Genomic DNA, 185,524 nt, shown 5'->3' with positions numbered 1-185,524 from the left:
CAAAGACCTCATAGCCGACAATCTTGCGGCTGTAGATATCAACAATCAGGTACAGGTAGAAGAACTGGCCACGCACCAAGGTCGGCAGATAGGTCACGTCCCAACTCCACACGGCGTTGGGGTGGTCGGTACGATGACGGCGTGGCGGTCCTTTATGGCGGGGCGCAGATTGGCGTCCACGACGACGCTGTTCTCCCGCCGCATGCAGGATGCGGTAGAAGGTCGATTCCGAGGCCAGGTAGGTTTGTTCATCGTCCAGCAATCGGGCAACGATCTGCGCGGGTGGCAAGCTGGCAAACTCCCGGCGGTGGCAGGCGTGCAGAACCGCCTGACGTTCACTCTGAGTCAACGCATGCGACGGTGTGGGTCGGCTGACATGGGATCGCTGGTCTTCACAGCCTTGAACCGACCAGCGTCGGTAAGTGTTCAGGCCGATACCCAGTTCATCACAGACACGACGCAGACGCGCTCCCGCCGTTCGGGCTTCATTGACCAACTCTACAATTCGACGGCGATCTGTGGCATTGGTCATTTTTCCTCGTCCCCCCAGATCGCCTGGACTTTTTTTCGCAGCGCCAGCACTGCTGCCGTTTCAGCCAAAGCGGCATCTTTGCGGCGCAGCTCCCGCTCCAATTCTCGAATACGTTTACGTTCGGCCTTGGTCGCCTCGGTATGCCGTGCAGCAGCCTGCTCAGACCGGTCATTGGCCTGTTCGCAACTGGCGCGCCAGCGACGGATCTGCTCAGGATACAAACCACGGCGGCGGCAGTATTCGGCTAATTCCTCTTCAGTCAGAGCAGCAGTTTCCAGCACAGCATTGAACTTCTGCTGGGAGCTCCAGCCTTCGGTCGTGGCAGACGCATTGGGCAGCAAGCGCCCTGTGTTGCGGGCCTGCTTGCGCCAGTTGTATATCGTGGCTGTTGAAATGCCCTCCTCGGAGGCCAGATCATTGACGGTGCGGTTGTATGGCGCTTCCAGCTTGGCCAATATGGCTTCGCGGCGCTCGGGTGAATACTTCATGGAAACCTTCTCTCTGCCCCAGGTTGGAGATTCAAACTCTAACATCTGTAGAGGTTCCAACTATTCTGACAGCAGGGGGTACATACCCAAACCAACCAGGCCTTTGCTTTCACCAATTTTCATGAAGTATTCACGGAACTCTGGGTCGCTGAAGGTGCGCTGGGCGTGGCGGGCGTCGGTAAATACGCCGGGTACGTCCATAACCTGATACCGGGCGTCTACACCTACCAGGTAAGCGGCAGGCCCGGTATAGAACTCAATAGTGCCAAACTGCAGGCCTTCAATCATGCGTGCGTTAGACCCCAACTGCGCGGCGGGGTAAAGCTCGGTTTTAATCTGGCCCTGGCTGCGCTCTTCAATACGCTTGGCAAACCGCTTGATGGCCTCTGTTTGCACGTCGTTAACAGTGGCGGTGGCCAGCTTCATTTTGTATTCGGCTGCCAGTGCCGACTGACCAAATGCCCCTGCCACGCACAGTACGGCAACGCTTAGGGCGCCGGCAAGCTTAGACAATGACCTACGTTTTTCTTGTTGGGTACGAATCAGCATTTCTATTCCTTTTTTAGATTGGAAAACCACGATTAACTTTTATTTAACGAACCCGGCGCCAAACAGCGACAAGACGGGGACATAGGTAATCAACATCAACACCAGAAGCTGAACAATGATGAACGGCACCAGGCCCGCGCATATGGTGGACATACGGGCGCCAAACAAGGCATGCGACGTGAAGATATTCAGGCCAAAGGGCGGCGTGAACATGCCGATACTCAGGTTGACCGCCATAATGACGCCAAAGTGGATCAGGTCGATGCCCAGATACTGAACAATGGGTATAAGGATGGGCGTGAACAGCACGATGGCTGAAATCGGGTCGACCAGACAGCCGATAATCAGCAAGAAAATATTGATAATTAGCAGGGTTGACCAGTAGGTCTCGCCCGTTGCCGACACATACTGAACCAGCGCTTGCGGCACACCGCTGGTGGTCAGCACCCACGAAAACACCCCGCTATAGATACCCCCAAGGATGACGACCGGGGTACCCAAAGCAGGCAAGGCATTTACCACCAGCTTTACCACTTGCGAGAACGAGCGTTTTTCTTCAGGTGGCGAGTTAACACGCCTTGAATACCAAAGAATGTACAAAAGCGTACCGAAGCCTAGCAATAAGGCGGGTATAACGCCCGCAGCAAACAGCTCGGCAACCGACTGTTCGGCCGAGGCGCCATACAAAATCATCAAAATGCTGGGCGGCATAACACTGGCAATGCCACCGGCCGAGGTGATCAGACCCAAGGAAAACTTCTCGCTATACCCCCCTTCGCGAAGGCTGGGATACATGAGCTTGCCCATGGCGGCCACAGTTGCGGGGCTTGAGCCCGACACCGCACCAAAGAACTCGCTGGCAGCAATGGTGGTAATAGGGCGCGCTGCACGTGCGCGGCCAAACAACGCCAAAATACAATCAACGATACGGCGCGACACACCGCCCCGGGCCATGATGTCGCCGGCAAAAATAAAGAAGGGCACGGCAAGCAATGCAAATTTGTCCAGCCCCCCAAACATAATCTGCGGGATAAGCATTGAGGGCACGTTCATGTACCACAACACCGCAACCGCCGACGTCGCTAACAACACCAGGTAAATAACCGCGCCAAGGGCAAACCGCAAATACGGTTTTACGAGGGGGTTGAAGGCATTCGAACCGCGCTGCGCGATACCTTGACCACGACCGAAACCCCAAAGGTTGTACGCGGAATTCTGTCGATGGAAGAGCTGATACAAACGCCCGGGCGAGCCGAAATGGACCAGTTCATTAACGACCGCGTCGATGCCGGCATTTGGCTTAAGGTGTTGCGATCAGAACAAAAAGATGTAGAACCCATTTGGCCATCGAGCAACGAAACACTTAGGGAATTACGCTACTGCCCGCCCGATATGGTGCTGTCAATGACAACGTTTATTTACGACCAGCGGGTGTGCCTGATTTCGTCGAAACAAGAAAACTATGGCCTGATTATCGACAGCGTAGAGTTTGCGGCTATGCAAAGAACATTGTTTGAAGCCATATGGGCACTTAGTGCGCCTGGGCATTGAGCCCCTACCGCCACCCTTACCGTACTATGCTGCGCTATAAGCCCAAGAATTAGACTGGCATAAATGTCCATCAAAAGTTTGAAGTTAAGGCAATATTTAGTTAAAATCGCTTCACGACTCACCCTTTGACCGTCTGGTAAGGCCAGATGCTCTTAGGGCGACAGGCCGCCCTCCGGGCGGCTTTGTCACTTCTGGAGCCCGCATTTGCGAACTATCGGCCGAAAAAATCACCGCCACAGCTGATAAATATACTTTCGCCGGAACTTCTCCCAGCCGTGCAAGAACGCTTGTATTGGCGCGGGCCAGCGGCCTTCCAGGGTGCTGTCGAACAGGCCACGTTTGGTGCCTTGTTCGACCACGGTGGGCTCTAGCCACAGCAACTGTATGCCCAGGTCTTTGTCCATTTGGTCAAAGGCGTTGTCAATGGCGTTGCTCATCTTATGTTGGGCTATCCAGTCAAGGCGCATTTGGGCGGCTTGTTTACCAATGATGTACGAGTCGGTAAAGCGGCCTTTTTTGGCGGGGTACAGGTGCTGGCCTTTTTTACGCTGGCTGCGCGGGGTGTACCAGTTGCCGCCGCTGCCTATAAAGGTAACGCATGGGGTGTTGGCGTAGTTTTGTTTAAGCTCGCGCAGGGCGTTGTCTATGCCTTTACGAAAGTCTTTATGCAAAATGGCGTCGTCTTCCAGTACCAGGCAGTAGTCCCACCCGCGGGCCACCACGCGTTGCATGATGGCAATGTGCTTTAGGCCACACGACTTGTGGCCGTTGGTTAGGTTGGGGTTGGGCAGGTAGTACTGTTCATTCAGCTCGGGGGTGATTTCGTTGGCGTCGTGCTCGAACACAAATTCGCCCGTCAGGCCAAAACGGCGTAATTCGCGCTCGATGTGGGCGCGGCGTTCGGTAAACGTTTTAACGTTAACAACACAAATGCCGTCCAGGCCCCAGGCGGCGGTAGGTACGGGCGGGTTTGAATAATCCATGGTCACTTTGGGTGTGGGTTTGACTTGGGGGATTATAGGGGGAAGCCGGCGGGGAAAAGTGGCGGGCTTGCCCGGGCTTTATTCAACGGGCAAAACATGCGCCGCTAGCCGTGTTGCTTAAAAGGCAGCTCCTATGCCGCCGGCATCCTGGCAAGTTTCCGCACAGCGTCGGCCATGCCTGCGGCAACGGCACTGAATACGTCGTCGGGGAAGTCGTCTGGCAGTTTGGCTTGAACGGCCTTCAGAACGCCGGGTAACGGGTCTATAACGCTTTCGATCAAGGTTTCCATATCGGCACCCCACCCACATAGCCGGGCCATATGGTTAAAGTGTCGCCGCTGAATGTCTTTTATTCGATAGTGGGTATTTTTGCCCTTGACGGCCATTGCCAGCTTCAGCCGGTTTGCGTCTAGCTGACGCGGGCCCCGGCCGGTAACCGGCCATGCCGACAATACGTCGTAAAGCGGCGTCATTTGGTAACGACCGCCGGCCAACAAAAACACAGAAAAATTCTTGGCATGGCCATCGGTTGCCGCCATTGCCCAGAACAGCAATTGCGCTTTAAGCAGGGTCGCAAGGTCGCGTTCTCGGGCTTCTGACTGCTGCAAGACAGAGGCAATATCGACGATGCCCGGCCCGCCATCTGCTTCGTACTTGGCGCTTGGCGGGGTGCCGGTGACCTGGCAAAAATCTTCTTGGGGTAGGCGCAGCCAGTAACCTCGATCAGACAACCGACGATCAAAACGTTCGACCACAAGCACTTTTTGGTCTTCGAACTGCGCAATTTCACATGCAGCTACTGGCAGCCCGAACGCTTTCAGTATTTGGGCGCACAGCCATTCGTTTTCCACCGACGAGCGCATGTCTGCCTGACGGTTTCCGACCAACCCAAGCGGCAACTTGAAAATGTGCGTGGTTGGCGTTGCGCCCAGGGGCCGGCACCAACGCCCTTGGTGCCAAAGCAAGGCTGTTTTTTCTTGAGCGCCGGCAATCGAAGTACGAAAGTCGTCGTCTAAGGTATCGGGCTGCCCGAGCGTTGCAGGCGCACTGACCGTCGCCCTTAAGAGCTGCGCCACTTCGGACTCGTTTAATGGTTGAGCCTTAATGCTGAACACATCTTCGGGGGCAGACCCTTCGGGCAATAGCTGAAGCGACCCAACGCAGTCTCGGCCAATGGCAGCCAACAAGTCGAAAGCCCCCGTACCCTTAGTTCTAAAGCGCGTTTGCAAGCGGCGCCGAATGGCGTCGCTGTCAGGAAGGAGGTTGTCGAAATAACTATGAACCAGTTCGCCGACAATTGGCGCGTTGTTTGGCGTAAACGGCAACGACAATGACAGTGGCCGCCCCTGGGGAGACGCGACCCAGTCCGCGTCGTATTGCAGCGTGTCGAGACCATGGCCGGCAACATGCCACTGCCCTACCCTTATGCCGTTTGCCCATAAATTAAGGCAGCGGGCTTTTAAGCGGCGCGCCATGCTTACCACTCGCTTTCGGTGGGCGCTACGTTTTCGCGCGCCTGAATGGTGAGCTCGAGCCCAAGAATGCCGGCCAGGGCCAATAGCCGATCAAGCGTTAAATGGCCGGGCTGATTTTCTATTTCAGACAAACGATTTTGACTGATACCGAGTTGCGCCGCGACATGCGCCTGGGTTAGGCCAACAGCTTTGCGCCGGGCAGTCAAAATACGCCCCATTTGCTGACTGGTTGAGAGTTTTTGCATGGCCGCACGTTGGGTTATTGGGGTGAGACTACTGTATCGGTTTTATCGATATCTGACAAGTATCGACTAAGTCGATATTCTGAAAAAATCGGTTTTATCGATACCCGAAAGAAATCGGCGTCATCGATACCTTGGAACGACACTCCGGCACGACTTAAGTAACAATTGCGTACTATCCGTGCTGGATATTACTGCCATTTCCCACCTAATCCGAACTACTACCGTCATACGATGAATCGAAGCGATCAGTTGACGCCCTGCGTAAATTTGGGTAATCTGGGAACAGATAGATATATCGGGGTCTGAAAAGGCGTCTATCTGCCCCCTGGCACCAGGGTCCAGCCGTGCTGGTATTTAAAGAGCACCCGCGACATGAAGCCCCGTTCTACGGGGCTTCATCTTTTGCAGCACCCGAAACCCTAGGCTATCGACGGTGCCGGCTCGGGTCGCGCAACGACTCCCCCCGGAACACCTTAGCCGCCATCACCTGAAAACGCACACGCCCCTTGCGTTCGTGAGGCACCCCCGGCCCCGGCGTCCCGGCCAACCGCACGTAAGCACTTTCAACCACCATTCGCAACGTATTACCGTCATGGCGACGCAGCCGGAAGTAGATTTCGTAGTCCACCGCTTGCCCCTGATCGTCGTTGCTGCGAATAACCAGCCAATTGCCATGACCGGTGAAATTGCAATAGTGTTCATTCAGCGTTCGCACCAAAACCGGCAGCGATAGCGACCAGCGGTAACGGTCAAAACAGAAGGCACGAGCGACAGCTCGATGGTCGAGTATCCGCCGGTCATGCCCCAACACATCGAAGTCCAGCGTTTCGCCGGGCTTGGGACCAAACGACACGCAATGCGAAGTGAATTCCACTTCAATACGCAGCGTCAGGGCGGGATAGCGCGTTGTGGCGGCAATGGCCAGCTCAAAAGCTGGGCCATGCATGTGCGTCAGGTCATATCGGGTGCCAGCAACGTCGATGAAGCCTTGCCGCAAATAACGTACCCATTGCATCAAGCCACGCCTTTTAGGGCGCGCGGCACGAGCTTGAAGAGCACTAGTTTTATTCGTAGCATTTACAAAGCGTCATCACCAAATACATCGCTTGGCCCTGCCGAAAACATCGGTCAATACGTCCGGCTCATCAACGCTTATAGTATCGGCATGGGCCATGGCTGAGTTCAAGAATTGATCACAATTGTCACTCGCATAACTACCTAGCGGGAAGTCAGTTTGTCATCAGCTCTGTCTACGAAACTATAACGTTGGCGCCATGCTTACCACTCGCTTTCGGTGGGCGCTACGTTTTCGCGCGCCTGAATGGTGAGCTCAAGCCCAAGAATTCCCGCCAGGGCCAATAGCCGATCAAGCGTTAGATGGCCGGGCTGATTTTCTATTTCAGACAGGCGATTTTGACTGATACCGAATTGCGCCGCGCGACACTTCGGCACGACTTAAGTAACAATTGCGTACTATCCGTGCTGGATATTACTGCCATTTCCCACCTAATCCGAACTACTACCGTCATACGATGATCAAGGTTTCCACGCTTTTTGCACCCTTGAAATAGAGCAACTATTGCTCTAAACTACGTATGCCGACAATTCAATTTTTTTATAAATCAAGAGTGGTTATGTATGCTGGCGACCATCCCCCGCCGCATACGCATGTCATGATGCGAGATGGACGTGAATGCCTTGTTTACCTAGACGACTTAGTCGTCACGGGGCGCGTATCGGCACGAGAAATACAAAACGAATTGCAATGGATCTCCTTGCATCGCAGACAGTTATATGAAACATGGCGAAGGCTTAATCCATGAGTGACTTTTTTTATCCTAAGCTGAAAGCCGTCGAAGCGTTGTCGCCTTATGTGTTGCGCACTCGATGGAGCACGAACGAGGTCCTTGATGTCAATATTGAACCCGTGCTTCGTAAAACACCCGACTTCACGGCACTGCTAGAGCCTGAGACTTTTGCCAAGGCACATGTCGCGCAATGGGGGCACGGTGTTGAGTGGTTTGATACCGAACTGGGCGCCGACAATGTCTACGCGTGGGGAAAAGAACAGGCCGGCGAAGTCAGCCACCAAATGCTCGACGCATGGATGCGCCGCAATGAGCTTTCGTTAAGCCTGGCGGCCCAAGCCTTGGGTATCAGCCGGCGAATGGTTAGCTACTACCGTACAGCACACAAGCCTATTCCAAAAACCATCTGGCTGGCCTGTTTGGGCTGGGAGTCGCTAAGTCGCGAGCAAGCCCGTAAGCTGCAGGCGGCGGTTTAGTTTGCCGGCATTACGCGAAGCTGCCGCCCCCGGTTAAGCGAAGTTGCCCCATACTTTTTTTAGCAGCCGCTGCAGTTCTTGCTGTTCTTTGTCGGTCAGGCCGTTAACGGCCCGTTCAAAAATGGCCCAGGCGGGGGGCAGCACTTTGTTGAATTGTTTTTTGCCGGCGGGCAGCAGGTGGATTTCCAGCACGCGCTGGTCGGTGGCGCTGGGTTGGCGGCTGATGTAGCCGGCGGTTTCCATCACGGTTAATGCGCGCGACAAGGTGGCCTGGTCGACCCCGGCGGCGTTGGCCAGGGCACTGATGCCCAGGCCGTCGGTTTCTCGCAAGAAGGCCAGCACGCGCCAGTGCAGCAGGGTCATGCCGTGGTTACGCAGCACGACCTGGAAGTCGGCATTGACGGCGCCGGTGGTGCGGTTAAGTACATAGGGCATGAAGGTTTCATGGCCCTGGTAATTCACTACTGCCTTGCTCTTTTTCAAACCCATATCGCCTTGCCCTGCTTAACCGCTGCGGTCGACTTTGCGTTGCAGCGTACCAATCAGCCAGTTTAACCCCAGGCCCAGCAGGCATATCCATACCAGGGGTACAAACATGTCTAGCGTGCGGTAGGCGCGGGCGGCTACTGTCAGCATGTGGCCCAAGCCGTCGGTCGAGGCAATCATTTCGGCCAAGAACACCACCACGCAGGCAATCACACCAGCCACGCGCACACCGGCCAGTACGGTGGGCACAATGGCCGGCAGGGTTACCTTCCACAGGCAAGCGGCGCGCGACGTACCCGCGGCACGGGCGGACCAGATCAGCTTTTGGTCTACCGCGCGGGCGGCCGACCAGGTGGCCATGAGCACCGGGAACAGGGCATCGGCAACAATAAGCGCAATTTTTGAGCTGTTTTCGAACCCGAAAATAAGAATCAGGGCCGGGTACAGTGCAATTTTTGGAATGGGCGCCAGCAAGCGCACCAGGGCGTCTAACAGGGCGGCCCCCAGGCGCGACAGTTGCGCGACCAGCCCCAGCCCAATACCCAGGACAATGGCCAGGCTTAACCCCACCACCAGGCGGTAAACGGTAATACCAAAGTTGGCCCAAAAGTCGGCCTGACCGGCCAGGGTAAACAACCGGGCAATAATGTCGGTGGGCGCCGGCAACAATTGCGGCTCAATCATGCCGGCGCGGCACACCGCTTCCCACACAATTAATACAAACAAGGGCGAAATGCACAGGCGCCCCCACCCCATGACGGCGGCGTTCATGATACCCCCCGGTTATTGTCGGCCCAGCGCGTTAAGTAGCGGCGCACGCGTTCGAACAAGGCGTCAAGCACAAAGCCCAGCACCGCCAGCACCAGAATGACGGCGTACACCGTTTCGTACTGGGCCATGTCCATGGATGTAAACAACAGGTTGCCCACGCCCTCTTGGCGGGCAATCATTTCGGACGAGACCATCACAATTAAGGCCATGACGACGCCCACCCGGCAACCGATCATGATTTCGGGCAAGGCGGCGGGCAGCACAACCTTGAACAGGCGGCCTACGGGCCCCATGCCCATGGCTTGCGCTGTCCAGACCAGTTTCTTTTCGACCCGAAGCGCGCCTTGGTAGCTGTGATACAGCACCGGCAGGCTGACGCCCATGGCGATGACCAGGATTTTGGAAAAGCTGCCCAGGCCAAACCACAGCATAAGTATGGGCATAAGGGCGGCCTTGGGCATGGGATACGCCAGCGACACCAGGGGGTAAAAAGCCTGGTACATGGCGCGGCTGCGGCCCATGGCCAGCCCTAACGGGATGGCAAACAGCAAGGCCCAGAAGTAGCCGGTAAACATGCGGCCCACCGACTGGGCAATGGCCCACAGCGCACCGGGGTCGACGACGATGAAGCGCAGCTCTTTGACGGCAGCAATGGGGCCTGGAAACGAGCTGAACCCCAGCACACGTGCAGCGGCCGACCAAATCAGGCCCACCAGCAGTACAGCCATGATCACCCCGACAAAGGGGTTTTCGTACCAGCGCGTAGGGCGTTGGGCGGCCTGGCTCATGCGTGCTCCCCGGTCAGCAGGCTTTCAAGATGCACGATGTAGTCTTGATATTTGCGGTTAACCAGTAGCTCCGACCGCACGCGTGGTCGCGGCAGGTCGATGTCGATAATTTCGCGCACGGTCCCGGGGCTGCCGGTCAGCACAATGACACGGTCCGACAAGTACACGGCTTCGTCAACCGCGTGCGTAACGAACAGCACGGTATTGCGCAGTTGTTCCCACAAGGTTAGCAATTCGGCCTGCAGGGTCAGGCGGGTGTGGGCGTCGAGCGCGCCAAAGGGCTCGTCCATCAGCAAAATACCAGGCTCGTAGGCCAGGGTGCGGGCAATGGCGGCGCGCTGGCGCATACCGCCCGACAATTCGCGCGGGTAAAAATGCGCGTATTTGTCGAGCTTGACCTTTTCCAGCCAGACCATGGCGCGGGCCTCGGCCTGGACCTTGGGCACGCCCTGCTCGCGCAGGCCGTACGCCACGTTGCCCAGCACCGTCTTCCAGGGGAACAAGGCGTATTCCTGGAAGACAGGCCCGCGATCGGGGCCGGGCTGGGTGACCAGACGCCCATCGACCTTGATGCTGCCACGCGAGGGCTGCTCGAAGCCGCCCACCATGTACAGCAGGGTACTTTTGCCGCAACCGCTAGGGCCCAGAATAGAGACAAACTGCCCGTCGGGAATGTGCAGGTCGATGTCGAGCAGGGCCGCGTGTTCGGTGCCCCGCGCGGTTTTGAACGTTTTACCCAGGTGGTCGATGGTGATCATTTACTTTACCGGTGCGATGATGTCTTCACGAACAAAGTCTTTGATGTCGAGCTTCTGTTTAAGGAAGCCGGCGTCGTGATACAGGTTGAAGGTTTCCTGGATGGCCGCGATGTTGGGCTTCATGCTGGGCTCGCGGTGGAAATCTTTGGGCGTGAGCAGGTACTTGGACAGCACGGCGGCCGGGGCGCGGGTGATTTCAGAGGTGACTTCGGCGGCCAGGGCGGGGTTTTCTTTCAGCTTGGCCATGGCGCGTTCCAGGTCTTTAACATAGGCCTTGACCACTTCGGGGTTGGCGTTGGTGTAGTCCTGGTTGCAGCCTTCAAAAATCTGCACGTTGGGGTTTTGCACGTCTAGCAGTTTGAACAAGGGGCGCAGGCCGCCTTTTTCTTCGTTCAAGACAGTAAACGGGGGCACCATGGGGCCGGCATCGACGCGGCCGGAACGGATAGCGTCGGCCGAAGGCGGGAAGCCGGTTTCAACGATTTTGACGTCTTTTTCGGGGTCGAGGCCGTTTTTCTTGAGCCACAACAGCATGTGGTAATACACGCCCGAACCGTACGCGTTGGTGCCAATGACCTTACCCTTCAGGTCTTGTGCGGTTTTGATGGGGCTGTCTTCTTTAACGGCCCAATACACAGAAAAGCTGCCGGGTTCTTCAGCCGCATGCTGCGCCACAATGTAGGGCTTCAGGCCGCTTTCGATATAACCTTGGGCCATCGACATGGGCGCCATCGTGGCGCAGTCGAGCACATTGGCGCGCATGGCCTGCACCATGGGCGATGTGCCCTGGAACTGGGTCCATTTGATGGTGTATTTTTTGCCCAGGTCAGGAAACAGCTCGGGGCGTTTCATCATCAGGTACTTCGATTCTTCGGCCGGAATCGTCCAGCCCACGCGCAGCTCGGGTACATCAGCCGCGATGGCTGGGGCGTTGGCGGCCGCGGCCAGGGTAGCGGCGGCGGTCGATGCTAGTAATGCTTTGACTTTAGTTTTCATTGCCTGTTTCCTTTACTGTTGTGGAAGGAATGCTTTGGTCTAAACCAAAATGCCGCAGCATGCCCAGGGTACGTGCCAGCACGTCGCGCCGGTACGCGTTTAAATCAACCCCTTCGTACGACAAAAACCCGCTTGCCGACCGTAACCCGATTTTGCCTTCGTGCATATAGCGCTGGACGATGTCCGGGGCGGTGTATCGGGTGGGGTCCAGGTTGTCGGCAAGGTAACGGCTGGCGTGATACAGGATGTCGTTGCCGCCGTAATCAATAAATTCAAGGACGCCGATGCTGGCAAACCGGAAGCCCAGGCCGTAGCGGGTGGCCAGGTCGATTTCTTCGGCGGTGGCGACGCCTTCTTCAACCATGCGGGCTGCTTCATTCATGATGAGGGTTTGCAGGCGCGGCACAATAAAGCCGGGGGTGCAGCCACACTGAACGGGGACTTTGCCGATGGCCTTGAGGCTGCTCTTTAGCGCGGCCAGGGCTTCGGGGCTGGTGGCGGCCGGGTTGGGGGTTGCCGTCGAGCGGTTTGTTGCTGCTGCGTTGCCTGTTGCTGTCGTCGGGTTTGTGCCTGCGGCAGCCCCGGTTTCGGTACCGGGGGCGGTTACCGGGCCGTTATGGGCGCTGATTTCCACCAGCGGGATGATGTATGCCGGGTTCAGCCAGTGGGCGTTCATGAAACGCTCGGGGTGGGTGACCATGGCGGCCAGGTCGGACGCCAGCATGGTGGACGTAGTTGACGCGATGATGGCGTCGGCCGGAGCGGCCTGGCAAATACGGCCCAGCGCGTCGCGTTTGGCATCAAGCGTTTCGGGCACGCCTTCGTAAATAATGTGCGCGCCGGCCAGGGCCTGAGCGGCCTGGTCCAGGCTGACGACGCTGATACGGGCGCGATGTTGCGCGACCTGATCGGCACTGAACATGCCCAGGTCGGCCAGTTGTTGCAGGGTGGTGTTCAGTTCCTGGTCGATGTCGTTTTGCAGCGCTTGAAATTGCTCGGCGCTGCGGGGCTTGAAGTCGACAATGACGACGCTTTGGCCCCGAATGGCATACGCCACGGCAATGCCCCGCCCCATGCGGCCGGCGCCAATGGCCACGATGGCCGGGGGGTTTGTTTGTGCTGTCGTGTTATTCAACGCCATGCTGTGTTTCCTTTGGCTCCGGCTGCCGGGGGTGTCGTACACCCGGCGCGCGGTTTACATGTTTACTGCGGTCTGTGGTGGGCCAACAACCCGGCTTTACCCGAGGCTTTTGGGACTACGCCTTACCTTGGTAAAGCAGTTCGCGCATGTCGGCTTTGTTCAAGCCGGACAGGCCCAGGGTGGGCAGGGCGCGGGGGCCTTTGCGCAGGTCTTGGCCGACAATACCGCCGGCAATGGCCAGCAAGCCTTTGCTGATGGGCGCGTCGGCGTTTGTCCAGTCGGCCACCGAGGCCTGGAAAGACAAGCCCAGCATGGTGTCTTCGGTCATGTAGCGGTGGCTGTGCAGGTCGATGTGTTCGCGCCAGTCGCCGCTTTTCACCAGTTTTTTATGCACGTCACCGTACATCCAGTTGTCGCTGTTGTAGTGGTCGGCCAGTGGGAAGTGCGGGGCGGCATAGCCCATGGCTTCGCGAATGGCGATGCGTTCCAGGTCGAGCTGGTCGGTAACCGAGCGCACTGCCGGCTGGGTGCCTTCGTTGTGGATGTCCCAGGCTTCGAAATGCTGCAGGGGCGCTGCGTTCATGATGATGAGCGGCGGGTGAATGATGGGGCCGGCGTTCATCAGCGCACCCGACATGGCGTCTTCGCAGGGTTCGACAACCGGGAACGCCTGGCGGATGACGTCGAGTGCATGGGCAGAGCGCTTGGCGGGGTAGGCGCCGGTGGGCAAGCGGGTGGCGCGGGTGGTAATGGCCACAGTGTTGGGGCCGTGCTTGCGCACCAGCCAGGGCAAGGTGCCGGTTTCGGCCCAGGTCACTTCGGCCTTGTTGCCGGCGGCTTTCACGGCTTCGGCCATTAAATAGCTGCCGAAGGTACCGGGCGGCAGGTAAACGACCTGCCCGTCGGTTAAGTGGGGCGCCATGGCACGGGCAATGTCCATTTGGGCAATGGCCGGTGACGGAATGACAATTAACTGCGCGCCTTTGATGGCGTCGCCAATGTTGGCGGTGGCATGCGCAATGCGGATATCGCGCTGGCCTTCGTCGTCTTTGATGGTGATGCAGCCGCTGTCAATAACAGGCTGCAAAGCCGCGGCGTCGCGTCGCCACAAACTGACTTCGTGCCCGGCTTCGCTCAAGTCGGCTGCTGCCGCGTAACACCCATGCCCACCGCCTAAAACTGCAATTTTCATACCCGACTCCATGCTGGTTAATTGTATGCACTTGCATATACTTTTTTCTAAGGTACGGTATTTGCAAGGCAGTCAGCAATAAGGGTAAGTGCGGATTAGCGGGGTTTTTGTGGCGGGGGATTACACAACGATTCGGAACGCGGTGGCCTTGGCAATAGGACGCACGTGCCTGTTCTCGCGCTTCATTTCTACAAAACCGTAGTTGGACATGGTTTTGAGCGTGCGCGATAAGTTGCCCGGCTTACGGCCTGTTAAGCCCGCCAATGACGAAATGGACGCCGGCTTGGCCTGTTGAATAATTTTGAGCAACGCGCGGTTGTCGTCGCTGAGCACTTCGGCAAGTGATCGCATTGAGGTAAACCAGATTTTTGGGTCGGACGCTTTGGGCTTGTATTCGCCACGCGCGATAGCCAGCATCCGTTCGCGGATTTTCTCTTGGGGCATGATGCCCACAACAACGGCCTTCATGATGACTGCAGCTCCTTTAACACCCGATCGACTTCCTCGAAAAAGTCGGCCAACAACTGGTGCGCATCTTTAAATTCGTACGGAACACCCTTGTCGCTGATATGACGATGCCGATGGTCGTATGGCAAACGGTTGCCTGCATACTTGAACTTTTTGGGCGGCTTGACGGCGTGGGCATTGTCGTAACCCAGCACCCTGCCGCCGTAGGGTTCGTGCAGCGTCAGACAGTATCGAACACCATGCGGAATGTGGCGCGTTGCACTTACTTTCCAGGCTTCAATTTTTATCCAATAGCCATTGCCCTGATCGATGACTTGATCGTGCAGGTCTAAAAGCGTGGCGACACCCGGATCGTCACGCATATTTTAACGTATCAGCTGATGATAATTTTATGCGGCTTGGCGCAGGGCTTTTTGAGTCGATCAATTCATTACCCGAGAGTATTTTTTGGAATTCATTCTCGGCTAATTTCTACTTTTTACAGCTTAATTTCAACTAAAAGCATGGCATTTTTGCCCATGCATCAAACCGCGCTTGCGCACGTGCCGGCGAAGTAGCGTCACTTAAATACGCGGACAAATCTGCCCAGCCGAGGATGGTTTCGGGCGGGGGCTTCGGGCATTGTGTGGGCTGGGCCTGGTGCTGCCACTTGAACGCTACAACGCACGTCATTATTAACGCAGCCCAATACTGTCGATTTACAATACTATTGTGATACGTTACTATCTTGATCAAGTCATTCGCTTGCAAATACACCGCAGCATTGTTTGAAGGCACTCGTATCGCCAGGTTTTCAAACATCGAAACCGTGGCAATACGAAAGTTGGCACTTATACACGGCGCATGCAGCCTTGACGATTTACGCGTCCCACCCGGCAATCGGCTTGAAGCGCTCGCCGGCGATAGGCAAGGCCGGTTCAGTATTCGTGTTAACGACCAATGGCGCATTTGTTTTATTTGGAATAGCGGCCATGCCGAAATGGTCGAAATTGTCGATTACCACTAGCAGGCTACCTATGCGCGACGTCCCTTACCCAAAGCCGGGCGAAATTTTGATGGAAGAGTTTCTAAAACCGTTGGGTATTACGCAATACCGTCTGGCTAAAGAAATCGGCGTGCCGCAACGTCGAATAGGTGAAATTGTCGTTGGGAAACGATCTATCACTGCAGACACAGGCCTTCGGCTGTCAAAATTTTTTGGCACTTCCGATGAGTTCTGGACCAGTCTTCAACTTCGTTACGACGAAGCGTGCGTAAAGGAAGCATTGGCCGAAGTGCTGGCAGGCATTCGGCCTCTAAACGCTATACCTCCGGCCAGGTCACCAACCCGGCGGCGTGCAGGGCCTTGATTTCTTTCCAGGCTTGGCGAATGAATTTTGCGCACGCCACATTCTGTTCGAACAGATTGTATTTGGCCGCCAACCCATAGTCGGGCAGGTTGATCATTTCGGTCGTGATATACCGCAACGGGCTGTTGGGATGGGTGATGTGATAGCGCATGGCCATACGAATCGCCTCTTTCGAGGGCTCTAGCAAGTAGGCATGCCACTGCGAATGCCATTCGCCGGCCGCCGGGCGGGTCATGGGGTACTGAATACCGCGCGCGTAGCTGCCGTCTTCATTTTTATACCAAAGATTCTTGGGCTGATTGGGGCCCACCGTACGCAGTTGCGTCCAGGTCACCATGTTCAGGTTCAACCACTCTTCCAGCAGCGACCCGGGCTCGAACGGGTCGAGCTTCATTTGCCCTGACTCAACCGCTTCGCGGCACTCAGAAATATCCAGTTCTTCGGGGTTGCCGATCTTGAAGGCGACGTGACTGTAGTCCACATTAAAGTTAAACGGAATGCCGCGGCTTTGAATGGCTTTGGCAATGGGCGTGACGCGCGCGTAAGATTCGTTCCACATATTGACATGAAGCTCGAACACCGGCGCCACGCCCTGCTTCATGCCTTCGTCGTATACCTGCAGGTAATGGTCGATGATTTCCTGATCTGACAGTACATGACCTTGCGCGTGGTGCGTAAAGGTCATGATGTTGTGGGCCTTGGCGCCAATTTCGGCGCAAATTTTCAGGTTGTCTGAAAGCAAAGCGTCGTCGCGGCCCAGCATGTAAAACCAGCTGGCGGTATGTACCGGCAAGTCGTACTTTTCAATCGCCTTGCGGTAGTCGTCGATATTGCTGCGAAGGGGGATGCGGTCGAAATAGTCAAAGACACCCGATTCTTTAACCAGCCGGAACTGTTCGTCGATGCTGTGTTCTTCAAGCGACACGGGCCGCGACATGGACGAGGCCTGCGCACCACGGCCATTACAACCCAGCAAAAACGGGAAATCGGGGTCTATGGGTTTCATTCTAGAATCCTTTGTGTGGTCTTATCTTTGTTATGCTGCTTTTACAGACTGGCGCTCGGCCTTTTCGGCGTCGATCATCGAGTCGACCAGACGACGCATACGTACGGCCGAGGCATCCAGGTTCAGCAATACCGGCTTGAAGTCTGGGTAGGCTTTTTCATTTTTATGAATGGCCTCGAGGATGACCTTATCTTCGGAGAACGCTTCGCGGAAGGACGCGGACATGGCCTTGTTGGTGTCGTCGTCGGCCTTGAAGTTTTTAACGTGCAGCCAGTGGTCAATAACCGTGTTTTCGTCAACCGGCGTCATGAAGTGACAGGCGTAAATTTGAATGCAGTCGTCGCGATTGCCTTCGGGCGCCCCAGTACCGGTTTTCGCGGTACCAAAGTCAATAACCGCAATGCTGGGCGCGGTGTAGTGGTAGTAATGCCAGCGGTCGACATTGGTGGTGAAGCCGCCAAACTTCTGGAAAAGCGGGATGGCGGGCGAGTCAAGCACCCAGCGCCAGGTCAGTACGCCGTTTTCGGTACGCTCTGACTGCACGGGGACGTCTTCGCTGGCGGCATTGCCCAGCGTGGTCAGGTGCACAAAACTAACGTGAGACGGGTCGCACAGGTTGTCGCACAGGTTCAGGTAGTTGCACTCGATGCGCAGGGCGTCGCCTTCGACAGCCTGCCAGGCCGGGTCGTGATACTGCGGCAGGTCGTATACCTTGGCAGGGTCGGCCTTGTCGGCGTCGCCCATCCATATCCAGACCAGGCCCATGTGTTCGTGCGTGGGGTAAGTCGTCACTTTGGCGCCTGCCGGTATTTTGTCTTGGCCGGGAATGCGCACACACTTGCCGGAACAGTCAAATTCCATACCGTGGTAGCCGCACTGGATGACATCGCCCTTGAGCTTGCCATGAGACAGCGGCAGCATGCGATGCGGGCAAATATCTAGCTGGGCCACCACCTTGCCCTGGGTATTGCGGTACATGACCACGTCTTTTTCAACAATGCGGCGCTGCGCCAGGCTTTGCGTGATGTCGCGCGACCATGCGATGGGGTACCACGTGTTTAATACGTATTCAGCCATGATGTCCTCCGGTCTACCTTGTCAGGCAAATTAATTTATTGAGTATTCACTACATTAGTCGAATAATAAACATAAATGCCCGGCTGTGCAAAATATTTTTTGTTAAGGTGCGGGGCACAGTAAACTTGCAGCAGAACGTTTCAATATTTCAACTCGGCAATGACACGAAAAGACTCCGACGCAGCAGCTTCAACCATCGACCTTGCAGCCAGCGCCCGCGAAGTGGGCGAACCGCCAAAACGCGGGCGTTCGCGTTCGGCGCAAACGACGCGGGCCAATATCTTGAAGGCGGCCAAAAAGATTTTTGCCCGCGATGGCTATGGCGGCGCCCGTGTCGAAAAAATATCGAAAGCGGCCAAGTCGTACGACAGCCTGATCTACTACTACTTTGGCAGTAAAGAAAAGTTGTTTGTAGCGGTGCTTGAAGAGGCCTACAAAGATGTATTCGAGGCCGAGAAGAACCTGAAACTCGACATGACCGACCCGGTGCAAGCCCTACGCACCATCATTCAGTTCCCGTTTCGCTACTACATCGACAACCCCGAACTGATCGTGCTGCTCAATTCCGAAAACCTGAACAAGGGCAAGCACATTGCCAAGTCAAAAAGCGCCGACCAATACTCCGGGCCGGCCATATCGATTTTGCGCAATGTCATCGAAGAAGGTCAGCGCCAGGGTATTTTTCGTGAAGACGTCGACAGCAAGCACCTGTACATGGCCATGACGGCGCTGGGGTACTTTTATGTCTCCAACCGCTACACGTTCTCGTTCTTCCTGAACGCCGACCTGATGGAACCCGCCGAAATCGAGCAATGGGGCAACTACATCAGCGAATTATTACTGAATTCGGTGCTGAAGAAACCCTGACGGTCATTCGTATCTACGCGTAGATGCGCGCATTGCGCCGCTGTAACCCGAATGCAAGACTGAACGCCCTTCCCTATTCGGGATGTACTAAAAAAGGTACAATCGGCGTCGACATTAAAACAATCCAGTTGGGCTGGCCCCTTGGCATGCCTTTAGTCAGAAAAATAGCTGATGGCTTATGGGAAACGCGTACGCACCTGCACGGGCGTATCGCACGCATATTTTTTACGATAGTTAACCAGACAATAGTTCTACTGCATGGCTTTATCAAAAAGTCCCAAAGTACACCGCTCAAAGAGCTGGCCATTGCAACGCATCGTTTAAAACAAATCAGGAATACATTATGAACAAGCACATTGGCAGCGATTTTGACAGTTTCCTGGCCACTGAAGGTACGCTTGAGGAAACCACTGCTATTGCCGCAAAGCGCGTGATTGCATGGCAAATTAGCCAGGAAATGAAAGCACAGCGGCTTACAAAAACCGAAATGGCCGACCGCATGAAGACCAGCCGTGCCGCCCTTAATCGCCTGCTTGATGCCAACGACACAAGCCTGACACTGGCAACACTGACCAGCGCTGCGCACGCGTTGGGCAAACGCCTGACGATCACATTGACGGCGTAGTTACGGCCGGTCGTACCCGATACTCTCGCGTCTTCGGCAAACGACAGAGGCTCTCGCAAAAACCTTAGCCCGCGCGAACACCCAGGCTTACACCACGCCCGACTGACGCAGGCCTTCGATGGCGGCGGCGTCGAGGCCCAGTTCGCCCAGCACCTGTTGCGTGTGCTGGCCCAGTGTGGGCGGGGGGGTGTCGTATTGAATAGGCGTACCCGAGAACTTCATGGGGCTGGCGACCAGGGCCAGCGACCCATACGTGTCAGATGGCACATCGACGCGCATGTTACGCGCCTGTACCTGCGGGTCTTCAAAAACGCGGTCAATGGTGTTGATGGGCCCGCAAGGGAAGCCTTGTTCGGTACCCAATGCACACCACTGATCAATGGTTTTTAATTTGATGCACTCTTCGAGCATGGGCACCAGTACGCTACGGTTGGCGACACGCTGGGCATTGGTGGCAAAGCGCGCATCTTGAGCCAGGGCCGGGCTGCCCGCTGCATTGCAAAATGCGGCGAACTGGGTGTCGTTACCTATGGCCAACATAACGTAGCCATCGGCGCAGGCAAACGGCTGATAAGGCACGATAGAGGGGTGGGCGCTGCCCAAACGGGCCGGCACCTTGCCGCCTAGCAAGAAATTACCCGCCTGGTTGGCAAGCGCAGCTACCTGGACGTCTAGCAAGGCGACGTCGATATGTTGGCCTTTGCCGGTTTTGCTGCGCGCAAACAAGGCCGCCAGAATGGCCGACGTGGCGTACAACCCAGTCAAAATATCGACCACGGCTACGCCCACTTTTTGCGGGCCACCGCCCGGTGTGCCGTCGGGCTCGCCGGTAATGCTCATTAAACCGCCCATGGCCTGCACCAGGGCGTCATAGCCTGGGCGCTCGGCATAAGGGCCGTCTTGCCCAAAGCCGGTAATCGAACAAAAAATCAGGCCTGGATTGACCTTGGCCAAGCTGTCGTAATCAAGGCCATACTTCTTCAGGCCACCCACCTTGTAGTTTTCGACCAGAATGTCTGCTTTTGCGGCCAGGTCAAGAATGATTTTGCGCCCGGCCTCTTTGGTGAAGTCGAGCGTAATAGACCGCTTACCGCGATTGGCGCAAAAGTAATACGCCGCATCTTGCGGTTGCCCGTCGGCCGTGTTGACGAACGGAGGCCCCCACGAGCGGGTGTCGTCGCCCTGACCGGGGCGTTCGACTTTAATGACATCGGCCCCTAGGTCGGCCAGGTTCTGGGTTGACCATGGGCCAGCCAGAATCCTGGACAAATCTAGAACAACCACCCCTTCCAATGCTGCAGACATGCTGTTTCCTTACTTCTCGATGACGGGCACTTCGACGGCCGGGGGGGTGTTGCGGCTACGCTGGCAACGCACAATGCCGTCGATCATGACCATGCCGATCCCGGGAATGTCGCCCAACTGAATGCTTTCGAGCAAGGTTTCGCCGGCGGTGTGCTGGGCGCGATCCATCATGACGAAATCGGCGACGCGGCCGACTTCAATCAGGCCGCAGTCCAGGTCACGCATGCGGGCGGTGTTGCCGGTAGCAAAGCACACGGCAATTTCGGCGGGGATATCGGCCAGGCTGGACAATTGGGCGATCATGCGGATGATGCCCAGCGGCTGTACACCGGAACCCGCGGGGCCGTCGGTACCCAGAATAACGCGGTGCAGGCAGCCCAGTTCGTGGGCGTGGCGCGCCGTCAGAATGGCAATGCGTTCGTTGCCGTTGTGTACGATCTCGATCCCTCGGGTCGAGCGTTCGCACAGTTCACAGACCTGTTTGTAAGGCAGCGAGGTATGGCCGCCGTTGATGTGGCCAATGATGTCGGCATCGGCTTCTAGCACGACGTCTTTATCGATCAGCCCCGAACCAGGGATAGACGGACCACCGGTATGGATAGTGCTTTGAATACCGTATTTACGCGCCCACTTGACCATTTGCGCGGCTTCGTCGCCAGCCTTGACGCTGCCCAGGCCGATTTCGCCCAGTAGTTTTACACCCGCATCGGCCAGGTCTTTGAAGTCGGACTCGACCATGCCCTTTTCGATGACCGGTGCGCCGGCCAGCACCTTGACGCCGCCGGGGCGGGCGTTTTCGAACGAGCGCTGGGCGGTGATGGCCAAAGCTTTCAGGCCCAAAATGTCTTTAGGACGACCGGGGTAGTGCACCTCACCGGCCGAAATCATGGTGGTCACGCCGCCGTTCAGGGTGGAGTCGATCCAGCCCAGCTGGCTCTGGCGCGGCGTCCAGTCGCCGGCCACGGGGTGCACGTGCGAGTCAATGAGCCCAGGCGCCAGTGTGGTGCCTCGGCAATCGATGATGCGATCGGCCCCTTCGGTGTCGCAGTCTTTGTACTTGCCAACGGCCGCAATGCGCCCGTCGTCGACAATGATGGTGTCGGCATCAAGAATGGGGTTTTCAAGGTCGCCCGACAACAGCAACCCGATGTTTTTGATAACAACCTTGCCAGACTTGGCTTCAACGGCGGCTACGGCCATGTTGTGTCTCCTGAACGGTTTGACTTAGGGCTGGGAAGGCGCGTGCATCACGCTCGCTTCCCGCCGCGCGCAGCGCACAAAGGCTACGCGCATTGGGGATACGACCAGATTAACGCAGACCGTCTTCGCCTTTGATCTCGTCTTTGGTCAGACCGCCTACACGAGGCAGTGGACGACCCGAATCGGTGACAGCAACAGCCACAACGATTTCGTTGGCGCGAGGCGCATCGGACACACGCGCCTCGATAGCGTCAAAGTGAGAGCGGACGTAAGCGGCATCTTTATGGCCCAGGGGCACGTCGATCGCGCTGCCTACCGTGCCCATTTTTTTGGACGACGGCACCAAGGCTGCGCCTTTTTCAACAGCTTTACGCAAGGGCGCACCCAATTTGGGGTGCAAGATGGCGGCGGCGTGCTCAAGCTCGCCAGACTCGCCAACAATGGCGGCCTTGCCGTAGCTTTCGGCCTGGTTGGGCGTAATGCCCAAGGCCTGTACGCATTTCTCACCCAGCAGTCCGCCCAGCTCTTCACCAATGGCCATCAGCGCCGACAGGTCTTCCTGGTATTTACCGGCAAAGGGGTTTTCAATCACGGCCATAGCCACGGCGCGACGGGTGGCCGGCTGGATGGCCTTGCCCATTTCGATGCGGGTTTCGTCAACAACGACGACCAGTTTGCGAATTTTTGCTGTCATGTGTGTTCTCCGTTTATCGCCTCAGGGGATGATGATTGGCCTGACGCGCTGTCTGTTTTAGTGGGTAGGTTGCACCAATAATTAGCGCAGGCCGTCGTATTTGCTGATTTGTTCTGGCGTCATGCCGCCTACGCGCTGATGAATGCGTCCGCCAGTGGCCATGGCCAAGATGAACACCAGTTCATCGCTGGCCGGCGCGCCGGGCACGTAGACTTCCATGGCGTCGAAGTGGCCACGCACATAACTGGCGGTGACGTGGGTAAGGGGGACGTCAAGGCGTGTACCAGGGCCGCCGACTTTTTTGGTGGACGGCACAATCGACAATGCGCGCCCGCCTTCGAGGCCTTTGGGGCCCGAACTTTTACCCTGTTTGTAAGCCGAGCGGTCGCCCTTCCAACCCAGCAATTCACGCATGGCGTAGCCACCGGGCACATGCCACAGGGCGCCATGTTCCAGCTCGCCGCCGGCGCCCACAATCGACCCTTTGCCATAGCTTTCGATGTCGTCGGGTGTCACGCCCATGGCTTTGACCAAGCGTTCGGCCATTTCAAGGCCAACGGGGTTGAGCTCGTCCATCATGGGCAAGATATCGGGTTCGTAGCGACCGGCGTACGGGTTTTTAAGCACAGCGGCTACCGCGCCACGAATCAGTGGTTTGTCGGCCGCCGGGCCGCCTTCGTGATAGATGGTCTCTACCTGGGTAAGTATTTGCCGTACTTCGATTAAATCTGACATGAACGCATTCCTTTCGTTATTCAATTCGGACGTGTGTGCTTATTACTAATGTTATGCAACATGGCGGTGCGGCGCTGTTGCGGGCAAGACGGCTTCGACGTGGCCTTGCAGCATCAGTACCGCCCCCAGAATCAGACCGTCGGCCTGCCATTGTCGCGCCAATTGCGCGCCGTGCGTCAGGGCTTGGCGGATAATGATTTCGGGTAACGGGCCAACGTCGACGGTGACGCGGCGATCGCCCAGGTCGGTGTCGTCTTTCAGGGTGTTGGCCGGCGCCCGCACAATAGCCGGGTGGTCGGCATTGACCTGGTTGGCAATTAAGGTCGCGGCCACATCGGCCTGCGCGGCGGTAGCCGCCAGTACCGTGACGCTGTCGGCAATACCCAAGCTAAAGCTGCGCCCGCGCCAACCGCTGGTAGCAATGCCCCCAATGCCTTGCGCGGCGTGCACGGTTAGTGTGCCGTCGGGGGCAATGATGGGCTCGGCCATGCCCTGTGCAGCAGCTTTCTGTGACTGGGCAAGCGCGTGTACCCCAGCCGCATTGCCCAAAGCCGGCGACGCCGCCGATGCCATCACCCTGACCTGATCAATATTACTGACCAGGCCTACGTTGTAGGTTTCTTCGGGCGCGAGGTACAGCGCGATATCGCCGCCGTTGTTGACAAAGACGCGGCGAAGGTTGGGTGCTACCGCCAAAATTGTTTGCAAAATTTCGTCAGCCACCGACCCCGCCACCGCAGCCATGGCCGTTACAAACCCGTGCCGATACGGCCAACAGGCGCGGCCCATTCGCTGGGCCACCGGGGTCTGGAAAGGGATGTCAGGCATATCGCCGGCCTGCGCTTGCCGCGACGAGACAGGCGAGGCAAGCGCCGCCCCCGCAACGCAGGTTGCGGGCGTTGAATGCCTGGCCCATTCGCCCACCGGGCGTCGCAATTGCGGCAGCTCGGTAACCAGCTCGGGCAAGATATTGCCAAAGCGCTGCCAGGCAGCCTCAAGGCCGGCGCGCACGCACGCGGGCTCGCCGTCGACCCCGATAATCAGGTCGATGGGGCCATGCTGGAAATGGTGTAAACCGTTGTCCAGCAATGCCCGAACGGCGCCGTGCCCTGCCTGCGTCATGGCCGGTTGGGCTTAGGCCAGCATGGGTTTGTGGCCCAGCGCCCAGGGGCTGGTGGGGTCAAACCAGTCAATAATGCGATGGCGGTCGTGCTGGACCACGTCTTCGATTTTGCGCACCGCATCGGCATGGCCGCCCAACCGAATGTAATCGTCGAGCTTCATCGAGAATTCGATGGGCGCCACGATAGCGGGTGTAGGCACGTAGCCGAATGAGTTGTCGGGCATGCGCAAGACATCGACCATGACGGTAATGCCGCCGCCGGACCACACATAGGCCGGCGCGCCGCCGCACGTTACATTGACCAGGGCAGTCTTGATGGAGTTTGTCAGCCAGATGGGGTTTTCGGTTACGCCGGCACGCAACGAACCACCCGCCCCGCCCAGGAACATGACACTGCACATCGAGGGTTCGCAGTTTTCACCGATACGATCGACGGTTTTTTGCAAGACCTCGGGCATGGGCTTGCGCTGCGGCGTCAGTTGATCATCGAGCTCGTAGTATTCGGCGTGCTCGCCAGTGGTTGAGGTAATCAACAAGCGCAAACCAGGCCAGGCCACGTCGGCATCCCACCCTTCAATAATGGTCAGCGCGTCGGTGATGTCGGTGCCGCCCCAGCCGTTACCCGGGTTGGCCACCTGGAAATAACGACCTGGCGTTGATTTGCGGCCTTTCATTTTGATGCCCGACGGCGGGATATCGAGGCACTTGCCGGCCTGGTGTTCGGACAGCACGCCGGTAATGTGGTCGTCGACCACAATAACCTCGTCGACATGGCTCCACCACTGCTTGGCAAAAATACCAATAGTGGCCGAACCGCAGCCCACGCGCATGCGTTTTTCTTCAACGCCATCGACAATGGGGGCTTTACCCGCCTGCACAACCAGTTGCGCGCCACCATCAATAGACAATTCGACCGCCTGCTTGTTGCCCAGCGCCATCATCATGTCACAGGTAAAGCGGCCCTCTTTTTTGCTGCCGCCGGTCAGGTGGTGCACCCCGCCAAGCGACAACATTTGCGAACCGTATTCGGCCGTGGTCACGTGGCCGACAATTTCGCCCTTGAAGCGAACATTTGACTGCTCGGGCCCCAGATAGCGGTCGGTGTCGATTTTGACCTTGAAACTGCAGTAGCTGAAGATGCCTTCGGTGACGACGGTAACCATGTCGACGCCTTGCTGGCGCGACGACACAATGAACGGTGCGGGTTTGTAGTCGGGGTAGGTTGTGCCCGACCCGACACCGGTAACAAACAGGCTGTTGGCATCTTTTACGTCGGCATCGGCAATGTCGTGCATTTCAAGCGCAGTCAGCGAATCGGGGGCCTCGCAGGCGACCGGCTCGGCACGCACCGCCTGGCCCGAGTCGTCGAGACGACGCATAAGCACGACCGGATCAATGCGCACCAACTGGCCTTCTTGGTTACCCCAGCGGTCGCACGCACCCGTGCGACCCTCGGTAATTTGGCACAAGACCGGACAGGCATTGCACTCGACCTTGTTAGTGGCCATTTTTTCGCTGCGGGGCTTGGATTTTTCAAGCACGGTGGGGCCTGAAGTGCTGGATGTGCTGGCGTCCAGGTTGTCCATGCTGTGGTCGATTTTGGTGTGTTCGGTCATGTCTGGCAACTCCGTTGGCGTGGCGTATGGGCCTGGTTGCAATGCCGGGGCACGCCATTTTTTGCCCCTGCTTATTTATAGTGTGTTACTTGCTTTAAGCCATGGCAGCATAAACGCAAGCACTATGTTTCATAATAAACAAAAAAATTTTCTACAGCAATAATTATAGTGTGTACGTTATATTAAATGCGCCCCAACCAGCGCGCGCGGCGCTGTGCCGGGCCCTGCGGCTGCGCTGACGGGCAACCTGCGCACCGAACGCAGCGTGATGTCAGTAATAAACGCTTTCCAGTGGGCCAGGTTGTCGGCGGCATGCAGGTCGACGCTTAAAAACGCACTTAAGGTGTAGCGGTTTGATAAATAGAAGTAGCCCAGTGCGGCGATTTCTATGTACAGGTCGCGCGCGGTAATGTCGTCGCGAAACAGGCCTTTTTCAACGCCTGCGCGTAGCACTTGCGCCAGCACTTGCACGGCCGGCGACGACAGCCGCGCCACCTGGCCCGATTTTTTAATATGCTTGCCCTGCTGCAGGTTTTCGCTGTTCAGCAGGGTGATCATCTCGGGGTGGGCCAGGTAGTAGTGCCACACAAAATGCACAACAGTGGTCAGTGCCTGCTCGGGGTGGGCCAGGTCAAACTCAAGTTCGGCTTCGGCCTCGTTCATGCGGGCATAGGCGGTTTCCAGCACTTCGACAAACAGCTTTTCTTTGCTGCCGAAGTAGTAATAAATCATGCGGTCGTGCGTGCGCGACAAGCGCGAAATCTGTTCGATTTTGCCGCCGGCAAAGCCATAACGGGAAAACACGCGGGTGGCGGCGCGCAAAATGGCATCGCGGGTTTTCTGGGCGCGGGCCTGAGTGGCCACTTCTACCGAGGGCTGCGCCTTACGGCGAACCGTAGTGCGCGCCACGCGCTTTACCTTGTCTGGCGCAGGGGCGGCAGGCGCCTTGCGCTTACCTGACGCCGAGCCATTGCCCGAAGGTTCTGTTTTGCTGCTGCGAGTTGCCATGGCCTTGTCTGGTTGACTGATTGAGAGCCATTCTGGGTGGGTAAACAAATGTAGTCAACACCGAATAATTTTGTATTTACTACATTAAATTTATGACGTACCATGTGGAAAATTTTTGTGTACCTTATTCCCGGATAGGCCCCGCCATGACCCACGTTGTAACTGAAGCCTGTATTAAATGCCGCTACACCGACTGCGTTGACGTTTGCCCGGTCGACTGCTTTCACATTGGCCCCAACTTTTTGGTGATTGACCCCGACGAGTGCATTGACTGCGCCGTATGCGTCGCCGAATGCCCAGCCGAAGCCATTTACGCCGAAGAAGACCTGCCGCAAGACCAAATGGACTTCATTCGCATCAATGCCGAGCTGGCGGCCGAGTGGGAAGTCATCTCGAAGAGCATGGGCGCGTTGCCCGACGCCGACGAATGGAAAGACAAGCCCAACAAGCGTGATCTGCTTGAGCGTTGAACGCAAGTCAATCGCTTGCAGACCCACCGGGCAGCCAAGCTGCCTGGGCTTTAAGACAGGAACTCACCATGCATAAAAACTGGATTGCCGGCGAATGGGTCGGTGCCTCGAACGTACAGCAAAACATCAACCCCTCCGACCTGAACGATGTGGTGGGCGAATATGTGCGCGCCTCGGCCGACGAAGTCGAAGCGGCTGTTTCTGCGGCCTATCAGGCCTGGCCCAACTGGTCGTTAAGCACACCGCAACAACGGTTTGACGCGCTTGATTTTGTGGGCACCGAGCTGCTGGCCCGTAAGGCGGAACTGGGAGAGTTGCTGGCGCGCGAAGAAGGCAAGACATTGCCCGAAGCCATTGCCGAAGTCGCCCGCGCCGGCCAGATTTTTAAGTTTTTTGCCGGCGAAGCCCTGCGTATTACAGGCGATGCTATCGCCTCGGTACGCCCGGGTATCCAGGTCGAGGTCACCCGAGAACCACTGGGGGTTGTGGGCATCATCACCCCCTGGAATTTCCCCATTGCCATCCCCGCCTGGAAAATCGCACCGGCATTGGCCTACGGCAATTGCGTTGTGTTCAAGCCGGCCGACCTGGTCCCGGGCTCGGCCTGGGCGCTGGCCGAAATCATCAGCCGAAGCGGGCTGCCGGGTGGCGTGTTCAATCTGGTCATGGGCCGCGGTTCGGTGGTGGGCGCAGCGTTTATCGACGACCCGCGCGTTACCGCCATTACCTTTACGGGTTCGGTGGGTACGGGCCACGGCATTTTGCAGCAAGCTGCGCAAAAACAGAAAAAAGTCCAACTTGAACTTGGCGGCAAAAACCCGCTGGTTATTCTTGACGATGCCGACCTCGAAACCGCACTCGATTGCGCGATTCAGGGGGCGTTTTACTCGACTGGCCAACGTTGTACGGCCAGCAGCCGTATCATTGTCGAAAAAGGTATTTACGACCAGTTTACCGACACGCTGGCCAAACGCACGGCGGCCTTGCGCGTGGGTCATGCCCTGGATGCCAATACTCAAATTGGGCCGGTGGCCGATGCCTCGCAACTGCAGCAAGACCTGGATTACGTCAAAATCGGGCAAGACGAAGGCGCGCAGTTGCTGTGCGGCGGGCAAACACTCGAAGGCAAAACACCGGGCTACTACTTCAGCCCGGCCGTACTGGCCCATGCCACTAATAACATGCGGGTTTCGCGCGAAGAAATTTTTGGCCCCGTAGCCACGGTTATTAAAGCCGACGACTACGACCACGCTCTGGCCCTGGCCAACGATACCGAGTTTGGTTTGAGCTCGGGCATTTGCACGCAGTCGCTGAAACGCGCCACGCATTTCAAGCGGGCCATTCAGGCCGGCATGACCATGGTCAATGTCCCCACAGCCGGGGTCGACTACCACGTGCCGTTTGGCGGCCGCAAGGGCTCAAGCTATGGCCCGCGCGAGCAAGGCCGTTATGCGCAAGAGTTTTTCACGATTGTAAAAACAGCCTATACCAAGGCGTAAAAGCAAGCGCTAAAAACCGGCGGCCTTTTGGCTAGCCGGTTTTTTTATTTCACCATGGGTGCGGCTATTGCAGCGCGATTGACGATCTGCTCGAAGGATTCTGCGCTGTGCAGCACCGCATCGAACGGAGGGATATCGCCGAAAATCATGCCAGCCATCGCTTCATAATCTTTTCTAAGCGCCTCTCGCATCGCCGCATTCGGTGTCAGCGTAAATGTACCGGCTACTGCACTGTCGAGCCCCAAATCGGCGCTGCCAAAGAACAGCCTCGCATGGTTGGCGCAGTCGGTCGCCAGCACGTGATCCTCCTGCCAGGCGGCCGCTAACGGCGCCTGCATCAGTTGATGCACGTCATAATAGTGACGCGAAACACGTTGTCCGCCGTGCCGTAGCTCACCGCGACGGTCATGCCACTGGCGTAGCCCGTGCAAGATCATGACCTTGTCCCAGAAGGTGCGTTCGGGTTTCACGGTAATTACGTTAGTCACGGTTAGGTCCAGGTCGGGCAAGTCCTTTATGACGTACGGAGTGACGGAAGCCGCGACATGCGGATCAAGCGCCGATTTGGCACCGGCCTCAATCTTGACCGCCGAGCGGATGTAGTCGCTGGTGGTGGCCGTGACGGAGGGATACCAGAACAGCAAACTCTGACCATCCTTATCGTCGGGGTCGAGTTCCAGCCGAAAGCGATTCTCGGGAATGACTGATGCCGCGAGATGCGTGAACTGCGCAGTCAATGGACCCGCGATATAGGCCTGGCACGCATTGCGGATGGCTTCAAGACGTGCTCGACGCTTCTTGCCACTCAGCGCATCCAGATCGGCAACTTCAGCCCCTTGCCCCAAGTCATCGCGGAACACCGTAATGTCGATATCTTCCGAAAATCGGGAGATCAGGCCGAAGGCCTTAGAGAGCGAGGTGCCGCCCTTGAACAGCAGGCGGGGGCTACCCGCTTCCAGGCCGTTGAACAGCGCATCTAATGTCCAACAGACCCAGAAATCTTTTTCGATGTTCTGAACCGCTGTACCGAGCCGGGCTGAAGCACCAAGAAACAAGTCTCGCCGCTCGACGTCGCTAGCTGTGATGATGGTACTGAATGCTGGATTCACGGCTCCCCCCCGTGTTTGGCCGCGCTGCGGCGTGCAGGCGGAGATTTTTTGATGTCGAGAGTTTGGGGTATTGCTTGCCTTGCTTGCTGCGGGTCACACCCGGGGAGTTCTCGGATCAAACTTTGCATCCACGCCGGCAATGCATTGAAACCATCGAGCAGATCCTGGCGGATCGCCGGACCATGAACGGGATCAGCCAGCACTTTAGTCAACTTGCCCTTAACAGAAGAACGCTCCGAACTCAGTGTGTCCTTTAGCCAGTGCAGCGCCTGCACGACGCGCATGGCCGGGCGCCCCGCCCAGTAGAGACGACTGGGCGCCGTTTGCTTGAACTCGATGGTGAGCTTGTCGAGTTGAATCGCACGTCGACGGGTGTCGGTATGGATAGTGATGCGAGCGGGTACCGCGTCAGTCAAACCGAGATCATTGGCGGCGGTCATACCGTCAACCAGCAGGCGCAAGTGATCGCGACGGGCAATGGCTTCCGTCACCGCGCGGTAGTCTGGGGTTGTGGGGCGTTTGGTCAGGCTATTGATCTTGGGCCTGTCATACAGGCCTCTGTCGATGCGACGCAACTCCCCAGCCTGCACCATACGCTGCAGCGCCTTGTCGACGGCATCACGACTGCCCAAGTGCGCAAAGTCGGCTGGTACCCAAACTTGTCCGGGTTCAGCCGCTTCAATCAGAGCAGAGATGTGAGATTTGAGTGCGGACATTGCCTCTCCTGTCCGATATTTATATATTTTTTTCGGACATTTGGCAATGCATTGTCCGAAATTTGTAGTTTTATTTCGGACCTAATAAGTATTGACCAGGCCTTTGTTCAGGCCAGCCCCGCTATCGCTTCAGCCGCTAGCGACATCAGCGGCGGGCATTCTTTATATGGTTTACCAGCGGCCGGAGGCCCCGCCCCCGCCGCTGCTGCCGCCACCCCCTCCAAAACCTCCACCACCAAAGCCGCCGCCGAACCCGCCGGCGCCAAAGCCCCCTGCACCCATGCGAGCGGCGCGACGGCGCATACCACCGCCGCCTGGGCCGCCCTTGCCGCCGCCCCCTTTGTTTCGCCACGCGCGCAGCGCACGGCTGACAAAGAAGGCCGCGACGGCGCCGCCCAGGGCGATAAAAACATTGCCCCACACCACATAAAGCACAACACCGACTAACGGCGCGGCCACCCAGGGGATGGTGGCAAAAAAGAAGAACAACAAAAACAGAAGGCCCCAAAGGTCTGACGACTCGTCGTCGGTCGAAGCCGCGCTTGTTGCCGGCGGCGGAAGGTCTTCGCCGTCGACCAGACGGATCAGGCTGTCGACACCGGCCAGGACCCCGCCGGCAAAATCGCCAGCCTGAAAACGCGGTACGACCTGTTCACGAATAATGCGGCCGGCCAGCAAGTCGGGCACGGCACCTTCCAGCCCGTAACCTACCTCGATACGCAACGCCCGGTCGTCTTTGGCAATAACAAACAATATGCCGTCATCAACCGACTTGCGCCCCAACTGCCATTGCTCAAAGGCGCGCAAGGCGTATTGCTCGATGCTGTCAGTGCCGGTGGTGGGCACCATCAGAACGGCGACTTGCGCGCCCTTGCGCTGCTCTAGTGCCGCCAGGCGACTGTCGATAGCCTGCACCGCAGCGGCATCGAGCGTACCGGTAGTGTCGGTGACGCGGGCCTGCAACGGCGGCACGACAACGTCTTGCGCCAAGGCCGGGGCAGGCGCAAGGCCAAGAACGGCCGCCCAAATGAATACCGCAAACCATTTAACCCGCGTCATCATGACCGTGTTCAATTACCTGCCGGCGCCGCTGCACCGGGCACGTCAAACTTGACCTCGGGGTTACGCATGATTTCGGCTTGGCGGTCGACCCCGTAGTTTTCTTTCACGCCGTAACCAAATAACTTGGCCGTCAGCAGGGCCGGGAACTGCCGAATGTAGACGTTGTAGTCTTGCACCGCGCGCACGTAGCGGCCGCGCTCGGCGGCGATACGGTTTTCGGTGCCTTCAAGCTGGGTCATCAGGTCGCGGAACAGGCCGTCGCTTTTTAGTTGGGGATAGTTTTCTGACACCGCGATCAGCCGCGACAGTGCCGACGACAATTGCGCCTGGGCCTGCTCGAACTGCTGCATGACGGCCGGGTTCGACAGATCGTTGACCGTGACCTGGACTTTGCCCACTTGTGCACGCGCTTCGGTCACTTCGGTTAACACCGTACGCTCGTTGACCATATAGGCATTGACCGAACTGACCAGCTTGGGCACCAGCTCGGCTCGGCGCTCGTATTGGTTCAGGGTTTGCGACCAGGCCGCCTTGACCTGCTCATCGAGACGCTGGATCTCGTTGTAACCGCAGCCTGACAGCAGCAACGTAATAAAGGGCATGAGTAACCAAAGCAATGCGCGTTTCATGGGTGGCGTCCTTAAGTGCTGCAAAAATAAAAGCTTAACCTATATATGGGCTACAATACGGGCCTGCACGACGAGCCAGTCACCGTGCAGGTTGCGCGGCACAACATGCCCGCCGCACCCGGCCAGCCGGCCCGGTGCTCATTTATCGGCCGCCTTTTGCAGGCCGTTTTCTCGTCCGCCCAGACTGGTGTCGTTCACGACAAGGCTGTCGCCGGAGCCCTTCTTTTGTCTACCACTATAAATTTTGCCGACCTTGGGTTGGCCGAACCCCTTTTGCGTGCTGTTAACGATACCGGTTATACCGCACCCACCCCCATCCAGGCCCAGGCCATACCGCAAGTTATGAAAGGCGGCGACTTACTGGCCGCCGCGCAAACCGGTACCGGTAAAACCGCCGGCTTTACGCTGCCCATTTTGCACCGGCTGTTAAACAAGCCGTTGGCCAGCATGAAGGCCGGGCGCCCCCGTTGCCTGATTCTTACCCCAACCCGCGAGCTTACCGCCCAGGTTGAAGAGTCGGTACAGGTCTATGGCAAGCACACCTCGCTGCGCTCTATGGTGATGTTTGGCGGTGTCAATATCAACCCGCAAATCTCGGCTTTGCGCAAACCTGTCGATATCCTGGTAGCGACGCCCGGCCGCCTGCTTGACCACGCCCAGCAAAAAACCATCGACCTTTCCGGTGTTGAAATTCTGGTGCTGGACGAAGCCGACCGCATGCTCGACATGGGCTTCATTCGCGACATTCGCCGTATTCTGGCGTTGCTGCCTAAAACGCGCCAGAACCTGCTGTTCTCGGCCACGTTCTCTGACGAAATCCGCGAATTGGCCAAAGGCGTGCTGAACGACCCCCAGGAAATCTCTGTGGCGCGCCGCAACACCGCGTCTGAACTGGTTGACCAAAGCGTCGTGCTCACCGAACAATCGCACAAGCGCGACCTGCTCAGCCACATCATCCGCGAAAGCGGCTGGCATCAGGTGCTGGTGTTTACGCGCACGAAGCACGGCGCCAACCGCCTGGCCGAGAAACTCGTCAAAGACGGGCTGTCGGCAGCCGCTATTCATGGCAACAAAAGCCAGGCCGCCCGTACCCGCGCGCTGGCCGGCTTCAAAGACGGCAAAGTCGCCGTGTTGGTAGCCACCGATATCGCTGCGCGCGGCATCGATATTGACAGCCTGCCACATGTGGTCAACTTTGAGCTGCCCAACGTGCCCGAAGACTACGTTCACCGCATTGGTCGTACCGGCCGTGCGGGCAGCGAAGGCTCGGCGTTGTCGCTGGTAGACAAAACCGAAATCAAACTGCTGACGGCCATTGAAAAACTGATCCGCCGCCCGATCGAACGCACGACTATTGACGGCTGGACGCCCAGCATGGTCAAGCCCGACACCACCCCCGAGCGCCCGCCTCGCCCGACACAAGGCCGGCGCCACGGCGGCAGCCGCCCAGAAGGCAGCGGCCGGCCCGGCGGCGACCGCTCGGGCAACGGTCGTAGCGGCAGTGGACGACCCGGCGCCAACGCCCGCAGCGGCGCAGGGCGGCCTGCAGGCAATGGCGGGAACCGGTCTAACACTGGCCGGCCACACCGTTCGGGCGACGCCGGTTTCAGCACAGCCCGCTCGGGCAGCTAGTATCCGGTAGCGATGCACTGTTTGTTAACCGTTGTCATCAACGGTTAACTGCAGCGTTGGCATCCTTAAAAACATGAAGGGCGCATTAAGCAGGCCACGTGCACTGCCCAATGCGCCCTTCATGCGTATAGCGCCATGCATCAGGGAAAGACCCAATCTGCACGCGCTTTACGGGGCGAGTTGCGGTGATAGAATCAGTAACACCTGTTTTCACTTTCTGTCTTTCACCGGGGCCGCAGCATGCCTGAAGAAATCGGTTTCTTTTTCGAGAACCACCCCGACCCGATGCTCGTCTACGAGCCCGATAGCCTGCGCATCCTGGCGGCCAATCGCGCGGCCTCTGAAGTGTATGGCTACACGCACGAAGAGTTCCTGAACATGACGATTGCGGCCATACGGCCGCCCGAAGACGTGCCCCGCCTGCTGGCAATGGTCAAGCAGGTTGCAGGGCAGCGCGGCACCGGCAATATGTGGCGCCACCGCACCAAGGCCGGCAAAATTATATATGCCGACGTCCTGTCGCAACCCCTGGTCTACCACGGCACGCAGGCTCGGCTGGTCGTCATTCGCAACGTTACCGCCAACACTCACCTGCAAACCTTCGTCGAGGCGCTACCCGGCAAATTCATGGTTATCGATGCCAACGACCTTTCCATCGTGTCGGCCAGCGACGAATACCTTGCGGCCACCATGCGAAAGCGCGAAGAGATCAAAGGCCGCCACTTGTTCGAGGCCTTCCCGGCCGACCCGAACGACACGGACCTCGACGGCGTCACCGCTCTTCAACGCTCACTGACCCGCGTGGTAGAAAGCCGCCATACCGACAGTATGGCGGTACAGCGCTACCCCATTCCTCGCCCGCCCGAACTGGGTGGCGGGTTTGAAGAGCGCTTCTGGAGCACCGTCAACAGCCCTATTTTCGGATACGAAGGCAATGTCGCCTATATTGTTCATCGCGTTGAAGACGTCACCGAGTTTGTAAGGCTGGCCGAAAGCCATAACGATGGCGATATGGGCGCCGCCAACGCTCACTTGATCGAGAGCCACAACAAGCAACTGGCTACCGACATCTTGGTGCGATCGCGCGAACTGAAAGAAACCAACGCACGGCTGTCAGAGTACGAAGCCAATTTGCGCATGGCGCAACGTCTGCTGGGGCTGGGCATCTGGCGACTCAACATCGACACCAATGAAATTGTCTGGTCCGACAACATTTACACCATGTTCGGGCAAACGCCTGCCGGGTTTGGTCACTCGGTCGAGGCCTACACCGCCCTCATTCACCCGGGCGATCGCTCTGCGTTCGAGGCCTACGTGGCCGAGTACATGCGCAACCCCTTGCCCATGTTCGAACTCAACCACCGTATCGTGCGGCCCGACGGCAAAATCATCTATATACGCGGCGTCGCCGAACTGACCATCACACCCGACGGGCGGTTGCTGAACGGCGTTGTTCAAGACATCACCGCCGACGTTCAGGCGCGTCAGCAGTCGCTCATGCTGGCCCAGCGCCTGGCGCAAACGCTCGACAGCATGAGCGACGCGTTTTACCTGCTCGACAAGCAGTGGTGTTTTTCTTATATCAACGCCGAAGGCGAGCGCCTGCTGCGGCGCAATTATGACGACCTGATCGGGCGCAATCTATGGGCGGCCTTCCCCGAAGCGGCCGAATCCATCATCAAGACCGAATACGAAAAAGCCATTGCCGACGATACGGCGGTCGAATTTTCACTGTATTTCGCTCCTCTAAACACCTGGTTCGAGATCAACGCCTACCCCAGCTCCGAGGGCCTGGCGGTGTACTTCCGCGACGTCACCGAACGGCGGGAAATGGCCGAACGCCTGAACCAGTCACAAAAAATGGAGGCCATCGGCCAACTGACCGGCGGCATTGCGCACGATTTCAACAACCTGCTGACCGTTATTCTGGGTAACGCCGAACTGCTTAAAGAGTCGCTTGACGACCAGCCGTCGTTGCGGCTGTTTGCCGAAATGTCGGCCAGCGCGGCCGAACGCGGCGCGGAGCTGACCAACCGGCTGCTGGCCTTTGCACGACGCCAGGCGCTGGAACCCAAAGTCATCGACACCAACAAGCTGGTCAGCGGCATCGAAGGCCTGCTTCGACGCGCCCTGAACGAAGACATTGATATTGAACTGGTGCGGGGCGGCGGCGTGTGGCCGGCCGAGGTAGACCCCAGCCAGCTCGAATCGGCCATTTTGAACATGGCCATTAATGCGCGCGACGCCATGCCCGGCGGCGGCAAACTAACCATCGAAACCGCCAACGCCCGCCTTGACGACGCCTACGCCGAAAGTCACCCCGACGTCAAACCCGGCCAGTATGTCATGATTTCAGTGTCGGACACGGGCACCGGCATGCCCGCCGAGGTGATCGCCAAAGCTTTCGAGCCGTTCTACACCACCAAGCCCGCCGGCAAGGGCAGCGGGCTTGGGTTGTCGATGGTGTACGGGTTTGTAAAACAGTCCGGCGGGCACATCAAAATTTATTCGGAAATTGGCGAGGGCACGACCATCCGGCTGTACTTCCCCCGCGCCAACCCAACAGGCATTGACGACGCCTTCGAACCTGCCCGCGCGGTAGTACCCGGCCACGAACATATTTTGGTGGTCGAAGACGACGACCTGGTCCGCACGCATGTGGTCACCCAGCTTAAAGGCCTGGGTTACCGCGTCACCGAAGCGGCCAGCGGCCAGGTGGCACTAGACCTGATCAAACGCCATAACGATATCGACCTGCTGTTTACCGACGTGGTTATGCCAGGCGGCATGAATGGCCGCCAATTGGCCGATCAGGCCATGGCCCTGCGCCCGCAACTGAAGGTGCTGTATACGTCGGGTTACACCGAAAACGCCATTGTTCACCATGGGCGCTTAGACCAGGGTGTACACCTTTTGGCCAAACCCTACCGGCGTAGCGATTTGGCTGCCAAGCTTCGCAAGGCGCTGGGCTAAGCAAACCCCGGCTACAATGGGGGCTTGCTTTGCCCATGCCGTCGCCTGGCGCGACGGCGCTCAACCGCACTCACTCATTCATGTCATCCCTTATTGCCTCCGAAGTCGCCCGTCGGCGCACCTTTGCGATTATTTCCCACCCCGACGCGGGTAAAACCACGCTCACCGAAAAACTGCTGCTGTTCGCGGGCGCGATTCAAATCGCCGGTAGCGTCAAGGCCCGCAAGGCCAGCCGCCATGCGTCATCCGACTGGATGGAAATTGAAAAGCAGCGGGGCATTTCGGTGGCGTCGTCAGTCATGCAAATGGAATACCGCGATTGCGTGATCAACCTGCTCGACACCCCAGGGCACCAAGACTTCTCGGAAGATACCTACCGCGTGCTGACGGCGGTTGATGCGGCGTTGATGGTGATTGACGCGGCCAACGGCGTTGAGCCCCAAACCATCCGCCTGCTGCAAGTTTGCCGGGCGCGCAACACGCCCATCATCACGTTTATCAACAAGCTCGACCGCGAAGTCCAGGAGCCGCTGAATCTGCTGTCCGAGATCGAAGCGCACCTGGGCATGGATGCCGTGCCGTTTTCGTGGCCGGTGGGCATGGGCCGTTCGTTTGGCGGGGTGTTCGACATCCGCCGCGACCGCATGCGGGTGTTTCGCGCCGGGCAAGAGCGCCGCAGCGACGACGATGACCTGATCGAAGGGCGCAACAACCCGGAAATCGCCCAGCGCTTTGGCGATGCCTTTGCCAAAGCAAACGACGAGATCGAACTGATCGAAGCGGCCGCGCCCGAATTCGACCACGCCGCCTTTCTGGCCGGCAAACAAACCCCGGTATTCTTCGGCTCGGCCATCAATAATTTCGGCGTACAAGAAGTACTGGACGCCCTGGTCGACCTGGCGCCGCCACCCGGCCCGCGCGAGGCCGTACAACGCCTGGTGCAGCCCGACGAGCCCAAATTCAGCGGTGTCGTGTTCAAGGTGCAGGCCAATATGGACCCGGCCCACCGCGACCGCGTGGCGTTTGTGCGCGTCAGCTCGGGCGAATTCAACCGGGGGATGCGGCTTAAGGTTTCGCGCACCGGCAAAGAAATTCGCCCCAACAACGTGGTGTCTTTTTTATCGCAACGGCGTGAACTGGTCGAACAGGCGTACGCCGGCGACGTTATCGGTATCCCCAACCACGGCGTGCTGCACCTGGGCGACGTACTGACCGAAGGCGAAAACCTGCAATTTACCGGGCTGCCCTTCTTTGCCCCCGAACTCTTTCAAGCCGTTGAAGTCAAAGACCCTTTGCGTACCAAGCAATTGCGCACTGGCCTGACCCAACTGGGCGAAGAGGGTGCCATTCAGGTGTTCCGGCCCATTGCCGCAGGCGGCGCCTTGCTGCTGGGTGCAGTAGGCCAGTTGCAGTTCGAGGTCGTGGCTCATCGGCTCAAAACCGAGTATGGCGTCGAGGCCCGGATGATGTCGTCACGCTACAGTCTGGCGCGCTGGATTACCGCCGGCGATGCCAAAACGTTGCAGAAATTCATCGACAGCAACGCCGCCAATATTGCCTACGACGTGGTCGAGGCCCCGGCATTTCTGGCGTCGTCACAAGCGCAATTGCGCGTGGTACAAGAGCTCTACCCCGACATCACCTTCCACACCATGCGCGAGCATGGCGGCCAGGTGTTTACAAAGTAGTTCAAATTTTCAGCCTGTTTTTACGTTTGAATAGATGTGTTCACGTTCGGTTAGAAGCGAACGTTTTATACTTCGGATAACTTCAGCTACCAAGGTTTCGGATGTCCTGGCGTGTGATTTTTGCCGTTTTGGCCCTTTTTATGGCTGCCTCTGCCTGGAGCGGCTTGCGTCTGGGCGAATGGTTGGTCGCCAATGGCCCCCTGGCATCAGCCGCACCCGGCCGCCCCGAAATCGCGCCTGTACCGGTGCTCGACGCCGACGGCCAACCGTTTTCTGCACAACCCCCGCAGCCGTTGGTCAATGGCCGGCTGGCTATCCCCGAACCGTTCGAACCTGTCACCTGGGAAGTCGTCAACGAAAACCCCACAAGCTTGCTGGCCTCTAACGTTATTTCTATTGCCACAACGCGCATCACCATGGCCGAGGCCGAGCAAATTGCCGCCCTCGAAAGCGGGCGTCTGATGGGTATCGCCGATGTCGGCGACCTGATTTCTTCTATGGGCAAACAGGGCGGGCAACCCAATGCGCCGCTGCAACCCGTCGACATGCCCGACCAGCCCCCTGCGCCCACACCAGACAATGCCGGCGGCGTACCTGCCCAGCAAGGGCAACACCCGTCGGCCTGGCTGGCGCAACTGCGCACCGACTTGCAAGCCTGCAACGCGCAAAGCTTTTTTGACCGCCCCAGTTGCGCCTGGGCGGCGCGCAACAAATACTGCACCCCCAATAACGCCTGGGGCAAAGTCGAAGACTGCCCGGCCAAAAACTTTTAACAAAAGACGCAACGGCTGGTCCGACCATTGGTGCTCTCAATGATCATTATCCAGAGACATTTCTTACAGGGCGCCACCCGATTGTGCCTGCAGCCCATGATGCACACGACAAACAAAAAAGCCGCCCGGTTGAAGGCGGCTTTTTAACGAGATGGCAGAGCGGTTTTGTTGTGGCGCCAAACACTGCCTGACTTGGCCAACGCGGACTACCGCACGATGGCCCGGAACATTGATTACGACGCGTCGTGGCTCATTTGCGACTGCAGGTAGTTTTGCAGGCCGACCTTGTCGATCAGTTCGATCTGGGTTTCGAGCCAGTCGATATGCTCCTCGGTGTCGTCAAGAATGTCTTGAAACAGGTCGCGCGAGACGTAGTCGCGGACAGACTCGCAGTACGCAATGGCTTCTTTAACGGTGTCTTGTGCGCCCGATTCCAGTTTGAGGTCGCAGGCCAGCAATTCGGGAACGTCTTCGCCGATAAGCAGCTTGTGCAGGTCTTGCAGGTTGGGCAGGCCGTCGAGCATAAAAATGCGCTCGATCAGGCGGTCGGCGTGTTTCATTTCGCCGATAGACTCGTCGTATTCGTGTTTGCCCAGCTTGTCGAAGCCCCAATGATTAAGCATACGGGCATGCAGGAAGTACTGGTTGATGGCGGTCAGCTCGTTTTTGAGCTGCTTGTTTAAAAACTGGATTACGGTGGCGTCGCCTTTCATGTTTTTTCTCCTGGAGAGGGCAGACCTAAAGGCTACCACGCCATGATGAGAATTTCATTAAGGACGCGAAGAAAACAGCCACCCCGACGGGTACCGCCGGGGCATTGTTATGTTGAGCGCAGCGCGAAATTAGGCCCGGCAGGCGATAACTTCGACGAATACTGCGGGTGCCGCATCGTTGGCGGCGGGTTCGACCAGGTCGCCCAACGGGTGAACCGTTTGGTGCGATGCCTGACGGCCCCCGGGCAGGTATTCGGCGGCGGTGTCTGCGCAGCAGCCACAGCACGATGCCACCCCAAGCTGTGCTTGCAGGTCGGACATGCTGTGAGCGCCGGCAGCAACGGCTGCCTTGACTTGTCGCTCGGTGATGGCGTTACAGATACAAATGAACATGAGAACAATTATCATCTAGTTTCTTTGTGCGTGCAATACCCTGAATGCGACAAAACCCGATAATTTTGTAACCCGTTACAGCGAGCCATACTGGTTGGCACTTGCCGGTGCATCTGACCATACCGCGCACCTGCCACGCAAAAGCCCGGCTTAAGTCAGGCCGACATGCCGGCCCGCGCTTTGCGTACCGATGCAGGATCGATGCCGTCAAGTTCGCGGTATTTAGCCACCGTTCGACGAGCCACATCGACCCCTTTCTCAGCCAGTTTCTCGGCGATTTTGGCGTCAGACAGCGGCTTGGCGGGCGGCTCGGCTCGCACAAGCTCGCGGATCATGGCGCGTACCGCTGTGGCCGACGTTGCCGGCGCCAGGCCTTCACCGCCCAGGGCGGTACCCAAAAAGTACTTCAGCTCGAACACGCCCCAGGGGGTTTGCATGTACTTTTGACGCGTCGTACGCGACACCGTAGATTCGTGCAGTTCGAGAACCTCGGCGATGTCACGCAACACCAACGGCCGCATGGCCTGCACCCCTTTGTCAAAAAATGCCTGCTGGTGCTGCACAATAAACTGCCCCACTCGCAAGACAGTTTCAAACCGTTGCGCCACGCTTTTAACCAGGCCATGCGCCTGCTGCAATTGGGCCTGTATCTCTGAGCGGTCTGCCCCGCTGCGGTCTTCGCGCACCCATTGCTCGTAGACCGGGTTTACGCGCAAGCGCGGCACCGCCGCACCGTTCAAGCGAGCTTCCCAGCCTTTTTTGCCCCTGACGACCACCAGTTCGGGGACTATATAGTCCGCCACGCTTTGCGACCAGGCCCGCCCAGGCTTTGGGTCGAGCGTGAGAATCAGCTGATGGGCTTGCCGCAAGACCTCGGGCGAACACCCCAGGGCGGCCACCAGGCGAGCGGCATTGCCCTGGGCCAGCAAATCAAGATGCTGCGTTACCAACGCCATCGCACACGCCATGACGTCGGGGTCGTGCGCGGCGCGCTGGCGCAACTGCAAAGCCAGGCACTCGGCCGTTGAGCGTGCCCCGACGCCTGGCGGGTCAAACGATTGCAACAGGCGCAGGGCGGCCAGCAACTCATCTTCGTCCACCGCCAGTTCGTCGGGCAGCAACCCCAGCACGTCGTCCAGCGACCCCGCCAGCAAGCCATTTTCGTCCAGCTCTTCGATCAGAATTTCCACCAGGGCCTGATCGCGTTTGCCCGCCCGTGTGACGTGCAGTTGCTGCAGCAAATGGTCGCGCAAAGTGACGGCCTGCCCCACATCCGGGCCGCCATCGTCGTCGAAATCGTTGCGCCCTGCGCCCGAAACCCCCGCCGTCAGCGGGCTATCGTCTACGTATTCATCCGATGGCGTATCGGCCCGGGCTTCGCTATCATCGGCGTCGTACTCCCCCTCGCGCTCCAGCAACGGATTGTCGGCAAGCGCCTGGGCCACTTCTTGCTCCAGGTCTTGGGCCGACAACTGCAGAAACCTGATCGACTGCTGCAATTGCGGCGTCAGGGCCAGGTTCTGGTGTTGCCGCAGTTCTAACGAGTGTCGCGATTGCATAGGTAAAATAGCCCGCATGAAAACAGATCCAGCCTGCCAGCCCACCGCCCGCGACCACGCCGCGTTACGTCAAACCCTGCTTAAACTTACCGCAACGCACAAAATCGTGTGTACCGTGGTGGTGGTCGTCGTGGCCGTGCTGTGGTTCGAACTGCTGACTCGGCTGGTGGCTTTTGGCCGGGGTATTGATTACTCGGGGCTCGAAGCCTTGGGCGGGCCGGTTACGCAAATGCTAAAGCGGTACAACCCGTTCTTCTGGTGGGCGCTGGCAGCGCTGTGCACACTTATTATGGCCTATTTTCTGGTGGCCTTTGTGCGCAGCAGCAGGCGCCGGGTCGATGCCCGCATGGTCGGCGCCGACGTCATTGCCGGGTTGGTCGCGCAGTTGTCCGAACCCGCCCTTACGGTGCTGCGCTGGGTATGGGAAGACACCCGCTTCCCGATAACTGTTGGAGACTTGCAACAAACCGCCACCGAACTGCGCCGCGGCCGGGCCGCGAAAATCCAGCTCTCGCGCGAGCATGCCGCCCTGCTGTCGCGCACGGGCCCCTAGCGCATACTTGCCAAGCGGCCGCAAATATGGTTGACTATGGGGTATGAACACCCAGGCCTTTACCCCTCTGCATGCTGCCGGCAACCCCGTTGCCGGCCAGGTTGCGGGTACGGCCGGCACACTCTCCCCTCTCTCGCTATCGCTGCTGCTACCGATCGGTTGCCGGGCCTAGCGTCATGTGGCAGTCCGGCAGCCGTTCAGCCACGCCCCCATTCCGTATTTCGTTATCCGTTTTATGCCAACCTTGGGTTGATGCCGAATCTTCATTCGATGTTTACGGGTAACGCGCAGCAACAAACTTAGTGAAACAGGTGCAATATGCTCTCGAACCCTTCCGACAAATACCGTCCGTTCGTGCCGTTCGCGCGCGACTTCTCTGAACGAACCTGGCCCAATAAAACCATCACGGCGCCCCCCATCTGGATGAGCACCGACCTTCGCGATGGCAACCAGTCGCTCATCGAACCCATGAGCGTCGAGCGCAAGCTGCGCTTCTTCGAACAATTGATCAAAATCGGTTTCAAAGAAATCGAAGTCGGCTTTCCGTCGGCCTCGCAGACCGATTTTGATTTTGTCCGCAAGCTCGTCGACGAAGACCGTATCCCCGACGACGTCACCATTATTGTGCTCACGCAATCGCGCGAAGACCTGATCGAACGCACCGTTGAAGCCGCCGCCGGCGCCAAGCAGGCCATTGTGCACTTGTACAACGCCTGCGCGCCCGCCTTCCGCAAAATTGTGTTCAACATGACCAAAGACGAAGTACGCGCCTTGGCCGTAAAAGGCACGCAACTGGTCAAGGCCTACACAGGCAAGCACCCCGAAACCTCCTGGCGCTACGAGTACTCCCCCGAAGTCTTCAGCACCACCGAGCCCGAGTTTGCGCTTGACGTGTGCGATGCCGTCGTCGAGGCCTGGGGCCCGACACCCGAATCGAAAATCATCCTGAATTGCCCGGCCACCATCGAGGCGACAACACCTAATTTGTACGCCGACCAAATCGAATGGATCAGCAAGCGCCTTAAAAACCGCGACAGCATTGTGCTTAGCGTGCACCCGCACAACGACCGCGGCACTGCAGTTGCGGCCGCCGAGCTGGCCGTCATGGCCGGCGCCGACCGCGTCGAAGGCTGCCTGTTTGGCAATGGCGAGCGCACCGGCAACGTGTGCCTGGTCACCCTGGCCCTTAACTTGTACACCCAGGGCGTGCATCCCGGCCTCGATTTCTCCGACATCGACGAAGTGCGTCGTTGCGTTGAATACTGCAACCAGTTGCCGGTACACCCGCGTCACCCGTATGCGGGCGACCTGGTCTTTACCGCGTTTTCGGGCTCGCACCAAGACGCCATCAAAAAAGGCTTTGCACAGCAACAGCCCGACGCGCTCTGGGAAGTCCCCTATTTGCCTATCGACCCGGCCGACGTAGGCCGCAGCTACGATGCAGTCATCCGCGTCAATAGCCAGTCGGGTAAGGGCGGCGTATCGTACCTGCTCGAACAAGAACACGGTCTGGTCTTGCCGCGCCGTCTTCAAATCGAATTCAGCCGCGCCATTCAGCGCGTCACCGACGAAACCGGCCGCGAAGTCACCGCCGACGACGTCTACGAACTGTTCCGCTCTGAATACCTTGACCTTGAGCGCCCCTGGAAACTGGTACGCCACCGCATTACCGGCGACCCAGGCGCCCAGGCCGGCCACCACTTTGCCATCGAAGTCGAGCTTGAGCACAACGGCAAGGTATGCCACCTTAAAGGTCAAGGCGACGGCGCCATTTCGGCCTTTGTCAACGCGCTGGGCATGGATGTCAGCATCCTCGACTACCACGAGCATGCCATTGGTATCGGCACCGACACGCGCGCGGCATCGTACGTCGAAGTGCGCGTCGGCGACGCCGGCCCCGGCTTTGGCGTGGGTGTTCACGCCGACATCGTCACCGCGTCGTTCCTGGCTATTTTAAGTGCGGTCAACCGCAACGCCGCCATGGTGGCCCAGGCCGCAAAGGCTGCTGCTTAAAGGCACCACAGGCGTATTTCCAAATAAACAACTACCCGGAAATATGCCGATACGGCGGCGACAAGCCGCCGACAGAACCTGCCGTCAACACGCAAAAAGACTTATGCATAAAACAAACCCCGCAGCGAAAGCTGCGGGGTTTGTTTTTGGGGCGACAAAGTAAAAAGCGTGGCTTGCCAGGCCAAGGGGCAATCAGTACGGTGTCGACGCCCATCTAAAGCGCCGACATCAATCGCGCACAGACAAACCGCCGCGCGTACCTTACCAGACCGGCGCCGGCTCCCAGGTGATGTCGGCATTATGGTCGCGGCACATTTTCATCATGGCCATTAACGGAAACGCGCGCTGGCGAAACGTGACCGGCCGCGATATGGGGTGTTCTTTAACATCGTTCTCTTCGTCGTCTTCGTCTTGAAACGGCGAGGCGGTGTCGTGGGAAATGGCGCGCTCGAGACCCTTGATAAGGTCGTCTAACTGCGCCGCGGTCAGTACGCCGCGTTCGGGCAGGGTGTCGTAGTGGCGCCCAGCAGCAGAGAGAATGTCGCGGGCATGCTGGGCAAACATCAAGACCTCGGCGGCCGGCTTTGCACGAAATACGACGAGCATGGTGGTTCTCCTCATGGCTATATTCGTACACTACCCCAAGTCTTTCCGGTTGCCAAGCCGCACAATAACCGAACCAAAAGCAAGGGGCGGATATGCGGCATTTATTCATTACCGGGTTGCGGCCCGCACGGTACCGGCTGGCGACACTGCTGCTCTGTGGCGTGGCCGGGGCATGCCTGGCACAGGCGCATCCGGGCACCTGCAACAGCACACCGGCCGGCGGCTCGCCATGCGCTGCGCCCGGCAGCATCAACCTCGTCGGTACCGAGCCGGGAATCAATACCAGCGCCGGCAACCCTATTGACCTGGCCAGCGGCAACAAGTATCAGTACGAAACCGACCTGCTGTCGACAACAGGCGAACCGCACCCCGCACTGACACGTCATTACAGCGCCAACGACCGCCGCCGCTCGTTCATGGGGCAAGGCTGGCACCTTGACTATGACATCCGCGTACAGTCGTTTGGCCAGGTTGCCGTCATTACCCAGGCCAACGGCGCCCGGCTGCGCCTGGCGCGTACCGGCAATGGCTTCTTTTCACCGACCCACGGCAAACTGCATGCACAAGCCGGCGACTGGCTTTGGGTGTGGCCCAACCAGCAACAACTGCGGTTTAACGCCGCCGGCTGGCTAACCCAAATCAGGCGGCCCGACGGCACCGCGTTGCATATCTTGCGACACGACACCGCCGGGCCACTGCTGCATGCCGTCAAAACCGTCGACATCACCGGCGCGCCCGGCCAAACGCAAGCCCGCACAAACCTTAAGCCGCGCGACACCGCACTGCATTTTTCTTATCGGGTTCATGAAGGCCGGGCTTATTTGCATGCGGTCGACAGCCCGGTAGGGCAGTTTATGTACGACTACGCGCAAGCCGGCGACGAACCACATCTTCGGTTGACTGCCATGCAGCGGCCCGACGGGTCGCGTCGGCAATACCAGTACGACCCGACCCGGCAAGCAGGCAACCCTTACGCATTAACGGGCATCGACAACATCGGCGCGCCACCCCTCGGCGCCCGGCACCGGGGCGGGCGCTGGGCCTACAACCCAAGTGGACAGGTTATCCAGTATGCAGACCAGGACCACGCCTATGCCGTCGCCTATCACAAGACCCGGCCCGGGCGGCAACACACACAAGTGCGGCGCATCAAGGCCTTATCTGCCCGCTCGCCACCGGCCAATACGCCGGCCCCGCCGGAAAGCACCACCCAGATCGACTTTGACGTGCAAGGCCAAACCGCCCGGCTGACGGCCGTTACTGGCGCGGGTTGCCCCGGGTGCCCCGCGCCCGGTACGCGGGCCAGCTACAACCGCCTGGGGCAACTGACACAGGTCAACGGCACCACCCTGCACCGCGACACCCGGCAACGCCTGCGCGAGATCGCCCCCGCCCATGCGGGTTGGGCCGGGTTGGCATTGCACTACAACGCCCAGGGGCAGCGCCACGCCTGGTTTTCTACCCTGACAGGGACGGAAACCCTGGTCTACGACGCACAGGGGCTGCCGCTGCAACGCCGGTTCGCGGGCGGCGGCTATTGGCAATACACGTACGATACTCAGGGGCGCCCCGTGCGTCTGCTAGCCCGGAGTCATACCCAAACGCCCGCCGTCGAAACACAACTGCAGTGGCAAGGCCGCCAATTAACGCAGGTACACCACCCCAACGAAACTGAATACCGCCGTCACGATACGCAAGGCCGACTCGTGGCACGGACACTCTCCCGCCCCGATAACGGGCCCGAACCATTTACAGAACGCTTTGCGTACGACGCACAACACCGGCTGATTCGTCATGACGTGGCCGAAGGGGGCGCATTGCACTACACCTGGGGGCATGGGCGTCAACTGCTGGCAGTGAGTTGGGAAACTCGCGCCGGCCACCACCACGCAGTGATCGGCAAGGCCACAGGCACACGCAACAACAGGCAAAACAAAGGGTACGCGTTCGGCAACGGCATTCACCTGCTGACCGCGCTGCGGGCCGACGAAAGCTGGCTGTTGATGTCGGGGGGCACGCCGGCCCGACACATACTGCGGGCGCAGCGCTACGCGCACGATGCGCAAGGCCGCGTTGTAACCGAGCATGTTTTCCGGCGTCCGAACAACGCACCGCCCGCACATCCGTTGCCATTTACACGGTATGTTTACAAGCACGACCGGACCTCGCGGCTTGTCGCCGCAACGCTATACCCGCAGCAGGCCCCACTGCTGACACGCCCACCACGTTTACACCCGGCAAACGCCACACCGGCCCGGCCGTTTTGGTATGCCCATGACGACAACGGCGCCGCCCTTGCCGTCCGCACGTCGGCAGCGTCCCCCACACAGTACCCCGGCATTAACCGCAACGCCGATGGCCTGCCTGTACAGGTGGGCCATCGGCAGCTTGCCTACGGCCCCGACAGACGCCTGAAAACGGTGCATCAAGCCGATGGCACAAGCATTACCTATGCCCACAACGCTTTCGGCCAGCGCATCCGGCGCACAAGCCCGGCAGGCACCACGCATTACTGGTTTCTTGACCGCCGCCTGGCGGCCGAAACCTGGCGACCCGGCGCGAGCGCCACGGGCGACACGGCTGCGCCCGGGAACCGCCAGGCAAGCCCAGGCGCACGCGTGTCGCGACGTTATATCTATGCGCACCATGTGCCCATTGGTTTCATCGATTACACCCCGGCCGCCCCAGACGGCACGCTGTTTTACGTGCACGCCGACCTGACGGGCGCACCGCGTTGGATCACCAACTCGCGGCAAGACATCGTTTGGGAGGCCGACTACGAACCCTGGGGCCGAGCCGTCATCGTTAACCGCCCTGCAACCACAACGCCAACATTGACGTTCAACCTGCGCGCACCGGGCCAGTACTTTGACGACATGACCGGTTGGCACGACAACCTGCTGCGCACCTACGACCCGGATTTTGGCCATTACCTGGAGCCGGACCCGCTGGGCCCCGTGCCCGGAAACGCAGCCTTGGGATACGCTGGCGGGCAACCGCGCCGCCATGTTGACCCCCTGGGCCTGCTGTTGTTTGCCTTCGACGGCACCCGCAACGACATGAGCACCCACACCAACGTCTGGCGCCTGAGCCAACGCTATACCGAAGACACCGTGTTCTACCAACCCGGCCCCGGCAACCCGCACAACACGGATTGGGATGCCGTCACCGCCTACAGTGCACCCCGCATTATTGACGCCCAGTGGCAGTCGCTGCTCAATACCCTCGCAGCCGCACCTGCCACGCCCGATGCGGCCATACCCATCGACATTATTGGCTATTCGCGCGGCGCAGCGATGGCCCGGCATTTCGGCAATCAGGTCAGCCAGTACGTCAACCAAGGCTTATTCTCGTTTCACGACCTTCAGCGCGGCCTGGTCACGGCCTGTGTCGACCTGCGCTTTATGGGCTTGTTCGACACCGTGGCTCAGTTTGGCCTGAACGGCCAGCACAATGCCGCCTACGACCTGACCGTAAACGCCGGTTGGCAATGGGTGGCCCATGCCATCGCCCTGCACGAGCGGCGCGCGCTGTTCCCGCTGGCCGGTGCCGCCGACACGCAACCCGGTAACGTGGTCGAAGCCCCGTTTGTCGGGGCCCATGCCGACATTGGCGGCGGCGTGCTGTACGACAGCCAGGGCCAACCCAACCGCCGGGGCGACCTGCACAACGTGGCCCTGAACTGGATGCTGTGGCAGGCCCGCGCCGCCGGGGTCGAACTGGCCGACGGCACACCCGGCGACACTGCCGTCAATGCCCCTTACCTTCACGACGACCGCAGCGCCACCCTGCGCAGCCTGCAAGACGGCGACCGGCGCCTTGACCGTGCTGCCGGCACACTGTGGCACACCTACCAAGACCAGCATGCGCGCCTGGGCCACGCCAGCCGGGCGGCCGCCGAAGCCTTCATCGACCGCTACGACAACTGGCGCCGCAGCGCCGGCAGCGAAGTGGCCACCGTTGACATGGCTGCCTACACCCGCTGGCTCGAAACGGTGATGGCATGGCCCCCGCCAGACACGCCCTGAACGGGCGCCGCCACGACAGCACCCGGCAAATCACGCTATCATTCAAGCTTGCTTTTTCTTTTCACCATCACGTCTTATTTATGCTTCCCGGGCAACAACATACCCTTATCGCGCTCATTACCCGCGCCGTCTCGCAAGTCGTCCCCGACGCCACCCCTGCGGTTACGCTCGAACGCCCGAAAATCGCCGCACATGGCGACATGGCCACCAACATTGCCATGCAATTGGCCAAGCCTGCCCGCCGCAACCCGCGCGAACTGGCCCAGCACATTGTCGACGCGCTTATGGCCCAGCCCGAAACCGCTGCGCTTATCGAAACGGCCGACATCGCCGGCCCCGGGTTCATCAACTTCCGCCTGACCGCCGCAGCGCGCCAGGCGGTATTGCAGGTGCTGCAAGACGAAGGCGAACGCTACGGCAGCCAGCCCGCCAATCATCAGAAGATTCTGGTCGAGTTTGTTTCGGCCAACCCCACCGGGCCGCTGCACGTGGGCCATGCGCGCCAGGCCGCGCTGGGCGACTCTTTATGCCGCCTGTTCACCGCCCAGGGCTTCGACGTTACCCGCGAGTTCTATTACAACGACGCCGGCAACCAAATCGACAACCTGGCCATCAGTGTGCAGGCGCGCGCACGGGGCATCGCCCCCGACGCCCCCCAGTTTCCCGCCGACGGCTACAAGGGTGACTACATTCTTGATATTGCCAACGATTTCATCGCGCGCAAAACCGTCAAGGCGGCCGATGGCGACGAGGTCACGGCAACCGGCAACCTCGACAACCTTAACGACATTCGCCACTTTGCCGTGGCTTACCTGCGCCGCGAGCAAGACCTCGACCTGCAGGCGTTTGGCCTGAAGTTCGACAACTTCTACCTCGAAAGCTCGCTCTATACCTCCGGGCGCGTCGAAAAGGCTGTCCAAACCCTGGTCGACAACGGCCACACCTACGAAAACGAAGGTGCGCTCTGGCTGCGCACCACCGAACTGGGCACCGGCGACGACAAAGACCGCGTCATGCGCAAATCGGAAGGCGGTTACACCTATTTTGTGCCCGACGTGGCCTACCACGTCGCCAAATGGGAACGCGGCTACCATCGCGCCATCAATATTCAGGGCAGCGACCACCACGGCACCATCGCGCGTGTGCGGGCCGGCCTGCAAGGCCTGAATATGGGCATTCCCAAAACCTTCCCCGAATACATCCTGCACAAAATGGTCAAGGTCATGCGGGGCGGGGCCGAAGTCAAAATTTCAAAGCGGGCCGGCAGCTACGTTACCCTGCGCGACCTGATCGAATGGGTGGGGCAAGACGCCGTAAGGTTCTTTCTGGCCCAGCGCCGCGCCGACTCCGAATTCGTCTTCGATATCGACCTGGCGCTTTCAAAAAGCGAAGAAAACCCGGTTTACTACATCCAGTACGCTCACGCGCGCATCTGCTCCATGCTTGCGCAGTCGGCGCCTACAGCCGCGCAGCTTGGCTCGGCCGACATCAGTCGCCTGGTCGCGCCCACCGAGTTCGCCCTGCTGCAGCGCCTGGCCGAGTTCCCCGCCGCCATCACGCTGGCCGCCAACGAACTGGCGCCTCACCACATTGCGTTCTGGCTACGCGACTGCGCGGCCGACTTCCACGCCTGGTATAACGCCGAACGTGTCCTGGTCGACGACGAAGCCCTGAAACTGGCTCGCCTGCGCCTGGCACAGGGCACACGGCAAGTACTGGCCAACGGCCTGGCACTACTGGGCGTTTCGGCGCCCGAAAAGATGTAATTACCGGTACCTATGGCAAAAAGTCGCAAATCCAACGCTTCGATGTTCAAGGGCAGCACCCTGTTCACGCTGCTTTTCGGGCTTATTCTGGGCCTGGCCATTGCGGCCGGCGTTGCGTGGTTTGTTACGCAGGTCCCCATGCCGTTTGCAGACAAGTTCAGTCGTTCGGCGCCCACCACACTACTCCCCGACGTGCGCGACGCCCCCGATCCAAACCAGGCCCTTATGGGCCGGGGCGGTGCAGGGGCGCCGGTCGACCCTGCCGCGGTAACACCACCGCAGGCCCTGCCCGGCAGCGCATCTGGGGTAACGCTGCAAGACGACATCGGGGCCTTGCTGACCACACTGGGCGCACCCGCACCCAGCCCTGCTGCGCCCCGCGCCACACCCGACAACGCCGCCACACCTCCAGCGCCTGCGGCAAGCACATCTCGCCCGGCAGCGCCCGCCGCATCGGCGGGCAACAACGCTGCGCCTGCGGCAAAGCCGGCACCCGGCACGCAAACCACCTACTACCTGCAGGCGGGGGCGTTCAGGGCCGAAGCCGATGCCCAGGCCATGCGCGCGCGCATTTTGTTGCTGGGCGAACAAGCGCAAGTGCAACCGGCACAAATTAATGGCACCACCCTGTACCGCGTGCGAGTCGGCCCCTACAAAGGCATCGACGACATGAACCGATCGCGCGTTACGTTGTCCAACGCCAAAATCGACACGACTGTGGTCAAGCCCTAAACCCGCAACCACACGGCCTTTAATTTACTTTTGAACAGGACTACTCATGGCATTGAACACCTTTGTTTCCCGTCTGCTTTCTGCGGCCGCACTGGGCCTGGCAGCGCTGCTGCCCCTCTCGGCAAACGCGCAAGGCGCCTTCACCAAAGTAACGCCCGAACAGCCGTCCGACACCCCCGGCAAAATCGAAGTGCTCGAGTTCTTTGCCTATGCCTGCCCGCATTGCGCCACCATGGAACCCATGGTCGAGAAATGGGAAAAGACACTGCCCGAAAATGTCGTCATCCGCCGCGTACCGGTTGCGTTCAATGCCGGCATGGTCGACCTGCAGCGCCTGTACTACGCGCTTGAAAGCCTTGGCCGCCTTGACCTTCACCCCAAGGTTTTCAAGGCACTGCACACCGAGCGCAAGCGCATTTTTGACAGCGGCGCCATTGCGCAGTGGCTGTCCACCCAAGGCGTTGACCCCAAACAGTACGAAGAAGCCGCCCGCTCGTTTGGCGTAACCTCGAAGGTCGCCCGCGCCAAAGAGCTTGAAAAAGCCTACGACATCCAGGGCACACCCACCCTGGGCATTGGCGGCAAATACACCACGTCGCCCAGCATGACCGGCAGCTACGAAGGCACCATCACGCAGGCCCAGAAGCTTCTGGACGACGTACTGCAGGCAAAATAAGCGGTATTGGCGGGGGGTGGCCCCAGGTTAAAGGTCACTTCCCGGCAACGGCCAGCGCCTGCTGAATGTCTGCAATTAAATCGGCCGGGTCTTCCAGCCCGATATGCAGGCGCACAATGGCGTTGTCTGATTTCGACCAATAACTGTGGACGGCAATGGCGCCGGGCTCGATCAGTTGCACCAGGCTTTCGTAGCCCCCCCACGAAAACCCGATACCAAACAAGGTCAGGGCGTTTACAAACGTTTCGGCCTGCGCGGGCGTCAGCTTCAGCTCGACCGCCATCATGCCGTTGGAGCCATGGCAGTCGCGTTGCCACAACGCATGGCCCGGGTCACCCGGCCAGGCCGGGTGGAAAATCTTGACGACGTCGTCACGCCCGGCCAGGTATTGGCATACCCGCAGCGCATTTTGCGCATGCTGACGCAGGCGGATCGGCAGGGTACGCACCCCGCGCAAGGCCAACCAGGCGTCGTCGGCACTAATCGAATACCCCATGGCATAGTGCGTCTGGTTCAGCCGCGCAATGACGTCGGCATCGTTGGCCACCACGGCCCCCAGCATCAAGTCAGAATGCCCGCCAATGTACTTGGTGCCCGCCATGACCGACACATGCGCGCCCAGCTCCAGTGGACGATACAAGTAACCCGACCCCCACGTGTTGTCTGTTACCAGCAGCAAGTTATGCTTGCGCGCAAACTGGGCCAATGCCGGGATATCGAGCATTTCGAACAACAACGAGCCCGGCGATTCGACATACAGCACGCGGGTTTCCGGGCGCAGTAATGGTTCGAGGTCGGCGACCGTAGCACGGCTGTAGGTCACATCGATACTCATGCGTTTCAGGACGGTTTTATCCAGATAACGCATGGGCCCATACACGCTGTCGGACACCAGCATATGGTCGCCGGCCCCCAGCAGCGCCATGACCGACAGCGTCATGGCCGACAAGCCCGACGGCGCCAGAAAGCAACGCTCGGCGCTTTCAAGCGCACACACCACAGACTCGAGGGCTTCGTGGGTTTGCATGCCAATGCGGCCGTATGTCACGCCACGGTCGCCGGCCAGTTGGGTGGCGCGGGCTTTGGCCAGGGCATCAAGGCTTTCAAAACGTACGGTGCTGGTACGCACCGAGGGCAGGGCGACCGGCGCCGCGCCCGTTGCCGGGTCGAAAGGCGCCATGCCCGTATGCATTAACAGGGTGTCAAGGTGGTGATTTTTTGAAGCGCTCATGGGGTATATACTACCTCACCCCGACCCGAATCGCCTTATGCTGACTTTCGATCTTGCCCTGTCTTTTTTCGGCATCGCCGTGTTGCTGGCGCTTAGCCCTGGGCCCGACAACCTGTTCGTGCTTATGCAATCGGCCCTGTGGGGCCGTACGTCGGGCATGATGGTGGTGCTGGGCCTGTGCACCGGCCTGGTCGGCCATACCGTGGCCGTTGCGGTCGGCCTGGCTGCCGTGTTTGCTGCCTCAGAGGCCGCTTTTACGGCCCTGAAACTAGCCGGTGCCGCCTACCTGCTGTACTTGGCCTGGGGCGCATGGCGTGCCCCCGTCAGTACCCGCACCGATGCCCGTCCGCCGCAATTGTCGTATGGTGCCTTGTATCGGCGGGGCATTTTCATGAACCTGACCAACCCGAAAGTATCGCTGTTCTTTTTGGCTTTCTTGCCCCAATTTACGTCGCCCGCACGCGGTTCGGTGGCATTGCAAACGGTTAGCCTGGGGGCCTTGTTCATGTTGGCCGCATTTGTGGTGTTTGCCTGCATTGCGCTGTTTTCCGGCTGGTTCAGCCAGCATTTACAAAAGTCGGCCACTACGCAACGGCTTATCAACCGAGGGTCGGCTCTGGTGTTCGTGGGCCTGGCCGTCAGGTTGCTGATGGCAGGGCGGCAATAAACACCCACGTAAATACTGCAATTCAAGCCACGCATAAATACCGCGCATGCCGGCCAACGCGTGCCGTAGTCACACGGCACGCGTTGGCCGGCATTTACACGCGACACTTCACACGTGGCTGAACCGGTAAACGCCGTCTTCAAACACCCGTTTCAGCTTGCCTTCGAACCACAACGCATGCAAATGCGCCAGCGCCTCGCCAATGGCAAAAGACAACTGATGCGGGTCGAGCTCGCGTTTGAACATCATGGGCACGATCTCGCCGGCCGTTGTGGGGCGGGCGCAAGCGGCATACACCTCTTCAAGGCGCTCGGCGTGGTGGGTGCATTGCTGGGCAATGCGTTCGTGCAAGCCCACAAACGGACGGCCATGCGAGGGCAAGACCAGCGTATCGTGAGGCAGCTCGTCGTAGTCGCGCAGCGACTTCAGGTACAAGGGCAGGGGGTTTGACTCGGGCTCGAAGTCGAACACGCTGACGTTGGTTGAAATGCGCGGCAATACCATGTCGCCCGAAATAAGGACCTTCAGGGTGTCGCAATACAGCGAAACATGCTCGGGCGCATGACCGTAACCCATAATTACGCGCCACTCGCGCCCCCCGATTTGCAGACGGTCATCGTTCATGATGCGGATAAACGAGGCGGGCATATCGGGTACGTGGCTGGGGTAATACTTGCCGCGCTCACGGATTTTTTCCTGGGCTTGGGGGTCTTGCAAGCCATGACGCAAGAAGTGCTGCAACGCAATGTGACCGCCTGTTCCGCCACCCGCGCCGGCATCACCCGGCGCCGCCGGGCGTGACCACAACCGGGCAATCGCAAAATCAGTCATCGACATCCATAACTGCACGCCCCACCGTTCGCACAACCAATGCGCCAGGCCCACGTGGTCGGGGTGCATATGCGTCACAATCACGCGCAGCACCGGCAGGCCTTCAAGCTGGGTGTTGAAAATATCTTCCCACAGCGCTTTTACAGGCTCGCGCGACACCCCGGTATCCACAATTGTCCAGCCCTCGCGCCCGTCGATCTGGTCACGCATCAGCCATAAGTTGATATGGTCAAGCGCAAAAGGCAAAGGCATGCGAACCCAGCGCACGCCATCGGCCACCGTCATAGCCTGACCGGGCTCGGGCATGGTGTTGCCCATGGGATAACTGAGTTTTTGTTCGTTCGGGTTCATGCAGGGCGTCTCCGGTACAACGTAAAAAATTTCACTTTGATCTGCTGTTTGGATTTATCTTAACCCAGTGTTAATACTAAAATTTTCAGGTTTCGCTAGAATAAACACTTAAATAAACATTTAAAACCTAAAGTATTCCGTCGTATTCCGTCTACACCTCTTACTTCATTACCAAGGAGCACAACCATGTCTGACCCCATCGTCCTCGTCTCGGTAGCCCGCACGCCCATGGGCGGCATGATGGGCAGCCTGTCCGGGTTGGCTGCTCACGAACTGGGCGCCATTGCCATTAAAGCCGCCCTCGAGCGCGCCGGCGTTTCCGGCGACGCCGTCAACGAAGTCATCATGGGTAACGTGCTGCAGGCCGGCCAGGGCCAGGCGCCCGCCCGTCAAGCCGCGCTGGGCGCCGGCTTGCCCCAGGGGGTTGGCTGCACCACCATTCACAAAGTTTGCGGCTCGGGGCTTAAAGCCGCCATGTTTGGCCACGACCTGCTGGTTGCCGGCAGCGCCGACGTCGTGGTTGCAGGTGGCCAAGAAAGCATGAGCAACGCCCCCTACCTGCTGCTACGCGGTCGCCAGGGCTACCGTTACGGCCACTCTACCGTGTACGACCACATGGCCCTTGACGGCCTTGAAGACGCCTACCAGCGCGGTACGGCCATGGGCGTATTTGCCGAGGCCTGCGCCGACAAATACACCTTCACTCGCGAAGAACAAGACGCATATGCACTCGAATCGCTGCGCCGTGCCCGCGCTGCCACCGAAGACGGCAGCTTCAAGTGGGAAATCGCGCCAGTGACCGTCGCCGGTCGCAAAGGCGACACCGTCATCGACACAGACGAAGGCCCCGCCAAGGCCATGCCCGAAAAAATTCCCGCGCTTAAACCAGCGTTCAAAAAAGACGGTACGGTCACCGCCGCCAATGCGTCATCTATTTCCGACGGCGCCGCCGCCATCGTCATGATGCGCGAATCGACCGCCAAAAAGCTGGGGGCCACCCCCTTGGCCCGCGTGGTCGCGCATGCCCAGCACTCACAAGCCCCCGAATGGTTCACCACCGCCCCTGTGGGCGCACTGAAAAACCTCTTGGCCAAAACCGGCTGGAGCGCGAACGACGTTGATCTCTACGAAATCAACGAGGCCTTCGCCGTCGTTACCATGGCCGCCATGCGCGAACTGAACCTGGACCACGCCAAGGTCAATATTCATGGCGGCGCAACCGCCCTGGGTCACCCCATTGGCGCCTCGGGCGCCCGTTTGGTCACCACGCTGGTCGGCGCACTGCGCAAAACTGGCGGCAAACGCGGCATTGCCACCTTGTGCATTGGCGGTGGCGAAGCGGTAGCCATGGCCATCGAAATGGTCTGATCGCCTAGCCACATCCACGCTGCGGGTGCCGCCTCTAGCGCGCCCGCAGCGTATTGCCTACACGTCTTTTTCCCGGCTTGCAGCGGCCGTAAAAACCGCGTACAGTGAATTCTGGCATTACCGATTTCTCCTCCAAGCCGCACCCTATGTACGATATCCTCGTCTACCTTTTCGAAAACTACTACACCCCCCAAGCCTGCCCCGATGCCGACGTTCTGGCGCACAAGCTGGCTGCTGTCGGGTTCGAGCACGAAGACATCGACGAAGCCCTGGGCTGGCTTTACGGGCTGGCACAAACCACCGAACATTGCGTTCAGCTGTCCCAAGTGCCGCAAACCAACAGCACCCGCGTTTACACCGACCACGAATACCAAAGTCTGGGCACCGAGGCCATCGGCTTTATCAGCTTCCTCGAAGGCTCGGGGGTATTGCCGGCCGCCCTGCGCGAAATCCTCATCGAGCGCGCCGAAGCTGCGGCCGAGTCCCCCATTCCCCTCGAAAAACTGAAAATCCTCACCCTTATGGTGCTCTGGAGCCAGGAAGCCGAGGTCGATCACCTGGTGCTCGAAGAACTGCTCACCGACGAGCACACCCGCCTGTCGCACTAAGCGGCTACCTGCATGGCTGCAGTACCCCAAATGCCAACCGGCTATGTTGGCCGGTTTGCGCCCAGCCCCAGCGGGCCCTTGCACGACGGCTCGCTGGTGGCCGCCATGGCCAGTTACCTCGATGCCAAGGCCCATGGCGGGCAATGGCTGCTGCGCATCGAAGACATCGACACGCCACGCGTTGTACCCGGTGCCGACCAAGTCATCATGGGTCAGTTGCAGGCCCTGGGCATGCACTGGGATGGCGAACCCTTATGGCAATCACAGCGGCTGCCTGCCTATCAAGCAGCTTTCGAGACCCTCAGGGCGCAAGGCCGGGTATTCGGCTGCGGCTGCACCCGTCAGCAAGTGGGTAAAAGCCCTTACCGGGGTACGTGCCGAAACGGCATTCCTTTGGGCGGCCAGGTTCGGGCATGGCGCTTTCGGGTCGAGCCCGGCGTAGTGCCCTTCAACGACCGCTGGCTGGGGCCGCAACAGCAAAATGTGGCACACGACGTTGGCGACGTCATTATCCGGCGCGCCGACGGCTTGTGGGCTTACCAGTTTGTCGTCGTGGTCGACGATGCTTTCCAAGGCGTGACCGACATTGTGCGCGGGGCAGACCTGCTTGGCTCTACGGCCCGTCAAATACTGCTGGCCCGTGCACTGGGGGTCACCCCCCCTCGCGTCATGCATGTCCCACTGGTGCTCGACGCTCACGGGTTAAAGCTATCGAAGCAAAACCATGCCGAGCCCTTCGATTGCGACAACCCGTTGCGCACACTAAACCGGGCTTGGGTCCGGCTGGGCTTTGACAGCCTGGCCAACACCACCAGCACGGCCGATTTCTGGGCTAAAGCCACCCAACACTGGCGTGCCAGATTTCAACATTTGATATATTGAGCCCATTCGCGGCCTGCCACGGCGTGGCAAAATTGGCCCGTTCGCGGCATCTTCACTTGCACGGGGCCCGCCACCCCTCGTATGATCCGCGCTATTGCTGCCAACCCGCAGTTACTGGAACACAATGACTAAAACGCTGATTATTGCCGAGAAGCCCTCGGTTGCCCTTGATATTTCGCGCGCCCTTGGCGGGTTTTCGCGCGAGGGGGATTATTTCGAAAATGATCAATATGTGCTGGCCTCCAGCATCGGCCACCTGCTGAGCCTGGTCGCCCCCAACGATCCTGTGCGCGGCAAATGGAGCTTCGCCCATCTGCCGGTCATCCCACCGCAATTCGAGCTGGGCCCGGCCGACAAACGTTCCAGCGAGCGTCTGAAACTGCTGGTCAAGCTGCTCAAGCGCAAGGATGTCGGCGCCATTATTAACGCCTGCGACGCGGGGCGTGAAGGTGAGCTGATTTTCCGTTATATCGTGCAGTACGCAGGCGTCAACAAGCCCATCAAGCGGCTTTGGCTGCAATCCATGACGCAATCGGCCATTCGCGAGGCCTTCGACAAACTGCGCGACGACGACGATCTCAAGCCCCTTGAGGCCGCCGCACGGTCGCGCGCCGAGGCCGACTGGCTGGTGGGTATTAATGGCACGCGGGCCATGACAGCCTTCAATAGCAAAGACGGCGGCTTCTTTAAAACGCCCGTGGGTCGGGTGCAAACGCCCACCCTGGCTATTGTTATGGAACGCGAAGAACGCATTCGCAAGTTCCAGTCGCGCGACTATTGGGAAGTACACGCCACGTTTGTGGCCGCAGCAGGGTTTTATACCGGCCGCTGGTTCGACCCCAAATTCGTTAAAAACGAACAAGACCCCGAACAACGCGACTCGCGCCTGTGGTCGAAAACGGCAGCGCAAACCATTGTGGCCGCCTGCCGCAACCAGCCAGGCAAAGTCACCGAAGAGTCCAAGCCCACCACACAGATGTCACCCGCGCTGTTCGACCTGACATCGTTGCAGCGCGAGGCCAACTCGCGCTTCGGGTTTTCGGCCAAGGCCACGCTGGCACTGGCGCAAACCCTGTACGAACGCCATAAGGCGCTGACCTACCCTCGTACCGATTCGCGCTACCTGCCCGAAGACTACCTGCCCACGGTCAAAGACACCGTGGCCGCGCTGGCCGACGCCCAGTCCAATGTGGCGGCGGGTATGCAACCGTTTGCCAAGCAGTTGCACAAGTCGGGCTGGATCAAACCCAACAAACGCATCTTCGACAACAAGAAGGTGTCAGACCACTTTGCCATTATTCCAACGATGCAGGTCCCCAAAGACCTGAGCGAGGCCGAAAGCAAAATTTACGAACTGGTCACGCGTCGCTTCATGGCGGTGTTTTTCCCGGCGGCCGAGTTCCGCGTCACTACCCGTATTACCGAAGTGTCGGGCCACCACTTCAAAACCGAGGGCAAGGTACTGGTGTCGCCCGGCTGGCTGGCTATTTACGGCCGCGACGCGCAAGGCGACGACACCACCCTGGTGGCTGTCGCACAAAACGAAACCGTCAAAACCGACGAGATCGAAGCCCGCGACCTGGTCACCAAGCCGCCCGCCCGTTTCACCGAGGCCACGCTGCTGTCGGCCATGGAAGGCGCCGGCAAGCTTATTGATGACGAAGCCCTGCGCGAAGCAATGTCTGAGCGCGGTTTGGGCACACCGGCAACCCGCGCGGCCATTATCGAAGGCTTGCTGAATGAGGGTTATTTGCGCCGCGAAGGGCGCGAAATGGTGCCCAGCGCCAAGGCACGCCAGCTCATGACGCTGCTGTCGGGCCTTGGCGTTAGCGAACTGACATCGCCCGAACTGACCGGCGAATGGGAACAACGCCTGAAACAAATCGAGCAACGCCAGCTCGACCGCGACGAATTTATGCGCGAAATTGCGCAAATCACACAAATCATCGTCAAGCGCGCCAAAGAGTACGAACGCGATACCGTCCCCGGCGACTACGCAACGCTAAGCACACCTTGCCCGAAATGCGGTGGGGTGGTTAAAGAAAACTATCGTCGGTACGCCTGCACCGTCTGCGACTTTTCTATCGGCAAGCACCCGGGTGGCCGCACCTTCGAGGTGCCTGAAGTCGAAGCGCTGCTTAAAGAGCGCACGCTCGGCCCGCTGTCGGGCTTCATCAGCAAAATGGGGCGACCTTTTGCTGCGCTTTTGCGCATTACCGACGACTACAAGCTCGAGTTCGATTTTGGCCAGAACGATGCCGACAACGAAGAGGCTGTAGACTTTTCGGGCCACACGCCGCTGGGGGCCTGCCCCAAATGCGGCGGTCGGGTATTCGAACACGGCATGAACTATGTCTGCGAAAAATCCATTGGCCCCGAAAAGTCGTGCGACTTCCGCTCGGGCAAGGTTATTTTGCAGCAAGAAATTGCCGCCGCCCAAATGCAGAAGTTGCTGGCCGACGGCAAAACCGACTTGCTGGATGGCTTTGTCTCCAGCCGTACCAATCGCAAATTCAAGGCGTTTCTGGTCAAACAGGCCAACGGCAAAATCGGCTTCGAATTCGAAGCCCGGCCCGAAAAGGCCGGTGCCAAGAAAACCGCAGCCAAGAAAACGGCTAGCAAGACTGCCGCTGTCGCTGCCGGGGCCGACGACGCCGGCACGGCAACTGCAGCTGTAAAGAAAACTGCGGCCAAAAAGACCGCCGCCAAGAAAGCGACAGCCAAGAAGGCCGCCGCCAAAACAACCAAAACGGCCGCTAAAAAAACCGCCGCCAAAAAAGCCACAAAGGCGGTCGCCGCAACAGCAGATGACGACGACCCACCGTTTTGATTAGGGCGCCCCGGCGGCCAATAAACGGTGTGCAATCCATAACCACTGAACCCCTGAAACCGGCCTTGACCAGGCCAATTTCAGGGGTTCTTTTTAGTGCCACGCAAACGGCCCGCATGCAAAGCTGACCGCACACAAGGCCGGGCTGCTGCGACCCTAAACTGCGCCGTTTATGACTGCTCGCGCAGCAAACGTGCGGCGTCCAGCGCGAAGTACGTCAAAATGCCGTCGCCACCGGCGCGCTTGAAAGCCAGCAGTGACTCCATCATGACCTTGTCGTGATCAAGCCAGCCATTAGCCGCTGCGGCCTTGATCATGGCGTATTCGCCGCTGACCTGATAGGCGTAGGTGGGCATGCCAAATGCCTGCTTAACGTCGCGCAGTACATCTAAATAGGGCATGCCGGGTTTGACCATGACCATATCGGCGCCTTCGCGGATATCGGCGGCAACCTCGCGCAGGGCTTCATCGCGATTGGCCGGGTCCATTTGGTAGGTGGCTTTGTTTGATTTGCCCAGATTTGCCGCCGACCCGACTGCATCGCGGAAGGGGCCATAAAATGCACTGGCGTACTTGGCCGAATAGGCCATGATCCGGGTGTAAATGAACTGATGATCTTCGAGCGCCCGACGAATTGCGCCAATGCGGCCATCCATCATGTCGCTAGGCGCCACAATATCGACGCCCGCCTGGGCCTGCACCAGTGCCTGCCGTGTCAAAATTTCAACCGTCGGCTCGTTAAGCACATAACCGGCATCGTCAATAACGCCGTCTTGCCCGTGGCTGGTATAGGGGTCAAGCGCCACGTCGGTCAGCACACCCAATTCCGGAAACCGCTTTTTAAGCTCGGCCACCACACGCGGCACCAGGCCGTCAGGGTTGGTGGCCTCGATACCGTCGGGGGTTTTTAAAGCGCTGTCGATAACCGGAAAAATAGCCAGAACAGGTACACCAAGGTCGACACAGGCCTGCGCGGCCTCGAACAGGGTGTCGGGCGAATAGCGCACCACCCCGGGCATGGACGGCACCGGCTGACGCACGCCCTGGCCCTCCATGACGAAGACCGGGTAAATAAGGTCGTTGGTTGTCAGGACATTTTCGCGGACCAGACGGCGCGAAAAATCGTCGCGGCGATTGCGGCGCGGACGATGCGCGGGAAAATCGGCATTAACAAGAAATGAGGTCATGGCACCACCTGCGGAGAAATCCAGTTTTCGATGTGAGCGGCCGCTTCTTCGAGCCCAATACGGTGGGTGGCAGAGAACGGTATCGCCTTGAGTGTACCGATATCGGCCAGCTCTTTTTTAATGGCGTGTACAGCCTTGATACGCTGCCCGTACGGGAATTTGTCGGCCTTGGTCAGCAAGACCAGCACCGGGCGCCCGGTTGGGGCGATCCAGCGCGCCAGCCGTCGGTCGAGGTCGGTCAGGCCGCGCCGGATGTCGAGCAACAAGACAACGCCCGCTAGCGACTGGCGCTCGTGCAGGTAACCGCCCAGCACATCGGCCCACTCTTCGCGTGCCTCGCGGCCAATGGCGGCATAGCCGTAGCCCGGCAAATCGACCAGGTAACCCAGGGCCTCGCCCTGCGTGATGGGGTCGGGGATGCCGAACATGTTGATAAGGCGCGTGCGCCCCGGCGTTTTACTGGAGAAGGCCAGACGACGCTGGTTGGTAAGCACATTAATGGCCGACGACTTGCCGCAATTTGAGCGCCCGACGAAACAGACTTCGGGGGCACCCGGCTCGGGGAGTTGGTCGAGGCGTGCAGCCGACGTAGTGAACGCGGCACGATGAAGAATAGACAATGGCGGTACCTGATCAGGTTTAATTTAAACGCTATTGTATAATTGCAGGTTTGAAACTGTTGCGGCTATTTTTAAATCGCGATCCATCGAGGTCTTCATGAAGCGTACGCTTTCCAAAATGCTTGTGGCCAGTGGTTTATTGCTGGGCTCTTCCCTTCTTGGCGTCAGCCACGCTGCTGACGTTATCGTCTCAAAACCCGACGCCGCCAAGGGCGAACAGCTTTACGCCAACGGCGACGCTTCGCGCGGCATTCTTGCCTGTGCCTCGTGCCACGGCGCAGCCGGCAACAGCACACTGCCCGTCAACCCCAACCTGGCCGGCATGGCCCACGAATACATCGCCAAGCAACTGCGCGACTTCCAAGGCAAAGACGGCGCTCAACCCGCCCGTCGTGCCGCCGGTGGCGCCAATTCGGTCATGACAGCCATCGCTACGCCGCTGTCCGAAGACGACATCAAAAACGTTGCCTACTACCTGTCGCTGCAAAAGCTCGACTTCGAAAAGGCAGCCACAGCCACCAAAGAAGGCTCCATGGAGCGTGGTCAACACATTTGGCGCGGCGGCCTGGCCGAGCGCGGCGTACCTGCCTGTGCGGCATGTCACTCGGCTGACGGCATGGGCATTCCCAGCCAGTTCCCGCGTCTGGCAGGCCAGTTTCCCAGCTACCTCGAAGAGCAACTCAAGCTTTTCCGCAGCAACGACCGCGCCAACAGCCCCATGATGCACGACATCGCCGACCGCATGTCCGACTCCGATATTTCGGCCGTTGCCGACTATGCGGCTGGTCTGCGCTAACTGAACCGCTTTATGCAGAACTAATTCTGCATTAGCCGGTCACATAGGGGGGGCTTTTACCGGCGCCCCCTTTTTTTATGAATTGCATCCCGTGAATCAAGCTTCCTCCTCGCGTCAATGGGGCGCAGATTTCCTCGAACTCCTGGGCTCGATGCGCTTTGCCGTCAGCCTGCTGGTGTTCATCTGTGTGGCCAGTATTATTGGCACGGTGTTGCCACAAAACCAGGTTTCGGCCACCTACATCGATCAGTTCGGTCCGTTTTGGTACGCACTCTTCGATACTTTCGCCATCTGGCATGTGTACAACAGCTGGTGGTTTTTGCTGATCATGGCGTTTCTGGTCGTTTCGACCTCGCTGTGCCTGCTACGCAACACCCCAAAAATGGTCAAAGACATGCGCTCGTTTCGCGAGCATGTCCGTGGCAGCAGCCTGCGGGCCTTTCATCACAAAGTCGAAGCCAGCAGCAGCCAGACGGTCGAGGCGGGTGCAGGGCGTCTGCAGCAACTGCTCGAAAAACAAGGCTACAAGGTCAAAGTACGCATCGACGGCGACAGCCGCCTGATCGCCGCCAAGAAGGGGAGCTCCAATAAACTGGGCTATATCTTTGCCCACGCTTCTATTGTCGTCATTTGTGTCGGCGGCATTCTCGACAGCGAGCTTCCGGTTCGCCTGCAGGTGTGGCTGGGCGGCAAAGCGCCCATCACCGAAAACATGCTTATTGCCGATGTCCCCGAATCGGGGCGCCTGTCGGCGGCCAACCCCAGTTATCGGGCCAACATGCTGGTCCCCGAAGGCGGCCAAAGCAGCCACGGCATTGTGTCAACAGGCGAGGGCGTGCTGGTGCAGCCGCTGCCGTTCTCCATCAAGCTGGCCAAGTTCGACGTCGAGTACTACTCAACAGGCATGCCCAGCAGCTTCAAAAGCTACGTCGAAGTCCACGACCCCGAAACCAACGCGCGTTTCGAGCGCGTCATCGAAGTCAATGAACCGTTGCGCTACAAGGGCGTCACGGTGTATCAGTCCAGCTTCGACGACGGCGGCAGCTCGGTCGACTTCAAAGCCTACCCGCTTACCGGCACCGCACGCGACACCTTCGACGTGTCATCCACCGTCGGCGACCGGGCCGACATTACCCTTAACGCCAGCACGCAGCCTACACCGCTGCGCCTCGAGGTCTCCGGCTTGCGCGTCATCAACGTCGAAAACCTTCAGGTCAATGCCGACCCGCAGCCACGTGCTGTGCTCGAGCACGTCGCCTCGGTCACGGGCAGTGCCACCAGCACACGCCAAGAAAACCTGCGCAACGTGGGGCCCAGCGTCCAGTACCGTCTTATTGGCGCCGATGGCCAATCTTACGAATACAACAACTACATGATGCCCATGGTGCTCGACGGCGGGCCGGTATTTCTGGCAGGTGTGCGTCGCAATGCGTCCGACAACTACCAGTACATTCGCATTCCGGCCGACAGCAACAGCTCGCTGAACGCCTTTATGGATTTGCGGGCCGCCCTGAACGACCCGGCACTGCGCAACGAAGCAGCCGTTGCGTTTGCAGCCGAAAACTCGTCCAGCCCCGAACAGCGCGCATTGCTGGAAAGCGCTGCGGCCGGTGCCCTCGAAGCCTTTGCCGCCGGCGGCTTCAACGCCATTCTGGCGCGCGTGCCCGACGCCGAACGCGAGCGCTTCCTGAGCTTTGCCGTCCCCATGATCCAGCTCTCGCTCACGCGGTTGCGCGACATCGACCGCGCTCGCCGGGGGCTTGCGCCCATTAACTACGAAGGCGCCGACGGCCCGCGCGAAACCCAGTGGTTGCAGCAGGCATTGCTGGCGCTGGCCAACCTGACCGACTACCCCGCGCCCGTGCTGCTTACCCCCACCAACTTCAACCACATCGAAGCCAGCGTGTTCCAGGTGGCGCGCAGCCCAGGCAAAAACACCGTATATTTGGGGTGTTTGTTCCTGGTTATTGGCGTGTTTTCAATGTTCTACGTACGCGACCGCCGTATCTGGGTCTGGATACAACCCCAGGGCACGGGCAGCCATTGGCTGGCCGCCATGACATCCCAGCGCCGTAACCTCGACTTCAACCACGAATTCGACCGATTCCAGACAGCCGTCAAAAAGCTGTCGACGTAAGAGGCTCACCATGTCCGATACTTCTGTTTCTTCTCCTGCATGGGATGACGCTATGAGTGCCAGCGGCGACGACCGCGGGCTGCGCGGCAAACCCGACTGGTCCGATATCGCGTTTTTCCTCGTGCTGGCCGCAGGCGCGGCCTGGGCACTGGTTCGCTTCCCCGACAACATGGACATCTACGAGAAGTTCATTCTGGTCGGCACGGTGCCCGGCGTTGCCTGGATGGCGTGGCTATGGCGCCCGCTGCGCACCTTGTTCATTGCCGCCGGGGTCAGCGCGCTGTTCGCCATCTGGCTTTACGCGGCTGGCGGCCCCATCGACCAGGGCGACATCACGCGGGCCGAATCGGTATTCTTCCTGAAGTATCTGTTCTCGTCACAGTCTGCCATCCTCTGGATGTGCGCGCTGTTCGTGCTGGCCACGGTGTGCTACTGGGCGGGGTTTTTCAGCAAAACCTCGGCCTGGATGGGTACGGCCTTAACCTGGGGCGCCGTATATGCCGGCACCACCGGCATGCTGGTACGTTGGCGCGAGGGCCATTTGCTGGGCCCCGACATCGGCCATATTCCGGTCAGCAATCTCTACGAAGTCTTCGTGCTGTTTGCCATTATCACGGCGCTGTTCTACCTGTACTACGAACGTCGCTACGCCACGCGCGCGCTGGGCGGCTTTGTGCTGCTGGTGGTCACATCATCGGTTATTTTCCTGCTGTGGTACACCTTCACGCGGGACGCCTTCGAAATCCAGCCTCTGGTGCCAGCACTTAAAAGCTGGTGGATGAAAATCCACGTGCCGGCCAACTTCATCGGGTACGGCACCTTCTCGCTGGCTGCCATGGTGGGCTTTGCGTATCTGGTCAAAGAGCACGGCGAAACCAAGTCGCGTAAAAAGCTCATTCCGCTGTTTTTGCTGGGCGCCATTCTGTGCGCCGAGCCGCTCATGTTCGGTTCGCGCGAACTGTCGCCCACCTGGATGCTTTACTTCGGTTTGGGCGCGGTCATCGTCGGCACTATCCTGGCGTTTCGCGGGCCCATCGCCAAAAGCCTGCCCTCGCTCGAGATCCTCGACGACATCATGTACCGGGCCATTGCCATTGGCTTTGCGTTCTTTACCGTCGCCACCATTTTGGGGGCGCTGTGGGCAGCCGACGCATGGGGCACCTACTGGCAATGGGACCCTAAAGAAACCTGGGCGCTTATTGTGTGGCTTAACTATGCCGCCTGGCTACATATGCGGCTCATGAAGGGCCTGCGCGGCGCTATGGCCGCCTACTGGGCGCTGGTTGGCCTGGTCATCACCAGCTTTGCCTTCCTGGGCGTCAACATGTTCCTGTCGGGGCTGCACTCGTACGGCGAGCTCTAAGGCATCGAAAGCCGGCGTCTGCATACGCCGGCGTACTTCACGCGCATAAACAAAAAGCCGGGGTATTCCCGGCCATCCTGTTTCCTTTACCTTTCGAGCATTCGTGCAGTGTAGCCCCCGTCTTACAGGGTTCGACTGGAATCGTCTGGGTTGGGCTGCACATAGTAGCCCACAAACTGCCGCGTTTTGTGATCATCGATAAAGCCGGCACTGCTGGAAGCATGAGGAATCAAGTCGGGCGACTGCGGCTGCGAAATGACATAACCCTGCACGTAATCGACACCCAGGTCTTTCAGGGTACGCAGGGTAGGGATATCTTCCGCCCATTCGGCAATGGTGAACATGTTCAGGCTTTGCGCCAGCGTCACAATGGCGCGCACAATGGCTACATCGGTGGGGTGGTCATTCATGCTGCGAATAAACGCACCATCGATCTTCAATGCATTGGCCGGCAATTGCTTAAGGTATGCAAACGACGTGTAGCCGGCGCCAAAGTCGTCTAGCGCCACACGCGCCCCCAGGCTTTGCAAACGCGTAATAAAACTGCGCGTACTGGCCAAATCGTGCAACGCCACCGTTTCGGTAATTTCTACCAGCAGCTTGCGGGCCACATGAGCGTAACGCTCGAACGTGGCAAAAAACTCTTCAACAAAGGGCTCGTCATTTAACGACATGCCGCTTAAATTGACGCAAACAAACGCCGTGTTGTCGAGCTTGCCCGCGTTTTCGTCGAGCCAGCTTAATGTTGTGTTGACCACCCAGCGGTCAATCTGGCTCATGACACCGCTTTCTTCGGCCGCCGCAATAATTTTGCCGGTGGGCACCAACCTGCCATTGCGATCGTGCTTGCGCAACAAAACTTCGAAATTCAGCGAGCTAAAAGGGTCGCTTAACGACATGATAGGCTGCATCACCAGTGACAGGCCGTCGGGCGAGAACCCGCTGTTGAATTCGCGCAGCAACCGCAGCTCCTGGCCTTGCTCGGCCAACTGGCGGGCATCGTGGCGCTGTACCATCACCTGGCCCGTTTGCGACGTGCGCGCCATGCGAGCGGCGCGCTTGGCCACCACAATCGCATCTTCGGGCTCAAGATGGGCGTGCTCAAGCTCGACCAGACCCATAGAACACTTGAACTTGAAAGGTGCACCGCCAATCATCAGTGGGCGCACCAGCAAATCGTCGATGATTTTCTGGGCCAGCTCACGGGCCTTTTCGAGCGTGACATTGGTAAAGAACAACAAAAATTCGGAGCCGGTCAGCCGGCCCATCTGACCATTCAGACCTAATATTTCTTTGACGCGCTCGCAGATTTGCCGCAGTACATCGTCGCCCACAGCTTTACCGTAAAGGTTGTTGACGGTTTTTAAAGAGTTGAGCTCGAGGTAACCCAATTTGTAGGTCTCGCACTCTGCCATGCGTTCAAGGCTTGCACGCAACTCGGCGTCGATGCCCTGATGGTTCAGCGTATCGGTGAGCGGGTCGCGATTGGCCTGCATGCGCAGTTGTGAAATCGCATCGGCGTGGCCGGTGATATCTTGCAGCGAACCTTCGATCTGGTCGTTCTCCAGCACTGCCTTAACCCGATACGAACTGCGCTTCTGGTCGGGCGACTGGCGCAGATTCTGCATTTCAAGCTCAACCTCGCCATCGCGCTCCAGGTGATCGACCAGCTTGATCCAGGCCTGACGGCCGAAGTGGTTTTCCCATAAGGCATGCTCGCCTTCAAGGTTGGCCACCCCCAACATAGACAGCAGCGCCGGGTTGGCCCGCGTCAGGGCGCCGTTCATGGAAAGGGTGAACAAGCCCACCGGGGCGACGTTGTACACGCGGCTAAGTTCGGCCTGCGCCTTGATGCGATGATGACGCTCTTTGCGTTCGCTATTGGCAATCACCAGCGCAATCAGCAAACTGGACACAAACGCCGCCGCAATGTGCATGACAGTGTCGTCGAACAGCTGGATATGCAGGGCCGAGGCAAACAGGCCCATGGCCCCAGAACCAATGGCAATAACTACAGCCAGGGTCACGCTATACCAAACGGCCTCGATGGCGCGCGTTAAACGAATGACCTGAACCAGCAAAAACACGACCAAGGCAATAGAGGCGCCCACCACGGCCCACATAACGGACAAAAACTGATCGTAAGGCAACGCCAATGCGGCTACCAGCAACACCACGCCCGAGAAACGGCCCACGGCCTGCAACCGGGCATAGCCAATTTGGGCCAGTTCGGCGCGGAACAGTTGCGTGAACAGCGCATAAGTGAGGATGTAATACAGCGCAATGGTGACCGAGCGCATTAACGGCACCAGCGTGAGGGGTACCGCCTGGCCCAGCCAGAGCGTATCCCAGCCCATGGACAATGCCGTCAGCCGCAAATTGCCGACCAGCCAACCCGCAAACAGCACATACAGCCATTTACGGCTGGCTGCAGCCACTAGCAATAAGGCCAACGATAGCGCCAGCACTACGCCTTCGAGCATGGGGATGGCCTGAAACGCGCCCGAGGCAAAATAACTGACCCGCCCCCAGTAGATGAGCGTACCCAGCGCAAACAGCACCACCACAAAGGGGACGGTGTACGCGGCAAACGCACTCAGCAGGCGATCGAGGCCGACCTCGGTTGACTTAGCCTGCGTTTGGTCTTGCGCTGGTTTCATGCCGCTCAAAATACAACCATCCTGCTCCCCGAGCTTGCTGCGTTAATCGAGTACGACTTCATGTTCAAAAAGGCTTTCGAGCTTCTCGCGTGGGCGCACCACAGTAACGGTATCGTTATCGACCATGACCTCGGCCGCGCGCGGACGGGTATTGTATTGACTGGCCATGGTAAAGGCATAGGCCCCTGCGGACATAATTGCCAGCACGTCGCCCTGCGCCAGGGCCAGGCTACGGTTGCGGGCCAGCCAGTCACCGCTTTCGCAAATGGGGCCAACAATATCGTAGGTTTGCACTTGCCCGCCAACCGGCGTCACGACCTGTTCAACACTGTGCCACGCATCGTAAAGCGTAGGGCGGATCAGATCGTTCATGGCTGCATCGACAATAGCGAAGTTTTTAGCATCGGTATGTTTCAGATATTCGATGCGTGTGAGTAACACACCCGCATTGCCCACCAGCGAACGCCCCGGTTCGAGCACAATTTGCAAATGCCCGAAACCTTGCGCATCGAGCTTCTCGAATACTTTGTCGAGCAACATTTTGGGCGTCAGCGGCGTTTCGTCGGTGTAACGAATACCAATGCCACCGCCCAGGTCGAGGTGACGGATATTAACCCCCAGGCCTGCCAAATGCTTGATAAGCACCAGCAATTTATCGAGCGCATCAAGATAAGGACTGACTTCGGTGATTTGCGAGCCGATATGGCAATCGACCCCGACAATGTCGAGGCTGCCGTACTGCTTGGCACGCTGATACACGCCGGGAGCGTCTTCGATGGCAATGCCGAACTTGTTTTCTTTCAGGCCGGTAGAAATATAAGGGTGGGTCTGGGCGTCGACATCGGGATTGACGCGCAACGAGACCGGCGCCACCTTGCCCATGTCTTGGGCCACCTGGGCCAGGCGCTCGAGTTCGGGCTCGGACTCGACGTTAAAACACTTTACGCCGGCCTTAAGCGCGGCGCGCATTTCCCATTCTTGCTTGCCGACCCCCGAAAACACCACTTTGCCGGCATCGCCGCCAATGGCCAGCACGCGCGCCAGTTCGCCGCCCGACACGATATCGAAGCCAGACCCAAGCTTGCGAAACTCGTTTAAAACAGCCAGGTTGGAGTTGGCTTTCATGCCATAACACACCAGCACGTTGCGGCCAGTAGCCGCTTGCTGATACGCCCCCCAGGCATCGTGCAGCGCCTTTTTTGAATAGACGTACAGCGGGGTGCCGAAGCGCTCTGCCAGTGTGGTCAGGGGAACGTTCTCGGCGTGAAGCACACCCTGATGAAACGCAAAATGGGGGGATACGGTCATTGTGAAGCTTTTATTACAATTAACAAAAAACAGCGTCTAATCATATCAATGATCAGACGCCGGTAGGGGTTTTAACATACGAGGGTTAACGCGATGTTGCAGGCCCTTCAGACATGTTTTGAGGGGCCGGTGGCGGTTGCGTCAGCGCCGGGTCGGGGGCCTCGGGGGGCGGCATATAAAGCGCCCCTTTGTATCCACAGGCAGCCAACGTCAAAAACATGGCCATGCTGGCTACAATGCGGGTAACCGATGCCGCGGTTGTCGATATACAAGTCGCGCGCATAAATTCATACTCCAAAAGCTTTGCAGGTAGCCATTATGACCGAAACAGAATTTCTTGCACGCAGTGAAGCCATCCTGGACCACCTCGAAAGCCAGTCTGACGACTGGGTGTCGCTTTACGACATCGACGTCGAGGCCAACCGCAGCGGCAACGTGTTAACGCTGATTTTTGACAACAGCATTCATGTGGTCATCAACAGCCAGGCACCCATGCAAGAAATGTGGGTAGCAGCGCGCAGCGGAGGCTTTCATTACCGTTTCGATGGCGCGCATTGGGTCGATACCCGCGGCGGCCCGAACATGGCCGAAGCGCTTTCGCAAATTTGCACCGAAGCCTGTGGCGGGCACCCTATTAAAGTGGTGGTGTAACCGGCCAAACCGCCAGGGCGACCCCAGGCAAGCCGTGCACTTCAGTGCGCAGGCCCACGGCCGCACGCCGCAGTGCGGCCCCGCGGGGCGGCTAGAACTGCACCCGCTGGGGCTGTGCGGCTTCGGGCGCGGGGCCATACGATGGCCGGCCACCGCCCAACTGGTCTAATAAGGCACCAATACCGTCAGACCCGACCGGCGCGGCCCCGCTTGGCGTAGCACCTTGTGGAATCTGGCCATTCAGCATGAGCTCTTCGGGCGATGGCAAGCCAACGCGCGCCACGGCCTTGCCCGGCGGGAATTCGGCAAAGTAGAAATCACCGCCTTCGCGCATCAAGCCCTCGGGCAACGGGCCTGGCTCGGCCACGGGCTGGTCTTTAAGCGCGACACGCATGTAGTCGAGCCAGATCGGCAACGACGCGCCGCCACCGGTTTCGCGTGAACCCAACGAACGCGGCTGATCGAAGCCCATCCAGGCAACGCCCACAATTTTTGGCGTGAAGCCAGCAAACCAGGCGTCGTGAGAGTCGTTGGTCGTACCGGTTTTACCGCCGACATCGGGGCGTTTCAGGTCGCGCGCCAAACGCGCTGCGGTGCCCTGGCGGGCAATGCCGCGCATGATGTCGTTCATGACGTAGGCCGTACGGGGGTCGATGACGCGTGCGGCCGCGTCTCCGGCCACCACAGGCTTGGCCTGCATAATGACCTTGCCATCGGCATCGGTCACGCGGTCGATGAGGTAGGGCGGCACCCGATAGCCCCCGTTGGCAAACACCGAATAGCCGCCGGCCAGCTGCAACGGCGTTACGCCACCGGCCCCCAGGGCCAGGGGCAATACTGCGGGGTTACGCGCGCGTTCGAAACCAAAGCGGGTGATGTAGTCTTGCACGTACTGCGGGCCAACCGCTTGCATGATGCGGATAGACACCATGTTTTTGGATTTGTACAAACCCTCGCGCAGGGTCAGCATGGGCTCGTAGGTATTGCCGTAATTTTTAGGCTCCCAGGCTTTCGAGCCGGTTTGCTCGGCCGTTAAACGGAAGGGCTCGTCGGACACCTGGGTGGCGGGCGTCATGCCGCGCTCGAGCGCGCTGGCATAGATAAACGGCTTGAAGGCCGACCCGGGCTGACGCCAGGCCTGTGTCACCCGGTTGAACTGCTCTTCGAAGTCGAACCCGCCCACCATGGCCCTGATGGCGCCATCTTGCGGGCGCAACGCCACAAAAGCCGCCTGCACCGAGGGGCGGTTTAACAGTTCCCAGGTGTCGCCATTTTTACGGATATACACCACCGACCCGCGAGAAATACGGACATCGGCCTTGGCATTTTTAACGAGGCCCCGTGCCACCACCTTGAGGGCCGACTTATCGGTGATTTCGACGATTTGTTCAGGGCTACGCGCCACGACGACCTTGTCTGGCGCGGCAGACAACACCAGACCCACCAGCAAATCATCACTGTCGCGGTATTTATCCTGGATTTTTTCAAGCACAGCGTCGAACTGCTCGGCATTGTTTTCTATACCGTCGGGCAAGTCGATGGTTTCTTCGGGCCCGGGGTAAGGCGCACGGCGGGTGTAGTCGAGAATGCCGTTGCGTACGGCCTCGTAGGCTTGCTGCTGCTCTTTTGAGTCGATGGTCGTGTAGATGTTGAACCCACGCGAATAGATGTTGTCTTGGTAAACCGTAAACAACAACTGACGCGCCAGCTCGGCCGCGTATTCGGCATGAATGGCATAACCACCCGCCGGCGTGCCCGGCGCCGACTTGAGCACAATGGGCTGGTCAGCGGCCTGCTGATATTCTTCGGGGGTGATGTAGCCCAGGTCGCGCATACGGCCCAGCACATACATTTGGCGTGATTTGGCACGCGACATATTGGCAATAGGGTTAAACCGCGATGGCGCCTTCGGGATACCGGCCAGCATGGCGGCTTCGGCCAGCGTGATGTCGGGCAGCGGCTTGCCAAAATACGTGCGCGATGCCGCCGCAAACCCGTACGAACGATGCCCCAGGTAAATCTGGTTCATGTACAAATCGAGGATCTCGTTTTTAGATAACGTGGCTTCGATTTTGAACGTCAGCAACAGCTCGTAGAACTTGCGGGTGTAGGTTTTTTCGGAAGACAAATAGAAGTTGCGCGCCACCTGCATGGTAATGGTGCTGGCGCCTTGCGTTTTGGCCATGTTGACCAAATTGGCCAGTGCAGCGCGCCCGACGCCCATCCAGTCGATACCGCTGTGCTGGTAAAAGCGGTCGTCTTCGGCCGCCAAAATGGCTGACTTCATGACATCGGGGATCTCGTTGAACCGCAGCACGTTGCGCCGCTCTTCGCCGAATTCGCCGATCAGGACCTTGTCGGCCGTGTAGATGCGCAGGGGCACGCGCGGCCGGTAATCGATCATGGCCGACAAGTCGGGCAGGTTGGGCCAGGCCAGTGCCAACGCCAACGACCCCAACAGTGCGCCACACAAGCCCAGGCCGGCAAAAAACACGGCCGTTTTTATCAGAAAACGCCGGACCCAATGATTTGATTCGGGGGCCGCGTTTTTGGAAGATTTTGCAGATGAACTCATTTAAGGGCGATTTTAAGTCGGGGATGAATCAGACTATGATGGGTGCTTCAGGTTTATGTAACAGTTTAATGCAGCACCCGCGACCACTGGCCCGTTGGCTAGTGGGATAATACACAAATGAACGACACGACACGCAACCTTGCCGAACCCTGCGTGGCGGCTTTGCCGCACAACCACCCCATTTTTTTGGTGGGCATGATGGGCGCCGGCAAAACAACCATTGGGCGCAGCCTGGCCAAAATGCTGGGCCGCGAATTTATCGACCTTGACCAAGCCATCGAAGCCCGCTGCGGCGTGCCGGTTTCACATATCTTTGAGGTCGAAGGCGAAGAAGGGTTCCGTAAACGCGAAACCCTGATGCTCGACGAATACTCTCGGCAGCCGGGTATTGTACTGGCCACAGGCGGTGGTGCGGTGCTTGCGGCGCAAAATCGACACATGCTGGCCGAGCGCGGTGTGGTTGTTTACTTACGCGCCTCCGACGACGAGCTCTATCGTCGTGTCGCCAAAGACCGCAATCGCCCGCTGTTGCAAACCGCCAATCCGCGTGCCCGCGTCACCGAACTGCTTGCCCAGCGCGCACCGCTCTACGAAGAAGTCGCCCACGTGGCGTTCGACACGGGCAGCATGCCCATTGCCCAGGCCGCCGGTGCGCTGGTTCAATTGCTTAAATCAACTACTGTTCCATCATGACCACAACTGTCAACGTTGCCACACCCGGTGGGCATTATCCTATCCATATCGGCACCGGTCGCCTCGACCACCTTCACGAAAGCGTGCCCGCCGATGTCACCGCCATCGCACTTGTCACCAACCCCACGGTGGGCGACCTGTACGCCAAAAGGGCGATCGCCGCTTTGCAAAAATCAGGCAAAACCGTCATTACCATTACGCTTCCCGACGGCGAAACCTACAAAGACTGGCAAACACTTAATCTCATTTTTGATGGCTTGTTACAAAACCGCCTCGATCGCAAATGTCTGCTGGTCGCCTTGGGCGGCGGCGTTATCGGCGATATGGTCGGCTTTGCCGCATCCGCCTATATGCGCGGCGTGCGATTTTTGCAGGTGCCCACCACGGTGCTGTCGCAGGTCGACTCATCCGTCGGCGGCAAAACGGCCATCAATCACCCGCTGGGTAAAAACATGATCGGCGCGTTTTACCAACCCATCGCGGTCGAAATCGACATCGATGTTCTGCACACGCTGCCCGAACGCGAAATCTCCGCCGGCCTGGCCGAGGTCATCAAGTATGGTTTGATTATCGACGCCGCCTTTTTCGATTGGTGCGAAGCCAACGTCGCGGCATTGCGCGCCCTGGATCCCGACGCCATTCGCTACGCCATCCAGCGTTCGTGCGAACTTAAGGCCTATGTGGTCGGCCAGGACGAACGCGAATCGGGCCTTCGCGCCATACTTAACTTTGGCCACACCTTTGGGCACGCCATTGAGGCCGGCATGGGGTACGGCGAATGGTTGCACGGCGAAGCCGTGGGCTGTGGCATGGTACAGGCGGGTGCCTTGTCTGCCGCCACCACCGGGCTCGATGCCGACAGCGTCAAGCGTATTCACGACCTGGTACAGGCCATTGGCTGCCCGGTCGTTCCGCCCAACCTGGGTACCGAACGCTGGGTTGAACTGATGCAAGTAGACAAAAAAACCGAGGGGGGCCACCTGCGCTTCGTGCTTCTGCCTAAAATAGGCCAGGCCGTTGTACAAGGCGCCCCCCTTAATGTGGTGCGCGACGTCTTGCATAAAACGGCGGTACCGGTTTTATAAGGAGCTTGAATGGCGGTGTTGGCCCCGTATGCATGTCGTCCAGAACAGTCCCGGGGCCGGGTTCATCCCGAAGCACCGCCTGCGGGCCGCACCGAGTTTCAACGCGACCGCGACCGCATCATTCATTGCAATGCCTTCAGGCTGCTCGAGTACAAAACCCAGGTCTTCATCAACCACGAGGGCGACCTGTTCCGTACGCGCTTAACGCATAGTATCGAGGTCGCGCAAATTGCCCGCAGCCTGGCCCGCAACCTGGGCCTGCACGAAGACCTGACCGAGGCCATTTCGTTGGCCCACGACCTGGGCCACACCCCATTTGGCCATGCCGGCCAAGACGAGCTTAATGCCTGCATGCGCGAACTGGCGCCCAGCGCCGGCGGCTTCGAGCACAACCTGCAAAGCCTGCGCGTGGTCGACACCCTTGAAGAACGTTATGCGGCGTTCAATGGCCTGAACCTTTGTTTTGAAACCCGTGAAGGCATACTTAAACATTGCTCGTTAAAGCATGCGCGGCAACTGGGCGCCATTGGCGAACGCTTTGTGCTGCGGCAGCAACCCTCTTTAGAGGCGCAAATTGCCAACCTGGCCGATGAAATCGCCTATAACAACCACGACATCGACGATGGCCTGCGCTCGGGGTTAATCACCATCGAACAACTGCAAATGCTGGAAATCTTCGCCACGCATCATGCACAGGTCACGCGCCGCTACCGCAACCTTGACCGCAAACGTGTCATTGCCGAAACGATACGGGCAATGATCAACACGCTGATTATCGACCTGACCGACACTACGCAGGCCAACATCAGGCAGCACCAGCCCGACAGCCCCGATGCCGTCAGGCGCTGCCCGCCACTGGCGGCATTTTCACCCCCTGTGCGGGCGCAAGCCGACGCCCTGAAACGCTTCTTGCTTGAAAACCTGTACCGGCATCATCAGGTCATGCGTATGACAACCAAAGCGCGCCGTATTGTGCGCGAACTGTTCATGGCTTACCTGAACGAGCCGCGGCTGTTGTCAAAAGAGTACCGGCGCGATAACGACGCCGAGCAGGCGCGTGCGATTGCCGACTATATTGCCGGCATGACCGACCGCTACGCCATTAAAGAACACCGTGAGCTGTTCCAGATGAACGGCGCCCAGGTGTAAGCCCCGCAAGCCAACCAGCAAGCTCTGGTACACAGATAGGCAACAGCTAACTTACCCAGCCTCAGGCCACCAAAAACGCCCGGCCGGGTTGCGCCAGCCGGTTAGTTTTCTGCGGCCAAAGCCCGCTGCAACACTACCGCAAAATCAGGGGCTTTCATGAAGCCCACCACACGCTCGTCAGCCAATTGCTGGCCATTGGCCTTGAAAAACATGATGCCGGGCGGCCCAAACAAACTGAAGCGGCGCAACAGCGCACGATCGTCGTCGGTATTTTTGGTGACATCGGCCTGAACCAGCACAAACTGTTGCATCAGGCCCGCAACGGTGGGGTCGGTAAAGGTGAACCGCTCCATTTCAATGCACGACACACACCAGTCGGCGTAAAAATCAAGCAACACCGGGCGATTGCTGTTAGCCAGCAGGTGATCGAGCTCTTGTACCGAAGCCACCTTGACGAACTGCGACTTAATATTTGCCGGCCCCGGCCCGGCCAGCGTTTGCCCGTTTGACGACGCATTGCCCAACGCCGGCACACCACCTGTTAAACCCGTGTTTGCTGCCGGCCCTGAAGCCTGCTGCGCCGCCAGGCCCGGCAAAGGTTGAAGCACACTGTAAGTGCCACTCGCGACACCCACCAGCATCAAGACCGCCCATACCGCCAGCACTGCACCGCAGGCCTTGCGCAAATACGCCCAGACGCCGGCGTCAACCCGACGGAACATACCCAGAAGAACGGCCGTCCACATCGCCAGGACGACCCAGCCCAAGACCATCGCGATATCGGGCAATACCGGGTTCAGCATCCACCAGGCGGTAGCCAGCAGCATGACGCCAAACGCCTGGCGCACACCTTCCATCCAGGGCCCGGCCTTAGGTAGCAGGGCCCCCGAGCCGGCGCCCAGCACCAGCAACAACAGGCCCTGACCCCAAGCCAGTGCAAACAAGGCGCTGCCGCCCAATATCCAGTCGCCCGTTTGCGAAATGAACAACAGCACGCCAGCCAACGGAGCCGCCACACACGGCCCGACAATGAGCGCCGACAACAGGCCCATGACGAATGCGCCGCTGTAGTGGCCGCCTGGTATACGCGACAACCGTTCGCTGAGCGCTGATTGCCATTGCGAGGGCGCCTGAAAGTTATAGACATTGAACATGGCCAAGGCGAGCAACGCCAGCAACAAGGCAAAGGCCGACAACACCCATGGCGTTTGCAGCCAGGCCGCCAGGCCGGCACCGACCAGGCCCGCCGCCACACCCATGGCGGTATAAAGCAGCGATACCCCCAGCAAATACACGGCAGCCAGCGACAGACCACGCCAACGCCCCGGTGGTGCGCCCGTGCCCTGACTGCCGGCAATAACCGCCAGCACAATGGGCACCATGGGCAATACACAAGGCGTAAAGGTCAGCAGTACACCCAGCACCAACGCCAGGGCAATAATCGTGACCGCATCGGCCTGCGCCAGGTACCCCGCCAGGCCCATATCGGTGGACTGTAGGGCAGCCGCAAACGTGGTTTTGTCGGCAGGGTTGACGATGGTCGACAACGGCTCGGGGACGACGTCTGTCGCACCCGGGCCCGATACGGTGTAGCCATTAGCACCGGGCGAAAGCGTAAGGGATTTGGTGATGGGCGGGTAGCACAAGCCGGCGTCGGCACACCCCTGGCTGGTGATGTCTAGCGTTTGAGGCGCCGAAGCGCCGGGCTTGAGCGGCACGACCAGCGTGACCTGCCGGTAATAGACCTCGAGATCTTCGCCAAACGTTTCATCGAACTTCACCAGCCCCGGCGGGAAGGCCACGGCCCCGACCAGATCGGGGTCGGGCTGGCTGGCCAGCGTAAACCGCGTCCGGTACATATAGTATTCGGGGGCAATTTTGTAATGTATGCGTAGTTCGTGCGGGCCGCTCATGGCTGCCGACATGACGAAGGCTACATCGGGATCAAGAAAGTCTTCTTGTGCGTTTGCGGGCGTAATGACCATGTGGCCAACCGCCGCCAGCAACCCGATGAACAGTAGCAATAACCGGGCGTAAAACCTGTGCAACATGAGGTGTCCTGCAGTTATGAATCGATAGGGCGCGTTTGCGCACGCACCCAGTCAATATAAGCTTCGTGACCGCCGATGACGGGCAAAACCAGCACTTCAGGCACCTGGTAGGGGTGCAACTCACGAATTTTTTGTATGACGTCGGGAACACGCGCCTGCGTTGTTTTTATGGTGAGAGGGGTCTCTTCGGTACCCTCGAGCACCCCTTGCCACATATACATGGACAACCCAGGCGCGCCAAGGTTCACGCAGGCGGCCAAGCCGTCTTCAACCAGATAATGGGCAATGCGCTTGGCCAGCAGGGTGTCGGGGGCGTTGGTAAGAATCACAACCAGGTCGGTATTCATGGGCGCTCGCTACGCAGCCCGTGGGCTACGGGCAACGCAGTCAAGTTTAACCCAGGCCCGACGCGCTCACCCCGGGCCTGGCGGGGTGCTACCCCTGCCTTACCCTTAAAAACGCATCGACGCCGTCAAGCTGACGGTGCGCGGGTCACCCGCTTTGATGTAGTTTTCGTACTGGTACATCCAGTATTTGCGGTTGGTCAGATTATCGACGGCAAGCCGGAACGTCGTGTCGTAACCCTGGATACGCGTCTCGTAGCTGGCGCCAACATTTACCAAGGTGTAGGCATCGACCGACAGGTTGTTTGAAGGCCGCAGGGGGCTGCTGCCGGTGTATTTGGCATCAACCGTCAGGCGCAGCCCCGGCACTTGCGGCACCTGATACGCAATTTGTGCGGCGGCCACAAAGCGAGGCGCCCCAACCACACGCTGGCCAATATTATTCAGGCCCTTGGTGTATTCGGCGTTCAGCCACATCAGGTTGGTGCCAATGGTCCAGTGACGCGCCAGCGTTTTGGTCGCACCCAGCTCAATACCCTGGTAAACCGACTCACCGTCTTGTACCAACCGGTTCCCGCTATCTGTAAACTGTGCGGCCTTTTCGATACGGAACAACGCCGCCGTTGCGGCCCAGTCGTCGTGATCGGCCTTTACGCCCACTTCGTACTGACGGCTTTTTAGCGGGTCGAGCAATTCGCCGGTATTGGCATATCCCGTACCTACCTGCGTGCCCGGCTCTAGCGCCTCGATGTAGCTGGCATAGGCCATGGTTTGCGGCGTTATTTTGTACATGACCGCCAACGTGGGGGTCAGTACACCGGTCTTGCGGTAGTTCGAGCTGACCCGTCCGTTTGTCCCGTAACCGACCTGATCATAGTTGGTGTAGCGCAGCCCGGCCAATACCGACCAGCGGTCGGATAAGGTCAGCGTATCGCTGACGAACAACGACTTCTGTGTAATGACGCCGGCCCGGTACATGTTCAGGCTGCCCATGGTGCCGCTCGTGTAATAAGCGTTGTTGTTTTGAGTCCATAACGAACCCGTACCAATTTTGCTGTACACACCCGACCCGGCATAGTCGTTCTTTTGCTCTTGCCAGCTCACCCCTGCCGTCAAGTCGTGGCTGATGCCGCCAGTGCTAACGCGACCCGACACCGACCCCTGCCAGTTGTTGAAGGTGTAATGTTCGCCATAGTCAGATCGGTAGTCGTCGTAGTTGCCGGCCTGGTCACGCAAAAACAGCACCGCCTCGGCGCGCCGCGTACGTGTTTTGGCATAGCTGTAATCGACGCGTGCCGTCCAGTCAGACGCCAGTGCGTATTCCAGCCCCGTCGCGTAATACTGAAACTCGTTGTCCAGGTATGTGCCCGGGCCAACCAGTCGATTGTCGTCAGCCCTCACAGGCGACGGCAAGCTGTCGCCGGCATAACTGCTTAAACGGATGGTGGGGTCGGCGTCGTTGGCCTTGCGACGCTGATACATAGCCTGGAAGTCCCAGGTCAGCCGGTCGGTAAGCCGCGCATCAAGCGCCAGCGACACGGCTTTTTTGTTTACGGCGCCTTTGTTGTAGGTTTCTCCGTCTTCGTGGGTGGCGGCTATACGGTAGCCAAAGGTATCGCCCTCGCCAGCGCGCCCACCTATATCAAACGTTTGACGCCATAACGACTGGGTTCGATAGCCCAGGCTGACTTCGCGGACATCGCCCTGAACGGGTGGCTTTTTGGTCACAAAGTTGATCAGCCCACCCGGCGCACTATAGCCAAACAAAAACCCGCTGGCCCCCTTGAACAACTGAACCTGGTCGAGCAGCTCGTAAGGCAGGGTGGTGGCATAGCTCATGAAGGGCTTGCCGTCGATCTTGTAGGCGTTCTGCCAGTCGATCGGCAAGCCGCGTATGGTGACATAGTTCGCCCAAGCGCCATTCTGACTGCTGTTGTCGGCCACTGAAGCGTCCAGCGCAAATACATCGCCCAGTTTGGTGGTTTGCCGCTGTGCCAGCATTTCGGCATTTACCACCGTTGTAGAAAACGGCGTTTCGAGCTGGGTTCGGTTGCCAAGGGCGCCGGCCGCCACGGGCGCGCCCAGCTGTTGCAGCGTGTTGTCGGGCGCAACGCCGCGTACCGTGACGCCGGGCAACTGGCGCACTGCATTGTCTGTCGCATCAGCCTGCTGGGCGGCCGCGACTTGCGCACCGCCCATCCCGATGACCATAGCCACAGGCACAACACGTGCAGATGTTTTGCAAAGCAGCCGACGCCGCCTTGAATACGTCTTTGTCATTTCAACCCCTATTGTTTGTTTTGTGTAGGCCTCCGATTTTATATCATTAATAAGAATGAGATCAATTCTCATTACATATTAAGCGTAGCGGCAGACTTGGTACCCCCTGGTCATTGGGGCCGTTCATCATTTATGCGTCTGACGCAACGGCAACAACGAGGCTTTTAAGCCGCCGGCCTCGCAAAAAAAACCCCGCTGCACTGCAGCGGGGCTTTAAACAGACAACACACACAACGGGGAATACCGCGCTATGTCGCGCCGGTATTTAGTTCATTTTGCACTCGGCGGCAAAGACGTCTTTTTGCATTTCGAGTACTTTACGGACAACTTTAGGTGCCAGCTCGCCCTTGTCGTTGCGAGCGATCTGGATCAGGTAGTAGTCTTGAATAGGATGATGGTTGGTGTCGTAAGCAAAATTGCCGCGAACCGACTGGAATTCGGCCTTGCGCATGGCATCGCGGAATGCGTCGGCTTTAGACATGTCGCCACCGTTGGCTTTAAGGCCAGCACCGATGGAATTTGCGGTGTCGTAGGCCAATGCCGCGTAGTGCGTTGGGGTACGGCCATATTCGGCTTCGAAGGCCTTGACGAATTCGGCATTGCCGGGGACGTCGAGGCTAGGCGCCCACAATGCAACGGTGTACAGGCCTTCGGCTGCATCGCCAGTGGCTTTAAGCATGCGCAAGTCCATCGAGAACACGGGCAGAACCATAGGAATGGTTTTGTTCAGGCCAGAGGCAGCATACTGTTTGGCAAAGTTAATACCCAGGCCACCGGGGTGGAACTGATAAATCGCGTCGGGTTTCATGTCGCGGATGCGCGCCATCTCGATGGAGAAGTCGGACTGATCGAGCTTGGTGTAGATTTCGGCAACGACTTCGCCTTTGAACTGGCGCTTGAAACCGGCAAGCGCATCGCGGCCGGCCTGGTAATTAGGTGCCAACAACACAACTTTTTTGTAGCCCAGCTCGTTGGCGGCAGCGCCACCGGCAGCATGAACGGCCGAGTTTTCGAACGAGGTTACGAAGTAGTTTTTATCGCAACGCGAGCCGGCGAAAGGCGACGGACCGGCGTTGGGGCTGACAAAGAAGCCGCCAGCGCCTGTAATAGAGGGCACGATTGCGGTAGAAACGTTAGAGAAAATAGGGCCCGAGAACAGGCGAATACCGTCAGCAACCATGCGGTCGACGATTTGCTTGCCGTTGGCCGGCTTAAGGCCGTCGTCTTCGGCAATAACATTAACCGCTACGCCACCCAACTTGCCGCCGCCTTGCTTGACCGCCAGGTTAAAGCCGTCGCGGGCGTCTTCACCCAGATAGCCCGCAGGGGTGCTAAGCGTGGTGATAAAACCGATACGAACCGGCTCTTGTGCCTGGGCGGATGCGCCCAACGCCATCATGGCCGAAGCCACACAACCTAATGCGAGTTTTTTCAGCATTTACTACTCCTTTGAAATTAATTTCAGTGAAGGGCGGCAAATTGTTATTGATGAAAATGTGCCACCCGTTCCATTCAATCTGAAACACCTGTGAAGCTTATTGGTTTTTATTTCTGACGACAACATGAATGGGGCAGGGTTTTCCCCGGAATCTTGAAAAAAAGTTGAAACTTGAACTACTTTTCATGGAAATTGTTCGACAATGACCCGAAAACGGCACCGTTTGGGGCTTACCAAGCAACGAAATTTAGACTTCAAATATTATTTCTGCGCATCACGTTATACAGCGCCGAACAAGCTCTTTATGTGTGCATCCCAATTTTTCTGGCCACATTGGGTCGTACATATTGGCTACGTCAGCTGCATCCGAACACCCGACGGCGTCTAGCCCCGTTCAATGCACGTTAGCTGCACACTCAGTCAGCCATAAAAAAACCCCGCTGCTTGTGGCAACGGGGTTTTAAAAATCGGCAGAATCAAAGCCCTGCCAGACTCGCATCAGCGCTTATTCAGCGTCTTCAGCCTGTTCGACTTGAGGACGATCGACCAGTTCCATGTAGGCCATGGGGGCGTTGTCACCCTGACGGAAACCCATTTTAAGAACACGGGTGTAACCACCGTTGCGCTCTTTGTAGCGGGGACCGATTTCGGCGAAAAGTTTGACGACGGCGTCGCGGTCACGCAGGCGGGCAAACGCAAGGCGCTTGTTAGCCAGTGTGGGCTCTTTACCCAAAGTGATCAGGGGTTCGACAACGCGGCGCAATTCTTTGGCTTTGGGCAACGTGGTTTTGATGGCTTCGTGAGTAATCAGCGAAACGGCCATGTTGCGGAACATTGCCAAACGGTGGCTGCTGGTGCGGTTAAGTTTACGTAATCCACTACGGTGACGCATGATATTTCCTTTGAATCTTGTGGCCCTGCACCGGCATTGCCGGCACATGGCACGGTTGAACAGCTCTTCTATCGGTAGTTAACCCGCGGGCTGTTGGTAAAAAAGCCCGGCAAACCCAATGCCTGCCGTGCAAAAACAATACACCAGATACTGCGCGACGCCTACCTGAAACGCAGGGGCCGCGCCGTACGCCGGTATTAAGGACGCTCGAGACCCAGGGGTGGCCAGCTTTCCAGCTTCATGCCCAGTGTCAGGCCGCGCGCAGCCAGTACTTCTTTGATTTCGTTAAGCGACTTACGGCCCAGGTTAGGCGTTTTAAGCAGCTCGTTTTCGGTGCGCTGGATAAGATCACCGATGTAGTAAATGTTTTCGGCTTTAAGGCAGTTGGCCGAGCGAACGGTAAGTTCGAGATCGTCGACCGGACGCAGCAAGACGGGGTCGATCTGTTCTTTGCTACCGCGTGTACCGGTGGCTTCGGTAGCGGCTTCGCCGGCGCCTTCAAGGGCGGCAAATACCGAGATCTGGTCCATAAGCAAACGAGCCGACTGACGTACCGCTTCTTCGGGCGAAATGACGCCGTTGGTCTGGATGTCGAGAATCAGCTTGTCAAGGTCGGTGCGCTGTTCGACACGGGCGCTTTCGACAGCATAGCTGACGCGGCGGATAGGGCTGAACGATGCGTCGAGAACAATGCGGCCGATCGTATGCTGGCGGTCTTCAGAAAGTGCACGTACGTTACCGGGTACATAGCCACGACCTTGCTCAACCTTGATCTGCATCTCGAGGACGCCTTCTTCGGTCAGGTTGGCGATGACGTGGTCGGGGTTGATGATCTCGACGTCATGGGGCAATTCGATGTCGCTGGCCAATACCGCACCGGCGCCTTGCTTGCGCAGCGTGAGGGTGACTTCTTCGCGGTTGTGCAGCTTGAACACCACGCCTTTCAGGTTCAGCAGAATGTCGACGACGTCTTCGCGCACGCCAGGCAAAGTGGAGTATTCGTGCACAACACCGGTAATTTGTACTTCGGTGGGGGCGTAGCCAACCATGGAAGACAGCAAAATACGGCGAAGGGCGTTACCCAGGGTATGACCATAACCGCGTTCGAAGGGCTCCATGATGACTTTGGCGTGGTTCTTGCCAACGGACTCGACTTCGATAGAACGGGGTTTAAGCAAAGCTTGTGACGACATAAAGGTTCCTTTTCAATACCCTCGGCTCGTTACACCGATAAGGCTGACGGACGTAGAAACGCCGGGTGCATTGACGATATGACACACGGCGCGGGAAAACACTGCAAAGCCCACTTTTCGGAAAAGACCAAAAAGTGGGCTGTTGTCTGAGACTGCAGACGGCAGATTAACGCGAATACAATTCAACAACCATCGACTCGTTGACGTCGCGGGCGACATCAGCGCGGTCGGGGGCTTGCTTGAACGTACCGGTCAGTTTGTTGGTGTCGACTTCAACCCACTGAGGGAAACCGATACCAGCAGCGAGATCGAGCGCTTCGCGGATACGACCTTGCGATTTGGCTATTTCGCGAACAGTAATGACGTCGCCAGCCTTGACGATCATGGAAGCGATGTCGGCTGTGCGGCCGTTCACTTCGATGGCGCGGTGGTTAACCAACTGACGTGCTTCAGCGCGTGTCGAGCCAAAGCCCATGCGGTATACCACGTTGTCGAGGCGCGATTCCAGCAACTGAATCAGGGTCTCGCCAGTGTTACCACGGCGACGCTCAGCTTCAGCGAAATACTTGCGGAATTGCTTCTCGAGAACGCCGTACATACGCTTGAGCTTTTGCTTTTCGCGCAGCTGCAGACCGTAGTCGGACGTACGAGCACCCGAAGTGCGGCCGTGTTGGCCAGGCTTCGATTCGATCTTGCATTTGGAATCGAGCGAGCGACGGGCGCTTTTCAGAAAGAGGTCGGTACCCTCGCGACGCGAGAGCTTGCATTTAGGTCCAATGTAACGTGCCATGATGCTTCCTATTAAATGCGACGGCGCTTGGGCGGACGGCAGCCATTGTGCGGAACGGGTGTGATATCGGAGATGCTGGTGATCTTGATACCCAGAGCGTTCAGCGCGCGCACCGACGATTCACGACCAGGACCAGGGCCCTTGATACGGACTTCAAGGTTCTTGATGCCGTATTCGAGGGCGGTACGGCCTGCCGACTCGGCAGCCACCTGTGCGGCGAACGGGGTCGATTTACGCGAACCCTTAAAGCCGGCACCACCCGATGTTGCCCACGACAGAGCGTTGCCCTGACGATCGGTGATCGTGATGATTGTGTTGTTGAAAGAAGCGTGAACGTGCGCAATGCCGTCCGACACGACCTTCTTGATTTTTTTGCGTACGCGCGAAGCGCCGCTATTTGCTTTCGCCATCTTCTAGTCCTCGATTATTTCTTCAGGGAAGCAGCTGCGCGACGCGGCCCTTTACGGGTACGTGCGTTGGTGCGGGTACGCTGACCACGCACTGGCAGACCACGCTTGTGGCGCAAGCCACGGTAGGTTCCCAGGTCGATCAGACGTTTGATAGAGAGTTGTACTTCACGACGCAGGTCGCCTTCGACCGTGAACGAGCCAACTTGTTCGCGAATACGCTCGAGCTCTTCATCGGTGAGGTCTTTCACTTTTTTCGAGTGCTCGATGCCGGACGCGTCACAAATTTGACGGGCACGGGTCGGGCCAATACCGAAAATTGCGGTAAGACCGATTACGGCGTGTTTGTGCGGCGGAATGTTGATGCCAGCAATACGGGCCATGACTGTTCCTTGTTAAATCTGTTACGTTTCGGCTTTAGCCTTGACGCTGCTTGTGACGGGGATCGGTGCAGATAACACGTACCACGCCGTGACGTTTGATAACTTTGCAATTACGGCAAATTCGTTTTACCGATGCCATTACTTTCATGGTTGACTCCTAGTTTCCTTAAGCCGGGCCGCTTATTTAGAGCGGAAAACAATTCTGGCACGCGACAGATCATAGGGCGTGAGCTCCACTGTGACCTTGTCACCCGGCAGAATCCGGATGTAATGCATGCGCATCTTGCCTGAAATATGGCCTAACACCACATGACCGTTTTCGAGCTTGACGCGAAAAGTTGCGTTGGGCAGGTTCTCGACTACTTCACCCTGCATCTGAATGACGTCATCTTTTGCCATTTCTGGTTACCGCATAGGTAGACCCGCGCCCTTGAAGTTGGCCTTCTTGAGCAGCGAATCGTACTGGTGGGACATCATGTAGGACTGAACCTGTGCCATGAAATCCATTGTCACCACCACAATAATCAAGAGGGAAGTGCCACCGAAGTAAAACGGGACATTCCAGCGCATCTGCATGAACTCGGGCAACAAGCACACGAGCGTAATGTAGATGGCACCAACCAGGGTAAGGCGCATCAGGATCTTGTCGATGTAACGCGCGGTTTGATCACCTGGACGGATACCTGGAATGAAGGCACCACTCTTTTTCAGGTTGTCTGCGGTCTCGCGGCTGTTAAACACCAGGGCCGTGTAGAAGAAGCAGAAGAAAATGATTAAAGCCGAGAACAGGGTAATGTAAAGCGGCTGCTGAGGCGACAGGGCGGCAGCCAGATCGCCCAACCAGCTCATGCTGGGGTTGGCCGAAAACCAGCTGGTTACCGTGGCGGGCAGCAAAATAAGCGACGAAGCGAAAATGGGAGGAATAACACCCGCCATGTTCAGCTTGAGCGGCAAATGCGAGCTTTGACCACCGTACACTTTATTGCCAACCTGGCGCTTGGCATAGTTGACCGTAATACGACGCTGTCCACGTTCGACGAAGACAACGAAGTAAGTAACGGCAACCGCCAGAACCAGAATAAACAGGGCCGACAGGATTGACATGGCGTCGGTACGTACCAGATCCATCAGACCCGACAATGCGCTGGGCAAGCCCGCCACAATACCGGCGAAAATCAGGATGGAAATACCGTTACCCAGACCGCGCTCGGTGATTTGCTCGCCCAGCCACATGACAAACATGGTGCCGGTAACCAGCGTTACCACCGCCGTAAAGCGAAACACCATACCCGGGTCGATGACCAGACCGGGCTGGGACTCGAGCGCAACCGCAATACCCACCGCCTGAACCAGTGCCAGAAGCACCGTGCCATAACGGGTATATTGGGTTATCTTGCGACGACCTGCCTCACCTTCTTTCTTGATGGCCTCGAGCGTAGGCACCACCGACGACATCAGCTGCATAATGATGGATGCAGAAATGTACGGCATGATCCCCAGCGCAAGCACCGAGAAACGTTCGAGGGCGCCACCCGAGAACATGTTGAACAAGCCCAAAATGCCGCCAGAATTAGACTGGAACATTTCGGCCAATGCGTCTGGGTTGATGCCCGGCACAGGCACATGCGTACCCAGCCGGTAAACCACCAGGGCGAGCAACAAGAACACGAGACGGCGTTTCAAGTCGCCGTAGCGTGGACCTGCTTTACTCTGTGCCTGAGCTTTAGCCACCCGTTACCCCTTTTATTCAGCCAGCGAACCGCCGGCCGCTTCGATAGCGGCACGAGCACCCACTGTCGCCGAAACGCCCTTGAGTGTGACTTTGCGGGAGAGTTCGCCCGACTTGATGACTTTGACGTAACGAACGCCTTGGCCAATCACACCAGCTTGCTTCAGAACCTGGACGTCGATGTCGTCGACGGGCAGGCTTTGCAGCTCGGACAAACGGACTTCGGCGTGCAGGTGACGGCCAAGCGGCGTGAAACCACGCTTGGGCAAACGACGGTACAAAGGCATTTGGCCGCCTTCGAAGCCGACTTTATGAAAGCCGCCCGAACGCGATTTTTGACCTTTGTGACCACGACCACCTGTTTTACCCAGGCCCGAGCCAATGCCACGGCCTACGCGGCGCTTGGCATGCTTGCTACCAGGAGCAGGTTGCAACGTATTCAATTGTGTTTCTGACATCTCGATTCCTTTCAGGCTTCCGAGACAGTCACGAGGTAATCCACTTTGCGGATCATCCCACGGACCTCGGGGGTGTCGACCAGCACGCTGCTGCTGTTGACACGACGCAGACCCAGGCCGCGAACGGTTTCGCGGTGAGACTGCTTGGTGCCAATAACCGAGCGCACGAGCGTTACTTTGATTTGTTTCTGTGTCGTCATGACTTACCCCAGAATATCTTCAACCGACTTGCCACGCTTGGCAGCGATGTCGGAAGGTGTCGAGCAGGCTTGCAGACCGTTCAACGTGGCGCGAACCAGGTTGTACGGGTTGCTGGAGCCGAGGCTCTTGGCCACAACGTTGCGAACACCCATCACTTCGAAGATAGCGCGCATTGGGCCGCCGGCGATAACACCGGTACCTTCTGCGGCAGGCGAAATGAGAACGGTAGACGCACCGTGCTTACCTACAACGGTGTGGTGCAAAGTGCCGTTTTTAAGCGGTACTTTGTACAGGCCGCGACGGGCCTGTTCCATAGCCTTTTGAACGGCAACGGGAACTTCGCGGGCTTTGCCCTTACCCATGCCGATGCGGCCATCGCCATCACCAACAACGGTCAGCGCTGCAAAGCTCATGGTGCGACCACCCTTGACCACTTTGCTGACGCGGTTGACCGCAATCATTTTTTCACGCATGCCGTCGTCATTTTCTTTGTCGGCGGTATGCTTGCCTTGTGCTTTAGCCATTTGACAATTCCTTGCTTAGAATTTCAGGCCGGCTTCACGCGCGGCGTCGGCCAACGCTTTGACGCGGCCATGATAACGGAAGCCCGAGCGGTCGAAAGCAACTTGTTCGATACCAGCTGCTTTTGCTTTCTCGGCGACACGCTTGCCCACCAGAGTGGCTGCTTCGACGTTGCCGCCGTTAGCCAGTTCTTTGCGGACTTCTGGTTCGAGCGTCGAGGCGCTGACCAGAACGCGGTCACCTTCCGGCGAAATAATGTTGGCGTAAATGTGCGAGTTCGAACGGTGCACCGCCAGGCGATTAACGCGCAGTTCGGCGATTTTCCGGCGAGTGGCAACCGCACGACGCAAACGGGAGATTCTTTTGTCCATAATTCTTCCTTGCCTACGCGCTTATTTCTTCTTGGCTTCTTTGAGGATGACTGTTTCATCCGAGTAACGCACGCCTTTGCCCTTGTAGGGTTCGGGTTCGCGATACGCACGGATTTCGGCAGCTACCTGGCCAACGACTTGTTTGTTTGCACCCTTGACCACGATTTCGGTCGGGGTCGGGCATTCGACTTTAATGCCTTCGGGTACTTCGTGAACGATGTCGTGCGAGAAACCGAGTTGCAGTTTGAGCGCGGTACCCTGAGCCTGGGCGCGGAAACCCACGCCAACCAGGTTCAGTTTGCGCTCGAAGCCGGTGCTCACGCCGGTAACCATGTTGGCCACCAGTGCGCGAACCGTACCCGACATTGCTTTGGCGTGACGCGAGTCGTTAGCCACTGCAAATGAAAGTTTGCCGTCTTCGAGTTCGACCTTGACGTCGCCGGTAAGGGCCTGGGACAGTGTGCCCAAAGGACCTTTAACGATGATTTGGTCGGGATTGATAGTTGTTTCAACGCCCTTAGGCAGCTGAACAGGATATTTTGCAATACGTGACATATGATTCCCCTTATGCTACGTAGCAAAGTACTTCGCCGCCAACGCCCGCAGCGCGTGCTTTGCGGTCGGTCATGACGCCACGGGGGGTCGAAACGATGGCAACGCCCAGGCCGTTCATGACCTGAGGAATTGCGCTGCGACCTTTGTAGATACGCAGACCGGGGCGCGATACGCGCTCGATGCGTTCGATAACCGGGCGACCGGCGTAGTATTTAAGGCCGATTTCGAGAACAGGCTTGGCCTGGTCACCGGTGACCTGGAAACTGTCGATGTAGCCTTCGTCTTTCAGCACGGCAGCAATAGCTACCTTCAGCTTCGAGGAGGGCATGGTTACCGACGTTTTGTTGACCATTTGCGCGTTACGAACGCGGGTCAACATGTCGGCGATGGGATCGCTCATGCTCATGGTGTTTTCTCCTACCAGCTAGCTTTAGTCATGCCAGGCACTTCGCCACGCAGCGCCATTTCGCGCAGCTTGTGACGGGTGAGCCCGAACTTGGCAAAAACACCACGAGGACGGCCAGTAACAACACAACGGTTGCGCTGACGACTCGGGCTCGAGTTGCGAGGAAGTTTTTGCAGTTGCAAACGTGCCTGATAGCGCTCTTCGTCAGTTTTCGACTGGTCGTCGATGATGGCTTTGAGTGCCGCACGCTTGGCAGCGAATTTTTCGGCCAGCTTGGCGCGTTTAATGTCGCGATTAATCAGTGAAAGTTTAGCCACGTCATCGCCCCTTAATTGCGGAACGGGAAGCTGAAGGCTGTAAGCAGCGCTTTGGCTTCGTCGTCAGTCTGGGCAGTAGTAGTGATGCTGATGTTCAGACCACGAACTGCGTCGATTTTGTCGTATTCGATTTCGGGGAAAATGATTTGCTCTTTCACCCCGACGTTGTAGTTACCCCGGCCGTCGAAGGCGCGACCCGAAATACCACGGAAGTCGCGTACGCGCGGCAAAGCCACGGTAACCAGACGATCGAGGAATTCGTACATGCGCTGACCACGCAGGGTGACCATGCAACCAATGGGGTAGTTTTCACGGATTTTGAAGCCCGCGATAGCCTTGCGTGTTTTGGTGACAACAGGCTTTTGACCGGCGATCTTGGTGAGATCGGCAACGGCGTTTTCAATAACCTTTTTGTCAGCCACAGCTTCCGAGACACCCATGTTCAGGGTAATCTTGGTGATGCGCGGCACTTCCATGATACTTTTGTAGCCAAATTTGGCCTGCAGGTCGGCTACGACCTTGCTACGGTAAAACTCTTGTAAACGAGCCATTTTGTCGCCCCTTACGCTTTAGCGCCAACGACAGCGCCGCTGGAACGAAAAATACGAACTTTGCGGCCATCGACTTCTTTGACACCCACGCGGTCGGCTTTGCCGGTCTCGGGGTTGAACAACGCAACATTCGAGATATGAATGGGCATGGTTTTGTCGATGATGCCACCCTGCGAACCCGCCATGGGGTTGGGTTTGACGTGTTTTTTAACAACATTGATGCCTTCGACCAGCACGTGGTCGGCATCGACGCGCTGCAGCACGGTGCCGCGGCGCTTTTTGTCGCGACCGGTCAACACAATGACTTCGTCGCCTTTACGGATCTTTTCCATGGTCGCTCCTTACAGCACTTCTGGGGCCAAGGACACGATCTTCATGAACTTCTCTGTACGCAATTCGCGCGTAACAGGTCCGAAGATGCGGGTGCCGATGGGTTCCAGTTTGGCATTGAGCAAAACTGCGGCGTTGCCGCCGAACTTGATCAACGAGCCGTCTTTACGGCGTACGCCTTTGGCAGTGCGAACTACCACAGCGTTGTAAATTTCGCCTTTTTTGACGCGTCCGCGCGGTGCGGCTTCTTTGACGCTAACTTTGATAACGTCGCCGATAGCGGCATAACGGCGCTTGGAGCCGCCCAACACCTTAATGCACATGACAGAGCGTGCACCTGTGTTATCGGCCACGTCCAGCGTGGTCTGCATTTGTATCATGATTTTTCCTGTGCCAACTTAGCCAAGCCTGCCTTACCAACCATTGGTAAAACGCCTGACCAGTTTTGGTCCCGTCAGGCTTGTTGCCAAGCCCTGGGTTGAAATCTGCCTAAATTGCCAAAGCTACCGGTTATTGCCATTTACCGTTTAAGGTAAACACCCAACTTCGCAGGCAGCTTTAAGCCTGGTACTACTAATGGGGGTTTGCCAGCCATTAGCCAGCAAGTTTTCTAGTATAAAACGCCTTGTCAATTAAAGCAAGACGTTTTATACGCAAGTTGTTGATATAAGCGCTAATTTGCAACAGCCTAGAAACGACCCGACAGCAGGCTGCCTGCGTTTTCTACTTTGCGCTCGAGGCCCAGGGCCTTAAGCATTTGGTAAACCGTGCTGATGGCGGCGGTGGTGACCGGCAGGCCCAGGCTGTTCTCGACTTGCTGTACCGACTGGAACGAGGGCATTTGCACGCAGGCCGACAACACGACGGCGTCGGCATTGGCGGTATTGACGCGTTTGATGTGCTCGGCAGGGGCCAGCGGGTTTTGACGGCCAACTTCGAGGTTGTCGGGGATTTCGAGCGAAACGGCGTCAAGCACTTCGATGCCTTCGCTTTCGATGTAATCGACCACGAGCTGAGTCAGGGGCTTCATGTAGGGCGTCAGGATAGAGACCTTTTTGGCGCCCATGGTGTGCAAGCCCTCGACCAAGGCACCGGCGCTGGAAATGACGGGCGCAGGATTGCCGTTGTCGACGGTAACCTGGTGCAGGCGCTTTTCCGATTCGCGGTGGTAGCCCTTGCCCATGCTCATGATGGCGACCAGGCAGGCGTAACCCAGCACGTCGACCTGCGCATCTGACAGCTCGAGCGCGCAACGGTCGGAGTCTTTGTCCATGGCGGCGAGTTCGTCTTTGGTCACTTTCTTCATGCGCATACGGCTTGAGTGGAACGTGAAGCGTTCTTCGGGGAACTGGGCCGCGCGGCTAAGCAACATGAGCGGGATCTCAGTTTCCATGGTGGTGTTGGAACTGGGGACGATTTGGCCAATACGATAAATGCGAGACATAAAACACACCTTTTAAATGAGTTAGCGCTAAGATAGTCGCTGATTTCTTCGACTAAAACCAATACAAATTTCGTCTTGAGAGTCAGGTTTGGGCTATAGGCCCGCCCCCGACCCCCACGCAAGGCCTTTGCACCTGCGCATGGAACTTCGACAACTTCGCTACTTTACGGCACTGGCCGAAGAGCTTAACTTTACCCGCGCCGCCGAACGCCTGCACATTTCGCAGCCGCCACTTAGCGCGCAAATTGCCCAGCTCGAGGCCGAGCTGGGCGTCAAGCTGTTCGACCGCAACAGCCGCAAGGTGTCGCTCACCGACGCCGGTGCGGCCTTTCTGCGCGACGTCCGGGTAATACAGGCCCGGCTGAAAGAAGCCACCCAACGTGTGCAAGATATCCATTCGGGGCTGGCCGGTCGCATCGAGATCGGGTTGTCGGGATCGCATTTTTTAGGGCCGTTACCCCAATGTATTGGCGAACTGGCCCACGCCTACCCCGACATCGATGTCGTACTGAACGAAATGGCCCCGAACGACCAGCTTGATGCCCTTCGGGAACAACGTATCGACATCAGCATCTCGAGGCAACACGTCGAAGACGACCTGCTGCGCAGCGAACCGTTATGGCCCGACCCGCTGTGGGTGGCGCTGCCGCAGGGCCATGCCCTGGGCAGGCAAGCCGTACTCACGCTCGACCAGCTGGCCACCGAGCGGTTCATCATGCTGCGTCGCGATACCTCGAAATTTGCACAACAAATATATAACGCCTGCCTTCAGCGGGGTTTCACCCCCAATGTCATTCACGCCGTGTCCGAAGTCCCCGCCCAGCTCAGCCTGGTCAGCGCCGGGCTGGGGGTGGCCATCGTACCCGGCTCAACCCGGCGCTATCGGGCCCAAACCCTCAGCTTTTGCCCCCTCGAAGACATCGGCATCCATACCCAGGTGCACGCGGTGGTTCGCAAAGCGCACCGCAAGTCGGCTATCGACACGGTCTTGCAGCAGCTTCAGTCATTTTCATCCGCCTCATGATACCGGGTGACATCGCGCACGCAATCCAGCGCGCGCTCGATGGTGTTCGGAAATATTTCGTCGTTTCGCCAGTACATCGACACCGAGCCAAAGCCTTGCAGCTCGACGGGCACAATTCGGATCAGGTTCAGGCGGGACAGCATTTGCGTCGAGCGATGCGATGCCGTGCCAATAACATCGCTATTGGTCAGCAAGGTAATGTTGGCGATAACTGAGTTGGACTCAATGTAATTTTTCGGCAGCTTTCTGCCGGCCGACGCCAGCGCGGCCTCGAGGGCGTTGCGCACGGGCGTTTCACGCGGCCAGACAATCCAGCGGTAACGCTCAACGTCTTCCCAACCAATCGATTTCTGGGCAAATAGGGGGTGGCCCGGCCGGGCGACCAAATCCACCGGCTCGACATACAGCAGTTCGCTGCTGATCTGAATATGATCGTGCACCTGCTTGCTGGTGCGCCCAATCACCACATCCAGCTCACCTTGCGCCAGCAAGGTCAGCAAGCGGTCCATGGTGCCCTCAACCAGGTCAACACGCAGTTCGGGCATACGCTCGCCCATGCGCAAAATAGCCAGTGGCGCGGCCACGGATGCCGCCGCCCCTGACGCCCCGATGACCACCCGGCCCGACACTCCATCACGCAGCGTCATCATGTCGACGGCGGCCCGATCGAGCTGCGAGAGCACGCGTCGGGCGTGTTCGATCAGCACCTGCCCGTGTGGCGTGGGCACCAGGCCGCGCGCATGTCGCTCGAACAACGTCAGGCCCACATCCTCTTCCAGCTCTTTAAGCCACTTGGACAAGCCGGGTTGCGTGGTGTTCAGCATCGTTGCCGAATGGCTGAGGTTCCGGGTTTGCTCGAGGCTGAGCAAGTAACGCAGGTTGCGAAGCCGGATCCGGTCGGTCCAGTCTGTGGCCATATCTTGTCCTGAAGTAGCGTGACCGGCTTGTCATCCCCGATCAAAACGAATATAGTCTTCGAAAATTATGGTTATTTTATAAAATCCTAACCTCTGAGGGTCACACCATGAAATCATCCGCCCGCGAGAACAACAACTTCCGCGAAGACGTTCTCGGTCGTGCCAACGTCGAAGATACACCCGAACTGCTGGCTTACTACGACGAGCTCGAAAAAATGAATACGGCCGCCCTCTGGACGGTGGCCAATAAAATCGAACCCTGGTTCCCGCAATCCAGCTCGGTGCCGGTATTGTGGCGCTTCAAAGACCTGCGCGAACACGTCCTGAAATCGGTGTCGCTGGTGTCGCCCGAAAAAGCCGGCCGTCGGGTCATTTACCTCGACAACCCGGGCCGTCGCGATGTTGCGGCTGCGGTGGGCTGGTTGTATTCGGGCCTGCAGGTCATGCACCCGGGCGAACTGGCCTCGGCACACGCTCACTCGGCCAGCGCACTGCGCTTTATTATGGAAGGCAAGGGCGCCTTTACCATTGTTGACGGCCACAAAATGACATTGGGCGCAAACGACTTTGTGCTGACGCCCAACGGCACATGGCACGAGCACGGCGTGTCGGAAGACGGCACCGCCTGCATCTGGCAAGACGGGCTGGATATCCCCCTGATGAATGCGCTGGAAGCCAACTTCTACGCCGTCCACCCCGACTTGCAGCAAGCCGTCACCTACCCTGTCGATGACAGCACCGCCACCTGGGCCAACCCCGGTCTGGTGCCCGCCAACGATAAATGGTCGCATGGCTACTCGCCTTTGCTCAAGTACGAATGGGCGCCGACCTACGAATCGCTAAGCCGCTACGCCAAGGTTACCGATGGCTCGCCCTTTGACGGTGTACTGATGAACTACGTCAACCCCAAAACCGGCGGCCCGGTCATGCAAACCATTGGCGCCAGCATGCAAATGCTGCGCCCCGGCGAGCACACCAAAGCACACCGCCACACCGGCAGCTTCATTTACCAGGTCGCCAAGGGCCAGGGCTATTCCATCATTAATGGCAAGCGCTTCGACTGGCAAGAGCGCGACATTTTCTGCGTGCCGTCATGGGCCATGCACGAACATGCCAACGGCAGCAGCAGCGAAGATGCCTGCCTGTTCTGCTTCAACGATATGCCCGTCATGAATTCGCTGGGCCTGTACCGCGAAGAAGCACTCAAAGAAAACGACGGTCATCAAAAAATCATCGCCTAACCCTCTTACTCTGACTTACTCAAGGATTACTCATGCGTTTAGTTACTTATCGCCGCACCGTCAACGAAGAAAGCCGCCTGGGCGCACTGGTCGACGACCTGGTCGTTGACCTGCAATGGCTGGGCGATGCGGCCGGCATCGACCTGCCCGCCGACATGCTCGACTTCATTGACCTGGGCCCCCAGGCCGTTAAAAGCGCCACCGAGCTGCTGAACACCTACCGCGAAGACTGGCCCGTCGGCGTGGCCATCCCCGTACAAAACGTCAAGCTGTTGGCCCCTATCCCCCGCCCACGTAAAAACATCTTCGGCATTGGCCTGAACTACACCGAGCACGTCGCTGAATCGGCAAAATCGCTCGACACCTCGCCCGATCTGCCCAAGCAGCCCGTCATTTTCTCGAAGCCGCCCACCACCGTCATTGGTAATGGCGACGCCATCGAGCACAACGCAAAAATCACTCAGCAAATGGACTGGGAATGCGAACTGGCCGCCATTATTGGTACACGCGCCAAGCGCGTCGAGCGCAAAGACGCGCTGCAGTATGTCTTTGGCTACAGCATCATGAACGACATCAGCGCACGCGACAACCGCCGCTCGGGTCAGTGGATCTACTCTAAAGGCCAAGACACCTACGCCCCGTTTGGTCCTTGCATCGTCACCGCAGACGAAATCGGCGACCCGCAAAACCTGAAGCTCTGGCTCACCGTCAACGGCGTCGAAAAACAGAACTCGAACACCGCCTACATGCTGTTCAAAGTCGACGAACTGATTGCCGACATCAGCCAGGGTATTACGCTTGAACCTGGCGACATCATCGCCACCGGCACCCCCGCAGGTGTTGGTGCCGGCCGTACGCCCCAAGAGTGGCTGTGGCCTGGCGACGTTGTCGAATGCCACATTGAAGGCATTGGCTCGTTGCGTAACCCCGTTGTTGCGGTGTAAGCCTTATGCTGAACTTACCTAAAACCAAGGTAGCGGCCGTTCAGGCCGCCCCGGTATTCCTGGATACCGACGCTACGGTCGAAAAAGTTTGCCAGCTGATTAAAGAAGCCGCCGACAATGGGGCCAAACTGGTCGCCTTCCCCGAGGTGTTCATTGCCGGTTACCCCTACTGGAACTGGTTCATGTCGCCCGTCGAGGGCAGCCCCTGGTTCGAGAAGCTGGTGCGTAGCGCCATCGAACTGCCCGGCCCCGAAATCCGTCGCGTCGCACAAGCGGCCAAGGCCCATGGCGTCCACGTCGTCATCGGCTGCAACGAGCGCAACAAGAACGGCGTCAGCACGCTGTACAACACGCTGGTGTTCATTGGCCCCGACGGCAAAATTTTGGGGCGCCACCGCAAGCTGGTGCCCACCTGGGCCGAGAAACTGACCTGGGCCAACGGCGACGGCAGTTCGCTGCGTGTGTACGACACCGCCATCGGCAAACTGGGCGGCCTGGCCTGCGGCGAGAACACCAATACGCTGGCTCGTTTCAGCCTGCTTGCGCAAGGCGAAATGCTGCACGTGGCCAGCTATATCTCGCTGCCGGTTGCACCGCCCGATTACGACATGTCCGAAGCCATCAAGGTTCGCGCCATGGCGCACTCGTTCGAGGGCAAGGTTTACACCATTGTGTCGTGCTCGACGGTCTCTGAAGAAATCATCGACACCTTCAAGGCTACCCACCCGCAAGCCGAAACGCTGCTTCGCCGCGAAAACAGCGCTTTCTCGGGTGTCATTGGCCCAGATGGCCGGGTCGTAGGCCAGCCCCTGATCGACAAAGAAGGCATCGTCTACGCCGATGTCGACTTGTCCAAATGCATTCAGCCTCGCCAAATGCACGACATCACCGGGCACTACAACCGTTTCGATGTCTTCGACCTGCGTGTCAACCGTCGGCCGCAGCAAGCCGCCCAGTTCTTCGACGCCGACAGCGCCGTCAGCTTCGAAGATGACGACAGCGACGAAGCTGCCGACGAAAGCCGTTAATTGATGTCTGTATGAACGTCCTGACAGAACTGACCCCGCTTGACACCAGCGCCACCGAGAAATCGGTGACGCTGGCCGAGCAGGCCTACCGGGCGATCAAACGCGACATCGTCTCGGGGGCTTTGCCCCCGGGCTCGGCGCTGCGTCTGGAGTTTTTGAAAGGCAGATACCAGTTAAGCTTTTCGCCGCTGCGCGAAGCGCTGAACAGACTGCAAAGCGAACGACTCGTCGACGCAGCCGCCCTGAAGGGTTTTAGAGTCTCCCCCTTGTCGCTCAAAGAAATGCGCGACTCGATGAACACCCGCATTCTGATCGATTGCGAAGCCCTGAAGCGCTCGATTGAACGCGGAACCGATGATTGGGAAACCCACGTGGTGGGCAGCCTGCATACCTTGTCGTTGGTTACCCGCCGCCACAACAATGGCGAGCTGGGCGAAGCCTATTACGACCAGGTCGAACAACGCCACCTTGGCCTGCACCAGGCCCTGATCAGCGCCTGCGATTCGCGCTGGCTACTTGAGTTTTCGATGACGCTGTACGTTCAGACCGAACGCTACCGCCGGCCCATGCTGGTTGACCTGTACAAAAACAGTGCACCGCGCGATGTGTCTAAAGAGCACCGCGACCTGGTCGACGCTACGCTGAGCCGCGACACGCACGCCGCGACCCAACTGCTGGCGCAGCATTACCAGAAAACAGCAGACCTGATCGAAGCGTCGCTGAACAGCCACCCTACGCCGGCCAACAAAAAGGGCTGAGCGCCTGTCGGCCCCCAGCCCTTTTTTACCCTGACGCCTGCCAGCTGCTGCGAGGCACCGCCTTGACGGGGCACCTACACTACGCTAATTACCATTAGCACCAAGACCGGCGTAGCTGCGGCCATAACCAACCGCAGACACGCCGTTTACGACAGCTTAAACCCCCAGATACTGATTGACCAGATCGGGTTGCGCCATCAGCTCGTCTGACGAGCCGTTCCAGACGATACGGCCCTTTTCGATGATGTGGTGGCGATCGACCAGTTGGTGCATTTCTTTCAGGTTTTTATCGATCAGCAAAATGGTTTGGCCTTCGCGCTTCAAGCGGTTAAGGCAAGCCCAGATCTCCTGGCGAATAACGGGTGCCAGGCCTTCGGTGGCTTCGTCAAGAATTAGCAAACGCGGATTGGTGAGCAACGCACGGCCGATGGCCAGCATTTGCTGTTCGCCGCCCGACAACGTGCGCGCCGACTGGGTGCGACGCTCGAACAACCGCGGGAACAATTCGTACACCGCTTCCAGCGTCCAAGGGCCCTGGGTATCGTTGCGCGACGTTGCATACAGGTTTTCGTAGACGCTTAACGAGCCGAATACGTGACGCCCTTCGGGCACCAGACCGCAACCCAGGCGAGCGATACGGTGTGGACGATAGCCGTTAACGACTTCGTCGCCCAGACGAATCGTACCCGCACGCAAGGGCAACATGCCCATGATGGTACGCACCGTGGTGGTTTTACCCATACCGTTACGGCCAATCAGCGACACGACGGTTTTATCGGGGATTTCAAGGTCCAGGCCAAACAAGACCTTGCTTTGACCATAACCAGATTCAATTTTTTCAGCTTTTAGCATTATTCATTTCCCAGGTAAGCATCACGCACCTCGGGGTGCTCGCGGACTTCGTCTGGTGTCCCCGTGAAAATAGGATGACCATAGACCAATACCGTCACGCGGTCGGCCAATGCAAACACAATGTCCATGTCGTGCTCGACCAGCAACATGGCGTACTGGCCCTTAAGGCTGAGCAGGATGTCTTTCATGAGCATGGACTCTTCAGCCCCCAAGCCAGCCATGGGCTCGTCGAGCAACAGCACGGGTGCATTCAGAGACAATGCCACCGCCAGTTCGAGCTGACGTTTTTCGCCGTGCGCCAGAGAGGACACGAGCTCGTTGGTCCGATGCGCCAAACCCACTTTTTCCAGGGCTTCGCGGGCGGGCTTCCGCAAGGACTCGTCTTTACGGGCGTTGCGCCACAAGCTGAACCGTTTGTTAGTCCCTGCCTGCACCGCCATGGCCACGTTATCTTCGACAGTAAAGTCGTGATAAAGCTGGCTGATCTGGAACGAACGTGCCAGACCCACCGCAGCACGCTCGTGAGGCGGTACGCGGGTGATGTCTTTGCCGTCTAGCAGGATCTGACCCGAGTCGGGCATGATCTCGCCGCTGATTTGGGAAATCAGGGTCGTTTTACCGGCCCCGTTGGGGCCGATCAATGCATGAATTTCGTCGGCGTAAACCGTCAGGTTGACGTCGTCGGTAGCCGCCAGCGCGCCAAAAGACTTACGCAGGTTGCGGATTTCGAGTTTGGGTTGTTTATTAGTCATTATTGCGTCCTCCGACCAACCAGCCAAAGATGCCTCGGCGGCTAAAGAGAACCACCAAAATCAAAACCGGGCCCAAGAAAAGCATCCAGTTTTCTGTCCAGGCCGTCAGCACTTGCTCGAGGCCCAGGTACACAGCCGCACCGATAATGGGGCCAAAAATAGTACCCATACCACCCAGAACAATCATGGCCATGAGCTCACCCGATTTCAGCCACGAAGCCATATCGGGGCTGGCATACAAGGCGTAGTTGGCCCACAACACACCGGCCAGGCCCGTACCCGCAGCCGAAATCACAAAAGCCGTGAGTTTGTAGCGCATCGGGGCATAGCCCAAGTTGATGTTGCGGCGCTCGTTTTGCTTGAAACCACGCAGCACCATACCGAAGGGCGAGTTGACGATACGACGGCACACCCAGACCCAGACAATCAGCATGGCCAGGCACAGGTAATAGAAGGTGACGTTATCGTCGATGTCGATACCCGGGATGACATTACGGTTGGTGATGGACATACCATCATCGCCGCCGTACTGAACCAGGCCGACCAGCACGAAGTACAGCATTTGTGCAAAAGCCAGCGTAATCATGATGAACTGGATGCCGCTAGTACGCAGCGACAACGCCCCCATGACCAGACCCACCAGCGCGGCGATGATCATGGCCAGCGGCCAGATAATGAGCGCGGAGTTACTGCCGGCCCAGCCGAAAATGGTATCGCCCATGTCCATGTGGAAACCGATGATGCCGACCACATAGCCGCCAATACCAAAAAACGCCGCGTGACCAAAGCTGACCAGCGCGCCATAACCCAGGATAAGGTCAAGACTGACTGCGGCCAAAGCATAGATGACAAAGCGTGTCACCATGCTGACCAAAAAGGTGTCGTCGCTGACGTTGGCGATGGGCGGCACCAGAAGAAGCAGGGCAAAAATTATGCCGACAATGATGTATTTACGGGTCATTATTATTTACCTTTGTGCAGGAACCAGCCCACGGGGTTTAACCAGCAGGACAATTGCCATAAGAATGTAAATACTGGCCGAGACCAGGCTGGAGCTGACCGAATCGCTATATTCGGGCGGCAAGATCTGGGACATCCAGATCGGGATATAAGCCCGACCAAATGAATCGACCAGACCCACCAGCAACGAACCCACCAACGCACCACGTACAGAACCGACACCACCGACCACAATAACAACCAGCGTGGTGATGAGGATTTTTTCGCCCATGCCGATTTCGATGGCCAGCAGCGGGGCCCCCATGACGCCGGCAAAACCGCCCAGCAACGCACCCAGGCCAAACACCAGCAAGAACAGGCGGCGGATATTAATACCCAGGGCATCGACGATTTCGGCATCGTCGGCACCGGCGCGCACCAGCATACCGACACGTGTGCGCGAGATAAGGAACCAGAGCCCAATCGCCACCAGCACGCCGGCGCCAATAAAGGCCAGACGCATGATGGGGTAATTAAGGCCGGGCAGAATTTGCACCGAACCCGACAGCAAGGGCGGAATATCGACAAATGGCGGACTACGGCCAAACACTAGAGTCACCAGCGCATTGGTGAAGAAAATCACACCCAGCGTGGCCAGCACCTGATCGAGGTGATCGCGGTGATACAAACGGCTGATAATGAGCTTTTCAACGATAAGGCCATAGACCCCCGCGCTGAATACTGCTGCAATAATGGCTACGGTAAACGAGCCGGTAATGGCGACTGCCGAGGCCGCGCAAAATGCGCCCACCATATAAAACGAGCCATGCGCCAGATTCACGACATTCATGATGCCGAAAATCAGGGTCAGGCCCGCCGATAGCAGGAACAACAGGGCACTGTACTGCAGACCATTCATGGCCTGCTCTACGAACATATACATGGGAACTTTCCGTTTGCGCCGACCACAAGCAGGCAGAACGCCCGAATGCAATCAGCTGGTCTTTGTGTTGGTTCTGCGAGCGCAGGAAACTTGAAGAGGCAAGACCACAGAGATGATGGCGAACAACGAAGTACGCCGGTGTCTCCAAGAGCCCTCAAGTCTTTGTGCTAACAGTAGACTTCTTAAAATTTTCTCTACTTTAAACACAAATACTTTAACCTTCAAGCTTCTTGTAAGAATACCGGCGTATTTTTTACATTTTTTTTCAGTTCATCTGACACTCAGCGACATACGGGTCGGTGTGATCCTTGACGATGGTCTCGACAAACTTATAGTCGAGCTCACCCTTTTCGTTGGGTTCGACACGCACCATAAACCAGTCTTGAATGGGGTGATGGTTGGCTGCAAACTTGAAGTTGCCACGCACGCTTTCGAAGTCGGCTTTACGCAGTGCCGCACGGAACTCGTCGGCCTTGCCGGTAACATCCCCACCTACCGCTTTCAGGGCCGAAGCCATCAGGCGACCGGTGTCGTACGAGGTTGCCGCATACACGGTGGGGCGACGGCCATATTCTTTTTGGAAGGCTTCAACAAATTGCTTGCTGGCCGCGTTGTCCATGCCGGCTGTCCATTGTGTGGTCAGGTAAAAGCCCTTGCTGGCATCGCCTGTGGCTTTAAGCATGCGGTCGTCCATCGAATACAACGTGGTAACCATTTTGACTTTTTCGCCCAGGCCGGAATTGGCCCACTGCTTGGCAAAGTTGATGCCGGCGCCACCGGGCAAGAACTCGAATACGGCTTCGGGTTCGAGCGAACGGATGCGTGCCAGTTCGACCGAGAAGTCGGATTGGTCAAGCTTTGTGTAGATTTCGGCAATGATTTCGCCCTTGTACACACGCTTGAAGCCGCTTAGCGCATCGCGACCCGCCTGGTAGGCAGGCGCCATGATGACCATTTTCTTGATGCCCATGTTGTTGGCGGCAATGGCGGCGCTGTCACTGTAAGAGTCGTTCTGGAAGGCGACCGAGAAGTAGTTCTTTTCGCAACCCTTGCCGGCAAAGGTAGACGGGCCGGCGTTAAGGCTGACGTAAAAACCGCCCGACTTCATGACGGTAGGTACCACGGCAACCAGTACGTTCGAGAAGTTGATGCCGGTGAACAGACGAACGCCGTCTTGCACCATTTTTTCGGCAATCTGCTTACCCGAACCCGGCTTGAGGCCGTCGTCTTCGACGATAACGTTAACAGGCACGCCACCCAGCTTGCCGCCTTCTTGTTTAACGGCCAGCAAGAAACCATCGCGCTCGTCTTCACCGATATACCCGGCCGGCGTCGACAAAGTGGTAATCAAACCGATGTCGAGGGGCTTGTCGGCGGCATTGGCCATAACGGCTGTCAGCCCCAGGGCCATGCCCAAACCTACTTTTTTAAGCAGTTTCATAGAAATCTCCTCCCGAGATTACAAGTGTTGAATCAATTGCGAATGTTAGCGCGGCTCGAGACAATTGTCTTTACGCCAGCCGTACAGCCATTCGAGCTGGGTGTAGAACTGTTCTTGGGTTTTGCCTTTCCAGAGCAAATTACGCACCTGGCGTTCGACACCTTTAGCGTGATAGATGCGGCCCATTTCGCGAGTAGACCACACGACACGCGCAGTACGCGGAATACGCACTGATTCGTACAGACGGAATGCCGCGTCGATATCGCCCTCGGCTTTGGCAAAAGCCTCGCCCAGCGTAACCGCGTCTTCAATGGCCATACACGCGCCCTGCGCCATGTATTGCGTCATGGGGTGGGCAGCATCACCCAGCAGGGTGCAACGGCCGGTGCCCCAGGCCTCAACGGGGTCGGCGTCGGCCGTTGCCCAACGGCGCCACGATGTGGGGCGGTCGAGCATTTGGGCGGGGCGCGGATGAATCCCCTGGAAGTACGACAACACTTCTTCTTTACTACCTTCGCGAACACCCCATTCTTCTTGTTCACGGCTATGAAAAGTCACGACAAGGTTGTATTGCTTGCCGGCGCGCAGAGGGTAATGCACCAGGTGGCAGCGTGGACCGGCCCACAATACAGGGGCATTAATGCGCAGATCTTCGGGCATATTGTCGCGCTCTACCACGGCGCGGTACACCACGTGACCGGTCACACGATGCTGGGCGCCAATGGTGCGGGCACGAATCACCGATTTAACGCCGTCGCAACCCACCACCGCATCGGCCTTGTAGACCTCGCCCTTGGTGTCGATGACTTCAACGCCGTTGGGGCCAACCTTGACTTCTTCAACGTGCGTGGAAGTTTTGAATTTGATGAGCGGATTGTCTTGAACCGCCTCGAGAATCGACAAGTGAATGTCGGCGCGGTGGATCACGGCATAGGGGTTGCCAAAGCGCTCGCGGAACTTTTCGCCGGTTTCGATACGCACCACTTCGGTGGCGTCGATGGCGTCCATCATGGTGGTGTGATCGGTAAAGACGGCACGGTTGCGGGCTGCCTGGCCGACGCCCAGGGCGTCGAGCGCGGCAAAAGCGTTAGGGCCCAACTGGATGCCTGCACCAATTTCGCCAATTTGGTCGGCTTGTTCGAGCAGCAAAATTTCGATGCCCTGGCGCGAGAGCGACAAAGCCGCGGCCAGGCCACCTATCCCGCCCCCAACAATAATCACTTTCTGTTTCGCTGTGTTTGTCATGATGTCCACCTTGTGTAGAGACGTGACGAACCCCAGCCTGTCGTTACCGGGCCGTCACGTACCTGACTGATTTTGAATAAAGATCAGGGTTGATAATCGGGTTGCTTTGCCGGTGCCGCTTGCTGGAACGCGGGCAACGTATTGCAATGTTCGTACACGGCCATCACCCGCTTGTAAGGGGTCAGGTCGCACTTCATGCGTAGCGCGTTCGCTACCTGCGGCACCAGGCAGCAGTCGGCCAGCGAGACTTGGTCGTCGAAGCAGAATTTTTGCGACCCGGCGCGCTCGAGCAAGGCTTCGAGCGACGTGAAGCCTTCGGCGATCCAGTGCGCATACCAGGCGTTTTTCTGTTCTTCGGTTACGCCCAGCTCTTTGACCAGATACTTCAGGACGCGCAGGTTGTTCAGTGGATGAATGTCGCAGGAAATTAAATTGGCCAGTTCGAGCACACGGGCGCGCTTGGCCGGGTCGGCCGGGATCAGGCGTGGCTCGGGGAATTTGGCGTCGAGGTAGTCGGCAATGGCCAACGACTGACCCAAATGAAACCCGTTATCGTCGAGCATGGGGACGCTGGCGCTGGGGTTCTTCTGGACGTAATCGTCGTTTTTGTGCTCGAGCACACGGATATTGACCGGCACCTGATTAACCTGCGCCTGCTTGAGGCCCAGGATAATGCGCACGCGGTAAGACGCAGAGCTGTTGAAGAAGGTGTAGAGATCCATGGCCTTACACCACCTTAACCTGAATTGCCCCCAAACCTTCGACTTTACCGACCATCAGGTCGCCCTTGACGACCGCGCCCACGCCTTCGGGGGTACCCGTGTAAATGAGGTCGCCCTCTTCGAGGCGGAAGTACTTGGAAAGATAAGCAACGGTTTCGGCAACCGACCAGATGAGTTTGTCGATGCTGCTTTTTTGTTTGACCTGGCCGTTAACCTCGAGGGAGATTTCGGCTTTTTCGAGGTGGCCGGACTGCGCGACCGGATGCAGCGGGCCAATGGGGCCGCTGTCGTCGAATGCTTTGCCCAGTTCCCAGGGGCGGCCCATTTCGCGCATTTTCATTTGCAGGTCGCGACGGGTCATGTCGAGCCCCACCGCATAACCCCAGACATGGTTAAGCGCGTCTTCGACACTGATGTTGGAACCGCCCTTGCCAATTGCTGCAACGAGCTCGATTTCGTAGTGATAGTTACTGGTTTCGGAAGGGTACGGAATGGACAGCGTGTCGCCATATGCGACCGGGCGGACGGAGTCGGCCGGCTTGCAGAAGAAGAAGGGCGGTTCGCGATCGGGATCGAAACCCATTTCGCGGGCGTGAGCGGCATAGTTGCGACCAACACAATACACACGGCGAACCGGGAACGTATCGGACGAGCCGACCACCGGGACGGCGACGATTTCGGGAGCTTTTACGACGTATGACATGGCAGTCTCTTTAATATGGGTGCCACACCATCAGGGCGGCAGACGTGTTTTGGATGTTTTTTTAAATATACGTCTTTTACGCGGGCTTGGGGCTGTTTTGGTATACGCGAAAAGATGAAATATTTTTATCAGGCATAACCAAAAAGAATACCTTTGGTGTATACCGACCCAACACGTCTGCCGTTACGGCTGATTTGCCGATTACTGCTTGGGCGAACGTACCGCGACTTCGACTTCGCCAATGCCCTGCATCGTGACGCGAACAGTATCACCGCCAACGACGGGGCCGACACCTTCGGGCGTGCCGGTGAACAGAATATCGCCGGGGTGCAGGGTGTAGAACGACGAAGCGTACTCGATGAGTTGCGGGATGTTCAGGATCAGATCGCGCGTATTGGCCTTCTGGCGGGGCTCGCCGTTAACGGTCAGCTCAAAATCGAGGGCCGACGGGTCGGTCAGCTCGTCAGATGTCACCATCCAGGGCCCCACAACGCTGTACGAGTCGATAGACTTGCGCATACTGCGCTCTTCTGGACCGCGGGTGGTCATGTCCAGGCCAATGCAATAGCCGGCCACATGATCAAGCGCGTTGGCCTGGCTGATGTTGCGGCCGGCCTTGCCGATCACAACCACTACTTCGGCTTCGTGGTCGTTACGACGGTTGGGGTGCTCGATATCAACACCTGCGCTAACACCAACCAAAGAGCTGGTCGCTTTCAGGAACAGGCCGATCTTCTGAATTTCAAGAATGGCGTTCTGGTGGTGAATTTGCTCGTCGGTACGCGCTTCTTCAAGATGCTTCTTGTAGTTGACGGGCGCAGCAACGATTTTGCCGGGGTTGGCCACCGGGCTTAGAAAGCTGACGCTGCCGACGGCATGCGATTCGGCGCTGGGCAAAAGGGCGTCAATACGTGCGCGCACCTTGTCGAGATTGGCGATCAGCAAATCGACGGTGGGCGCGGGGTAGCGAATTTCGGGCAGGACGTCGAGCGCAGCAGTGACGTCAAATACGCGGTCACCCTGGACCACACCCAGTCGATTGTCATTAAAACGGCAGATTTTCAATTTGAGGCTCCGGTTAAATATTGCGCACCGCGTCGGGTACGGGATAGCGGCGCGTATAAGGCCCCGCCTTGGCCACCTGGCCGGGCACATCGTGGCCGACAATTTCAGGTAACAGGCGGGAAATTTCTAAAAGTCGGGGCAGATCGACCCCGGTGTCATAGCCCATGGCGTCGAGCATATGGACCATATCTTCGGTACACACGTTACCGCTGGCGCCGGGCGCAAAAGGGCAGCCGCCCAGACCACCCAGCGAGGCGTCGAAACGATCGACACCCGCCTGAAGGGCGGCCAGCACGTTAGGCAGGCCCATGGCGCGGGTGTCATGAAAATGCGCGGTCAAGACCAGGTCGGGCCAGCGCTGCTTTACCGCGTTGCACAGCCGTGCAACCTGCGCCGGGTTAGCCACGCCGGTAGTGTCGCACAGGCTGACGGCCTGAATGCCCATGTCGATATACCGCTGCACCAGGTCAAGCACCGTGGCTTCGGGGACCTCGCCATCGAAAGGACAACCAAAGGCCGTCGATAGGGACGCATTAATGGCCGCACGACCATCGATGTAATCGACCACCTGCCGGAACTGTTCAAGCGACTGGGCCTGGGTCATGCGCAGGTTGGCCAGGTTATGGGTATGACTGGCCGACATAAACAGATTGATTTCATCGACATTGCAGGCCAGGGCGCGCTCGCACCCACGGACATTGGGCACCAGCGCCGCGTACAGCACGCCCTCAACCCGGTCGATTTGCGACATCACCGCTTCGGCGTCGGCCAGGTTCGGAATGGCCTTGGGCGAGGTAAACGATGTGACTTCAATTTTGGCCAACCCCGTATGCGACAGGGCATTGATCAATTCAATCTTTTGCTCGGTGGGCACGAAACGGGGCTCGATCTGGAAGCCGTCGCGTACGGATACTTCTTGTATGTACAGTTTTTTACGGGGTGAAGTGCTCATGATCAACCTTTATATGTGCCGGTGCCATCGGCCCGCTTGTCGGAAGTGCTGGCTCGTCGGCCGCAAGCGCGCATCAAGCCAGCCCCGCTTCGCGCATTTGCGCATATTGTTCCGGGGTGACGCCAATACGCGCCAGCACTTCTTGCGTGTGGGCGCCCAGTTCGGGCCCCAACCAACGGGTTTGCCCCGGCGTTTCGCTAAGCTTGGGCACAATACCGGGCAAATCGACCGCCTGACCATCGGGCAGCTCGAACGACTGGATCATGTCGCGCGCACGGTAGTGCGCGTCTTCGTAAATGTCTTTTGCAGTGTATATGCGACCACAGGGCACCGAAGCCGCATCAAGGGTTTCAAGGATATGGTCAAGCGTATGCTGCGCCGTCCAGGCGGCAATCACCCCATCAATCATTTCGGTTTGCCTGGCCCGGCCGTCGTTTTGCGCCAGAGCCGGGTCATCGGCAAGGTCGGGACGGCCAATCGCCGCCATCAGACGCTTGAAAATGCCGTCGCCGTTACCCGCAATGGCCACGTAGCTGCCATCGTGGCACAGGTAGGTATTGGACGGCACAATGCCTGGCAGGGCCGAGCCCGTGCGTTCGCGGATATGCCCGCCCACCGAGTACTCCGGAATCAGGCTTTCCATGACGGCGAAGACGGCTTCGTACAAAGCCACGTCGATCATTTGGCCTTTACCCTGGTTGACCTTGACATGATGCATGGCGATGAGCGCCCCCACCACCGCGTACAACGACGCCAGCGTATCACCCAAACTGACACCGGTGCGCACGGGCGCGCGGTCGGGATAGCCCGTAACGTAGCGCAAGCCGCCCATACACTCGGCAATGGCCGCAAACCCAGGCTTCTGGCTGGCCGGGCCCGTTTGGCCATACCCCGAAATACGCACCATAATCAGTGACGGGTTCAGGGCATGCAGGGTGTCCCAGCCCAAGCCCCATTTTTCCAGGGTGCCGGGCCGAAAGTTTTCGATCACGACATCGGCCTCTGCCGCCAGCTTGCGCACAATTTCCTGGGCTTCCGGGTGTTTCAGGTCGAGCGTGACCGATTTTTTATTTCGGCTTTGGGTGTACCACCACAACGAGGTGCCCTTATGTAATTTGCGCCAGGTACGCAACGGGTCACCCTTTCCGGGGGGCTCGATTTTAATGACCTCGGCACCAAACTGCGCCAGCAACGTGCTGGCGTATGGGCCGGCGATCAAGGCGCCCAGCTCAAGGACCTTGACGCCTTTAAGGGCGAGGGGCTGAGCCTGGGCTTCTGCTTGTGTCATGTCGTCTCCGGGAAGATATCCGGGGTTGCTGCTGTACGCCCCGGGACCAAAAGAATGGCGATGCCAGCATGGACTAGTGCTGCAATCGCTTTACAACATGGTGTCTTGTTATTTACCCTTAGTAAAGCAGTCATATCCGATAGCATCATCGCAAAATGCGATGATACGCTGAGCCCGGCCGTTATGCTTAGACTCGATAATGCGCACCCGCTAACACCTGACTTTATTTTCATGACGATCGACCCCAAATCTTTAAGGCTGTTCGTGCAGGTCATGCAGGCCGGCACCATTGCTGCTGTTGCTCAGCGCGAACACATTGCCGCTGCCGCAATCAGTCGGCGCATTGCCGACCTGGAAACCACTCTGGGCGTCGCTCTGGTCGAACGAAGCAACAAAGGCCTGCTGCCCACCGCGGCCGGGCAGGCACTGATCAACCGTTCGCATCGCGTGCTGAACGAGCTCGACGGTATCGCGCTTCAGATGCACGAATATGTCTCGGGCGTTAAGGGCTACATCCGTATCCATGCAAATATGTCTGCGACCAACCAATTCTTGCCTACCGAACTGCAACAGTTTCTGTCTTGCCACCCTAACGTGCGTATTGACCTGACCGAGGCGCTGAGCACCGAGATTGCGCAGTCGGTGGCAGACAACGCCGCAGACATCGGCATTTTGGTTGCAGACGAAAGCACCAAGCAACCCGCCGGCGCAATGGTGGGCAAAACGGCGGGTGTCGAATACTTGCCTTATCGCAACGATACCCTTGTCATCATTACCGCTCAGGATCATCCACTCTCCTCTTCCCACCGCGTGCGCTTTGCCCAAACGCTAGACTATGTATACGTTGGCCTGCCACAAGGCAGCCAGCTTAACCTTCAGTTAAGCCGTGCGGCCCTTGCACTGGGGCGCGCGTGGCAAAGCCGATTTCAGGTGGCCAGCTATCACGCCCTGTGCTTAATGGTTGAAGCCGACCTGGGTATTGGACTTGTGCCACAACGCATCGCCGAAACGCACGCCAAAGCGCTGGACATTTGCCAGGTTCAACTTGATGAACCCTGGGCCCGTCGTCAGTTGAATCTTTGCGTTCGCTCGATCGACACGCTGTCGCCCAGCGCCAAACTGCTGGTTCAACACATGACACAGTTCGTTACGGCAACCAGCCCACAAACGCCATTATCATAAAACAAAATGAGCGCGCTCATTTTTATTTTTATTAGAAAAACTTAATGGAGACTCCCATCTGCGACGTTTTGCCATCGCGTGCCTTAGCGCGACGCTTTTCCTGGCCTCACCGGTCACTGCCCAAAATAACGCCGAGCCCAAAGTATTCCTTGAATACACGCAAGCAGAGCTCGACCGTAACTACAATCAGGCCGACTGGGCTGCCAACATCCGGCAATTGGTACAACGCTACGACCTGAAACCCGTACGTATGTCGGCACGTTCATCGTATGTACCGTTTACCGACGCGCTCGAGAACGCCATGAGCACCCAGCGGCACCTGGACAAGATCCACACGCCTGTCATTCTGGCCTACGGGTCGCTGGAGACCGACGAATTCAAACGCCAGACCGCCGACTTCGCCAAAGCCATGCAAGCCGCAGGCAAGCCGGTCGAATTGATCAAGGCCGACCTGTTCAACCACTTTGAAATCATGGATGACTTCGGTAACCCCTACGGGCAAGTATCGGCGGCGGCCATCAAGCAGATCAAAGGTAAATAAGCTGAACGTAGCAAGCGCCATGGAACGAGCCCTGGCGTTATTGGTGTCTATACGCACACACATACAGCAAAACAAAAAGCCCGGTGGCCTAGGCCCCGGGCTTTTTGTTGTTGTGCAGTTTGTACTGCAGCGCACCCGCACTGGGCGGGGCACTGCAAGCCAAATTACACGACGCGTACTGCTTCGATCAGGCGAGTGACTGTCCAGGCCTTGTTACGGCTGATAGGACGGCCTTCTGCGATCTCGACGGTATCGCCTTCGTTGTACTGATTGGTTTCGTCGTGTGCCATGTATTTAGCAGAGCGGACGACGATTTTGCCGTATACAGGATGCTTAACGCGGCGCTCGACGCGAACGACGACGCTTTTGTCCATCTTGTTGCTGACAACTTTACCGATCAGCGTACGTTGACGCTTGGTAGTGTTTTGAGTTTCGCTCATTTTACTTTCCTGCCTTCTCAGTCAGGATTGTGCGTACACGAGCGATGTCGCGGCGTACTTTACCCAACTGACTGGTGTTGGAGAGTTGCTGAGTGGCGCGTTGCATACGCAAACCAAATTGCGCCTTCAGCAGGCTCTCGAGCTCGGTCTGGAGCTCTTTGGAATCTTTAGAACGGAGTTCGCTGGCTTTCATGAGGTCTCCTTAAGCGCCGATACGACGAGAAACGAACGTCGTGGAAATAGGCAACTTAGCGGCGGCCAGGCGGAAAGCTTCACGCGCCAGTTCTTCGCTGACGCCTTCCATTTCGTAGATCACCTTGCCGGGTTGAATTTCTGCGACCCAGTACTCAGGATTACCTTTACCGTTACCCATACGAACTTCGGCAGGTTTCTGCGAAATTGGTTTGTCGGGGAAAACGCGAATCCAGATACGACCACCACGTTTGATGTGACGGTTGATCGCACGACGAGCAGATTCGATTTGGCGAGCGGTCAGGCGGCCACGACCTGTGGCTTTAAGACCGAATTCGCCGAACGACACTTGCGCACCGCGAGTAGCCAGACCGGTGTTACGGCCTTTTTGCTCTTTGCGGTATTTTCTGCGTGACGGTTGCAACATGTTTATTCTCCTTCAGCTGGTGCTGCCGCCGCAGCATCAGGCTTACGAGGTCCGCGACCACGGCCACCCGCAGGACGACGGCCATCGGGACGGTCACCGCGAGGTGCACGACGTGGACGGCGCTCTTCATCGCGAGGCGCTGCGGTTTCAGGGGGCATTTCGCCGTTAGGCAGCATGTCGCCCTTGTAGACCCATACTTTAATACCGATGATCCCGTAAGTCGTTGCCGCTTCGGAAGTGCCGTAGTCGATGTTGGCGCGCAGGGTGTGCAGAGGCACACGACCTTCGCGGTACCATTCGGTACGGGCAATTTCGATACCGTTCAGACGACCGGAGCTCATGATCTTGATGCCCTGGGCACCCAGACGCATTGCGTTCTGCATGGCGCGTTTCATGGCGCGGCGGAACTGAATACGCTTTTCGAGCTGTTGGGCGATAGAGTCAGCGATGAGCTGAGCATCGGTTTCGGGCTTGCGGATTTCTTCGATGTTGACGTGCACAGGCACGCCCATCAGACGCTGAAGATCGGCCTTGAGGCTTTCGATGTCTTCGCCACGCTTGCCGATCACTACGCCCGGACGTGCCGAGTAAACAGTGATACGTGCATTTTTAGCGGGGCGCTCGATAACGACGCGACCAACCGAAGCACTTTTCAGTTTTTTCTTGAGGTATTCGCGAACACGGATATCGTCGGCGAGCATGCCACCGAATGCCTTGTCGTCTGCATACCAGCGAGAAGTCCAGTTACGATTAACCGCGAGGCGGAACCCAATCGGGTGTACTTTTTGTCCCATTGCGACTCCTTAAGCGCCGACTTTGACCACAATGTGGCAAGTCTGCTTCTCGATACGGTTACCGCGGCCTTTCGCACGTGCGGAGAAACGCTTCATGGACTCGCCTTTGTCAACATAGATAGTGGTGACTTTCAGTTCGTCGATGTCGGCGCCGTCGTTGTGCTCGGCGTTGGCGATTGCGGACTCAAGGGCTTTCTTGAGAATGCCCGCGGCTTTCTTGGGGGTGAACGTCAGGATGTTCAGCGCCTGCGAAACCGATTTGCCACGGATCATGTCCGCAACCAAACGGGTTTTTTGCGCTGAAATGTGGACGCCACGGATAATTGCTGTAGTTTCCATCACTTACCTCTTGGACTTTTTGTCCGCTGCGTGGCCCTTGAATGTACGGGTCAGAGCGAACTCGCCGAGTTTGTGACCGACCATGTTCTCGTTGATATAAACGGGAACGTGCTGGCGGCCATTGTGCACAGCAATCGTCAGCCCAATGAACTCGGGCAGGATGGTGGAACGGCGCGACCAGGTTTTGATCGGCTTTTTGTCTTTGCCTTCGACGGCGGCATCAACCTTTTTGATCAGGTGATCGTCGACGAATGGGCCTTTTTTAATCGAACGTGCCATTATGTACGCCCCTTACTTGCGCTTGCGACGCGAGACAATCATGTTGTCTGTGCGCTTGTTGCTTCGAGTGCGATAGCCCTTGGCCGGTGTACCCCATGGGCTGACCGGTTCACGACCTTCGCCAGTACGTCCTTCACCACCACCGTGCGGGTGATCGACCGGGTTCATGGCAACACCACGAACGGTAGGACGTACACCGCGCCAGCGCATGGCACCGGCTTTACCGATTTGACGCAAGCTATGTTCTTCGTTACCCACTTCACCAATCGTTGCACGGCAATCGATGTGGACGCGGCGGACTTCGCCAGAGCGCAGACGCACCTGAGCGTAGACACCTTCGCGGGCCATCAGGACGGCCGATGCACCGGCCGAACGTGCCAACTGGGCACCTTTACCGGGCATCATTTCGATGCAGTGAATGGTGGAGCCGACGGGGATATTGCGGATAGGCAATGTGTTACCCGTACGGATGGGGGCTTCTTTACCCGACAACAGTGTTGCACCAACTTCAAGACCACGCGGGGCGATGATGTAGCGGCGCTCGCCGTCGACATAGCACAACAGTGCGATGTGGGCGGTACGGTTGGGGTCGTACTCGAGACGTTCAACTTTGGCAGGAATGCCGTCTTTGTTGCGACGGAAGTCGACCAGACGGTAGTGCTGCTTGTGACCACCTCCACGGTGACGTACCGTGATGTGACCGTTGTTGTTACGACCGGAGCCGCGCTTTTTCTTTTCGAGCAGAGCTGCGAATGGTGCGCCTTTGTGCAGATCAGGCGAAACCACCTTGATCATGCCACGACGACCAGCCGAGGTCGGCTTGACTTTAACGAGTGCCATTTAGTTCACCTCCGTAAAGTCGAGTTCTTGACCTTCTTTGAGCGAAACATAAGCTTTGCGCTCGTTGCGGCGGCGACCGACGAAACGACCAAAGCGTTTTTGTTTGCCCTTTTGGTTCAGGACCTGAACGGAATCGACTTCGACTTTGAAGAGAAGCTCGACCGCGGCCTTGATTTCAGGCTTGGTAGCGTCAGCCACCACACGGAAAGCGATTTGCTGATTTTTTTCGGCAACGAAAGTGGACTTTTCGGTCACGATCGGGGCCAGGATAACTTGCAGTAAGCGTTCGGCGTTCATCCCAACATCTCCTCGAGTTGAGCGATAGCCGGCTTAGTGATCAACACATTTTTGTAGTGGATCAGCGAGAGCGGATCGGCATAACGCGGTTCGACAACAGCAACGTGAGGCAGGTTGCGAGTTGCGAGGTAAACGTTTTCGTCGAGTGTATCGGTGATGATAAGCACCGACTCAAGACCCATGCTTTTGAGCTTGTCGGCAGCAAGCTTAGTCTTGGGAGACTCGAGCTCGAAGCTTTCGACAACGGCGATGCGGTCTTCGCGAGCCAACTGCGAAAGAATCGCACGAATACCGGCGCGATACATTTTCTTGTTGACCTTCTGCGAGAAGTTCTCGTCGGGGGAGTTAGGGAATGCACGACCACCTCCGCGCCAGATAGGCGAGGATGTCATACCGGCACGGGCACGGCCTGTGCCTTTTTGGCGCCAGGGTTTTTTGGTGCTGTGCTTGACTTCGGCGCGGTCTTTCTGAGCGCGGTTACCGCTACGTGCGTTAGCCTGGAAGGCCACGACGATTTGGTGAACCAGTGCTTCGTTAAAGTCACGACCGAAAACGGTGTCGGGCGCTGCAAACGTAGCGGCCGATTGACCTTGATCATTCAGGAGCTTGAGTTCCATTGATTACGCCCCTTTCTTGGCCGACATCTTGATGGCCGGACGAACGATAACGTCGGCATTTTTGTGGCCGGGCACTGCGCCCTTGACCAACAACAAGCCGCGTTCTGCGTCGACGCGAACGATGTCAAGATTTTGAACAGTGCGGGTTACGTCACCCATGTGACCAGCCATTTTCTTACCGGGGAAAATACGACCCGGATCTTGTGCCTGACCGATAGAACCAGGAACGCGGTGCGAACGGGAGTTACCGTGAGAAGCACGCTGCGAACTGAAGTTATGGCGCTTGATGGTACCGGCAAAGCCTTTACCAATGGTTGTGCCAGTGACGTCAACTTTTTGACCAGCTTCGAATACGCTTTCGACGGCCACAACTGCACCAGCCGTAAATTCGGCGGCTTTGGCTGGATCGAGACGGAATTCTTTGAGGATGCTACCGGCTTCGGCGCCGGCTTTTGCGTAATGGCCTGCAACAGGCTTAGTTACGCGAGTTGCACGGCGTGTGCCGTATGCAACTTGAACGGCCGCATAGCCATCGACTTCAGGGGACTTGACCTGGGTGACGCGGTTGTTGGACACGTCCAGTACAGTTACCGGGATGGACTCGCCTTCCTCGGTAAAGATACGGGTCATGCCAACTTTGCGACCAACCAGCCCAAGCCGGTATGCGGCAGGCGTAGGTGTCGAGTTCGACATCATTTTCTCCATTCCCGACTACGATTGGTCGGGGCTAAATTACGTGAAAAAACCGCACAAAAGTTTGTGCGTAAGGCAATGCATTTACTCATGCATTTCGCACGTACCCTGTACGCCGTTTCACAATTCTTGTTTAAACCAAGTGACGCTTTTTTGGTTAAGCCTTGCAATTTAACATGAAAAAGCCATTTTTTGCAAATGTCACAATGGTTTATGTACGGTCGACAAGGCCGATCGTTGGCATAACGCCGCACATTTTTGCGCATGCGCTACAGTTCAACCTTGGGCGCTGCATTTGCGCTGGTTCATACAATAACAACACGGAGTCAGACATGGCGACCTTTGCCAACCGCACCGCAATTCGTGGTGCTTATGTCACCTTTACCGACAACCCCTTTGCCGCCGGCGACAACGCGGCCATGCATTTCGAACCCGACGGCCTCATTATTATTGACGACGGGGTCATTACATTTTCGGGCAACTACGCCGACGGCGCAGGTCTTGTGCAGGGCCATCCCGTTACCCACTACACCGATGCAGTGATTTTGCCCGGTTTTATCGATACCCATGTGCATTACCCCCAACTGCAAATGATCGGTGCATACGGGGCACAGCTTATCGACTGGCTGAACACCTACACGTTCGTGGCCGAGCAACAGTATGCCGACCTCGACTACGCCCGGCAGGTGTCCGGCGTATTTCTTGACGAACTGATACGGACCGGCACGACAACAGCCGCAGTGTATTGCACCGCACATCCCAATTCGGTCACCGGATTTTTCGAAGCTGCGCAGCGACGCAACATGCGCATGATTGCAGGCAAAGTGCTTATGGATCGCAACGCACCTGAAGCGCTGTGCGATACCGCCCAAAGCGGATTCGATGACTCACTGGCACTTATTAACACCTGGCATGGCAAGGGGCGGCTGCATTACGCCATTACACCCCGTTTTGCGCCCACCAGCACTGAGGCACAGCTAGAGGCCGCTGGCGCGCTCTGGCAGGCACACCCCGATACCTATATGCAAACCCATGTGTCCGAAAACCTCGACGAGGTCGCGTGGGTCAAATCCTTGTTCCCCGAACGCCAGAACTATCTTGATGTTTATGCACATTACGGCCTGGTAGGCCCGCGCGCCGTCTTTGGCCATGCCATTCACCTCGAGCCGGCAGAGTGGGATCTGATGGCCTCGAGCGGATCGAGTATTTCGCATTGCCCGACCTCAAACACATTTCTGGGGAGCGGCCTGTTCGACTTCAAAAGGGCGTTTCAGCCCAAAGCGCCGCATCAAGCGGTCAGAACAGGCTTGGCCAGCGACGTAGGCGGCGGTACCTCGTTGTCTATGCTGCGCTGCATGGGCGAGGCCTATAAGGTTGGCCAATTAGGCGGTTATTCAGTATCGGCGGCCAAAGCCTTTTACATGGCCACGCGGGGCGCCGCCAAAGCCCTTTATCTTGAAGACCGCATTGGTTCGATTGCGCCTGGATTTGACGGCGACCTGGTCGTTCTTAACCGAAAATCAACACCGTTGCTTCAGTTTCGCGATGCCTACTGCAACTCGATTGAAGAGGCGTTGTTTGTATTGATGACGCTGGGCGACGACCGCGCAACGCAGGCGGTATATGTTGCGGGCGACCTGGCCTATGTGGCTGCAGCCGAGGCGGATTGACCTGCACCGGCGGGGTTGCGGGGCCGTGCCCCGCAGCCCATTCATCCCAGGGCGGTCGCGCCGTCCCAGGCCAGCTTCAGGCCCGTCAAGAACAAAAACAAATACATCAACCGGAAGAACGTCACCGGATTGATCTTGTCGTGTAGCCAAATACCCAGCTTAACCCCAATAACCGCCAGTGGCGCCAACACCAGCGACGTCCCCAGGTTGGTTGCGTCAAGCAATCCCAATGCCGCATAAGGCACCAGCTTCACGTAATTGACGATGGCGAAGAATATCGTCACTGTGCCGACCATAAGCCGCTTGTCGAGCTGCTTGGGCAGCAAATACATCATCAAGGGTGGCGCGCCGGCATGGGCCAAAAAACTTGTAAAGCCCGACACGCCAGCCCAGAATGCACCTTGAATACGGTCAACCACATCATTGCCCGCCTTTTTCGGCTTTATGGTCCGCCAACGCTTGCTCCAGTGATTCAGCGTGAACAATATCGCCATCAACCCCAGCAGAAGCTTAAGGGCGGCATCACTGACGTACTCGAACGCCAGATAGCCGGCCAACACACCAATCAGCGCACCCGGGATCAGACGCAGCATCAATGATGTATTCCACGTCGAGATCCATGCCTTTAAGCCGGTCACGTCCATGACGCACAATATGGGCAGCATGATGCTGGCCGCCTGAACCGGCGATACCGTTAGCGCCATAAGCGGCACAGCCAGCATGCCCAATCCGCCGGCAAACCCGCCTTTGCCAATGCCCACAATGAGTACGCCGGGCACAGCCACCAAATAAAACCACGGGTCGGAAATCAACGACATGCCATTACCTGCTGTAGAACGCTTGCCTGGATTATTTGCACCCTAGGCCATGCTGAAAACATATTGCCAACCGGCAAAAGAAAAACGCCATGCTAGGCATGGCGTTTACGCTGAATACACAGCAACTGCTTTACGACTTACTGCAGGGCGATTTCGACATCAACGCCGGCAGGCAGGTCGAGACGCATCAGGGCGTCAACGGTCTTGTCGGTAGGATCAACAATGTCCATCAGGCGCTGGTGCGTACGAATTTCCATTTGGTCGCGCGCGGTCTTGTTGACGTGAGGTGAGCTCAACAGATCGTAGCGACGAATACGCGTAGGCAGTGGTACGGGACCACGCACTACCGCACCCGTACGCTTGGCGGTTTCAACGATTTCAGCTGCCGACTGGTCGATCAGCTTGTAATCGAAGGCTTTCAAACGGATGCGGATTTTCTGGTTTTTCATGGAGATTCCTAAAGAACGATAAAGGTAAAGGGCGAAAGCCCCTTACCTAGACTTGAAGAACTATTGCGCTAAATTAGGCAATAATTTTAGCAACAACACCGGCGCCGACGGTACGGCCACCTTCGCGAATCGCGAAGCGCAGACCTTCTTCCATAGCGATCGGAGCGATCAGCTTGACGGTCATCGAGACGTTATCGCCAGGCAGAACCATTTCTTTGTCTGCGCCCAGGTCGATCGTACCGGTAACGTCAGTTGTACGGAAGTAGAACTGAGGACGATAGCCATTGAAGAACGGCGTGTGACGGCCACCTTCGTCTTTGGACAGAATGTACACCTCGGCGGTGAACTCGGTGTGCGGCTTGATCGAGCCGGGCTTGGCCAGAACCTGACCACGCTCGACGTCTTCACGCTTGGTACCGCGCAGCAATACACCAACGTTGTCGCCAGCTTGACCTTGGTCCAGCAGCTTGCGGAACATTTCAACGCCCGTGCAAGTCGTCTTGACGGTGTCTTTGATACCAACGATTTCGATCTCTTCGCCGACTTTAACAATACCGCGCTCGATACGGCCAGTCACCACAGTACCGCGACCCGAGATCGAGAAGACGTCTTCAACAGGCATCAGGAATGTACCGTCAACCGCACGCTCAGGCGTGGGGATGTAGGTGTCCAGTGCTTCAGCCAGTTTCAGGATCGCTTCTTTACCCAATGGGCCTTCGTCGCCTTCCAGCGCCAGCTTGGCCGAACCCTTGATGATGGGGGTGTCGTCGCCGGGGAAGTCGTACTTGGACAGCAGCTCGCGCACTTCCATTTCGACCAGCTCGAGCAACTCTTCGTCGTCGACCATGTCGGCTTTGTTCAGGAACACGATGATGTAAGGCACGCCAACCTGACGGCTCAGCAGAATGTGTTCACGTGTTTGGGGCATTGGGCCGTCAGCGGCCGATACCACCAAAATCGCGCCGTCCATCTGGGCGGCACCCGTAATCATGTTCTTGACGTAGTCGGCGTGGCCGGGGCAGTCAACGTGAGCGTAGTGACGGGCTGCGGTTTCGTACTCAACGTGCGAAGTATTAATCGTAATACCACGGGCCTTTTCTTCGGGCGCTGCGTCAATTTGCGAGTAGTCTTTGGCTTCGCCACCGAAGGCCTTGGACAATACTGTTGTGATCGCTGCGGTCAGCGTCGTTTTGCCGTGGTCAACGTGACCGATCGTGCCGACGTTTACGTGCGGTTTGGTCCGCTCAAACTTACCTTTTGCCATGTCTTATCCTATGAGTATTCAAGGAAACAAAAAATTTATCCTGCCCACAACATGTGGGCAGGGACTGCATTACTTGCTGCGCGCGCTAACGACTTCGTCAGCAACGTTCTTTGGAGCTTCAGCGTAGTGCTTGAACTCCATCGTGTAGGTTGCGCGACCCTGGGTTTGCGAACGCAAACTGGTTGCATAACCAAACATCTCGGCCAGGGGTACTTCAGCCTTGATAATCTTGCCACCGCCGACCATGTCGTCCATGCCCTGAACCATACCGCGGCGTGAGGACAAGTCGCCCATTACCGTACCAGCATAGTCTTCGGGTGTTTCGACTTCGACAGCCATCATGGGTTCGAGCAGCACAGGGCTGGCCTTGCGCATACCGTCTTTGAACGCCATCGACGCCGCCATACGGAAAGCGTTTTCGTTCGAGTCAACGTCGTGGTACGAACCGAAGAACAACGTGACTTTGACGTCGACGACCGGGTAACCCGCGATAACACCTGCAGGCAGGGTTTCTTGAATACCGCGATCGACTGCGGGGATGTATTCGCGAGGAACCACACCGCCCTTGATGGCGTCGACGAACTCGTAACCACCGCCGGGAGGCAGGGGCTCGAGCTTGAGGACAACGTGACCGTACTGACCACGACCACCCGACTGCTTGACGAACTTACCTTCGATTTCGTCGCAGGTTTTGCGAATCGTTTCGCGGTAAGCCACCTGGGGCTTACCAACGTTGGCTTCAACACCAAATTCGCGCTTGAGGCGGTCGACGATGATGTCAAGGTGCAGCTCGCCCATACCCGAAATAATGGTTTGACCCGATTCTTCGTCTGTGCGAACACGGAACGAAGGATCTTCTTGGGCCAGACGCGACAGGGCCAGACCCATTTTTTCCTGGTCGGCTTTGGTTTTGGGTTCGACGGCCTGCGAAATAACGGGCTCTGGGAACTCCATGCGCTCGAGAACGACATGATTGTCGATATCGCACAAGGTTTCGCCAGTAGTAACGTCTTTCAGACCGACGACCGCAGCGATGTCGCCTGCAACCACTTCTTTGATTTCAGAACGGTTGTTGGAGTGCATCTGCAAGATACGACCGATACGCTCTTTTTTGCCTTTAACCGAGTTGAATACGGTGTCGCCCGAATTGAGCACACCTGAGTACACACGGATAAAGGTCAGCTGACCAACGAACGGGTCGGTCATGAGCTTGAACGCCAAGGCGGACATTGGCGCCTTGTCGTCGGCAGGACGGGTGACGGGATTGCCGTCATCGTCTTGACCTTCGACCGGAGGAATGTCGACGGGCGACGGCAGGTAGTCAATAACAGCGTCGAGCATGCGCTGAACGCCTTTGTTTTTGAAGGCCGTACCGCACAACATGGGCTGAATTTCGCAAGCGATGGTACGCAGACGCAAACCTTTCTGGATCTCTTCTTCGGTCAGCTCGCCGGTTTCGAGATACTTGTTCATCAGCTCTTCGTTGGCTTCAGCAGCCGACTCGACCAGCTTCTCACGCCACTCGTTGGAGATTTCAACGAGATCGGCGGGAATGTCGATGTACTCGAACTTCATGCCCTGAGTGGCTTCATCCCAGATGATGCCCTTCATTTTGATCAGGTCGACAACGCCTTTGAACTCGTCTTCGGCGCCAATAGGTACCACGATAGGTACGGGGTTGGCTTTCAGACGTGTTTTGAGATGGTCGTAAACCTTGAAGAAGTTTGCGCCAGTGCGGTCCATTTTGTTGACGAAGGCCAGACGGGGTACACCGTACTTGTTAGCCTGACGCCATACCGTTTCGGACTGAGGCTGAACGCCGCCCACCGCGCAATACACCATGCAGGCGCCGTCGAGCACACGCATGGAACGTTCTACTTCGATGGTGAAGTCAACGTGGCCCGGGGTGTCGATAACGTTAATACGGTGCTCGGGGTAGTTGTTGCCCATACCACTCCAGAAGGCCGTTGTTGCGGCCGAGGTAATGGTAATACCGCGTTCCTGCTCTTGCTCCATCCAGTCCATCGTTGCGGCGCCGTCGTGCACCTCGCCGATTTTATGGCTGACGCCTGTATAGAACAGAATGCGTTCGCTGGTGGTGGTTTTACCAGCGTCGATGTGCGCAGAGATACCGATGTTACGGTAGCGCTGGATTGGGGTTTTACGGGCCATTTGTGTGTCCTTTGATTACCAACGGAAATGGCTGAAAGCTTTGTTAGCCTCGGCCATTTTGTGCGTGTCTTCGCGTTTCTTCATTGCGGCGCCACGACCTTCGGAAGCGTCGAGCAATTCGCCGGCCAGGCGCAGATCCATCGATTTTTCACCACGCTTTTTGGCTGCTTCACGCAACCAGCGCATGGCCAGTGCCAGGCGGCGCACAGGGCGCACTTCAACTGGAACCTGATAGTTCGCGCCACCGACACGGCGGCTTTTTACTTCGACGATAGGCTTGATGTTGTTGATGGCGGTATTGAAGACCTCGATAGGCTCTTTGCCAGTTTTGGCCTGAATCTGGTCAAGCGCGCCGTAAATAATACGTTCGGCGACGGCTTTTTTACCGGACAACATAACAACGTTCATGAACTTGGCGAGCTCTACGCTACCGAATTTAGGATCGGGCAGAATCTCACGTTTGGGTACTTCGCGACGACGAGGCATTTTAATATTTCCTTGTGACAGTTCAGTTGTACCGTGCCTTTGCACGGCCCTGGCCATTTATTCGAAATGACCACTTACATGCCATGGCAGGGTTGCCACAGCTGCACTGAGTGGGCCAACGATGTGGCCAATAATTTACTTACCCGCTTTGGGCCGCTTAGCGCCGTATTTCGAGCGAGCCTGCTTACGGTCTTTAACGCCTTGCAGGTCGAGCGAGCCACGGACGATGTGGTAACGCACACCAGGCAAGTCTTTTACACGACCACCACGCACCAGAACGACCGAGTGTTCTTGCAGGTTGTGGCCTTCACCGCCGATATACGAAATGACTTCGAAACCGTTGGTAAGACGTACCTTGGCGACTTTACGCAAAGCCGAGTTAGGTTTTTTGGGGGTTGTAGTGTACACACGAGTGCACACGCCACGGCGCTGGGGGCAGTTTTCAAGAGCAGGGCTCTTGCTCTTGGCGCGAGTGGCTTCGCGCGGTTTACGCACGAGTTGGCTAATGGTTGGCATGACCTTAACGCGTCCTTTTGATGTACTTGCGTACGATTTACGTTGTGAATCTCAAAGCGGCGTACCGCTTTGATGCGATATTTGGCAGCGCCCAAATAACTAAGGGCGGTTTATACAAAACCGCCCTAACGCATTACACAAACGTAAAAGAGCGGGTCTTGCAGTACCCGGACTGCCGCTGCACAGGCCCTGGCAAATAAAATATTACTGGCGCGCCAAGGCAAGGCAAATTTTCCGGATAGCTTGCCACTGTAGCACAAGCTAAGGGAAAACGTCAATATGCAGTACCGTGGTTTACGTGCGTTCAAACAGCGCAAACAATTCTTTCGAATCAACGACGTTACCAAACTGCTGGACAATATTTTCAAGCGCACTGCGGTGCTCTTCGTCGGACAATGAGGCGCAGCAATCGGACAGCATGACGACCTTGAAGTCGAGCATCATGGCATCGCGTGCCGTTGATTCGCAGCACACATTGGTTTTAGTCCCGGCGACAAGAATCGTATCGATGCCGCGACTACGCAAAACGCGTTCCAACGATGACGACCCGGGGATCAGCGCACTATAGCGATTTTTAACAATCGTGATGTCGCCGGCCTCTGTTTGCAACTCGGTATAAACCGCCTGATTCTCGGGTGAGTTGGCCTGCAGCGTACGCTCGCGAATATCACCGGCCACGATATGGTTGTAGAACATATCCCAGTCAGAATATTGCCCGTACGACTCGTTGGCATGCAACACCCAGATAACGGGCACGCCAAGCTCGCGCAGCTTGGGGGTTAGCGCGTTTAAATTGGGAACAATACCCCGCGACGTAGCGACTTCGGCCGGGCTACCCTCGGCGCAAAAAGTGTTTTGCATGTCGATAACGACCAACGCCGTTGTAGCCGGGTCGATCGACGGGTGCATATGCACGCGGCCACGACGCTTCATGACACGTTCGATAATTTCAGGACGGATACCAATGTGATGCACGCGCTTGTCTCCTTGTGAAAAAACCCTACCGGCTTGCGCCGGCAGGGTTAAATATTAAAGGCCGGGCGCTTTGGCCCGGCCTGCGACAGCAACTTATTCTTCGTTGCCGTCTTGTACTTCGTTGTTGTCGACGCCGTCGGCTTCGGGGGCCGACTCGACCGTTACAGGTGCGTCTTCAAACGGGTTGGCCATAACACGTGCAGCCTGGCGTTCGGCCTCTTCGTGCTTCTCTTTGGCTTTACGCGCCATGTGGTAAGACATGCCGGTACCGGCAGGAATCAGACGGCCCACAATGACGTTTTCTTTCAGGCCACGCAGCTCGTCGCGCTTGCCCATGATGGCAGCCTCGGTCAGCACGCGGGTAGTTTCCTGGAAGGACGCCGCAGAAATGAACGAATCGGTCGACAGCGAAGCCTTGGTGATACCCAGCAATACGTTGTCGTATGTTGCGGGGATCTTGCCTTCGGCTTCCATGCGATCGTTTTCATTCAGCAGTTCGGAGCGCTCGACCTGTTCGCCGTTGATGAAGCTGGTATCGCCCGAATCAACGATATTCACACGACGCAACATCTGGCGAACAATCACTTCGATGTGCTTGTCGTTGATTTTTACGCCCTGCAAACGGTAGACGTCCTGAACTTCATTCACGATGTATGTGGCCAAACGCTCGATGCCTTGCAGACGCAGAATGTCGTGTGGATCGGACGGACCATCAACAATCATCTCGCCCTTATTGACCACCTGGCCGTCGTGCACCAGCACCTGTTTTTCTTTTGGAATCAGGAACTCGTGGCTGACGCCGTCCATGTCGGTAATGACCAGACGTTGCTTGCCCTTGGTGTCTTTACCGAACGAGACCGTACCTGTGATGTCGGCCAACATACCGGCATCTTTGGGTGAACGGGCTTCGAACAGTTCAGCCACACGGGGCAGACCGCCGGTAATGTCACGGGTCTTCTGCGATTCTTGAGGAATACGCGCAAGAACTTCACCCACATTCACCTGCTGACCATCGCGAACCGTGATCAGGGCGCCGACCGGGAACGAAATATTGACCGAGTGATCGGTACCGGCGATTTTGATTTCGTCGCCGGCATCGTTCAGCAGCTTGATCTGCGGACGCATCATGGTCTTGCCACCACGCGTTTTCGGCGTGATGACAACCAGTGTCGACAAGCCCGTGACTTCGTCTACCTGCTTGGCAACAGTCGCACCTTCTTCGATGTTCTCGAAGCGCACCGAACCGGCGTACTCGGAGATGATCGGACGGGTGAGCGGATCCCAGGTTGCGAGACGTTCGCCAGCCTTGACTTCTGCACCATCGGCAACGACCAGCGTGGCACCGTACGGGATCTTGTGACGTTCGCGCTCGCGGCGGTTGTCGTCAAAAATAACGATTTCGCCCGAACGGGAAATAGCGACACGTTCGCCTTTGGCGTTGGTGACGTAACGCATCGACACGCCAAACGATACTGTACCGGCAACCTTGGTTTCGACCGAACTGGCCATGGCTGCACGCGACGCCGCACCACCAATGTGGAAGGTACGCATCGTCAGCTGTGTACCGGGCTCACCGATAGACTGCGCAGCAATAACACCCACGGCTTCACCGCGGTTGACCAGACTGCCACGACCCAAATCGCGACCATAGCAGTGCGCACAAAGGCCACGACGCGTTTCGCAGGTCAGCGGCGTACGGATCTTGACTTCGTCGACACCCAGGCTGTCGATCAGATCGACCAGGTCTTCGTCAAGCAAGGTACCGGCAGGAATCGCCGTTTCTTGGGTATCGGGGTTGACGATATCGGCTGCCGCAACACGACCCAGAATACGCTCGCGCAGGGGTTCAATAACCTCACCACCCTCGACCAAAGCCTTCATGGTGTAACCACTGGTGGTACCGCAATCAGTTTCGGTAATAACCAGATCTTGGGTCACGTCGACCAGACGGCGGGTCAGGTAACCCGAGTTAGCGGTTTTAAGCGCTGTATCGGCCAGACCTTTACGTGCACCGTGCGTTGAAATGAAGTACTGCAGTACGTTCAGGCCTTCGCGGAAGTTAGCTGTAATCGGCGTTTCGATAATCGAACCGTCGGGCTTGGCCATCAGGCCGCGCATACCGGCCAGCTGACGAATCTGGGCCGCGGAACCCCGCGCACCCGAGTCAGCCATCATGTAGATGGAGTTAAACGATTCCTGGCGGACTTCGTTACCGTGACGGTCGGTGACCGGCTCGGTTGCGAGTTGTTCCATCATGGCCTTGCCGACCTTGTCGCCGGCCTTGCCCCAGATGTCGACCACGTTGTTGTAACGCTCTTGTGCCGTCACCAGACCCGACGAGTACTGCTTGTCGATGTCTTTGACTTCGTTGCTGGCCTGGGCCAGGATCTCTTCTTTGACGGTCGGGATAACCATGTCGTTCATGGCGATGGAAATACCGCCACGGGTCGCCAGACGGAAACCGGACTGCATGAGTTTGTCGGCAAAAATTACCGTAGCACGCAAGCCGCAACGACGGAACGACTGGTTGATAAGACGCGAAATTTCTTTCTTTTTCAGCGCGCGGTTCAGGGTGGTGAACGGCAGGCCCTTAGGCAAAATTTCGGACAGCAAGGCGCGGCCCACGGTCGTTTCGTGGCGCTTCAGTACGGGCGTAAATTCGCCGGTGGCATCTTTCTCGTATTCGTAAAGACGCACGGTAATACGCGTTTGAAGCTCGACTTCACCATTGTCGTAAGCACGCTGCACTTCGGCGACATCAGCAAAGAACATGCCTTCGCCCTTGCCATTGATACGTTCGCGCGTCGTGTAATACAGACCCAACACGATATCTTGCGACGGCACGATAGACGGCTCGCCGTTGGCGGGGAACAGCACGTTGTTCGAGGCCAGCATAAGCGTACGGGCTTCGAGCTGGGCTTCGAGCGACAGCGGCACGTGAACGGCCATCTGGTCACCGTCGAAGTCAGCGTTGAACGCTGCGCAAACCAGCGGGTGCAACTGAATGGCTTTACCTTCAATCAGCACAGGCTCGAACGCCTGAATACCCAAACGGTGCAGCGTAGGCGCACGGTTGAGCATGACGGGGTGTTCACGAATGACTTCTTCGAGAATATCCCATACGACAGATTCCTGGCTTTCGACCAGCTTCTTGGCCGCCTTGATGGTTGTTGCCAAACCCATCATTTCGAGGCGGTTGAAAATGAAAGGCTTGAACAGCTCGAGCGCCATCAGTTTGGGCAAACCGCACTGATGCAACTTGAGTTGCGGACCCACCACAATCACCGAACGACCCGAGTAGTCGACGCGCTTACCCAGCAAATTTTGACGGAAACGACCGCTCTTGCCTTTGATCATGTCGGCCAGCGACTTGAGCTGACGCTTGTTGGCGCCCGTCATGGCTTTACCACGACGGCCGTTATCGAGCAGCGAATCGACCGACTCTTGCAGCATACGTTTTTCGTTGCGCAAAATGATGTCGGGCGCTTTCAGTTCGAGCAGGCGCTTGAGACGATTGTTGCGGTTAATGACGCGGCGATACAGGTCGTTCAGATCGGAGGTCGCGAAGCGACCGCCGTCGAGCGGCACCAACGGGCGCAGATCGGGCGGCAATACCGGCAGCACTTCCATGATCATCCAGTCGGGCTTGATCCCCGACTTCTGGAAACCTTCGAGCACTTTAAGGCGCTTCGAGATTTTTTTGATCTTGGCATCGGAGCTGGTGGCTTTCAGTTCGGCACGCAGGGTATCGACTTCGCGATCGATGTCGATGGTGCGAAGCAATTCGCGGACAGCTTCAGCACCCATCAGGGCATGGAAGTCGTCGCCGTACTCTTCTGTTTTAGCCAGGTAGTCGTCGTCGGACATGATTTGGCCGCGCTTGAGCGGTGTCATGCCAGGTTCGATAACGCACCATGCTTCGAAGTACAACACACGTTCGATATCGCGCAGGGTCATGTCGAGGACCATGCCCAAACGCGACGGCAGGCTCTTCAGGAACCAGATGTGCGCAACCGGGCTGGCCAGTTCGATGTGGCCCATGCGCTCGCGGCGCACTTTGGCGACGGTGACTTCGACGCCGCACTTTTCGCAAATGACGCCGCGATGCTTGAGGCGTTTGTATTTGCCGCACAAGCATTCGTAGTCTTTGATGGGACCAAAAATCTTGGCGCAGAACAAACCGTCACGCTCGGGCTTGAACGTCCGGTAGTTGATGGTTTCGGGCTTACGGACTTCGCCATAAGACCACGAACGCACTTTCTCGGGCGATGCAATGCCGATTTTGATGGCGTCGAATTGCTCGTCTTGCGAGACTTGTTTGAATAGGTCGAGTAGCGCTTTCATTAGTTACGCTCCAAATCCATGTCCAGCGACAAAGATCGAATTTCTTTGACCAGAACGTTGAACGACTCTGGCATGCCTGCGTCGATGACGTGATCACCCTTGACGATGTTCTCGTAGACCTTGGTACGGCCTGTGATGTCATCTGACTTGACGGTGAGCATTTCTTGCAACGTATACGACGCACCATAAGCTTCGAGCGCCCAGACCTCCATCTCACCGAAACGCTGACCACCGAACTGGGCTTTACCACCCAACGGCTGTTGCGTGACCAGAGAGTATGGGCCGGTAGAACGCGCGTGCATCTTGTCGTCAACCAAGTGGTGCAGCTTGAGATAGTGCATGTACCCAACAGTGACAGGACGTTCGAATTGTTCGCCGGTGCGGCCGTCGGTCAGCCAGGCTTGCGTACGGTTGGACGCCAGCTTCAGGTTCTCGGCGATATCGTCCGGATAGGCCAATTCGAGCATCTTGGCGATCTCTTCTTCGGTTGCACCGTCGAATACCGGTGTCGCCAACGGCACACCATTCTTCAGGTTACGCGCCATTTCGACGATTTCGTCATCGGTCAGCTCATCGAGATTAGCCGATGCGCCTGTCGAGTTGTAGACTTTTTCGAGGAACGCGCGGATATCTTTGGCTTGAGCGGATTTCTCGGCATCGAGCATTTCGGCAATACGATGTCCAAGACCTTTCGCCGCCCAACCCAAGTGAACCTCAAGCACCTGACCGACGTTCATACGCGAAGGTACGCCCAGCGGGTTCAGCACGATGTCGGCGGGGGTACCGTCGGCCATGTGCGGCATGTCTTCGACGGGGGTGATGCGCGAGACAACACCTTTGTTACCGTGACGACCGGCCATCTTGTCGCCAGGCTGCAGGCGACGTTTGACGGCAAGGTAAACCTTGATCATCTTGAGCACACCGGGCGGCAGCTCGTCGCCTTGCGTAAGTTTTTTACGCTTTTCTTCGAAGGCCAGGTCAAACTGGTGACGCTTCTGCTCGAGTGACTCTTTGGCCTGTTCCAGAACAACTGCATCGGACTCATCGGCCAGACGGATGTCGAACCACTGCCAGCGATCGAGATCCCGCAGGTATTCGGTGGTAAGCGCCGTGCCTTTGGCCAGCTTGCGCGGACCGCCGTTGACGGTTTTGCCAACCAGGAACTTCTCGATACGATCGAAGGTGTCTTTTTCGACAATACGCAGCTGGTCGTTCAGGTCTTGGCGATAGCGGCGCAGCTCGTCGTCGATAATCGACTGGGCGCGTTTGTCGCGCTCGATGCCTTCGCGGGTGAAGACCTGTACGTCGATGACGGTACCGACCATGCCCGAGGGCACGCGCAACGAGGTGTCTTTAACATCGGACGCTTTCTCGCCGAAGATGGCGCGCAGCAGTTTTTCCTCGGGCGTGAGTTGGGTTTCGCCTTTAGGCGTGACCTTACCCACCAGCACGTCATCGGCGCGAACTTCGGCGCCAATGTGAACAATGCCCGAATCGTCAAGACGATTCAATTGAATCTCAGGCAAGTTGCTGATGTCGCGTGTGATTTCTTCAGCACCCAGCTTGGTATCGCGTGCGACAACGGTCAGCTCTTCGATGTGAATCGATGTGTAGCGATCGTCAGCAACCACTTTTTCGGAGATCAGGATCGAGTCTTCGAAGTTGTAGCCGTTCCAGGGCATGAACGCGATCAGCATGTTCTGACCCAAGGCCAATTCGCCCAGGTCGGTAGATGCGCCGTCGGCCAGAACGTCACCACGCGCGACGAGATCGCCTTGCTTGACGATAGGGCGCTGGTTGATGTTGGTGTTCTGGTTGGAACGGGTGTACTTGATGAGGTTGTAGATGTCGACACCCACTTCACCGGCGACGTTTTCGTCGTCGTTGACGCGAATAACGACACGCTCGGCATCGACGTGATCAACGATACCGCCACGCAGGGCCTGTACGGTTGTGCCCGAGTCGACGGCAACGGTACGCTCGATACCCGTACCGACCAGCGTTTTTTCAGGACGCAGGCAGGGGACGGCCTGACGCTGCATGTTGGCGCCCATCAGTGCACGGTTGGCGTCGTCGTGCTCGAGGAACGGAATGAGCGAAGCAGCCACCGATACGATCTGCGACGGAGCAACGTCCATGTAGTGAACGTTGTCGGGCGACGTCAGCATGGTTTCGCCGGCCTGACGGCAAGCGACCAGATCGCTGACAAAGCGGCCTTCGGGGTCGAGTTCGGCGTTAGCCTGCGCAATGACGTAATTGCCTTCTTCGATGGCCGACAGGTAGTCGATTTGATCGGATACCTTACCGTCGATAATCTTGCGATAGGGCGTTTCGAGGAAGCCATATTCGTTAAGGCGCGCATACAGCGCCATCGAGTTGATCAGACCGATGTTCGGGCCTTCAGGTGTCTCGATGGGGCACACGCGACCGTAGTGCGTGGGGTGCACGTCGCGCACTTCGAAGCCGGCACGTTCGCGTGTAAGACCGCCAGGGCCCAAGGCCGAAACACGACGTTTGTGCGTGATTTCGGACAGCGGGTTGGTTTGGTCCATGAACTGCGACAGCTGGCTGGAGCCGAAGAACTCTTTGATAGCCGCAGAAATAGGCTTCGAGTTGATCAGGTCGTGCGGCATCAGGTTTTCGGTCTCGGCCTGGCCCAGACGCTCTTTGACCGCACGCTCGACACGTACCAAACCGGCACGGAACTGGTTCTCGGCCAGTTCACCCACACAACGCACACGACGATTGCCCAGGTGATCGATATCATCGATCTGGCCACGACCGTTACGCAGCTCAACCAATACCTTGATGGTTTCAAGGATGTCTTCGTTGGTCAGGGTAAGCGGACCGGTGTTGTCGTCGCCACGACCCAGTCGGCTGTTGACCTTCATGCGGCCAACACGCGACAAGTCGTAGGTTTCTTCGCTGTAGAACAAGCGCTGGAACAGCGCCTCGACGGCTTCTTCGGTAGGTGGCTCGCCAGGACGCATCATGCGGTAGATGGCGACGCGCGCGGCCATTTGGTCGGCGGTGTCGTCAGTGCGCAAGGTTTGCGAAATGTACGGACCCCGGTCGAGATCGTTGATGTACAGCGTTTCGATTTCGCTGATACCCGCGGCGCGCAAGTCGGCCATGATGGTTTCAGTGATTTCGTCGTTGGCTTTGGCAATGACTTCGCCGGTGTCGGGGCTGATGACGTTCTTGGCCAGAACACGGCCATAGAAAAAGTCTTCGGGTACCGAAACGTGTTCAACGTTGGCGGCCTGCAGTTCGCGCAGGTGCTTGACGTTGATACGTTTGTCTTTTTCGACAATGACCTTGCCGCTACGGTCGGTGATATCGAAACGAGCAACTTCGCCTTTCCAGCGCTCGGGAACGAAGTCGAGCAAACCGCCTTCGCTCTTGACAGTGAAACGGTCGAAGTCGAAGAAGTAAGCCAGAATGTCTTCAGCCGACATGCCAATGGCTTTGAGCAAGATAGACACAGGCATCTTGCGACGACGGTCGACACGGAAGAACAGGACGTCTTTCGGGTCAAATTCGAAGTCGAGCCACGAGCCGCGGTAAGGAATGACGCGTGCCGAGAACAGCAGCTTGCCGGAACTGTGGGTTTTGCCGCGATCGTGCTCGAAGAACACGCCAGGCGAACGGTGCAACTGCGAAACAATGACGCGCTCGGTACCGTTGATGACAAACGAACCGGTGTCGGTCATGAGCGGAATTTCGCCCATGTAGACCTCTTGTTCTTTGACTTCTTTGATTGTCGGCTTGCTGACTTCGCGGTCCATCAGGACCAGACGTACCTTGGCGCGCAGGGGCGACGCATAGGTCAGGCCACGCAGCTGGCATTCTTTAACGTCGAATACCGGTTCGCCAAGCACATAGCTGACGAACTCGAGGCGTGCCATTTGATTGTGGCTGACGATGGGGAAAATGGAGGTAAAGGCGGCCTGAAGGCCTTCATCTTTGCGCTGGGATGGGGGGGTATCCGCTTGCAAAAATGTTAAGAATGATTGCAGTTGAGTCGCCAGAAGGTAGGGAACGTCTTGAACGTCCTCACGTTTGGCGAAGCTCTTACGTATGCGCTTTTTTTCGGTATACGAATAAGGCATGAGCACTCCGACTCGAGGGGGTTACATGGGCCGTCAACCACGGCCTGGTTTACGACTCTAGAAAACCCTACTTAAGGGCAAAAACGGCGCTCAAATAAGGGTTTTCTGGAAACGCAAAAGCCCGGGAAGGCCAAAACCTACCCGGGCAAGAGCAACAAGTATTACTTGAGCTCGACCTTAGCACCAGCTTCTTCAAGCTTGGCTTTGGCGGCGTCAGCGTCAGCCTTGGCTGCAGCTTCTTTAACTGTCTTGGGTGCGCCGTCAACCAGGTCTTTGGCTTCTTTCAGGCCCAGACCGGTGATTTCGCGGACAGCTTTAATAACTGCAACTTTGTTCGCGCCAACGTCAGCAAGGACGACGTCGAACTCGGTTTTTTCTTCAGCGGCGGCAGCGCCACCAGCTGCAGGTGCAGCAACAGCGACAGCAGCTGCAGCAGCCGATACGCCGAATTTTTCTTCCATTTCCTTGATCAGCTCGGACAGTTCGAGCACGGTCAGGTTAGCAACCGCGTCAAGGATTTCTGTTTTGCTCAATGCCATTTTTAGAACTCCAAATTTAAATGTATGCCAGGGTTGGGTATCGCTGTGTCTTTCGACGAAATTCCAAAAAGCTTACGCAGCTTCTTTTTGATCGCGAACGGCCGCCAGGCCGCGTACGAATTTGGTTGGAACTTCGTTGAGCGTACGCACAAATTGCGTGACAGGGGCTTGCATGGTACCCATAAGTTTCGCCAACAGCTCGTCGCGGGAAGGCAGTGTGGCCAAGGCCATAACGCCATCGACGCTCAGGACGTTATCGGGCAGCGAACCGCCTTTGATAACGAGCTTGTCGTTGGTTTTAGCGAAACTGGCGAGTACTTTTGCAGCCGCGACTGGATCTGTACTGATACCGTAAATAAGGGGACCAGTAAGACCTGCCGACATGCCTTCGAAAGGCGTACCGGCGACGGCGCGGCGAACCAGCGTGTTTTTGAGAACACGCAGATACACACCCGACTCACGCGCTTGTTTGCGCAATACGGTGACGGCAGCGACGTCCAGACCACGGTACTCTGCTGTAACAATCGATTGAGCCTTGGCTACTTGAGCCGCAACTTCTTCGATTACTACCGCTTTCTCTTTACGATTGAGACTCACGGTTTGAACACTCCATCTAATGACACCTGGGACGGTCCCGGGCGTCTACCGAATGCGGCGCTCCTGGTCGAGTTCTTAAACAACAAGAATTCTTCCATGGGCGCCGTCTGCGCTGGATACAGACCGGACGGGCCGGTTTGAGATTAAGCCTTTGGCGAATACAGCGTGCCGAGGGCTCCAGCGGTCTTTGACAGCAACACCCGGGGGACCCGGGTGCAGCCCAAAGTTCTGTTTTGCTGTCGGCTTTTAGGCCGCCAGCGAGGCGATTTCGACGCGAGCACCGCCGCCCATAGTGGACGAAACGGCGACTTTACGAAGGTAAATGCCTTTAGCTGCTGCAGGACGTGCTTTATTCAGGGCGTCGATCAGTGCGGCCAAGTTGGTTTGCAGCTGTTCGACTTCGAAGGAAGCACGGCCAATTGTTGCGTGGATGATACCGGCTTTGTCGGTACGGTATTGAACCTGACCTGCCTTGGCGTTTTTAACCGCCTGGGCAACGTCGGGGGTTACTGTGCCAACTTTAGGGTTAGGCATCAGCCCGCGAGGACCGAGCACTTGACCCAGGGCACCGACGATACGCATGGTGTCGGGCGAAGCAATGACGACGTCAAAGTCGATGTTGCCGGCTTTGATTGAGTCGGCCAGGTCTTCCATGCCAACGATGTCGGCGCCGGCAGCCTTTGCAGCTTCGGCTTTTTCGCCTTGGGCGAAAACAGCAACACGCATGGTTTTACCGGTACCGGCGGGCAAAACGACCGAGCCACGTACGAGCTGGTCTGATTTTTTAGGATCGATACCGAGCTGAACAGCGACGTCGATGGACTCGTTGAACTTGGCGGTGGCGGTTTCTTTGACGAGTGCCAGCGCTTCGTTAACGGAATAAAGCTTGGTGCGATCGATTTTTGCCTTGATCGCGGCGGCGCGTTTACCAAGTTTGGCCATGGTTATACCCCTTCAACCGTAATGCCCATGCTGCGGGCGCTGCCTGCGATGGTGCGAACAGCGGCGTCGAGGTCGGCTGCTGTCAGATCAGGCATTTTGGTTTTTGCAATTTCTTCAGCCTGTTCACGCGTCAGTTTGCCTACTTTGTCGGCGTTAGGACGTGCGGAACCTTTTTGAACGCCAGAAGCTTTCTTGATGAGGACGGCCGCAGGCGGCGTCTTCATGATGAATGTAAAGCTCTTGTCGGCGTAGGCGGTAATTACGACGGGGATAGGCAGGCCGGGCTCCAGGTTCTGCGTTTGCGCATTAAACGCTTTGCAGAATTCCATGATGTTCAGGCCACGCTGACCCAGTGCAGGGCCGACTGGGGGTGAGGGGTTAGCCTTACCAGCTGGGATTTGCAGCTTGATAAAGCCGACGATTTTTTTCGCCATGCTAAGCTCCTTGCGGGTACATACGCCGTTGTTGCATAAACAAACGGCTCCCCGGGGTTAAAAACTCAGGTCTTTTCGACCTGACCAAAATCGAGTTCAACAGGTGTTGCACGCCCGAAAATAGTGACGGACACACGTACCTTACTTTTCTCGTAGTTAACTTCTTCGACGTTGCCGTTAAAGTCGGCAAACGGCCCTTCTTTGACGCGGACCATTTCGCCCACTTCAAACAGAATTTTCGGTTTTGGCTTCTCGACGCCTTCTTCCATTTGCGAAAGAATTTTCTCGACTTCGCGCTCGGAGATAGGTGCAGGGCGGTTGCCTGAACCACCTAAAAAGCCGGTGACACGATTGGTGTTTTTCACCAAGTGCCAAGTGTCATCAGTGAGCTCCATTTCGACCAGGACATAGCCCGGGAAAATACGACGCTCGGTGATGGACTTTTTACCGCCTTTGACCTCGAGAACTTCTTCGGAGGGAACGAGAATGCGACCAAACTTGTCTTCAAGACCTGCGCGCTCGATGCGTTCAACGAGCGCACGATGGACGCTTTTTTCCATGCCCGAATAGACATGGACGACATACCAGCGTTTACTCACGTTTTACCTCCAGCCCAGCAGCAGGCCGTAAATGGCCCAGCCCAGGATCTTGTCGGTAACCCACAGCATGATGCCCATGACAGTGACAAAGGCAAACACAATGCCCGTCATTTGCATGGCTTCTTTGCGGGTTGGCCAAATTACGCGCTTGAGCTCGCCGTAGGAATCGCGACCAAAGCTGATGGTGCGACGGCCGGGCTCGGATGACCATGCTACAAAAGCAGCGATGACCAGGCTGGCGATAAAGATGGCGACACGAACTACCGTGGGTTGGTTGTCAAGTACCGAAAACGCAACAATCCCGGCAACAATGATAAGTACTGACAGGGTTAGTTTGACCCGGTCCAGTGTGCTGCTTACGGTTTCTACGTTGGTATTTGACATATTAGTTTGTGGCGTTTGGCAGGGGCAGTAGGAATCGAACCTACAACCTTCGGTTTTGGAGACCGACGCTCTGCCAATTGAGCTATACCCCTAAACCCTGTCAAACGTGCGGGCCAATGCCCACAGCGCTTAAACGATACTGGCAGCCGGCATGACCCGACTGCCAAAATACTACTACTAAAACTTAGGCAAGAATTTTAGCAACAACACCGGCGCCGACGGTACGGCCACCTTCGCGAATCGCGAAGCGCAGACCTTCTTCCATAGCGATCGGAGCGATCAGCTTGACAGTCATCGAGACGTTATCGCCAGGCAGAACCATTTCTTTGTCTGCGCCCAGGTCAATCGTACCGGTAACGTCAGTTGTACGGAAGTAGAACTGAGGACGATAGCCATTGAAGAACGGCGTGTGACGGCCACCTTCGTCTTTGGACAGAATGTACACCTCGGCGGTGAACTCGGTGTGCGGCTTGATCGAGCCGGGCTTGGCCAGAACCTGACCACGCTCGACGTCTTCACGCTTGGTACCGCGCAGCAATACACCAACGTTGTCGCCAGCTTGACCTTGGTCCAGCAGCTTGCGGAACATTTCAACGCCCGTGCAAGTCGTCTTGACGGTGTCTTTGATACCAACGATTTCGATCTCTTCGCCGACTTTAACAATACCGCGCTCGATACGGCCAGTCACCACAGTACCGCGACCCGAGATCGAGAAGACGTCTTCAACAGGCATCAGGAATGTACCGTCAACCGCACGCTCAGGCGTGGGGATGTAGGTGTCCAGTGCTTCAGCCAGTTTCAGGATCGCTTCTTTACCCAATGGGCCTTCGTCGCCTTCCAGCGCCAGCTTGGCCGAACCCTTGATGATGGGGGTGTCGTCGCCGGGGAAGTCGTACTTGGACAGCAGCTCGCGCACTTCCATTTCGACCAGCTCGAGCAACTCTTCGTCGTCGACCATGTCGGCTTTGTTCAGGAACACGATGATGTAAGGCACGCCAACCTGACGGCTCAGCAGAATGTGTTCACGTGTTTGGGGCATTGGGCCGTCAGCGGCCGATACCACCAAAATCGCGCCGTCCATCTGGGCGGCACCCGTAATCATGTTCTTGACGTAGTCGGCGTGGCCGGGGCAGTCAACGTGAGCGTAGTGACGGGCTGCGGTTTCGTACTCAACGTGCGAAGTATTAATCGTAATACCACGGGCCTTTTCTTCGGGCGCTGCGTCAATTTGCGAGTAGTCTTTGGCTTCGCCACCGAAGGCCTTGGACAATACTGTTGTGATCGCTGCGGTCAGCGTCGTTTTGCCGTGGTCAACGTGACCGATCGTGCCGACGTTTACGTGCGGTTTGGTCCGCTCAAACTTACCTTTTGCCATGGCTCTGACTCCTGACTGTGCGAAAATACTGCGAGTTAACGAAATACGTTAGTGGTGCCCATGACGCGGATCGAACGCGTGACCTCTCCCTTACCAAGGGAGTGCTCTACCACTGAGCCACATGGGCGGTATCCTTCAAGCTAAAAAACCCGCCTTAGCGGATTTGCAAAAACTTGGAGCGGGTGAAGGGAATCGAACCCTCGTCGTAAGCTTGGAAGGCTTCTGCTCTACCATTGAGCTACACCCGCGAAGGGATTCTCTTCTGTACCTGGCGTTGCTTAACGTTGTTGTGCAACGCTGCTTACGCAAAATGCCAGGCCCGTTCTAAAAGGTTTCTGGTGGTGGGAGTTGGATTCGAACCAACGTAGGCGCAAGGCCAACAGATTTACAGTCTGCCCCCTTTAACCACTCGGGCATCCCACCAAAAGAGAACCTCGAATTATGCACATATTTTTAGTGTGTGTCAAACGCTATGCGGCTTTTTTTTAGTGTTCGTCGAAATATTTTTGAATTTTTACAATTTCGGCGGTCTTTTGCAGGGCAAGAAACAACAGAACACGCGCTTTATGTGCATTTAAGTCATGAGTTACAACAAACCCATAAGCATCATCTTGAACCTCGAGATTTCGGGTCACACGACCGGCAGCGCAACGAGTGGCTCGAGCCACGACAAGGCCCTGTGCTGCGGCCGATGCCAGGCATTGCATGGTTTCGTCTGACATATTGCCATTACCAACGCCTGCGACCACCAATGCCGCAGGTTTTGTGAGCAATAGTGCTTCAAGGGTTTCGATATCATTTGCTGCCATGGCGTACCACACGGGTACACGAACCGGAGGGCGCGCGTCTTGATCGGTAGCGCTCAAGTCAAGATGCAGCGCGCTAACACTGCCAAACTTTTGCGCCGGCCCTTTGTAAAAATAATGGACCCCGCTTGATGTCAGCCAGCCGATGGGGCCGGTCTCGCGGGATTCAAAAGCGTCGATGCCTTCACATGCGCGCTTTTGCACGTAACGCGCGCTGTGCACCACACCGTTCATGACGACCAACACACCTTTCCTGGCCGATTCCGGCTCAGCGGCAACGCGCACAGCGTCGTACAGATTCACCGGGCCATCTGCTGCATACGCATTTGCAGGTTTCATCGCACCGGTAATAATCACCGGAATATCGACGGATAACGCGAGATGCAAGAAGTATGCGGTTTCTTCCATGGTGTCGGTACCATGGGTGACAACAATAGCGTCGGCGTGGTCGGCCTGGGCAATTTGGGTAATACGGCGGGCAAGTGCAGCCCACACGGTCCAGGTCATGGACTGACTGCCAATATTGACCAGTTGTTCGGCCTGGACCGCAGCAATGCCGGATAAATCGGGCAGGGCCGACAACAATGCTTTGGCACTGAGTTTGCCCGCCACATACGCGGCTTGCCCCGTTTGAACACCCGCAATAGTGCCGCCGGTTGCCAGGATGGTCACGCGGGGCAAAGCCACCGCTTTATGCCGGTCAGGCATCGACCACACCTGCCATGCCTTGTCGCTCGAGCAAAGCGTTCAAATGCTCCCAATCATGAAAATCGATAATTAATTGGCCCTTATTCTTGCGGCTGATTTTCAGGGAAACTTTTGTGCCTAAGTGATCGGACAATGCTTCTTCAAGCCGCTTGGCATCGCCCGATTTGCTATTGTCGGCCGCTACAGTGCGCGCAGCGGGCTCGTCTCGTTCTCGTATGGCCCGACCCACCAGTTTTTCGGCATCACGAACTGACATACGTTTCGTGATGATTTCGTTGGCCAGAATAATTTGTTGCCCAGCATCGATTGCAAGCAGCGCACGGGCGTGTCCCATATCGATGTCCCCGGCCAAAAGCATCGTTTGCACCGGCTCGGTCAGGTTAAGCAAACGCAACAAGTTGCTGGTTGCCGATCGCGAACGACCGATTGCCTGTGCGGCTTGTTCGTGCGTAAGCCCGAACTCGTCTAGCAGGCGACGTACACCATGTGCTTCTTCAAGCGGGTTCAGATCCTCGCGCTGAATGTTCTCAATAAGCGCCATGACGGCCGCATTTTCGTCAGCGACGTCACGAACGAGTACCGGGACTTCTTTCAGCCCCGCAATTTGGGCGGCGCGAAAACGACGTTCACCCGCGATGATTTCATACTTGCCTTTCTGCGAGCCGGAAAGTGCGCGCACCAGAATAGGCTGCATGATCCCTTGCGTACGAATCGATTCAGCCAGCTCGTTCAGTGCGCCTTCGTCCATGCGCGTACGGGGCTGATATTTACCCGCCACCATTTTGGTCACAGGCAAGGTGTTGGGCAAAGTTGCAGCTGCCGGCTTATCGCCCAGTTTTTCCATCGCGTCAGCGTCTGCGCCTAACAGGGCATCCAGCCCACGTCCCAACCCTTTTGGTTTTTTTGTGGCCATGATTCGAATTCCTTATGTATGCGAGGGTTCGTTTTGGACAGTTTTATTCTTGGCGTCTTGCTTGACCCGCTTGACCAGTTCTTTGGCAAACTCGATATAGGCTTTTGCGCCACGCGAGCTTTTATCGTATACCGTGCCCGGCATGCCGTGACTTGGGGCTTCGGCCAGGCGTACATTGCGCGGCACGACGGCTTTGAAAACCTTATCGCCAAAGTGACGTTCTATTTGCGCAGAAACCTGTTGTTGCAGCGTTACGCGGCTATCGAACATGACCCGAAGTAAGCCAATAAGCTGTAAGTCGGGGTTGATATTGCGATGCACCCGTTTGATTGTGTTGACCAGATCAGACAACCCCTCGAGGGCAAAGTATTCACATTGCATTGGAATAATGACACCATGTGCACCGGCCAAGCCGTTTAGTGTCAGCAATGACAGCGTCGGCGGGCAATCGATCAGAATAAAGTCATATTCGGAAATAACCGTCTGAATGGCATTTTTCAGCTGCTGTTCGCGGTCGTCCATTTGAACCAGATCGATTTCTGCGCCTGAAAGCTCGCGATTTGCGGGCAAAACATCGTATTGGCCGGTGGGCGATTTAACGCGCGCCTGAGCAATATCGGCCTCGCCAATCAGCACATGGTAAAGATTTGCATTTTCTGTGTTTTTATCAACACCACTACCCATGGTTGCGTTGCCTTGAGGGTCGAGGTCGATAAGCAAAACACGTTGACGTTGCATGACCAATGCCGCTGCCAGGTTGATTGCTGTGGTTGTTTTGCCGACACCACCTTTTTGGTTGGCAATGCAAAAGACCTTGGCAATTTTCGTTTGTGAATCTTGGGTCATTTAATTTCCTTGCGGCTCATCCAGACCAGGCAACGTTGGGCATCAAGTGCCGGTACATGTAGGGGTTCGATTGCACTGACACGCCATTCGGTTTGTTCGTGCAACGCGTCAATTTCTTCGTGGGGTTCGCGACCTTTCATGGCAAGCAATACCCCAGAGGCTGCAACGTGCCGACCCGACCAATTGGCAAAATCGTTTAATGAAGCAAACGCGCGCGATACAACGACTTGCGCATTGAAGGGAGGCAGCGACTCTACACGGGCATGATGGGCATGCAGGTTAGCCAGTTTTAACGAGCCAGAAACCTGTCTGACAAATGCCATTTTCTTTTCGACGGCATCAATGCAGTGTACTTGCGTGCCTGGCAGCAAAATTGCAATGACCACGCCCGGTAAACCCGCACCCGAACCGACATCAACGATGGGTAGCGTTTCGTTATCGGCCCTAAATGTATCTAAATGTTTCTTAAGTGCCGGAATAATAGCTAGACTATCGAACGCATGTTGAACCAACATTTGTTCCGGGTCACGAATAGCCGTCAGATTATACGTTCTATTCCATTTTTGAAGCTGCTGCAAGTATTGCAGCAGCAATTCGCACTGCGTGTCAGTCGCTTCGATACCCAACTGAGCAACGGCATCTTGAAGACGCCGTAGATACACAGAAGTCAACGCCTTCATGCCACGTGCTTTCCGTAATTGTGTCGTTTAATGTGAATCAACAACAACGAAATAGCCGCCGGTGTTACACCCGATACCCGACGCGCCTGGCCAATAGTTTCTGGGCGGCTTTGCTTAAGTTTTTGACGTACCTCTATCGACAAACTGGCGATTGCATCGTAATCAAGATTCTCAGGGATTTTTTGCTCTTCTTGAGCGGCTTGCTTTTTGACGTCTTCTTGCTGGCGGTTAACGTATCCTTCGTACTTGACCTGAATTTCGACTTGTTCGGCCACAACAGGATCTTCGACCGAAGGGCCGCCGATGTTTTGTCCATCGATAGTCGTTAGTTCAGTCAGCTTTTTATAAGTCACTTCGGGGCGCTTTAACAAATCAAGCAAAGCGTAATCGCGTTCCAGCTTTTTACCAACAACGTCTTGGGCAACTGCTTCACTGATAATGCGAGGGTTAACCCAGGTTTTCTTCAAACGTTCTATTTCACGTGAAACAGCGTCTCGCTTTCGGTTAAAAGCATCCCAACGGGCATCGTCTACCAAACCCAAATTTCGTCCAATTTCGGTCAATCGTAAATCGGCATTATCTTCACGCAGGCTTAGACGGAATTCGGCGCGAGACGTAAACATACGATAAGGCTCTGTAACGCCCCGTGTAATCAAATCGTCAACCAATACACCCAGGTAAGCCTCGTTACGCTTCGGACACCATGCGTCAAGTTCTTTTGCATGACGCGCCGCGTTTACACCGGCCAGCAACCCTTGCGCGGCAGCCTCTTCGTACCCGGTGGTGCCATTAATTTGACCGGCAAAGAACAAACCCGAAATAGCTTTGGTTTCTAATGAAAACTTTAATTCACGTGGATCAAAGTAATCATATTCAATGGCATACCCGGGTCGCATAATGACTGCGTTTTCCAGGCCGGGCAATGTTCTGATCAAGGCAAACTGAATATCAAACGGCAAACTGGTAGACACGCCGTTGGGGTAGATCTCTGTTGTCGTAAAGCCTTCGGGTTCTAAAAAAATTTGATGACTGGACTTGTCGGCAAAGCGATGGATTTTGTCTTCAATTGACGGACAGTAGCGAGGACCAATCCCTTCAATTTGACCTTGGTCGCTATACATGGGCGACCTATCCAGGCCTGAACGAATAATATCGTGCGTACGTTCGTTAGTATGCGTAATCCAGCAGGGCATTTGCGCCGGATGCATAGATGCATCACCCATAAACGAAAACACAGGAATTGGGTCTGTGTCGCCAGGCTGCACCTGGGTCCGACTGAAGTCTATGCTTCGCGCATCGATCCGCGGTGGCGTACCTGTCTTAAGGCGGCCTTGGGGTAGCTTCAGTTCTTTAAGGCGCTGCCCTAAAGATACTGCCGGCGGGTCTCCGGCACGGCCGCCCGAGTAATTATCCAGCCCCACGTGAATCAAACCGTTTAGAAACGTACCGGCTGTCAACACAACCGCTCGCCCTTTAAACGACAGTCCGATTTTCGTTACTGCGCCTGTAACCCGATCTCCCTCAACTAACAGGTCTTCAACCGATTGCTGAAAGATTGTCAAATTAGGCTGATTCTCTAGAATTTGCCGGATCGCGCTTCGATACAGCGAACGGTCTGCCTGAGCGCGTGTTGCGCGCACCGCCGGGCCTTTTGAACTATTGAGTGTTCGAAACTGTATCCCCGCCTTATCGGTGGCAAGCGCCATCGCCCCACCCATGGCATCTACCTCTTTAACCAAATGCCCCTTACCAATCCCTCCGATAGAGGGGTTGCAAGACATTTGGCCAAGCGTATCTATATTGTGGGTAAGGAGCAGTGTAGAAACGCCTGTTCTTGCTGCCGCAAGTGCGGCTTCGGTGCCAGCGTGACCACCACCAATAACGATGACGTCAAACTCATCTGGGTAGATCATGGGTAATTACTTTAAAAGACTGTATGTCGTTGATTATAACTTCCGACATTGAGTTCCACGTGAAACATAGTGTCATCGATTGACAAATGCACCATTACCTAGATTCCATTCATTCTTGTTTCACGTGGAACATAAAAGTAGGCAGCGATACACCCAACAACACAACTTTAAATGCACCTACCAAAACGTGTATGCCAAATGAATTCGTCCCTATGCGCTGCGAAACATGATCTGTAAAAAAGTTAACGTTTCACGTGAAACACAACGCTAAATAGGCTCTGTGGATAACTATGTGTATAAAGCTGTGGGAACAACAAGGATAAAATGTGAATAAAAAAACCCCGGCAAAGCCGGGGTTGAGATGCACTGCAGCGAACTGCTTACATCTTACAGGGGACGAATTTGAGCAGCTTGAGGACCTTTGGGGCCATCGTTAACTTCAAACTCTACCGCCTGGCCTTCGTTAAGGCTGCGATAACCGCGACCGTCGATAGCGGAGAAGTGAGCAAACACGTCTGCGCCACCCGCGTCGGGCGTAATAAAACCAAAACCTTTGTCGGCGTTAAACCATTTAACTTTGCCCGTTTGAGCCATAGTACTAGCGTCCTAAGTAGAAACAAAAAAAACAATGAACCAAGGGCGCCGACACGAACTGGATACGCTTAACTTAATAACCAAACGAGACTTACGCACAGCTTGAATTCAAATGCACCGCAAGAATAACCATAGCGCGCAGATATTTCAAATACATGATTACCCCAAGCCAAACCGCCCAAAACCGACACTAACCAGACAAAAGCTACCAAGAGACATGGCACATATGAATATCGAATCAAAACTACCCAATGTAGGCACTACCATTTTTACCGTCATGAGCCAGCTGGCTACTGAACACAATGCCGTTAATTTGGGGCAGGGGTTTCCCGACTTTAACCCTGACGAACGACTGATAAACCTGACAACCGAGGCCATGAAAAATGGCTATAACCAGTATCCGCCCATGGCAGGCATTGCACCTTTACGCCAAGCCATATCAAAAAAAATATTTGATTTATATCAGCACCGATACAGCACCGATACCGAAATTACGGTAACCGCCGGTGCAACCGAGGCACTGATGATATCTATTCAGGCCCTGGTTAAACCAGGCGACGAAGTGATTGTTATTGAACCCATGTACGACTTGTATGTCCCTGCCATTGAACTTGCTGGCGGACGGCCCGTACTTGTGCAAATGACAGTGCCCAAGACGCCTGAAGAAAGCTACCGCATTGACTGGAACAAAGTAGAAAACGCACTGACCGAAAAAACACGGCTGCTGATTTTAAATACCCCGCACAACCCAACGGGGATGACACTGAACGCAAACGATTTAAATGCGCTTGAAAACTTGCTTGAGCGTTACCCCTTTTATGTGTTGTCAGATGAAGTCTATGAACACATTGTTTTTGAAAACAAACCTCATTTGGGCATGTCGTCAAGGCCGAATCTGGCCAATCGTTCAGTTGTTGTTTCTTCATTTGGCAAGACTTATCACATTACAGGGTGGAAAATCGGTTACTGCGTAGCGCCGCTTGACCTGATGAAAGAAATCAGAAAAGTTCACCAATTTACGGTGTTTACCGTAACGTCACCCATGCAAGTAGCTTTGGCCAAATATGCCGACGACAAAGCCACGTTTAACGGTTTGGCAAGTTTTTACCAAGAAAAGCGTGACTACCTGGAAAAAGGGTTGGCATCTACAAAATTTGTTCCTTACAAAAGCCACAGTACGTTTTTTTTACTGGCCAACTACAAAAACCTTAGTTCAGAACCCGAAAGCACCTTTGCGAAAAAATTAACAGTTGAAAACGGTGTGACTGTCATCCCGTTGTCGGCGTTTTACATGAACCCTGAATCGAAAGCGGCAAACAATCATTTGGTTCGGTTTTGCTTTGCCAAGCAACGACAAACGCTGGACAACGCTTTGGCTCGTTTGGCTGTGCTTTGAACTGAACGTAGCGAAGTATATGAACTTTGTCGGGTCTTGTGCAGCGGCTTGCCGCCGCTGGCGTTGGGAACAAAGTGTTTTAGTTATTCCTTTTCTTTGATATCAAATGATTACTGATAATGGGTGTCTGTGGATAACTGGAACAAGCGTATTTGCATGTTTAAGAACAATGACTTAACCAAAAAAAATCTCTGGACTAACTTGGGCGTAAGCCAAGGACGGTTTCTGGACAATTTTTGGACGACCCCAGAAATCGAAGGTTATGCCTGTCTCGTCCACAAGCTGTTCACATTGCCGCGCTCTAGACGTTATCCACAGGCCGCTTTATTGTAATTTTATGTAACCCAAGTCTTATCGTAAGGAAAATGGACGAAAAAAAAGGGCTAACAGGCCCTTTTTGAAGTCGTTAATGGACAGAAAACCCGGTGGGTTTACCTGATGGTATCCACCATGGTGCCGTCGTCAAATACCAGCTGGTTTTCGGGCCAGCGCAGCGCACCCAGCTTAAACCTGGACTGACTGACGGGGCGGTTTGCCTTGCGGTCTCGCCAACGCGCGCCAACCGAGTAGTCGATGCAAAACACTTTTTGCCTGTAGCCGTACCAGGCGACAGAATGGATATTGCTGAAAAGCTGCGTGTATCGTGGGCTTGCCTGGGTAACTTTCTGCCGATACAAGCGCCAGTAATGGCCGATCACGACGTTTTCCGTACCCCGGTAGTCATCCCACCAGTTAACGCGGTCGGAAAAGCGCCAGCGCCCGCCTGCAAAGAACGGCTTGACCGCTTTTTGCTCGACGCCCGACGTCAGCACCTTGAACGGGTTAACCATCTGCTGCATGGCTTCGTATTGCGCAATATGTTCAAGAACGGGTGGCGCCGTCGTGTCATCTTCCAGTGCTTTGGCCCAACGTTGCTTCTCTTCAAGGTATTGGTCGTAAAGGCCACTGTGTTCTGCAGCCTTTTGCGCTTCTTCGTCCCAGCGCTTGAATGCTTCGGTAACGTTGCCTAAAGGGATGTCTTGAATTGCTTGAACGGCGGTTTGTGACCACGCCGCATGAACAATTCTAAGGTTTCGACCCAACAAAACAACGGGCAAGCTGTTCAGGAATGTACGGATTTCATGTCGCTCTGACGCAGGTGTTCGTGTAAAAGGCGCGTAGTTTTTCAGATCTTGCTGGTAGCGTTCGTCAAAAAACCAGCCCGAGCCGTCTTTAATATCGTCAGTCAACAAATTGAGCTCGTGGTTTCCTAAAATAGCTCGCGCCTGGTGGTTTTCTACCAGTTCTTGTACGCGCCTGACCACGCCATGGCTGTCAGGCCCGCGGTCGACAAGGTCGCCCACAAACACCGGGATGCGGTTCTGCGGGTGATGGCCACCGGGCGAATAGCCTAAACGTTCAAGCAATAATTCCAGCGCATCAATTTCGCCATGAATATCACCAATAATGTCCAGGGGTCGGTCGGGAAGTTCGGTCACCAGATTCATGTGACGCCTTTAGAGAAACAGGTTACAGAAATACTTTTTGCAACAGGTGGATGAGTTGGTCGTGCTCGTCGGGAGACAGCGATGCAGGGCGATCAAGGTCGGCGACACCGGCACGGGCCTTCTCGTAGCGTTGTTTACCCGGCAGTGTAAGCGCCAGTATCTGGGAGCGTTTGTCGTTGGGGTTGCGCTGACGGGTCAGCAGGCCATCGGCTTGCATGCGGTCAAGCAAGGTCGCCAGATTAGGTGGCGAAACGTTGATGGTTTCGCCCAGGCGCTTTTGGTTGATGTCGGGGTTGTCTGCGATAACGGCTAAAACGGTGAATTCGACCGGACGTAACTGAACTCTTTTGAGCTGCTTTTTTACTTGCGGAATGATTTTAAGATACGCCTGCAAGCAGTTGTACCCCAGCAGACCAAGTAAATAAGACTGGTCTACCGGGGCGGGCTGGCGCGAGGTTGCCTTGGCCGTCATTGCACAGACAGTACCGTTTGGTAGTTTTGGTGTTTGCCTGCCTTGGCGTTGGCCAGGCATTGCTTGATGACGGTAATTAGCTGCTGCGACTCGGGCAAGACAAATGTAAAGTAGTACTGCGCCGTGGCTTGTTTTGCCAGATAAAAGTCAGGGTCTTTGTCTTGCAGGGTACGGGCAACATTGGCTGCCTTAAGCCAAAGCCATGCAATGACGCAGTGGCCAACCAGGCGCAGCACTTCGGGGGCAATCTGGTGGGGCAAGTCGGGGTAGTCAAGTCCGGCTTGGCCAATTTCGGGCATTAGCGTACGTATGTCATGTGTTAATGCCAAAAGGGTGGTTGTCGCGCTTGCCAACGATTCGTGGGTTGTTTCGGCAACGGTTTGTTCGACGTCGTCCAGCAACATGCCCAGGCGTTTGCCGTTGTCGGCCAGTATCTTTCGCATCAGCAAATCTATGGCCTGGATTTCGTTGGTGCCTTCGTAAATCATGGTGATGCGAACATCACGCATGTACTGTTCAATACCGGTTTCGCATACATACCCGTGGCCGCCATATATTTGCAGTGCCTGGCTGGCACCGGCGAACCCTTGATCGGTCATTAATGCTTTGATGATCGGCGTCAGTAGCGCCAGTTGCTCGTCAAACGCTTTGCGTTGGGCGGTGTCGGGGTGGTGTTCGGCGCCATCAAGCAGCAGGGCGCTGTAATAGGCCAGCATCCGGCTGCCCTCTACCCAGGCGCGTTGTGTCATTAACAAGCGTTGCACCGGCGGGTGCATGACAATTGGGTCGGCGGGTTCTGTTTTGCGATGCTCCGGCCGCATGACGGCGCGCGACTGAAGCCGTTCGTTGGCGTAAACCAATGCATTTTGGTAGGCCGTTTCGGCAATACCCAGGCCGCCAATACCTACTTGCAGGCGGGCCGAGTTCATCATGACGAACATGGCCGTCAGGCCACGGTGCGGTTCGCCCACCAGCCAGCCGGTAGCGTCGTCGAACTGCATGGTGCAGGTCGGGCTGCCATGGATGCCCATTTTGTGCTCAAGCCCGGTGCAGGTGACGGCGTTGTGTTGCCCGGCGCGGTCGCCATCGGGAAATATCTTGGGCACGACAAACAACGAAATACCTTTGCTGCCGGCAGGCGCGTCGGGTAAGCGCGCCAGTACCAGATGAACGATGTTGTCGGTAATGTCCTGGTCGCCGCCAGAGATAAAAATTTTGGTGCCGGTGATTTGGTAGCTGCCGTCGTCGTTGGGCAGGGCTTTGGTGCGCAGTAAACCCAGGTCGCTGCCGGCGTGAGGTTCGGTCAAGCACATGGTGGCCAACCATTCGCCGCTGACAATTTTTGGCAGGTAGGTATTTTTGATGTTGTCGTTGGCGTATCGGTGAATGCAGGAATAGGCGCCATGCAGCAAACCGGGGAACATTGTCCAGGCCAGGTTTGTGGCATTGAGCATTTCGTACAGGACGCTGTTCAGGGTATGGGGCAACCCCTGCCCGCCGTAGTCGGGGTCGCACGCCAGTGCCGGCCAGCCGGCTTCGCAAAACTGGTGATAAGCCTGGGCAAACCCTTGTGGTGTAACGACCCGGCCGTTTTCAAGGGTAGCGCCTTTGGCATCAGCAGTGGCGTTAAGCGGAAACAGGACTTGGCTGGCAAATCGCCCGGCTTCTTCGACGACTTGCTGAATTAGTGCGTGGTCAACGTCGGCAAATTCAGGGTATTGCTGCAAAACGTCGGCAGCCCGGAACATGTCGGCCAGAACAAAATTAATGTCTTTAAGTGGGGGTTGGTACTGAAACATGGTGATCAGCTCCGTTGAACTTTGTTCTTTTTCTGGTCAAGAAACTCGGCCAGCAAACGTTGCGTTGCCGGGTCGGTTTGGGCGACTGCGGCCATGAGTGATTCGGTTGCCATACCGTCTTGAATGGTTTGGTCGGCGATGCGAGGCAACATGTGCATGACACCGTAATTTGTCATGGCCGCGTTGGTAGCAATGCCCTGGGCCAGTTCCATGGCTTTCTTAAGCCCTTCGCCGGGTTCGGTCAGGTAAGTGGAAATGCCTACTTGCTGGCCCTCGTCGGCGCTAAGCACACGCCCGGTGAGCATCAGGTCGGACATGCGGTTGACGCCGATAAGACGCGAAATACGTACCGAGCCGCCACCCCCAACGAACAACCCCCGTTTGCCTTCGGGCAAGGCATAAAACGCGGTGTTCTCAGCGACACGAATATGGGTTGCAGACGCTAGTTCGAGCCCGCCGCCGACGACTGCACCATGCAAGACCGCAATAACGGGAGCGCGCCCAAACTGGATTTTTTCGAAGGCTTCGTGCCACATACGCGAATGCATGACCGATTGCGGTACGGTATGTTCGCGGACTTCTGACAAGTCGAGCCCGGCACAGAAGTGGTCGCCCTCGCCGTGCAAAATGATGGCTTTTACCGTGTCGGGCATTGACCCGAAACAATGGTTAAGTTCACCGACCAGATCGAGGTTGATCGCGTTACGCTTGGCAGGCCGGGTAAGTGTTACCAAAGCAATGGCATCGGTAAATTTGACGGACAGTAGTTTGTATTGGGTGGATTGGGTCATGTTCGGGCTCGCATCTAGAGTAAAAGCAAATATCGTTAATTACTTATAAATCATAATATTTATTCTTTATAAATAAAATAGGGTGAACCCTGCAAAAAATGAACTTGCATTTTTTGCAGTTGCATCATCCAATGAGCTGTCACGACACGTTACGTTTGAGCATCAATGCAAGGCACCCGTCGATCGCATAGCCGCACCTACCGGCGTTTGCGTTATCACTTTTTGGTTTTGCCTTTGCTGGTATTGGCCGGCGGCTTTTTGCTGACTTACGCGTCCTGGTTAGTGTTCGACCGTGCCAATCAGGCCGAAGTTCAGCGCGCTTTTACGGTTCAGGTAGACCAAACGCTCGACCAGTTTCAGGCGCGCTTTTTGCAATATCAGTCGCGCCTGGAAGCCATCCGTGCTTTGTTTGCGGCTTCTGATGCCGTCGACCGTGGCGAGTTCGTCGAATTTGTCGATTCGCTGAATTTCCAGAAGCAATCTCCTGGCATTGTGGCGTTGGGGTACATTGCCCTGAATGCCGACAAAACCAAAGCCACTATCGAATACATCTACCCCGAAAATGAACGGAATTTGGGCATTGTCGGCGTAGATGCTTTTAACGACCCTAACCGCGAAACAGCGTTGCGCGAATCGGCAAAGGCTTCGGTTGCCGTACTGTCCAAGCCGGTACGTTTGCTTCAGTACGAAAACAACGGCACGCAAGATGCCACTGGCTATCTGCTGTTCATGCCTATCGACGCCGAGTTTGCGTTGTCCAGCACCATCAAGCCGTCAACGTTAATGGGCTGGATATATATTGCCTTTCGAATAGACGAAACATTGGCCGCAACATTTGACGGGCAGGGCTTTGCGCTGGCGCTTAATGTGTTTGATGCCACCGATGCCGGCAAGCGGCAGTTGGTGTTTGCGTCTGATATTGCCGCAGACGCACGCCCCAATGGTTTTGAACCTTTGGTGGCGACGCGCACCGTAAGCTTGTTGGGTCGCACCTGGGAACTGGACATCACTTCAACCCAGAAATTCCACGGGCAGTTTCGCAATTCGTCGGGTAGTTGGGTTGTTTTTATCGGTCTTTTGCTTAGTGCCTTTTTAGCAGTGCTGACCTGGCTGGTGGCTGACCGTACCCGGGCCTTGCGTCAAATCCGCCGCATCAATCATCAACTCCAGGTTAGCGAACAGCGCTGGAAGTTTGCGCTTGAAGGGGCGGGGGACGGCGTATGGGATCACGATATTGCTACAGGCAAAAATCATGTCTCGGCACGCTGGAAAACCTTGCTGGGCTTTGAGCCCGAAGAAATGACGGAAGAGATTGAGGCGTGGGCAAGTCGTATCCACCCCGATGATTACCCCGCTGTCATGAAGATCATGAATGACTATCTTAAAGGCGGGCGCAGCGACTATGTGGTTGAACACCGTATGCGTTGCAAAGACGGGTCGTGGAAGTGGGTGCTGGAGCGCGGGATGATTGTCGAGCGCGACGCTGCAGGTACGCCTGTTCGCATGGTGGGGACAACTGCCGATATCTCCCGAATGAAAGCTTCGGAAGCCCTGATATGGCAACAAGCCAATTTTGACGCACTGACCGGTTTGCCTAACCGACGTATGTTTTTTGACCGCCTTGAAACCGAGATTGCGCGGGTCCAGCGCTACGGGGGCGTATTCACCTTATTGTTCATTGACCTTGATGAGTTCAAAGAAATTAACGATGGTTTCGGCCATCAGGCCGGTGACGATGTGCTTAAGGGCGTGGGCCGACGTTTACGTGTGGCTGTGCGTACAACCGACGTTGTTGCCCGGTTGGCGGGTGACGAATTTACTATTATTCTCAGTCAGGTCAACCAAAGCCAAGATCTTGAAACCATTGTCAATAAAATACTTGATTCACTGCAACAACCCATGAATGTGGGCGAGCATGTGTTTACGGTGTCGGCTAGTATTGGCGCCGCGGTTTGCCCATACGACGGGGTTAGCGCAGACGATTTGCTTAACAAGGCTGACCGGGCAATGTACCAGGCCAAAGCCAAGGGGAAAAACAGATGGCAGAGTTATTCGATGCCCGTCGCGTAAGTCCCGAACGGGCGTTGATCCTTCTTCAAAACCGGCTGTTTCGCGACGCTGTACGGGGCAAGACCTTGTTTGAGCTTTTAGGCGAGCTTATTGCGTTTGTAGAAAGCGAGTTTCCCCGGGTACGGGCGTCGATACTGTTTGTTGATGAAGAAGGCCGGCGTCTGGTGCCCGGGTTGTCACCGCGTTTGTCTGAAGGTTATGTCAGTGCGTTATGTGCCCTGGGCATTGGTCCCAGTTCGGCGTCTTGCGGTAGTGCGGTATTTATTGGCGACCTTGTTATTGTGGCCGACACCGCAACCGATCCGTTATGGGCCAATGTAAGTTACGTCGCCGCCAAAGAAGGGGTTGCAGCGTGCAGTTCCTTCCCGTTTCGTAACAGCGAAGGGGCGGTGATTGGCACCCTGGCGTTGCATGCAGATCATCGTTGTCAGCCGTCTGTCGATGATATTTCAATGCTCGACCAATTGGCTGCATTAACCGGTTTGCTGGTTGTACACGATCGCAAAATGCAGCAAACCAAGTTTACCGGCCAAGAAATCAATAACGCGTTTTACGGCGCGGCAACCGGCATTGCCATCAGCGACCTGAACGGGCGCTTCGTTCAGGTTAACCGGGCATATTGCGACATGCTGGGCTATACCGAACAAGAGCTGTTGTCGCTGGATTACATGGCTGTAACCTATGTTGAAGACCGCCATAAAACCGACGACGAAATTCAACTGTTATTGCGCGGCTTAAAGCGCAATACTATTGTCGACAAACGATACGCGCACAAAGACGGGCGTATTATTTGGGCGCGGGTTAGTGTGTCGGTGCAGCACGATGCCCATGGCCGGCCCACAGGTTTAATTGGCATTGCTGAAGACTTTACCGAAATTAAACTGGCGCAGGCGCAACGCGAAGAAGCCGAAAAGTCGATGCTGAACTTTTTGGCCAATTTGCCCGGTATGGTTTACCGCTGCCGCAACGACGATCACTGGACAATGCTGTATGTCAGCCAATCGGTGCAATCGTTAACCGGTTACGACGCCGACGACCTGCTACTTAACCGTCGGTTATCTTATGCCCAAGTTATTCATCCAGACGACATCGCGCATGTTGGGTCGCGCATTGATGAGGCGGTTCGGTTAAATGGCAGTTTTCATGTTAACTACCGTATACGTCGCGCCGATGGCCAAATTGCGTGGGTGTGGGAACAAGGCCGGGTTGTGTTGGATGACACCGGCGAAGTGGCCTTTCTTGAAGGCTACATTACTGATATTACGGCGCGTAAAGTTGCCGAAGCAGCGTTAGCCGATAGCCAGCGCCAGGCCGAAGCGCTGTTAAACGCTGTTGCCGAAGGTATAAACGGCGTCGACCAGTATGGCAACATTGTGTATGTGAACAAAGCAGCTTTACAGGCGTTTGGTTATACCGAACCCGAAATGCTGGGCAAAAACAGTCATGTGCTGGTGCATCACCATAGAAAAGATGCGCAGCCTTATCCGTTTACCAATTGCCCGGTTTATAAAACACTGCAAGACGGCAAGGTGCGGCGTGTCAGCGACGAGGTCTTCTTTCGCAAAGACGGGTCGTCATTCCCGGTCGAATACATGGTGTCGCCGGTGTTTACCGAGTCTGATGAAATACACGGTGCTGTTGTAAGTTTTAACGATATTTCAGAGCGTTTGGCGCTTGAAGAGCAACTACGTCGTGCGCAGCGGCTGGACTCTTTGGGGCAGCTTACCGGTGGTGTGGCGCACGACTTTAACAATCTGCTGACCGTAATTATGGGCAACGCCGAGCTGCTTGAGTCGCACCTTTCGGTGCAAGATCCCATGAAAAAAGTGGCGGGCATGGTGGTTAATGCGGCACAGCGTGGTGCAGAACTTACCCGTGCCTTGTTGGCGTTTTCGCGCAAACAGCCGCTAAAGCCCTCGGTGGTTTCAGTCAACGATTTGCTCGAAAAAAACCGTAGCTTCATTAAAAGTGCGGTGGGCGAGCATATTACGCTGACCATTATCGAAAACCCCGACCTTTGGTCGGCCAATATTGATGCGCATCAGCTTGAAAATGCCTTGCTGAATTTGGCTATCAATGCGCGCGATGCCATGCGTGCTGGCGGGCAGCTGACCTTTCATACCAGTAATGTGCATTTTGCAACCGAGCAGGCGCAGCAACGTCATATGGCCGCAGGTGACTACGTGGCGGTGTCGGTAACTGACACGGGGTCGGGTATAGAACCCGCGATACTCGACCGTGTTTTCGAGCCGTTTTTTACCACTAAAGACCAAGGTAAAGGTACGGGCCTGGGCCTGGCTATGGTGTATGGCTTTGTGCGGCAGTCGGGGGGACATACCGAGATCGAGACCGAGCCAGGGCGCGGGACGACGATCAGGTTGTATTTGCCGGCTGTTAAATCGGCCGTGTCACTGCCAGAGGCCAGCGTACAACCCAGGGTAAAAGGGGGCGCCGAGTGTATTTTGCTGGTTGAAGATGACCCACTGGTGCGGCTGTACGCAGTAACGCTGTTATCGGGCCTGGGCTATGACGTTACCGAGTACGCCAACGGCGCCGAGGCCCTGGCCGCGGTGGCTGCTGGCAAGACATTTGACTTGTTGTTTACCGACATGGTGATGCCGGGCGATATTAATGGCAAACAACTGGCAGACCAGGTGCGTGCCATATGCCCGACGGCAAAAGTGTTGTTTACGTCGGGGTACAGCGAAAACCACCTGATGGATGGCGAGCAATTGGCGCAGGGCATTCAGCTGTTGACCAAGCCTTACCGAAAAGACGAACTGGCCGCAAAAATACGTGAAATTCTTGACCAGTAATGATGCGCGGTTAACGGTTATTGGACGCTGGTTTGGGGCCGGGGCAAGAATACCAATCCCATTTTTAGGACGTACAGCACAATAATGGCCCCAAGGACATCACCTGTTGTCATGGCAACAAAGCTTTTCAAAGAGATGCTGTTTGTTGCGCTAAGCCAGTACCAAGAATGATGAAAAATGGCATTTAGCAGGCCAAAGGCTCCGCATAACAGCAATAACTTTTGGGGCGAAAGGTTGTGCAACGAGGGTAGCAGCCCGAATTGATGCCGTGCTGAAAGATAGATCAAATAGGGGGACAGGGCGGCCAAGACGCTGACGACAAGGCCATAAACAAATTGTTCTGGATACACAAACTGTGTGGCAATAAGGAATGACGCGGCCCATAGCCCTACTGCACCCCAAAAACCAAACAACAGCGTGCATAACAGCCGTATGCCGGCAGGTAAGAAGACCCAATTAACCCCGGGGATTTCTTGTAGCCCGATAAATGCCCAGTAATTAAAAAACCAGGCGACGCCGTACAAGACCGCAGCCGTCAGAGCCATGGCCAGGTGTAATACTATTTGTGACATTTGCCCTGTTGTCCTACAAAACCTGTGCTGTTAAGATCAAGAACAGTTATGCAAGTAGTTATTTAATTACTTCTGTTTATTAACCGTACGGTTTCAACCATGAAAGAAAAAACTCGCCCTGCCGACATATACATGCGTTTTTTGCAGTTGGCCGAGTCTTTACGCGGTTTGCCGTCGTTGCCAGCGCTTGACCCGTTAGAAGAACGTATTTTGCAAATGGTAGCGTTTGCCGCCAAAGAAGCCAGCCGACTTTCGGTGCGCGACATGATGGCGTACTCTGAGTTGGGTTCGCCAGCCACCATTCATAACCGGTTAAAGTCGATGCGCGCCAAAGGCTGGATCATGCTGACCGACACTGAAGACTCGCGTCGTAAGCAGGTTACCCTGACACAGGCTGCTTTGTTGCACTTCGACAAACTTTCCAAGTGCCTTGTCCAGGCAGCTAAGGAAGCCTGATATTACTACCTTTTAATACAAAATGAATTGCGCCCGTCCTGACCAGATAAATCCGGCTTTTATAGCCGGATTTTTTATTAGCTTGGTTTAAATTATTTCCCAATACAAAAGCTGGAAAAAATTTCACCGAGCAAGTCGTCGCTGGTGAATTGGCCGGTGATGCTGCACAGGGCTTCATGGGCCAGTCTTAGTTCTTCGGCAAACAGGTCTAGAACGCTGTCATTGTGTTCGGCATGACGCGCGGCGAGGTCGATGTGTTCGGCGGCCAGGTGCAGTGCCTTGACGTGGCGTTCACGGGCTAGCCAGGGCGACTCTGACGTGGGTTTCCAGCCGGCGATGTCCAGCAGACGTTGGCGCAGTTGTTCCAGTCCTTCGCCTGTCTTGGCCGAAATGTACAGCACCGAATCGGAAGACGCGGGCTTGCCGGGGGCCAGGTCGAGCTTGTTGAATACTTTAAGCACAGGGGTGCGAGCGGGCAAGCGGCGGGTAATGTCGGTGTCGAGCGGGTTTTCTTCGGCACGGATGTCTTGCAGATGAATGATGACATTGGCCTTCTCGATCTCGGCCCAGCTGCGTTCAATACCAATGCGTTCGACCGTGTCGTCGGTGTCGCGTAAGCCGGCCGTGTCGATGATGTGAATGGGCACGCCCTGAATGTGAATTTGCTGCACGACCTTGTCGCGGGTGGTGCCCGCCACTGGCGTCACGATGGCGATGTCGTCGCCGGCCAGGGCGTTAAGCAGGCTGGATTTACCCACATTGGGTTGGCCGGCCAGCACGACGTGCAGGCCTTCGCGCAAAATCATGCCCTGCCCCGCCTGGCGCAGCAGGTGGCTTAAGTCGGCCTGCAGGCTTTGCAACTGTTCGCGTGCCTGGTACTTCTCAAGGAATTCGATTTCTTCTTCGGGGAAGTCGAGCGTGGCTTCGACCAGCATGCGTAAATGAACAATGCGGTCGTCAAGCTGATGCACTTGCTGCGAAAACGCGCCGCTGAGCGAGGCCATTGCGCTGCGGGCCGCCGCTTCGGAAGAGGCTTCGATCAGGTCGGCAACGGCTTCGGCCTGGGCCAGGTCGAGGCGCTCGTTAAGAAAGGCCCGGTGGGTGAACTCGCCCGGTTCGGCATGCCGCAGGCCAAACTCGGCCCCGGCTTCAAGACAGCGGTCGAGCAAGCGCCGCAGCACCGCCGGCCCGCCATGGCCTTGGAGCTCGAGGACATCTTCGCCGGTATAAGAATGGGGGGCGGGGAAAAACAGCACAATGCCCTTGTCGATGGGTTGATCGTGCTGGTCGTTGAAGCTTAGGTAGTGCGCGTGGCGCGGCTTTAACGGTGTATTAAATAACCGACCGAGCAGCGGCGCCAGGTTACGGCCTGAAACCCGGATAACACCAATGCCGCCTTGCCCGGGGGCGGTGGCAATGGCGACGATGGGTTCGTGAGCGTGTGCAACCATAGTGAAACCTGCCAGCCAATAGACTTGCCGGGCCTCTGGGGCCCGGCAATAAGGTTAGCGATGTGTTTTTGCTTTTTCAGTTTCCTGATCGAGCTTGTACATAATGTACCGCTGCTGGGCGATAGAGATCGCGTTATTCACAACCCAGTACAGCACCAGACCAGCCGGGAAGAAGAACATCATGCCGCCGAAGACCAGGGGCATCAGCATCATGATGCGGGCCTGCATTGGGTCGGGTGGTGTGGGGTTAAGTTTAATTTGCAGGAACATGGTTGCCATCATGATGGCGGGCAAAATAAACCATGGGTCGCGCGCGGCCAGGTCGTGGATCCAGAGGATCCAGGGGGCGCCGCGCATTTCGACGCTGCCCAGCAGTACCCAGTACAGGGCAATGAACACCGGGATCTGGATGACCATGGGCAAGCAGCCGCCCAGCGGGTTGATCTTTTCGGTGCGATACATCTCCATCATGGCCTGGTTCAGTTTGGCGCGGTCGTCGCCGAACTTTTCACGCAGGGCCTGAAGGCGCGGCGTAACCTGCTTCATTTTGGCCATAGATCGGTAGCTGGCCGCAGACAGCGGGTAGAACACCAGTTTGATCAGGATAGTGAGGACGACGATTGTCCAGCCCCAGTTGCCCAGGAAGCTGTGCAGCCAGGTCATGAGCTTGAACAATGGCTTGGAAATGATCGTCAGGAAGCCGTAGTCGACCACGACATCGAGGCCAGGAGCGACGGCCTGCATGGCGTCTTGGTCTTGTGGGCCAACCCACAGTTGTGACGTAACCGATACCGTGTCGCCCGGGGCAACGGTTGCTGCGGGCTCGATGCTACGGATGGCATACAGGTTGTTGTCTACGCGCAAGGCTTCGTTGTAGCGGGTTTTGCCTTCGGTGGGCACCCAGGCGCTGGCAAAGTAATGCTGCACCATGGCGATCCAGCCGTCATCGGCTTGCTTGATGTAGCCGGCCTTGTTCTTGTCAATGTCAGAGAACGCGATTTTTTGGTACTTTTCTTGCTGCGAGTAAACCGCAGGCCCGGTAAACGTGTTGTAGAAGAATGACGTGTCGGGTGGATCGTTGCCGTCGCGCGTAAGCTGCAGGTATACCGACGGGGTGACAGGCGCCGCGCCGGTGTTCTGGATGTCGTGCTTGACGCGGATGTTGTAGCTGCCGCGTTCAAGCGTGTAGGTTTTGGTGACTTTAACGCCGTCGGACTCGGCTTCGAAGACGACATCGAGGCGGTCACCGGTAAGGGTCTTTTCGGACGAAACCAGGCGGAACGGGGTGAGATGCGTAGGAAAGCTTTGACCGGCCGGTGCCCCGACGACGCCCGTTTGCGCTACATAAAACGAACTGGGGCTGTTGTCGAGCAAGACCATTGGGCCGCTGGCGTTGTCAAAACCGTCAAACTTCGAAAGTTCGGCTTTAACCAGTTGGGCGCCCAGCGTGTCGAATGTCAGGTTATAGACATCGGTTGTGATGTCGACCTTTTCGCCGGCGGGTGCGGCGCTGCCTGCGGAATCGGGGACGTTTTCGGTGGCGCCTGGCGCGGCGGGGGCGCTAGCGGGAACGCCTGCCTGGGCAGGGTCGGCCGAGGCCGCAGCTGTTTGGGCGGGTTCGCTTTGCGTAGAGGCGGGCGCACCGGTAAACAACGATGGCATGCCATTATGCACTTGCCAGTTGTTCCATAGCAGCAAGAGCGAAAACGAGAATATGATCCAGAGGAGGGTGCGTCGGATATCCATAGCGCCTGTTTGTAGGTTAAAGCACAAAAGCTTGCTAGTTTAACGTAGCCTGCCTGAATGATCTTTTAGATTAATGGTTTGAGTGGCCATGCCCATGCCCATGCCCGGGAACGGGATCGTGTCCGCCCTGGCACCATGGGTTGCAGCGCCCAATGCGCCTTGCACCCAGCCACAGGCCTTTGAGCACCCCATGGGTTTCAATGGCCTGAATGGTGTAAACCGAGCATGTGGGTGTAAACCGGCAACTGTTGCCTACCCAGGGGCTTAAAAAGTACCGGTAAAAACGGATGGGCGCGATGACAATGGCTTTTAGCATCGGGCGGCCCGCTCCAGCAGGGTATCGACTTCGGCCCGAACCTGTTTTTTAAGTTCGGTTAACGAAGCGGGTGCTACTTTGCTGTGTAACCGGAAGACAAAATCTTTGGGCGGAAGATGTTGACGTTTAAGCCGGAAGGCTTCGCGAATGACGCGTTTGATGGCGTTGCGCGTAACCGCCTGTGCTGCATGGCGTTTTGCAATAATAAGCCCCAGTCGCGCACCATGTTCGTTGGTGGTTGCTTCGCGGGGCGTATTTAAAACAAGCATAGCCCCTCGGGCAACACGTTTGCCTTGTAAGGCAAGCGCGAATTCGGAGGGGCGGTGCAGGCGCGCCGCCGGTGTGAACGTGGCACGCATCGGGGGCTGGCCGGGGCCGTTTGTGGCCGGGGGCGTTGCCTTAGACAGCCAGACGCTTGCGACCCTTGGCGCGGCGAGCATTAAGTACGGCGCGACCACCACGGGTTTTCATGCGAACGAGAAAGCCGTGAGTACGCTTGCGACGGGTAACTGAAGGTTGGAAAGTGCGTTTCATGGCGCTATGCCTTTGGTTGTGCCTTGGTTAAGACTTTGTTAAAAAATTCTGGGAAAGCCTGCTATTTCACCAAATTATGTATGAATAGTCAAGTGCTTAGCGTAATTACGCATGGTCTGTTACGACCACCCTTGTGGATAACTTGTCCACCAACAGGGTAGAATCGAGGTTTACTGAAGTGGTGCACATGAAAGATTTTTGGCAATCCTGCATTCAACGCCTAGAGCAAGACCTACCCCCGCAACAGATCAGTGCCTGGATACGCCCGCTTGTACCGGTCGCGTACGACGAGGCCAGTGCTGTGTTGCGCGTGGCAGCGCCCAATCGCTTTAAGCTTGATTGGGTACGCAAAAACTTTTCGCATCAAATCGAATCGCTCGCTACTGAATGGTTCGACAAGCCTGTACAAGTGTCGTTCGAATTAGCCACGTCGGCCAACGGCGCCGCGCGCACGCCTGCGGCGGCCCCGGCCGGCATGGGGGCCGGGGGCGTCACACCGCCGGCAGCGCCTGCTGCAGGCTCGGTGCCCGTACCGGCCGCGCCAACCTCGCAGGGGCGCGCCGTTCATTCGCCATCCTTGTCGCCGGCGGTCGCCGCATCTAATGCCGCCGCCGATATCGCCTACGATCGCTCCAGTCTAAATACTGACCTGACCTTCGATAACTTCGTGACGGGTAAGGCCAACCAGCTGGCCCGCGCCGCGGCTATTCAGGTCGCCCAAAACCCCGGGGTGTCGTACAACCCGCTGTTTTTGTATGGTGGCGTCGGGTTGGGTAAAACCCACCTTATTCATGCCATTGGCAACGCCCTGCTTAAAGACAACGCCTCGGCCCGGGTACGTTATGTGCATGCCGACCAGTATGTGTCTGACGTGGTCAAGGCCTATCAGCGCAAAGCATTCGACGACTTCAAGCGTTATTACCATTCGCTCGATTTGCTGTTGATTGACGATATTCAATTCTTTGCCGGGAAAAACCGCACACAAGAAGAGTTTTTCTATGCGTTTGAAGCCATGGTGGCCAAGCGCAAGCAAATCATTATTACGTCAGACACCTACCCCAAAGAACTGGCCAATATCGACAGCCGTCTTATTTCGCGTTTCGATTCTGGCTTAACGGTGGCCATCGAGCCCCCCGAGCTTGAAATGCGCGTGGCCATTTTGTTGCGCAAGGCCGAGACCGAGAACGTCACCATGCCCGAAGAGGTCGCGTTCTTTATTGCCAAGCATTTGCGCAGCAACGTGCGCGAGCTTGAAGGCGCGTTGCGCAAGGTGCTGGCGTATGCGCGTTTTCATGGTCGCGAAGTACTTACCGTAGAGGTATGTAAAGAAGCCCTTAAAGATTTGCTGTCGGTGTCGAATGGGCAAATTACCGTCGAGAATATTCAGAAGACTGTGGCCGACTTTTATAAGATTAAAGTGGCTGACATGTATTCAAAACGTCGACCGGCTAATATTGCCATGCCGCGCCAGGTGGCCATGTATTTGGCCAAAGAACTGACCCAAAAAAGCTTGCCCGAAATCGGTGATCTTTTCGGGGGCCGGGATCACACCACGGTGCTGCACGCCGTACGTAAAATTTCCGATGCACGGTCAAAAAATTCCGAGCTGAACCACGCCTTACACGTATTAGAACAAACCTTAAAAGGATAACCATGCAACTCGTACAAACGACTCGCGATGCGTTGTTGAAGCCGCTTTCGACGGTAGCCGGCATTGTTGAACGGCGCAACACCATGCCTATTCTTGCCAACGTGCTGTTGCGCAAAAACGGGAATCAGGTTTCGTTTCTGGCCACCGACCTGGAAGTACAGATTACGACCCATGCCGACTTTGGCGTGGGTGACGAGACCGAGTCGACGACAGTTGCGGCACGCAAATTAATGGATATTTTGCGTGCCTTGCCCGATGCCAACGACGTCAAGCTGGCGCTCAGCGCCGGCAAGCTGTCCATTCAGTCGGGTAAAAGCCGTTTTGCATTGCAAACCTTGCCTGCGGGCGATTACCCCACCGTATCGCAACCCGAAGCCTGGGACGTATCTTTTTCGTTGCCACAAAAAACACTCAAGCATTTGTTCAACATGGTGCACTTTGCCATGGCGCAACAAGACATCCGTTATTACCTTAACGGCTTGTTGTTTGTATTCGAGCCGGGCCTGGTCCGTACCGTGGCCACCGATGGCCACCGCCTGGCGCATTGCGCCGCTGCGGTCGAAGGCATCGAGCAAAAGCACGATGTGATCGTGCCGCGTAAAACCGTGCTTGAAATGCAGCGTTTGTTGGGCGATGTCGATGACCTGGTGCAGGTCGACGTCGCATCGGGCCAAATCCGGTTCCGCTTTGGTGATGTAGAGCTGATTTCCAAGCTGGTCGAAGGCAAGTTCCCCGACTTTACCCGCGTCATTCCCACAACGTATACGCGTCATTTCCAGATTCGCCGCGAAGCGCTTCAAGGCAGTTTGCAGCGCGCCGCCATTCTGACCACCGACAAGCTTAAAGGTGTGCGCGTTCAGTTGGGCGCAAACGTGCTTAAAGTGTCTTCAACCAATGCCGAGCAGGAAGAGGCCCAGGAAGAAATCGATATCGATTACGGGCACGAGGCGCTCGATGTCGGCTTTAACGTCAGCTACTTGCTTGACGTTTTGTCGAATGTAAAAACCGAAGAAGTGCGCTGGTCGGTTCAGCCCGATCCAAACTCTTCGGCCCTGATTACCTTGCCCGACGACGACCAGTTCAAGTATGTCGTCATGCCCATGCGCATTTAAGCGCCGGCCGTTGCCCGCCCGTTGTCGCGACGCCCGTGCACAGGCTGTGCCCGTCGCGGCGATTGCCCGATTTATATAAGGTTTAAAACTCGTTATGTCAGATCAAGCCAGCCAAACCCCTGAAAATGGTTACGGTGCCGAATCCATCAAGATGCTCAAGGGCCTCGAGGCCGTGCGCAAGCGCCCAGGCATGTACATTGGCGACACATCCGACGGCACCGGTTTGCACCATATGGTCTTCGAGGTTGTCGATAACGCCATCGACGAAGCCCTGGCCGGGTATTGCGATGACATCATCGTAACGATTCACGCCGACAACAGTATTTCGGTGTGCGACAACGGTCGTGGTATTCCAACCGACATTCATAAAGATGACGAATTCGGCCGAAGCGCGGCCGAGATCGTTATGACCGAGCTGCATGCGGGCGGCAAGTTTGACCACAACTCGTACAAGGTGTCGGGTGGTTTGCACGGTGTGGGCGTGTCGTGTGTGAACGCGCTGTCCGAGTGGCTGCGCCTGACAATTTGGCGCAACGGTGAAACGCACGAAATGGAGTTTCGTCGCGGCGAACGCGTTGAGCCCTTGCACATTACGGGCACTGCCAGCCAAACCGGTACACGTGTTCAGTTTCTGGCCGACGAAACCATTTTCGAGAACATCGAGTACCACTACGATATCTTGGCCAAGCGTTTGCGTGAGCTCTCGTTCCTGAACAATGGTGTGAAGGTTCGTTTAATCGACGAGCGTCAGGGTAAAGAAGAAAACTTTGCGTTTTCGGGTGGCGTCAAAGGGTTTGTTGAATACATCAACCGCACCAAAACGGTGTTGCATGCCAATGTGTTTTCGGTCAGTACCGAGTCGCAAGTGGCCGATGTGTCGATTGGCGTTGACGTGGCCATGCAATGGAACGACAGCTACACCGAGACGGTGCTGTGCTTTACGAACAACATCCCGCAGCGCGATGGCGGTACCCACTTAACCGGTTTGCGCGCGGCCATGACGCGGGTGCTGAATAAGTACATTGCCGATAACGAGCTGGCCAAAAAGGCTAAGGTCGATACCACTGGCGACGATATGCGCGAAGGCCTGGCTTGCGTGTTGTCGGTGAAAGTGCCCGACCCTAAATTCAGCAGCCAGACCAAAGACAAGCTGGTGTCCAGCGAAGTGCGCCCTGCCGTCGAAGAGGCGGTAGCCCGCACGCTGGAAACCTGGCTGCTTGAGAACCCGAACGACGCCAAGGCGCTGTGCAACAAAATTATTGATGCTGCCCGGGCGCGTGACGCCGCGCGTAAAGCCCGCGAAATGACGCGCCGCAAGAGCGTACTTGAGGGCGCCGGCTTGCCTGGCAAGCTGGCCGATTGCCAGGAAAAAGACCCGGCGCTTAGCGAAATTTACATCGTCGAGGGTGACTCGGCGGGCGGTTCGGCCAAGCAGGGTCGCGACCGTAAATTCCAGGCCATTTTGCCGTTGCGCGGCAAGGTGCTGAACGTTGAAAAGGCACGCTTCGACCGTCTGATTGCCAGCGATTCAATTACGACGTTGATTACGGCGTTGGGTACCAGTATCGGGCCCGACTTCAACATCGAAAAGTTGCGTTATCACCGCATCATCATCATGACCGACGCGGACGTTGACGGCGCGCACATTCGTACGCTGTTGCTGACGTTGCTGTATCGCCAGATGCCGGCACTGATCGAGCATGGCTATGTGTATATTGCGCAGCCGCCGTTGTACAAAGTCAAGCAGGGCCGCGACGAGCGCTACCTGAAAGACGACCACGAAGAAGCGCAATACATGATGGAAGTGGCGTTGAAAGATGCGTCGGTCGTGCCTTCAGAGGGCGCGGCGCCCTTGGTGGGTGAGACGTTGGCCGAGCTGGTGCGTCAATACATTTTGGCCGATGCGGTGATTAATCGTTTGTGCCGCACGATGGATGTTGAGGCACTGTCAGCTATGGCCGAGGGCATTGAGCTGCACCTTGAAGACGAGGCGGCGGCCAGGTCGTCTGCCGAACGGTTGCAGGCAGCAATTGAGAACCCGGCGTTGCCTGGCAATGTGACGGTGGTGGCCGAGCAGGTTGAGGAAGGTGCGCCATGGCGTTTGGTGTTGCGTCGTATGCACCATGGCAATGTGCGGGTGTCGGTGTTCGACCGTACGTTTGTACGTGGCGCCGATTATGCGGTGCTGTCGAAAGCCGCCAAAACGTTTGTTGGCCTGATGGGCCGCGGTGCGATGGTGGCGCGCGGCGAGGGCGAGAAGCGCAAAGAGAAGTATGTGTCTGACTTCCGCGAGGCGGTGCTGTGGTTGCGTAGCGAGGCCGAGCGTTCGGTAAGCAAGCAGCGTTATAAGGGTCTGGGCGAGATGAACCCACAGCAGTTGTGGGAGACGACGATGGATCCGAAGGTGCGTCGCTTGTGGCGTGTGCAGATCGAGGATGCGATTGTTGCCGACGAGGTGTTTACGACGTTGATGGGCGATAACGTTGAGCCGCGTCGCGAGTTTATTGAAACGCACGCGCTGCAGGCGGGGAATATTGATACGTGATTTTTTGTTGGGCTTGTTTAGGTCCTGAGTAAATTTTGTGTTTTGCTATTTTGGCTTGAAGTTGGAAGCGGCTCCTTTTGGGGCCGTTTTCTTTTGGGCTGCTGAGGTGCGTTGTTAAGTTGGTGTTGGATATGCGCGGGTGTAATGGTTTGCGCTGCGCCGTCGTGGCCTGGGCAGGCCTGGCGGGACATCGCACGGCCCTTCGGGCTACCCGGCAAACGCACACTGGCCGGGGCGTGCGCGAAACTCGCCGGCTCGACCCGGTGGGTCGAAAACGCCGGCTCAAACAGTCGCGCACTTGCACCCCCGTCCAGTGTGCGTTTACCGGCGTGCTCAAGCCCTTGGGCCCACCCAGGCCCCGACGGCGCTGGGTTGATGGTTAGACTAGGCCGTTGCTTAGATGTGCGTCGATGCAAACGGGCATGTGGTCGCTGAGCTCAAGCCATTCAGATGAGGTGCCAACAGTGACTTTTTCAATGCGCCAGCCTTGATTGAAGAAACCGTAATCTATGTGATAAGGCTTGGCTAGTTTTCTTGTATGGAATAGCGTTGGCCGGGTTTCCGCCCCTTGTGCTTCCTGGAAATATTGATGGTAAGCGCTTTTAAGTCCTAGGCTTTCTAATTGACTCACCACATCTGAGTGATTCCACCATCTATCCCATTGGTCCCAGCGGGTGTTGCTGTTCAAGTCACCAACAAGCGCGGAAGCTGGGTGTTCCAGGAACGCTTTGTGTTCCTGCAGGAACTTCCACAGTTGGCCTATGTACTGGAAAGTGGGCGAGTTTGCGTATCGTGTCCAGCAAGCTAGTAGGGGCCAGTGTTCGTTGACCACGACAGGCAAAAATAGCTCAAGCGGTTCTAGAGGCATCTGGATTTTTTCCAAGCGAATGTCTGCTCGTGCAAACACCGCTACCCCTTTGTTTTTTGTTGGCCCGGTCCATAAGTAGTTCTGCGCAAAGGTTCGGTATTCGGGGTGGCGGGTTTGTGCGGGGTCTTCGCACTCCTGAATAATCAATATATCGGCCCCAAGAGCAGTAATGCTTTTGAGCTTATTCCGAAAGGCGCCGTTACAGTTCCAGGAGACAAGTCGTAGTTTCGACATGATTATTGTGTTGATATTTGTGAGGTATACAGGCTGTTCGCTTGAACAGGCAAGTAATCCCTGAGCTTGTGTGCTGTTTTGAGATCCAATCTGGTCCTGGCCATCCGTAGGGCTTAGAGATATGACCGCTGATTAGGCGGTCATTTTTTTGGCTAGTGCAAGGCCTGCGTGGCGTGCTTTGCCAATGCCTTCGTTCCTGAGCATCAGCGCTTGGCCGCTACGGCGTAGACCGCATTGCGTTCGCGCTTGCCGATGGCGACAACGACGACAACGACTTCTGCATCGCGTACCTCGTAAACTAGCCGATAGCCATTGGATTTCAGCTTGATTTTGTAGCGGTCAGCGTGACCAGAGAGCTTGGCAGCGGGCACGCGCGGGTCTCGCACACGCTCAGTGAGCTTTTTCTTGAATTGTTCGCGTAGCGTGCTGTCGAGCTTGTGCCACTCTTTCAAGGCCTCGTCTTTGAACTTCAGCCTATAGGTCATCCAGAGAGACCTCGATTTCTGCCTGGCCTTGGCGGGCATCGGCAATAGCGTTCAGCTCAAGGTCTTCCAGTCGGTTTAGCAGGGCTTCATAGGCCTTTGCGGGGACACAATAGAACGCAGGCTCGTTGCGGTTGAGGATAGCTACAGGCGACCCTTCACCCGCCGCCACGGTGCCCATGGGGTCGCGCTTGAGTTCAGAAACGCTGGCCGTTGTTTCAGCAAGAACAGTGTGAACCATGTGGAAACTCTTCTTAGGGTGCTATTTGAAGTACCTATATTAGTTCTTTTAAGAGGGCTTTTCAATGAGTAGATCCGCGTGAGAGGACGGGCGAGGTCTCCAACCTGAAATGTGCGGCAACGGATACGTTCAATGTATGACGGCACGCTTTGATAGCGAACAGTAAAGTGTTGAAGTTGGCCAACTATTCATGAACACTTGGCCAAGTTTTTCGTGAATTGGCTTAGAAAAATTATTTAAAATCAACAGCCGGCATGGCCACCATTTTCCGAAACCAACATTGTTTAGGAAACTTGCTGGCCTTGGCCCAAGTACACATACAACGGATGGCGAGTTAAGCGAGAGGTGCAATGCAGGAAGTATGGGATTGGTTGTTAGTGAATCCAGCGCGTTTTTTGGTGTTGATTTCGCTGGTGGTGACATGGCTTGTTTGCGCGGCGGAGCATCAAGGACGCAAATCGGGCGGTTCCGGTTGGTTGACGTTAGCCCGGATCTCGGTAGGAGCAATATTTACATTGGTCACGGCTGTCGTTGCTGGTTTTTTTGGCGGTGTGGGTGCGTTCTTTGGTTATTTAGTGCTGCAAGCTTTTGTTTGTGTGTTGATCCCCATCGTATGGGTAGAAAAAATTTAGCGTTGCGCGAATAGATGAATACGCTATTGCTGGTTGGCGGTGATTTATGTGTGCGGACGGCAAAAATGCTGAACCCGCAGCAGTGGCAGTGCATTGGTTTGCGTCGCCGTCAGATGGTGTCGGGCCTCGACGATCCTGTGACGTGGTATCGGGCCGATCTGCAAGACCCGGCCAGTTTGTCTTTTTTGCGCGATGGGTCGGTTCCCGAGGTTACGCATATTTTGTATGCCCCCTCACCCGACAGCCGCACAAGTGCTGACTATGCCAGTGTGTACCCGCAAGGTCTTTCAAGGCTTTTGAGCAGCCTTTCGGCGTCTTGCCTTGGCCGCGTTCAGCGCTGCGTTCTGGTGGGTTCGTCGGCCGTTTGGGGGCCGTCTGATGAATGGGTGGATGAAGATTCACCTGTTCAGGCGGCAAACTTCCGGGCGCAGGCCATATTGGATGCTGAAGCTGCGCTGCATGCGATGTTGCCGCGCGGCGTGGGTGTTGCGTTGCGTTTGTCGGGTTTATATGGCCCCGGGCGAATGTATTTGGTTAATGGGTTGCGTGCGGGTAAGGTGATTGCGCCGGAGGGCCCCGGGCACTGGGCGAACCGGATTCACATTGACGATGCCGCGCGAGCCTGTGCCCACCTTTTGACGCTGCGCGAGCCCGAGCCGGTTTATATCGGGACGGATGATCACCCGACCCAGATTGCCGAGTTTTATGATGCGGTGGCGAAATTGGCAGGGGTGCCTGCACCACAGCGGCAGCCAAAATCACCCGAAGGCAAACGCTTGTCAAACGCGCGGCTTCGCGCGTCGGGCTGGGCGCCGGCCTGGCCAAATGCGTTGGATTGGTATGCGGCGGAGTTGGGGCGCAGACTGGGTGACGGCGATGTCACTTAACGCTGATCAAGTACATTGCCCCTCCGACTACTACCGTCAGGCTGGAGTCGCAAGATACTGCTGAATACTCTCGAGAAGAAGTGCTTTATGCTTGAACAGGTCTGTTACTTTTACTAGCTCAAAACGGCTTTCTTCTTTTTCCGAACCGTTGGTTATGAAAATACCAATGGCGAGTTTTTTCTTGTTGAAATAGAGCCTCGCAATAGGTTTTCTGTTGTTGTCGTCATACAAAATTGCGCAGTAAGACTTTGCATCCCGAATCACGATATGTTCAACGTCTGTAATTTCAGCGCCAATGGCCTGAATAATTCGGTGAGCTTCCAGTTCCTCTAGGGTAGTGTCAATTTCCGATGAGTTTGATGAGGCGGTTTCATTTTCAGCCGCTTCAGCGGGGTTAACCGGCATGTTGACGCGGTCAGGCGCGAAAGCGGATTTAAGTTTGGCGTTAATACTTTCAAGCAGGAAAGTCTCAAACGCTTTTTTTACAAGACCTGTGAACTGGTCTTTAACTTGTGCGGTGAAGCGACCGTCATAGACGCGAGAGCATAAAACCCTTACCAGCTCCTCGCTGGGTGCGTCTGTTAACTCTTTGCGAATTTCATTGACCAAGCCTCTTGTGTATTTCAAGTTGCTGGCTGTGCTAATGATAGTCTCTAGGTCGAAAAAGGCTTTAGCAAACTTCTTCAGCTCTTCCACGTCACTATCCGAGTAGTCATTCAGGTCAAATTCAAAGAATGCCCTTTCGTCCATTTTGTTTTCTTTGTCCAGGTCGGAGAAGAAAACATATCGGATACCGTCGGTTAGGACGCCGAATCTTGCCTCTGTGACTGAGAAATACCTAAACAGCTGACCCGCATGTTTTGCTTCTAACGGAGCACCAGGCTGCTTGCACTCGATGAGCATGACGATTTGGTCATGTAGCTTGACAGCGTAGTCGACCTTTTCGCCTTTTTTGACGCCGTGATCTGCCGTCAGTTCGGGAACAACTTCTGCTGGATTGAATACGTCATAACCGAGAGAGTTAAGAAACGGGAGTACAAAAGCTGTTTTTACAGCCTCTTCGGTTTTGACATGCTCAAGTTGACGCTTGATACGGCTCGATAGTTCATCGAGTTTGTCTTTCAGGTCCATAGTCGCTCCTCGGTGGTTTTAATTATTGTAATTGTTGTCGCCTCTGATGTGACTATTTGTTATCGAGTCTGGCGATGGGTGTTGTTCCAGGTCGTAAATCGTTGCACGCAAGGCTGCGCCTGTGCGCAGACGCTTTCATACTCTGGGCCCAGTCCCAAGCGGGGTCATGGCGTAGCCGCCGATTTATCCCGGCGATGATGAGTATGGCGATGAGCGCCCCCAGCGCGGCAAGGGCCATGTCTTTGTGGGCATCCCAGATGTCCCCTTGGGTGCCAAGATAGTGCATGCCCAGGTCGCCGCCGAATACTTCGGCGGCCCCCCATTCGATTAGCTCGTACACGGCCGATGTGCTAAGCGTTACATCGAGCGGAAGAAAATAGCCCCAAAACCCGCGCACTTCGACCACGCGCAGGAAAAATTCGCGAATCGGATATACGAGCAGCAGGCCATAACAAAAATGGATCAGGCGATCGAAGTGATTGCGTTGCCACCCCAGCGCTTCGTTAAGGCTATGACCCGTCAGGCTTTGCCACCATGCATCGTAGGGCACCTCGGAGTAGGTGTAGTGAGCACCCAATGCGTGCAAGGCCAGAAACGTCAAAATCAAATACAACGATACGTTTGAAAACCGAAATGCCCGTCGGCAGCACCAGAGTACGATCACCAGTCCGGCGACCAGGGCGTTTTCAAGGACCCAAGTGGAACGATCTGCAGGCGAGATTGCGAGCCTTGCCCAGATGACCAGATATAGCGCGGCGGCTACGCGCACACCTACGCTTGGAAGGGGTTGGAGGGCTGCGGGTTTTGCGGTTGTTTGGGCCATGGGTGAGTGTATGTGGGTGTTTCGGCCGGAATCAATGGTTACGTTGCGCCGAAATACCCACTATTGCATCACAATCAATCTTTCGGCACTTGCGCTCGCTCGTGCATACCATAATCGCGCAGCACCGAGGCTACGCGCAGGCGATAGTTGGCAAATATGCCATTACGGCCCATGTTTTGGGCCATGCGATGCTTGTCTTGATTGCGCCATGTGCGTACGGCTTCTTCATCTCTCCAAAACGAAAGCGACAGGTACTTGCCTTTTGTGGTCAGGCTTTCGAAGCGCTCGATGGAGATGAAGCCGTCGATTTTTTCCAGGTCTTGTCGAAGCGACGCAGCAATGTCTAAATACTGATTGGCCTTGTTTTCTGCTGGCCATACTTCGAAGATAACGGTAATCATTGGCTTCCCCTTTTAAACACAGCGCTGAACGCAAGTTACCATGCCTTCGGTGCGTTGAGGACTGCCCGCAGTTACCAAGGGGGGAAGCCTCCCCCCGATTTCCAGAGGTTTAACCCGACACCGCCGCCATCTTGCGTTCGGCGGATACGGCGGTGTTTTCTTTCGGGTTTTCTTGCTCAATCAACCGCTCGACAATGCGTCGCATTTGAATGCGGCCGCGGTCGTGGATGATGGATACGAGGTCGGCTTCGCCGGTTTCTTCCAGCATTCTTTGTTGGGCTTCGATCATGACCTGGTCTTCGCGGAAGGCCGTTGAAACATCGTTGTACAGGTCTTCGGTGGCTTGCGGGTCGTCTTGTCGGTAGCCGTTGGCGGTAGACCAGAAGTACAGGCAGGTGCTTTCGGTTTCCGGGGTGACGCCGTGGAAAACGCGGAGGGAAAATCCGCCTTCACGTTGGTTTTCGTCGGTCAGAGCACCTTTGCCCGTGTCTGCCGCACCGCTCCATTGCAATACAGTCGCTGGCGGTACAAATTCAAACTCTTGCCATCGGTCGACGTGGCCGGCAAAAGGTACGCCTTTGCGGTAGGTTGGGGGTGGAAGGCAGTCGGGCATGTGACGAACTACTTTGACGCCGCGCGGGGTTTCACGGGTTTCCATATGGGCGGTAACGTGGGTGTTGGGGTCGCCGCCAATGGTTGTTTTATGCACGTATCCCAGGTGGGTCAGGTCCATCAGGTTGTCGACGAGCAACTGATAATTACCTTTGATGCGGTAGAAGCCGTGTTTGTGCGGCCAGTTCTTGTAGTCGTTATGAACGGGGTAATCCAGAATCTGGCTGGGGTCGGCCAGCTCGGGGTCGCCCATCCAGATCCAGATCAGTTCATCTTTCTCGACCACCGGGTAACTGCGAACTTTGGTGCTGGCCGGGATATTTTTTTGCCCGGGAATATGTACACAGGTGCCAGAGCAGTCCATGACAAGGCCGTGGTAGCCGCACTCGATGCCGGCTTCGACAACAGAACCTAGCGATAGTGGTACGCCACGATGACAGCATCGGTCGATTAGCGCGCCGACTTGCCCTTGCAGCGTGCGAAACAGCACGATGGGTTCATTACAAATGCGGCGTGCGACGGGGGTGGCGCCAATGTCTTTTGCCCATCCGGCGATGTACCAAATATTTCGAATAAACATGCATGTCTCCTTTCAGAACGGACCGGGTTGTTATGAAAGGAGTATGGGATTTTCGACTATTATTAGTCAATCAAATTAAGTAATTAACATTATCTAAAAAATAGATGATAGACCCGAAACAAATCGATTTGCCGATGCTGCGTGTGTTCGACGCGTTGATGCAAACACGTCATGTAACTCAGGCTGGGGTAAACCTGGGGCTCAGTCAGCCTAGTGTGAGTTTTGCCTTAAACAAGTTGCGCGCGCTAACGCAAGATGAGTTGTTTGTGCGTAGCCCTGGCGGGATGACGCCTACGCCGCTGGCGCAGCAAATGGCCGATACCGTGCGCCAAATACTGGATATGGTCGACAACGATTTGTTGGGGGCGCCCCGCTTCGACCCGGCCACGGCGCAACGCAACTTTACGTTGAGTATGTCTGACATCGGCGAGATAGTGTTCTTGCCCTACTTAACCCGGCAGCTTCGGGCGATTGCGCCAAACATCAGTGTGCAGGCCATTTCGTTGCCACCGCTGGCGCACGAAGCCGCGCTGCTGTCGGGCGATGTCGATTTAAGTGTGGGGTACTACCCCGACTTTAAAAAGGCCAATTACTACCAGCAGTTTTTGTATCGCGATAACTTCGTGTGCGTGATGCGAAAGGATCACCCGCTGACGACCCGGCCTTTCGATTCGGCAGCGTTTATGGCGGCAGATCATCTGGTGGTCAAGTCAGAGGGGCGCAGCGAAGAGGTGTTCGAGCGGTATCTGGCTGAGCACGGTGTGAAACGCCCGGTCAAGCTGGTAATCCCGCACTTCATGAGCATTCCCCACGTGTTGCGCGACACTGACCTGATTGCCACCGTGCCCCGGTCGTGTGCGGCTGCACTGGCCCGTGCGGGTGATGTTGTTGTCCAGGAGTCGCCGGTGGGTTCACCGCTGTTCGAGATCAAGCAGCATTGGCATGCTCGCTTCCATAGGGATGAGCCGAACCGTTGGTTGCGAGGGCTGATTTACGAGGCGTTTGCGCGGCCGTCTCGTCCCCACAAGACGATTTCTTGACGTTATGATCAACAAGCCTACCTAGGAGCTTGTTATGTATTCATGCATCAAGAAGTCGTTGTTTGTACTGGTTTTTGCGCTTTTTTCAAATACCGCCGCGGCCCTTGAAGTGGGCGACATGGCGCCCGACTTTAGTTTGCCTGGGTCTGACGGCAAAACTTACCAGTTGTCTGACTACCGGGGTAAGCAGGCCGTGGTGCTGGCTTGGTTTCCCAAGGCCTATACCTATGGGTGCACCATCGAGTGCAAGTCTTTGGCAGAGAACGGTGACCAGATTCGCCGGTTCGACGTGACCTACTTTATGGCCAGCGTTGACCCGCTTATCGAGAATGAAGGTTTTGCTAAAGAAACAGGGGCCGACTTCCCCTTGCTTAGCGATGAAAGCAAGCAAGTAGCCCGGTCTTACGAGGTCTTGGGTATGCTGGGCGTAGCCCGTCGCCACACGTTCTATATTGGTAAAGACGGGCGCATTCTGAAAATTGATACCGATGTCCAGCCCGAGACATCGGCCGAAGATATGGTGCGCACGCTGTCGGAGCTGGGTGTAGGCCGCAAATAACGTCAAAGTGCTGGGCGGTTAACCGTCAGGCTTCGGTGCGGTTAGCAATCAGCCATTGGCTCAGGGCCTCGGCGGGTAGCGGCTTGCTGTACAGGTAGCCCTGAATCTCGTCGCACCCCTGGGTGCGCAGGTAATCAAGTTGAGCCTGGGTTTCTACGCCTTCTGCAATGGTGTGGAAACCCAGGCTGTTTGCCATTTGAATGATGGCCGAGACGATAGCGCGGTCGTCGCCGTCGGTGGCAATGTCGCGCACAAAAGACTGGTCTATTTTCAGCTTGTAGATACTGAATTTTTTAAGGTAGCTAAGCGACGAATACCCGGTGCCGAAGTCGTCGATAGACAGTCGTATCCCCCGCTTGTGCAGCGTTTGCATGATGCGTATGGCGTGATCGGGGTTAAGCATGGCGGCGCTTTCGGTTAGCTCCAGTTCGAGGTATTCGGGGGGCAGCTCTGTTTTTGCCAGAATGTCGTCGACCAGGCCGGTAAGGTTAGGGTGGCGAAACTGGATGGCCGACAAATTGACCGACATGATCATGGGAGCGTGGCCTTGGGCCAGCCATTGCTTAAGCTGAGCAGCTGCCGTCTTTAGCACCCAGGCGCCAATGGTGATAATTTGGCCGCTGTTTTCGGCAATGGGCATGAATTCGGCCGGCGAGACCTGGCCAAATTCGGGGTGGTGCCAGCGCAGCAAGGCTTCGACACCAATCACCTTACGGTCGGAAATCCGCACTTGAGGCTGGTACACCAGTTGCAGTTCGTTGTTGTCGATGGCCGAAAGCAGGGCGCTTTCAAGGTTAAGCATGCGCGACGTGCGTTGCTGCATTTCTTTGGCAAAGAAATGAAAATCGTTGCGCCCTTCCAGCTTGACCAGTTGCATGGCCATGTCGGCGCTTTTCATCAGGGTGTCGAAATCGGCGCCGTCTTCGGGGTAAAGGGCAATACCAATTGATGGGGTCAGTGTCAGGTGGTGTGCACCTACCTTGTAGGGGTTGGAGATATTGGCCAGCAATAACCGCGCCAGGCGGGCGGCGTCTTCGGCGTGAGGCAGCGACGCCACAATGGCGAACTCGTCGCCGACAACGCGGGCTACGGTTGCTTCGTCGCCCGCGGTTCTGGTCAGCCGTCGGGCCACATCAACCAGCAGTTGGTCGCCCACATTGTGGCCAAGGGTCTCGTTGATGTTCTTGAAGCGGTCAAGGTCAACGTAAAGCAGCGCGATAAGATTGTGGCTTTGCCGGGCTGCGGTAACCAGCTGGTTGACACGGTCTTTAAGCAGTTGGCGGTTGGGCAGGTCGGTGAGTGTGTCGTAGTAAATCAGCTTTTCGATGCGGGCTTCGGCTTCGAGCCGGGATGTAATGTCGACAATTGACGCCAGTACAAAAGTACGGTTATCGATTGTCAGGGGCGTTAACCCGACTTCAACCCTGAATAGTTCGCCGTCGTGTCGTTTGGCATACAAGAAGCGGTCTTGCCCCATGGGGCGATCGGCGGGTGAAGCCAGGTATGTCTGGATATGTTCGCGATGTTTATGCCGCATGCTGTCGGGGATGAGCGTGTCGAGTTTTGTGCCGACCAACTGGCCTGACTTGAAACGGAACATGGCATCGCTGCGGGTGTTGCTTAGGACAATGGTTTGCGTATCGTCAACCATTAGCATGGCATTGGGCGCGGCTTCAACGGCCCGCCGGAAGCGGACTTCTTCTTGCTTGAGTGTCTGTTGTGCGATTTCAAGATCTTTGTAGGGGCGCTCGATGGCCTCGACAACAAAGGCGCGGTAAATCAGTACATAGGCAATGACTTTGTAAACGTGCCCCAAGACGTTGTAAGCCCCATGCATGGTGCTGTATAGCGTAAAAAAGAGCTCGCTCATGGCCAGAACGCAAACCGCACTGAACAGGGCGACCACGTGAAACGGCTGGGGCGCTTGCATGCGTTGCCACAAGATTGCGGCAGCTAAGACATTAAGCGCGATGATCAGGTATTCGGTGTTGATTTTGAGCGGGGTAAGCCCCACCCCGGCAACAAACCATTGGGGCATGTGGTCGGGGTAATTGATAACCAGCCATTGCCAGCCTATGACGATGACGAGCAGGCCGGTTAGCACGGTGTATTTTTGGCGTGTCGCCAGCGGCCTTTTCCAGGGCCGCAAGGCGATAATCAGCAACCCTGCCGCGGCCAGCAAACGGGCCCCCATCCAGAAGTTCAGGTGTTTGTCGCCCTGGTTGGGTGAAAAGTAGTCGGGCATGCCCACATACGACAGCGTATGGGCGAAATCGAGAACGGCGACGGCCAGAAAGATAACAGCCAAGGCGGTAAAGCTGGCCGAGAAGCCCTTTATACGAGTGCTCCATGCGACGGCAAAAACCATGGCCGCGACGACAACGGAGATGACCTCCATGAGCGCGTGCAGCTCAAGGTAATAGGGGATGCCGTTAAAACCGGGGGTTTCGGGCCAGAGCACCGCAACAAATTGCACCACCACCAGCAGCAACAGCCAGCCCAACGCTTTGCGCATGGGGCCTTGATAGTCGACATGCAGTGTTGTTAGAAAACGCTGGAATACGCCTTGCTGTATGGGGGTGTCGGGCATGAAGGATAGCCAGGTAAGGTGTATTAACGCTGGTATGTAGCGTACCTTGGGTCGGGTGGTAGCGTAATGCCAGTGCACGCACCTGACTTGCCCCTGATATTAGCGCGGTTTTGTTTCACCCGGGCGGCGGGGCCGTGGTCAAGGGTGCGTCGAGGTGCGCTACGGCGCGCGGGATGACGCTTGACAGGATGTCGGGCTCGGGGTGGCTGGCGACCAGCAAAATGACCAGCTTGGCCAGAAACACTTCGCGCTGCGCCGGGGCGATCTGGTCAATTGATGTGGCCAGTTGTTCGAAGTCGCGTTCACTGAACGATGTGCCGTGGTGTGGAGTATTCATGGGGCCTCTTGAAATTGGGCTGTGCTTAAGGCGGCGTGGGCTAGTGCACCGGCCAGCGCGTCGGGGGTAATGTGCCGCCAACGGCCTGCGACGCGCTGGTCTGGGCGCAGCAGGTAGACAGTGCCGGGCTTGGCGTCGAACAGGTCAGCAATTTGACATTGTGTCGGGAGGACCTTGACCCGGGCGTCGGCATCAGTGGCGTGCACGGCGCTTTCAAACGCCAGTATTGCCGGGTCGCTGGCTGTGTCGGAAAACACCAGTACCGTAAAGCAGGGGCCCAACAGGTCGTAAAGCCGATCGCCGTTTTGAGTGGCGATACCGTCGGGTGGAATGGCACCGACATCGGACCGCGATGCAAACGCCGGGTCTTTGGCCGGAGCCGCGTTCAGTGGGCTGTCGGTGTATTCGTAAGGCGGCGAGGCGTAGGGGTCGAACAGGTTGTTGAGGAATTTTTCGGTGATCGACAGCGACAACACAGCGTCGCGCATCAGGGAAATGCCAGGCGACGGGGTGGTAATGAACAGCGTAGTCTTGGTCAGTTCGGCCAGCGTGTCCAGAATGGCGCCGCGCCGTTCGTGGGTGTAGGTGCTTAGCAGTTGTGGGGCCGACACCCCCTTGACGACACGGGCCAGTTTCCACGCCAGGTTGTGGGCGTCGGCATAGCCGTGATTGACACCGCGCCCCCCGAAAATGGGCACCTGGTGGGCGGCGTCGCCGGCAAACAGTACACGCTCTTTGTTATAGGTGGGCAGGCTAAGCGCGTTGGTGCGGTAGATTGATGTCAGGATCAGTTCGTAGTCAATGTTGTCCAGACCCATCATTGCAAAGTGGGCCTTGATCCGGGCATGGACTTTTTCCGGTTGCATTTCTTCGTCGGCATCCTGGCCATCAAGCAACTGGAAATCGAGCCGCCACATATTGAAGGGGGCGCCGTGCATGAGCACGGCCTTGCCGGGCAGATAAGGCGGGTTGAAGTAAAGTCGCCGGCCGGCCGGTATAGGCAACTGGCAAATAATGTCGTTGATGACAAATTGCTGGGTGTAAGACGTTCCTTCGTAATCAAGCCCTAGCTGGCGTCGCGTGGTACCGCGCGGCCCGTCTGCGGCAACCAGGTAGTCGGCCGACAGCGTGTAGTTGCCCGCAGCGGTATTTACGCTTAGCACCACCTGGGTGTCTTCGGGGGTCAGGGCGGCGACTTCGTGACCGTAACGCACCTCGACCAACGGGGTTTTGCCGATCTGATCAAGCAGCAGCTGTTCCATCCAGCATTGCTGCAAGTTGGTTTGGCCATGTTTTTCGTGGGGCGGCGGTGCAATATTCATGTAGTGCACCATGTCCTTGCCGTAGTAGGTCCAGCCTTCGCTCCAGGGCATGGCCATATCCATTACGGCTTTGCCTACGCCAAGGTGGTCGAGTATTTGCAGGCTGCGGCGGGTCATGGCCAAGGCGCGGCTACCCTTTGAAATCGTCGTGCGCCGCTCCAGAACGATGCAGGGTACGTTGTGTTGCGACAACCCCAGCGCAATCGCCAGCCCGACAGGGCCAGCGCCGATAACGACCACCGGGCTATGGGTTTTACCGGCCGCAATAATCTGTTCGGGCGTGGTTAACGGGAATTCTTCCCAATTGAAATACATGCGGTCTCCTGGGGGGTTGGGTCTGGACGGGTATCGTCTTCACGCGGCAGGGCGTCCAGGAAGCGCAACAGCGCTGCGTTGAACGCGTCGGGTTGTTCAAGGTTGCTGATGTGGCCGGCCCCGATAATTTCGGTGTGCAGGGCGTGGGGCAGGCGTTGACGCATTTCGGTGGCCACGTTAGCCGGGTAGACGGTGTCGTGGTCGCTGGTAATCAGGAGAACCGGGCAAGTGATGTCTTCCAGGCGATCGCCGCGATCTTGCAGCGTCGAGGCCCTTAGTGTGCCCAGGTAATTGGGCACACGCAGCCGGTCGACGGCCTGCGCCATGGCATTGATGGCCGATAGCGGCGCCCCCGGGGCCATCATGGCCAGGGCTTGTTGTTTCCCGAAGTCAGCGGGCAAGCCGTTTTGTTCTAATGTGCCCGATCGCGCTTCGACGAAGGCGTCGAGCTGGGTGGGCGTCATGTGGTCGAACCCGGGGCTGGTATTGGCCAGCGTTAAAGAAGCCACCCGGTCGGGTGCCTGCAGCGCCGTGGTGCGGCAGACTCTGCCCCCCATGGACAAACCCACCAGATGCGCGCGCGGGGCATTAAAGTGATCAATAACTGCCAGCAGGTCGGCGCAGAAGTCTACCTTGAACTGAATGGGTAGCGGCGGGTCTTCGCTGTCGCCGTAACCGCGAAGGTCGACGCTGACGGCGGTGTACTTGTGTTGCAGCGCATCGAGCTGATGGGTCCAAGTGCTGCGATCGCCCCCCAGGCCATGCACGAAAATGACAAGTGGCCCCTGGCCGGCAACGGAAATGGCTATTTGGGGCGACGATGGGATGATGTGATGGTGTATGGGCATAGGAAGACGCTTATACATGGCTTCGCGGTCATTCTAAGTGCCCTGCTTTATATGTAAACCATGCAAATCCGTTTTATCTGTTAAACGAATCGTGCATAACAGACGCGAGCATTGGCGCGTCTTAGACGTGGGGAAAGGTTTCGGGCAGGTTGCTCAGGTGTTCAAAAATATGACGTCTTAACCATGAGTTGCCGGCGTCTTGGTGATAGCGTTCGTGCCAGTATTGGCGGATTTCGTAGGGTGCAATTTCGAAGGGCAGATTAAGGGCTTGTACTTTGCCTTGACGCGCCAGCGTGCGACCCAGTCGGCCGGGTACGATAGCCAGCAGGTCTGTGGCGGTAATAATGGCCTCAAGGCCCAGGTAAGAGGGTACGCGTAAGGTCACATTGCGCTCAATCCCTTGTTCGAACAAAGTCTTTTCAAGCCGGGTGTGGCCCGTGCCGGGGGCGTCGAGCGCCAGATGCGCCTCTTCCAGATACTGTGACCGTGTCAGCGAGCCGGCGATGCGCGGGTGGTCGGTGCGCACGATGCACACATAACTTTCGGTAAAAAGCCGTTGTTGATAAAACCCGGTTTGCAAGTCAGTGGCATAGCCAATGGCCAAATCCAGTTTGCCCGACTCCAGCAGGTTGGCGGTAAGTTCGTCCAGGTCCAGCGCATCGATTTTGATTGCGGGGGCAATGCCGCGAAGCGTGCCCATAAGCTCGGGCAGCATGACCAGTTGCCCGATATGGCTTAGCCCCAGCCGAAAGCGGCGGGTCGATTCGGCCGGATCGAATGAACGGTAGGGGTTGCCTTGCGTGTTCAGTAGCAAGACGGCCTGGTCGATATGCGGCAGCAGGCTTTCTAAAAACGGGGTGGGCATCATGCCGCCCGACGTCCGGACAAACAGCGGGTCGCCAAAGTGGCGGCGCAAGTGGCCCAGGCGTATGCTGATGGCGGGCTGGCTAAGGCCGACCTGGTTGACGGCCGCGCTAATGCTGCGTGCCGTAAAAATTTCTTTAAGCAGCAGCAGGTCGTGCAGGTCGAGTCGCGTCATGATTAATCTATTCGTTATTCGAATAAGTGGTGCCTAAAGCGATAGTTTGGTCAATATTATTTAAAATGACAATAGTACTTATTATGGCTGAAATATTGCATCTGCAATGGGGTTGCCGCACACTGGTTTCATCGCGTCGTCGCTTCCGATGCCGCAACGAACGAAACCGGAGACTTCAATGACTGCAGAAGCTACTTCCCGCGTCTCTAGCGAGCGCGAGCACTATTACAAGCAAATCGACCGCGAAAGCATGACCCCGCTGTGGGAAGTGCTGCACAGCGTGGTGACGCCCGAGCCGATCACACCCTGTGTGCCGCATTTGTGGAAATGGGATGTGTGCCGCCCCTGGCTGGAAAAGGCCGGCGAACTGATTACTGCCAAAGAGGCCGAACGTCGTGTGCTGGTGCTTGAAAACCCCGGTTTGCGTGGTCAAATTCGCATCACGCATAGCCTTTATGCCGGTTTGCAACTGATTTTGCCGGGCGAAGTCGCACCGGCCCACCGCCACTCGCAGTCGGCCCTGCGTTTTATTTTGAATGGCAGCGGCGCCTATACGGCCGTTGACGGCGAGAAAGTCACCATGAACGTGGGCGACTTTGTGATTACGCCCTCATGGTCGTTCCACGATCACGGGAATCCGTCGTCTGAGCCTATGGTTTGGCTTGACGGTCTTGATGTGCCTATTGTTGAACTGTTCGATGCGCAGTTCATGGAGCGTGGTGCAGAAGACAGCCAGCATACGGGTACTGACGGTACGATTAATCTGGCTGAGTTTGGCAACACCATGAAGCCGGTTGAGTACAAACCGCGCTCGAAAACCTCGCCGTTGTTCTGGTACCCCTACGACCGCACGCGTGAAGCCCTTGAAACCATGAAGCGTCAGAGCCCCATGCACGACTGCTGGGCGTTCAAGCTGCAATACACCAACCCGGTCACCGGCGATTGGGCCATGCCCACCATTGGTACCTTTATGCAACTGATGCCCGCAGGCTTCAAGGGCAAGGCGTATCGCTCAACCGATTCAACCGTGTATGCGGTCGTTGAAGGCACCGGCCGCTGCGTTGTGGGCGATCAAACCCTTACCTTCGGCCCGAAAGACGTTTTCGTTGTGCCATCGTGGATGCCCTACCACTTTGAAATTGATGGCGACGATGCGGTCGTTTTCAGTTTCTCCGATCGCCCCGTCCAGCAGGCGCTTGATTTGTGGCGTGAAAAAATCGGTTGAATCGGTTTAAGATGGTTTAAGCATAAGCACGGCGTCATACCAACCTCGGTCAGTATGACGCCGTGCCGCATAATAAGGTAAGCTAGCCTTACCAAATTACTTCATCGAGGCAGGAGACCATGCGCGATATCGACGAATTCACGATTACGACGGCCGTAAAGCAAATGACGGGCCCCAAGGCAGACCCTCGCCTGCGCGAGATTATGGATAGTCTGGTCAGTCACCTTCACGACTTCGCGCGCGAGGTCAAACTGACCGAGGCTGAGTGGTTTCAGGCGGTGCAGTTCTTGACGCAGGTTGGGCAAATTTGCGACGACAAGCGCCAGGAATTCATCTTGCTGTCTGACACCTTGGGGTTGTCGACGCTGGTCACGGCACAAAACAACCGCAAGCCCAAGGGGTGTACCGAAGCGACGGTTTTTGGCCCGTTTTATGTCGAGGGCTCACCACTGTATAACCACGGTGACGATATCTCCAACGGCGCCAAAGGCACACCCTGTTTTGTGACGGGTACCGTCAAAGGCCTTGATGGCAAGCCGGTTGCGGGCGCAGAGCTTGCGGTTTGGCAGTCGGACGATGAGGGCTTTTACGATGTGCAGCGGCCCGAGGTGCACGAACACCAGGCCCGTGGCCGCTTGCGTACGCGCGATGACGGCAGTTTCGAATTCCGGTCGATTTTGGCGGTGCCGTATCCTATCCCGCACGACGGCCCGGTTGGAAAAATGCTCGACGCACTCGACCGCCATCCGTGGCGCCCCGCACATTTGCACTTCATGATTACCGCCCCGGGCTATGAACGCCTGATTACGCACATTTTTAACGAAACCAGCGACTACCTCGAGTCGGACGCGGTGTTTGGCGTGCGTTCAACCCTGGTCGTGGACTGGAACCGGCACGAACCGGGTGTTGCCCCCAACGGCACGGCCATGACCGAGCCGTACTACACCGTTTCGTACGACTTTGTCCTCAACCCCGAGGCCTAAGCCCCGTTATGCTGTTTTTGCATAAAAACTATAGTCAGACAGCATTATCCGGATGCCTGCACGGTTTGTAGACTGCATCGATAAAACTGCGTTATTGTCGTTTGCAGATAATTCGGGCCGTGCAGCGGCTTTAAAACAAAAGGAGGATTCATGAGCAATAAACCCAAGATCGTGGTGACGGTCGCCCCCACAGGCGGCATGGCCGGCAAAAAGCAAAACCCGGCGTTGCCTACAACGCCTGAAGAGATCGCTGCCGATGTCTACGATTGTTATAACGCGGGGGCCAGTGTGGTGGCGGTTCATGCCCGTCGTGCAAGCGACCAGGAAGCGACCTGCGACCCAGCGGTTTATACCGAGATCAATCGCCGTATTCGCGACAAGTGCAACATCATCCTGAACAACTCGACCGGTGGCGGCATTAACGGCGACATGATTCACCAGCTTAATAACGGGCTCTGGGAAATCAAGTTCGAGGAGCGCCTGAAAGGCATGGAAGGCGAAGGCGTGGAAATGTGTACGCTCGACGCGCAAACCATCTGCGCTACGTTTGGCGACAAAGAAATTTTGGTCCCCACCACACCCAAGCGGGTTCGCGAACTGGCCGACAAAATGAAGGCGCGCGGCATCAAGCCCGAATGGGAGGTTTTTGCGCTGTCCGACCTGCTGGAAGTTGGCAAAATTCTCAAAGAAGTCGACGAAGAGCCTTACTTTATCAATATGGTGCTGGGCGTAGCGGCGTTCCAGGGCGGCTTGCCCTACACGCCCAAAATCATGCAGTTGCTGGTCGATCACCTGCCCAAAGGTGCTATTTTCAACGTCAGCGCTATTGGCCCGGCGCAGTTGCCGGCTGCCATGCAGTCGCTATTGCTGGGTGGCCATGTGCGGGTTGGCCTTGAGGACAACCTTTACTACGAGCAAGGCAAGCTGGCGACCAACGTGCAATTGGTCGAGCGCATCGTTCGCCTGGTTCGCGAAATGGGTTACGAGCCCGCCACGCCAGACGAGGCCCGCCAG

186 protein-coding genes and 4 tRNA genes (1 of these 190 cut by a window edge) are annotated in these 185,524 nt (G+C 56.8%); 54 read left to right on the top strand and 136 right to left on the bottom strand.

Annotation, left to right across the window (positions count from 1 at the left end; genetic code table 11):
* The 4 genes from GTU67_RS15690 to GTU67_RS04940 all read right to left on the bottom strand — a co-directional run.
* Positions 1 to 532: DDE-type integrase/transposase/recombinase (locus tag GTU67_RS15690; protein ID WP_430458995.1), on the bottom strand; the 532-nt coding region annotated here is incomplete at its 3' end.
* Positions 529 to 1,020 (bottom strand): transposase, encoded by a 492-nt coding sequence (locus tag GTU67_RS04950; protein ID WP_185779013.1) that lies wholly within the window; start codon positions 1,018 to 1,020, stop codon positions 529 to 531. The genes GTU67_RS15690 and GTU67_RS04950, both read right to left, overlap by 4 nt.
* Before the next feature lie 60 nt (positions 1,021 to 1,080).
* Entirely contained in the window at positions 1,081 to 1,569 is a 489-nt protein-coding gene (locus GTU67_RS04945) for a TRAP transporter substrate-binding protein (RefSeq protein WP_185779012.1), read from the bottom strand.
* Between the two features lie 39 nt (positions 1,570 to 1,608).
* Positions 1,609 to 2,634, bottom strand: coding sequence for a TRAP transporter large permease (locus GTU67_RS04940; RefSeq protein WP_346726979.1), 1,026 nt, complete (start codon positions 2,632 to 2,634; stop codon positions 1,609 to 1,611).
* Positions 2,635 to 2,790: 156 nt separating this feature from the next.
* Between GTU67_RS04940 and GTU67_RS04935 the strand changes: the two genes are divergently transcribed.
* Positions 2,791 to 3,120, top strand: coding sequence for a transcriptional regulator TrmB (locus tag GTU67_RS04935; RefSeq protein ID WP_185779010.1), 330 nt, complete (start codon positions 2,791 to 2,793; stop codon positions 3,118 to 3,120).
* 227 nt (positions 3,121 to 3,347) lie between these two features.
* Here GTU67_RS04935 and GTU67_RS04930 read toward each other — a convergent pair whose 3' ends face one another.
* From GTU67_RS04930 to GTU67_RS04910, 5 genes are all read right to left on the bottom strand, one after another.
* A complete protein-coding gene (locus tag GTU67_RS04930; RefSeq protein WP_185779009.1) occupies positions 3,348 to 4,103 on the bottom strand; it encodes a glycosyltransferase family 25 protein in 756 nt (251 codons plus the stop codon).
* A gap of 131 nt (positions 4,104 to 4,234) precedes the next feature.
* Positions 4,235 to 5,578, bottom strand: coding sequence for a type II toxin-antitoxin system HipA family toxin (locus GTU67_RS04925; protein WP_185779008.1), 1,344 nt, complete (start codon positions 5,576 to 5,578; stop codon positions 4,235 to 4,237).
* Positions 5,579 to 5,580: 2 nt separating this feature from the next.
* Positions 5,581 to 5,823 (bottom strand): helix-turn-helix domain-containing protein, encoded by a 243-nt coding sequence (locus GTU67_RS04920; RefSeq protein ID WP_093971035.1) that lies wholly within the window; start codon positions 5,821 to 5,823, stop codon positions 5,581 to 5,583.
* Positions 5,824 to 6,247: 424 nt separating this feature from the next.
* Positions 6,248 to 6,838, bottom strand: a complete 591-nt coding sequence (locus GTU67_RS04915) for a hypothetical protein (RefSeq protein WP_185779007.1) — start codon at positions 6,836 to 6,838, stop codon at positions 6,248 to 6,250.
* Between the two features lie 263 nt (positions 6,839 to 7,101).
* On the bottom strand, positions 7,102 to 7,275 hold the full coding sequence (locus tag GTU67_RS04910) for a helix-turn-helix domain-containing protein (protein WP_185779006.1): 174 nt from the start codon (positions 7,273 to 7,275) through the stop codon (positions 7,102 to 7,104).
* A 143-nt stretch (positions 7,276 to 7,418) separates the two neighbouring features.
* On the opposite strand from GTU67_RS04910, the gene GTU67_RS15685 reads away from it, so the two are divergent.
* Both GTU67_RS15685 and GTU67_RS04900 read left to right on the top strand, forming a co-directional pair.
* Entirely contained in the window at positions 7,419 to 7,646 is a 228-nt protein-coding gene (locus tag GTU67_RS15685) for a DUF4160 domain-containing protein (RefSeq protein ID WP_185779005.1), read from the top strand.
* A complete protein-coding gene (locus GTU67_RS04900) occupies positions 7,643 to 8,107 on the top strand; it encodes a DUF2442 domain-containing protein (RefSeq protein ID WP_185779004.1) in 465 nt (154 codons plus the stop codon). Before GTU67_RS15685 ends, GTU67_RS04900 begins: the two co-directional genes overlap by 4 nt.
* Positions 8,108 to 8,140: 33 nt before the next feature.
* On the opposite strand, the gene GTU67_RS04895 is transcribed toward GTU67_RS04900, so the two are convergent.
* The 9 genes from GTU67_RS04895 to GTU67_RS04855 form a co-directional block, all read right to left on the bottom strand.
* On the bottom strand, positions 8,141 to 8,596 hold the full coding sequence (locus GTU67_RS04895) for a MarR family winged helix-turn-helix transcriptional regulator (RefSeq protein ID WP_093971037.1): 456 nt from the start codon (positions 8,594 to 8,596) through the stop codon (positions 8,141 to 8,143).
* A 15-nt stretch (positions 8,597 to 8,611) separates the two neighbouring features.
* The gene (locus tag GTU67_RS04890; RefSeq protein ID WP_249417578.1) at positions 8,612 to 9,364 is read right to left on the bottom strand and encodes an ABC transporter permease; all 753 of its coding nucleotides are present in this window, start codon (positions 9,362 to 9,364) and stop codon (positions 8,612 to 8,614) included.
* Positions 9,361 to 10,152, bottom strand: a complete 792-nt coding sequence (locus GTU67_RS04885) for an ABC transporter permease (RefSeq protein ID WP_185779003.1) — start codon at positions 10,150 to 10,152, stop codon at positions 9,361 to 9,363. The genes GTU67_RS04890 and GTU67_RS04885 overlap by 4 nt, the downstream gene beginning before the upstream one ends.
* On the bottom strand, positions 10,149 to 10,910 hold the full coding sequence (locus tag GTU67_RS04880) for an ABC transporter ATP-binding protein (protein WP_185779002.1): 762 nt from the start codon (positions 10,908 to 10,910) through the stop codon (positions 10,149 to 10,151). The genes GTU67_RS04885 and GTU67_RS04880 overlap by 4 nt, the downstream gene beginning before the upstream one ends.
* A complete protein-coding gene (locus tag GTU67_RS04875) occupies positions 10,911 to 11,906 on the bottom strand; it encodes an ABC transporter substrate-binding protein (protein ID WP_185779001.1) in 996 nt (331 codons plus the stop codon). It lies immediately after the preceding gene.
* Positions 11,896 to 13,047, bottom strand: coding sequence for a 3-hydroxyacyl-CoA dehydrogenase NAD-binding domain-containing protein (locus tag GTU67_RS04870; protein ID WP_185779000.1), 1,152 nt, complete (start codon positions 13,045 to 13,047; stop codon positions 11,896 to 11,898). Before GTU67_RS04870 ends, GTU67_RS04875 begins: the two co-directional genes overlap by 11 nt.
* Positions 13,048 to 13,162: 115 nt before the next feature.
* Positions 13,163 to 14,239 carry an NAD/NADP-dependent octopine/nopaline dehydrogenase family protein gene (locus GTU67_RS04865; protein ID WP_185778999.1) on the bottom strand — a complete coding sequence of 359 codons (1,077 nt, stop codon included), beginning with the start codon at positions 14,237 to 14,239 and terminating at the stop codon, positions 13,163 to 13,165.
* A gap of 120 nt (positions 14,240 to 14,359) precedes the next feature.
* Positions 14,360 to 14,707, bottom strand: coding sequence for an HVO_A0114 family putative DNA-binding protein (locus tag GTU67_RS04860; protein WP_185778998.1), 348 nt, complete (start codon positions 14,705 to 14,707; stop codon positions 14,360 to 14,362).
* Positions 14,704 to 15,069 (bottom strand): toxin-antitoxin system TumE family protein, encoded by a 366-nt coding sequence (locus GTU67_RS04855; protein ID WP_185778997.1) that lies wholly within the window; start codon positions 15,067 to 15,069, stop codon positions 14,704 to 14,706. The genes GTU67_RS04860 and GTU67_RS04855 overlap by 4 nt, the downstream gene beginning before the upstream one ends.
* Before the next feature lie 365 nt (positions 15,070 to 15,434).
* On the opposite strand from GTU67_RS04855, the gene GTU67_RS04850 reads away from it, so the two are divergent.
* Positions 15,435 to 15,713, top strand: coding sequence for a type II toxin-antitoxin system RelE/ParE family toxin (locus GTU67_RS04850; RefSeq protein WP_185778996.1), 279 nt, complete (start codon positions 15,435 to 15,437; stop codon positions 15,711 to 15,713).
* Positions 15,679 to 16,056 carry a HigA family addiction module antitoxin gene (locus GTU67_RS04845; protein WP_430458994.1) on the top strand — a complete coding sequence of 126 codons (378 nt, stop codon included), beginning with the start codon at positions 15,679 to 15,681 and terminating at the stop codon, positions 16,054 to 16,056. Before GTU67_RS04850 ends, GTU67_RS04845 begins: the two co-directional genes overlap by 35 nt.
* Here GTU67_RS04845 and GTU67_RS04840 read toward each other — a convergent pair.
* Together GTU67_RS04840 and GTU67_RS04835 are read right to left on the bottom strand one after the other, a co-directional pair.
* Entirely contained in the window at positions 16,010 to 17,062 is a 1,053-nt protein-coding gene (locus GTU67_RS04840) for an apurinic/apyrimidinic endonuclease family protein (protein WP_185778995.1), read from the bottom strand. The two genes, GTU67_RS04845 and GTU67_RS04840, sit on opposite strands and share 47 nt — an antisense overlap.
* A 30-nt stretch (positions 17,063 to 17,092) precedes the next feature.
* Positions 17,093 to 18,139, bottom strand: coding sequence for an aromatic ring-hydroxylating dioxygenase subunit alpha (locus GTU67_RS04835; protein ID WP_093971045.1), 1,047 nt, complete (start codon positions 18,137 to 18,139; stop codon positions 17,093 to 17,095).
* Positions 18,140 to 18,298: 159 nt separating this feature from the next.
* Between GTU67_RS04835 and GTU67_RS04830 the strand changes: the two genes are divergently transcribed.
* The 3 genes from GTU67_RS04830 to GTU67_RS04820 are packed head-to-tail and all read left to right on the top strand — an operon-like array spanning position 18,299 to position 19,631.
* Positions 18,299 to 19,006 carry a TetR/AcrR family transcriptional regulator gene (locus tag GTU67_RS04830; RefSeq protein ID WP_185778994.1) on the top strand — a complete coding sequence of 236 codons (708 nt, stop codon included), beginning with the start codon at positions 18,299 to 18,301 and terminating at the stop codon, positions 19,004 to 19,006.
* 23 nt (positions 19,007 to 19,029) lie between these two features.
* Entirely contained in the window at positions 19,030 to 19,353 is a 324-nt protein-coding gene (locus GTU67_RS15565) for a type II toxin-antitoxin system RelE/ParE family toxin (protein WP_185778993.1), read from the top strand.
* Positions 19,350 to 19,631: an XRE family transcriptional regulator gene (locus GTU67_RS04820; RefSeq protein ID WP_185778992.1), complete on the top strand. Its 282-nt coding sequence runs from the start codon at positions 19,350 to 19,352 to the stop codon at positions 19,629 to 19,631. Before GTU67_RS15565 ends, GTU67_RS04820 begins: the two co-directional genes overlap by 4 nt.
* 87 nt (positions 19,632 to 19,718) lie before the next feature.
* Here the strand turns inward: GTU67_RS04820 and GTU67_RS04815 are convergent, their stop codons facing one another.
* The 7 genes from GTU67_RS04815 to GTU67_RS04785 all read right to left on the bottom strand — a co-directional run bounded on the left by GTU67_RS04815 (position 19,719) and on the right by GTU67_RS04785 (position 27,312).
* Entirely contained in the window at positions 19,719 to 20,936 is a 1,218-nt protein-coding gene (locus GTU67_RS04815; RefSeq protein ID WP_185778991.1) for a CaiB/BaiF CoA transferase family protein, read from the bottom strand.
* A gap of 9 nt (positions 20,937 to 20,945) precedes the next feature.
* A complete protein-coding gene (locus tag GTU67_RS04810; protein WP_093971057.1) occupies positions 20,946 to 22,136 on the bottom strand; it encodes an amidohydrolase family protein in 1,191 nt (396 codons plus the stop codon).
* A gap of 109 nt (positions 22,137 to 22,245) precedes the next feature.
* Positions 22,246 to 22,830: an amino acid synthesis family protein gene (locus GTU67_RS04805; protein WP_185778990.1), complete on the bottom strand. Its 585-nt coding sequence runs from the start codon at positions 22,828 to 22,830 to the stop codon at positions 22,246 to 22,248.
* 81 nt (positions 22,831 to 22,911) lie between these two features.
* Positions 22,912 to 23,565: an amino acid synthesis family protein gene (locus GTU67_RS04800; protein ID WP_185778989.1), complete on the bottom strand. Its 654-nt coding sequence runs from the start codon at positions 23,563 to 23,565 to the stop codon at positions 22,912 to 22,914.
* Between the two features lie 51 nt (positions 23,566 to 23,616).
* Complete coding sequence (locus GTU67_RS04795) at positions 23,617 to 24,687, bottom strand: UPF0280 family protein (RefSeq protein ID WP_185778988.1); 1,071 nt, start codon at positions 24,685 to 24,687, stop codon at positions 23,617 to 23,619.
* A gap of 12 nt (positions 24,688 to 24,699) precedes the next feature.
* Entirely contained in the window at positions 24,700 to 26,304 is a 1,605-nt protein-coding gene (locus GTU67_RS04790; RefSeq protein ID WP_185778987.1) for a 6-hydroxynicotinate reductase, read from the bottom strand.
* A 177-nt stretch (positions 26,305 to 26,481) separates the two neighbouring features.
* A complete protein-coding gene (locus GTU67_RS04785; protein ID WP_185778986.1) occupies positions 26,482 to 27,312 on the bottom strand; it encodes a TetR family transcriptional regulator in 831 nt (276 codons plus the stop codon).
* Between the two features lie 146 nt (positions 27,313 to 27,458).
* On the opposite strand from GTU67_RS04785, the gene fdxA reads away from it, so the two are divergent.
* Positions 27,459 to 27,782: a ferredoxin FdxA gene (gene fdxA / locus GTU67_RS04780; protein WP_185778985.1), complete on the top strand. Its 324-nt coding sequence runs from the start codon at positions 27,459 to 27,461 to the stop codon at positions 27,780 to 27,782.
* Positions 27,783 to 27,850: 68 nt separating this feature from the next.
* The gene (locus tag GTU67_RS04775; RefSeq protein WP_185778984.1) at positions 27,851 to 29,281 is read left to right on the top strand and encodes an aldehyde dehydrogenase family protein; all 1,431 of its coding nucleotides are present in this window, start codon (positions 27,851 to 27,853) and stop codon (positions 29,279 to 29,281) included.
* A gap of 44 nt (positions 29,282 to 29,325) precedes the next feature.
* Here GTU67_RS04775 and GTU67_RS04770 read toward each other — a convergent pair whose 3' ends face one another.
* The 4 genes from GTU67_RS04770 to GTU67_RS04755 form a co-directional block, all read right to left on the bottom strand.
* Positions 29,326 to 30,390 (bottom strand): nucleotidyl transferase AbiEii/AbiGii toxin family protein, encoded by a 1,065-nt coding sequence (locus GTU67_RS04770; protein ID WP_185778983.1) that lies wholly within the window; start codon positions 30,388 to 30,390, stop codon positions 29,326 to 29,328.
* A complete protein-coding gene (locus GTU67_RS04765; RefSeq protein WP_221893257.1) occupies positions 30,387 to 31,106 on the bottom strand; it encodes a DUF6088 family protein in 720 nt (239 codons plus the stop codon). Before GTU67_RS04765 ends, GTU67_RS04770 begins: the two co-directional genes overlap by 4 nt.
* 171 nt (positions 31,107 to 31,277) lie before the next feature.
* Positions 31,278 to 32,168 (bottom strand): TPM domain-containing protein, encoded by an 891-nt coding sequence (locus tag GTU67_RS04760; protein ID WP_221893275.1) that lies wholly within the window; start codon positions 32,166 to 32,168, stop codon positions 31,278 to 31,280.
* A gap of 8 nt (positions 32,169 to 32,176) precedes the next feature.
* Positions 32,177 to 32,797 carry a LemA family protein gene (locus GTU67_RS04755; protein ID WP_185778982.1) on the bottom strand — a complete coding sequence of 207 codons (621 nt, stop codon included), beginning with the start codon at positions 32,795 to 32,797 and terminating at the stop codon, positions 32,177 to 32,179.
* Between the two features lie 225 nt (positions 32,798 to 33,022).
* Between GTU67_RS04755 and GTU67_RS04750 the strand changes: the two genes are divergently transcribed.
* The 4 genes from GTU67_RS04750 to GTU67_RS04735 all read left to right on the top strand — a co-directional run bounded on the left by GTU67_RS04750 (position 33,023) and on the right by GTU67_RS04735 (position 39,863).
* Entirely contained in the window at positions 33,023 to 34,429 is a 1,407-nt protein-coding gene (locus GTU67_RS04750; protein ID WP_185779037.1) for a DEAD/DEAH box helicase, read from the top strand.
* A 240-nt stretch (positions 34,430 to 34,669) separates the two neighbouring features.
* The gene (locus GTU67_RS04745) at positions 34,670 to 37,402 is read left to right on the top strand and encodes a hybrid sensor histidine kinase/response regulator (RefSeq protein ID WP_185778981.1); all 2,733 of its coding nucleotides are present in this window, start codon (positions 34,670 to 34,672) and stop codon (positions 37,400 to 37,402) included.
* An 80-nt stretch (positions 37,403 to 37,482) separates the two neighbouring features.
* Positions 37,483 to 39,090: a peptide chain release factor 3 gene (locus GTU67_RS04740; RefSeq protein WP_185778980.1), complete on the top strand. Its 1,608-nt coding sequence runs from the start codon at positions 37,483 to 37,485 to the stop codon at positions 39,088 to 39,090.
* Between the two features lie 140 nt (positions 39,091 to 39,230).
* The gene (locus GTU67_RS04735; RefSeq protein ID WP_249417575.1) at positions 39,231 to 39,863 is read left to right on the top strand and encodes a hypothetical protein; all 633 of its coding nucleotides are present in this window, start codon (positions 39,231 to 39,233) and stop codon (positions 39,861 to 39,863) included.
* A 233-nt stretch (positions 39,864 to 40,096) separates the two neighbouring features.
* Here GTU67_RS04735 and bfr read toward each other — a convergent pair whose 3' ends face one another.
* The 3 genes from bfr to rpoN all read right to left on the bottom strand — a co-directional run bounded on the left by bfr (position 40,097) and on the right by rpoN (position 42,528).
* On the bottom strand, positions 40,097 to 40,576 hold the full coding sequence (gene bfr, locus GTU67_RS04730) for a bacterioferritin (RefSeq protein WP_185778978.1): 480 nt from the start codon (positions 40,574 to 40,576) through the stop codon (positions 40,097 to 40,099).
* A 129-nt stretch (positions 40,577 to 40,705) separates the two neighbouring features.
* Positions 40,706 to 40,984, bottom strand: coding sequence for a (2Fe-2S)-binding protein (locus GTU67_RS04725; RefSeq protein ID WP_370318066.1), 279 nt, complete (start codon positions 40,982 to 40,984; stop codon positions 40,706 to 40,708).
* Between the two features lie 140 nt (positions 40,985 to 41,124).
* Positions 41,125 to 42,528, bottom strand: a complete 1,404-nt coding sequence (gene rpoN, locus GTU67_RS04720; RefSeq protein ID WP_488153842.1) for an RNA polymerase factor sigma-54 — start codon at positions 42,526 to 42,528, stop codon at positions 41,125 to 41,127.
* A gap of 16 nt (positions 42,529 to 42,544) precedes the next feature.
* Here rpoN and GTU67_RS04715 point away from each other — a divergent pair, with 16 nt between their 5' ends.
* Both GTU67_RS04715 and leuA read left to right on the top strand, forming a co-directional pair.
* On the top strand, positions 42,545 to 43,081 hold the full coding sequence (locus GTU67_RS04715; protein WP_185778976.1) for a hypothetical protein: 537 nt from the start codon (positions 42,545 to 42,547) through the stop codon (positions 43,079 to 43,081).
* 318 nt (positions 43,082 to 43,399) lie between these two features.
* Positions 43,400 to 45,094, top strand: coding sequence for a 2-isopropylmalate synthase (gene leuA / locus GTU67_RS04710; protein ID WP_185778975.1), 1,695 nt, complete (start codon positions 43,400 to 43,402; stop codon positions 45,092 to 45,094).
* A gap of 261 nt (positions 45,095 to 45,355) precedes the next feature.
* Here leuA and GTU67_RS04705 read toward each other — a convergent pair whose 3' ends face one another.
* Positions 45,356 to 45,700, bottom strand: a complete 345-nt coding sequence (locus GTU67_RS04705; protein ID WP_185778974.1) for a DUF1840 domain-containing protein — start codon at positions 45,698 to 45,700, stop codon at positions 45,356 to 45,358.
* 92 nt (positions 45,701 to 45,792) lie between these two features.
* Here GTU67_RS04705 and GTU67_RS04700 point away from each other — a divergent pair, with 92 nt between their 5' ends.
* The 4 genes from GTU67_RS04700 to GTU67_RS04685 all read left to right on the top strand — a co-directional run bounded on the left by GTU67_RS04700 (position 45,793) and on the right by GTU67_RS04685 (position 52,902).
* Positions 45,793 to 49,728, top strand: a complete 3,936-nt coding sequence (locus GTU67_RS04700; RefSeq protein WP_185778973.1) for a phospholipase effector Tle1 domain-containing protein — start codon at positions 45,793 to 45,795, stop codon at positions 49,726 to 49,728.
* 80 nt (positions 49,729 to 49,808) lie between these two features.
* Positions 49,809 to 51,494: an arginine--tRNA ligase gene (gene argS / locus GTU67_RS04695; protein WP_185779036.1), complete on the top strand. Its 1,686-nt coding sequence runs from the start codon at positions 49,809 to 49,811 to the stop codon at positions 51,492 to 51,494.
* Positions 51,495 to 51,506: 12 nt separating this feature from the next.
* Positions 51,507 to 52,226, top strand: a complete 720-nt coding sequence (locus GTU67_RS04690) for an SPOR domain-containing protein (protein WP_185778972.1) — start codon at positions 51,507 to 51,509, stop codon at positions 52,224 to 52,226.
* Between the two features lie 46 nt (positions 52,227 to 52,272).
* Positions 52,273 to 52,902: a thiol:disulfide interchange protein DsbA/DsbL gene (locus GTU67_RS04685; RefSeq protein ID WP_185778971.1), complete on the top strand. Its 630-nt coding sequence runs from the start codon at positions 52,273 to 52,275 to the stop codon at positions 52,900 to 52,902.
* Between the two features lie 34 nt (positions 52,903 to 52,936).
* On the opposite strand, the gene metC is transcribed toward GTU67_RS04685, so the two are convergent.
* The gene (gene metC, locus GTU67_RS04680) at positions 52,937 to 54,133 is read right to left on the bottom strand and encodes a cystathionine beta-lyase (RefSeq protein ID WP_185778970.1); all 1,197 of its coding nucleotides are present in this window, start codon (positions 54,131 to 54,133) and stop codon (positions 52,937 to 52,939) included.
* Positions 54,134 to 54,170: 37 nt separating this feature from the next.
* Between metC and GTU67_RS04675 the strand changes: the two genes are divergently transcribed.
* The gene (locus tag GTU67_RS04675) at positions 54,171 to 54,800 is read left to right on the top strand and encodes a LysE family translocator (protein ID WP_185779035.1); all 630 of its coding nucleotides are present in this window, start codon (positions 54,171 to 54,173) and stop codon (positions 54,798 to 54,800) included.
* A 108-nt stretch (positions 54,801 to 54,908) separates the two neighbouring features.
* Here GTU67_RS04675 and GTU67_RS04670 read toward each other — a convergent pair whose 3' ends face one another.
* Positions 54,909 to 55,982 (bottom strand): MBL fold metallo-hydrolase, encoded by a 1,074-nt coding sequence (locus tag GTU67_RS04670; protein ID WP_185778969.1) that lies wholly within the window; start codon positions 55,980 to 55,982, stop codon positions 54,909 to 54,911.
* A gap of 186 nt (positions 55,983 to 56,168) precedes the next feature.
* Here GTU67_RS04670 and GTU67_RS04665 point away from each other — a divergent pair, with 186 nt between their 5' ends.
* The 4 genes from GTU67_RS04665 to GTU67_RS04650 all read left to right on the top strand — a co-directional run bounded on the left by GTU67_RS04665 (position 56,169) and on the right by GTU67_RS04650 (position 61,670).
* Positions 56,169 to 57,350 (top strand): acetyl-CoA C-acyltransferase, encoded by a 1,182-nt coding sequence (locus tag GTU67_RS04665; RefSeq protein WP_185778968.1) that lies wholly within the window; start codon positions 56,169 to 56,171, stop codon positions 57,348 to 57,350.
* A gap of 146 nt (positions 57,351 to 57,496) precedes the next feature.
* Positions 57,497 to 57,958, top strand: coding sequence for a Smg family protein (locus GTU67_RS04660; protein WP_185778967.1), 462 nt, complete (start codon positions 57,497 to 57,499; stop codon positions 57,956 to 57,958).
* Positions 57,959 to 57,970: 12 nt separating this feature from the next.
* Complete coding sequence (gene gluQRS / locus GTU67_RS04655; protein ID WP_185778966.1) at positions 57,971 to 58,840, top strand: tRNA glutamyl-Q(34) synthetase GluQRS; 870 nt, start codon at positions 57,971 to 57,973, stop codon at positions 58,838 to 58,840.
* Positions 58,841 to 58,964: 124 nt separating this feature from the next.
* A complete protein-coding gene (locus GTU67_RS04650; protein ID WP_185778965.1) occupies positions 58,965 to 61,670 on the top strand; it encodes a DNA topoisomerase III in 2,706 nt (901 codons plus the stop codon).
* Between the two features lie 170 nt (positions 61,671 to 61,840).
* Here GTU67_RS04650 and hemB read toward each other — a convergent pair whose 3' ends face one another.
* Positions 61,841 to 62,857 carry a porphobilinogen synthase gene (gene hemB / locus GTU67_RS04645; protein WP_185778964.1) on the bottom strand — a complete coding sequence of 339 codons (1,017 nt, stop codon included), beginning with the start codon at positions 62,855 to 62,857 and terminating at the stop codon, positions 61,841 to 61,843.
* Positions 62,854 to 63,477, bottom strand: a complete 624-nt coding sequence (gene yihA, locus GTU67_RS04640; protein WP_185778963.1) for a ribosome biogenesis GTP-binding protein YihA/YsxC — start codon at positions 63,475 to 63,477, stop codon at positions 62,854 to 62,856. The genes hemB and yihA overlap by 4 nt, the downstream gene beginning before the upstream one ends.
* Positions 63,478 to 63,574: 97 nt before the next feature.
* On the opposite strand from yihA, the gene GTU67_RS04635 reads away from it, so the two are divergent.
* The 3 genes from GTU67_RS04635 to ccsB all read left to right on the top strand — a co-directional run bounded on the left by GTU67_RS04635 (position 63,575) and on the right by ccsB (position 67,773).
* Positions 63,575 to 64,273, top strand: coding sequence for a c-type cytochrome (locus GTU67_RS04635; protein ID WP_185778962.1), 699 nt, complete (start codon positions 63,575 to 63,577; stop codon positions 64,271 to 64,273).
* A 151-nt stretch (positions 64,274 to 64,424) separates the two neighbouring features.
* Positions 64,425 to 66,410: a cytochrome c biogenesis protein ResB gene (locus GTU67_RS04630; protein WP_185779034.1), complete on the top strand. Its 1,986-nt coding sequence runs from the start codon at positions 64,425 to 64,427 to the stop codon at positions 66,408 to 66,410.
* 10 nt (positions 66,411 to 66,420) lie between these two features.
* Entirely contained in the window at positions 66,421 to 67,773 is a 1,353-nt protein-coding gene (ccsB, locus tag GTU67_RS04625) for a c-type cytochrome biogenesis protein CcsB (protein ID WP_185778961.1), read from the top strand.
* Between the two features lie 122 nt (positions 67,774 to 67,895).
* Here ccsB and GTU67_RS04620 read toward each other — a convergent pair whose 3' ends face one another.
* The 3 genes from GTU67_RS04620 to lptM all read right to left on the bottom strand — a co-directional run bounded on the left by GTU67_RS04620 (position 67,896) and on the right by lptM (position 72,024).
* The gene (locus GTU67_RS04620; RefSeq protein ID WP_185778960.1) at positions 67,896 to 70,433 is read right to left on the bottom strand and encodes a bifunctional diguanylate cyclase/phosphodiesterase; all 2,538 of its coding nucleotides are present in this window, start codon (positions 70,431 to 70,433) and stop codon (positions 67,896 to 67,898) included.
* A 42-nt stretch (positions 70,434 to 70,475) separates the two neighbouring features.
* Positions 70,476 to 71,741, bottom strand: coding sequence for a diaminopimelate decarboxylase (lysA, locus tag GTU67_RS04615; protein WP_185778959.1), 1,266 nt, complete (start codon positions 71,739 to 71,741; stop codon positions 70,476 to 70,478).
* Positions 71,742 to 71,826: 85 nt separating this feature from the next.
* Positions 71,827 to 72,024: an LPS translocon maturation chaperone LptM gene (lptM, locus tag GTU67_RS04610; protein WP_346726977.1), complete on the bottom strand. Its 198-nt coding sequence runs from the start codon at positions 72,022 to 72,024 to the stop codon at positions 71,827 to 71,829.
* Positions 72,025 to 72,059: 35 nt separating this feature from the next.
* On the opposite strand from lptM, the gene cyaY reads away from it, so the two are divergent.
* Entirely contained in the window at positions 72,060 to 72,392 is a 333-nt protein-coding gene (cyaY, locus tag GTU67_RS04605) for an iron donor protein CyaY (protein ID WP_185778958.1), read from the top strand.
* Positions 72,393 to 72,483: 91 nt separating this feature from the next.
* Here the strand turns inward: cyaY and GTU67_RS04600 are convergent, their stop codons facing one another.
* A complete protein-coding gene (locus tag GTU67_RS04600) occupies positions 72,484 to 74,967 on the bottom strand; it encodes a penicillin-binding protein 1A (RefSeq protein ID WP_185778957.1) in 2,484 nt (827 codons plus the stop codon).
* Positions 74,968 to 75,084: 117 nt separating this feature from the next.
* On the opposite strand from GTU67_RS04600, the gene GTU67_RS04595 reads away from it, so the two are divergent.
* The 3 genes from GTU67_RS04595 to GTU67_RS04585 are packed head-to-tail and all read left to right on the top strand — an operon-like array spanning position 75,085 to position 77,894.
* On the top strand, positions 75,085 to 75,660 hold the full coding sequence (locus GTU67_RS04595; protein ID WP_249417574.1) for a shikimate kinase: 576 nt from the start codon (positions 75,085 to 75,087) through the stop codon (positions 75,658 to 75,660).
* Positions 75,657 to 76,745, top strand: a complete 1,089-nt coding sequence (gene aroB / locus GTU67_RS04590) for a 3-dehydroquinate synthase (protein ID WP_185778956.1) — start codon at positions 75,657 to 75,659, stop codon at positions 76,743 to 76,745. The genes GTU67_RS04595 and aroB overlap by 4 nt, the downstream gene beginning before the upstream one ends.
* Before the next feature lie 9 nt (positions 76,746 to 76,754).
* Complete coding sequence (locus GTU67_RS04585) at positions 76,755 to 77,894, top strand: deoxyguanosinetriphosphate triphosphohydrolase (RefSeq protein WP_185778955.1); 1,140 nt, start codon at positions 76,755 to 76,757, stop codon at positions 77,892 to 77,894.
* 101 nt (positions 77,895 to 77,995) lie between these two features.
* Here the strand turns inward: GTU67_RS04585 and dsbD are convergent, their stop codons facing one another.
* The 23 genes from dsbD to GTU67_RS04470 form a co-directional block, all read right to left on the bottom strand.
* A complete protein-coding gene (dsbD, locus tag GTU67_RS04580) occupies positions 77,996 to 79,945 on the bottom strand; it encodes a protein-disulfide reductase DsbD (protein ID WP_185778954.1) in 1,950 nt (649 codons plus the stop codon).
* 14 nt (positions 79,946 to 79,959) lie between these two features.
* Positions 79,960 to 80,292 carry a divalent-cation tolerance protein CutA gene (gene cutA, locus GTU67_RS04575; protein ID WP_185778953.1) on the bottom strand — a complete coding sequence of 111 codons (333 nt, stop codon included), beginning with the start codon at positions 80,290 to 80,292 and terminating at the stop codon, positions 79,960 to 79,962.
* Between the two features lie 105 nt (positions 80,293 to 80,397).
* Positions 80,398 to 82,569 carry a TonB-dependent siderophore receptor gene (locus GTU67_RS04570; RefSeq protein ID WP_249417573.1) on the bottom strand — a complete coding sequence of 724 codons (2,172 nt, stop codon included), beginning with the start codon at positions 82,567 to 82,569 and terminating at the stop codon, positions 80,398 to 80,400.
* A 265-nt stretch (positions 82,570 to 82,834) separates the two neighbouring features.
* A complete protein-coding gene (locus GTU67_RS04565) occupies positions 82,835 to 84,007 on the bottom strand; it encodes an ABC transporter substrate-binding protein (protein WP_185778952.1) in 1,173 nt (390 codons plus the stop codon).
* A 505-nt stretch (positions 84,008 to 84,512) separates the two neighbouring features.
* On the bottom strand, positions 84,513 to 84,899 hold the full coding sequence (gene rplQ / locus GTU67_RS04560; RefSeq protein WP_185778951.1) for a 50S ribosomal protein L17: 387 nt from the start codon (positions 84,897 to 84,899) through the stop codon (positions 84,513 to 84,515).
* Positions 84,900 to 85,096: 197 nt separating this feature from the next.
* Positions 85,097 to 86,092: a DNA-directed RNA polymerase subunit alpha gene (locus GTU67_RS04555; protein WP_185778950.1), complete on the bottom strand. Its 996-nt coding sequence runs from the start codon at positions 86,090 to 86,092 to the stop codon at positions 85,097 to 85,099.
* A 166-nt stretch (positions 86,093 to 86,258) separates the two neighbouring features.
* Positions 86,259 to 86,882: a 30S ribosomal protein S4 gene (rpsD, locus tag GTU67_RS04550; protein WP_185778949.1), complete on the bottom strand. Its 624-nt coding sequence runs from the start codon at positions 86,880 to 86,882 to the stop codon at positions 86,259 to 86,261.
* Positions 86,883 to 86,893: 11 nt separating this feature from the next.
* A complete protein-coding gene (gene rpsK, locus GTU67_RS04545) occupies positions 86,894 to 87,292 on the bottom strand; it encodes a 30S ribosomal protein S11 (protein ID WP_093971112.1) in 399 nt (132 codons plus the stop codon).
* A 14-nt stretch (positions 87,293 to 87,306) separates the two neighbouring features.
* Positions 87,307 to 87,672: a 30S ribosomal protein S13 gene (gene rpsM, locus GTU67_RS04540; RefSeq protein WP_093971113.1), complete on the bottom strand. Its 366-nt coding sequence runs from the start codon at positions 87,670 to 87,672 to the stop codon at positions 87,307 to 87,309.
* 34 nt (positions 87,673 to 87,706) lie between these two features.
* Entirely contained in the window at positions 87,707 to 87,820 is a 114-nt protein-coding gene (gene rpmJ / locus GTU67_RS04535; RefSeq protein ID WP_003806928.1) for a 50S ribosomal protein L36, read from the bottom strand.
* A gap of 32 nt (positions 87,821 to 87,852) precedes the next feature.
* Positions 87,853 to 88,071, bottom strand: a complete 219-nt coding sequence (gene infA / locus GTU67_RS04530; RefSeq protein WP_014752489.1) for a translation initiation factor IF-1 — start codon at positions 88,069 to 88,071, stop codon at positions 87,853 to 87,855.
* 6 nt (positions 88,072 to 88,077) lie between these two features.
* Complete coding sequence (gene secY / locus GTU67_RS04525; protein ID WP_185778948.1) at positions 88,078 to 89,403, bottom strand: preprotein translocase subunit SecY; 1,326 nt, start codon at positions 89,401 to 89,403, stop codon at positions 88,078 to 88,080.
* A 12-nt stretch (positions 89,404 to 89,415) separates the two neighbouring features.
* Positions 89,416 to 89,859, bottom strand: a complete 444-nt coding sequence (gene rplO / locus GTU67_RS04520; RefSeq protein WP_185778947.1) for a 50S ribosomal protein L15 — start codon at positions 89,857 to 89,859, stop codon at positions 89,416 to 89,418.
* An 11-nt stretch (positions 89,860 to 89,870) separates the two neighbouring features.
* Positions 89,871 to 90,059, bottom strand: a complete 189-nt coding sequence (gene rpmD, locus GTU67_RS04515; protein WP_093971116.1) for a 50S ribosomal protein L30 — start codon at positions 90,057 to 90,059, stop codon at positions 89,871 to 89,873.
* 3 nt (positions 90,060 to 90,062) lie between these two features.
* Positions 90,063 to 90,584 (bottom strand): 30S ribosomal protein S5, encoded by a 522-nt coding sequence (gene rpsE, locus GTU67_RS04510; RefSeq protein ID WP_185778946.1) that lies wholly within the window; start codon positions 90,582 to 90,584, stop codon positions 90,063 to 90,065.
* 15 nt (positions 90,585 to 90,599) lie between these two features.
* A complete protein-coding gene (gene rplR / locus GTU67_RS04505) occupies positions 90,600 to 90,953 on the bottom strand; it encodes a 50S ribosomal protein L18 (RefSeq protein WP_185778945.1) in 354 nt (117 codons plus the stop codon).
* Positions 90,954 to 90,974: 21 nt separating this feature from the next.
* Positions 90,975 to 91,508 carry a 50S ribosomal protein L6 gene (gene rplF / locus GTU67_RS04500; RefSeq protein ID WP_185778944.1) on the bottom strand — a complete coding sequence of 178 codons (534 nt, stop codon included), beginning with the start codon at positions 91,506 to 91,508 and terminating at the stop codon, positions 90,975 to 90,977.
* 10 nt (positions 91,509 to 91,518) lie between these two features.
* A complete protein-coding gene (gene rpsH, locus GTU67_RS04495) occupies positions 91,519 to 91,914 on the bottom strand; it encodes a 30S ribosomal protein S8 (RefSeq protein WP_185778943.1) in 396 nt (131 codons plus the stop codon).
* A gap of 11 nt (positions 91,915 to 91,925) precedes the next feature.
* Complete coding sequence (gene rpsN / locus GTU67_RS04490; protein ID WP_093971121.1) at positions 91,926 to 92,231, bottom strand: 30S ribosomal protein S14; 306 nt, start codon at positions 92,229 to 92,231, stop codon at positions 91,926 to 91,928.
* A gap of 11 nt (positions 92,232 to 92,242) precedes the next feature.
* A complete protein-coding gene (gene rplE, locus GTU67_RS04485; protein ID WP_185778942.1) occupies positions 92,243 to 92,782 on the bottom strand; it encodes a 50S ribosomal protein L5 in 540 nt (179 codons plus the stop codon).
* Between the two features lie 11 nt (positions 92,783 to 92,793).
* Complete coding sequence (gene rplX, locus GTU67_RS04480; RefSeq protein ID WP_185778941.1) at positions 92,794 to 93,114, bottom strand: 50S ribosomal protein L24; 321 nt, start codon at positions 93,112 to 93,114, stop codon at positions 92,794 to 92,796.
* Between the two features lie 9 nt (positions 93,115 to 93,123).
* Positions 93,124 to 93,492 carry a 50S ribosomal protein L14 gene (gene rplN / locus GTU67_RS04475; RefSeq protein WP_093971124.1) on the bottom strand — a complete coding sequence of 123 codons (369 nt, stop codon included), beginning with the start codon at positions 93,490 to 93,492 and terminating at the stop codon, positions 93,124 to 93,126.
* A 308-nt stretch (positions 93,493 to 93,800) separates the two neighbouring features.
* Positions 93,801 to 94,556, bottom strand: coding sequence for a maleate cis-trans isomerase family protein (locus GTU67_RS04470; protein WP_283245239.1), 756 nt, complete (start codon positions 94,554 to 94,556; stop codon positions 93,801 to 93,803).
* Positions 94,557 to 94,695: 139 nt separating this feature from the next.
* Between GTU67_RS04470 and GTU67_RS04465 the strand changes: the two genes are divergently transcribed.
* Entirely contained in the window at positions 94,696 to 95,580 is an 885-nt protein-coding gene (locus GTU67_RS04465; protein WP_185778940.1) for a LysR substrate-binding domain-containing protein, read from the top strand.
* Here GTU67_RS04465 and GTU67_RS04460 read toward each other — a convergent pair.
* Positions 95,556 to 96,497 carry a LysR family transcriptional regulator gene (locus GTU67_RS04460; protein ID WP_185778939.1) on the bottom strand — a complete coding sequence of 314 codons (942 nt, stop codon included), beginning with the start codon at positions 96,495 to 96,497 and terminating at the stop codon, positions 95,556 to 95,558. The genes GTU67_RS04465 and GTU67_RS04460 overlap by 25 nt on opposite strands.
* A 107-nt stretch (positions 96,498 to 96,604) precedes the next feature.
* On the opposite strand from GTU67_RS04460, the gene GTU67_RS04455 reads away from it, so the two are divergent.
* The 4 genes from GTU67_RS04455 to GTU67_RS04440 are packed head-to-tail and all read left to right on the top strand — an operon-like array spanning position 96,605 to position 100,468.
* Positions 96,605 to 97,738, top strand: coding sequence for a cupin domain-containing protein (locus GTU67_RS04455; RefSeq protein ID WP_185778938.1), 1,134 nt, complete (start codon positions 96,605 to 96,607; stop codon positions 97,736 to 97,738).
* A gap of 32 nt (positions 97,739 to 97,770) precedes the next feature.
* On the top strand, positions 97,771 to 98,682 hold the full coding sequence (locus tag GTU67_RS04450; protein ID WP_185778937.1) for a fumarylacetoacetate hydrolase family protein: 912 nt from the start codon (positions 97,771 to 97,773) through the stop codon (positions 98,680 to 98,682).
* Between the two features lie 5 nt (positions 98,683 to 98,687).
* A complete protein-coding gene (locus tag GTU67_RS04445) occupies positions 98,688 to 99,710 on the top strand; it encodes a carbon-nitrogen hydrolase family protein (protein WP_185778936.1) in 1,023 nt (340 codons plus the stop codon).
* Between the two features lie 11 nt (positions 99,711 to 99,721).
* A complete protein-coding gene (locus GTU67_RS04440) occupies positions 99,722 to 100,468 on the top strand; it encodes a GntR family transcriptional regulator (RefSeq protein ID WP_185778935.1) in 747 nt (248 codons plus the stop codon).
* Positions 100,469 to 100,624: 156 nt separating this feature from the next.
* Here GTU67_RS04440 and GTU67_RS04435 read toward each other — a convergent pair whose 3' ends face one another.
* The 11 genes from GTU67_RS04435 to GTU67_RS04385 all read right to left on the bottom strand — a co-directional run bounded on the left by GTU67_RS04435 (position 100,625) and on the right by GTU67_RS04385 (position 111,370).
* A complete protein-coding gene (locus GTU67_RS04435; protein WP_185778934.1) occupies positions 100,625 to 101,320 on the bottom strand; it encodes an ABC transporter ATP-binding protein in 696 nt (231 codons plus the stop codon).
* Positions 101,320 to 102,072, bottom strand: a complete 753-nt coding sequence (locus tag GTU67_RS04430) for an ABC transporter ATP-binding protein (protein WP_185778933.1) — start codon at positions 102,070 to 102,072, stop codon at positions 101,320 to 101,322. Before GTU67_RS04430 ends, GTU67_RS04435 begins: the two co-directional genes overlap by 1 nt.
* The gene (locus GTU67_RS04425; RefSeq protein ID WP_185778932.1) at positions 102,065 to 103,033 is read right to left on the bottom strand and encodes a branched-chain amino acid ABC transporter permease; all 969 of its coding nucleotides are present in this window, start codon (positions 103,031 to 103,033) and stop codon (positions 102,065 to 102,067) included. The genes GTU67_RS04430 and GTU67_RS04425 overlap by 8 nt, the downstream gene beginning before the upstream one ends.
* A 6-nt stretch (positions 103,034 to 103,039) precedes the next feature.
* On the bottom strand, positions 103,040 to 103,954 hold the full coding sequence (locus GTU67_RS04420) for a branched-chain amino acid ABC transporter permease (protein WP_185778931.1): 915 nt from the start codon (positions 103,952 to 103,954) through the stop codon (positions 103,040 to 103,042).
* A 265-nt stretch (positions 103,955 to 104,219) separates the two neighbouring features.
* Positions 104,220 to 105,395: an ABC transporter substrate-binding protein gene (locus GTU67_RS04415; protein ID WP_185778930.1), complete on the bottom strand. Its 1,176-nt coding sequence runs from the start codon at positions 105,393 to 105,395 to the stop codon at positions 104,220 to 104,222.
* Between the two features lie 45 nt (positions 105,396 to 105,440).
* Positions 105,441 to 106,640, bottom strand: coding sequence for a 3-hydroxybenzoate 6-monooxygenase (locus tag GTU67_RS04410; RefSeq protein ID WP_185778929.1), 1,200 nt, complete (start codon positions 106,638 to 106,640; stop codon positions 105,441 to 105,443).
* An 83-nt stretch (positions 106,641 to 106,723) separates the two neighbouring features.
* Entirely contained in the window at positions 106,724 to 107,362 is a 639-nt protein-coding gene (gene maiA / locus GTU67_RS04405) for a maleylacetoacetate isomerase (RefSeq protein WP_185778928.1), read from the bottom strand.
* 4 nt (positions 107,363 to 107,366) lie between these two features.
* Entirely contained in the window at positions 107,367 to 108,065 is a 699-nt protein-coding gene (locus GTU67_RS04400; RefSeq protein WP_185778927.1) for a fumarylacetoacetate hydrolase family protein, read from the bottom strand.
* 201 nt (positions 108,066 to 108,266) lie between these two features.
* Positions 108,267 to 109,130, bottom strand: a complete 864-nt coding sequence (locus tag GTU67_RS04395) for a fumarylacetoacetate hydrolase family protein (protein ID WP_185778926.1) — start codon at positions 109,128 to 109,130, stop codon at positions 108,267 to 108,269.
* 13 nt (positions 109,131 to 109,143) lie between these two features.
* Positions 109,144 to 110,082: a hydroxymethylglutaryl-CoA lyase gene (locus tag GTU67_RS04390; protein ID WP_185778925.1), complete on the bottom strand. Its 939-nt coding sequence runs from the start codon at positions 110,080 to 110,082 to the stop codon at positions 109,144 to 109,146.
* 73 nt (positions 110,083 to 110,155) lie between these two features.
* Positions 110,156 to 111,370 carry a CaiB/BaiF CoA transferase family protein gene (locus GTU67_RS04385; protein WP_185778924.1) on the bottom strand — a complete coding sequence of 405 codons (1,215 nt, stop codon included), beginning with the start codon at positions 111,368 to 111,370 and terminating at the stop codon, positions 110,156 to 110,158.
* 183 nt (positions 111,371 to 111,553) lie between these two features.
* Between GTU67_RS04385 and GTU67_RS04380 the strand changes: the two genes are divergently transcribed.
* Together GTU67_RS04380 and GTU67_RS04375 are read left to right on the top strand one after the other, a co-directional pair.
* A complete protein-coding gene (locus GTU67_RS04380) occupies positions 111,554 to 112,552 on the top strand; it encodes a LysR substrate-binding domain-containing protein (RefSeq protein ID WP_249417572.1) in 999 nt (332 codons plus the stop codon).
* 250 nt (positions 112,553 to 112,802) lie between these two features.
* Complete coding sequence (locus GTU67_RS04375; protein WP_185778923.1) at positions 112,803 to 113,093, top strand: alpha/beta hydrolase; 291 nt, start codon at positions 112,803 to 112,805, stop codon at positions 113,091 to 113,093.
* Positions 113,094 to 113,257: 164 nt separating this feature from the next.
* On the opposite strand, the gene rpsQ is transcribed toward GTU67_RS04375, so the two are convergent.
* Genes rpsQ through rplC form a run of 10 tightly spaced genes read right to left on the bottom strand, consistent with a single transcriptional unit; the run spans position 113,258 to position 118,011 of the window.
* Positions 113,258 to 113,533, bottom strand: a complete 276-nt coding sequence (gene rpsQ, locus GTU67_RS04370; RefSeq protein WP_185778922.1) for a 30S ribosomal protein S17 — start codon at positions 113,531 to 113,533, stop codon at positions 113,258 to 113,260.
* Position 113,534: 1 nt separating this feature from the next.
* On the bottom strand, positions 113,535 to 113,726 hold the full coding sequence (rpmC, locus tag GTU67_RS04365; protein ID WP_185778921.1) for a 50S ribosomal protein L29: 192 nt from the start codon (positions 113,724 to 113,726) through the stop codon (positions 113,535 to 113,537).
* Between the two features lie 9 nt (positions 113,727 to 113,735).
* Positions 113,736 to 114,152, bottom strand: a complete 417-nt coding sequence (rplP, locus tag GTU67_RS04360) for a 50S ribosomal protein L16 (protein ID WP_185778920.1) — start codon at positions 114,150 to 114,152, stop codon at positions 113,736 to 113,738.
* A 2-nt stretch (positions 114,153 to 114,154) separates the two neighbouring features.
* Positions 114,155 to 114,946 carry a 30S ribosomal protein S3 gene (gene rpsC / locus GTU67_RS04355; protein WP_093971147.1) on the bottom strand — a complete coding sequence of 264 codons (792 nt, stop codon included), beginning with the start codon at positions 114,944 to 114,946 and terminating at the stop codon, positions 114,155 to 114,157.
* A 9-nt stretch (positions 114,947 to 114,955) separates the two neighbouring features.
* Positions 114,956 to 115,288, bottom strand: a complete 333-nt coding sequence (rplV, locus tag GTU67_RS04350) for a 50S ribosomal protein L22 (RefSeq protein WP_199722959.1) — start codon at positions 115,286 to 115,288, stop codon at positions 114,956 to 114,958.
* A complete protein-coding gene (gene rpsS / locus GTU67_RS04345; protein WP_093971149.1) occupies positions 115,289 to 115,564 on the bottom strand; it encodes a 30S ribosomal protein S19 in 276 nt (91 codons plus the stop codon).
* A gap of 12 nt (positions 115,565 to 115,576) precedes the next feature.
* Positions 115,577 to 116,404 (bottom strand): 50S ribosomal protein L2, encoded by an 828-nt coding sequence (gene rplB / locus GTU67_RS04340; RefSeq protein WP_185778919.1) that lies wholly within the window; start codon positions 116,402 to 116,404, stop codon positions 115,577 to 115,579.
* Positions 116,405 to 116,701, bottom strand: a complete 297-nt coding sequence (gene rplW, locus GTU67_RS04335) for a 50S ribosomal protein L23 (RefSeq protein ID WP_093971151.1) — start codon at positions 116,699 to 116,701, stop codon at positions 116,405 to 116,407.
* Positions 116,698 to 117,318 carry a 50S ribosomal protein L4 gene (rplD, locus tag GTU67_RS04330; RefSeq protein WP_185778918.1) on the bottom strand — a complete coding sequence of 207 codons (621 nt, stop codon included), beginning with the start codon at positions 117,316 to 117,318 and terminating at the stop codon, positions 116,698 to 116,700. Before rplD ends, rplW begins: the two co-directional genes overlap by 4 nt.
* Positions 117,319 to 117,321: 3 nt before the next feature.
* A complete protein-coding gene (rplC, locus tag GTU67_RS04325) occupies positions 117,322 to 118,011 on the bottom strand; it encodes a 50S ribosomal protein L3 (protein ID WP_173862541.1) in 690 nt (229 codons plus the stop codon).
* A gap of 332 nt (positions 118,012 to 118,343) precedes the next feature.
* On the opposite strand from rplC, the gene guaD reads away from it, so the two are divergent.
* A complete protein-coding gene (guaD, locus tag GTU67_RS04320; RefSeq protein WP_185778917.1) occupies positions 118,344 to 119,681 on the top strand; it encodes a guanine deaminase in 1,338 nt (445 codons plus the stop codon).
* Positions 119,682 to 119,722: 41 nt separating this feature from the next.
* Here guaD and GTU67_RS04315 read toward each other — a convergent pair whose 3' ends face one another.
* The 26 genes from GTU67_RS04315 to GTU67_RS04190 all read right to left on the bottom strand — a co-directional run bounded on the left by GTU67_RS04315 (position 119,723) and on the right by GTU67_RS04190 (position 146,147).
* Positions 119,723 to 120,499: a sulfite exporter TauE/SafE family protein gene (locus GTU67_RS04315; protein ID WP_185778916.1), complete on the bottom strand. Its 777-nt coding sequence runs from the start codon at positions 120,497 to 120,499 to the stop codon at positions 119,723 to 119,725.
* A 137-nt stretch (positions 120,500 to 120,636) separates the two neighbouring features.
* Positions 120,637 to 120,948: a 30S ribosomal protein S10 gene (gene rpsJ, locus GTU67_RS04310; RefSeq protein WP_093971156.1), complete on the bottom strand. Its 312-nt coding sequence runs from the start codon at positions 120,946 to 120,948 to the stop codon at positions 120,637 to 120,639.
* 73 nt (positions 120,949 to 121,021) lie between these two features.
* Positions 121,022 to 122,212 (bottom strand): elongation factor Tu, encoded by a 1,191-nt coding sequence (gene tuf, locus GTU67_RS04305; RefSeq protein WP_123661536.1) that lies wholly within the window; start codon positions 122,210 to 122,212, stop codon positions 121,022 to 121,024.
* A 69-nt stretch (positions 122,213 to 122,281) separates the two neighbouring features.
* Positions 122,282 to 124,384, bottom strand: a complete 2,103-nt coding sequence (gene fusA, locus GTU67_RS04300; RefSeq protein ID WP_185778915.1) for an elongation factor G — start codon at positions 124,382 to 124,384, stop codon at positions 122,282 to 122,284.
* 15 nt (positions 124,385 to 124,399) lie between these two features.
* Positions 124,400 to 124,870, bottom strand: coding sequence for a 30S ribosomal protein S7 (rpsG, locus tag GTU67_RS04295; protein WP_093971863.1), 471 nt, complete (start codon positions 124,868 to 124,870; stop codon positions 124,400 to 124,402).
* Positions 124,871 to 125,005: 135 nt separating this feature from the next.
* Entirely contained in the window at positions 125,006 to 125,386 is a 381-nt protein-coding gene (rpsL, locus tag GTU67_RS04290; protein ID WP_093971862.1) for a 30S ribosomal protein S12, read from the bottom strand.
* Between the two features lie 294 nt (positions 125,387 to 125,680).
* Positions 125,681 to 126,361 (bottom strand): isochorismatase family protein, encoded by a 681-nt coding sequence (locus GTU67_RS04285; protein WP_346726974.1) that lies wholly within the window; start codon positions 126,359 to 126,361, stop codon positions 125,681 to 125,683.
* Between the two features lie 93 nt (positions 126,362 to 126,454).
* The gene (rpoC, locus tag GTU67_RS04280; RefSeq protein ID WP_185778914.1) at positions 126,455 to 130,705 is read right to left on the bottom strand and encodes a DNA-directed RNA polymerase subunit beta'; all 4,251 of its coding nucleotides are present in this window, start codon (positions 130,703 to 130,705) and stop codon (positions 126,455 to 126,457) included.
* Positions 130,705 to 134,817, bottom strand: coding sequence for a DNA-directed RNA polymerase subunit beta (gene rpoB, locus GTU67_RS04275; RefSeq protein WP_185778913.1), 4,113 nt, complete (start codon positions 134,815 to 134,817; stop codon positions 130,705 to 130,707). Before rpoB ends, rpoC begins: the two co-directional genes overlap by 1 nt.
* A gap of 161 nt (positions 134,818 to 134,978) precedes the next feature.
* Entirely contained in the window at positions 134,979 to 135,356 is a 378-nt protein-coding gene (gene rplL / locus GTU67_RS04270; protein ID WP_093971859.1) for a 50S ribosomal protein L7/L12, read from the bottom strand.
* Between the two features lie 72 nt (positions 135,357 to 135,428).
* Complete coding sequence (gene rplJ, locus GTU67_RS04265) at positions 135,429 to 135,953, bottom strand: 50S ribosomal protein L10 (protein WP_093971858.1); 525 nt, start codon at positions 135,951 to 135,953, stop codon at positions 135,429 to 135,431.
* Positions 135,954 to 136,199: 246 nt separating this feature from the next.
* On the bottom strand, positions 136,200 to 136,895 hold the full coding sequence (gene rplA, locus GTU67_RS04260; protein ID WP_185778912.1) for a 50S ribosomal protein L1: 696 nt from the start codon (positions 136,893 to 136,895) through the stop codon (positions 136,200 to 136,202).
* A 2-nt stretch (positions 136,896 to 136,897) separates the two neighbouring features.
* Positions 136,898 to 137,329 carry a 50S ribosomal protein L11 gene (rplK, locus tag GTU67_RS04255; protein ID WP_093971856.1) on the bottom strand — a complete coding sequence of 144 codons (432 nt, stop codon included), beginning with the start codon at positions 137,327 to 137,329 and terminating at the stop codon, positions 136,898 to 136,900.
* A 65-nt stretch (positions 137,330 to 137,394) separates the two neighbouring features.
* Positions 137,395 to 137,928: a transcription termination/antitermination protein NusG gene (gene nusG, locus GTU67_RS04250; RefSeq protein WP_093971855.1), complete on the bottom strand. Its 534-nt coding sequence runs from the start codon at positions 137,926 to 137,928 to the stop codon at positions 137,395 to 137,397.
* Between the two features lie 3 nt (positions 137,929 to 137,931).
* Positions 137,932 to 138,312, bottom strand: coding sequence for a preprotein translocase subunit SecE (gene secE, locus GTU67_RS04245; protein WP_093971854.1), 381 nt, complete (start codon positions 138,310 to 138,312; stop codon positions 137,932 to 137,934).
* A gap of 16 nt (positions 138,313 to 138,328) precedes the next feature.
* Positions 138,329 to 138,404, bottom strand: a tRNA-Trp gene (locus GTU67_RS04240).
* Positions 138,405 to 138,496: 92 nt separating this feature from the next.
* On the bottom strand, positions 138,497 to 139,687 hold the full coding sequence (gene tuf, locus GTU67_RS04235; protein ID WP_185778911.1) for an elongation factor Tu: 1,191 nt from the start codon (positions 139,685 to 139,687) through the stop codon (positions 138,497 to 138,499).
* 52 nt (positions 139,688 to 139,739) lie between these two features.
* Positions 139,740 to 139,814 (bottom strand) — tRNA-Thr (locus GTU67_RS04230).
* A gap of 47 nt (positions 139,815 to 139,861) precedes the next feature.
* Positions 139,862 to 139,935: transfer RNA gene (locus GTU67_RS04225), tRNA-Gly, on the bottom strand.
* 88 nt (positions 139,936 to 140,023) lie between these two features.
* Positions 140,024 to 140,110: transfer RNA gene (locus GTU67_RS04220), tRNA-Tyr, on the bottom strand.
* Between the two features lie 62 nt (positions 140,111 to 140,172).
* Positions 140,173 to 141,201 (bottom strand): asparaginase, encoded by a 1,029-nt coding sequence (locus GTU67_RS04215; protein ID WP_185778910.1) that lies wholly within the window; start codon positions 141,199 to 141,201, stop codon positions 140,173 to 140,175.
* The gene (locus tag GTU67_RS04210; protein WP_185778909.1) at positions 141,194 to 142,114 is read right to left on the bottom strand and encodes a ParB/RepB/Spo0J family partition protein; all 921 of its coding nucleotides are present in this window, start codon (positions 142,112 to 142,114) and stop codon (positions 141,194 to 141,196) included. Before GTU67_RS04210 ends, GTU67_RS04215 begins: the two co-directional genes overlap by 8 nt.
* A gap of 12 nt (positions 142,115 to 142,126) precedes the next feature.
* Positions 142,127 to 142,960 (bottom strand): ParA family protein, encoded by an 834-nt coding sequence (locus tag GTU67_RS04205; RefSeq protein WP_185778908.1) that lies wholly within the window; start codon positions 142,958 to 142,960, stop codon positions 142,127 to 142,129.
* Complete coding sequence (gene rsmG / locus GTU67_RS04200) at positions 142,957 to 143,640, bottom strand: 16S rRNA (guanine(527)-N(7))-methyltransferase RsmG (RefSeq protein ID WP_185778907.1); 684 nt, start codon at positions 143,638 to 143,640, stop codon at positions 142,957 to 142,959. The genes GTU67_RS04205 and rsmG overlap by 4 nt, the downstream gene beginning before the upstream one ends.
* Positions 143,637 to 145,553, bottom strand: coding sequence for a tRNA uridine-5-carboxymethylaminomethyl(34) synthesis enzyme MnmG (gene mnmG, locus GTU67_RS04195; protein WP_185778906.1), 1,917 nt, complete (start codon positions 145,551 to 145,553; stop codon positions 143,637 to 143,639). Before mnmG ends, rsmG begins: the two co-directional genes overlap by 4 nt.
* A 387-nt stretch (positions 145,554 to 145,940) precedes the next feature.
* Positions 145,941 to 146,147 carry a cold-shock protein gene (locus GTU67_RS04190; protein ID WP_093971502.1) on the bottom strand — a complete coding sequence of 69 codons (207 nt, stop codon included), beginning with the start codon at positions 146,145 to 146,147 and terminating at the stop codon, positions 145,941 to 145,943.
* Positions 146,148 to 146,373: 226 nt separating this feature from the next.
* On the opposite strand from GTU67_RS04190, the gene GTU67_RS04185 reads away from it, so the two are divergent.
* The gene (locus tag GTU67_RS04185) at positions 146,374 to 147,543 is read left to right on the top strand and encodes a methionine aminotransferase (RefSeq protein ID WP_185779028.1); all 1,170 of its coding nucleotides are present in this window, start codon (positions 146,374 to 146,376) and stop codon (positions 147,541 to 147,543) included.
* Between the two features lie 431 nt (positions 147,544 to 147,974).
* Here GTU67_RS04185 and GTU67_RS04180 read toward each other — a convergent pair whose 3' ends face one another.
* Genes GTU67_RS04180 through GTU67_RS04165 form a run of 4 tightly spaced genes read right to left on the bottom strand, consistent with a single transcriptional unit; the run spans position 147,975 to position 152,092 of the window.
* Complete coding sequence (locus GTU67_RS04180) at positions 147,975 to 149,030, bottom strand: metallophosphoesterase (RefSeq protein ID WP_185778905.1); 1,056 nt, start codon at positions 149,028 to 149,030, stop codon at positions 147,975 to 147,977.
* Positions 149,031 to 149,052: 22 nt separating this feature from the next.
* Complete coding sequence (locus GTU67_RS04175) at positions 149,053 to 149,502, bottom strand: MarR family winged helix-turn-helix transcriptional regulator (protein ID WP_185778904.1); 450 nt, start codon at positions 149,500 to 149,502, stop codon at positions 149,053 to 149,055.
* A complete protein-coding gene (locus GTU67_RS04170; protein WP_185778903.1) occupies positions 149,499 to 151,301 on the bottom strand; it encodes an acyl-CoA dehydrogenase family protein in 1,803 nt (600 codons plus the stop codon). The genes GTU67_RS04175 and GTU67_RS04170 overlap by 4 nt, the downstream gene beginning before the upstream one ends.
* A gap of 5 nt (positions 151,302 to 151,306) precedes the next feature.
* A complete protein-coding gene (locus tag GTU67_RS04165; RefSeq protein WP_185778902.1) occupies positions 151,307 to 152,092 on the bottom strand; it encodes a crotonase/enoyl-CoA hydratase family protein in 786 nt (261 codons plus the stop codon).
* Positions 152,093 to 152,257: 165 nt separating this feature from the next.
* Between GTU67_RS04165 and GTU67_RS04160 the strand changes: the two genes are divergently transcribed.
* Positions 152,258 to 154,162 carry a sensor domain-containing diguanylate cyclase gene (locus GTU67_RS04160; RefSeq protein WP_185778901.1) on the top strand — a complete coding sequence of 635 codons (1,905 nt, stop codon included), beginning with the start codon at positions 152,258 to 152,260 and terminating at the stop codon, positions 154,160 to 154,162.
* Positions 154,132 to 156,978, top strand: a complete 2,847-nt coding sequence (locus tag GTU67_RS04155; RefSeq protein WP_185778900.1) for a PAS domain S-box protein — start codon at positions 154,132 to 154,134, stop codon at positions 156,976 to 156,978. Before GTU67_RS04160 ends, GTU67_RS04155 begins: the two co-directional genes overlap by 31 nt.
* 17 nt (positions 156,979 to 156,995) lie before the next feature.
* Here the strand turns inward: GTU67_RS04155 and GTU67_RS04150 are convergent, their stop codons facing one another.
* Complete coding sequence (locus tag GTU67_RS04150) at positions 156,996 to 157,550, bottom strand: hypothetical protein (RefSeq protein WP_185778899.1); 555 nt, start codon at positions 157,548 to 157,550, stop codon at positions 156,996 to 156,998.
* A gap of 99 nt (positions 157,551 to 157,649) precedes the next feature.
* On the opposite strand from GTU67_RS04150, the gene GTU67_RS04145 reads away from it, so the two are divergent.
* Complete coding sequence (locus GTU67_RS04145) at positions 157,650 to 158,006, top strand: MarR family transcriptional regulator (protein ID WP_093971511.1); 357 nt, start codon at positions 157,650 to 157,652, stop codon at positions 158,004 to 158,006.
* 92 nt (positions 158,007 to 158,098) lie between these two features.
* Here GTU67_RS04145 and mnmE read toward each other — a convergent pair whose 3' ends face one another.
* The 5 genes from mnmE to rpmH all read right to left on the bottom strand — a co-directional run bounded on the left by mnmE (position 158,099) and on the right by rpmH (position 162,053).
* On the bottom strand, positions 158,099 to 159,457 hold the full coding sequence (gene mnmE, locus GTU67_RS04140; RefSeq protein WP_185778898.1) for a tRNA uridine-5-carboxymethylaminomethyl(34) synthesis GTPase MnmE: 1,359 nt from the start codon (positions 159,455 to 159,457) through the stop codon (positions 158,099 to 158,101).
* 54 nt (positions 159,458 to 159,511) lie between these two features.
* Positions 159,512 to 161,203, bottom strand: a complete 1,692-nt coding sequence (gene yidC, locus GTU67_RS04135; protein WP_185778897.1) for a membrane protein insertase YidC — start codon at positions 161,201 to 161,203, stop codon at positions 159,512 to 159,514.
* Between the two features lie 70 nt (positions 161,204 to 161,273).
* Positions 161,274 to 161,519 (bottom strand): membrane protein insertion efficiency factor YidD, encoded by a 246-nt coding sequence (yidD, locus tag GTU67_RS04130; protein WP_185778896.1) that lies wholly within the window; start codon positions 161,517 to 161,519, stop codon positions 161,274 to 161,276.
* The gene (rnpA, locus tag GTU67_RS04125) at positions 161,513 to 161,878 is read right to left on the bottom strand and encodes a ribonuclease P protein component (protein WP_185778895.1); all 366 of its coding nucleotides are present in this window, start codon (positions 161,876 to 161,878) and stop codon (positions 161,513 to 161,515) included. The genes yidD and rnpA overlap by 7 nt, the downstream gene beginning before the upstream one ends.
* A 40-nt stretch (positions 161,879 to 161,918) precedes the next feature.
* A complete protein-coding gene (rpmH, locus tag GTU67_RS04120; RefSeq protein ID WP_093971516.1) occupies positions 161,919 to 162,053 on the bottom strand; it encodes a 50S ribosomal protein L34 in 135 nt (44 codons plus the stop codon).
* A 187-nt stretch (positions 162,054 to 162,240) separates the two neighbouring features.
* Between rpmH and dnaA the strand changes: the two genes are divergently transcribed.
* The 3 genes from dnaA (at position 162,241) to gyrB (ending at position 167,361) form a co-directional block, all read left to right on the top strand.
* Positions 162,241 to 163,704 (top strand): chromosomal replication initiator protein DnaA, encoded by a 1,464-nt coding sequence (gene dnaA, locus GTU67_RS04115; RefSeq protein WP_185778894.1) that lies wholly within the window; start codon positions 162,241 to 162,243, stop codon positions 163,702 to 163,704.
* Positions 163,705 to 163,706: 2 nt separating this feature from the next.
* Positions 163,707 to 164,816 carry a DNA polymerase III subunit beta gene (gene dnaN / locus GTU67_RS04110; RefSeq protein WP_185778893.1) on the top strand — a complete coding sequence of 370 codons (1,110 nt, stop codon included), beginning with the start codon at positions 163,707 to 163,709 and terminating at the stop codon, positions 164,814 to 164,816.
* Between the two features lie 94 nt (positions 164,817 to 164,910).
* Positions 164,911 to 167,361, top strand: coding sequence for a DNA topoisomerase (ATP-hydrolyzing) subunit B (gyrB, locus tag GTU67_RS04105; RefSeq protein WP_185778892.1), 2,451 nt, complete (start codon positions 164,911 to 164,913; stop codon positions 167,359 to 167,361).
* Positions 167,362 to 167,740: 379 nt separating this feature from the next.
* Here the strand turns inward: gyrB and GTU67_RS04100 are convergent, their stop codons facing one another.
* The 3 genes from GTU67_RS04100 to GTU67_RS04090 form a co-directional block, all read right to left on the bottom strand.
* Complete coding sequence (locus GTU67_RS04100) at positions 167,741 to 168,463, bottom strand: endonuclease/exonuclease/phosphatase family protein (RefSeq protein WP_185778891.1); 723 nt, start codon at positions 168,461 to 168,463, stop codon at positions 167,741 to 167,743.
* A gap of 203 nt (positions 168,464 to 168,666) precedes the next feature.
* Entirely contained in the window at positions 168,667 to 168,948 is a 282-nt protein-coding gene (locus GTU67_RS04095) for a type II toxin-antitoxin system RelE family toxin (RefSeq protein WP_185778890.1), read from the bottom strand.
* Complete coding sequence (locus GTU67_RS04090; RefSeq protein WP_185778889.1) at positions 168,938 to 169,186, bottom strand: type II toxin-antitoxin system Phd/YefM family antitoxin; 249 nt, start codon at positions 169,184 to 169,186, stop codon at positions 168,938 to 168,940. The genes GTU67_RS04095 and GTU67_RS04090 overlap by 11 nt, the downstream gene beginning before the upstream one ends.
* A gap of 350 nt (positions 169,187 to 169,536) precedes the next feature.
* On the opposite strand from GTU67_RS04090, the gene GTU67_RS04085 reads away from it, so the two are divergent.
* Together GTU67_RS04085 and GTU67_RS04080 are read left to right on the top strand one after the other, a co-directional pair.
* A complete protein-coding gene (locus GTU67_RS04085; protein WP_185778888.1) occupies positions 169,537 to 169,818 on the top strand; it encodes a hypothetical protein in 282 nt (93 codons plus the stop codon).
* A 14-nt stretch (positions 169,819 to 169,832) separates the two neighbouring features.
* The gene (locus tag GTU67_RS04080; protein WP_185778887.1) at positions 169,833 to 170,705 is read left to right on the top strand and encodes an NAD-dependent epimerase/dehydratase family protein; all 873 of its coding nucleotides are present in this window, start codon (positions 169,833 to 169,835) and stop codon (positions 170,703 to 170,705) included.
* A 36-nt stretch (positions 170,706 to 170,741) separates the two neighbouring features.
* On the opposite strand, the gene GTU67_RS04075 is transcribed toward GTU67_RS04080, so the two are convergent.
* The 4 genes from GTU67_RS04075 to GTU67_RS04060 all read right to left on the bottom strand — a co-directional run bounded on the left by GTU67_RS04075 (position 170,742) and on the right by GTU67_RS04060 (position 174,252).
* Positions 170,742 to 171,836, bottom strand: a complete 1,095-nt coding sequence (locus tag GTU67_RS04075) for a type I restriction enzyme HsdR N-terminal domain-containing protein (protein ID WP_185778886.1) — start codon at positions 171,834 to 171,836, stop codon at positions 170,742 to 170,744.
* A gap of 52 nt (positions 171,837 to 171,888) precedes the next feature.
* Entirely contained in the window at positions 171,889 to 172,659 is a 771-nt protein-coding gene (locus GTU67_RS04070; RefSeq protein ID WP_185778885.1) for a DUF2238 domain-containing protein, read from the bottom strand.
* A 74-nt stretch (positions 172,660 to 172,733) separates the two neighbouring features.
* Complete coding sequence (locus tag GTU67_RS04065) at positions 172,734 to 173,060, bottom strand: antibiotic biosynthesis monooxygenase family protein (RefSeq protein WP_185778884.1); 327 nt, start codon at positions 173,058 to 173,060, stop codon at positions 172,734 to 172,736.
* Positions 173,061 to 173,169: 109 nt separating this feature from the next.
* On the bottom strand, positions 173,170 to 174,252 hold the full coding sequence (locus tag GTU67_RS04060) for an aromatic ring-hydroxylating dioxygenase subunit alpha (RefSeq protein ID WP_185778883.1): 1,083 nt from the start codon (positions 174,250 to 174,252) through the stop codon (positions 173,170 to 173,172).
* A gap of 104 nt (positions 174,253 to 174,356) precedes the next feature.
* On the opposite strand from GTU67_RS04060, the gene GTU67_RS04055 reads away from it, so the two are divergent.
* Positions 174,357 to 175,292, top strand: a complete 936-nt coding sequence (locus tag GTU67_RS04055) for a LysR family transcriptional regulator (protein ID WP_185778882.1) — start codon at positions 174,357 to 174,359, stop codon at positions 175,290 to 175,292.
* Between the two features lie 34 nt (positions 175,293 to 175,326).
* Positions 175,327 to 175,851 carry a peroxiredoxin gene (locus GTU67_RS04050; RefSeq protein ID WP_185778881.1) on the top strand — a complete coding sequence of 175 codons (525 nt, stop codon included), beginning with the start codon at positions 175,327 to 175,329 and terminating at the stop codon, positions 175,849 to 175,851.
* 25 nt (positions 175,852 to 175,876) lie between these two features.
* Here GTU67_RS04050 and GTU67_RS04045 read toward each other — a convergent pair whose 3' ends face one another.
* The 5 genes from GTU67_RS04045 to GTU67_RS04025 all read right to left on the bottom strand — a co-directional run bounded on the left by GTU67_RS04045 (position 175,877) and on the right by GTU67_RS04025 (position 182,302).
* A complete protein-coding gene (locus GTU67_RS04045; protein ID WP_185778880.1) occupies positions 175,877 to 178,441 on the bottom strand; it encodes a bifunctional diguanylate cyclase/phosphodiesterase in 2,565 nt (854 codons plus the stop codon).
* Positions 178,442 to 178,556: 115 nt separating this feature from the next.
* Positions 178,557 to 178,778, bottom strand: coding sequence for a hypothetical protein (locus tag GTU67_RS04040; RefSeq protein WP_185778879.1), 222 nt, complete (start codon positions 178,776 to 178,778; stop codon positions 178,557 to 178,559).
* The gene (locus tag GTU67_RS04035; RefSeq protein WP_185778878.1) at positions 178,775 to 180,415 is read right to left on the bottom strand and encodes an FAD-dependent monooxygenase; all 1,641 of its coding nucleotides are present in this window, start codon (positions 180,413 to 180,415) and stop codon (positions 178,775 to 178,777) included. Before GTU67_RS04035 ends, GTU67_RS04040 begins: the two co-directional genes overlap by 4 nt.
* Positions 180,385 to 181,263 (bottom strand): alpha/beta fold hydrolase, encoded by an 879-nt coding sequence (locus tag GTU67_RS04030; protein WP_185778877.1) that lies wholly within the window; start codon positions 181,261 to 181,263, stop codon positions 180,385 to 180,387. The genes GTU67_RS04035 and GTU67_RS04030 overlap by 31 nt, the downstream gene beginning before the upstream one ends.
* Positions 181,264 to 181,384: 121 nt before the next feature.
* Positions 181,385 to 182,302 (bottom strand): LysR family transcriptional regulator, encoded by a 918-nt coding sequence (locus GTU67_RS04025; RefSeq protein WP_185778876.1) that lies wholly within the window; start codon positions 182,300 to 182,302, stop codon positions 181,385 to 181,387.
* 178 nt (positions 182,303 to 182,480) lie between these two features.
* On the opposite strand from GTU67_RS04025, the gene gtdA reads away from it, so the two are divergent.
* From gtdA to GTU67_RS04010, 3 genes are all read left to right on the top strand, one after another.
* Complete coding sequence (gene gtdA, locus GTU67_RS04020) at positions 182,481 to 183,527, top strand: gentisate 1,2-dioxygenase (RefSeq protein WP_185778875.1); 1,047 nt, start codon at positions 182,481 to 182,483, stop codon at positions 183,525 to 183,527.
* A 119-nt stretch (positions 183,528 to 183,646) separates the two neighbouring features.
* Positions 183,647 to 184,510 (top strand): intradiol ring-cleavage dioxygenase, encoded by an 864-nt coding sequence (locus GTU67_RS04015; RefSeq protein ID WP_185778874.1) that lies wholly within the window; start codon positions 183,647 to 183,649, stop codon positions 184,508 to 184,510.
* Positions 184,511 to 184,660: 150 nt separating this feature from the next.
* Positions 184,661 to 185,524 carry the 5' portion of a beta-keto acid cleavage family enzyme gene (locus GTU67_RS04010; protein WP_185778873.1) on the top strand. The gene runs 27 nt beyond the window's last position, so 864 of the gene's 891 nt are visible here — the first part of the coding sequence; it begins with the start codon at positions 184,661 to 184,663; its stop codon lies beyond the right edge, outside the window.

It is taken from the genome of Pusillimonas minor, from assembly GCF_014237865.1.
In the GTDB taxonomy this organism is placed as follows: domain Bacteria; phylum Pseudomonadota; class Gammaproteobacteria; order Burkholderiales; family Burkholderiaceae_B; genus Neopusillimonas; species Neopusillimonas minor.
This window is presented reverse-complemented; position numbering and strand designations above follow the sequence as displayed.

Coding starts and splice junctions, on each gene's coding strand:
- GTU67_RS04950 (WP_185779013.1), bottom strand. CDS start 1,020: ATGAAGTATTCACCCGAGCGCCGCGAAGCCATATTGGCCAAGCTGGAA.
- GTU67_RS04945 (WP_185779012.1), bottom strand. CDS start 1,569: ATGCTGATTCGTACCCAACAAGAAAAACGTAGGTCATTGTCTAAGCTT.
- GTU67_RS04935 (WP_185779010.1), top strand. CDS start 2,791: ATGGAAGAGCTGATACAAACGCCCGGGCGAGCCGAAATGGACCAGTTC.
- GTU67_RS04930 (WP_185779009.1), bottom strand. CDS start 4,103: ATGGATTATTCAAACCCGCCCGTACCTACCGCCGCCTGGGGCCTGGAC.
- GTU67_RS04925 (WP_185779008.1), bottom strand. CDS start 5,578: ATGGCGCGCCGCTTAAAAGCCCGCTGCCTTAATTTATGGGCAAACGGC.
- GTU67_RS04920 (WP_093971035.1), bottom strand. CDS start 5,823: ATGCAAAAACTCTCAACCAGTCAGCAAATGGGGCGTATTTTGACTGCC.
- GTU67_RS04915 (WP_185779007.1), bottom strand. CDS start 6,838: ATGCAATGGGTACGTTATTTGCGGCAAGGCTTCATCGACGTTGCTGGC.
- GTU67_RS15685 (WP_185779005.1), top strand. CDS start 7,419: ATGCCGACAATTCAATTTTTTTATAAATCAAGAGTGGTTATGTATGCT.
- GTU67_RS04900 (WP_185779004.1), top strand. CDS start 7,643: ATGAGTGACTTTTTTTATCCTAAGCTGAAAGCCGTCGAAGCGTTGTCG.
- GTU67_RS04895 (WP_093971037.1), bottom strand. CDS start 8,596: ATGGGTTTGAAAAAGAGCAAGGCAGTAGTGAATTACCAGGGCCATGAA.
- GTU67_RS04890 (WP_249417578.1), bottom strand. CDS start 9,364: ATGAACGCCGCCGTCATGGGGTGGGGGCGCCTGTGCATTTCGCCCTTG.
- GTU67_RS04885 (WP_185779003.1), bottom strand. CDS start 10,152: ATGAGCCAGGCCGCCCAACGCCCTACGCGCTGGTACGAAAACCCCTTT.
- GTU67_RS04880 (WP_185779002.1), bottom strand. CDS start 10,910: ATGATCACCATCGACCACCTGGGTAAAACGTTCAAAACCGCGCGGGGC.
- GTU67_RS04875 (WP_185779001.1), bottom strand. CDS start 11,906: ATGAAAACTAAAGTCAAAGCATTACTAGCATCGACCGCCGCCGCTACC.
- GTU67_RS04870 (WP_185779000.1), bottom strand. CDS start 13,047: ATGGCGTTGAATAACACGACAGCACAAACAAACCCCCCGGCCATCGTG.
- GTU67_RS04865 (WP_185778999.1), bottom strand. CDS start 14,239: ATGAAAATTGCAGTTTTAGGCGGTGGGCATGGGTGTTACGCGGCAGCA.
- GTU67_RS04860 (WP_185778998.1), bottom strand. CDS start 14,707: ATGAAGGCCGTTGTTGTGGGCATCATGCCCCAAGAGAAAATCCGCGAA.
- GTU67_RS04855 (WP_185778997.1), bottom strand. CDS start 15,069: ATGCGTGACGATCCGGGTGTCGCCACGCTTTTAGACCTGCACGATCAA.
- GTU67_RS04845 (WP_430458994.1), top strand. CDS start 15,679: ATGCCGAAATGGTCGAAATTGTCGATTACCACTAGCAGGCTACCTATG.
- GTU67_RS04840 (WP_185778995.1), bottom strand. CDS start 17,062: ATGAAACCCATAGACCCCGATTTCCCGTTTTTGCTGGGTTGTAATGGC.
- GTU67_RS04835 (WP_093971045.1), bottom strand. CDS start 18,139: ATGGCTGAATACGTATTAAACACGTGGTACCCCATCGCATGGTCGCGC.
- GTU67_RS04830 (WP_185778994.1), top strand. CDS start 18,299: ATGACACGAAAAGACTCCGACGCAGCAGCTTCAACCATCGACCTTGCA.
- GTU67_RS15565 (WP_185778993.1), top strand. CDS start 19,030: ATGCGCGCATTGCGCCGCTGTAACCCGAATGCAAGACTGAACGCCCTT.
- GTU67_RS04820 (WP_185778992.1), top strand. CDS start 19,350: ATGAACAAGCACATTGGCAGCGATTTTGACAGTTTCCTGGCCACTGAA.
- GTU67_RS04815 (WP_185778991.1), bottom strand. CDS start 20,936: ATGTCTGCAGCATTGGAAGGGGTGGTTGTTCTAGATTTGTCCAGGATT.
- GTU67_RS04810 (WP_093971057.1), bottom strand. CDS start 22,136: ATGGCCGTAGCCGCCGTTGAAGCCAAGTCTGGCAAGGTTGTTATCAAA.
- GTU67_RS04805 (WP_185778990.1), bottom strand. CDS start 22,830: ATGACAGCAAAAATTCGCAAACTGGTCGTCGTTGTTGACGAAACCCGC.
- GTU67_RS04800 (WP_185778989.1), bottom strand. CDS start 23,565: ATGTCAGATTTAATCGAAGTACGGCAAATACTTACCCAGGTAGAGACC.
- GTU67_RS04795 (WP_185778988.1), bottom strand. CDS start 24,687: ATGACGCAGGCAGGGCACGGCGCCGTTCGGGCATTGCTGGACAACGGT.
- GTU67_RS04790 (WP_185778987.1), bottom strand. CDS start 26,304: ATGACCGAACACACCAAAATCGACCACAGCATGGACAACCTGGACGCC.
- GTU67_RS04785 (WP_185778986.1), bottom strand. CDS start 27,312: ATGGCAACTCGCAGCAGCAAAACAGAACCTTCGGGCAATGGCTCGGCG.
- fdxA (WP_185778985.1), top strand. CDS start 27,459: ATGACCCACGTTGTAACTGAAGCCTGTATTAAATGCCGCTACACCGAC.
- GTU67_RS04775 (WP_185778984.1), top strand. CDS start 27,851: ATGCATAAAAACTGGATTGCCGGCGAATGGGTCGGTGCCTCGAACGTA.
- GTU67_RS04765 (WP_221893257.1), bottom strand. CDS start 31,106: ATGTCCGCACTCAAATCTCACATCTCTGCTCTGATTGAAGCGGCTGAA.
- GTU67_RS04760 (WP_221893275.1), bottom strand. CDS start 32,168: ATGATGACGCGGGTTAAATGGTTTGCGGTATTCATTTGGGCGGCCGTT.
- GTU67_RS04755 (WP_185778982.1), bottom strand. CDS start 32,797: ATGAAACGCGCATTGCTTTGGTTACTCATGCCCTTTATTACGTTGCTG.
- GTU67_RS04745 (WP_185778981.1), top strand. CDS start 34,670: ATGCCTGAAGAAATCGGTTTCTTTTTCGAGAACCACCCCGACCCGATG.
- GTU67_RS04740 (WP_185778980.1), top strand. CDS start 37,483: ATGTCATCCCTTATTGCCTCCGAAGTCGCCCGTCGGCGCACCTTTGCG.
- GTU67_RS04735 (WP_249417575.1), top strand. CDS start 39,231: ATGGCTGCCTCTGCCTGGAGCGGCTTGCGTCTGGGCGAATGGTTGGTC.
- bfr (WP_185778978.1), bottom strand. CDS start 40,576: ATGAAAGGCGACGCCACCGTAATCCAGTTTTTAAACAAGCAGCTCAAA.
- GTU67_RS04725 (WP_370318066.1), bottom strand. CDS start 40,984: ATGATAATTGTTCTCATGTTCATTTGTATCTGTAACGCCATCACCGAG.
- rpoN (WP_488153842.1), bottom strand. CDS start 42,528: ATGCAATCGCGACACTCGTTAGAACTGCGGCAACACCAGAACCTGGCC.
- GTU67_RS04715 (WP_185778976.1), top strand. CDS start 42,545: ATGAAAACAGATCCAGCCTGCCAGCCCACCGCCCGCGACCACGCCGCG.
- leuA (WP_185778975.1), top strand. CDS start 43,400: ATGCTCTCGAACCCTTCCGACAAATACCGTCCGTTCGTGCCGTTCGCG.
- GTU67_RS04705 (WP_185778974.1), bottom strand. CDS start 45,700: ATGCTCGTCGTATTTCGTGCAAAGCCGGCCGCCGAGGTCTTGATGTTT.
- GTU67_RS04700 (WP_185778973.1), top strand. CDS start 45,793: ATGCGGCATTTATTCATTACCGGGTTGCGGCCCGCACGGTACCGGCTG.
- argS (WP_185779036.1), top strand. CDS start 49,809: ATGCTTCCCGGGCAACAACATACCCTTATCGCGCTCATTACCCGCGCC.
- GTU67_RS04690 (WP_185778972.1), top strand. CDS start 51,507: ATGGCAAAAAGTCGCAAATCCAACGCTTCGATGTTCAAGGGCAGCACC.
- GTU67_RS04685 (WP_185778971.1), top strand. CDS start 52,273: ATGGCATTGAACACCTTTGTTTCCCGTCTGCTTTCTGCGGCCGCACTG.
- metC (WP_185778970.1), bottom strand. CDS start 54,133: ATGAGCGCTTCAAAAAATCACCACCTTGACACCCTGTTAATGCATACG.
- GTU67_RS04675 (WP_185779035.1), top strand. CDS start 54,171: ATGCTGACTTTCGATCTTGCCCTGTCTTTTTTCGGCATCGCCGTGTTG.
- GTU67_RS04670 (WP_185778969.1), bottom strand. CDS start 55,982: ATGAACCCGAACGAACAAAAACTCAGTTATCCCATGGGCAACACCATG.
- GTU67_RS04665 (WP_185778968.1), top strand. CDS start 56,169: ATGTCTGACCCCATCGTCCTCGTCTCGGTAGCCCGCACGCCCATGGGC.
- GTU67_RS04660 (WP_185778967.1), top strand. CDS start 57,497: ATGTACGATATCCTCGTCTACCTTTTCGAAAACTACTACACCCCCCAA.
- gluQRS (WP_185778966.1), top strand. CDS start 57,971: ATGGCTGCAGTACCCCAAATGCCAACCGGCTATGTTGGCCGGTTTGCG.
- GTU67_RS04650 (WP_185778965.1), top strand. CDS start 58,965: ATGACTAAAACGCTGATTATTGCCGAGAAGCCCTCGGTTGCCCTTGAT.
- hemB (WP_185778964.1), bottom strand. CDS start 62,857: ATGACCTCATTTCTTGTTAATGCCGATTTTCCCGCGCATCGTCCGCGC.
- GTU67_RS04635 (WP_185778962.1), top strand. CDS start 63,575: ATGAAGCGTACGCTTTCCAAAATGCTTGTGGCCAGTGGTTTATTGCTG.
- GTU67_RS04630 (WP_185779034.1), top strand. CDS start 64,425: ATGCGCTTTGCCGTCAGCCTGCTGGTGTTCATCTGTGTGGCCAGTATT.
- ccsB (WP_185778961.1), top strand. CDS start 66,421: ATGTCCGATACTTCTGTTTCTTCTCCTGCATGGGATGACGCTATGAGT.
- GTU67_RS04620 (WP_185778960.1), bottom strand. CDS start 70,433: ATGAAACCAGCGCAAGACCAAACGCAGGCTAAGTCAACCGAGGTCGGC.
- lysA (WP_185778959.1), bottom strand. CDS start 71,741: ATGACCGTATCCCCCCATTTTGCGTTTCATCAGGGTGTGCTTCACGCC.
- lptM (WP_346726977.1), bottom strand. CDS start 72,024: ATGCGCGCGACTTGTATATCGACAACCGCGGCATCGGTTACCCGCATT.
- cyaY (WP_185778958.1), top strand. CDS start 72,060: ATGACCGAAACAGAATTTCTTGCACGCAGTGAAGCCATCCTGGACCAC.
- GTU67_RS04600 (WP_185778957.1), bottom strand. CDS start 74,967: ATGAGTTCATCTGCAAAATCTTCCAAAAACGCGGCCCCCGAATCAAAT.
- GTU67_RS04595 (WP_249417574.1), top strand. CDS start 75,085: ATGAACGACACGACACGCAACCTTGCCGAACCCTGCGTGGCGGCTTTG.
- aroB (WP_185778956.1), top strand. CDS start 75,657: ATGACCACAACTGTCAACGTTGCCACACCCGGTGGGCATTATCCTATC.
- GTU67_RS04585 (WP_185778955.1), top strand. CDS start 76,755: ATGGCGGTGTTGGCCCCGTATGCATGTCGTCCAGAACAGTCCCGGGGC.
- dsbD (WP_185778954.1), bottom strand. CDS start 79,945: ATGTTGCACAGGTTTTACGCCCGGTTATTGCTACTGTTCATCGGGTTG.
- cutA (WP_185778953.1), bottom strand. CDS start 80,292: ATGAATACCGACCTGGTTGTGATTCTTACCAACGCCCCCGACACCCTG.
- GTU67_RS04570 (WP_249417573.1), bottom strand. CDS start 82,569: ATGACAAAGACGTATTCAAGGCGGCGTCGGCTGCTTTGCAAAACATCT.
- GTU67_RS04565 (WP_185778952.1), bottom strand. CDS start 84,007: ATGCTGAAAAAACTCGCATTAGGTTGTGTGGCTTCGGCCATGATGGCG.
- rplQ (WP_185778951.1), bottom strand. CDS start 84,899: ATGCGTCACCGTAGTGGATTACGTAAACTTAACCGCACCAGCAGCCAC.
- GTU67_RS04555 (WP_185778950.1), bottom strand. CDS start 86,092: ATGTCGTCACAAGCTTTGCTTAAACCCCGTTCTATCGAAGTCGAGTCC.
- rpsD (WP_185778949.1), bottom strand. CDS start 86,882: ATGGCACGTTACATTGGACCTAAATGCAAGCTCTCGCGTCGCGAGGGT.
- rpsK (WP_093971112.1), bottom strand. CDS start 87,292: ATGGCGAAAGCAAATAGCGGCGCTTCGCGCGTACGCAAAAAAATCAAG.
- rpsM (WP_093971113.1), bottom strand. CDS start 87,672: ATGGCCCGTATTGCTGGCATCAACATTCCGCCGCACAAACACGCCGTA.
- rpmJ (WP_003806928.1), bottom strand. CDS start 87,820: ATGAAAGTAATGGCATCGGTAAAACGAATTTGCCGTAATTGCAAAGTT.
- infA (WP_014752489.1), bottom strand. CDS start 88,071: ATGGCAAAAGATGACGTCATTCAGATGCAGGGTGAAGTAGTCGAGAAC.
- rplO (WP_185778947.1), bottom strand. CDS start 89,859: ATGTCAGAAACACAATTGAATACGTTGCAACCTGCTCCTGGTAGCAAG.
- rpmD (WP_093971116.1), bottom strand. CDS start 90,059: ATGACGACACAGAAACAAATCAAAGTAACGCTCGTGCGCTCGGTTATT.
- rpsE (WP_185778946.1), bottom strand. CDS start 90,584: ATGGCTAAAGCACAAGGCAAGCATACCGCCGACAAAGAAAATGACGAC.
- rplR (WP_185778945.1), bottom strand. CDS start 90,953: ATGGACAAAAGAATCTCCCGTTTGCGTCGTGCGGTTGCCACTCGCCGG.
- rplF (WP_185778944.1), bottom strand. CDS start 91,508: ATGTCACGTATTGCAAAATATCCTGTTCAGCTGCCTAAGGGCGTTGAA.
- rpsH (WP_185778943.1), bottom strand. CDS start 91,914: ATGAGCATGAGCGATCCCATCGCCGACATGTTGACCCGCGTTCGTAAC.
- rplE (WP_185778942.1), bottom strand. CDS start 92,782: ATGGCTCGTTTACAAGAGTTTTACCGTAGCAAGGTCGTAGCCGACCTG.
- rplX (WP_185778941.1), bottom strand. CDS start 93,114: ATGGAAAAGATCCGTAAAGGCGACGAAGTCATTGTGTTGACCGGTCGC.
- rplN (WP_093971124.1), bottom strand. CDS start 93,492: ATGATACAAATGCAGACCACGCTGGACGTGGCCGATAACACAGGTGCA.
- GTU67_RS04470 (WP_283245239.1), bottom strand. CDS start 94,556: ATGTCTCGCATTTATCGTATTGGCCAAATCGTCCCCAGTTCCAACACC.
- GTU67_RS04465 (WP_185778940.1), top strand. CDS start 94,696: ATGGAACTTCGACAACTTCGCTACTTTACGGCACTGGCCGAAGAGCTT.
- GTU67_RS04460 (WP_185778939.1), bottom strand. CDS start 96,497: ATGGCCACAGACTGGACCGACCGGATCCGGCTTCGCAACCTGCGTTAC.
- GTU67_RS04455 (WP_185778938.1), top strand. CDS start 96,605: ATGAAATCATCCGCCCGCGAGAACAACAACTTCCGCGAAGACGTTCTC.
- GTU67_RS04450 (WP_185778937.1), top strand. CDS start 97,771: ATGCGTTTAGTTACTTATCGCCGCACCGTCAACGAAGAAAGCCGCCTG.
- GTU67_RS04445 (WP_185778936.1), top strand. CDS start 98,688: ATGCTGAACTTACCTAAAACCAAGGTAGCGGCCGTTCAGGCCGCCCCG.
- GTU67_RS04440 (WP_185778935.1), top strand. CDS start 99,722: ATGAACGTCCTGACAGAACTGACCCCGCTTGACACCAGCGCCACCGAG.
- GTU67_RS04435 (WP_185778934.1), bottom strand. CDS start 101,320: ATGCTAAAAGCTGAAAAAATTGAATCTGGTTATGGTCAAAGCAAGGTC.
- GTU67_RS04430 (WP_185778933.1), bottom strand. CDS start 102,072: ATGACTAATAAACAACCCAAACTCGAAATCCGCAACCTGCGTAAGTCT.
- GTU67_RS04425 (WP_185778932.1), bottom strand. CDS start 103,033: ATGACCCGTAAATACATCATTGTCGGCATAATTTTTGCCCTGCTTCTT.
- GTU67_RS04420 (WP_185778931.1), bottom strand. CDS start 103,954: ATGTATATGTTCGTAGAGCAGGCCATGAATGGTCTGCAGTACAGTGCC.
- GTU67_RS04415 (WP_185778930.1), bottom strand. CDS start 105,395: ATGAAACTGCTTAAAAAAGTAGGTTTGGGCATGGCCCTGGGGCTGACA.
- GTU67_RS04410 (WP_185778929.1), bottom strand. CDS start 106,640: ATGACAAACACAGCGAAACAGAAAGTGATTATTGTTGGGGGCGGGATA.
- maiA (WP_185778928.1), bottom strand. CDS start 107,362: ATGGATCTCTACACCTTCTTCAACAGCTCTGCGTCTTACCGCGTGCGC.
- GTU67_RS04400 (WP_185778927.1), bottom strand. CDS start 108,065: ATGTCATACGTCGTAAAAGCTCCCGAAATCGTCGCCGTCCCGGTGGTC.
- GTU67_RS04390 (WP_185778925.1), bottom strand. CDS start 110,082: ATGAGCACTTCACCCCGTAAAAAACTGTACATACAAGAAGTATCCGTA.
- GTU67_RS04385 (WP_185778924.1), bottom strand. CDS start 111,370: ATGACACAAGCAGAAGCCCAGGCTCAGCCCCTCGCCCTTAAAGGCGTC.
- GTU67_RS04380 (WP_249417572.1), top strand. CDS start 111,554: ATGCTTAGACTCGATAATGCGCACCCGCTAACACCTGACTTTATTTTC.
- GTU67_RS04375 (WP_185778923.1), top strand. CDS start 112,803: ATGTCGGCACGTTCATCGTATGTACCGTTTACCGACGCGCTCGAGAAC.
- rpsQ (WP_185778922.1), bottom strand. CDS start 113,533: ATGAGCGAAACTCAAAACACTACCAAGCGTCAACGTACGCTGATCGGT.
- rpmC (WP_185778921.1), bottom strand. CDS start 113,726: ATGAAAGCCAGCGAACTCCGTTCTAAAGATTCCAAAGAGCTCCAGACC.
- rplP (WP_185778920.1), bottom strand. CDS start 114,152: ATGTTGCAACCGTCACGCAGAAAATACCGCAAAGAGCAAAAAGGCCGT.
- rpsC (WP_093971147.1), bottom strand. CDS start 114,946: ATGGGACAAAAAGTACACCCGATTGGGTTCCGCCTCGCGGTTAATCGT.
- rpsS (WP_093971149.1), bottom strand. CDS start 115,564: ATGGCACGTTCGATTAAAAAAGGCCCATTCGTCGACGATCACCTGATC.
- rplB (WP_185778919.1), bottom strand. CDS start 116,404: ATGGCACTCGTTAAAGTCAAGCCGACCTCGGCTGGTCGTCGTGGCATG.
- rplW (WP_093971151.1), bottom strand. CDS start 116,701: ATGAACGCCGAACGCTTACTGCAAGTTATCCTGGCCCCGATCGTGACC.
- rplD (WP_185778918.1), bottom strand. CDS start 117,318: ATGGAACTCAAGCTCCTGAATGATCAAGGTCAATCGGCCGCTACGTTT.
- rplC (WP_173862541.1), bottom strand. CDS start 118,011: ATGTCGAACTCGACACCTACGCCTGCCGCATACCGGCTTGGGCTGGTT.
- guaD (WP_185778917.1), top strand. CDS start 118,344: ATGGCGACCTTTGCCAACCGCACCGCAATTCGTGGTGCTTATGTCACC.
- GTU67_RS04315 (WP_185778916.1), bottom strand. CDS start 120,499: ATGTCGTTGATTTCCGACCCGTGGTTTTATTTGGTGGCTGTGCCCGGC.
- rpsJ (WP_093971156.1), bottom strand. CDS start 120,948: ATGAAAAACCAGAAAATCCGCATCCGTTTGAAAGCCTTCGATTACAAG.
- tuf (WP_123661536.1), bottom strand. CDS start 122,212: ATGGCAAAAGGTAAGTTTGAGCGGACCAAACCGCACGTAAACGTCGGC.
- fusA (WP_185778915.1), bottom strand. CDS start 124,384: ATGGCCCGTAAAACCCCAATCCAGCGCTACCGTAACATCGGTATCTCT.
- rpsG (WP_093971863.1), bottom strand. CDS start 124,870: ATGCCTCGTCGTCGCGAAGTACCCAAACGTGAGATTCTGCCCGATCCT.
- rpsL (WP_093971862.1), bottom strand. CDS start 125,386: ATGCCAACCATTAGCCAACTCGTGCGTAAACCGCGCGAAGCCACTCGC.
- rpoC (WP_185778914.1), bottom strand. CDS start 130,705: ATGAAAGCGCTACTCGACCTATTCAAACAAGTCTCGCAAGACGAGCAA.
- rpoB (WP_185778913.1), bottom strand. CDS start 134,817: ATGCCTTATTCGTATACCGAAAAAAAGCGCATACGTAAGAGCTTCGCC.
- rplL (WP_093971859.1), bottom strand. CDS start 135,356: ATGGCATTGAGCAAAACAGAAATCCTTGACGCGGTTGCTAACCTGACC.
- rplA (WP_185778912.1), bottom strand. CDS start 136,895: ATGGCCAAACTTGGTAAACGCGCCGCCGCGATCAAGGCAAAAATCGAT.
- rplK (WP_093971856.1), bottom strand. CDS start 137,329: ATGGCGAAAAAAATCGTCGGCTTTATCAAGCTGCAAATCCCAGCTGGT.
- secE (WP_093971854.1), bottom strand. CDS start 138,312: ATGTCAAATACCAACGTAGAAACCGTAAGCAGCACACTGGACCGGGTC.
- tuf (WP_185778911.1), bottom strand. CDS start 139,687: ATGGCAAAAGGTAAGTTTGAGCGGACCAAACCGCACGTAAACGTCGGC.
- GTU67_RS04215 (WP_185778910.1), bottom strand. CDS start 141,201: ATGCCTGACCGGCATAAAGCGGTGGCTTTGCCCCGCGTGACCATCCTG.
- GTU67_RS04210 (WP_185778909.1), bottom strand. CDS start 142,114: ATGGCCACAAAAAAACCAAAAGGGTTGGGACGTGGGCTGGATGCCCTG.
- GTU67_RS04205 (WP_185778908.1), bottom strand. CDS start 142,960: ATGACCCAAGATTCACAAACGAAAATTGCCAAGGTCTTTTGCATTGCC.
- rsmG (WP_185778907.1), bottom strand. CDS start 143,640: ATGAAGGCGTTGACTTCTGTGTATCTACGGCGTCTTCAAGATGCCGTT.
- mnmG (WP_185778906.1), bottom strand. CDS start 145,553: ATGATCTACCCAGATGAGTTTGACGTCATCGTTATTGGTGGTGGTCAC.
- GTU67_RS04190 (WP_093971502.1), bottom strand. CDS start 146,147: ATGGCTCAAACGGGCAAAGTTAAATGGTTTAACGCCGACAAAGGTTTT.
- GTU67_RS04185 (WP_185779028.1), top strand. CDS start 146,374: ATGAATATCGAATCAAAACTACCCAATGTAGGCACTACCATTTTTACC.
- GTU67_RS04180 (WP_185778905.1), bottom strand. CDS start 149,030: ATGAATCTGGTGACCGAACTTCCCGACCGACCCCTGGACATTATTGGT.
- GTU67_RS04175 (WP_185778904.1), bottom strand. CDS start 149,502: ATGACGGCCAAGGCAACCTCGCGCCAGCCCGCCCCGGTAGACCAGTCT.
- GTU67_RS04170 (WP_185778903.1), bottom strand. CDS start 151,301: ATGTTTCAGTACCAACCCCCACTTAAAGACATTAATTTTGTTCTGGCC.
- GTU67_RS04165 (WP_185778902.1), bottom strand. CDS start 152,092: ATGACCCAATCCACCCAATACAAACTACTGTCCGTCAAATTTACCGAT.
- GTU67_RS04160 (WP_185778901.1), top strand. CDS start 152,258: ATGCAAGGCACCCGTCGATCGCATAGCCGCACCTACCGGCGTTTGCGT.
- GTU67_RS04155 (WP_185778900.1), top strand. CDS start 154,132: ATGGCAGAGTTATTCGATGCCCGTCGCGTAAGTCCCGAACGGGCGTTG.
- GTU67_RS04150 (WP_185778899.1), bottom strand. CDS start 157,550: ATGTCACAAATAGTATTACACCTGGCCATGGCTCTGACGGCTGCGGTC.
- GTU67_RS04145 (WP_093971511.1), top strand. CDS start 157,650: ATGAAAGAAAAAACTCGCCCTGCCGACATATACATGCGTTTTTTGCAG.
- mnmE (WP_185778898.1), bottom strand. CDS start 159,457: ATGGTTGCACACGCTCACGAACCCATCGTCGCCATTGCCACCGCCCCC.
- yidC (WP_185778897.1), bottom strand. CDS start 161,203: ATGGATATCCGACGCACCCTCCTCTGGATCATATTCTCGTTTTCGCTC.
- yidD (WP_185778896.1), bottom strand. CDS start 161,519: ATGCTAAAAGCCATTGTCATCGCGCCCATCCGTTTTTACCGGTACTTT.
- rnpA (WP_185778895.1), bottom strand. CDS start 161,878: ATGCGTGCCACGTTCACACCGGCGGCGCGCCTGCACCGCCCCTCCGAA.
- rpmH (WP_093971516.1), bottom strand. CDS start 162,053: ATGAAACGCACTTTCCAACCTTCAGTTACCCGTCGCAAGCGTACTCAC.
- dnaA (WP_185778894.1), top strand. CDS start 162,241: ATGAAAGATTTTTGGCAATCCTGCATTCAACGCCTAGAGCAAGACCTA.
- dnaN (WP_185778893.1), top strand. CDS start 163,707: ATGCAACTCGTACAAACGACTCGCGATGCGTTGTTGAAGCCGCTTTCG.
- gyrB (WP_185778892.1), top strand. CDS start 164,911: ATGTCAGATCAAGCCAGCCAAACCCCTGAAAATGGTTACGGTGCCGAA.
- GTU67_RS04100 (WP_185778891.1), bottom strand. CDS start 168,463: ATGTCGAAACTACGACTTGTCTCCTGGAACTGTAACGGCGCCTTTCGG.
- GTU67_RS04095 (WP_185778890.1), bottom strand. CDS start 168,948: ATGACCTATAGGCTGAAGTTCAAAGACGAGGCCTTGAAAGAGTGGCAC.
- GTU67_RS04090 (WP_185778889.1), bottom strand. CDS start 169,186: ATGGTTCACACTGTTCTTGCTGAAACAACGGCCAGCGTTTCTGAACTC.
- GTU67_RS04085 (WP_185778888.1), top strand. CDS start 169,537: ATGCAGGAAGTATGGGATTGGTTGTTAGTGAATCCAGCGCGTTTTTTG.
- GTU67_RS04080 (WP_185778887.1), top strand. CDS start 169,833: ATGAATACGCTATTGCTGGTTGGCGGTGATTTATGTGTGCGGACGGCA.
- GTU67_RS04075 (WP_185778886.1), bottom strand. CDS start 171,836: ATGGACCTGAAAGACAAACTCGATGAACTATCGAGCCGTATCAAGCGT.
- GTU67_RS04070 (WP_185778885.1), bottom strand. CDS start 172,659: ATGGCCCAAACAACCGCAAAACCCGCAGCCCTCCAACCCCTTCCAAGC.
- GTU67_RS04065 (WP_185778884.1), bottom strand. CDS start 173,060: ATGATTACCGTTATCTTCGAAGTATGGCCAGCAGAAAACAAGGCCAAT.
- GTU67_RS04060 (WP_185778883.1), bottom strand. CDS start 174,252: ATGTTTATTCGAAATATTTGGTACATCGCCGGATGGGCAAAAGACATT.
- GTU67_RS04055 (WP_185778882.1), top strand. CDS start 174,357: ATGATAGACCCGAAACAAATCGATTTGCCGATGCTGCGTGTGTTCGAC.
- GTU67_RS04050 (WP_185778881.1), top strand. CDS start 175,327: ATGTATTCATGCATCAAGAAGTCGTTGTTTGTACTGGTTTTTGCGCTT.
- GTU67_RS04045 (WP_185778880.1), bottom strand. CDS start 178,441: ATGCCCGACACCCCCATACAGCAAGGCGTATTCCAGCGTTTTCTAACA.
- GTU67_RS04040 (WP_185778879.1), bottom strand. CDS start 178,778: ATGAATACTCCACACCACGGCACATCGTTCAGTGAACGCGACTTCGAA.
- GTU67_RS04035 (WP_185778878.1), bottom strand. CDS start 180,415: ATGTATTTCAATTGGGAAGAATTCCCGTTAACCACGCCCGAACAGATT.
- GTU67_RS04030 (WP_185778877.1), bottom strand. CDS start 181,263: ATGCCCATACACCATCACATCATCCCATCGTCGCCCCAAATAGCCATT.
- GTU67_RS04025 (WP_185778876.1), bottom strand. CDS start 182,302: ATGACGCGACTCGACCTGCACGACCTGCTGCTGCTTAAAGAAATTTTT.
- gtdA (WP_185778875.1), top strand. CDS start 182,481: ATGACTGCAGAAGCTACTTCCCGCGTCTCTAGCGAGCGCGAGCACTAT.
- GTU67_RS04015 (WP_185778874.1), top strand. CDS start 183,647: ATGCGCGATATCGACGAATTCACGATTACGACGGCCGTAAAGCAAATG.